At 67.1% G+C, this 200,587-nt stretch carries 182 protein-coding genes, 4 tRNA genes and 3 pseudogenes; 100 read left to right on the top strand and 89 right to left on the bottom strand.

Annotation, left to right across the window (positions count from 1 at the left end):
• Positions 1-377 precede the first annotated feature (377 nt).
• The 3 genes from xseA to N1F91_RS09580 all read left to right on the top strand — a co-directional run bounded on the left by xseA (position 378) and on the right by N1F91_RS09580 (position 3,263).
• The gene (xseA, locus tag N1F91_RS09590; RefSeq protein ID WP_289991705.1) at positions 378-1,937 is read left to right on the top strand and encodes an exodeoxyribonuclease VII large subunit; all 1,560 of its coding nucleotides are present in this window, start codon (positions 378-380) and stop codon (positions 1,935-1,937) included.
• A 311-nt stretch (positions 1,938-2,248) separates the two neighbouring features.
• Positions 2,249-2,389 carry a DUF1127 domain-containing protein gene (locus tag N1F91_RS09585; RefSeq protein WP_187972394.1) on the top strand — a complete coding sequence of 47 codons (141 nt, stop codon included), beginning with the start codon at positions 2,249-2,251 and terminating at the stop codon, positions 2,387-2,389.
• A 187-nt stretch (positions 2,390-2,576) separates the two neighbouring features.
• Positions 2,577-3,263 (top strand): SDR family NAD(P)-dependent oxidoreductase, encoded by a 687-nt coding sequence (locus N1F91_RS09580; RefSeq protein WP_289991703.1) that lies wholly within the window; start codon positions 2,577-2,579, stop codon positions 3,261-3,263.
• Here the strand turns inward: N1F91_RS09580 and N1F91_RS09575 are convergent.
• The 3 genes from N1F91_RS09575 to N1F91_RS09565 all read right to left on the bottom strand — a co-directional run bounded on the left by N1F91_RS09575 (position 3,236) and on the right by N1F91_RS09565 (position 4,605).
• Positions 3,236-3,607, bottom strand: coding sequence for a PilZ domain-containing protein (locus N1F91_RS09575; RefSeq protein ID WP_289991702.1), 372 nt, complete (start codon positions 3,605-3,607; stop codon positions 3,236-3,238). The two genes, N1F91_RS09580 and N1F91_RS09575, sit on opposite strands and share 28 nt — an antisense overlap.
• Before the next feature lie 238 nt (positions 3,608-3,845).
• Positions 3,846-3,922 (bottom strand) — tRNA-His (locus N1F91_RS09570).
• Positions 3,923-4,152: 230 nt separating this feature from the next.
• The gene (locus tag N1F91_RS09565; RefSeq protein ID WP_289991700.1) at positions 4,153-4,605 is read right to left on the bottom strand and encodes a phasin; all 453 of its coding nucleotides are present in this window, start codon (positions 4,603-4,605) and stop codon (positions 4,153-4,155) included.
• 252 nt (positions 4,606-4,857) lie between these two features.
• Between N1F91_RS09565 and N1F91_RS09560 the strand changes: the two genes are divergently transcribed.
• The 3 genes from N1F91_RS09560 to N1F91_RS09550 all read left to right on the top strand — a co-directional run bounded on the left by N1F91_RS09560 (position 4,858) and on the right by N1F91_RS09550 (position 11,927).
• Positions 4,858-8,877, top strand: coding sequence for a PAS domain S-box protein (locus N1F91_RS09560; protein ID WP_289991699.1), 4,020 nt, complete (start codon positions 4,858-4,860; stop codon positions 8,875-8,877).
• A 212-nt stretch (positions 8,878-9,089) separates the two neighbouring features.
• Positions 9,090-10,145, top strand: a complete 1,056-nt coding sequence (locus tag N1F91_RS09555) for a Fe(3+) ABC transporter substrate-binding protein (protein ID WP_289991698.1) — start codon at positions 9,090-9,092, stop codon at positions 10,143-10,145.
• Between the two features lie 78 nt (positions 10,146-10,223).
• Positions 10,224-11,927 (top strand): iron ABC transporter permease, encoded by a 1,704-nt coding sequence (locus N1F91_RS09550; protein ID WP_289991697.1) that lies wholly within the window; start codon positions 10,224-10,226, stop codon positions 11,925-11,927.
• Positions 11,928-12,226: 299 nt separating this feature from the next.
• Here N1F91_RS09550 and N1F91_RS09545 read toward each other — a convergent pair whose 3' ends face one another.
• On the bottom strand, positions 12,227-14,185 hold the full coding sequence (locus N1F91_RS09545; protein WP_289991695.1) for an acetoacetate--CoA ligase: 1,959 nt from the start codon (positions 14,183-14,185) through the stop codon (positions 12,227-12,229).
• A 173-nt stretch (positions 14,186-14,358) separates the two neighbouring features.
• Between N1F91_RS09545 and N1F91_RS09540 the strand changes: the two genes are divergently transcribed.
• The gene (locus N1F91_RS09540; RefSeq protein ID WP_289991694.1) at positions 14,359-16,218 is read left to right on the top strand and encodes an AsmA-like C-terminal region-containing protein; all 1,860 of its coding nucleotides are present in this window, start codon (positions 14,359-14,361) and stop codon (positions 16,216-16,218) included.
• Between the two features lie 96 nt (positions 16,219-16,314).
• Positions 16,315-16,596, top strand: coding sequence for a DUF6460 domain-containing protein (locus N1F91_RS09535; RefSeq protein WP_289991693.1), 282 nt, complete (start codon positions 16,315-16,317; stop codon positions 16,594-16,596).
• A 45-nt stretch (positions 16,597-16,641) separates the two neighbouring features.
• Here the strand turns inward: N1F91_RS09535 and N1F91_RS09530 are convergent, their stop codons facing one another.
• From N1F91_RS09530 to N1F91_RS09505, 6 genes are all read right to left on the bottom strand, one after another.
• Positions 16,642-17,460, bottom strand: coding sequence for an ABC transporter permease subunit (locus N1F91_RS09530; protein WP_289991692.1), 819 nt, complete (start codon positions 17,458-17,460; stop codon positions 16,642-16,644).
• A gap of 10 nt (positions 17,461-17,470) precedes the next feature.
• On the bottom strand, positions 17,471-18,433 hold the full coding sequence (locus tag N1F91_RS09525; protein WP_289991691.1) for an ABC transporter permease subunit: 963 nt from the start codon (positions 18,431-18,433) through the stop codon (positions 17,471-17,473).
• A gap of 4 nt (positions 18,434-18,437) precedes the next feature.
• On the bottom strand, positions 18,438-19,580 hold the full coding sequence (locus N1F91_RS09520; protein WP_289991690.1) for an ABC transporter ATP-binding protein: 1,143 nt from the start codon (positions 19,578-19,580) through the stop codon (positions 18,438-18,440).
• 71 nt (positions 19,581-19,651) lie between these two features.
• A complete protein-coding gene (locus N1F91_RS09515) occupies positions 19,652-20,746 on the bottom strand; it encodes a polyamine ABC transporter substrate-binding protein (RefSeq protein WP_289991689.1) in 1,095 nt (364 codons plus the stop codon).
• A gap of 126 nt (positions 20,747-20,872) precedes the next feature.
• Positions 20,873-22,219, bottom strand: coding sequence for a glutamine synthetase family protein (locus N1F91_RS09510; RefSeq protein ID WP_289991718.1), 1,347 nt, complete (start codon positions 22,217-22,219; stop codon positions 20,873-20,875).
• A gap of 250 nt (positions 22,220-22,469) precedes the next feature.
• Positions 22,470-23,420, bottom strand: coding sequence for a DMT family transporter (locus N1F91_RS09505; RefSeq protein WP_289991687.1), 951 nt, complete (start codon positions 23,418-23,420; stop codon positions 22,470-22,472).
• Positions 23,421-23,669: 249 nt separating this feature from the next.
• Between N1F91_RS09505 and N1F91_RS09500 the strand changes: the two genes are divergently transcribed.
• The 5 genes from N1F91_RS09500 (at position 23,670) to N1F91_RS09480 (ending at position 27,150) form a co-directional block, all read left to right on the top strand.
• Entirely contained in the window at positions 23,670-24,647 is a 978-nt protein-coding gene (locus N1F91_RS09500) for an NADPH:quinone reductase (protein WP_289991685.1), read from the top strand.
• Between the two features lie 720 nt (positions 24,648-25,367).
• Positions 25,368-25,625: a hypothetical protein gene (locus N1F91_RS09495; protein WP_289991684.1), complete on the top strand. Its 258-nt coding sequence runs from the start codon at positions 25,368-25,370 to the stop codon at positions 25,623-25,625.
• Positions 25,622-25,924 (top strand): hypothetical protein, encoded by a 303-nt coding sequence (locus N1F91_RS09490; RefSeq protein WP_289991683.1) that lies wholly within the window; start codon positions 25,622-25,624, stop codon positions 25,922-25,924. The genes N1F91_RS09495 and N1F91_RS09490 overlap by 4 nt, the downstream gene beginning before the upstream one ends.
• Before the next feature lie 102 nt (positions 25,925-26,026).
• Positions 26,027-26,302: a DUF1488 domain-containing protein gene (locus N1F91_RS09485; RefSeq protein WP_289991682.1), complete on the top strand. Its 276-nt coding sequence runs from the start codon at positions 26,027-26,029 to the stop codon at positions 26,300-26,302.
• Positions 26,303-26,313: 11 nt separating this feature from the next.
• Positions 26,314-27,150, top strand: coding sequence for a transglutaminase family protein (locus N1F91_RS09480; protein WP_289991681.1), 837 nt, complete (start codon positions 26,314-26,316; stop codon positions 27,148-27,150).
• A gap of 30 nt (positions 27,151-27,180) precedes the next feature.
• Here N1F91_RS09480 and N1F91_RS09475 read toward each other — a convergent pair whose 3' ends face one another.
• The gene (locus N1F91_RS09475) at positions 27,181-28,623 is read right to left on the bottom strand and encodes an XRE family transcriptional regulator (protein WP_289991680.1); all 1,443 of its coding nucleotides are present in this window, start codon (positions 28,621-28,623) and stop codon (positions 27,181-27,183) included.
• A gap of 193 nt (positions 28,624-28,816) precedes the next feature.
• On the opposite strand from N1F91_RS09475, the gene aceA reads away from it, so the two are divergent.
• The 4 genes from aceA to N1F91_RS09455 all read left to right on the top strand — a co-directional run bounded on the left by aceA (position 28,817) and on the right by N1F91_RS09455 (position 32,766).
• A complete protein-coding gene (gene aceA / locus N1F91_RS09470; RefSeq protein ID WP_289991678.1) occupies positions 28,817-30,106 on the top strand; it encodes an isocitrate lyase in 1,290 nt (429 codons plus the stop codon).
• 61 nt (positions 30,107-30,167) lie between these two features.
• On the top strand, positions 30,168-30,407 hold the full coding sequence (locus N1F91_RS09465; protein WP_289991676.1) for a hypothetical protein: 240 nt from the start codon (positions 30,168-30,170) through the stop codon (positions 30,405-30,407).
• Positions 30,408-30,848: 441 nt separating this feature from the next.
• Positions 30,849-31,268, top strand: a complete 420-nt coding sequence (locus N1F91_RS09460) for a response regulator (protein ID WP_289991675.1) — start codon at positions 30,849-30,851, stop codon at positions 31,266-31,268.
• Positions 31,269-31,332: 64 nt separating this feature from the next.
• Complete coding sequence (locus N1F91_RS09455) at positions 31,333-32,766, top strand: glutamine synthetase family protein (RefSeq protein ID WP_289991716.1); 1,434 nt, start codon at positions 31,333-31,335, stop codon at positions 32,764-32,766.
• A 9-nt stretch (positions 32,767-32,775) separates the two neighbouring features.
• On the opposite strand, the gene N1F91_RS09450 is transcribed toward N1F91_RS09455, so the two are convergent.
• Both N1F91_RS09450 and N1F91_RS09445 read right to left on the bottom strand, forming a co-directional pair.
• Positions 32,776-33,975: an ATP-grasp domain-containing protein gene (locus N1F91_RS09450; protein WP_289991674.1), complete on the bottom strand. Its 1,200-nt coding sequence runs from the start codon at positions 33,973-33,975 to the stop codon at positions 32,776-32,778.
• 14 nt (positions 33,976-33,989) lie between these two features.
• Positions 33,990-34,961 (bottom strand): hypothetical protein, encoded by a 972-nt coding sequence (locus tag N1F91_RS09445; protein ID WP_289991673.1) that lies wholly within the window; start codon positions 34,959-34,961, stop codon positions 33,990-33,992.
• Positions 34,962-35,264: 303 nt separating this feature from the next.
• Between N1F91_RS09445 and N1F91_RS09440 the strand changes: the two genes are divergently transcribed.
• Positions 35,265-36,551 carry an FAD-binding oxidoreductase gene (locus N1F91_RS09440; RefSeq protein ID WP_289991672.1) on the top strand — a complete coding sequence of 429 codons (1,287 nt, stop codon included), beginning with the start codon at positions 35,265-35,267 and terminating at the stop codon, positions 36,549-36,551.
• Positions 36,552-36,651: 100 nt separating this feature from the next.
• A complete protein-coding gene (locus tag N1F91_RS09435) occupies positions 36,652-37,461 on the top strand; it encodes a DUF2189 domain-containing protein (protein WP_289991671.1) in 810 nt (269 codons plus the stop codon).
• Between the two features lie 6 nt (positions 37,462-37,467).
• Here N1F91_RS09435 and N1F91_RS09430 read toward each other — a convergent pair whose 3' ends face one another.
• The 5 genes from N1F91_RS09430 to N1F91_RS09410 form a co-directional block, all read right to left on the bottom strand.
• Positions 37,468-38,640, bottom strand: coding sequence for a cytochrome P450 (locus N1F91_RS09430; RefSeq protein ID WP_289991670.1), 1,173 nt, complete (start codon positions 38,638-38,640; stop codon positions 37,468-37,470).
• 57 nt (positions 38,641-38,697) lie between these two features.
• A complete protein-coding gene (locus tag N1F91_RS09425) occupies positions 38,698-40,473 on the bottom strand; it encodes an SLC13 family permease (protein WP_289991669.1) in 1,776 nt (591 codons plus the stop codon).
• A 75-nt stretch (positions 40,474-40,548) separates the two neighbouring features.
• The gene (locus tag N1F91_RS09420; RefSeq protein ID WP_289991715.1) at positions 40,549-41,298 is read right to left on the bottom strand and encodes an SDR family oxidoreductase; all 750 of its coding nucleotides are present in this window, start codon (positions 41,296-41,298) and stop codon (positions 40,549-40,551) included.
• Positions 41,299-41,559: 261 nt separating this feature from the next.
• A complete protein-coding gene (locus N1F91_RS09415; RefSeq protein ID WP_289991668.1) occupies positions 41,560-41,763 on the bottom strand; it encodes a type II toxin-antitoxin system HicB family antitoxin in 204 nt (67 codons plus the stop codon).
• Positions 41,764-41,818: 55 nt separating this feature from the next.
• Complete coding sequence (locus N1F91_RS09410; RefSeq protein ID WP_289991667.1) at positions 41,819-43,294, bottom strand: aldehyde dehydrogenase family protein; 1,476 nt, start codon at positions 43,292-43,294, stop codon at positions 41,819-41,821.
• 215 nt (positions 43,295-43,509) lie between these two features.
• Here N1F91_RS09410 and zwf point away from each other — a divergent pair, with 215 nt between their 5' ends.
• The 6 genes from zwf (at position 43,510) to N1F91_RS09380 (ending at position 50,633) form a co-directional block, all read left to right on the top strand.
• Positions 43,510-44,979: a glucose-6-phosphate dehydrogenase gene (gene zwf / locus N1F91_RS09405; protein ID WP_289991666.1), complete on the top strand. Its 1,470-nt coding sequence runs from the start codon at positions 43,510-43,512 to the stop codon at positions 44,977-44,979.
• Between the two features lie 21 nt (positions 44,980-45,000).
• Complete coding sequence (gene pgl / locus N1F91_RS09400; RefSeq protein ID WP_289991665.1) at positions 45,001-45,708, top strand: 6-phosphogluconolactonase; 708 nt, start codon at positions 45,001-45,003, stop codon at positions 45,706-45,708.
• A complete protein-coding gene (gene edd, locus N1F91_RS09395) occupies positions 45,705-47,522 on the top strand; it encodes a phosphogluconate dehydratase (protein ID WP_289991664.1) in 1,818 nt (605 codons plus the stop codon). Before pgl ends, edd begins: the two co-directional genes overlap by 4 nt.
• A 74-nt stretch (positions 47,523-47,596) precedes the next feature.
• Entirely contained in the window at positions 47,597-48,478 is an 882-nt protein-coding gene (locus tag N1F91_RS09390; RefSeq protein WP_289991663.1) for a glucose 1-dehydrogenase, read from the top strand.
• A complete protein-coding gene (locus N1F91_RS09385; RefSeq protein WP_289991662.1) occupies positions 48,478-50,370 on the top strand; it encodes a glycoside hydrolase family 15 protein in 1,893 nt (630 codons plus the stop codon). The genes N1F91_RS09390 and N1F91_RS09385 overlap by 1 nt, the downstream gene beginning before the upstream one ends.
• Positions 50,371-50,453: 83 nt before the next feature.
• Positions 50,454-50,633, top strand: a complete 180-nt coding sequence (locus tag N1F91_RS09380; RefSeq protein ID WP_289991661.1) for a hypothetical protein — start codon at positions 50,454-50,456, stop codon at positions 50,631-50,633.
• A gap of 26 nt (positions 50,634-50,659) precedes the next feature.
• Here the strand turns inward: N1F91_RS09380 and N1F91_RS09375 are convergent, their stop codons facing one another.
• The 3 genes from N1F91_RS09375 to N1F91_RS09365 form a co-directional block, all read right to left on the bottom strand.
• Positions 50,660-51,622, bottom strand: coding sequence for a GlxA family transcriptional regulator (locus N1F91_RS09375; RefSeq protein ID WP_289991660.1), 963 nt, complete (start codon positions 51,620-51,622; stop codon positions 50,660-50,662).
• Between the two features lie 62 nt (positions 51,623-51,684).
• A complete protein-coding gene (gene folD, locus N1F91_RS09370) occupies positions 51,685-52,584 on the bottom strand; it encodes a bifunctional methylenetetrahydrofolate dehydrogenase/methenyltetrahydrofolate cyclohydrolase FolD (protein WP_289991659.1) in 900 nt (299 codons plus the stop codon).
• Between the two features lie 105 nt (positions 52,585-52,689).
• On the bottom strand, positions 52,690-55,485 hold the full coding sequence (locus N1F91_RS09365) for a GNVR domain-containing protein (protein WP_289991658.1): 2,796 nt from the start codon (positions 55,483-55,485) through the stop codon (positions 52,690-52,692).
• 253 nt (positions 55,486-55,738) lie between these two features.
• Here N1F91_RS09365 and N1F91_RS09360 point away from each other — a divergent pair, with 253 nt between their 5' ends.
• Positions 55,739-56,998, top strand: coding sequence for a lipopolysaccharide biosynthesis protein (locus N1F91_RS09360; RefSeq protein ID WP_289991656.1), 1,260 nt, complete (start codon positions 55,739-55,741; stop codon positions 56,996-56,998).
• 8 nt (positions 56,999-57,006) lie between these two features.
• Here N1F91_RS09360 and N1F91_RS09355 read toward each other — a convergent pair whose 3' ends face one another.
• Genes N1F91_RS09355 through N1F91_RS09345 form a run of 3 tightly spaced genes read right to left on the bottom strand, consistent with a single transcriptional unit; the run spans position 57,007 to position 59,863 of the window.
• Positions 57,007-57,897 (bottom strand): DUF6492 family protein, encoded by an 891-nt coding sequence (locus tag N1F91_RS09355; protein ID WP_289991655.1) that lies wholly within the window; start codon positions 57,895-57,897, stop codon positions 57,007-57,009.
• Entirely contained in the window at positions 57,894-58,688 is a 795-nt protein-coding gene (locus N1F91_RS09350; RefSeq protein ID WP_289991654.1) for a WecB/TagA/CpsF family glycosyltransferase, read from the bottom strand. The genes N1F91_RS09355 and N1F91_RS09350 overlap by 4 nt, the downstream gene beginning before the upstream one ends.
• Entirely contained in the window at positions 58,685-59,863 is a 1,179-nt protein-coding gene (locus N1F91_RS09345; RefSeq protein WP_289991713.1) for a glycosyltransferase family 4 protein, read from the bottom strand. The genes N1F91_RS09350 and N1F91_RS09345 overlap by 4 nt, the downstream gene beginning before the upstream one ends.
• Before the next feature lie 180 nt (positions 59,864-60,043).
• Here N1F91_RS09345 and N1F91_RS09340 point away from each other — a divergent pair, with 180 nt between their 5' ends.
• The 5 genes from N1F91_RS09340 (at position 60,044) to N1F91_RS09320 (ending at position 65,029) form a co-directional block, all read left to right on the top strand.
• Positions 60,044-61,042 carry a glycosyltransferase gene (locus N1F91_RS09340; RefSeq protein ID WP_289991653.1) on the top strand — a complete coding sequence of 333 codons (999 nt, stop codon included), beginning with the start codon at positions 60,044-60,046 and terminating at the stop codon, positions 61,040-61,042.
• Positions 61,043-61,046: 4 nt separating this feature from the next.
• Positions 61,047-62,402, top strand: a complete 1,356-nt coding sequence (locus N1F91_RS09335; protein ID WP_354670536.1) for an O-antigen ligase — start codon at positions 61,047-61,049, stop codon at positions 62,400-62,402.
• A gap of 48 nt (positions 62,403-62,450) precedes the next feature.
• Entirely contained in the window at positions 62,451-62,699 is a 249-nt protein-coding gene (locus tag N1F91_RS09330) for a hypothetical protein (protein WP_289991651.1), read from the top strand.
• Positions 62,700-62,787: 88 nt separating this feature from the next.
• Entirely contained in the window at positions 62,788-63,600 is an 813-nt protein-coding gene (gene proC / locus N1F91_RS09325) for a pyrroline-5-carboxylate reductase (RefSeq protein WP_289991649.1), read from the top strand.
• A gap of 184 nt (positions 63,601-63,784) precedes the next feature.
• Positions 63,785-65,029, top strand: a complete 1,245-nt coding sequence (locus tag N1F91_RS09320; protein ID WP_289991648.1) for an AI-2E family transporter — start codon at positions 63,785-63,787, stop codon at positions 65,027-65,029.
• A 10-nt stretch (positions 65,030-65,039) separates the two neighbouring features.
• Here N1F91_RS09320 and N1F91_RS09315 read toward each other — a convergent pair whose 3' ends face one another.
• Positions 65,040-66,356, bottom strand: a complete 1,317-nt coding sequence (locus tag N1F91_RS09315) for an NAD(P)H-dependent oxidoreductase (protein WP_289991647.1) — start codon at positions 66,354-66,356, stop codon at positions 65,040-65,042.
• A gap of 229 nt (positions 66,357-66,585) precedes the next feature.
• Here N1F91_RS09315 and N1F91_RS09310 point away from each other — a divergent pair, with 229 nt between their 5' ends.
• The 3 genes from N1F91_RS09310 to N1F91_RS09300 all read left to right on the top strand — a co-directional run bounded on the left by N1F91_RS09310 (position 66,586) and on the right by N1F91_RS09300 (position 69,169).
• On the top strand, positions 66,586-67,617 hold the full coding sequence (locus tag N1F91_RS09310) for an Ldh family oxidoreductase (protein WP_289991646.1): 1,032 nt from the start codon (positions 66,586-66,588) through the stop codon (positions 67,615-67,617).
• Between the two features lie 133 nt (positions 67,618-67,750).
• Complete coding sequence (locus N1F91_RS09305; protein ID WP_289991644.1) at positions 67,751-68,842, top strand: AbrB family transcriptional regulator; 1,092 nt, start codon at positions 67,751-67,753, stop codon at positions 68,840-68,842.
• Between the two features lie 60 nt (positions 68,843-68,902).
• Complete coding sequence (locus N1F91_RS09300) at positions 68,903-69,169, top strand: DUF6460 domain-containing protein (RefSeq protein ID WP_289991642.1); 267 nt, start codon at positions 68,903-68,905, stop codon at positions 69,167-69,169.
• Here the strand turns inward: N1F91_RS09300 and N1F91_RS09295 are convergent.
• Positions 69,159-70,091, bottom strand: coding sequence for a histone deacetylase (locus tag N1F91_RS09295; protein ID WP_289991641.1), 933 nt, complete (start codon positions 70,089-70,091; stop codon positions 69,159-69,161). The genes N1F91_RS09300 and N1F91_RS09295 overlap by 11 nt on opposite strands.
• Before the next feature lie 107 nt (positions 70,092-70,198).
• On the opposite strand from N1F91_RS09295, the gene N1F91_RS09290 reads away from it, so the two are divergent.
• On the top strand, positions 70,199-71,563 hold the full coding sequence (locus N1F91_RS09290; protein WP_289991640.1) for an MATE family efflux transporter: 1,365 nt from the start codon (positions 70,199-70,201) through the stop codon (positions 71,561-71,563).
• Here the strand turns inward: N1F91_RS09290 and N1F91_RS09285 are convergent, their stop codons facing one another.
• Both N1F91_RS09285 and N1F91_RS09280 read right to left on the bottom strand, forming a co-directional pair.
• Positions 71,564-72,646: a quinone-dependent dihydroorotate dehydrogenase gene (locus N1F91_RS09285; RefSeq protein WP_289991638.1), complete on the bottom strand. Its 1,083-nt coding sequence runs from the start codon at positions 72,644-72,646 to the stop codon at positions 71,564-71,566.
• Positions 72,643-72,990 carry a DUF952 domain-containing protein gene (locus N1F91_RS09280; RefSeq protein WP_289991636.1) on the bottom strand — a complete coding sequence of 116 codons (348 nt, stop codon included), beginning with the start codon at positions 72,988-72,990 and terminating at the stop codon, positions 72,643-72,645. Before N1F91_RS09280 ends, N1F91_RS09285 begins: the two co-directional genes overlap by 4 nt.
• A 113-nt stretch (positions 72,991-73,103) precedes the next feature.
• On the opposite strand from N1F91_RS09280, the gene N1F91_RS09275 reads away from it, so the two are divergent.
• Complete coding sequence (locus N1F91_RS09275) at positions 73,104-73,508, top strand: hypothetical protein (RefSeq protein WP_289991635.1); 405 nt, start codon at positions 73,104-73,106, stop codon at positions 73,506-73,508.
• Between the two features lie 2 nt (positions 73,509-73,510).
• Here the strand turns inward: N1F91_RS09275 and N1F91_RS09270 are convergent, their stop codons facing one another.
• The 3 genes from N1F91_RS09270 to N1F91_RS09260 form a co-directional block, all read right to left on the bottom strand.
• Positions 73,511-74,338 (bottom strand): thioesterase family protein, encoded by an 828-nt coding sequence (locus N1F91_RS09270; protein ID WP_289991634.1) that lies wholly within the window; start codon positions 74,336-74,338, stop codon positions 73,511-73,513.
• A 169-nt stretch (positions 74,339-74,507) separates the two neighbouring features.
• On the bottom strand, positions 74,508-75,218 hold the full coding sequence (locus N1F91_RS09265) for a DNA helicase (protein WP_289991633.1): 711 nt from the start codon (positions 75,216-75,218) through the stop codon (positions 74,508-74,510).
• 214 nt (positions 75,219-75,432) lie between these two features.
• Positions 75,433-75,795: a hypothetical protein gene (locus N1F91_RS09260; protein WP_289991631.1), complete on the bottom strand. Its 363-nt coding sequence runs from the start codon at positions 75,793-75,795 to the stop codon at positions 75,433-75,435.
• Positions 75,796-76,004: 209 nt separating this feature from the next.
• Between N1F91_RS09260 and N1F91_RS09255 the strand changes: the two genes are divergently transcribed.
• Positions 76,005-76,667 carry a response regulator transcription factor gene (locus N1F91_RS09255; RefSeq protein ID WP_289991630.1) on the top strand — a complete coding sequence of 221 codons (663 nt, stop codon included), beginning with the start codon at positions 76,005-76,007 and terminating at the stop codon, positions 76,665-76,667.
• 30 nt (positions 76,668-76,697) lie between these two features.
• Here the strand turns inward: N1F91_RS09255 and N1F91_RS09250 are convergent, their stop codons facing one another.
• Positions 76,698-80,186, bottom strand: a complete 3,489-nt coding sequence (locus N1F91_RS09250; protein ID WP_289991629.1) for a PAS domain-containing hybrid sensor histidine kinase/response regulator — start codon at positions 80,184-80,186, stop codon at positions 76,698-76,700.
• A 192-nt stretch (positions 80,187-80,378) separates the two neighbouring features.
• Between N1F91_RS09250 and mscL the strand changes: the two genes are divergently transcribed.
• The 4 genes from mscL (at position 80,379) to N1F91_RS09230 (ending at position 83,842) form a co-directional block, all read left to right on the top strand.
• Positions 80,379-80,825 carry a large conductance mechanosensitive channel protein MscL gene (gene mscL, locus N1F91_RS09245; RefSeq protein WP_289991627.1) on the top strand — a complete coding sequence of 149 codons (447 nt, stop codon included), beginning with the start codon at positions 80,379-80,381 and terminating at the stop codon, positions 80,823-80,825.
• Between the two features lie 101 nt (positions 80,826-80,926).
• Entirely contained in the window at positions 80,927-82,093 is a 1,167-nt protein-coding gene (locus N1F91_RS09240) for a pyridoxal phosphate-dependent aminotransferase (protein ID WP_289991626.1), read from the top strand.
• A 115-nt stretch (positions 82,094-82,208) separates the two neighbouring features.
• Positions 82,209-83,201 carry a UDP-glucose 4-epimerase GalE gene (gene galE / locus N1F91_RS09235; protein WP_289991625.1) on the top strand — a complete coding sequence of 331 codons (993 nt, stop codon included), beginning with the start codon at positions 82,209-82,211 and terminating at the stop codon, positions 83,199-83,201.
• Positions 83,202-83,470: 269 nt separating this feature from the next.
• Positions 83,471-83,842, top strand: coding sequence for a DUF1622 domain-containing protein (locus N1F91_RS09230; RefSeq protein ID WP_289991624.1), 372 nt, complete (start codon positions 83,471-83,473; stop codon positions 83,840-83,842).
• Here the strand turns inward: N1F91_RS09230 and N1F91_RS09225 are convergent.
• The gene (locus N1F91_RS09225; RefSeq protein ID WP_289991623.1) at positions 83,827-84,297 is read right to left on the bottom strand and encodes a hypothetical protein; all 471 of its coding nucleotides are present in this window, start codon (positions 84,295-84,297) and stop codon (positions 83,827-83,829) included. The genes N1F91_RS09230 and N1F91_RS09225 overlap by 16 nt on opposite strands.
• A 312-nt stretch (positions 84,298-84,609) precedes the next feature.
• Between N1F91_RS09225 and N1F91_RS09220 the strand changes: the two genes are divergently transcribed.
• Positions 84,610-84,831, top strand: coding sequence for a hypothetical protein (locus N1F91_RS09220; protein WP_289991711.1), 222 nt, complete (start codon positions 84,610-84,612; stop codon positions 84,829-84,831).
• A 205-nt stretch (positions 84,832-85,036) separates the two neighbouring features.
• A complete protein-coding gene (locus tag N1F91_RS09215) occupies positions 85,037-85,936 on the top strand; it encodes a glycosyltransferase family 2 protein (protein ID WP_289991621.1) in 900 nt (299 codons plus the stop codon).
• A 128-nt stretch (positions 85,937-86,064) separates the two neighbouring features.
• On the opposite strand, the gene N1F91_RS09210 is transcribed toward N1F91_RS09215, so the two are convergent.
• Positions 86,065-86,139: transfer RNA gene (locus N1F91_RS09210), tRNA-Thr, on the bottom strand.
• A gap of 95 nt (positions 86,140-86,234) precedes the next feature.
• Between N1F91_RS09210 and N1F91_RS09205 the strand changes: the two genes are divergently transcribed.
• The 10 genes from N1F91_RS09205 to N1F91_RS09160 all read left to right on the top strand — a co-directional run bounded on the left by N1F91_RS09205 (position 86,235) and on the right by N1F91_RS09160 (position 92,520).
• The gene (locus N1F91_RS09205) at positions 86,235-86,444 is read left to right on the top strand and encodes a hypothetical protein (protein ID WP_289991620.1); all 210 of its coding nucleotides are present in this window, start codon (positions 86,235-86,237) and stop codon (positions 86,442-86,444) included.
• Positions 86,445-86,596: 152 nt separating this feature from the next.
• A complete protein-coding gene (murA, locus tag N1F91_RS09200) occupies positions 86,597-87,886 on the top strand; it encodes a UDP-N-acetylglucosamine 1-carboxyvinyltransferase (protein ID WP_289991618.1) in 1,290 nt (429 codons plus the stop codon).
• A gap of 112 nt (positions 87,887-87,998) precedes the next feature.
• On the top strand, positions 87,999-88,433 hold the full coding sequence (locus N1F91_RS09195; RefSeq protein ID WP_289991617.1) for a DUF2948 family protein: 435 nt from the start codon (positions 87,999-88,001) through the stop codon (positions 88,431-88,433).
• Positions 88,434-88,451: 18 nt separating this feature from the next.
• Positions 88,452-89,744, top strand: coding sequence for a histidinol dehydrogenase (gene hisD, locus N1F91_RS09190; protein WP_289991616.1), 1,293 nt, complete (start codon positions 88,452-88,454; stop codon positions 89,742-89,744).
• A 9-nt stretch (positions 89,745-89,753) separates the two neighbouring features.
• A complete protein-coding gene (locus N1F91_RS09185; RefSeq protein ID WP_289991615.1) occupies positions 89,754-90,239 on the top strand; it encodes a UPF0262 family protein in 486 nt (161 codons plus the stop codon).
• A gap of 6 nt (positions 90,240-90,245) precedes the next feature.
• Positions 90,246-90,734: a low molecular weight phosphatase family protein gene (locus N1F91_RS09180; RefSeq protein WP_289991613.1), complete on the top strand. Its 489-nt coding sequence runs from the start codon at positions 90,246-90,248 to the stop codon at positions 90,732-90,734.
• 99 nt (positions 90,735-90,833) lie between these two features.
• A complete protein-coding gene (gene infA, locus N1F91_RS09175) occupies positions 90,834-91,052 on the top strand; it encodes a translation initiation factor IF-1 (RefSeq protein ID WP_019172992.1) in 219 nt (72 codons plus the stop codon).
• A 48-nt stretch (positions 91,053-91,100) separates the two neighbouring features.
• Entirely contained in the window at positions 91,101-91,736 is a 636-nt protein-coding gene (locus N1F91_RS09170) for a Maf-like protein (RefSeq protein WP_289991612.1), read from the top strand.
• Between the two features lie 7 nt (positions 91,737-91,743).
• Positions 91,744-91,956: a DNA gyrase inhibitor YacG gene (yacG, locus tag N1F91_RS09165; protein ID WP_289991611.1), complete on the top strand. Its 213-nt coding sequence runs from the start codon at positions 91,744-91,746 to the stop codon at positions 91,954-91,956.
• A gap of 488 nt (positions 91,957-92,444) precedes the next feature.
• Positions 92,445-92,520 (top strand) — tRNA-Phe (locus N1F91_RS09160).
• 354 nt (positions 92,521-92,874) lie between these two features.
• Here N1F91_RS09160 and N1F91_RS09155 read toward each other — a convergent pair.
• The 8 genes from N1F91_RS09155 to N1F91_RS09120 form a co-directional block, all read right to left on the bottom strand.
• Positions 92,875-94,155, bottom strand: a complete 1,281-nt coding sequence (locus N1F91_RS09155; RefSeq protein ID WP_289991609.1) for an MBL fold metallo-hydrolase — start codon at positions 94,153-94,155, stop codon at positions 92,875-92,877.
• Positions 94,156-94,191: 36 nt separating this feature from the next.
• The gene (locus tag N1F91_RS09150) at positions 94,192-95,715 is read right to left on the bottom strand and encodes a hypothetical protein (RefSeq protein WP_289991608.1); all 1,524 of its coding nucleotides are present in this window, start codon (positions 95,713-95,715) and stop codon (positions 94,192-94,194) included.
• A gap of 353 nt (positions 95,716-96,068) precedes the next feature.
• A complete protein-coding gene (locus N1F91_RS09145) occupies positions 96,069-97,211 on the bottom strand; it encodes a S8 family serine peptidase (RefSeq protein WP_289991607.1) in 1,143 nt (380 codons plus the stop codon).
• 25 nt (positions 97,212-97,236) lie between these two features.
• On the bottom strand, positions 97,237-98,298 hold the full coding sequence (locus N1F91_RS09140; protein WP_289991605.1) for a trypsin-like serine protease: 1,062 nt from the start codon (positions 98,296-98,298) through the stop codon (positions 97,237-97,239).
• A 3-nt stretch (positions 98,299-98,301) separates the two neighbouring features.
• A complete protein-coding gene (locus N1F91_RS09135) occupies positions 98,302-99,615 on the bottom strand; it encodes a hypothetical protein (protein WP_289991603.1) in 1,314 nt (437 codons plus the stop codon).
• The gene (locus N1F91_RS09130; protein ID WP_289991600.1) at positions 99,615-101,006 is read right to left on the bottom strand and encodes a hypothetical protein; all 1,392 of its coding nucleotides are present in this window, start codon (positions 101,004-101,006) and stop codon (positions 99,615-99,617) included. The genes N1F91_RS09135 and N1F91_RS09130 overlap by 1 nt, the downstream gene beginning before the upstream one ends.
• Complete coding sequence (locus tag N1F91_RS09125) at positions 101,003-102,295, bottom strand: hypothetical protein (RefSeq protein WP_289991597.1); 1,293 nt, start codon at positions 102,293-102,295, stop codon at positions 101,003-101,005. Before N1F91_RS09125 ends, N1F91_RS09130 begins: the two co-directional genes overlap by 4 nt.
• A 431-nt stretch (positions 102,296-102,726) precedes the next feature.
• Entirely contained in the window at positions 102,727-102,903 is a 177-nt protein-coding gene (locus tag N1F91_RS09120) for a hypothetical protein (RefSeq protein WP_289991596.1), read from the bottom strand.
• Between N1F91_RS09120 and N1F91_RS09115 the strand changes: the two genes are divergently transcribed.
• On the top strand, positions 102,895-103,854 hold the full coding sequence (locus N1F91_RS09115) for a formyltransferase family protein (protein ID WP_289991595.1): 960 nt from the start codon (positions 102,895-102,897) through the stop codon (positions 103,852-103,854). The genes N1F91_RS09120 and N1F91_RS09115 overlap by 9 nt on opposite strands.
• A 1-nt stretch (position 103,855) precedes the next feature.
• A complete protein-coding gene (locus tag N1F91_RS09110; protein ID WP_289991594.1) occupies positions 103,856-105,007 on the top strand; it encodes a hypothetical protein in 1,152 nt (383 codons plus the stop codon).
• Here N1F91_RS09110 and N1F91_RS09105 read toward each other — a convergent pair.
• Positions 104,961-106,268, bottom strand: a complete 1,308-nt coding sequence (locus N1F91_RS09105; RefSeq protein WP_289991593.1) for a Mur ligase family protein — start codon at positions 106,266-106,268, stop codon at positions 104,961-104,963. The genes N1F91_RS09110 and N1F91_RS09105 overlap by 47 nt on opposite strands.
• A gap of 46 nt (positions 106,269-106,314) precedes the next feature.
• Between N1F91_RS09105 and N1F91_RS09100 the strand changes: the two genes are divergently transcribed.
• The 4 genes from N1F91_RS09100 to N1F91_RS09085 all read left to right on the top strand — a co-directional run bounded on the left by N1F91_RS09100 (position 106,315) and on the right by N1F91_RS09085 (position 109,618).
• A complete protein-coding gene (locus N1F91_RS09100) occupies positions 106,315-106,635 on the top strand; it encodes a hypothetical protein (protein ID WP_289991591.1) in 321 nt (106 codons plus the stop codon).
• Between the two features lie 87 nt (positions 106,636-106,722).
• Positions 106,723-108,024 (top strand): Mur ligase family protein, encoded by a 1,302-nt coding sequence (locus N1F91_RS09095; protein ID WP_289991589.1) that lies wholly within the window; start codon positions 106,723-106,725, stop codon positions 108,022-108,024.
• A gap of 13 nt (positions 108,025-108,037) precedes the next feature.
• Positions 108,038-108,760 (top strand): glycosyltransferase family 25 protein, encoded by a 723-nt coding sequence (locus tag N1F91_RS09090; protein ID WP_289991588.1) that lies wholly within the window; start codon positions 108,038-108,040, stop codon positions 108,758-108,760.
• A 36-nt stretch (positions 108,761-108,796) separates the two neighbouring features.
• Positions 108,797-109,618: a polysaccharide pyruvyl transferase family protein gene (locus N1F91_RS09085; RefSeq protein WP_289991587.1), complete on the top strand. Its 822-nt coding sequence runs from the start codon at positions 108,797-108,799 to the stop codon at positions 109,616-109,618.
• 9 nt (positions 109,619-109,627) lie between these two features.
• On the opposite strand, the gene N1F91_RS09080 is transcribed toward N1F91_RS09085, so the two are convergent.
• From N1F91_RS09080 to N1F91_RS09030, 11 genes are all read right to left on the bottom strand, one after another.
• Positions 109,628-109,888 (bottom strand): hypothetical protein, encoded by a 261-nt coding sequence (locus N1F91_RS09080; RefSeq protein ID WP_289991585.1) that lies wholly within the window; start codon positions 109,886-109,888, stop codon positions 109,628-109,630.
• 130 nt (positions 109,889-110,018) lie between these two features.
• Positions 110,019-110,927: a cation diffusion facilitator family transporter gene (locus N1F91_RS09075; RefSeq protein ID WP_289991584.1), complete on the bottom strand. Its 909-nt coding sequence runs from the start codon at positions 110,925-110,927 to the stop codon at positions 110,019-110,021.
• Between the two features lie 43 nt (positions 110,928-110,970).
• Positions 110,971-113,160 carry an anthranilate synthase gene (locus tag N1F91_RS09070; protein ID WP_289991583.1) on the bottom strand — a complete coding sequence of 730 codons (2,190 nt, stop codon included), beginning with the start codon at positions 113,158-113,160 and terminating at the stop codon, positions 110,971-110,973.
• A gap of 203 nt (positions 113,161-113,363) precedes the next feature.
• On the bottom strand, positions 113,364-114,092 hold the full coding sequence (locus N1F91_RS09065; RefSeq protein WP_289991582.1) for a phosphatase PAP2 family protein: 729 nt from the start codon (positions 114,090-114,092) through the stop codon (positions 113,364-113,366).
• A 35-nt stretch (positions 114,093-114,127) separates the two neighbouring features.
• Complete coding sequence (locus tag N1F91_RS09060) at positions 114,128-115,381, bottom strand: DUF2254 domain-containing protein (RefSeq protein ID WP_289991581.1); 1,254 nt, start codon at positions 115,379-115,381, stop codon at positions 114,128-114,130.
• A gap of 92 nt (positions 115,382-115,473) precedes the next feature.
• On the bottom strand, positions 115,474-117,153 hold the full coding sequence (locus N1F91_RS09055) for a formate--tetrahydrofolate ligase (protein ID WP_289991580.1): 1,680 nt from the start codon (positions 117,151-117,153) through the stop codon (positions 115,474-115,476).
• 169 nt (positions 117,154-117,322) lie between these two features.
• On the bottom strand, positions 117,323-117,967 hold the full coding sequence (locus N1F91_RS09050; protein ID WP_289991578.1) for a response regulator transcription factor: 645 nt from the start codon (positions 117,965-117,967) through the stop codon (positions 117,323-117,325).
• Positions 117,960-119,351, bottom strand: a complete 1,392-nt coding sequence (locus tag N1F91_RS09045) for a histidine kinase (protein WP_289991576.1) — start codon at positions 119,349-119,351, stop codon at positions 117,960-117,962. The genes N1F91_RS09050 and N1F91_RS09045 overlap by 8 nt, the downstream gene beginning before the upstream one ends.
• 167 nt (positions 119,352-119,518) lie before the next feature.
• The gene (gene choV / locus N1F91_RS09040) at positions 119,519-120,700 is read right to left on the bottom strand and encodes a choline ABC transporter ATP-binding protein (protein WP_289991574.1); all 1,182 of its coding nucleotides are present in this window, start codon (positions 120,698-120,700) and stop codon (positions 119,519-119,521) included.
• Complete coding sequence (choW, locus tag N1F91_RS09035; RefSeq protein WP_289991573.1) at positions 120,697-121,551, bottom strand: choline ABC transporter permease subunit; 855 nt, start codon at positions 121,549-121,551, stop codon at positions 120,697-120,699. The genes choV and choW overlap by 4 nt, the downstream gene beginning before the upstream one ends.
• A 90-nt stretch (positions 121,552-121,641) precedes the next feature.
• Positions 121,642-122,586 carry a choline ABC transporter substrate-binding protein gene (locus N1F91_RS09030; protein WP_289991572.1) on the bottom strand — a complete coding sequence of 315 codons (945 nt, stop codon included), beginning with the start codon at positions 122,584-122,586 and terminating at the stop codon, positions 121,642-121,644.
• A gap of 234 nt (positions 122,587-122,820) precedes the next feature.
• Here N1F91_RS09030 and N1F91_RS09025 point away from each other — a divergent pair, with 234 nt between their 5' ends.
• The 19 genes and pseudogenes from N1F91_RS09025 (at position 122,821) to N1F91_RS08935 (ending at position 141,759) form a co-directional block, all read left to right on the top strand.
• Positions 122,821-123,429 carry a thymidine kinase gene (locus N1F91_RS09025; RefSeq protein WP_289991570.1) on the top strand — a complete coding sequence of 203 codons (609 nt, stop codon included), beginning with the start codon at positions 122,821-122,823 and terminating at the stop codon, positions 123,427-123,429.
• Positions 123,430-123,528: 99 nt separating this feature from the next.
• Positions 123,529-124,041: a BA14K family protein gene (locus N1F91_RS09020; protein WP_289991569.1), complete on the top strand. Its 513-nt coding sequence runs from the start codon at positions 123,529-123,531 to the stop codon at positions 124,039-124,041.
• A gap of 161 nt (positions 124,042-124,202) precedes the next feature.
• The gene (locus N1F91_RS09015; RefSeq protein WP_289991568.1) at positions 124,203-125,297 is read left to right on the top strand and encodes a hypothetical protein; all 1,095 of its coding nucleotides are present in this window, start codon (positions 124,203-124,205) and stop codon (positions 125,295-125,297) included.
• 35 nt (positions 125,298-125,332) lie between these two features.
• Positions 125,333-126,478 carry a hypothetical protein gene (locus tag N1F91_RS09010; RefSeq protein ID WP_289991567.1) on the top strand — a complete coding sequence of 382 codons (1,146 nt, stop codon included), beginning with the start codon at positions 125,333-125,335 and terminating at the stop codon, positions 126,476-126,478.
• 25 nt (positions 126,479-126,503) lie between these two features.
• Positions 126,504-128,411 (top strand): AAA family ATPase, encoded by a 1,908-nt coding sequence (locus tag N1F91_RS09005; RefSeq protein ID WP_289991566.1) that lies wholly within the window; start codon positions 126,504-126,506, stop codon positions 128,409-128,411.
• A gap of 57 nt (positions 128,412-128,468) precedes the next feature.
• Positions 128,469-128,879 (top strand): annotated as a pseudogene (locus N1F91_RS09000) (DUF559 domain-containing protein).
• A 149-nt stretch (positions 128,880-129,028) separates the two neighbouring features.
• Positions 129,029-129,283, top strand: a complete 255-nt coding sequence (locus N1F91_RS08995; RefSeq protein ID WP_289991565.1) for a type II toxin-antitoxin system prevent-host-death family antitoxin — start codon at positions 129,029-129,031, stop codon at positions 129,281-129,283.
• The gene (locus tag N1F91_RS08990) at positions 129,280-129,687 is read left to right on the top strand and encodes a type II toxin-antitoxin system VapC family toxin (protein WP_289991564.1); all 408 of its coding nucleotides are present in this window, start codon (positions 129,280-129,282) and stop codon (positions 129,685-129,687) included. Before N1F91_RS08995 ends, N1F91_RS08990 begins: the two co-directional genes overlap by 4 nt.
• A 19-nt stretch (positions 129,688-129,706) precedes the next feature.
• A complete protein-coding gene (locus tag N1F91_RS08985) occupies positions 129,707-130,993 on the top strand; it encodes a DUF6638 family protein (RefSeq protein WP_289991563.1) in 1,287 nt (428 codons plus the stop codon).
• A 113-nt stretch (positions 130,994-131,106) separates the two neighbouring features.
• Positions 131,107-132,231 carry a DUF2333 family protein gene (locus N1F91_RS08980; RefSeq protein ID WP_289991562.1) on the top strand — a complete coding sequence of 375 codons (1,125 nt, stop codon included), beginning with the start codon at positions 131,107-131,109 and terminating at the stop codon, positions 132,229-132,231.
• A 660-nt stretch (positions 132,232-132,891) separates the two neighbouring features.
• Positions 132,892-133,971, top strand: a complete 1,080-nt coding sequence (locus N1F91_RS08975; RefSeq protein WP_289991709.1) for an ABC transporter ATP-binding protein — start codon at positions 132,892-132,894, stop codon at positions 133,969-133,971.
• A 121-nt stretch (positions 133,972-134,092) separates the two neighbouring features.
• Positions 134,093-135,184 carry an ABC transporter substrate-binding protein gene (locus N1F91_RS08970; protein WP_289991559.1) on the top strand — a complete coding sequence of 364 codons (1,092 nt, stop codon included), beginning with the start codon at positions 134,093-134,095 and terminating at the stop codon, positions 135,182-135,184.
• A gap of 80 nt (positions 135,185-135,264) precedes the next feature.
• Positions 135,265-136,530: an ABC transporter permease gene (locus tag N1F91_RS08965; RefSeq protein WP_289991557.1), complete on the top strand. Its 1,266-nt coding sequence runs from the start codon at positions 135,265-135,267 to the stop codon at positions 136,528-136,530.
• 9 nt (positions 136,531-136,539) lie between these two features.
• On the top strand, positions 136,540-137,391 hold the full coding sequence (locus N1F91_RS08960) for an ABC transporter permease (RefSeq protein ID WP_289991554.1): 852 nt from the start codon (positions 136,540-136,542) through the stop codon (positions 137,389-137,391).
• 99 nt (positions 137,392-137,490) lie between these two features.
• Positions 137,491-138,252, top strand: a complete 762-nt coding sequence (locus tag N1F91_RS08955) for an SDR family NAD(P)-dependent oxidoreductase (protein ID WP_289991552.1) — start codon at positions 137,491-137,493, stop codon at positions 138,250-138,252.
• 13 nt (positions 138,253-138,265) lie between these two features.
• Positions 138,266-139,435, top strand: a complete 1,170-nt coding sequence (locus tag N1F91_RS08950; protein ID WP_289991551.1) for a CaiB/BaiF CoA-transferase family protein — start codon at positions 138,266-138,268, stop codon at positions 139,433-139,435.
• Positions 139,436-139,509: 74 nt separating this feature from the next.
• Entirely contained in the window at positions 139,510-140,274 is a 765-nt protein-coding gene (locus N1F91_RS08945; RefSeq protein WP_289991550.1) for a HugZ family protein, read from the top strand.
• A 175-nt stretch (positions 140,275-140,449) separates the two neighbouring features.
• Positions 140,450-140,764 (top strand): metalloregulator ArsR/SmtB family transcription factor, encoded by a 315-nt coding sequence (locus tag N1F91_RS08940; protein ID WP_289991549.1) that lies wholly within the window; start codon positions 140,450-140,452, stop codon positions 140,762-140,764.
• Between the two features lie 173 nt (positions 140,765-140,937).
• Entirely contained in the window at positions 140,938-141,759 is an 822-nt protein-coding gene (locus tag N1F91_RS08935) for an RNA methyltransferase (RefSeq protein ID WP_289991547.1), read from the top strand.
• Between the two features lie 25 nt (positions 141,760-141,784).
• On the opposite strand, the gene N1F91_RS08930 is transcribed toward N1F91_RS08935, so the two are convergent.
• Entirely contained in the window at positions 141,785-143,086 is a 1,302-nt protein-coding gene (locus N1F91_RS08930) for a hypothetical protein (protein WP_354670535.1), read from the bottom strand.
• Positions 143,087-143,175: 89 nt separating this feature from the next.
• Positions 143,176-143,670, bottom strand: a pseudogene (locus tag N1F91_RS08925) (EipA family protein); the annotation flags it as partial.
• Positions 143,671-144,039: 369 nt separating this feature from the next.
• Between N1F91_RS08925 and chpT the strand changes: the two are divergent.
• Both chpT and N1F91_RS08915 read left to right on the top strand, forming a co-directional pair.
• Positions 144,040-144,669, top strand: coding sequence for a histidine phosphotransferase ChpT (gene chpT, locus N1F91_RS08920; RefSeq protein WP_289991546.1), 630 nt, complete (start codon positions 144,040-144,042; stop codon positions 144,667-144,669).
• A gap of 143 nt (positions 144,670-144,812) precedes the next feature.
• Positions 144,813-145,181, top strand: coding sequence for a response regulator (locus tag N1F91_RS08915; protein ID WP_289991545.1), 369 nt, complete (start codon positions 144,813-144,815; stop codon positions 145,179-145,181).
• 100 nt (positions 145,182-145,281) lie between these two features.
• Here N1F91_RS08915 and ctrA read toward each other — a convergent pair whose 3' ends face one another.
• Complete coding sequence (gene ctrA, locus N1F91_RS08910) at positions 145,282-145,977, bottom strand: response regulator transcription factor CtrA (protein ID WP_126700245.1); 696 nt, start codon at positions 145,975-145,977, stop codon at positions 145,282-145,284.
• Between the two features lie 434 nt (positions 145,978-146,411).
• Here ctrA and N1F91_RS08905 point away from each other — a divergent pair, with 434 nt between their 5' ends.
• Positions 146,412-146,789 carry a flagellar export protein FliJ gene (locus N1F91_RS08905; protein ID WP_289991543.1) on the top strand — a complete coding sequence of 126 codons (378 nt, stop codon included), beginning with the start codon at positions 146,412-146,414 and terminating at the stop codon, positions 146,787-146,789.
• A gap of 90 nt (positions 146,790-146,879) precedes the next feature.
• Positions 146,880-147,332: a paraquat-inducible protein A gene (locus N1F91_RS08900; RefSeq protein WP_289991542.1), complete on the top strand. Its 453-nt coding sequence runs from the start codon at positions 146,880-146,882 to the stop codon at positions 147,330-147,332.
• 131 nt (positions 147,333-147,463) lie between these two features.
• Here the strand turns inward: N1F91_RS08900 and N1F91_RS08895 are convergent, their stop codons facing one another.
• Positions 147,464-147,739 (bottom strand): DUF1153 domain-containing protein, encoded by a 276-nt coding sequence (locus N1F91_RS08895; protein ID WP_024849925.1) that lies wholly within the window; start codon positions 147,737-147,739, stop codon positions 147,464-147,466.
• Between the two features lie 244 nt (positions 147,740-147,983).
• On the opposite strand from N1F91_RS08895, the gene mnmA reads away from it, so the two are divergent.
• Positions 147,984-149,165 carry a tRNA 2-thiouridine(34) synthase MnmA gene (mnmA, locus tag N1F91_RS08890; RefSeq protein WP_289991538.1) on the top strand — a complete coding sequence of 394 codons (1,182 nt, stop codon included), beginning with the start codon at positions 147,984-147,986 and terminating at the stop codon, positions 149,163-149,165.
• Between the two features lie 169 nt (positions 149,166-149,334).
• On the top strand, positions 149,335-150,051 hold the full coding sequence (locus N1F91_RS08885) for a hypothetical protein (RefSeq protein ID WP_289991537.1): 717 nt from the start codon (positions 149,335-149,337) through the stop codon (positions 150,049-150,051).
• 51 nt (positions 150,052-150,102) lie between these two features.
• Here N1F91_RS08885 and N1F91_RS08880 read toward each other — a convergent pair whose 3' ends face one another.
• The 3 genes from N1F91_RS08880 to ppsA all read right to left on the bottom strand — a co-directional run bounded on the left by N1F91_RS08880 (position 150,103) and on the right by ppsA (position 154,633).
• Positions 150,103-151,059 carry a Gfo/Idh/MocA family oxidoreductase gene (locus tag N1F91_RS08880; protein WP_289991536.1) on the bottom strand — a complete coding sequence of 319 codons (957 nt, stop codon included), beginning with the start codon at positions 151,057-151,059 and terminating at the stop codon, positions 150,103-150,105.
• Between the two features lie 127 nt (positions 151,060-151,186).
• Positions 151,187-152,113 carry a hexose kinase gene (locus N1F91_RS08875; RefSeq protein ID WP_289991535.1) on the bottom strand — a complete coding sequence of 309 codons (927 nt, stop codon included), beginning with the start codon at positions 152,111-152,113 and terminating at the stop codon, positions 151,187-151,189.
• 111 nt (positions 152,114-152,224) lie between these two features.
• Positions 152,225-154,633 (bottom strand): phosphoenolpyruvate synthase, encoded by a 2,409-nt coding sequence (ppsA, locus tag N1F91_RS08870; protein WP_289991534.1) that lies wholly within the window; start codon positions 154,631-154,633, stop codon positions 152,225-152,227.
• Positions 154,634-154,835: 202 nt separating this feature from the next.
• On the opposite strand from ppsA, the gene N1F91_RS08865 reads away from it, so the two are divergent.
• Positions 154,836-155,528, top strand: a complete 693-nt coding sequence (locus tag N1F91_RS08865) for a CBS domain-containing protein (protein ID WP_289991533.1) — start codon at positions 154,836-154,838, stop codon at positions 155,526-155,528.
• Positions 155,529-155,666: 138 nt separating this feature from the next.
• Here the strand turns inward: N1F91_RS08865 and N1F91_RS08860 are convergent, their stop codons facing one another.
• Complete coding sequence (locus N1F91_RS08860; RefSeq protein ID WP_289991532.1) at positions 155,667-156,068, bottom strand: hypothetical protein; 402 nt, start codon at positions 156,066-156,068, stop codon at positions 155,667-155,669.
• Positions 156,069-156,549: 481 nt separating this feature from the next.
• Here N1F91_RS08860 and N1F91_RS08855 point away from each other — a divergent pair.
• From N1F91_RS08855 to N1F91_RS08835, 5 genes are all read left to right on the top strand, one after another.
• Positions 156,550-156,626: transfer RNA gene (locus N1F91_RS08855), tRNA-Met, on the top strand.
• A 765-nt stretch (positions 156,627-157,391) separates the two neighbouring features.
• On the top strand, positions 157,392-158,417 hold the full coding sequence (locus N1F91_RS08850) for a hemerythrin domain-containing protein (protein WP_289991530.1): 1,026 nt from the start codon (positions 157,392-157,394) through the stop codon (positions 158,415-158,417).
• 243 nt (positions 158,418-158,660) lie between these two features.
• On the top strand, positions 158,661-159,437 hold the full coding sequence (gene xth / locus N1F91_RS08845; protein WP_289991529.1) for an exodeoxyribonuclease III: 777 nt from the start codon (positions 158,661-158,663) through the stop codon (positions 159,435-159,437).
• A gap of 480 nt (positions 159,438-159,917) precedes the next feature.
• Positions 159,918-160,319, top strand: coding sequence for a host attachment protein (locus tag N1F91_RS08840; protein WP_289991528.1), 402 nt, complete (start codon positions 159,918-159,920; stop codon positions 160,317-160,319).
• Between the two features lie 34 nt (positions 160,320-160,353).
• The gene (locus N1F91_RS08835; protein WP_289991527.1) at positions 160,354-161,691 is read left to right on the top strand and encodes an APC family permease; all 1,338 of its coding nucleotides are present in this window, start codon (positions 160,354-160,356) and stop codon (positions 161,689-161,691) included.
• A gap of 50 nt (positions 161,692-161,741) precedes the next feature.
• Here the strand turns inward: N1F91_RS08835 and N1F91_RS08830 are convergent, their stop codons facing one another.
• The 5 genes from N1F91_RS08830 to N1F91_RS08810 form a co-directional block, all read right to left on the bottom strand.
• Positions 161,742-162,134 (bottom strand): response regulator, encoded by a 393-nt coding sequence (locus N1F91_RS08830; RefSeq protein WP_289991526.1) that lies wholly within the window; start codon positions 162,132-162,134, stop codon positions 161,742-161,744.
• A 73-nt stretch (positions 162,135-162,207) separates the two neighbouring features.
• Positions 162,208-163,260: a histidine kinase dimerization/phosphoacceptor domain -containing protein gene (locus tag N1F91_RS08825; protein ID WP_289991524.1), complete on the bottom strand. Its 1,053-nt coding sequence runs from the start codon at positions 163,258-163,260 to the stop codon at positions 162,208-162,210.
• Positions 163,261-163,477: 217 nt separating this feature from the next.
• Positions 163,478-171,931, bottom strand: coding sequence for a glucoamylase family protein (locus N1F91_RS08820; protein ID WP_354670534.1), 8,454 nt, complete (start codon positions 171,929-171,931; stop codon positions 163,478-163,480).
• A gap of 189 nt (positions 171,932-172,120) precedes the next feature.
• A complete protein-coding gene (locus N1F91_RS08815) occupies positions 172,121-172,426 on the bottom strand; it encodes a hypothetical protein (RefSeq protein ID WP_289991522.1) in 306 nt (101 codons plus the stop codon).
• Positions 172,427-172,554: 128 nt separating this feature from the next.
• Entirely contained in the window at positions 172,555-172,809 is a 255-nt protein-coding gene (locus N1F91_RS08810) for a DUF1488 domain-containing protein (RefSeq protein WP_289991521.1), read from the bottom strand.
• A gap of 472 nt (positions 172,810-173,281) precedes the next feature.
• Between N1F91_RS08810 and N1F91_RS08805 the strand changes: the two genes are divergently transcribed.
• From N1F91_RS08805 to N1F91_RS08795, 3 genes are read left to right on the top strand one after another with little or no spacing between them, the layout of a single operon-like run.
• Positions 173,282-174,487: an efflux RND transporter periplasmic adaptor subunit gene (locus N1F91_RS08805; protein ID WP_289991520.1), complete on the top strand. Its 1,206-nt coding sequence runs from the start codon at positions 173,282-173,284 to the stop codon at positions 174,485-174,487.
• A gap of 2 nt (positions 174,488-174,489) precedes the next feature.
• A complete protein-coding gene (locus N1F91_RS08800) occupies positions 174,490-175,698 on the top strand; it encodes an ABC transporter permease (RefSeq protein WP_289991519.1) in 1,209 nt (402 codons plus the stop codon).
• On the top strand, positions 175,695-176,375 hold the full coding sequence (locus N1F91_RS08795; protein ID WP_289991518.1) for an ABC transporter ATP-binding protein: 681 nt from the start codon (positions 175,695-175,697) through the stop codon (positions 176,373-176,375). Before N1F91_RS08800 ends, N1F91_RS08795 begins: the two co-directional genes overlap by 4 nt.
• A 67-nt stretch (positions 176,376-176,442) precedes the next feature.
• Here the strand turns inward: N1F91_RS08795 and N1F91_RS08790 are convergent, their stop codons facing one another.
• Entirely contained in the window at positions 176,443-176,637 is a 195-nt protein-coding gene (locus N1F91_RS08790) for a DUF3309 family protein (RefSeq protein ID WP_289991516.1), read from the bottom strand.
• 33 nt (positions 176,638-176,670) lie between these two features.
• Positions 176,671-177,438 (bottom strand): PRC-barrel domain-containing protein, encoded by a 768-nt coding sequence (locus tag N1F91_RS08785; RefSeq protein WP_289991515.1) that lies wholly within the window; start codon positions 177,436-177,438, stop codon positions 176,671-176,673.
• A gap of 291 nt (positions 177,439-177,729) precedes the next feature.
• On the opposite strand from N1F91_RS08785, the gene N1F91_RS08780 reads away from it, so the two are divergent.
• Positions 177,730-178,833 (top strand): SMP-30/gluconolactonase/LRE family protein, encoded by a 1,104-nt coding sequence (locus N1F91_RS08780; RefSeq protein ID WP_289991513.1) that lies wholly within the window; start codon positions 177,730-177,732, stop codon positions 178,831-178,833.
• 125 nt (positions 178,834-178,958) lie between these two features.
• On the opposite strand, the gene N1F91_RS08775 is transcribed toward N1F91_RS08780, so the two are convergent.
• The 7 genes from N1F91_RS08775 to N1F91_RS08745 all read right to left on the bottom strand — a co-directional run bounded on the left by N1F91_RS08775 (position 178,959) and on the right by N1F91_RS08745 (position 185,102).
• Positions 178,959-179,924, bottom strand: coding sequence for an ABC transporter substrate-binding protein (locus N1F91_RS08775; protein WP_289991512.1), 966 nt, complete (start codon positions 179,922-179,924; stop codon positions 178,959-178,961).
• 64 nt (positions 179,925-179,988) lie between these two features.
• Positions 179,989-180,771 (bottom strand): ABC transporter ATP-binding protein, encoded by a 783-nt coding sequence (locus N1F91_RS08770; RefSeq protein ID WP_289991510.1) that lies wholly within the window; start codon positions 180,769-180,771, stop codon positions 179,989-179,991.
• 17 nt (positions 180,772-180,788) lie between these two features.
• A complete protein-coding gene (locus N1F91_RS08765; protein WP_289991509.1) occupies positions 180,789-181,592 on the bottom strand; it encodes an ABC transporter permease in 804 nt (267 codons plus the stop codon).
• Between the two features lie 5 nt (positions 181,593-181,597).
• The gene (locus N1F91_RS08760) at positions 181,598-182,353 is read right to left on the bottom strand and encodes an ABC transporter permease (RefSeq protein ID WP_289991508.1); all 756 of its coding nucleotides are present in this window, start codon (positions 182,351-182,353) and stop codon (positions 181,598-181,600) included.
• Positions 182,354-182,490: 137 nt separating this feature from the next.
• Positions 182,491-183,276, bottom strand: coding sequence for a glutathione S-transferase family protein (locus N1F91_RS08755; RefSeq protein ID WP_289991507.1), 786 nt, complete (start codon positions 183,274-183,276; stop codon positions 182,491-182,493).
• Positions 183,277-183,329: 53 nt separating this feature from the next.
• The gene (locus N1F91_RS08750; protein WP_289991506.1) at positions 183,330-183,941 is read right to left on the bottom strand and encodes an NAD(P)H-binding protein; all 612 of its coding nucleotides are present in this window, start codon (positions 183,939-183,941) and stop codon (positions 183,330-183,332) included.
• 36 nt (positions 183,942-183,977) lie between these two features.
• Complete coding sequence (locus N1F91_RS08745) at positions 183,978-185,102, bottom strand: FAD-dependent oxidoreductase (RefSeq protein WP_289991505.1); 1,125 nt, start codon at positions 185,100-185,102, stop codon at positions 183,978-183,980.
• Between the two features lie 468 nt (positions 185,103-185,570).
• Here N1F91_RS08745 and N1F91_RS08740 point away from each other — a divergent pair, with 468 nt between their 5' ends.
• Positions 185,571-186,248 carry a TetR/AcrR family transcriptional regulator gene (locus N1F91_RS08740; protein ID WP_289991504.1) on the top strand — a complete coding sequence of 226 codons (678 nt, stop codon included), beginning with the start codon at positions 185,571-185,573 and terminating at the stop codon, positions 186,246-186,248.
• 65 nt (positions 186,249-186,313) lie between these two features.
• The gene (locus N1F91_RS08735; RefSeq protein ID WP_289991503.1) at positions 186,314-187,084 is read left to right on the top strand and encodes an SDR family oxidoreductase; all 771 of its coding nucleotides are present in this window, start codon (positions 186,314-186,316) and stop codon (positions 187,082-187,084) included.
• A gap of 5 nt (positions 187,085-187,089) precedes the next feature.
• Here the strand turns inward: N1F91_RS08735 and N1F91_RS08730 are convergent, their stop codons facing one another.
• Genes N1F91_RS08730 through N1F91_RS08715 form a run of 4 tightly spaced genes read right to left on the bottom strand, consistent with a single transcriptional unit; the run spans position 187,090 to position 190,052 of the window.
• Positions 187,090-187,395, bottom strand: a complete 306-nt coding sequence (locus N1F91_RS08730; RefSeq protein WP_289991501.1) for an antibiotic biosynthesis monooxygenase family protein — start codon at positions 187,393-187,395, stop codon at positions 187,090-187,092.
• 23 nt (positions 187,396-187,418) lie between these two features.
• Positions 187,419-188,216 (bottom strand): SDR family oxidoreductase, encoded by a 798-nt coding sequence (locus N1F91_RS08725; RefSeq protein WP_289991500.1) that lies wholly within the window; start codon positions 188,214-188,216, stop codon positions 187,419-187,421.
• A 13-nt stretch (positions 188,217-188,229) separates the two neighbouring features.
• Positions 188,230-189,042, bottom strand: coding sequence for an SDR family NAD(P)-dependent oxidoreductase (locus N1F91_RS08720; RefSeq protein ID WP_289991499.1), 813 nt, complete (start codon positions 189,040-189,042; stop codon positions 188,230-188,232).
• A 17-nt stretch (positions 189,043-189,059) separates the two neighbouring features.
• Complete coding sequence (locus tag N1F91_RS08715; protein WP_289991498.1) at positions 189,060-190,052, bottom strand: amidohydrolase family protein; 993 nt, start codon at positions 190,050-190,052, stop codon at positions 189,060-189,062.
• A gap of 205 nt (positions 190,053-190,257) precedes the next feature.
• Here N1F91_RS08715 and N1F91_RS08710 point away from each other — a divergent pair, with 205 nt between their 5' ends.
• Positions 190,258-191,256 carry a VOC family protein gene (locus N1F91_RS08710; protein WP_289991497.1) on the top strand — a complete coding sequence of 333 codons (999 nt, stop codon included), beginning with the start codon at positions 190,258-190,260 and terminating at the stop codon, positions 191,254-191,256.
• A gap of 46 nt (positions 191,257-191,302) precedes the next feature.
• Here N1F91_RS08710 and N1F91_RS08705 read toward each other — a convergent pair whose 3' ends face one another.
• The 6 genes from N1F91_RS08705 to N1F91_RS08680 all read right to left on the bottom strand — a co-directional run bounded on the left by N1F91_RS08705 (position 191,303) and on the right by N1F91_RS08680 (position 196,154).
• Positions 191,303-191,836, bottom strand: coding sequence for a helix-turn-helix domain-containing protein (locus N1F91_RS08705; RefSeq protein WP_289991495.1), 534 nt, complete (start codon positions 191,834-191,836; stop codon positions 191,303-191,305).
• Positions 191,837-191,902: 66 nt separating this feature from the next.
• A complete protein-coding gene (locus N1F91_RS08700; RefSeq protein WP_289991492.1) occupies positions 191,903-192,382 on the bottom strand; it encodes a VOC family protein in 480 nt (159 codons plus the stop codon).
• 89 nt (positions 192,383-192,471) lie between these two features.
• Positions 192,472-193,761 (bottom strand): histidinol dehydrogenase, encoded by a 1,290-nt coding sequence (gene hisD / locus N1F91_RS08695; RefSeq protein ID WP_289991490.1) that lies wholly within the window; start codon positions 193,759-193,761, stop codon positions 192,472-192,474.
• Between the two features lie 34 nt (positions 193,762-193,795).
• Positions 193,796-194,560 (bottom strand): SDR family NAD(P)-dependent oxidoreductase, encoded by a 765-nt coding sequence (locus N1F91_RS08690; RefSeq protein ID WP_289991488.1) that lies wholly within the window; start codon positions 194,558-194,560, stop codon positions 193,796-193,798.
• A gap of 2 nt (positions 194,561-194,562) precedes the next feature.
• Positions 194,563-195,162, bottom strand: a complete 600-nt coding sequence (locus tag N1F91_RS08685; RefSeq protein WP_289991487.1) for a cupin domain-containing protein — start codon at positions 195,160-195,162, stop codon at positions 194,563-194,565.
• Positions 195,159-196,154: an NAD-dependent epimerase/dehydratase family protein gene (locus N1F91_RS08680; protein ID WP_289991485.1), complete on the bottom strand. Its 996-nt coding sequence runs from the start codon at positions 196,152-196,154 to the stop codon at positions 195,159-195,161. Before N1F91_RS08680 ends, N1F91_RS08685 begins: the two co-directional genes overlap by 4 nt.
• Before the next feature lie 255 nt (positions 196,155-196,409).
• On the opposite strand from N1F91_RS08680, the gene N1F91_RS08675 reads away from it, so the two are divergent.
• Positions 196,410-197,564, top strand: a complete 1,155-nt coding sequence (locus N1F91_RS08675) for an alpha/beta fold hydrolase (RefSeq protein WP_289991484.1) — start codon at positions 196,410-196,412, stop codon at positions 197,562-197,564.
• A 4-nt stretch (positions 197,565-197,568) separates the two neighbouring features.
• Here the strand turns inward: N1F91_RS08675 and N1F91_RS08670 are convergent, their stop codons facing one another.
• Together N1F91_RS08670 and N1F91_RS08665 are read right to left on the bottom strand one after the other, a co-directional pair.
• Positions 197,569-197,991 carry a type II toxin-antitoxin system VapC family toxin gene (locus N1F91_RS08670; RefSeq protein ID WP_289991483.1) on the bottom strand — a complete coding sequence of 141 codons (423 nt, stop codon included), beginning with the start codon at positions 197,989-197,991 and terminating at the stop codon, positions 197,569-197,571.
• On the bottom strand, positions 197,978-198,262 hold the full coding sequence (locus N1F91_RS08665; protein WP_289991481.1) for an Arc family DNA-binding protein: 285 nt from the start codon (positions 198,260-198,262) through the stop codon (positions 197,978-197,980). The genes N1F91_RS08670 and N1F91_RS08665 overlap by 14 nt, the downstream gene beginning before the upstream one ends.
• A 144-nt stretch (positions 198,263-198,406) precedes the next feature.
• On the opposite strand from N1F91_RS08665, the gene N1F91_RS08660 reads away from it, so the two are divergent.
• The gene (locus N1F91_RS08660; protein ID WP_289991480.1) at positions 198,407-199,990 is read left to right on the top strand and encodes an NAD(P)/FAD-dependent oxidoreductase; all 1,584 of its coding nucleotides are present in this window, start codon (positions 198,407-198,409) and stop codon (positions 199,988-199,990) included.
• On the top strand, positions 199,990-200,259 hold the full coding sequence (locus tag N1F91_RS08655; RefSeq protein ID WP_289991479.1) for a hypothetical protein: 270 nt from the start codon (positions 199,990-199,992) through the stop codon (positions 200,257-200,259). Before N1F91_RS08660 ends, N1F91_RS08655 begins: the two co-directional genes overlap by 1 nt.
• A gap of 111 nt (positions 200,260-200,370) precedes the next feature.
• Here the strand turns inward: N1F91_RS08655 and N1F91_RS08650 are convergent.
• Positions 200,371-200,587, bottom strand: a pseudogene (locus N1F91_RS08650) (IS110 family transposase); the annotation flags it as partial.

Below are 200,587 nucleotides of genomic sequence, written 5' to 3'. Positions count from 1 at the left end.
GCGGCGCGCGTCTTGCCATGGCCGGCGGCGACAGGGACGGCTTCCCGCTGCCGCCGTATCACGACACGTCCTGACGTGGCCGCGCCGCTGCACCGAACTTCTCCCGGGTCCGACTGGCCGGGCGGCAGAGCCGCCTCCCGGCCCGCTGGCGCTGGCGGAAATACGGGGACAGTTTACCGAATTCGGGACCGCTCCGGCCGAAACATCCGCGCCCGTCGCCCGAATTCGGTAAACTGTCCCCGCATTTCCTCACCAACCGGACGACACACCCCGGCGAAAAGACCGTCCGCGCTGGCCGGATCCGCCGCATTTCCTCTCCCTCTCTGCCCGCTTCTCCCGCACTCGCCATCACCGTCCCGCCGCGCTAGCATCGAGCCATGACCGATCTCCTCGCCAACGATTCCCCTTCCAACGCGGCCGAATTCACCGTCTCGGAAATCTCCAACGCGCTGAAGCGCACGGTGGAGGATGCTTTCGGCAATGTGCGGGTGCGTGGCGAGATTTCCGGCTATCGCGGGCCGCATTCGTCGGGCCATGCCTATTTCGCGCTGAAGGACGACCGCTCGCGGATCGAGGCGGTGATCTGGAAGGGCACGTTCCGCGGCCTGCGCTTCCGCCCCGAGGAGGGCATGGAGGTGATCGCGCAGGGGCGGCTCACCACCTATCCGGGCTCCTCGAAGTACCAGATCGTCATCGAGAGGCTGGAGCCGGCCGGCGCCGGCGCGTTGATGGCGCTGCTGGAGGAGCGGCGCCGCCGCCTCGCCGCCGAGGGCCTGTTCGACGCGACGCGCAAGCAGCTGCTGCCCTTCATGCCGAAGGTCATCGGCGTCGTCACCTCGCCCACCGGGGCCGTCATCCGCGACATCATCCACCGCATCTCCGACCGCTTTCCGCTGCACGTGCTGGTCTGGCCTGTGCGCGTGCAGGGCGAGACGACGGGCGCGGAAGTGTCGGCGGCGGTGACCGGCTTCAACGCCCTGGCCGCAGGCGGACGGATCCCCCGGCCGGACGTGCTGATCGTGGCGCGCGGCGGCGGCAGCCTGGAGGATCTCTGGGGCTTCAACGACGAAGCCATCGTGCGCGCGGTGGCCGGATCGCTGATCCCGGTGATCTCGGCCGTCGGCCACGAGACCGACTGGACGCTGATCGACCATGCCGCGGACGTGCGGGCACCGACGCCGACGGGCGCGGCCGAAATGGCGGTGCCGGTCAAGGCCGACCTCGAGGCGACGCTCGCCGGCCTCGGCGCGCGGCTCAGGAGCTGTTCGGCGCGCGGCATCGACCGCAAGCGCCAGGCGCTGCGCGCCGCCGCCCGCGCCCTGCCCTCCGCCGACCAGTTGCTCGCGCTGCCGCGCCGCCGCTTCGACGAGGCCGCCGCGCGGCTCGACCGTTGCCTCGACGTCGGGCTGGAGCGCAAGCGGGCGCGCTTCGAGCGGCTGCGGCTGACGCCGGCGACGCTTTCGCGCCGCATCGCCGAGGCGACGCGCACGATCGACCGTCTGGGCGCGCGCCTGCCCGCCGCCCATCTGGCGCTGCGCCGCGACCGCATGCACCGGCTGGGCCGCGCCGCCGCGAGGCTCGGGCTAGAGCCACTCCTGCGCCGCATGTCGGCCTGCGACGACCGGGTGGAAAACCTCGCCCACCGCGCCGACCGCGCCGCCGACGTCCGTCTCGCCCGGCTGACCGACCGGCTGGCGCAGGCCGGCCGCCTCAACGCCTCGCTCTCCTACAAGGCCGTTCTGGAGCGCGGCTTCGTCGTCGTCCACGATGCCGCCGGCGCCCCGGTCAAGCGCGCGGCAAGCCTCTCGGCCGGCGAGCAGGTGACGCTGCAGTTCGCCGACGCCTCTACCGGCGCACTCATCGCCGGCGACGGCCCCGCCCGCCCACGCCCCCGCACCGGAAAGGCGGGCGGCGGCGGCCAGGGCTCGTTGTTCTGAGGGGGGCGGGCGAATGGGCGAATAGGGAGTAGCGAATGGCGAAGGGCGAATAGCGAAATGGAGGGTACAGCAGCGCTCCCCACTCTCCCAACTCCCTACTCCCTACTCCCTATTCGCCATTCGCCCCTCCCCCATTCGCCATTCGCCCATCCCCCCGCCTCTTTCGCAGCCGCGAAACGCCACCTGCCCAATCCTTGAGCGATATGCAAAAAACGCAGGCGATCCATGCGTTCGGCGCTCTTGCGGCACTGCAACATGACGCCTATCTGAGCCGCATCAGATTGCAATTGCCCGAAAGAAAGACACCGATCATGAGCATCCTCAAGAACTACCGCAACTGGCGCCGTTTCCGCAGCGCGATCGACGAGCTGTCGCGCCTGTCCAACCGCGAGCTGGACGACATCGGCATCACCCGCGCCGACATCCCGCACGTCGCGCGCCGCGGCCGCTGATCGTCAGGAAAGTACGGCAGGCCGCCCTCCCGCCCTGCCCCGATCGGCCGCCTGTCCCCTCCCGTGAGGGCGGCCGCATCCCGCAGGCACGTCCGGCGGGCCTTTTTCGTTTCGGCGCGGTGCGTTTCGGCCGCTTTGCGCACCGGCACCCGTTGAACCGGAACGCGCCGGCGCGTATCGACGCGGAATGAAGAAGACCATTCTCATCACCGGCGCAGCCCGCGGCATCGGCCGCGCGATGGCCGATCGTGCCGCGAGCGACGGCCTCGCCGTCGTCGCCCTCGTGCGGAGCCGGCCGGCCGCCGCGCCCGGCACCGGCGTCGAGTTCATCGAGGGCATCGACGTCACGGACGCGGCAGCGCTCGCCCGTGCGGCGGACATGCTGGGCGGCCGCCCGATCGACCTCCTCGTCAACAATGCCGGCATCATCGGCCCGGCGCGCCAGTCGACCCTCGACATGGATTTCGACGGCTTCCGCGAAACGCTGGAGGTCAACGCGCTCGCCCCCTTGCGCGTCGCCCAGACCTTCCTGCCCAACCTGCGCGCCGCGCGCGATCGCAACGGCATCGCCCGCATCGTCACGGTCACCAGCGCCATGGGCCGGATGAGCTACGCCAAGTCGGACCAGATCGCCTACCGCGCCTCGAAGGCCGCCGTGAACAAGATCATGCAGGGCCTCGCCACCGATCTGGCGCCCGAGAGCATCGCCGTGCGCCTCGTCCATCCCGGCTGGGTGCGCACCGACATGGGCGGCAGCGACGCCGACATCGCCGTCGACGAATCGGCAGCCGGCGTGCTCGCGCAGGCCCGGGAATTCTCGATGGCGCAGACCGGCAGCTTCGTCGACTACCGGAGCGAAACCATCGCCTGGTGAGACGCCTGCGGGCGCGGTGAAGACCGCGCGGGTGCCGGGCTGCAGGGCGCGACGAAGAGCTTCTTGAAGTGCTGGACCTTCGCGGCGGTGTTGGTGGATTCGTCGAAGAGGACGCCGAACTCGCCCGGGCTGCGCCACCTCACGGTCCCGGTCAGCAGGCCGAGTTCCCGGCAACGGACCTCCACGCGGTCTCCGGCCCAGATTTCCGCGACGGAATCCGTCGAGACGCGCATGCCTCCGTCGGACATGTCGAGGATGTAGCCGCCGAGAAACAGGCACCTCGCCTGGATGTCGGCTCGCAGACACGCCCGATGCCGCACGGCCTTCCGTTTCTCCGCGCCCATGTCCTACCCCGCTGCCGAACTGCAACCGGGGAGAGAACCGCGCCCCAAGGGCAATGTTCCGTTGCCCGCACGCGGGCCGGCGCGTGCGCTGCGGCATGGTAAACGGCGGGTTTACGAGGAGCCGATGGCGGGCGGCACAGGCGCCTGAAGCAAGTCGCGGGCGGGGGGGCCGACCGGAACAGGCCGAACCCGATCCCGATACGGCCGGGACGCGCGGTTCTTTTGTCGGGTGGGAAAATGGTACGGTTGCTCGGGATCGAACCGAGGACCTCCGGATCCACAATCCGGCGCTCTAACCATCTGAGCTACAACCGCACGCGCTTTCGTGCGAAGCGAGTGTGCAATAAGGTCAAACGACCCTGATTGCAAGTCCGCAAACGGCCTTGCGGAGCCGTTCTCGCGACACTGCCGCCGCGCCCGCCCGGGTGGCGCGCAATGGGCAGCGGAGGCGTATATGGAAAAGGCCGGCCCTTGCGGGGCCGGCCTTTTGCTCAGGAGGCGCGCGGGAGGAGGATGCGCGCCCCTGCACTTGGGCCCTGAACGGTTCAGGCGACCTTGAGTTCCTTCATGGTCTTCTCGAAGGCGTCCTTGGCAGGCTTGGAGATCTCTTCGGCCATCTTGGTCGAAGCGGACTGCATGTCCTTCGCCTGATCGACCACCATCTCCATGCGCTTGCGCATGTAGGTGGTCTGCAGCTCGATGACCTCGGAGAGCGACTTGGCCTTGACGAGCGACTCCATGTAGGAGAAGTCGGCTTCGGCGCCGGCGCGCAGCGCTCCGATGCCCTTCAGCGACATCTCGCTGCCGGCCTTCTTCATGGTCTCCATCGCGGTCTCGACGGTCTTCTGGGCGTCCTCGGCGGAGGCCTTCATCTTGGAATAGACCTCCTTCGACTGCTCGACGCCCTTCTCGGCGAAGGCGCGGAACTGGTCGGTGGCCTTGGACGCGTCGAAGGTGGGGAATTCGATGGTCTCGGCAGTCTTGGCGGCTTTCGACATCTGTCTCTATCCTTTCAGGTGGGGACGGGCTGACGCGAACCGTTTGCGCGTCATATGCCCACAATATAGGCATCAATCTTGTGCATTGCAACATTTTTCTTGCAACGCACCATGAGGGCGGCCGGATTAACCACGGAGGCAGAAAACAGTCGCAATGCCACCCGGAATTGTGGACCTTGGCGACGGGGTCTTTTATTAACAAAGCGTTAAGGTCAGGCGAGGCGGCGCCTGTAGATCGGGATCGTTCGGGACATGTCAGCTAGCGAGTATTCGTTCATCGACATCGCGGTGCTCGACGACGTGCGCGGACGTTTTGCCGCAGGCGACGCGCTGGCGATCCTGTCGAGCGACCTCGAAGAGGTCATCTGGGCGAACGGCCCGGGCGCGCGCCTGTTCGGCTATCCCGACATCGAGGCCATCATGGGCGCGGCTGCGGGCCTGGGGCTCGCGCAGAAGCGCCAGATCGCCGCCTCGCCCGGCTATCCCGACATCGGTGCCGACCGCTCGCTGCTGCTCCGCCTCGCCGCCGGCCACACCAGCCGCGCCGTCAGCCTGCTGGCGAGCGCGATCCGCCTGCCTGACGGCGAACGGGCGATCCTGCTGGCCGCTCCGGCGGCTGCCGCCGGCGCGCGCGATCAAGCAGAGATCGCCGCACGGGCGATCTCGGGCTTCACCGAGGCCGGCTACTATGCCGCATACCTGCGGGCGGGCCGGATCGTCGCCTCCGCGCCCGGGTACGAGGAACTCGGCATCATATCGGCGACCGTGGATGCCATGGTGGCCGACGTGACCGATGCGCCCGACCGCCTTGTGAAGCGTCGCATCGCCGCCGCCAATGGCCGCATTCCCGCAGGCATCGCCCGCCTGTCGGACGACCCGGCGGTACACCTCCTCGTCGTCGTCGACGATCCGGAATTCTACCGCGCAGCCGATTTTCCCGACGAGGCGCCGACCCCGACGCCGGACCGGGCGCCTAAGGACGAGCCTGCGGCCACTGCGGCGGGCGGTGCCACGGCCCTGGCCCGTTCGGGACGCGGGGAAGACGCCGCAGCGCAGCGTGACGACACGCCAGCAGCATCCTTGAAGAAAGCCTCCGCTGACGCGGATGGCGCAGCGCAGGCGCCAGACGCGTCGTCCCCGGTGCCGGACGCGGCGGCCGGAGACCGTTCGCAGCGGAGCCCCATCGATCGCTGGTACTTCGAGGGCGACGCGCCCGCCGGAGCCGGCGAGGCCGGGGCTGCGTCCGCCGAGCATGCCGACGGCCCGGCCGGCGATCCCGGCGCGGACGAGGCGCCGACCATGGCCCACCCCGCCGGCGAGCCGGCGGCAGGCCCGGCACCGGGCGAGGAACGGCCCGAACCGGCCGAACCGGTCCGGCAACCGGAACCGGTCGAGGCGGCCGAACTGCTCTTCACCCGCACCGCCGCCCCGGTCCGCTTCGCCTGGCGGACCGATGCGGAGGGGCGCTTCAGCGCCATGTCGCGCGACTTCCTGGCCGCGGTCGGGGCAAGCGAAGCGGCGGTGATCGGCCGCTCCTTCGCCGACCTCGCAGGCGAACTAGGCATCGATCCGAAGGGCGAGATCGAAGGCCTTCTGGCGCGCCGCGATACCTGGTCCGGCAAGACGGTGCTCTGGCCGCTCGTCGGCACGGGATGGCGGACGCCCGTCGATCTGGCCGCGCTGCCGATCTATGCCCGCGACCGCCGCTTCGAGGGCTTCCGCGGCTTCGGCATCGCACGGCCGGCCGATTCCGTCTTCGTCCCCGCAGCCGTGCCGGAACAAGTCGAGCCGGTTGATCCCGAACGGTACACGCCGGAGGAAGCGTCGACGGAGGCGTCCGCCGCGGAAGGCGCGCCCCACCTGCCTGGCCCGGACGACGGGCAGGAGAACGGACGGCCGACGGATGCCGACGAAGGCCCGGTCGAGACCACCGACGTCGCTCTTCCGCCGCAGGAGGTTTCCGGCGAGCAGGGCAGCGCCGGGACGACCGTCATTCCGCTCGACGAGGCCCGCTCGCGCCGGTTCTCGGACAAGATCATCCGGCTGGCCGAACATCGGCCGCCGACCGTCGAGCGCAATCTCTCGCCCGGCGAGCGCAACGCCTTCCGCGAGATCGGCGACCGGCTGAAGAAGGTCACCGAGCCGCGCGAGGAAGCGGCGGAGAGCGCAAGGCCGAAGGGGACTGCCGAGACGATCGGCTCCGCAGCGGCCGCCGCAGGCGAGGAGACCGCTGCGCCGGCCGCGGGGACACCCGCAAGCATCCCGCCCGAGCCGGAAGACAAGACGCCTCCCCGCCCGCAGGAGCCTGCCCTCGTTGAAGACCCCGTCCGCCCGGGAGAGCCGGCTCTTTTCGAGCAGCCAGCCTTCCCCGACCGGACGGACGATGGTCCCGCCCTCCCGCGCTCGACCAATCCCTTCTTCATCGAGGTCGAGGAAGAACTGTCGGAGGAGCCGCTCACCTCCGAGGTTCCGCCGGCGGCCCCGGTCCAGTCAGGAACCCCTGACGGCGAGGAGCCCGTGGCGGAGATCCCGCAGGACGACGGAGCGCAGCCCGAGGCCGCTGCGGCCATCGCCGGAGAGCCGGCAGCGGTCCGCGAACGCGACGCCGCGCCGCCCATGGCAGAGCAGCCGCCGGCTGCCCTGGGGTCGATCGAGCAGGACGCGCGTCCGGCGGCCGACAACGAGAACGGCCACGCAGGCCGGAACGCGACGGGCGGAGCATCGCCCGCCGAACCGCCGCTCGAATCGCTCCCGACCGGCGATAGCCTGCCGCCGGCCGCAGCCGAGGATGCCCCCACCGAACCCGGCGCAGGCCAGGCGGTGCTTGCCCGCCTGCCCCTGCCGATGCTGGTCCACGCCGGCGACGTGCTCCATTTCGCCAACCAGAGCTTCCTCGACTTCACCGGCTATGCCACGCTGGGCGATCTCGAGAACGCCGGCGGTCTGGGCGCGCTGTTTGCCGAACCCGGCGCGGCATCCGACGCGTCGGACGCGCCGGCGCACGCCGCCCTGCTGCGACGCCGGGACGGCACGACCATTCCGGTCCGCGCGCATCTCCAGTCGATCGCGTGGGGGCGCGGCAAGGCGCTGCTTCTCGCACTGCGCCCCGCCGACCAGCCGCAGGACGAGACAGACGATCGTCCGGACTCCGACCTCGCCGACCGCGTCGAGGAGATGCGCACGATCCTCGACACGGCGACGGACGGCGTCGTGGTGATCGCGCCGGACGGCACCATCCGCTCCATCAACCGGCCGGCCGAAGCGCTGTTCGGCTATGATGACAGCGAGGTTGCGGGCAAGCCCTTCGCCGCCCTGCTCGCGGTCGAGAGCCAGCGGGCGGCGCGGGACTACCTGCAGGGCCTGTCCGACAATGGCGTCGCGAGCGTTCTCAATGACGGCCGCGAGGTGATCGGACGCGAGGCGCAGGGCCGCTTCATCCCGCTGTTCATGACCATCGGGCGCCTGCCGGGCGGCAACGGCTTCTGCGCTGTGCTGCGCGACATCACCTCCTGGAAGCGGGCGGAAGAGGAACTGACAAAGGCGCGGACGCTCGCCGAGCGGGCCTCGTCGCAGAAATCGGAATTCCTCGCCCGCGTCAGCCACGAGATCCGCACGCCGCTGAATGCCATCATCGGCTTCTCGGAGCTGATGATGGACGAGAAGTTCGGCCCGATCGGCAACGAACGCTACCGCGACTACCTGCGCGACATCAACCGCTCGGGCAATCTCGTGCTCGACATCGTCAACGACCTGCTCGACATCTCCAAGATCGAGGCGGGCGAGCAGGAGATGGCCTACGAGGCCGTGTCGCTGAACGACGTGCTGGCCGAGACGGTGGCGATGATGCAGCCCCAGGCCAACCGCGAACGCGTGATCATCCGCTCGAGCTTCGCCTCGCGCCTGCCCGAGGTGGTGGCCGATCTCCGCTCCGTCCGCCAGATCGGCCTCAACCTGCTGTCGAACGCGGTGCGCTTCACGCAGCCCGGTGGCCAGGTGATCGTCTCGACCGCCTACGAGGCGTCGGGCGACGTCGTCATGCGCGTGCGCGACACCGGCATCGGCATGTCGAGCGCCGAGATCGAACAGGCGCTGAAGCCGTTCAAGCAGATCAATTCGCTGAAACGGACGCGCAACGACGGCACCGGTCTCGGCCTGCCGCTGACCAAGGCCATGGTGGAGGCAAACCGCGCCCGCTTCACCATCAACTCGGCCCCCGGCGAAGGAACGCTGGTGGAAATCTGCTTTCCCTCCACGCGCGTGCTGGCCGACTGACACAGTCGGTCGGCACGGGGAAAAGAGATCACGAGAACGTGATATCCCGTCCACGGCTAATTGTTGAGCGGTTGCCTCTGATTTAGCTTCACAAATCCTGATCGCTTCAGTTTAGAATTCTTCCAAACTCCTGATATTGCTTCGCAATACCCTTGACCGGACCGTAAGCCTGGGACAAGGAGCGGCGGACGTCGCAGACAAGAGGAGCTTCCATGTCCCGCCTCACGCCAAGTTTTTCCCGCATGGGTCTTGCCGCAGCCGCGCTCGCTTCGACCTTCGCCATCCTGCCGGCCGCCCAGGCTGACGGTGTGGTCAACGTCTATTCCTACCGGCAGCCCGACCTGATCAAGCCCGTGCTCGACGCCTTCACGGCAGAGACGGGCATCGCAACCGAAGTCCTGTTCCTGGACAAGGGCCTGGAGGAGCGGATCGCAGCCGAAGGCGCGAACTCGCCCGCCGACGTGATCCTCACCGTCGACATCGCCCGCCTCGCCGCCGCCAAGGACAAGGGCATCACGCAGGCCGTCGATGACGCCGACATCAACGAGGCGCTGCCGGCCGAGTATCGCGATCCGGAAGGCCACTGGTTCGGCGTCACCAAGCGCGGCCGCGTCATCTATGCCTCCAAGGACCGCGTCGCCGACACCGACATCTCCTATGCCGATCTCGCCGACCCGAAATGGCAGGGCAAGATCTGCGTCCGCTCGGGCCAGCACGACTACAACCTCGCCCTTTTCTCGGCCCTCATCGCGCATTGGGGCGAGGAGAAGACGGAGGAGTGGATGAAGGGCTTCAAGGCCAACCTCGCCCGCAAGCCGGACGGCAACGACCGGGGCCAGGCGAAGTCCATCATGGCCGGCGAGTGCGACCTCGCGCTCGGCAACACCTACTATGTCGGCCTGATGATGACGAACGAGAAGGAGCCGGAGCAGAAGGACTGGGCGAAGGCCATCAACGTGGTGTTCCCCTCGATCGACGATTCCGGCACGCACGTGAACATCTCCGGCATGGCGATGGCCAAGAACGCGCCGAACCGCGACAATGCGCTGAAGCTGATGGAATTCCTGGCGAGCGTCGAAGCCCAGAAGATCTACGCGGCCGAGGTGTTCGAATATCCCGCCTCGCCGGATGTCGAGCCGTCCGACATCGTGAAGTCCTTCGGCGCGCTCAACGCCGACACGCTGCCGCTGGCCGAAATCGCCGCGCACCGCAAGGCGGCTTCCGAGATGGTCGATCGCGTCGGCCTCGACGACGGCCCGGCCAGCTGATCGCCCTGGCGACGAAGGTCGCTTGCATGACGGGGTCCGCGCGGGTAACCGACGCGGACCCTTTTTCTTGAGCGCCTGATGCAGGAAACCAGCCGCAGAGACACCGCCTCAGGCATCGCCCTGCCCGCGCGCGCACGCCGCGAGCGGCACCCGGTCGCGTTCGTCCTGGCGCTCGTCATCGCCGCGATCGTGCTCGTTCCGGTCGCCGTGCTTGCCGCGATCGCCGTCACGGGCACGGGGGCGGACTGGCCCCACCTCGCCCGCAACGTCCTGCCCGGCTCCGCCCGGACGACCCTCTGGCTGCTCCTGCTGGTGGCGGGCGGCACGGCGTCGATCGGCGTCACTACCGCATGGCTGGTGGTGGCCTATGATTTCCCCCTGCGGCGGATCCTGGCCTGGGCGCTGGTGCTGCCGCTCGCGGTGCCGACCTACCTCGCCGCCTACGCCTTCGGCGAGTTCTTCCACTTCACCGGACCGGTGCAGAGCGCCATCCGCGCGCTCTTCGGCTTCCAGACGATGCGCGACTACTGGTTTCCCGACATCCGGACGACGGGCGGCGCGGCCATCGTCCTGTCGTCGGTGCTCTACCCTTACGTCTACCTGACCGCCCGGGTGGTCTTCATCATGCAGGGCCGCAACATCGCCGACGTCGCGCGGACCCTCGGCGCCGGCCCCGCCAAGGTGTTCTTCCGCATCCTGCTGCCGGTCGCCCGCCCCGCCATCCTGGCCGGCGTCGCGCTGGTGCTGATGGAGACGATCAACGACATCGGCGCGGTCGAATATCTCGGCGTGCGCACGCTCACCTTCTCGGTCTATTCGACCTGGCTCAACCGCGGCAGCCTCGAGGGCGCAGCCCAGATCGCCATGCTGATGCTGGTGCTGGTGCTCGGCCTCGTCTGGGCCGAGCAATGGGCAAGGCGCAAGCAGCGCTTCCACGGCGCCCGCGCGACGCAGATGAAGGCCAAGCCGCCCCGCGTGCGCCTCGCCGGCTGGCGCGCCGCACTGGCGACACTGTCGGCGATGCTTCCGGTGCTGGCGGGCTTCGGCATCCCGCTCACCGTGTTCGGCGACTATGCGAGCCGCCGGCTGGACCAGATCGCCAGCCCGGCGCTGCACGCGGCCTTCGTCAACAGCATCGTCACCGCCGGCGCGACGGCGCTGCTGACGGTCGCAAGCGCGCTCGTGGTGATGAACGCGGCGCGCCTCTCCCGCACGGCGGCGATGACGGTCGTTTCCCGCCTCGCGGCAGGCGGCTATGCGGTGCCGGGCACCATCCTCGGGCTCGGGCTCCTGTTTGCGCTGACCCGCTTCGACAACACGCTCGACACCTTCGCCCGCGACACTTTCGGCGTCTCGACCGGCCTGCTCCTCACCGGCTCGGCGGGTGCGGTCGTGCTTGCCTGCACGATCCGTTTCCTGGCGCTGGCCGAAGGCGCCATCCGCTCGGGGCTGGAGAAACTCCCGCGCAACATCGACGAGGCCGCCCGCAGCCTCGGCAGGCCGCCGCTGGCGAGCGCGCGCGAGATCCTGCTGCCGCTGCTGCGGCCGGCCCTCTTCACCGCCGCCGTTCTCGTCTTCGTCGACACCGTGAAGGAACTGTCGGCGACGATCCTGCTGCGCCCCTTCGGCTTCTCGACGCTCGCGACCCATGTCTACGAGAATGCCTCGCGCGGCGTGGTGGAGGACGGCGCCATTGCTGCGCTGCTGATCATCGTCACCGCATTGGTGCCGGTTGTCTTGCTGTCTGGCGCCCTGATGCGCGACGGCGACGCGGCGCTGTAGCGCGGCACCCGCGGCGAACGCCCGCGGCCGAAATCCGGCGACGCCCTGTCCGGCCGCGCAAAAAAAGCGGGGCGTTCTTGCGAACGCCCCGTCGAATTGGGATTGCTGTCAAAACGAGGACTTGAGCGAAACATTGCCTGGAACAGGCGCGGGATTTCTCCCTCAAGTTAACGAGGAGTATCGGGCCGAACCCTTAACGAAACCTTACCCGGTTAAGGAGAGGTTTAAATATTGGACCGGTCCCTTTCAACGAGGTAAATTTCCCGGTTACCCTTTCTTAACCACAGCGGCCCGACCGCTCAGACCTTCAGCTCCGGCAGGTCGCGGAAGAGATCCAGCGCCTCCGGGTTGGCCAGCGCCTCCTTGTTCTTCACCGCACGGCCGTGCACCACGTCCCGCACCGCGAGTTCCGTGATCTTGCCGGACTTGGTGCGCGGGATGTCGCTGACCGCCACGATCTTTGCGGGCACGTGGCGCGGGCTGGCGCCGGTGCGGATCTTCGCCTTGATGCGCTTCTCGAGGTCCGCGTCGAGCGCCACGCCCGGCGCCAGCCGCACGAACAGCACGACGCGCACGTCGTCGTCGAAATCCTGGCCGATGCAGATGGCCTCGACGATCTCCTCCATCTGCTCGACCTGATTGTAGATCTCGGCCGTGCCGATGCGCACGCCGCCGGGGTTGAGCGTCGCGTCGGAGCGGCCATGGATGATGAAGCCGTCATGCTCGGTCACCTCGGCGAAATCGCCGTGGCACCAGATGTTGTCGAAACGCTCGAAATAGGCGGCACGGTACTTGGCGCCGTCGGGATCGTTCCAGAACATCACCGGCATCGACGGGAAGGCTCTGGTGCAGACGAGCTCGCCCTTTTCGCCGCGCACCGGCTGGCCATCGTCGTTCCAGACCTCGACCGCCATGCCCAGACCCGCGCCCTGGATCTCGCCGCTCCAAACGGAGCGCGTGGGGACCCCGAGCACGAAACAGGACACGATGTCGGTGCCGCCGGAGATGGAGGCGAGATGCACGTCGGCCTTGATGCCGGAATAGACGAAGTCGAAGCCTTCCGGCGACAGCGGCGAGCCCGTCGACGAGATCACGCGGACCGACGACAGGTCGTGCGTGCGGATCGGCTCCAGGCCCGACTTGCGGACCGCGTCGATGAACTTCGCCGAGGTGCCGAAATAGGTCATCTTCTCCGCCTGGGCATAGTCGAAGATGACGTTGCCGTCCGGATGGAAGGGCGAGCCGTCGTAGAGCAGCAGGGTGGCGCCCGTGGCGAGGCCGGAGACCAGCCAGTTCCACATCATCCAGCCGCAGGTGGTGAAGTAGAAGAAGCGGTCGCCCTCGCCGATGCCGGCATGCAGCCGCTGTTCCTTGAGATGCTGGAGAAGCGTCCCGCCGGCCGAATGCACGATGCATTTCGGGATGCCCGTCGTGCCCGAGGAGAACAGGATGTAGAGCGGATGCGCGAACGGCAGCCGCGCGAAGGTCAGCGGCTTCTCGTCATGCGCGGCGAGCGTCGCCGCGAGGGTGCGGGCGTCGGGCACGGCGGAAGCGACCGCTTCCGCGCCGCCGAGATAGTCGACCACGATCGTGCGCCGGACGGTCGGCAGTTTCGCCACCACCTTGGCCACCTTTTCGCCGACCTCGATGCGCTTGCCGGCATACCAGTAGCCATCGACGGTGACGAAGACGACCGGCTCGATCTGGCCGAACCGGTCGAGCACGCCCTGTTCGCCGAAATCGGGCGAGCAGGACGACCAGATCGCACCGAGCGACGCGGCCGCGAGCATGGCGGCGATCGTCTCGGGCATGTTGGGCATCATGGCCGCGACGCGATCGCCCGCCTTCACGCCCTCGGCGGCGAATGCCTGCTGCAGCTTCGACACCATGGCGCGCAGCGCGTCCCAGGACAGGCGGTAAGCGACCTTGTCCTCGCCGCGGAACACCATCCCGTCGCCAGCGCCGGTCTTGCGGAGCAGGTTTTCCGCGAAGTTCAGCGTCGCATCCGGGAAGAAGGACGCACCCGGCATCCGCTCGCCGTCGACCAGGTCGCGCGCGCCCCGCTCCCCGATCACGCCGCAGAAATCCCAGACCAGTTTCCAAAACCCCTCACGATCTGTTACCGACCAGTCATGAAGTTGTTCATAGCTTGAGAGGGACCTGCCGGCGCGCTTGGTCCCTTCCGCCATGAATGCCATAAACGGCGAGTGCTCGATGGCATCGGGCGAAGGGGTCCAGAGCGGGGCGGTTCGGGACATGGACATTCTCCAGGTGGGCGATGCGTTATGCATATTGCGCGCCTTGAGGGCAAGACGGCCGAAGGATGCGCGCCAGCGCCATCTGCGGGCCACAATGGCTTGAAAAGGCTCGCAACGCGGCCTGCGCGAAGCGGCCGTCATCGCGCGAGCAGCGCAGGAGACGACGAGGCGCAATGCCATCCAAGGGGGCGAAACGAACGATCTGGGCCATCGCGGCGCTGGCGATCCTCTCCCTCGCCTTCATCGCGCTGATTCCCTACGTCGCGTCGACCCAGATCGTGCGCAACCGCATCGCCGCCGAGCTGAGCGCGTGGAGCGGCTATCGCGTCGTCCTGAGCGGCATTCCGCGCATCCACGTCTGGCCGTCCTTCCACGCCGAACTGGCAGACGTGTCGCTGCAGGAATGGGGAAAGCCCGACGCGCTGCCGGTGCTGCAGTCCGAGCGGGTGCAGATCGAGCTCTCCGCCATCGCCGCGCTCCAGGGCGACATCACCTTCACCAAGGTCAGCCTGCTGCGGCCGGTGCTGCGGGTGTCGGACCAGGACGGCGTCGTCCCCTTCCCCATTCCGCCCCGCGGCGGCCGGATGCTGCGCGCCATCGAGGCGGCACGGGTCGTCGTGGACGACAATCCGGCCAAGCCCGACGCAGCGCGCATGCCCTCCGATCCGCTCGGCTCTCTCGAGCTGCTCGACGGCCGCGTCGTCCGCGTCAATGCCGCCGGCGAACACGAGATCCTTTCCAGCATCACGGGCCGGGCATCGTGGCCGACGCTCGACCGGCCGGCATCGATCAGCCTCAAGGCGATCTGGCGCGGAGAGAGCATCTCCACGGAAGCCAGCGTCCAGCAGCCGCTGGCACTTCTTGCCGGCGGCAACTCGCGCACGTCGGTCTCGCTCGCCTCGTCTCCCCTCAACGGCAGCTTCGAAGGCCTGGTGACCTTCTCCAGGCGCGGCTTCCTCGACGGCGTCGCCAAGCTCTCCTCGCCGTCCCTGCGCCGGGCTCTCGAATGGTCGCGGGCCGACATCACCCCGGGCGTCATCGCCGGAAACGCCTCGATCGCCGGCCGCCTGATCGGCGACGCCCAGCGCCTGAAGCTGGAAGACGCGCAGCTGACGCTCGGCGGCCATCCCGGCAACGGCCTGCTGGAAGTCTCGCTCGCCGGAAAGGCGCCTGCGCTCTCGGGCACGCTGGCCTTCCAGTCGCTCGACATCAGCGCGCTCCTCGGCACCTTCGTGCAGCTTCCGGGCGACGCGGGAAGCTGGAGCGGCCCGATCGAACTGGACTTCGCAAGGAAGCTGCAGCTCGACCTGAGGCTGTCGGCGGCCCGGGCGACCGCGGGTCCGCTCGAACTCGGACAACTCGCCGCCACGGCGCAGATCAATGACGGCCTGGCAGCATTCGACATCTCCGATGCCAGTGCCTTCGGCGGTACGATCCAGGCGGCACTGCGGATCGATCGGCGGACCGACACCGACAAGGCGGAAGTCCGCTTCCTGGCCAGCGACGTCGATTTCAATGCCTTCGGCACGGCCATGGGATTCGGGAGCGCCCTGCCGCAGGCGCGCGCGACGATATCGGTCCTCGTCGGCGGCCCGGCCGACCGCTGGGAATCCATGCTGGCAGCGGGAGAGGGGTCGATCTCGGTCAAGCTCGGACCCGGCTCCGTGGCCTGGTTCGATCCCGAGGCCTTCCGGGAGCGGGCCTCCAGGGGCGGCTTCTTCCCGTTGCGGGAAGTCCCGGCCGGCACCATTCCCTTCGAGTCTGCCGAGGTTCGCTCAACGGTCACGAGCGGTGTGGCGAGACTGGACACCGCCAAGGTGATGCAGCAGAGCCAGGTCATCGCATTCACCGGCATCCTGCCGCTGGTCGGACAGGGCATCGCCCTGTCGGGCACGATCCTGCCCCGCGATCCTGCCGCGCCGGACGGGACGACGGCGCCGACCGGCGCGGCGCCGCTCGCCGCCTTCTTTGTCGGCGGTTCGTGGCGGTCGCCCTTCGTCTCGCCGATCCTGAGCGATTTCCCGATGGAATAGGCGCGCCGGCGCATTCGTGGAGCGGCCACGATACTCACCCACCGCGAATCGCGCTACGGTCGCGCCAGTCGAGGCTGTCAACATGCCAGATGGGCCATGATGATGCCGCTGGCGACCAGCGTCTCGGAGGGCGGATTGCTGCGTTACGTGACGGCCGTGCTGAAGATACTTCTCGTGTCGCTCGTGACCGGCGCGGGGCTGTCGGCGTTCGACATCACTGCCGCCGAAGTGCTCGCCGAGGTCGGCCTCACGCCGGACAACGTCCTCGACATGCTGCAGCGCGGGGTCGCCTGGGCGATACCGAACATCGTGCTCGGATCGATGGTGATCCTGCCGGTGTGGCTGGTGATCTACCTCCTGCGACCGCCGCGCAGCTAAAGCCGTTGGCCCCTCGAAAGACCGGCGGGCCGGAGCCGGTCTGCGTCAGGTGCGCTGCGCCGCCTGCTCGTCGCGCTGGCGCTGCACTTCGCGGCTCTTGTTGACCACCGAGGCGATCAACACACCCACCGCGACAATGGCGATGAGAATGGTGCAGGCGGCGTTGATCTCCGGCGTCACGCCGAGCCGCACCTGGCTGTAGATCTTCATCGGCAGGGTGGTCGCGCCCGGCCCCGAGGCAAAGCTTGCGATCACCAGGTCGTCGAGCGACAGCGTGAAGGCGAGCATCCAGCCGGACACGATCGCCGGCAGGATCACCGGAAGCGTGATGGCGAAAAAGGTCTTCACCGGCGTCGCGCCGAGATCCATCGCCGCCTCTTCCAGCGAGCGATCGAAAGTGATCAGCCGCGACTGCACCACGACGGCCACGAAGCACATCGAGAAGGTGATGTGGGCGAGCGTCACGGTGAGGAAGCCGCGGTCGAGGCCGATGGCCACGAAGAGCAGCAGAAGCGACAGGCCGGTGATGACCTCGGGCATGACCAGCGGCGCGAACACCATGCCGGAGAACAGCATCCGGCCGCGGAAGCGCGTGTAACGGGTGAGCGCCAGTGCGGCGAGCGTGCCGAGCACGGTGGCGAAACTCGCCGAGATGAAGGCGACGCGCGCCGTCACCCAGGCCGCGTCGATGAGGCCCTGGTTGCGGAACAGCTCCCCGTACCACTTGGTCGAGAAGCCGGACCAGACCGTGACCAGCTTGGACTCGTTGAAGGAGAAGACGACGAGCAGGACAATCGGCAGATAGAGAAAGGCAAAGCCCAGCACGATCGAGGCGATGTTGAAGCGTGACCAGGTGGTATTCATCGCGCCGCCCTCACCTGCCCTTTTCCAGCGACCGCGCCTGTGCCTGCTGGAACAGCATGATCGGCACGACGAGGAGCAGCAAGAGGATGACGGCGACCGCCGAGGACACCGGCCAGTCGCGGTTGTTGAAGAACTCGTTCCACAGCGTCTTGCCGATCATCAGCGTCTGCGAGCCGCCGAGCAGGTCGGGGATGACGAACTCGCCCATCGCCGGAATGAAGACCAGCATCGAACCCGCCACGACTCCGGGCAGCGCCAGCGGGAAGGTGATCTTCCAGAAGGCCGAGGCCGGCGGGCAGCCGAGATCCTGCGCCGCCTCGACCAGCGAGTAGTCCATCTTCTCCAGCGCAGAATAGAGCGGCAGCACCATGAAGGGGAGATAGGAATAGACGATGCCGATGTAGATCGCGGTGTTGGTGTTGAGGATGAGCAGCGGCGAGTCGATCGCGCCCGTCCAGATGAGGAATTGGTTGAGCAGGCCTTCGGGCTTGAGGATGCCGATCCAGGCGTAGACCCGGATCAGGAAGCTCGTCCAGAACGGCAGGATGACGAGCATCAGCAGTGTCGGCCGCAGCGACGTCGGCGCGCGCGCCATGCCGTAGGCGATGGGGAATCCGACGGCCAGCGTGATCAGCGTCGAGACCGCGGCGATGGTGATGCTGGAGATATAGGCGTTGAAGTAGAGGGCGTCGTCCGTCAGCCACAGATAGTTGTCGAGCGTCAGTTCGCCGAGACTGGCGATGAGCCCCGACAGACCGTCCTCCAGCCCGAAGACCGGGACATAGGGGGGCATGGCGATGGCCGTGGTCGACAGCGATATCTTGAAGACGATCAGGAAGGGAACGAGGAAGAAGACGAAGAGCCAGAGGTAGGGGACGATGATGACCAGGCGGTTGCCCACGGCCTTGCCGAGCCCGCCGCTGGAGACCGCGGGGGCGGCGTCTGGCCGGTCCGATGCCATCGACTGTGCCATGGCGCTACCTCGTCAGCACGACGCCGGCATCCGGCGCGAAGGACACGAAGGCGCGGTCGTTCCAGGTCAGCTGGTCCTCGCTGACACGCGCGCTGTTCAGCGCGCTCGCCTTGACGACCTGCCCGTCGGCCAGACGGACGTGGTAGACCGTCATGTCGCCGAGATAGGCGAGGTCGAAGATCTCGCCCGCCATGACGTTGGGCGTTCCCTCGGCCGGCTGGCGCGGCGAGACCTTGATCTTCTCGGGCCGGATCGCGAATGCAACCTCTCCCGAACTGACGCTGTCCGGGGCGTTCTCGACGAGGATTTCGGCGCCGCTGGCGCCCTTGATGCGCAGGGTCGCGCCGTCGCGCGACATCACGCGACCTTCGAGCAGGTTGACCGTTCCCACGAAGCCGGCCACGAATCGGGAGGCCGGCGCCTCGTAGATCTCGGCGGGCGTCGCCACCTGCATCACCTCGCCCTTGTCGAGGATCGCGATGCGGTCGGCCATGGTCATGGCCTCCTCCTGGTCGTGCGTGACGACCACGAAGGTGAGGCCGAGATTCTGCTGCAGGTCCATCAGCTCGAACTGCGTCTCCTCGCGCAGCTTCTTGTCGAGCGCGCCGAGCGGCTCGTCGAGCAGGAGCACCTTCGGCCGCTTGGCGACCGAGCGGGCAAGCGCGACGCGCTGGCGCTGGCCGCCCGACAGCTGGTGCGGCTTGCGTCTTGCGAACTGCTCCAGCTTGACCAGCTTCAGCATCTCGGCGACGCGCTCGGCGATCTGCGCCTTGGGCATGCCGTCCTGCTTCAGGCCGAAGGCGATGTTCTGTTCCACGCTCATGTGCGGGAACAGCGCGTAGGACTGGAACATCATGTTCACGGGCCGCCGGTAGGGCGGGATGCCGCGCAGGTCCTGGCCGTCGAGCAGGATGCGGCCAGACGTCGGCTCCTCGAAGCCGGCCAGCATGCGCAGCAGCGTGGACTTGCCGCAGCCCGACGCGCCGAGCAGGGCGAAGAACTCGCGCTCGTAGATGTCGAGCGAGAGGTTGTTGACGGCGGTGAAGTCGCCGAAGCGCTTGGTGATGTTCTCGAAGGAAATGTAGGGCTTGGCGGCCGGATCGGCCCAGGGCGCGAAGCTTCTGCGAATGCTGCCGAGCGATTTCATGTGGTCCCCAGGTTAACCGCTTCCCCGAAAGCGAGGCCCCCGGCGTTGCCGCCGGGGGCCGGATCCTTCGCCTACTGACCCGTCACGACCCGTGTCCAGATCCGCGTCACCAGGCGCTGCGTTCTTGCATCGAGCGGAACGGTGGTGAAGAGCTTGTTCATGGTCTCGTCGTCCGGATAGACGGCCGGATCGCCGATGACCTCTTCGTCGAGCAGGTCCTTCGAAGCCGCGTTGCCGTTGGCATAGAAGACGTAGTTCGAGGCCTTCGCGATCACCTCGGGCCGCATCATGTAGTTCAGGAACTCATGCGCTTCTTCGGTGTGGGGCGCGTCGGCCGGGATCGCCATCTGGTCGAACCACATCTGCGCGCCCTGCTTCGGGATCGAATAGTCGATCGCCACGCCCTGATCGGCTTCGGCCGCACGGTCGCGTGCCTGGAACATGTCGCCCGACCAGCCGACGGCCAGGCAGATGTCGCCATTGGCGAGCCCGTTGATGTATTCGGACGAGTGGAACTTGCGGATCGACGGGCGGATCGACAGGAGCAGTTCCTCGGCCTTGCCGAGATCGTCGGGGCTGGTCGAATTCGGATCGAGCCCGAGATAGTTGAGCGCGGCCGGGATCATCTCGGCCGGCGCATCCAGCATGTAGACACCGCAATCGGCGAGCTTGGCGATCATCTCGGGATTGAAGACCACGTCCCAGCTGTCGATCTTCTCGATGCCGAGCGCATCCTGGACCTTGTTGACGTTGTAGCCGATGCCGGTGGTGCCCCACATGTAGTTGATGGAGTAGTCATTGCCCGGATCGTACTTGGCCGTGCGGTCGGAGACCACATCCCACATGTTGGAGAGGTTCGGCAGCTTGGACTTGTCGAGCTTCTGGAAAACGCCCGCCTGTATCTGCCGGGCGAGGAAGGTGCCCGTCGGCACGACGACGTCGTAGCCCGTGCCGCCGGCGAGCAGCTTCGTCTCCAGGATCTCGTTGGAATCGAACACGTCGTAGACGACCTTGATGCCGGTCTCCTTCGTGAAGTCTTCCAGGATGGAGTCGTCGATGTAATCGGACCAGTTGTAGACGTTGACGGTCCGATCCTGCGCCCACGCCCCGGACGAGACGAGCGCGGCGAGCGCCGTGGCCGCCAACAGATGTCCCTTTAGCTTCATCGCGATTTCTCCTCTTGTCTTGCCCCGTTTCCCGGCTCGCGCGAGTGATGCAACGCGGCCAAGTTTCACTTCATTGAGACTATTGGCGTTTTTGCACTGCGACAAGCGCCAATTTCCGCGCATCGGTCAAAGATAGGTCGTCCGTTCCAAAGGCGTGATTTCGCTCCAGAATGCGACGATCTCCGCTCGCTTCAGATCGCGGTAGACCTTGGACAGGAGCGGGCCGAGCGCCCGGTCGACGAAACTGCCTTTCGCCATCAACTGCAGCGCGTCGTCCATGTCGTCGGGAAGCGACAGTCCTTCCTCGTCGTAGGCGTTTCCCTGGATCGGCGGCGGCGGCACGAGATCGCCTTCGATCCCCTCGACCATGCCCTGGATGAGCGCTGCCATCACCAGGTAGGGATTGGCATCGGCACCGGCGATGCGGTGCTCGACGCGGCGGTTGGCATCGTTGGAGACCGGAATGCGAAGCGCGACCGACCGGTTGTTCTCCGCCCACACCGCGCGGGTCGGTGCATAGGAACCCGGCGTGATGCGGCGGAAGCCGTTCCAGGTGTTGATGAAGAGCAGCAGCGATTCCGGCATGCTCTGGAGCAGCCCCGCCACCGCCGCCTCGAGCTTCCTGCGCCCGCCGGGTCCACCGAACATGTTCTTGCCGGCGGCATCGAGCATCGACGCGTGCACATGCATGCCGTTGCCGGCATATTCGAGGAAGGGCTTGGCCATGAAGGTGGCCTGCAGTCCGTGCGCGCGGGCGCAGCCCATGACGATGCGCCGCAGCATGATGACGTCGTCGGCCGCGCGCAGCGGGTCGTTGCGGTGCTTCAGGTTGACCTCGAACTGTCCGGGCGCCGCTTCCTTGATGATAGTATCGATCGGCAGCTTCTGTGCGTCGGCGGCGTCGCGGATCATGTCGAACAGCGCCGCATGTTCGGCGAGGTCGTCGAGCCCGTACATGCGCAGCCGGTCCGGTCCTGCCGCTGCACCGACCGGCCCCGGCATGCCGTCGCTCCATTCGAGTTCCGGATCGAGCAGGTAGAATTCGAGTTCGAAGGCCACCACCGGGAAGAAGCCCTTCGCGTTGACCTCCGCGACCTTCTTCTTCAGCACCTGGCGCGGATCGGCCATGAAAGGTTCGCCTTCCGGTGAAAACGTCTGCAGCAGGACCTGAGCCGTGCGGCGCTTGGCCCAGGGCACCATCGACAGCGACCCGCGTGTGGCGCGGCAGTAGCCGTCCATGTCGCCGGTCTCGATGTGCAGCCCGGTCTCGCTCACCTCGCGGCCCCATACGTCCAGACCGTGCAGCGACATCGGGAAGTTGACGCCTTCCTGGAAGGCCTTCTTCAGCGCGTCGCCCGGCGCCCACTTGCCGCGCATGACGCCGTTGGGATCGACCATCAGGAACTCGACCGCCTCGATATCCGGATGTCTTTCGACGAAGGCGCGATACTCCGCCTCGTGGTCCGGGGATATGAAACGGGAACCGTCGTCGTCTGCGGGAAGGATTGGCTCAGTAGCCGCGGCGAGCGAAGCAGTGGCGATCGATGGTTCTGTGTTTGTGCCGGCGAGCACGGCGCCGGGTTCCGAGAGGGGCAAGATGAGCCTGTCTTGTTGTTGCCGATTGCTACAGGCTGCCCCGACCGTCACAATTCTGTCAATGGGGCGCGCTCGATCGCGGGATTGCCAGGCACGGGACCGCCGGGGCGCGCGATCGGCGGCCCGCTCAGTCCGGCAGGGGCAGGCCGGTGGTGCCGGGCCGCTGCGGCCGCATCTGGCGCCGGAACTCCAGCCCGATGTGGACGAGCAGCGCGGCGAAGACGATCGAACCGCCGACGAGCGTGCGCTGCGAGGGAACCTCGCCGTGCACCAGCCAGACCCAGACCGGGCCGAGCAGCGTCTCGAACGTGGCGAGCAGCGCGGCATAGGCTGCCGGGATCAGTCGCGCGCCGGTGGAAAACAGCGCCAGCCCGAGACCGAGATTGATCGCGCCGAAGGCGAACAGGAAGCCCATGTCGACGACCGAGACGGCGAGCGTCGCGGCCTGTGTCAGCGCGAAGGCGCCCGCCATCAGGGTGCCGAGGCAGACGGCGGGCGTCATGCGCACGTCGGCGAAGCGGCGCGTCAGCACCGTCGCGAGCGAGAAGACCACGACAATGAGCAGGGCGAGCCCATCGCCGACCGGGGAGACGTTGCCGTCGAGCGAATCCGACACCATGACCGCCACGCCGACGATGACGACCACGATTGCCACCCACGTGGCGAAGGAGATCCGCTCGCGGAAGAACAGGAAGGCCAGCAGGGCCGCGATCAGCGGCGCGCCGGCCTGCATCAGCAGGATGTTGGCGACCGTCGTGTAGGAGAGCGCGACGACGAAGGCCGTCGATGCGGTGGCAAAGCAGGCCGCGACGACCAGTCCCGGCAGGCCCATGACGCGGAACAGCCCGAGCATGCCGCGCAATCCGTCGCGCCACAGCATGAAGGCCAGAAGGAAGGCAGCCGCCCAGAAGGAGCGCCAGAAGACATTCGTCCAGGCGTCGTTCTCGCCCAGGAAACGGCCGATCGTGCCGCCGAGGCTCCAGGCAAGGGCTGCCAGGAAAACGAGCAGGAAGCCCAAGCGCTCCTCGGCCGCCGGAGCGGCGGGCAAAGGCGAAGGAGACGCCTGGCTGCTGGACATTGTCTTGCTCCCGGCGTGGCCTCCCGCCTCGATACGCCATCGCATCCGCTAGCGGCAAACGACCGCGCCGGCCTGATCCAGGCCCGGCTTGTCGTTGTGTCACGTCGCCTGGCCACGGCCTTCATTCGCGGCCCGCCGGTGCCAGCGGAATGTCCGCTGTCGTCAACGCCACGTTTATGGGCTAGACCGCGCCGACGCGACAGGCATCGATGCGGAGGCCATGTCGCAGGGAGATTGCGGAGGAAGACGATGAAGGCAGCCTGGTACGAACGCAACGGCGCCGCGCGCGACGTGCTCACCATCGGAGACATGCCGCTGCCGGAACCCGGCGCGGGCGAAGTGCGGGTCCGGCTGCACGTGTCGGGCGTCAACCCGTCCGACGTGAAGTCGCGGCGCGGCCGGCCGCCGGTCTTCCCCCGCATCGTGCCGCATTCGGACGGCGCGGGCGTGATCGAGGCGATCGGCGAGGGCGTCGCGCCGGGCCGCCTCGGTGAACGCGTCTGGATCTGGAACGGCCAGTGGAAGCGTCCCATGGGCACGGCGGCCGAGGCGATCGTGCTTCCGCAGGACCAGGCCGTGCGCCTGCCCGACACCACCGACTTCGCCTCAGGCGCCTGTTTCGGCATCCCGGCGCTGACCGCCCTGCACGGCGTGCGGCTCGCCGAAGCGGCGCCTGGCAGGACGATCCTGATCACCGGGGCGGCAGCGGCCGTCGGCCACTACGCCACCCAGATCGCGGCTGCGCGCGGCGCCCGCGTCATCGGCACCGCTTCGGCCCGCCGCGCCGACCATGCCCGTGCGGCCGGCGCATCGGAGATCATCGACTACCGGACGGAAAACGTGGCCGAGCGCGTCAAGGCGCTGACCGGCGGCAAGGGCGTCGACGCCATCCTCGACATGGACCTCGCCACCACCGCCCCACTGCTGCCGCAGGGCGTGCTCGCGCCCTACGGCAGGCTCGTCTGCTACGGCTCGAACGTCCCGGCCGACATTCCGGTCTCGTTCACGGCCATGCTCTGGGGCAGCCTGACGCTGCAGCTCTACCTGGTCTATGAGTTGAGGCAGCAGGAACGGGACGCGGCCATTGCAGAGCTGACGGCGATGCTGGAAGCGGGAATGCTGAAGCACACGATCGGGCAACGCTTCGCCCTCGACGACATCGCCGCCGCGCACGAGGCGGTCGAGAGCGGCGACGTGATCGGCAACGTCGTGCTCGAAACGACCTGACGCCTGGTGCGTCGCCTCCCTCGCCCCGGCTCCGGACCGCTTGAATCGCGGTCCGGCGCAGGTCGGCCGGCTTGAAGCATCGCGAGAGGATCACGGACGGCGGTCCGCTCGAACTCGTCACGACAGGTCGTGGCCGACCCTTCCCGTGAGCTTCTCCCGCAGCCGTTGGAAGCCGCCCGGGTGCAGCAGCGCCTCTCGTTCCGCGTCGAACAGTTCACAGGCGGCGCGACGGCTCGTCGCCCCCATGCGCCAGCAATCTCTCAACGACTGCTCCACGGTTGCCCGCGCCTGGATGAAGCGTGTTCGGCACCCTCCGCCGATCTTTCACCAGCGGTCCTTCACGAATGCAGATCCGGCACGCGTGAAGTCGTCGGGAACAGTGCTGCAATTGGAGAGATGTAGTGGCTTCGCGCCGGCCGCCTCTTCGAGCCGGCACGCGGCGCCTGCAGGCGCCGGTCGATTAATCTGCCGCACGTCTTGTTTGAAACGCCATCGAAGCGCATATTCATTGGATAGCGATCCGGTGCCCATCGACAGCGGGGCCTGCCCGTCGCGACCAACTTCACGTCCGTGACCGTATTCCGCTGAGCGGGCCCGGCAACCAGCTGCCTTTCGATCCAGGAACGTACCTCTCTTCCGACCACGATTTCGCGGCGGAACACGGTTGTTGCAGATCGGTTCGGGCGCAGCGATGGCGCAGGCCGTCGCGGGACCACCGACATGACCACGCGCACCACCCAATCGACCGTCCGATTCTCGTCCGCCGTCCGGCTGCCCGGGTTGGACGAACCACTGCCTGCCGGCGACTACCTCGTCGACCAAGACGAGGAGACGATCGACGACCTGTCCCGGATCGCCTGGCGCCGGACCGGCGCCTTCATCCATATTCCAGCAATCGGATCGGGGTCGCTGACCCGGCAGATGCTGCCCATTGCCCCTGCGGATCTCGAAGCCGCGCTCGAAAAGGACCGAACATGACCGTCTCCCCCCTGAAGGTCGCCGTGCGCGACGCATCGACGGCGCGCCGCGAGCCCGCCACCCACCTCTTCGCCGTCGGTCAGGCCGTGCGCTTCAAGGGAGGCTTCGGTCTGAAGGCGGGCCCGACCGAGATCTTCCGCGTGACGCGCACGCTGCCGCCGCGCGGCAACTCGCCGCAGTACCGTATCCGCAACGAAGAGGAGCGGCATGAGCGGGTGACCTCTCAGGACGATCTCGAAGGCGTTCCGTCGACGCCGGACCAGGATACGCTCATCGAGCGCACGTTCGGTCATGGGTGAAGCAGAGAACATGCCGGCTTTCGGCAGCCCGTCGTCGCCAAGCGTGGCCGAAGGCACCTGCCTTGCGCTACGCCGGCCGCCCGGGACGAGGATGACAGGGTCATGACGCTCGAATTCCCCAACCGGAGCCGCAGTTTCGACGACAGCCGGAGGGCCGTGCGCTTCAGCGGCTACGACGGCATGTTCGAAGTGCGGTTCTTCATCGAGGCTGATGCGCTGTCGCCGCGGAACGTTTCGCAGACCGCCGACGTTGATCTCGAAGATACATGCCTTGCCGCCTTCGATGCGCAGCGCCCGTCCATCCAGGATGTCGCCCGTTCGATCTACGCCAGCACCCGACGGGTCAGCTATACGCTCACGTCCGCCGATCTTCGATAGGACCGTCCCGCTTGTACATTCGATATGGCTACGAGATCACCGTGACGTGCCAGCAACCGACCGCGCTCGTGTGTCTGCTGTCGGTTCATGACGACCGGGCCGGAGATATCCGGGTTCCGGAATCCACCTTCACCATGCCGGAGGTGCCGACGAGCACCTATCGCGACCTCTTCGGCAACCGCTGCCTCAGGTTGGTGGCCCCGGCGGGCGACCTGACGATCTGGGGAGATGCCACGATCGAGGACGGCGGCCTGCCCGACAGGATCGTTCCGTCGGCACGGGAACTCCCGGTGCCGGAGTTGCCCGACGATTGCCTCGTGTTCCTCATGGGCAGCCGCTACTGCGAGACCGACCGGCTCAGTCAGATAGCCTGGGACCTGTTCGGCAACGTCACTCCCGGCTGGAGCCGCGTCCAGGCGATCTGCGATTTCGTGCACGGACACATCCGCTTCGACTATCAGCAGGCGCGTTCGACAAGAACCGCGTTCGAGGCCTATCACGAGCGCGTGGGCGTCTGCCGCGACTTTGCCCATCTCGCGGTCGCGCTCTGCCGCTGCCTGAACATCCCCGCCCGCTACGTCAACGGGCATCTGGGCGACATCGGTGTCCCGGTCGTCGATCCCATGGACTTCAGCGCCTGGATCGAGGTTTTCCTCGAGGGCCGGTGGCACACCTTCGATCCGCGCAACAACATCCCGCGCATCGGCCGGATCGTCGTGGCGCGCGGTCGCGATGCTGCCGACATTCCGCTGATCAATTCCTTTGGCCCTCACCTCCTGAAGGGCTTCCGGGTCTGGACCTACGAAGTTGCAGCACCCGGCGGGGCGCCGGTGCAGACGACAGCCTGACGCCGGACACCGCCGGCGAGGGTTCTTCCCTCACCGGAAGTCGAACGCGCTCAGTCCGGTCACCATCTCGTCGAGCCCGAGCGGGCGCGTCACCGGCGGTTCGGCGCGGGCGAGGCAGCCGGATCGCTCGCAGAGCCGGCAGGCGGGTCCGACCGGCGTCGACGGCACGGATCCCTTGATCATGCCGGGGGTCCCGCCAGGCAGCGCCGCCGAATAGACGATCTCGTCGCGGAAGCCGATATCGCAACCGATCAGGAGCGCCGTGCGGCGTGGGCGCTCCGAGAAAGCGCCCTGCGGCCCTTCCAGCGTCCGCGCGACGGTCAGAAATTCCGCGCCATCCGGCATCTCGACCGCTTCGACCAGGATCTGGCCGGGCTGCATGAAGGCGGCATGCACCGGCAGCTTGGGACAACCGCCGCCGAACCGGCTCTGCGGGAAACCATGCGCACCGGCGCGACGAAAGCGGTTCCCGGCATTGTCGACCTCGAGCATGAAGAAGGGGACGCCCGCCGCCCCCTGGCGCTGCAGCGTCGTCAGGCGATTGGCTGCGTGCTCGAAAGAGACGCCGAAGCGGGACTTGAGCACGTCGATGTCGTAGCGCGCGCGCAGGGCCGCCGTCTGGAACGCGGAATAGGGCATCATCAGTGCGTGCGCCGCATAGCGGCCGAGTTCGAAGCGGGCGAGCCGCCGCGCCTCGTCCGAAGACAGCTTGAGCGACTGGATCTCGCCCGCCACCGCCACCGTCATGCGGATCAGACAGGCCTCCATCGCGATCTCGCGCAACTGGTCGAAGGGCGACAGCCGCTCCGACAGGAACAGGCGCTGCGAGTGGCGGTCGTAGCGGCGGCGCCAGTTCGGCATGGTGGCGACCGGCAGCACGCGCACGACGATGCCGTATTCGCGCTTCAGCCAGGCCTTCAGCGCGCCGGATAAATCCTCTCCCGGATCGAGTAGCCCGTGGAAGGCTTCCACCTCCTCCTCGATCCCGGCGAAATGGTTGGCGCGCCGCTCGAAGACCTCGCGCACCTCGTCGATCGGGAGCCGCGCCGAAGACAGCGCGGTTGCGCGCCCCTCGCGCGCGAGCATGTCGGTCAGGTCCGACAGGCGTCCCGCCTGTTCGCGGTAGGCGCGGAAGAGCTTGACCATCGCCGCGGCGGCATTAGGCGCAGATTCGGCCAGTTCGAGCATCTCCTGGTCACCGGGCAGTTCGCCGGCGAGCAGCGGGTCGGCGAAGACTTCCTTCAGCGCGGCGACCGAGCCCCCTGCCTCGCCCTGCAGTTCCTCGGGATCGACCTTGTAGACCGCCGACAGCTTGAGGATGAGCTGCACCGTGAGCGGTCGCTGGTTGCGCTCGATGAGGTTGAGGTAGGACGGCGAGATGCCGAGCCCTTCCGCCATGGCCGTCTGGGTGAGCCCCTTGGCGTTGCGAATGCGTCGGATGCGCGGACCCGCGAAGATCTTCTGCTCGGCCATGTCAACGTTCCACATTTACAACTTTGACAATTTTACAGCCGGCACCTGTCAATCGCAAGACAGCTTCACCCGATTTTTCCGAACGAAAAGCGGTATTTGCTCGTTCTCTTCGGCAGCGCAATGTAAATCCAGTCGCATCAACGGCGGCAATGGAAGCGCTGCCAGATTTACAACTTCGGCTTCGGAGACAGCCATGACCGACTTTTACAACCTCGTCCCCTCCGCCCCCGAGGGCCGGTTCGACGGCATCGAGCGCCCCTATTCTCCGGCGGACGTGAAGCGGCTGCGCGGCTCGGTGCAGATCCGGCACTCGCTGGCGGAGATGGGCGCCAACCGCCTGTGGAAGCTGATCCATGAAGAGGACTTCGTCAACGCGCTGGGCGCGCTGTCGGGCAACCAGGCCATGCAGATGGTGCGCGCCGGCCTGAAGGCGATCTACCTTTCCGGCTGGCAGGTCGCCGCCGACGCCAACACCGCGTCCGCCATGTATCCGGACCAGTCGCTGTATCCGGCCAACGCCGCGCCGGAACTCGCCAAGCGCATCAACAAGACGCTGCAGCGCGCCGACCAGATCGAGACGTCCGAGGGCAACGGGCTGTCGGTCGACACCTGGTTCGCGCCGATCGTGGCCGACGCGGAAGCCGGCTTCGGCGGGCCGCTCAACGCCTTCGAGATCATGAAGGCCTTCATCGAGGCGGGTGCTGCCGGCGTGCATTACGAGGACCAGCTGGCTTCGGAGAAGAAGTGCGGCCATCTCGGCGGCAAGGTGCTGATCCCGACCGCCGCGCACATCCGCAATCTGACCGCCGCGCGCCTGGCCGCCGACGTCATGGGCACGCCCACGCTGGTGATCGCCCGTACCGACGCGGAGGCCGCCAAGCTGCTGACGTCCGACATCGACGAGCGCGACCAGCCTTTCGTCGACTACGACGCCGGCCGGACGGTCGAAGGCTTCTACAATGTCAAGAACGGCCTCGAGCCCTGCATCGCGCGTGCGGTCGCCTATGCGCCCTACTGCGACCTGATCTGGTGCGAGACCTCCAAGCCCGACCTCGACCAGGCCCGCCGTTTCGCCGAAGGCGTGCACAAGCATCACCCCGGCAAGCTTCTGGCCTACAACTGCTCGCCCTCGTTCAACTGGAAGAAGCACCTGGACGACGCCACCATCGCCAAGTTCCAGCGTGAACTCGGCGCCATGGGCTACAAGTTCCAGTTCATCACGCTGGCCGGCTTCCACCAGCTGAACTACGGCATGTTCGAACTCGCACGCGGCTACAAGGATCGCCAGATGGCCGCCTATTCCGAGCTTCAGGAGGCCGAGTTCGCCGCCGAGGTGAACGGCTACACCGCGACCAAGCACCAGCGCGAGGTCGGAACCGGCTATTTCGACGCGGTGTCGATGGCCATCTCCGCCGGTCAGTCGTCGACCACCGCGATGAAGGAATCCACCGAGCACGACCAGTTCCGCCCGGCAGCCGAATAGAGCCGAGCGGCCCGCAATCGAGGAAACGCCCGCAGGGCAGAAGAAGGACTGGAGAACCCCAATGGCTCCCAACACACGCGTCAAGGAACGGGCCGAGGAACAGGCTTCGGCCATGAACTCGGACCAGCAGGCAATGATCCGCATGGTCGCCAACGACCTGCACCGCCTCAACCAGTCGGTCATGAAGGCCGTCGAATCAGGCGTTTCCGTGGAACTCGTCCGTTCGGCCCGCCATCACGGCGGCAACGGCAACTGGGGCGATCTCCTGATCCCGGTGATCGTGACCCAGGGCCACGGCTGATCCGACGAATCCGAGGCTGAATTTCAAGGGGCCGGACGCAAGCGCGTCCGGCCCCTTTCTCGTGTCATTCCCTATAGATGCCGTCGCAAGACGGCGGCGTACCCCAAGTTGCGGCGGACTACACCCTCAGGTTGCGCAGAGGCTCGGTTGTATAATATTGCCATCGACGGCCACCTGCGGAACAAGAACTTGAGTTCTTTACTCATGATATCGCACAGATCTACTCCGCGCAGCTTGACGAAGGCCTCAATGTTGAGGGATATCGTTTCCGAGACGTCCAAAGGTCGCAGAAGGTTCTTCCATTGCGATTTCGACTTGCCTTTTCTTGGATTTATCTCCTAGAAAGACAATACAAAATTCAACCTGCCGTTGCGATCTTGCGCAGGTTGGCGCGCTTTGAAGTAGATATCGCAAACTCGGCCGTCACGGAGTTTTCAAAGGATGTCGAGAACCAACGGAATCAATCGCTCGCTGGTCCTCGTCGTCGGCGAATCGACGATCAATTGTGTCGTCGTATCTCGTGTGGTGGAACGCATGGGCCTGAAGGTGAAGTCGGAACGTCCGAACGTCGCCGCCGTCACCCTGCTGTCCATGGAGCCCGCCATCGTCATACTGGACGGGGGCGCGCAGAATCGCGATTGCGATGTCTTGCTCCACGACCTGCGCGAGCAGCGCAATGCGTCGGCAGGCCTCTTTCCCGCCGTCATCCTCTTGTCGACGGCCATTCACGGAACCGAGGACATGCCCATCGCGCCCGTCGTCGACATGGTGGTCGCAAAGCCGCTGACGGTGGATCGGCTCCAGCCGGCGATCGAAAGCCTGCGGGCGCGAAATGGCGATTTCGCGAGGCCCGTGGCCTGAGCCCTTCCCATCAGCGGTGGCGAGTGGCTATAGTCGGGCATTGCTCTTCAAGAACTGGTGAATGATGCCTCCCGAAAAGAAGGACTTACGGAACGCAGGCCGTGGGGCCCGCGCACGCGCTCCCGCATTCGTCAAGAACCTGCGCGGCGTCAAGAACTGGAAGGAAACCTCCACCTGGCTCGAATGGCGCCAGATCGAGGACATCGAGTGCATCACGCCCGACCAGGCCGGCGTCGCCCGCGGCAAGATGATGCCGTCGAAGAAGTTCACCTCGAACACGTCGCTCGCCCTCCCCTCCGCGGTCTTCATGACCACGATCTCCGGCGGCTATCCGGAGGACGGCAACGGATTCTCCTATCCCGAAGACGATGGCGACCTGAAGCTCGTCCCCGACCTCTCGACCCTGTCGGTGGTGCCGTGGGAAAGCGACCCGACGGCGCAGGTGATCTGCGACCTCGTCCATCAGGACGGTCGCTCCGTGGAATTCACGCCGCGCAATCTGCTGCGCCGCGTGGTGGCCGCCTATGCGCGCCGCGGCCTGAAGCCGGTGGTGGCGCCGGAGATCGAGTTCTACCTCGTTCGCAAGAACCCCGATCCCGACTATCCGCTGACGCCGCCCGTCGGCCGGTCGGGCCGGCCCATCGGCGGCGGCCAGGGCTATTCGATCGCCGGCGTCAACGAGTTCGACGAACTGATCGACGACATCTATCATTTCTCCGAGGCGCAAGGGCTCGAGATCGACACGCTGATCCACGAGGAGGGCGCCGGCCAGCTCGAGATCAATCTGCGCCATGGCGATCCGATCGAGCTTGCCGATCAGGTCTTTCTCTTCAAGCGCACGATCCGCGAGGCGGCGCTGAAGCACGACACCTACGCCACCTTCATGGCCAAGCCGATCCAGGGCCAGCCGGGATCGGCCATGCACATCCACCAGTCGATCCTCGACAAGAAGACCGGCAGGAACATCTTTTCCGCCGAGGACGGTTCGGAATCGGACGCCTTCCTGCACTTCATCGGCGGCATGCAGAAACACATGCCGAACGCGCTGGTGATGATGGCGCCCTACGTCAATTCCTATCGCCGGCTGACGCAGGCGGCATCCGCGCCCGTCAACACCAAATGGGGCTACGACAACCGCACCACGGCGTTCCGGATTCCGCGTTCGGACCCCGCCGCCCGGCGCGTCGAGAACCGCATCCCCTCTTCCGACGCCAATCCCTATCTGGCCCTCGCCGGCTCGCTGGCCTGCGGGCTGATCGGCCTGATCAACCAGGTCAAGCCCGACGCCCCCATCGGCACGACCGCGAACGAGGACGAGATCGACCTGCCGCGCGGCCTGCTCGAAGCGGTCGAGCGCTTCGAGAGCGACACGACGCTCCGCGACATGCTGGGCAGCGGCTTCGTCTCCACCTATGCCGCCATCAAGAAGGCCGAGTTCGAGACCTTCATGGAGGTCATCAGCCCATGGGAGCGGGAATTCCTGCTGTTGAACGTTTAGGTCGCCTCGTCATGGCACCGGTCGGCCGAGCCAGGTGCTCGGCCGCTTGCCCAGGATGGCGCGGAGCAGTTTGGGATCGTCCCACGGGACGTCGTGATGCACCGTCGTGAGGGCCGCGCTCGCGCTGTCGCGCTTCCATTCCTGAGGAAAGAACGCAACCTCGACGCTGGAATCTGCAGCCGGCGGCGTCCATTCGCCGCCCGCGAGAGAAGCCTTCAGCGCGCGGGCCGGATCGACCCCGATCAGCGGCGCCAGATGCAGGATCTGCGTCGGGCGGGGGTTGCACTCGAGGAGCTTGACCGCGCCGTTCTCCGCGACGACGAAATCGAAGGACAGGAAGCCGCTTGCCTTCATCCGGGCGACCATGCGGGCCGTTGCATGCTCGATCTGCGGATGCCTGCACACCGTCGTGACGCTGGCTGGCCCCATTCTCCCGGTGGTCGCGCTCACCATCCCCGACACCACCGACAGCGCGCGCCCTTCCAGCGCGCTGGCGCAACTCATCGCCGGACTGCCGGCGACATACTCCTGCACGAGGAAGGAATGTCCCTCCCCGAACCAGCTCCGCCGCAGCAGCCTGCGGCGAAGCGACTTCGATCTCGTGTACCGTGAACTGAATTCCGCCCAGGTCGTCCTCAGCGCCGCCGCATCCCGGCACAGCACGACCCCTGCCCCGCCAGCGCCATGCGATATCTTCAGGACCACCGGATACCCGAACGCCGCTGCGGCGGCTTCGCAAGTCTCCAGGCTGTCCACCCCCCTGTCCCGAGGACAGTCGACCCCCGCCTCCCGCGCCATCGCCAGGGTTGCGAGCTTCGAGTAGCGCTGCGTGAAGGTCTCGATCGACCCCAGCGATCGCCTCAGGCACTGCATCAGGTCGGCCGACAGGACCGGCGCATGCGGGCCGAGCCAGCTTCCGACCACCGACACCGCGCGCTCGTCGCAGGGCACGACGATGTCTGGACGGAAGGAACGGAACGCCCGTTCGACACTCGCCCGGATCATCGGCTCGAAACGTCGCGCCATCAGGGTGTAGCGCGCATCGGCATGCGAGGACGCCAGGATCAGGCTTCGGGGAAGTCCAAGGACGCCGACGTGGAAACCGGCCGCCTTCAGGTATTTCGGCAGGCGGCAACTGCCCGGGTGGCTCGTCTGGATCGTGAAAAGCAGGATGCGGGGCGCCTTTTCGGCGGATAAAGCGTCGCTCAAATGGTCATCTCCGGTCAATTCCTGCGGGCTGGACCGCCGTCGAGCAGCCAGTCGATCACCGCGTCCGCGACCTCCGCCGGCTTGCCTTCGTGGACGAAGTGGAACGTCGCGATTCCGGGAGCCGAGTTGACGTCCAGGATCCAGTGATTGTCGGCAGCCGCCGGCCTTCTGTAGTCGGCCACCATCACGTCGAGTGCGGTGATGGCGAGCCCCGGAAAGGCGGCGATCGCGCGCTTTGCCTCCTCGGCATAGCTTGGATGTACGTCCGGCGGTTCGCCGATGCTGCGCCCGCCCTTGGAGACGTTCGACACCAGGCTGAGCGGGACGTACCGGCCTTCGGCCGGCACCGAGGACAGGTCGAGCCCTTGCCGCTCCAGCACGTCGGGGTGCAGCAGCGGTATCGCGATTGTCCCCCACGATGGCACGTTGCCCGCCAGGATCCACGCGTTCTCCGCCGCGATCAAGTCCGCGACGCTGCTGCGGCCATCGCCGGTGACCGCGCAGGGTCGAACGATACGTGTTCCGACAAGCCGGCCGCCAACGAAAATGAAACGGACGATTTCCCCCGACAGATGCCGCTCGACGAACACGTCGTCGCCCGACGTGGCGATCACGCCGAAAGCGTGGTCGAAATCGGCCCGGTCGCGTATGGCCGGGAAGACATTGAGGCCGGCCCAGCCGTGAACGGGCTTGAGGCAGACTTCGGTGCTGCTGGAATCGAAATATGCACGGGCCTCCTCCGGCTCCGTCCGCCGAAACGAGCGGAACGGCGCGACGGAACATCCTGCCGCGCGCAGAATCTCGGCCGACGCGGCCTTGTCGGACGTGACATGCACCGTCTTTCCGTTGACGTGCCGCCAGCGGCTGAGCGGCACGTTCTCGCGGTAGATGATCGCTGCCCTGCGTGCCAGATAGATGCGCCCGCCGATCCGCATCTCCAGCCAGGGCGCCCGCGGTTCCTTCCACCGACGACGGAAGGGAATCATGCGCGTCTTGATTCCACGCTCGCCGGCGACGAACGCGAGGCAGCCGCAATTGGGGTCCCCTGCCCACGCGAGGCGATGCTCCAGCGGCATTCTCGAAGCAAGACTGTTCAAAGGGTTCCTCGGGAGGGACTGCGGGCGGACGCGGCTGGGGAAAACCGGCGCAAGCTAATGCGCCAGCCCGGGGCTTTTTCCAATCCCTATTTTCGGCTGGCCAAGGCAGAGGCCAGGGACGAGCACCAATGCCGAAAGCGACCGTCCGGTGCTGTGGACAGGGATCGGCGCGACGGTTATCGATGAGGCACCATGACCTACGCCTCCCCGATCTCCCCCGGCTATTCCTGGTACGAGCACACCGTCGGCGAACGCCCGCGCTATCCGGCGCTGGACGGCGACCGGCGCGCCGACGTGGTGGTCGTTGGCGGAGGCTTCACCGGACTGTCCGCCGCCGCCCATCTGGCGAAGGCAGGCGTTGGCGTCGTGCTGATCGAGGCACACCGTTTCGGCGACGGCGCGTCCGGCCGCAACGGCGGTCAGCTCGGCACCGGCCAGCGCGCCGGCGCGGAGGAAATGGAGGCAGAGCTCGGCTTCACCCGCGCCAAGGCCCTGTTCGACGTGGCCGAGGAGGCCAAGGCGCACCTGCTGGAATTCGCGGAGGTCAATGCGATCGACATCGATTTCCGTCCGGGCCACCTCAACGTCACGCACAAGCCGCGCGAACTCGCCGAGTATCGCGTCCACGCCGAGGCGATGGCGGAGCGCTTCGGCTATCCGCACCTGACCATGATGGACGCGGCGGAAGCCCGCGAACGGCTGGGCTCGGACCATTATGTCGGCGGCGTGCGCGACGCGGGCACGGGGCACATCCACCCGCTCAAGCTCACCGTCGGCACCGCGCGCGTGGCTGCGGCCGCCGGCGCGCAGCTCTTCGAGGAGACGCCGTCGACCAGCATCGCCGTTCAGGGCGGTAAAGTCGTCGTGTCGACCGCTCGCGGCACCATCACCGCCGACAGATGCCTTCTCGCCACCAATGCCTACGGCAACGACCTCGAGCCGAAGAGCGCGGCGCATATCATGCCGATCGGATCCTTCATCGGCGCCACCGTGCCGCTCGGCGGCGACAGCCCGATCCTGCCCGGCGGCGAATCCGTCTCGGATTCGCGTTTCGTGGTGCGCTATTTCCGTCGGGCGCCGACCGGCGAACTCCTGTTCGGCGGCCGCGAGATCTATGCCGTCGACGACCCGAAGGACATCCACAAGGGTATCCGCCGCCAGATTGCCGAAATCTACCCGACGCTGAAGGATGTCGAGATCACCCATTCCTGGGGCGGCTATGTCGGGATCACCCTGCCCCGGACACCTTTCGTGCGCGAGGTGATGCCGGGCGTGATCTCGGCCGGCGGCTATTCCGGCCACGGCGTCATGCTCTCGAATTTCGTCGGCAAGCTCTATGCCGAGACCGTCGCCGGCAACCGCGACCGGCTGAAGCTGTTCGAGGATCTCAAGATCCCGCCCTTCCCCGGCGGCCGCCGCTTCCGTGCCCCGCTGCTGTTCCTGGCGCTGAACTGGTACGCACTGCGCGACAGGTTCTGATCCGCCTCCCCTCCTTGATCCGAATCAAGGCTCCTCGCGCCCGTTCAATCCATGCTGCTCCCTGCGCCGCTCCGGCTGGCGTTGCGAGGGGGGAGACATCATGACGAACTTGCCGCAGGAAGCGCCGCCGGCACGGCAGACGACGGCGCAGGCCATGCCGCGGGTCCAGGCGCTGAGCGTGGACGATCTGCGCGACTGCCTTATGCGGGGGCTGTCCGACTTCGCCCGCGCGCCGCTCTACGGGCTATTCTTCGGCGGCGTGTTCGCCGCCGCGGGAATCGCCATCGTGCTGGGACTGACGGCGTGGGACATGCCCTGGATGATCTACCCCTTCGCCATCGGCTTTCCGCTGCTCGGCCCCTTCGCCGCCGCCGGTCTCTATGAGGTCAGCCGCAGGCTCGAGGTCGGCCGGCCGCTCGACCGGGCGCAGGTCCTCTCGGTGGTCTGGGCGCAGCGGCGGCGGGAAATCTCCTGGATGGCCTTCGTCATGCTCTTCGTGTTCTGGATGTGGATGTACCAGGTCCGGCTGCTGATCGCGCTGTTCCTCGGCCGCATGTCGTTCTCGACCCTGGAGAAGTTCGCGACGGTCGTCTTCACCACCGAACAGGGCTGGATCTTCCTGGCGGTCGGTCACGTCGTCGGCGCGGCGCTGTCGCTGGTCCTGTTCTCGATCACGGTCGTCTCGATCCCGCTGCTGATGGAACGCGAGATCGATTTCGTGACCGCCATGATCACCAGCGTCAAGGCGGTGCTGGCTAGTCCCGTCCCGATGCTCGGCTGGGGCATCTTCGTCACGGTGGCGATGCTGGTCGCCTGCGCGCCTTTCTTCCTCGGCCTGCTGATCGTCCTGCCGGTCCTCGGCCACGCGACGTGGCACATCTACCGGCGCGCCGTGCCGGTTCCAGCCTAGCCGCGCTCAGGCCGCATCCCATTCGACAGGCAGGTCGAGGACGCCGCGGAAGGCCCAGCCGCCGATCCGCACCGGCTCGCCCGCGCGCAGGCGAAGCCCCGACAGGCGGGCAAAGAGCGTCGGCAGCGCCACCTCCGCGACCATGGCGCGCGAGGCCCAGGCGCCGGCGCAGAAATGCGGACCGGCGCCGAAGGCGATGGATTTCGACGTGTCGCGACCGATGTCGAACCGATCCGGTTCCGCAAAATGCGCCTCGTCGCGGTTGGCCGAGCCGAACATGAAGAACACCCGGTCGTCCGGCTCGAAGCGCACCCCGCCATAGTCGTGCCCGACCGCCACCCGGCGCGGCGACATGCCGATCGGCGCCATCCAGCGGCAGTACTCGTCGAAGACCTGCATCCAGCCTGCCGCGCCGCTTTCCACTTTGCGCCGCTCTTCCGGATGCGACAGCAGCGCCCAGACCGCGCCGGCGATCGCATCGCGCGGCTCGTTCTGGCCGCCGCTGATGGCCAGCTTCACGTTGGCCCGCACGCTGTCCATCGCCATGCCGCTCGACAGCAGCACCGACAGCAGGCTGTGATCCGGCCTGCGCGCCAGGGTGGGCGCCATCTCGTCGATCGCCGCATCGATGCCGGCCGTGGCCGCATGGCAGCGCGCCTCGACGTCGGGGACGCCGGCGTAGTTGGCGATGCCGTCGATCATCGCCTGCGACCAGGGGCCCATGTCCTCGACGCGCATGCAGGCCAGGCCGGTCACGGACTTGAGGCATTCGGCAGAGAAGCGCAGGGCGAAATCCCTGACCAGGTCGGCCGCACCGCGCGGCGCGAGATCGTCGACGACCGCATCCGCATGCGCCTTGAACCGCTCGCGCCAGACGTCGCGCACCGTCTTCGGCGACACCGTCGGGAAGATCGCCTTGCGTTCGGCCATGTGCGCTTCCCCGTCCTTGCGCATCATGTTCTGCCCCATCAGCCGGTTCATCAGTCCGCCTGGCTGGTGCGACGAGAAGACCGCGACGTTCTTCTCGCAGACGAAGATGTCGTTGCGCCGCGTCATCAGCGTCGCGCCCAGTTGCGGCACGAAGGCGATCGGCGCCTCCGCGCGCATGCGCCGGAGCGCCGGATAGGGATCTCGTCCGAAGGCTTCGGGATCGATCGGGAAATGCGGTGCATCGGACAAGGCGGCGTTCCTCCCGCCGCCATGTTGCCGAGCGGGAAACACCATGCAAGCGTCACGTCATCCCGGCGTGAGCGGCCAGAAGAACAGGATCGCCGGCACCGAGACCGCCACGATCAGGATCTCGAGTGGCAGGCCCATGCGCCAGTAATCGCCGAACCTGTAGCCGCCGGGGCCCATGATGATGGTGTTGTTCTGATGCCCGATCGGAGTGAGGAAGGCGCAGGACGCCGCCACCGCCACGCCCATCAGGAACGGGTCCGGCGAAACCTGAAGCGCGTTGGCGACCTCGATCGAGATCGGCGCCGCCACCAGCGCGGTCGCCACGTTGTTCAGGAAGTCCGACAGCGTCATGGTCACCACGACGATGATGGTCAGGATCGCCCAGGCCGGAAGCGCCGACGACTGCGCCACGATCAGGTCGGCGATGAGCTTGGTGCCGCCGCTGTCCTCCAGCGCGATGCCGATCGGGATCAGTGAGGCGAGCAGCACGATGACCGGCCATTCCACCGATTCGTAGACCTCGCGCGGCGACAGGATGCCGAGCAGGGCATAGGCGCAGACCGAGACGGCGAGCGCGATCGGCAAGGTGGTGAAGCCGGCCACGGTGACCGCGATCGCGGCGGCGAAGAAGCCGATCGCCGCCAGCGCCTTCTCCCGCTTGATGACGTCGAGGCGGCGGTTTTCCAGCGGCAGGACGCCCAGCCACTCCATGACCTGCGCTACCCGCGCATGCGGACCGAGCAGCAGCACGACGTCGCCGGGCATGACGGTGAGCTGGCGCACCCGTGTGCGGAACCGCTTGCCCTGCCGCGACAGGCCGAACAGGGTGACCCCGCGGCGGTACTGCAGCCGCAGGCTGTCGGCCGTGCGGCCGGCCATCCGCGATCCTTCCGGCACGATGGCTTCGACCAGTGTCAGCGACTGCCCGGTGACGCCGCCATGCGTGTTCTCGGCATAGGGGTCGAGCCCGGCCGCGCCGACGAACCCCTCGATCGCCTTCGTGGCCCCCTCGATCACCAGGAGGTCGCCTTCGCCCACCGTATGGGACATGGCAAATCCCGGCAGCCGCTGTCCGTCGCGGACGAGCCCGAGCACGGTCACGTCGTGCTCGTCGCCGATCGTGTAGAGTTCCGCCACCGTCTTCCCGATCGATTTCGAAGCTTCCGGGACCTTGGCCTCGACCACGAAGCGGTCGGAAGCCGCTTCCTTCGGCTCGGTGCCGGCTGACCGCGCGATGAGGCGCCAACCGGCGATGGCGACGAACAGGATTCCCGCGACGGCGCAGATGAGCCCGACCGGGGTGAAGTCGAACATCCGAAACGGCTCGCCGGTGGCCCGCTCGCGGATCTGTGCGACAACGATGTTGGGGGGCGTGCCGATCATGGTGATCATGCCGCCGAGAATCGTGGCGAAGGAGAGCGGCATCAGCGTCAGCCCGACGGCGCGCTTTTCCTTGCGCGCGGCCTCGATGTCGAGGTTCATCAGCATGACGAGCGCGGCGACGTTGTTGATCACGGCCGACAGCGCCGCTCCCAGGACCGCCATGACGCCGATGTGGACACTGACCGACCGCCCGGCCGACAGCGCGATGCCGGCGACGAGTTCGATGGCACCGGCGTTGATAAGCGCCCGCGACACGATGAGCACGAGGGCGACGATGACGACCGCGTCGTTGCCGAAGCCGACGAAGGCCTGCGACGGCTCCACCGCGCCGCCAAGCACCGCAGCGATCAGCCCGCCGAAGGCAACGAGGTCATAGCGGACCCGACCCCAGACGAGCAGGACCAGCAGGACGCCGAGGAGCCCGAAGATGAAGATCTGCTCGCCGGTCATCTCGTGTCGCCCCCGAATTCGCCGCGCCTCAACGCCGGGATTGGCAAGTCGTTCCGGACGGTTCCTTCGCCTTTTTCAGATGCAGCGTCCGCCGTCGACTTCGAGTGCGACACCGGTGATGAAGGCCGCCTCGTCCGACGCGAGCCAGAGCGCGGCATTGGCGACGTCGAGCGGCATCGACAGCCGGCCGAGCGGGATGGAGGCGCGGAACTGCGCCCGCTTTTCCGGCGTGTCCTCGCCCATGAAGGTTGCGAGCATCGGCGTGTCGCCGGCCACCGGGCACAGGCAGTTGACCCGGATGTTTTTGGGCGCGAGCTCGACCGCCATCGATTTGGTGGCGGTGATCGTCCAGCCCTTCGAGGCATTGTACCAGGTGAGCCCGGGGCGCGGCCGGAGCCCCGCCGTCGAGGCCGTCGTGATGATGGAGCCACCGCCCTGCCGCTCCATGATCGGCACCACCAGCCGGGCCGTGTGGTAGATCGCCTTCATGTTGACCGCGGTGATCAGGTCTAAGATGGTCTCGTCGACCTCCGTCAGCGGCCCGTTGCGGTGCGAATAGCCGGCATTGTTGACCATCACGTCGAGCCGGCCGAATTTTTCCATGCAGGCGGCGACCATTCTTTCGATGTCGGCCGCCATCGTCACGTCGGCCGTCACCGGAAGCGCCGCCTCGCCGATCTCGCCCGCCACGCGCTCCGCGCCCTTCGAGTTCAGGTCGGCGACGACGACCTTCGCCCCCTCCTCCGCAAATCGTCTTGCCATGCCTTCTCCGAAGCCGGATGCTGCGCCGGTGATGACGGCGACCTTGTTCTCGAGACGCAAGATTGTACTTCTCCCATCCGTGTTGTTTCCGCTTCGACGATCCGGGAGCCGGCTCTCAAAGGTCCTCAGGCTTCAGGCCTGTTTGCCGGCCGATGCGCGCAAGCATCTTTGGTCCGATTTCTTCTCTGTCATGGAAGGCAAAGACGACGTTGGGCCATCCCTCCTTCGCGAGCACGCGGTGCGATCCGCTTTACCGCTTGACGGTTCAGCCGATGTCGGCAAGCGCGTTTAGCACTCGCCGAACCTGCGTGGCTGGCCACGGGCTCATGCCGCGACGACAAAAAACGCACCGACCTCCGGTACGTCCTCACCGTGCTCGATCCGATCGGCGAGGGTACGCAAGGCAAGAGCCTCGACTTTACCACGTGCCTCCTCGCGGGTATCCCCGTAGGCAAGCACCCCGGGCAAGCTCCCGATCTCGGCAATCCAGCGTCCGTCGTCCTCGCGTTCCAGTTCTATGCGCAGCATCTGACCGCTCCATCCATCTGCCCGGCGAACGTCCCGGGGTCAGCATACGCGCGAATCAACCGTGGTTGAAGACGATCGTCTTGGTCGCACTCATGTCGTAGAGCGCCTCGAAACCCTTCTCGCGGCCGTGGCCGGACTTCTTGAAGCCGCCGAAGGGCAGCTCGATGCCGCCGCCGGCGCCGTAGCCATTGACGAAGACCTGGCCGGCACGCACGCGTTTCGCGACGCGGTGCTGCCGGCCGCCGTCGCGGGTCCAGACGCCGGCGACCAGGCCGAAATCGGTGCCGTTGGCGATGCGGATCGCATCCGCCTCGTCGTCGAAGGGCGTGACGGCGAGGACCGGTCCGAACACCTCCTCCTGCGCGATCGCCTTCGCCGGGTCGACGGAACCGAACAGGGCCGGAGCGAAGTAGTAGCCGCCGGAAGGCGCATCGGCGGCGACCGAGCCGCGCGCCAGCGCCTCTATGCCTGCCTCCTCTGCGGCGGCAACCATGCCCGCCACGCGCTCCTGCTGCCTGCGGTTGATCAGCGGGCCGAGATCGAGATCGGCGTCGTGCGGACCGGCGACGAGCTTCGAAAAGCGTTCGGCGAGCCCGGCGGCGACAGTCGCGTAGACCTCGCGCTGGACGAGGATCCGGCTGCCGGCCGAGCAGGTCTGGCCGCCGTTCTGGATGATGGCGTTGACGAGCACCGGCATCGCCGCGTCCAGATCGGCGTCGGAAAAGACGATCTGCGGCGACTTGCCGCCGAGTTCCATGGTGACGCCGCGGTTGTTGACGGCCGCCGCCTGCTGGATCGCGGTGCCCGTCAGGGTCGATCCGGTGAAGGTGACGTAGTCGACCGCGGGATGCGCCGAGAGCGCAGCACCCGCGTCGCGGCCGTAGCCGGTGATGACGTTGAACACGCCCTCCGGCACCCCCGCCTCATGCGCCAGTTCGGCGATGCGGATGGTGGTGAGAGAGGCATCCTCCGCGGGCTTGACCACCAGCGTGTTGCCCATGGCCAGCGCCGCGCCCGCCACCCGGGCGAGGATCTGCATCGGATAGTTCCACGGGATGATGCCCGCGACCACGCCATGCGGCTCGCGCAGTGTCAGCGCGGTATAGCCGGGCAGGAACGGGATCGTGTCGCCATGGATCTTGTCGCCCGCCCCGCCGTAGAACTCGTAGTAGCGCATGGTGGCGACGACGTCGGCCCTGCCCTGGCGGATCGGCTTGCCGGTGTCGCGCGATTCGAGCGCGGCGAGTTCGTCGCCATGCTTCTCGATCAGCAGCCCGAGGCGGGTCAGGCAGCGTCCGCGCTCGACGGCCGGCATGCGGCTCCACGGCCCCTCCTCGAAGGCGCGCGCCGCCGAGCGGACCGCGCGATCGACGTCTTCCGCCGCGCTTTCGGGAATGGAGGCGAAGACCCTGCCATCGGAGGGCGAAGCGACGTCGATGCGCCGTCCGGACGCGGAATCGACCTGGCGACCGCCGATGAAATTCATGAAGGCCAGGCCTTCCGCCACCGTGCGAGAGATATGCGTGCCCATCCTGCCTGCTCCGTTTGCGCTTCCCAAGAGCCCCGTCTTATGCTGCACTGCAGCAGGGGCTCGTCGACGAGACATGGTGAAAGCCTTGCCTTCCGCGGGTGTCAAGCGCGTTCCCCGGTCGCGATCCGGCTGGCCTTTCGGAATGGGTCGCTCTGGCCTTTCTAAATCGATTAGATTATAGCCTCCGTTAAAGACGCTCCGGGAAGCACCAAACCATGACGAGCCAGATCATCCCAGTCGAGCCTTTCGACTTCATCGCTTTTGGCGCGACCGGCGATCTCGCCGAGCGAAAGCTGCTGCCCGCGCTGTACCAGCGCCAGATCGCCGGACAGTTCTCCGAGCCGACCCGCGTCGTTGGCGCGTCGCGTTCCAAGCTGACGGATGCGGAGTATCGTGAGTTCGCCCGCAAGGCGATCGTCGACCACGTTCCGGAGAAGTACATCGACGCCGAGGAACTGGACCGCTTTCTCGCCCGCCTGTCCTACGTGGCGGTCGATGCGCTGAGCGGCCAGGGTTTCGACGACCTGAAGAACGCGATCGGCGACAGCGACCGGATCCGCGTCTTCTACATGGCCGTGGCGCCGTCGCTCTTCGGTGCCATCTGCCTCAAGCTGAAGGAGCATGCCCTCGCCTCCCCGCAGGCCCGCATCGTCGTCGAGAAGCCCATCGGCCGCGACCTCGCCTCGGCTCAGGCGCTGAACGACCAGATCGGCCAGGTCTTCGCCGAGCACCAGATCTTCCGCATCGACCACTATCTCGGCAAGGAGACGGTGCAGAACCTGATGGCGCTGCGTTTCGCCAACGCGCTTTACGAGCCGCTGTGGAACTCCGCCCATATCGACCACGTCCAGATCTCGGTGGCCGAGACCGTCGGGCTCGAGGACCGCGTCAGCTATTACGACAAGGCCGGCGCGCTGCGCGACATGGTGCAGAACCACATCCTGCAGCTGCTCTGCCTCGTGGCCATGGAGGCGCCAGCTTCGATGGACGCCGACGCGGTGCGCGACGAGAAGCTGAAGGTGCTGCGCTCGCTGCGCCGCATCAACGGCGGCGAAGCCTCGAAGGTCACGGTGCGCGGCCAGTATCGCGCCGGTGCGTCGTCCGGCGGCGCGGTGCGCGGCTATGCCGACGAACTCGGCGGACAGAGCGGAACCGAAACCTTCGTGGCCATCAAGGCCGAGATCGCCAACTGGCGCTGGGCGGGCGTGCCCTTCTACCTGCGCACCGGCAAGCGGCTCGCCACGCGCGCCTCCGAGATCGTGATCGAGTTCAAGCACATTCCGCACTCGATCTTCGGCGAGCAGGCGGGCATGGTCTATGCCAACCAGCTGGTCATCCGCCTGCAGCCTGACGAAGGGGTCAGGCAGTGGATCATGATCAAGGACCCCGGCCCGGGCGGCATGCGCCTGCGCCACGTGCCGCTCGACATGAGCTTCGCCCAGTCGTTCGGCGTGCGGAACCCGGATGCCTACGAAAGGTTGGTGATGGACGTGGTGCGCGGCAACCAGACCCTGTTCATGCGCCGCGACGAGGTCGAAGCCGCCTGGCGATGGATCGATCCGATCCACGCCTCATGGGAGGATTCGGGCCAGGAGCCGCACGGCTACACCGCCGGGACGTGGGGCCCCTCCGGTTCGATCGCCCTGATCGAGCGTGACGGCCGGACCTGGCACGACCCGCAATAGGCACAGGAAGGGAGACGCGCCTTGGACTGGAGAGAATTCGCCACGCCGCAGGAACTCGCCGAAGCGCAGGCCGATGCCGTGGCAGAGGCTCTTCGCCAGGCCATCGCCGAACGCGGCGGCGCCACGCTCGCCGTCTCCGGTGGCACCACGCCGGTGCGCTTCTTCCGCGCGCTGTCGACGCGGGCTCTCGACTGGTCGAAGGTCGCTCTCACCCTCGTCGACGAGCGCTACGCTCCCCCCTCGTCCGACCGTTCCAACGAACGTCTCGTCCGCGAGAACCTGCTGCAGGGGGCCGCGGCCGATTCTCATCTCATCGCCCTCTACAGCGAGGCCGACAGCGTGGAGGCGGCAGCGCAGCGCGCCGACCTGCGGATGCTGGAGATCCTGTTTCCGATCGACGTTGTCGTTCTCGGAATGGGCACCGACGGCCACACCGCGTCGTTCTTTCCCGACGCCGAGAATCTCGACGAACCGCTCGATCCGCTCACCCGCCAGGCGGTCTTCGCCGTCCATGCGGGAAGCGCTGGCGAGCCACGGCTGACGCTGGCGCTGCCGCGCATCGCCAGCGCCCGCATGCTGCTCCTGCACATCGAGGGGCGCGCCAAGCGCGACGTCCTGGAGGCGGCGCTGGCGGAGCCGGAAGCGCGCCTGCCGGTGCGCCGCGTGCTCGACGCCGCCGAGACCAAGCCGATCGTCTACTGGGCCCCGAGCCAGGAAGAAAAGCCATGACAGCCGCAAGCGCCATCGAGGCCATCACCGACCGTATCCGCGAGCGTTCCAGGCCCACCCGCGAGACCTATCTCGGCCGGCTCGACGAGGCCGTCGGCAAGGGCGTCAACCGCTCCGTCCTGTCCTGCGGCAACCTCGCGCACGGCTTCGCCGCCTGTGCGCCGCACGACAAGGCCGCACTCGCCGGCGACCAGATCGCCAATCTCGGCATCATCACCTCCTACAACGACATGCTGTCGGCGCATCAGCCCTTCGAGACCTTTCCGCAGCTGATCAAGCAGGCGGCGCGCGAGGCGGGCGGCGTGGCGCAGGTGGCGGGCGGCGTGCCGGCCATGTGCGATGGCGTGACGCAGGGACGGCCAGGCATGGAGCTTTCGCTGTTCTCGCGCGACGTGATCGCCATGGCGACCGCCATCGGCCTGTCGCACGACATGTTCGACGCCGCCGTCTATCTCGGCGTCTGCGACAAGATCGTGCCTGGCCTGGTCATCGGTGCGCTGACCTTCGGCCATCTCCCCGCCGTCTTCATTCCCGCCGGGCCGATGACGACCGGCCTTCCCAATGACGAAAAGGCGCGCATCCGCCAGCTCTACGCCGAAGGCAAGGTCGGCCGCGCCGAGCTTCTCGAAGCCGAATCGAAGTCCTACCACGGCCCCGGCACCTGCACCTTCTACGGCACGGCCAACTCCAACCAGATGCTGATGGAGATCATGGGGCTGCACCTGCCCGGTGCCTCCTTCGTCAATCCGGGCACCCCCCTGCGCGACGCGCTGACGCGGGAGGCGACCAGACGCGCGCTTTCGATCACCGCGCTCGGCAACGACTTCCGCCCGGCCGGCCGCATCATCGACGAGCGCTCTGTGGTCAACGGCGTGGTCGGGTTGCATGCCACCGGCGGCTCGACCAACCACACCATCCACCTGATCGCCATGGCCGCCGCAGCCGGCATAGCGCTCACCTGGCAGGACATCTCGGACCTGTCCGACACCGTGCCGCTGCTCGCCCGCGTCTATCCGAACGGTCTCGCCGACGTGAACCATTTCCATGCCGCCGGCGGCATGGGCTTCCTGATCCGCGAACTGCTCGACGCCGGCCTGCTGCACGAGGACGTCGAGACTGTCTGGGGGACGGGCCTCCGGTCATACGCCGTCGAGGCGAAGCTGACGCCCGACGGTTCCGTCGCGCGCGAGGCGGCACCCGCGGCGAGCGGCGACGAGAAGGTGCTGGCTCCCTTCCCGAAGGCCTTCCAGCCGACCGGCGGTCTCAAGGTGCTCGAAGGCAATCTCGGCCGCGCGATCATCAAGACCTCCGCCGTGAAGCCGGAGCGCCGCGTGATCGAGGCGCCGGCGCTCGTCTTCGATGGCCAGGAACAGCTCAACGCCGCCTTCAAGGCCGGGGAACTCGACCGCGATTTCGTCGCCGTCGTGCGCTTCCAGGGACCGAAAGCCAACGGCATGCCGGAGCTGCATCGCCTGACCACCGTGCTGGGCGTCATCCAGGACCGCGGCTACAAGGTGGCGCTCGTCACCGACGGACGCATGTCGGGCGCGAGCGGCAAGATCCCGGCCGCCATCCACGTCACACCGGAAGCCGTCGAAGGCGGCAAGATCGGCCGCATCCGCGATGGCGACGTCATCCGTGTCGATAGCGAGACCGGTCGGCTCGAGGTCCTGGTCGATGCGGAGGAACTGGCCGCACGTCCCGCCCCGCAGCCCGACCTGTCGCACAACGGCTACGGGATGGGGCGCGAACTCTTCGCCGGCTTCCGCGCGATGGCGGGCCGGGCAGACCTCGGCGCCGCGGCGTTCGGCTGACGCCGGGCGCAGCCGCAACCGAAACATCACGCCGCGCCATTTCCACGCGCCTTGGCTGCACTAGATCGGTAGACATGGCCGATCCTGCTTCCCGCGAGCCCTGCCGCTCTCCCTCCTCCGATGACGGCCGGACGCAGCCGGAACCACGCCGCCCGCTCGCGCGCCAGGTGGCGATCGTCACCGGCGCATCCTCCGGCATCGGCACGGCAATCGCGACGGCGCTTGCCGCGGCCGGCGCCTCCGTCGTCGTCAACCATCGCCCCAATCCACGATCCGCAGCCGAGGCGGACGCGGTGGTGGAGGCGATCCGCCGAGCCGGCGATACGGCAAGCCCTTTTCCCGCCGACGTGACCAATGAAGCGGAGATGGACGCCATGGTCGAAGATGCCGTCGAGCGCTACGGCACGCTGGACATCATGGTGGCGAACGCAGGCATCGAAAAACCGGCGCCCATCGCCGAGATGACCCTCGACGCCTGGCGCGATGTGATCGACGTCAACCTTACCGGCGCCTTCCTCACCGCGCGCGCCGCAGCACGCCGGTTCCTCCGCCAGGGGCTACGCCCGGACGTGTCGCGCGCGGCGGGCAAGATCATCTTCACGAGTTCCGTGCACGAGTTCATTCCCTGGGCCTTCCAGGCGAACTACGCCGCATCGAAGGGCGGCGTGATGCTGCTGATGAAATCGCTGGCGCAGGAACTCGCGCCGCGCCGCATCCGCGTGAATTCCGTTGCGCCCGGCGCGATCCGCACGCAGATCAACGCCGAGGCCTGGCAGTCCGACGAGGCGCGCGAGGCGCTGCTGGAACTCATCCCCTACGGCCGGATCGGCGCCCCCGACGATATCGGCCGGGCCGTTGCCTGGCTCGCCTCCGACGATGCCGACTACCTGGTCGGCACGAGCCTCGTCGCCGACGGCGGCATGAGCCTCTATCCGTCCTTCCGGGGAGCAGGCTGATGGCGGACGCGCTCGGCACCGCGGCCTCCCGCTCACAATCCAAGCCGCTCGAGGATTACGGCCTGATCGGCAACATGGTCTCCGCAGCGCTGGTGGCCAGGGACGGGTCGATCGACTGGCTCTGCGCCCCGCGCTTCGATTCGCCCGCCTGTTTCGCCGCCCTGCTGGGAGGCCCCGAGCACGGACGCTGGCTGGTCGCGCCCGTTGAGCCGGGCCGGACGACGCGACGCTACATCCCTGACACCGCGATTCTGGAGACGCGCTTCGAGACGGAGGCCGGCGTCGTCACCCTGACCGATTTCATGCCGCTGACCCATGACGAGGACAAGATCGAGGTGGTCCGCATCGTCAGTGGCGTCAGCGGCGCCGTGCCGATGCAGATGGAGTTCATCCTGCGCTTCAACTACGGCGAGGCCGTGCCCTGGGTGCGCCGCCGCGACTACGGCCTCAGCGCCATCAGCGGACCCGATGCGGTGGAACTGCATTCCCGGGTACCGCTGTCGGGCCGCAACATGACGACGCACGCGGATTTCGTCGTGCGCGCCGGCGAGGACGTCGCCTTCACGCTGTCCTACCACCGCTCCCACAAGATGGCGCATTTCGTCGAGGATCATGCCGAGAGCCTCCACCAGACAAGCCTCTGGTGGCGGGAATGGTCGCGGCGCTGTACCTACCGGGGCGCGCACCACGACGCCGTGATGCGGTCGCTGATCACCCTCAAGCTCCTGACCTATCTCCCGACCGGCGGCATCGTGGCGGCGCCGACGACGTCGATCCCCGAGGCCCTCGGCGGCAGCCGCAACTGGGATTATCGCTACGGCTGGATCCGCGATTCCACGCTCACGCTTTATGCCCTGCTCGATTGCGGATACCGCGAAGAGGCGGCCGCCTGGCGCGAGTGGCTGCTGCGCGCAGCCGCCGGCCACCCGCAGCAGCTGGACGTGGTCTACGGCATCTCCGGCGAGCGCTGGCTGCCCGAGATCGAGATACCCTGGCTCCCGGGATACGAGAACAGCCGCCCCGTGCGCATCGGCAACGGCGCGGCCGACCAGCTGCAGCTCGACATCTACGGCGAGCTGATGGATGCGCTGCATGCCGCCCGCGAGGCGGAGCTGAGTTCGCTGGACGAATCCTGGCAGTTCCAGAAGGCGCTGCTCGAACATGTCGAGGCGGTGTGGCAGACCCCCGACAACGGCATCTGGGAGGTACGGGGGCCGCCGCGGGCCTTCACCCATTCGCGCATGATGTGCTGGGTCGCCTTCGACCGCGCCATCAAGAGCACGGAGCGGCATGGCCTCGACGGGCCGGTGGAGCACTGGCGCACCGTCCGCGACGCCATTCGGCGCGACATCGTCTGCAACGGCTTCAACCTGGAGAAGAACAGCTTCGTGCAGCACTACGGCGGAGACGCGCTCGACGCGTCGCTGCTCCTCATGCCGCAGGTCGGCTTTATCAAGCGCGACGATCCGCGGCTGGCCGGCACGGTCGCCGCGATCGAACGCGAACTGCTGCATGACGGCTTCGTGCTGCGCTATGCGACGGAAGAGGTCGACGACGGTGTCGGCGGCCGCGAGGGCGCCTTCCTGGCCTGTTCGTTCTGGCTTGCCGACGCCTATGCCATGCTCGGACGGATGGACGAGGCCAACACGCTTTTCGACCGGCTGCTCGGGCTGCGCAACGATCTCGGGCTGCTGGCGGAGGAATATGATCCGGTCGCCCGCCGCCTCGTCGGCAACTTCCCGCAGGGCTTTTCCCACATCGGGCTGGTCAACACCGCCTGCAACCTCGCCGGCGCGGAGGGACCGGCCGACCAGCGTGCGCGGCGGGTGGCGCCGCGGAACGGCCACGCGCGGAAGGCACCGGCGGCCGCCAGGACGCGAAGCGGCCCGTAGAATCGCGGCCACCGGATGATGACGGATGGCGAAGGCGGCAAAAGCGATTGCCGCCCGCCGCCTGCCCCGTTACATATCCTGGCATGAAGAAGATCGTGCTCCTTGCCCTCTGCGCTCCACTAGTCCTGTCCGCATGTGGCGGTTCGCCCTACCGCGTCGAGAGCCGCGACCCCGTCCCCCAGGATCCGAACGTCATCACCCAGGACCGACTGGACGAGATCATCCGCGAGCGGCAGCGCGACGCGTCCCGCAGCGGACGCTGACCTCCGGGACCGAAACGGCGGCAGGATCAGTAGGTCGTGCGCCTTTCTTCGCTCGGCGGGCGGCCGAACTGGAGCCGGTAGCTCTGCGCGAAGTAGGAATGCGAGGTGAAGCCTGTGGCGATGGCGACGTCGAGGATCGGCAGGTTGGTCTGGCGCAGCAGCTCGCGCGCCCGCTCGAGCCGCAGCCGCATGTAGTAGCGCCCCGGCGTCATATTGAGATGGCGCAGGAACAGCCGCTCGACCTGCCGCACCGACAGGCCCGCCGACTTCGCCAGTTCGACCGCCGATAGCGGCTCGTCGAGGCGCTCGGCCATCAGCGCCACGATCTTCTTCAGCTTCTCCGACTTTCCGGTCAGATCGCGTTCCGGCCCGACCCGCTGGCGGTCGGTGGCGCCGCGGATACGCTCGTGATGGAACTGGTTGGCCACCTCGTTGGCGACGCTCGCGCCGAAATCCGCGCGCACGATCTCCAGCATCAGGTCGATCGACGTGGTGCCACCGGCGCAGGTGTAGCGCTTGCGGTCGATCTCGAAGACGTTGCCGGTGCACTGGATGTCCGGAAACCGTTCCTGGAAGCCGGCCCGGTTTTCCCAGTGGATGGTGCAGCGATGGCCTTCGAGCTGTCCGGCCTCCGCGAGCAGGTGCGCGCCCACCGACAACGCGCCCAGCGACCCGCCTTTTCGTCCCCAGGAGCGCAGCGCGCCGAGCACCCGGCTCTTGCCGGGGAATTCGGTCGCCAGCCCGACGCAGACGAAGAGGATGTCTGCCGCCGGCATGTCGGAGACGGAATAGTCCACCTTCAGCGGCAGTCCGTTGGAGGCGATCACCGATTCGCCGTCCACGGAGACCGTCGTCCAGGCGTAGAAATCGCGGCCGATGAGCCGGTTGGTGGACCTGAACGTGTCGATCGCCGCCGCCAGCGAAAACATGGAGAACTTGTCCACGAGCAGGAAAGCGAACTGTCGGACGGGATCGACGCTATCGGCCATGGAATCCGGTTGTACAGGAGGAAACGGTCCGGGGCGAGGACGGCAGCGCCGTCCCGGCCGCGTCAGAAGCGCGGCGGCTCCACGCCGGCCGTGCGGCAGGCGGCCACCAGCGTGTTGGCCATCAGCATCGCGATCGTCATCGGGCCGACGCCGCCCGGCACCGGCGTGATCGCGCCGGCCTGACTGGCAGCCTCGTCGAAGGCGACGTCGCCGACGAGGCGCGTCTTGCCCTCGCCGCGCTCGGGCGCATCGATCCGGTTGATGCCGACGTCAATGACGGTCGCGCCGGGCTTCACCCAGTCGCCCTTGACGATCTCCGGCCGGCCGACCGCCGCGACGAGGATGTCGGCCGTCCGGCACAGCGCCGGCAGGTCCTTCGTTCGGCTGTGGGCGATGGTGACCGTGCAGTTGGCCGCGAGCAGCAGGTTCGCCATCGGCTTGCCGACGATATTGGAACGGCCGACCACGACGGCGGTCAGGCCCGACAGGTCGCGACCGCGCACCCGCTCGACCAGCAGCATCGACCCCGCCGGCGTGCACGGCACGAAGGCGGATGCGATCTCGCCGGTGCCAAGCTTGCCGACATTGACGAAATGGAAGCCGTCGACATCCTTCTCCGGCGAGATCGCCTGGATCACCCGGGCGGAATCGATCTGCCTGGGCAGAGGCAGCTGCACGAGGATGCCGTGAATGGCAGGATCGGCGTTGAGCTGCTCGATGAGCGCGAGAAGATCGGCCTCGGCTGTGTCGTCCGGCAGTTCGTGCTGCGCCGAGTGGAAGCCGCACTCCTTGGCCTTGCGCGACTTCGAATTGACGTAGACCTGGCTGGCTGGATCGTGGCCGACGATCACCACCGCGATGCCCGGCGTCACGCCGGTCTCGGCGATCAGCCTCGCCGCACCGTCCTTGACGGTCGCGACGACCTCCTCGGCGACCTTCTTGCCATCGATCACGTCCGTCATGCCGCTTCCTCCTGCCATGCCTGGTGAAGGTGAGCCTTATCCGACATTTGCAGCGATCGTAAGCGCGTCAATGCGCCCTTCGATGACGTTCTGCCGCAAATGGCTTCAGAGGAACCGGCGGCGGCCGCGGCTCTCGGCGAGGTCACGAAGCGCGACGCGGAATTCGCGCAGGCTGTCGCGGATCTCCTCCATCGCGCTCCTGTCGCCGTCGCTGCCGGACGCGGCCTGGGGGGCGGCTGCGGGCGCGGCCTCGCGGCGCACCTGCGGCTGGGGCTGCGGCTGCGGAGCCGCAGGCTGCTGCCAGGCCTGCTGCTGCCAGCCCGACGCCTGCGGCTGCGGGTAGCCGTACGGGTATCCGGGCTCGGCCATGCCGGGCTGCTGCGCCTGGCTCCAGGCCGGACGCTCGGCGTAGGGATAGGGCGGCGCGGCGCGCGGGTCCATCGGCTGGGGCGCGGGATATTGTGCCGGTGCCTGCCCGTTCCAGCCCTGGGGATGCCCCTGATAGGGCGCGTAGCCCGCAGCCTGGGGCGGCATCTGAAGTGCGGCCGGATGGCCATAGGCCTGCGATTGCATGGCGGGGTGACCCTGCGCCGGGGCATAGCCCTGTGGATAGGACGGCACCGGCGGATAGCTGGGGGACTGCGGGTACGGCGCATATCCCGTGGCCGGGCCGGCCGGGTACATCCATGCGCGCTGCGGCTCGGCCGGATGTGGCGCCTGCATCCCCTGGGGATAGGGCGTGAGGTTCTGCGGGGCCGGGAAGCGGTCGGCCGGCATCGGGTTGTCGTTCGGAGTCCAGCCCATCGGGGCACGTGCGTGATGCATGTCTGTCTCCTCGGCCAGGGCGGCCGTCTCTTCGGGGCGGTTGTCGTCCTGCGCATCGCGGCGTGCGCTGGCGGTCATATCGTCGGCGTCTTCTCCGCGGCGCAGCAGTCGGGCTGCCGCGCGCGGGAACGGCGCGCGAGGCGGCGGCTGCGGCCTTTCGCCGGCACCGTCGGCCCGCAGGCTGCCGACGACGCCGCGCGCCGCGCCGATGCCGACCCCGGCGCCGAAGCCGAGAAAGGCACCCAGAAGCGTCATCATAGTGCGCGACGGGCCCGACGGCTCGAGCGGCGGCGTGGCCTTCGAGATCACGCTGACATTGGCGGTGTTCAGGTCGCGCTGCTGGCCGGTTTCTCCCGCGCGCAGCAGGAAGCCCTCGTAGACGGCCCGCTTGGCCGTCGCCTCGCGCTCGAGTTCGCGCAGCGTCACCAGTTCGCCGCTCAGGCCGGCCTGCCGTGCCTTCAGCTGCGCAAGTCGGGCCGCAAGTTCCTGCTCGAGCTGCACGGCGCGGCGCAGTTCGACCTGGATCGAGGAGGCGACGAGCCGCAATTCCTGCTCGACGCGGCCGCGCGCCGCATCGACCTGCGCATCGATGGCGACACGCTCCGGATGCCGTGGACCCAGGCGCGTCCCGATCCGGTCGGCCTCCTGGCGCAACAGCGAGTACTGCGTCCGCATCTCGGTCAGCACGGGCGAGTTCATCTGTTCGGGAAGGTTCCCGGCCAGCGCGGCGTCGACCGTGATCGTCCGCGCCGAATCGGCCCGCGCCTGCAGTTCCAGCGTGCGGGCGCGCGCGATCGAAAGCTGGTCGTTCAGCTTCACGATCTCGTCGTCGGTGATCAGCCGGCCCTGCGCGTCGACGATGTCGTTTTCGGACTTGAAGGTCTCGACCTTCCGTTCGGCCTCCTCGACGCCGTCACGCAGTTCGGTGAGGCGCGCCGCGATTTCGTCGGAGGCCCTCCCCGCGGCACCCGCCTGGATGGAACCGTAGGTTTCGAGGAAGACGTCGGTCAGCGTGTTGACGATGAGCGCCGACTTGTCGGGGCTTTCGGTGCGCGCCGTCACCGCGACGACGAAGGTCTTGCCGCCGCGCACGACGTCGGTCGCCTCGCCGAGATGCTCGATGGCGAGCGCACGCCTGCGCACCGACGGGTCGCCCGACGCGCCAGCCGTGGAGAGAAGGGCGCGAAGGTCGCTGAGGAAGCTGAACGGTCCGCCGCTGCGGGTGCCGTTGAACTCGGGATCCCTGTCGAGCCCCAGCGTGTCGACCACCTTGCCGAGCACGACTCCGGACCGGAGCACGCGAACCTGGTTCTCGACGACCGCGAGCATGGCCTCGGCCGACAGGCCGCCGTCGGTGAGTTCGTTCTGGACGATGCGGAGCTGGCGCGGGTCGATGATCAGCTCGGTCAGCGCGACGTACTGCTTGGGCGTCGATAGCGCGATGGCGGCCGCGAGGGCGGCACCGCACACGGTGGCCGCCGCGATGATCCAGCCGGAACGCAGGACGCCGCGGACGACCTGCACGGGGTCGATGAGAGGACGCCAGTAGGAATCGCCCTGATCGGGAGCGGACTGGTGCGCCGGGCGAATCGCCCGCGGCTCCCGATCCGTTTCGACCGGTGCCGAAACCGACGGCGGGACGGGCGCCGCGGCCACGGGCGGCGCCGGTTCCGAGGTCTCCCGCTTCGTCGTCCGGTCCATATTCACGACCTGAGGGGTTTCCGGCTCCGGCGACGGCTCCGGCGACAGTTCGGGCGGAGCAGCGGATGCACGGCGCCTGGCGCCGGACGCGAAGAGGGCCTGAAGCTCGCGCTCCTGCTCTGCGAAGGGTTCCGGCTGCGACGTCTCCGGTTCGGGCTTTTCCTGAGTCTTCCGCGCCTGCGCCAGTGCAGCGACCAGCGGACTTGCTGCGGCTTCCCGCCGCGAGCGCGCTCGCCGGTGGCGCTCCGAAGCCGACATCGTCCCGTCGTCGGACTGGCGGCGGCCGTCCGCGATCGTCTCGGCCGGCGAAGCCGGAACGAGGCTCAGGAGGGAACCGATCCGGTCGCTCCGATCGCGGTTGTCGTGGTCAGGCATGACGCGCTGCATTTCCGAAACGGGGGTGCGCGGGGGGCACCTTTCGTTAAGGCAACCTAAAGAGGTGTGGGAAACAAAAGGTTAACGAGCGAGCGCCGGGTCGCCCGAAGAACGGCATGGAAGGCGGGAAAACCCTGTCCTGCAGCGCCACACGAGGAGTTAAGGTTTATTCGCTAGCCTGCAGCATCGACGATCAACCCCATCGGGAACCCGCATCGTGACATGGGCAGGCGGGGTCCACGAAACAGGCCCCATGCAACGGATCATCCGCTTCCTCGCCACAAAAAGCGGCCTGTTGCGCGACTACGCGACGGCGGTGAGCGGGTCGGCCGGTCGCCTGGTCTTTTCCCTGATCTATTTCGTCGCGCTCGCCAACACGCTGTCGATCGCGGAGTTCGGCCTGTTCGCAACCGCATCGGCGGCCGGCGTGATGCTGTCGCGTATCCTCGCATTCGGCTTCATTTCGGCGTTGTACAGGGCTGCGACGGTCAAGCCATTGCTGCTCGGCGTCTTCACGGGCGGCTTCCTCGCCATGGCGCTGCTGTCGCTGCCCGTTCTCGCGGCCGCCAGCTATGCCGTCTGGCTGGTCTTCTTCGGCGGCGAGATGGCCCTCGGCGTCTTTGCGCTGCTGATCGTGGCCGAGACACTGCTCTGGCGACCGGTCGAGGCGATCATCATCGTCAACAACGGAATGGGCCGCTTCGCCCGGGCGGCCTTCCTTGCCATCCTGACGACAGCACTTCGCGCGCTCGCCGCTCTGGCTTTCGCCTTCTGGGCGACACCCGACCTTGCCAGTTGGGCTGGCTTCTACCTTGCCGCCAACGCCCTGTCGCTCGCCATTGCAGCCGCGTTCTTCTATCCGCGCCGGCGCATCCGCTTCCGCATCCGGCTCTACCTGCGCCGGCTCGCCGATTCGGTGTATGTCGCCGGAGCCGAGATGATCTTCTATCTCCAGATGGAGATGGACAAGCTGCTCGTGCTGGCGATCGGCGGGCCGCACCTCGCGGGCATCTACGCGATCGTCATGCGTCTCATCGACCTGACCGCCATTCCGATCCGCACCTTCACCATGATGCTGGTCCAGCGGATGATGCGGACACCCGAGATGCTCTCGCGCCGCATGCTGAGATTCGGCCTCGAAGCCGGCGTGTTCGCGGTATCGACCGCGGGGCTTCTCGCGCTCGCGCTCGCGCTTCGGATCGAGCCGACGCTGCTCGGCAAGAACGTCGCCGAGGCGGCGCCGCTGGTGCTTCTCGCGCTCTTTGTCCCCGGGCTTCGCAACCTCGTCGAGTACCAGGCCGAACTGCTCTTTGCCCGCGGCCAGACGCTGCTGCGCGCCGTCAACCTCGCCTTGCTGGCGGGTCTCAAGGCGCTGCTGCTCACCACCGTCTTGCTGCACGCAGGAGACACCGCCCCCATGGTGCTGGCGCTCAACGGAGCCTTCGCGCTGCTGTACCTCGCGTCAGCGGCGCTGACCTACTCGGCAATGAGGATGCCACCGCGGCCCTTCTGAGCGGATGCTCAGGCGACGAGCCGGCGGATCGTCGTGATGTCCGTGCCGATGAAGGACTGCATCCCGACAGCCACCTGATGCGGCGCGAGATTGTCGAGAAAGTCGCGCATGTCCGCCTCCGACATCCGCGGTCCCGTCCAGTAGACGCGGCAGAGTTCGTCGCCGGACAGGAAATGGCCCTGAAGGGCGGCCACCTCGGCGGCGTGGCGGCCATAGATCATGCATTCCGAGAACATCCGGCGCGAGGCGATACCGGCCACCCAGTGACGCCCGGTGACCTCCTCGATACGGCGGCACATCGCCTGTGTCGAATCGCGCCGCCAGGCGATCAGCGTGGCGATATAGTCGTGCGGCGACACCTCGGGACCCGCGATGCCGAGAATGCGGCCCGCATGCGCAGACCAGTCGCGCTGCTCGCTGCCCGTCCGGTCGACCAAAGCGTCCTCCCGGCGAAACAGCCGCATGGCACCGTTGCGCCAGAAGTGCCCGCAGTCGAAAGGCCGCACGAAGGCGACGTCGGAATCGCAATAGACGAACGCCTCCTCGGGTGCGTGCAGGGCAATGGCGATGCGCCTCAGCTGCTGCACGTGCCAGCCGCGCAGCGGCATCGTGCGCAGGCTGAGCCAGATCCGGCGGCGAAAGCGGCTGGTCGGATCCCGGAACGACCGCAGCCAGCCGGGCAGGAGATCGTGTTCGTCGACGACCACCCGGTTCGGCCCCTCGAGCTGCCGGAACAGCGCGACGTCGGAATGCTCGACCAGGATGTAGTGGCGGGTGTAGCCCGTCACGCGGGCGTCGATCGTATCGCACAGCAGCCGGCAACGCTCGAAGTCGGGCCCATAGCTCGCCGTGACGATGGCGGTCGGGGCATGCGGCACGGGCTCGAAGAGGCCGGTCAACGCGAATCGCCACCGCTGGACAGCTTCCGACCGAGGACGCGCATCAGAAAGAGTGGATTGCCGATGATGTAGCGGCGCCACAGGCGCAGCGGCTCCACGAGCAACCGGAAGAGCCATTCGAGGCCGAGACGACGCAGCTGAAGCGGCGCGCGCGGGATCGTCCCGCTCATGAAGTCGAGAAGCGCGCCCACGCCCAGGGCAAGCGTGCAGTGCTTTTCCGTCAGGTGCTCGGCGATCCATCGCTCCTGGCGCGGCACGCCCATGGCCACCAGCAGGATGTCCGGGCGAACCGTTTCGAGCCTTGCGAGAATGACCGGTCTGTCGGCATCGGCGAAGTAGCCGTCCTGCACCATGACGATCTCGTGCTGTGGCGCGAAGGCGCGCAGGTGGGTCGCCGCGAGTTCGACATTGGCGCGGGAGGTGCCGATGAGCCCGATCCTGAGCGGAACCGTCTGCGAGGCGATGAACGCGGGCACGAAATCCGTCCCGTTCAGATTGGCCGGAAACGGACGCCCATGCAGCACGCTCGACGCGATGTCGACGCCGATGCCGTCCGGAAAGACGACGAAGTCCCCGAGCGTCTCCCTGAAGGTCGCGTCGGCCGTCGCGAGATTTGCCACATGCGCGTTGAGGAAGGCGATCTTCGTGAAACGTCCCGCCCGGATGCGTTCCCCCAGAAAGGCGATCGCCTGCTCCTGGGTCATCGGCATGACGTCCACGCCGAGAATGGACCGTTCCGTCGGCAGCGGCGAACGCGCCGCTCTCTCCCGTTGCTCCGCCCGGATGCTCATGCCGCGGCCGCCCCGCTGGCCGCCGCTGCGCCGATCGCCCCGAGACCGCGCGCGATCCTCTCGTCGAGGACCTGGAGCTGGGCGGCATGGAAGGCGCGTCCGTCGACGTCCCCGACGCGGTCGGCGGCCATGGCGGCAAGTTCCGCCGCGAAGGTCGCCGGGTCGTCGGCCACCCGGCAGTTCGACGGAAGATGCGCGATGCCCCGCAGCGAGCGGCTCGTGGCGACACAGGCCAACCCCTGCTCGAAGGCCTCGATCGTCTTCAGCTGGACACCGGTACCGGCCCGGGCGATCAGCGGCACCACTGCTGCACCGCGCACGAAGCCGACGGCATCCGCCACGCGGCCGACGAATTCGACGCCGGGCGGACAGGCAAGATCGCCCGGAATGCTGCCTGCGATGCGCGTGCGGAAGTTGCGCGGCAGCCAGGGCGTCACCTCGCGCAGATACCATTCGAGGCCGATCCGGTTCGGCTGCCAGGTCCAGGTGCCGATGAGCGCTGCGTCGCAGACGATTTCCCGCGCACGGCCGGGCCGGGCCGCGGACGCGCGGGTGACGAGCGGCAGGGCGGCGGAGCGGTGATCTCCCGGCACGCCCAGCGCCGCGCGATCCTCTTCGGCCAGCGTATAGACGAAGGCTGCGCGCGCGCAGAGCCGTTCCTCGACGGCCCGCACGAGACGCGCCTCGCGCCGGAACAGCGTGCGCTGAACGATATCGCCGACCGCCAGGGCATTCTCCTCGGCGGAGCGATGTTCGACATTGTGCGCGACGAAGATGGAGGGACGATCCGTGAACAATCCTTCGAAGGCGCCGGCGAACTGCGCCGCGTTGAGGACATAGGCGTCGTAGGGTTCGGCCTGCTTCAGGGCGGCGCGGATGTCGGCCTCGCTCGCGGCACGGAGTTTTGCGGATGCGAAGGTCAGCCCCGACAGTACGGCGCCGGCCAGCCAGCGCATCTTCTGGAGCGCACCTGCGCCTTCCGTCCGGACATCAACCTCGCCGAGCGAAATGGTGTTGTCGGGATCGGACGGCGTCTTGCCGGGCCACGTGTAGCCGAGCACGGTCACCCGCGCTCCGCTGCGGCGCAGGGCGGCGATGATCGCGGCGTTGGCGATCTCGTATCCGGTCGTCGGGTCCCCATCGGGAACCAGCGAGGTGACGAAAATCAGATGCATCATGTCCGTCCGAGTCCGGCCGTGCCTAGCAAAGGCAGGTGAAGTCTCGCTTAAGGCCACGCAACGGGCATGCCGCGGGGGTGTCCGGACCGCGCCGCCCCGCCGCCTTCCTCGAACAGTGCTTAACCATGTCTTAACGGCCCACTGTCTTTATGGCCCGATCGCCCGAAAGATCCGCGGATGCAGCCCGTCTCCAGTGCCAGCAACGTCACCGTGGTGGCCCGATCCCCCGGACTCCGCTCCGGCGAGGTCGAGGTGGTCGTCACGCTGCCCACCTACAAGCGGCCGGAACAGGTGCTGGCGACGCTTCAGTCTGTCATCGGCCAACGGACCTCGCGTCGCTTTGCGGTCGTCGTCATGGAAAATGACGCGGAATGGCACGCCGGCGCCGATGCCGTCGCACCCCTGTTCGAAAACGGGACGGCGCCGGGTCTGCTCATCATCGCCCACGACCGCGGCAACTGCTGTGCCTACAATGCCGGATGGGCAACCGCGCTCGCCGAATTCCCGAACCTCCGCTTCATCCAGGTGATCGACGACGACGAGGTCGCGACGCCGGACTGGCTGGAAACCATGTGCCGCAGCGCCGGGTCGCTCGGTGCCGACATCGTCGGCGCACCGCAGGTTCCCTTGTTCCACGAGCCGGGTCACGAGCACTGGGCCGATCACCCGGTCTTTGCCCCGCCCTACCGGGAGACGGGCGTCGTTCCGGCACTCTACTCCTCCGGCAACCTGCTCATCGCGAGGCGCGTCCTCGACGCCATGCCGCGCCCCTTCCTCGACCTGTCGTTCAACTTCACCGGCGGCGGCGATTCCGACTTCCTGAGCCGTGCGGCCATGCGCGGCTTCACGCTTGGCTGGTGTGCGCAGGCGCCGGTCATGGAAACCGTACCGGCGCGCCGACTTAAGCCCGACTGGATCCGCTCCCGCTCGCTGCGCGAGGGCGTGCTGTCGACCTGGGTCGAGAAGCGCAAGCGGGGCGGATCTCCTGCGGCGAGGCTGCGGGTGGCCGGCAAGAGCCTCGCGCTCCTGGCGGCCTCTCCCGTTCGCGGCACCATTCGCTTCGCGCGCACGGGTTCGCTGTCCAACGGGCTCTACCCCTTCTACGTCGCGCTGGGACGCCTGCTGGCGGAGTTCGGATACGCCAATGAGCAGTACCGCCAGGCCGAAAAGAACTGAGCCCGTGTCAGACGCCGCCCTCCTCGACCGCCGTGGCGTTGCGACCCTGCTGGCGATGCTGCTCTTCGGCATCACCATCATTTCCTTCCGCCCCTTCTCGCCGATGGCGGCAGAATCGACGGGCGGCGATATCGTCAACCAGCTCGGCTTCGGCGCCGTCGGCGGATTGTCGCTCTTCTGCCTTCTCGCCTTCGTGGACCGGAAAGTGCTCGCCAGCCTGGTCGGCTTCTGGTGGGCTCTGCTCCTCGGCCTGTTCCTCGTCTCGGTGGTCAACGCGGCCGACCCGTCCTCGGCCTTCCGGACCGCGGTCTTCACCCTGATCGGCGTCCTTGCCATGCTGGCGGTGCTGACCGTGCCGAGGGATGCAGACGCCATCTCGACCGCTTTCGCGGTGACGGGCCTCGCGATCGTCGGCCTGTGCTATGCCGGGCTGGTCGTCTATCCCGACATCGCCATCCACGGCACCGACTCCACCGAGCCGCAGCATGCCGGCCTCTGGCGCGGCGCGTTCTCGCACAAGAACGTCGCCGGCCCCGTGATGGCGGGGCTGAGCTTCGCCGGGCTTTATCTGATGCGCCGGGGATGGCGCTGGTCGGGCGGACTGCTCCTCGTTTCCGCCGTCGTCTTCCTCGCCCATACCGGCTCGAAGACGACGACGGGTCTCGTTCCGCTTGCCTTCCTGCTGGTCATGGGGCCGAGCCTCGTCGGCCTTCGTCGCGCGGTGCCGCTGATCTTCGCGGTCGCGCTCGTGGTGGCCGCTGTCGCCACCGTCGGGATCGTCGTGTCGCAGCCGCTCTGGGACCTGTCGCAGCAGGTATCGCCCGGCCTGACCTACACCGGCCGCACGACGCTCTGGACGTTCCTGCTCGAGATGATCGAAAAGAAGCCGTGGTTCGGCTACGGCTACGAGAGCTTCTGGGGCACGCAGGTGGTGCAGCTCCAGGACAAGCCCTTCGACAGCGACTGGGACATCCGCGGCATCGTCCATGGCCACAACGGCTATCTTGACGTGGCGGTGCTTATGGGCGTGCCCACCCTCCTCGTGGCAGTCGTCGCCTTCCTTATCGTGCCGATGATCGACTTCCTGCGCGTCCCCCCGAACCGCGAGAACGTGTTCCTAGCGGACTTCTTCATGATGACGCTGATGTTCACCGCGTTCAACGCCTTCCTGGAGAGCTTCTTCTTCCGGCGTGTCGATCCGGTCTGGCTATTCTTCGTTCTTGCGGTCTTCGGGCTGCGCTACGTGTCGCGCTTCACCATCCCCGGCAACGTTGCGCCGCAGAAGCGCCGGACGCGCCGGATCGTCGACTGGGCGGGGCTCCTGCAGCCCGCGTGGTCGAGGACCGCGCGGAACCACTGACCCCAGGGTGCATTGACGGTCAGAACTTCCTTCTCAAGGAGACCCGCAATGTTCTCGACCGATACCTGGCTCAGGATCGTCTGCGCCATCCAGGTCAACGCCATGCTGTTCGGGCTCGGTGCCGTGACCGTCCTTTCCATTCCTGCCCTCGCGGATCAGGCGATGATCCTGATCCCGGCGGTCGTCGTCGCAAGCTTCGTCCTAGCGCCGGTCATCGGCAGCATGATCGCATCGCGCATGCGCGTCAGGAACTGGAGCAGGCGGGGCTGGCGCGAGGGCGATGCGATTTCCGGCTAGCGCGCCCGATCCCTTCGCACGTCGAACACGACGCCTTGCGTGAGCCACCGCGCCGATGTTACGCGCGGACAAACGGAAGGATGCGAACATGAGCGCCAGATTGATACTCGTCGGCTGCGGAAACATGGGCCACGCCATGCTCGACGGCTGGCTCCGATCCGGCCGGCTGATGCCCGGCGAGGTATTCGTCGTCGAGCCGAACGAAGCGCTTCGCGACCGCGCCTACCGCCTCGGCGTCGGCACTGCGGCGTCGGCCGGCGAACTTCCAGCCGATATGGACCCGACTCTCGTCATCCTCGCCGTGAAGCCGCAGGTCATGCGGACGGTGGTGCCGGACTACGCGCGCTTCGCCGCGCGTTCGGCCTTCCTCAGCATCGCCGCCGGCGTCCCCATCGCGACCATGCAGGATATCCTGGGCAGCGACGCCGCAATCATCCGCTGCATGCCCAACACGCCCGCCGCCATCGGCAAGGGCATGATGGTCACCTTTGCCAACGCCAACGTCAATGACGAGACGAAGGCCTTCGTGGCGGAGCTTCTGGAAAGCAGCGGTGCCGTGGCCGAAATCGACAGCGAGGATCTGATGGACGCGGTGACCGCCGTGTCGGGGTCCGGCCCGGCCTACATCTTCCACTTCATCGAAAGCCTCACCGCAGCCGGCGAAGCTGCCGGACTGCCTGGCGAGACGGCGAAGCTGCTCGCGATGCAGACCGTCTATGGGGCGGCATGCCTCGCGCAGGAAAGCGGCGAACAGCCCGGCCGGCTGCGCGAGCATGTGACGAGCCCCAACGGCACGACCGCCGCCGCGCTGGCGGTGCTGATGGGCGAGGACCGGCTGACGAAGCTCGTGACCGAGGCCGTCGAGGCCGCCCGCGCCCGGTCGGTCGAACTGGGCAAATAGCCGGCTCCGGCTGTCGCGCAACGAGGGGATCCCAGCGATCCGCGCATCGGCGCGGAACCGACGGCGTCCCCCAGGAAGACGGCGCGCAGTTGGTTCTGCCGCAAGGTGGACCGGAACACCAGGCGGTCAGGCTTGTTGAGCAGGGAACCCCCTCGTCCCGCGAGACAGCCCGGAAGGACCGCCCATGTCCCCTCCCGAACCAGCAAGTCCTTCGACCACCACCCCGCTGGCCGGCGAAAGATGGCCCGCCAGCAAGGTGGGCCTGCTGCTCCTGGCCATCGTCGCGGTGATCATCATCGGGGCTGCCCTGCGTGCGGCAGCGGTCGTCATCGTGCCCCTGGTGCTCTCGTTCCTCATCGCCCTGATGGTCGCACCGGTTGACCACGTGGTCCACGAACGAATGCCGCGACGCCTGAAGTGGCTGGGGCATGTCGCGGCAATGGGCGTCATCATCGTTGTTCTTGCGGTTTTCGCGGGCGGCGTCTGGGTGGCCGCGCAGAGGGTCGTGGCGCAGTTCCCGCAGATCTCCGAGGAACTCCAGGCGATGGCCGGTCTTGCGGGGAGCGGCGGCGGTGCGACGAGCGGCAGCAGCAGCGGCGCCGGGACGGCCGCGGCCGACATCGTCGACGACATGACGGGCGCTCAGGACACCGCCGCGGACGGCGGGGGCGACAGCCAGCGCCTCGCGCTGCCGGACTTCATCACCCAGTTCCGCGGCGCGGGCGGGCAGCTCGGAAGCCGCATGGCGGACTGGGCGACCGGGTATGCCACATCGATCCTCGGCTCGACCGGGAGCGCCCTCGGCTCGATGGTCCTCATCTTCTTCTTCGTGCTCCTGATGCTGATCGAGGCGCCGGCCTGGCGTACCAAGGTCTCCCGCATCCTGGCATCCGATGAGCGGGACCGCATGCTGGACTCCTTCAGCGTGATCGCCCGCCAGATGCGCCGCTACCTGCTGGTCCGCATGATCCTGGGCCTCATCACGGGCGCCCTCTACGCCACCTGGCTCTGGCTCTTCGACGTCGATCTGCTGATCGTCTGGGCGCTGCTCGCCTTCCTGCTCAACTTCATCCCCACACTGGGGTCCCTGCTCGCAGGCGCTCTTCCGGTCATCTACGCCCTCGTCCAGAAGGACTTCTCAACCGCGCTCCTCATCGGCGCCGGCATCCTGGTGATCGAGCAGGTGATGGGAAACTACGTCGATCCGAAGGTGCAGGGACGCCAGCTGTCGCTGTCGCCCCTCGTGGTGCTGGTGGTGCTCCTCATCTGGGGCTGGGTCTGGGGCGTCGCGGGTGCGCTGCTCGCGGTCCCGGTGACCATGTCGCTGGTGGTCATGTTCGCCCACGTGCCGCGACTGAGGCCGGTGGCGCTCTTCCTCAGCGACGAGCGGGACTATCATGGCCTGGACCGCATCGCGTCGAGCGACTGAGAACGGACGTTCAGCCCTCGCCGTGGATCATGGCGTCCTGCGCCTGGCGCAGCGCGTAGAGCCTGGTGGTGGTGTCGGGCGTGGCGTTGTCCCGGGTCAGCAGTTCGCCCTTCTTCACCCGCCCGGTGACGCGGCCGCCTTCGAGCAGGCCGACCGGGATGGCCTTCGCCGCGCGCGCCTCGCCCGCCAGCATCGTCCAGGAGCGGTAGCAGGTCTCGCCGATCGCATCGAGCGGATCGCCGGGCGCGAGGTCGCGCTTGGCGACGGCGCAGACCTCGGCGACGGGGCGCGGCAACGGCACCATGTCGGGCCGGCCCGTCAGCATGATGCGCGCCGCCGTCAGCGGCACCTCGAGCGAGGTCAGATGGTAGGGACGGTGAAAGGCATAGTAGGGACCCGTCCCCACATGCAGGTCGTCCATCCGCTCGATGATGCGCGGATGCGTGGCCTCGACGACCACGAAGACCCCCGGCGCGACGCCCTTGCCGACCGTGTAGTCGACGACCCCCTTCTTCGACAGAACGCCGCCATGTTCGCGCGGAATGAGAACTTTCGCCAGTTCGTCGCGGCCGGCGTTCGGGCCATGCATGCCCGGCACGTCCGGCACGAGGCCGGTGGCGTTGGCGATCGCGCACATCTCGACCATGGTCTTCGATCCGTCGACGAACTCCACCAGCATGCGCGGGTTCATGTTCCGGCGGGCGGCTTCCTCGGCATAGTCGTCGGGCACCGCGTCGTGGTTGAGCGGGTTGTTCTTGCCCTTGCCGGCCGAAACGATGGTGTAGCCGAGCGCGGCGGCGAACTCGATCAGCTCCATGCAGGAGGACGGCTCGTCGCCCGCACCGACGGAATAGATGACGCCGAGCCGGTCGGCCTGCCGCTTCAGCCACGGCCCGATGGTGACGTCCGCCTCGACGTTCATCATGACGACGTGCTTGCCGTGCTCCATCGCCATCAGGTCGAAATCGGCGGCCACGCCGGGCTTGCCCGTCGCGTCGATGACCACGTCGATCAGCGGGTTGGTGACCAGCCGCTCGTTGGACGTGATCGCGATGCGGCCGGACTCGATCGCCGCCGTCACCTTCGATTCGGTGTCGGCCTCGCAGGCCATGGCCTCGTCGCCATAGGCGATGCGGATCGCCTCGCGCGCCGTGTGCGGCCGGCGGGTGGAGATCGCCGCGAGGTGGACGCCCTTCATCAGCATGCACTGCGTGACGAGATCGGTCCCCATCTCGCCCGATCCGATGACGCCGATGCGCACCGGGCGCCCCTCGTCGGCCCGGCGGGCGAGGTCGCGGGCGAACCCGGTCAGGGCGACGTTGGTCATGGAATGCGATCCGGCTGTTGGCGATGGCTTGCCGCTGATAGCAGATGAGACGGCGGTGGTGTCAAACAACGAAGCCGTGCGCCCGGCCCGGGCGCACGAAGATGGAGGTCCCCGTCGGGCGACTTTGTCGCCGATGCGCACAGGAAAGAACGCTACATTGGGATGGGCCGGGGATGGGCCGGCGGGAGTCCCCTCCCCACGGCGCCGCTTTTCCGCTAGGCCTCGAAGAATGACGCGCACGATACGCTTGGCCACCTCCGACCTCCTGTCGCTCTGCCGGACGGCAGCGCTCGCGGCGGGCGCGAGCGCCGACGCAGCCCTGTCGCTCGCCCGCGCCACCACCGAGGCCGAGGCCGAAGGAAACCGCGCCGTCGGGCTCGCCCACCTGCCCTTCTATCTCGACGCGCTGAAGCAGGGGCGGATCGACGGCATGGCCGAGCCGAGCATCGAGCGGCCGCTGCCGGCCGTCATCCACGTCGATGCGCGTGGGGGCACGGCGCATCTCGGCTACGACCGGGCGCACGACCTGCTCGTGCAGGCGGCCCGGACCTGCGGCATCGGGCTGTTCGCGCAGAAGAACGCCTATACCTGCGGATCGCTCGGCACCTTCGCGCGACGGCTTGCAGCGGAAGGCCTGGTCGCGCTCGCCGCCACCAACGGCCCTGCGCTGATGACCGTGCCCGGCGGCCGGGCCCCCGTCTACTGCACCAATCCGCTGGCCTTCGCCGCACTCATGGCGGATGGCGACATGCTGCTGATCGACCAGGCCTCCAGCCAGACCGCCTACGTCAAGGTTCGCGAAGCGGCCGAGCGCGGCGATACCCTGCCCGCGGGCTGGGCGATCGACCCGGACGGCCGGCCAACGACCGATCCGGACGCGGCCCTGAGAGGCGCGCTCCTCACTTTCGGCGGTTCCCGCGGCGCCAACGTCGCCTTGATGGTGGAGGTCCTGTCCGCCGGCCTGACGGGCGCCAGCTGGTCGCTCGACGCGCCGTCGATCACGCAAGGCAGCCGCTCGCCCGGCACCGGCCTCCTCGTCATCGCCATCGAACCCGCAGCCTTCGGCCCGGGTTTCGGCGACCGTCTGGCCGGGCATGCGCGGCGGCTTGAGGCGGCGGGGGTGCATGTTCCGGGACGCGCCAAGGCAGCGGCCCTGCGACGCGCCGCGTCGGAAGACATCGACGTCTCGGCCGAAGCGGTGAGCCAGGTCCGCTCCTACCTGCAACCGAGCGCGGTTTCTGGAGCCATTTCAGAAGCTTGAGCCGGCCGGCGGATTCTAATCGTCAGGAAAGGGCCGCCACAACCAGACGCTCTTTCGCTTGCGCCAGCGCAAAGCTTTCGTTGGCATCGGACGGCGGGGCGCGCATAAGGAGGGTACACCTTCGCAATGCACAATGGCCATCGATCCGGAACCGCCCTCTCGCCTCGCTTCATTCGCCGCGCCATGGCAATGGTTGCTTCTGGCCGCCCTTTCGCTCGTCATCGCGGTCATCCTCGAAGTCGCAGCGCTTCCGGCCGCACTCCTCATCGGTCCGATGATCGCGGCCATCGCCGTCGGCGTTTCCGGCGCCACGATCCGCCCTGCGCCGTCGCTGTTCGTCGCAGCACAAGGCATCATCGGCTGCATGATCGTCAGCGCCATCGAGCCCGCCCTCTTCAGGACGCTGCTGTCGGGCTGGCCGATCATCCTCGCGGCGGTGCTGTCCACGCTGGCCGCCTCGAGCATTCTCGGCGCCATGGTCGCGCGCTGGGGTTCGCTGCCCGGCACGACTGCGGTATGGGGTTCGGCGCCGGGCGCGGCGAGCGCCATGGTGGTGATGGCCGACGCCTTCGGCGCCGACGCCCGCCTCGTCGCCTTCATGCAATACCTGCGCATGATCATGGTCTCGATCTCGGCTGCCCTGCTGGCGCGGATCTGGGTGGACACGGGCGATCTCGCGCATGAGGCGATCGAGTGGTTTCCGCGGCTCGTCGTGCCGGACTTCCCGATGACGCTGGCGATCGCCGCCATCGGCGCCTTCGGCGGGCGGATGAGCGGCATTCCGGGCGCGACGCTGCTCGGCCCGCTGGTGCTGGGCATCCCGCTGCATCTGGGCCTCGGCCTCGACCTGCAGTTGCCCGAATGGCTGCTGGCAGCGAGCTACGCTTTCATCGGCTGGACGATCGGCCTGCGCTTCACGCGACCCGTTCTGCTGCATGCCGCGCGGTCGCTGCCCCAGATCGTCGCCGCCATCGTCGTCCTGATCGGCTTCTGCGCGGCGATCGGCGCGGTGCTCGCGGCGACCTTCGACGTCGATCCGCTCACGGCTTTTCTCGCCACCAGCCCCGGCGGCATGGATTCGGTGGCCATCATCGCCGCCGCCTCCGGCAGCGTCGACCTGTCCTTCGTCATGACGCTGCAGATGACGCGATTCCTGATCGTGCTGCTCGTCGGGCCGCCGCTCGCCAGGGCGATCGCCCGACGCATGAGCCGCGGCTCGTCTTGATGACCACGCGATAAAGTCCTATCTCGCAGTCCCACGTGCCTTTCAGAGGATGTCGCGCCAGTGTCCGGTTCCGTTTCCCGTTTCCTCGGCGACAGCCCCCTGCGCGTGCTGCTCAAGCTCGCGGTCCTGTCGTTCCTCGTCGGCTTCGCCATGCATGCCTTCGGATGGATGCCGATCGACGTCTGGTATGCGCTGCGCGATGCAGCGCTCGACATCTGGCGCATGGGATTCGACGCGCTGGGCAATTTCTTCAGCTACTTCGTGATCGGTGCCATGGTCGTCGTGCCGATCTTCATCCTGATCCGCCTCCTGAGCTTCAGGCGCTGACGGGTTCCCTCTCGCTCGCATCCGCAAGGGCGGCAGCGACCTCGAACAGGATGGCATGGCGCTCCGCAAGCGCCGGCACGTCGTTCGAATAGCCGCCGCCGATCACCGCGCAGACCGGCACCCCGGCCTGCCGGAAGTGGCCGAGCACGGCCTGGTCGCGCCGACGCAACCCCTCGTCCGTTAGCCCCAGCTTGCCAAGCCGGTCGGCGGCATGCGGGTCCACCCCCGCATTGTAGAAGACGATGTCGGGACGGGCGTAGAGCGACAAGAGCGGCAGCAGCGGCTCCAGCTTGGCCAGATAGGCAGCGTCGTCGGTGCCGTCGGGCAGGCTGACGTCGAGGTCCGAAGGGATCTTGCGCGTGGGGTAGTTCCTGTCCCCATGCATGGAGAAGGTGAACACGCGCGGCTCGGCGGAAAAGACGTCCGCCGTCCCGTCGCCCTGGTGGACGTCGAGATCCACCACGAGCACCCGTCGCACGGCGCCCTCTGCCAAAAGGGCATGCGCGGCGACGCCGACGTCGTTGAAGGTGCAGAAGCCGGCGCCCTGCGCCCTGCGCGCGTGATGGCTGCCACCGGCCGTGTTGCAGGCAAGGCCGTTGGCGAGCGCCAGCCGCGCGGCAAGCAGCGTGCCCGACGTCGCCAGATGCGCGCGCCTGGCCACCCGCTCGTCGACCGGAAAGCCGATCTCGCGCTCGATCGCGGCGGGAACGCTGCGCGTCAGCACCTGCTCGACATAGATCGGATCGTGGGCGAGCGACAGGAGATCGGCACCGACCGGTTCCGGCACGTGCAGGTGGGAGGAATGGATGAGATCGCGCTTCCTCAAGGCATCCATGAGAAAACTGTACTTGCCCATCGGAAAACGATGATGTGCCGGAAACCGGGCGTCGTAATCGGGATGGTGGACGATATCGATCGGCATCCTCTTCTAGCTAGGTCTGGGTCCGGGCGAAGAAAAGGGCCACGGCCGCACTATCGTCGCACGACGCCGCGGAATAGAACGCCTTCGACGATCGCGGGAAGATGACAATGAATGCTGGCGTCGAAGCCCCCCCGGCCCTGTCGGCGACAGGTCGGCCTTTCACGGTGACCAACCGGCTGGTGCTGTCGATCGCCGTGCCGATGACGCTGGCCTACCTGACGACGCCGCTGCTCGGAATCACCGATACGGCCGTCGTCGGACAGTTCGGCGACGCCGCCATGCTCGGCGGCCTCGCGGCCGGCGCCATCGTCTTCGACCTCGTTTTCTCCACCTTCAACTTCCTTCGCTCCGGCACGTCGGGCCTCGTCGCCCAGGCCTTCGGCAGCGGCGACAGCCGTGCCGAGCAGGCCTGGTTCTGGCGCGCCTTCGTGCTGGCCATCGCCATCGGCATCGTCCTGGCGCTCGCCGGACCGGCGATCGCATGGGCCGGCGCGCTGTTCATCGACGGCGGACCGGCGGTGAGCGAGGCGATGACGAGCTACGTGATCGTGCGCCTGCTCTGCTCGCCCTTCGCCCTCGCCAACTACGCCATCCTCGGCTACGTGCTCGGACGCGGCGAAGGCATGCTCGGTCTCTTCCTGCAGATCGTGCTCAACGGCGCCAACATCGTCCTGTCGATCTGGCTCGGGCTGGTCCTCGGCTGGGGCCTCGAAGGCGTCGCGTGGGGCACGGTCTGGGGCGAACTCATCGCCTGCATCATCGGCCTGGGCATCGTCTTCCGCCGCTTCTCCGTGCTGCCGAGGCTGTCGCTGGACATCATTCTCGACCGGATCGCGCTCAGGCGCATGCTTGCCATGAACGGCGACATCATGATCCGCTCCTTCGTGCTGCTCTCCGCCTTCGCGCTCGTCGCCCGCCAGGGCGCGCAACTCGGCACGCTGACGCTTGCGGTCAACGCCGTCCTGATGAACTTCTTCCTCGTCGCCGGCTATTTCCTCGACGGCTTCGCCACCGCGGCGGAGCAGCTGGCCGGGCGTTCGGTCGGCGCCAGGCAGCGAAAATCCTTCGTCGATGCGATCTGGCTCACCAGCCTTTGGGGCTTTGCGATGTCGGGCGCGGTGGCCGTTCTGGTGATCCTGTCCGGCGACGCGCTGGTTGCCTTCATCACCACCGCGCCTGGTGTGCGCGAAGAGGCAGCGACCTACCTGCCCTGGGCGGCCCTGACGGCGGTCTCCGGCGTGCTCGCCTTCCAGATGGACGGGGTCTTCATCGGCGCCACCTGGTCGCGCGACATGCGCAACATGATGGTGCTGTCCTTCGCGCTGTTCCTCGCAGCCCTGTTCGTGCTGCCGGGGCTCTACGGCAATCACGGCATCTGGGCGGCACTGCACGTGTTCCTGATCGCGCGGGGCCTGAGCCTGTCGGCGATGGTCCCCTTCCGCCTGCGCCAGACCTTCCCCGCGTCCGCCTGATCAGTCGAGCGGAACCGCCGCCCAGTGGGCGACGCGGCTGTCGCGCAGGGCGGCCGGCGATGCCGCGCCCTCGCGGTCGAGGATGGCCGAAAACCCTTCGACGATCCGGCCGGGCAGCGCCGGGCCGGCATAGATCATGCCGGTATAGAGCTGGACGAGATCGGCCCCGGCGCGGATCTTCTCGGCAGCGGCCTCCGCTGAATCCACCCCGCCGACGCCGATCAGCGCGGCATCGGGGCCGAGCCGCTGGCGCATGCGCGCCAGCATGGCCGTCGAGCGGGAAAACAGCGGCCGACCCGACATTCCGCCTGCCTCCGACGTCTCGGGAGCCGACAGGCCGGCCCGCGACAGGGTCGTGTTCGAGACGACGACACCGTCGATGCCGTGCGCCGCGACTTCGGCGGCGACATCGTCGAGATCCCCCTCGTGCAGGTCCGGCGCGATCTTCAGGAAGATCGCGATGTCCGGCCTCGCGCTCGCGGCACGCGCGGCCGAAACCCGCGACAGGAGCTGCGCCAGCTGGTCGCGGCCCTGCAGGTTGCGCAGACCCGGCGTGTTCGGCGACGAGATGTTGACGGTGAGGTAGGAGGCGACCGGAGCGAAGCGCCTGATGCCGATCTCGTAGTCGGCGATGCGGTCCTCGGCATCCTTGTTGGCGCCGATGTTGACCCCGACGTTGCCGCGCGCCGCCGGCAGCGACGACAGGCGGGCAAAGGCCGCCTCATGGCCCTCGTTGTTGAAGCCGAGGCGATTGATGACGGCACTGTCCTGCGTCAGGCGGAAGATGCGCGGCCTGGGATTGCCGCCCTGCGGCAGGGGCGTCACCGTACCGACTTCGGCGAAGCCGAAACCGATGCGCAGCAGCGCAAGCGGGACTTCGGCGTTCTTGTCGAAGCCGGCGGCCATTCCGAGCGGATTGGGAAGGACGAGGCCGGCCACGCGCGTCTCGAGACGCCGGTCCGCCTTCGGCCGACAGCCGAGCGGCGCGCCCGACTTCAGCGCCGCGATGGACAGCCCGTGCGCCGTCTCCGGATCGAAGGCGAAAAGCGCGCGGCGGCCGATCGCCTCGACCAGCCCTCTCACGCTGCCAGATCCGGAAACAGGTGGCGCCCGTCGGCGTCGAGCGGCAGCGGTCTGGCCCAGAGCGCGGCGCGCGGGTCGAGCGGAGCGTAGAGGTGGGGGAACAGGGCGCCGCCGCGCGACACCTCCCATTTCAGCGCCTCGCCGAGTGCTGCGGCGTCGACCGCCACCAGCAGGAGGTCGCCTTGCCCGGCGAAATGCTTCGCCGCCGTCTCGACGACCTGGCCGGCCGTGGAGAAATGGATGAAGCCGTCGGCGAGATCGACGGGCGCGCCCTCGAAAAGGCCGCGGTCCTCGGCCTCCCGCCACTGCGCCGCCGGGCAGATCTTGTAGATGATGTCGGTCATGCGCGCTCTATAGGGCGAGTCCGGCGGGGACGGAAGCCGGCGATGGCCGCAAGCGTCCCAATTCCGGCGCATTGCCGTGCCTCTCCTTCCAGAAATCACCATCGGAGGATGCCATGCCGACGAGACTTGCCGCCGCAACCATGCTCCTCGCCCTCGCCGCGACCGCAGGCGCATCCGCGCAGGAAGACCGCTATGCGATCGAACGCACGGAAGACGGCTATGTGCGCCTCGACACGCGCAGCGGCCAGATGTCGCTCTGCTCGGAGCAGTCGGGCCAGCTGGTGTGCCGCCTCGCCGTCGACGACCGCGAGGCATTGCAGGACGACCTCGACGCGCTCCAGGCGCGGCTTGCGGCCGTCGAAGAGCGTCTTTCCGCGCTCGAGGGCGTTCCCGCAGCCGGCCTGCCGACCGAGGACGAATTCGAGCAGGGGCTGAGCTACATGGAGCAGTTCTTCCGCCGCTTCATGGGCATCGTCAAGGAACTCGACGGCGAGGCGCCCGCCCCCGACCGGACCTAGCGTCAGTCGCCGGCCGCAGCGACGTTCGGCATGGCGACGGACCTGCGCGTCGCCAGGTCGAGGATCACGGCCACGACCTGCGCGGTGACGACCGGCGCCCCGTCCGGGAAGCGCGAGATCTCGTGGTGCAGCTGCAGGGCCTTGCCGCCCGTCGGAGCCGGGCGCGAATGGATCAGCAGCGCCTCGCCGGCCTTCGCCGGCCGGTGATGGGTGAGCTTCATTTCAAGCGCTACACGGCCGTAGTTGCGTTCCCGTAGCGTCGCGATGCCTACGCCGGCGACCTCCCAGACATGGGCCGCGCCATCCGAGAGGCGGCCGACGAAGCCCTCGGCGAGGAGTTCGCCGGCCACGTCGCACTGCATCGGCTGGACGATCGTCCGGCTGGACACAAGACCGCCCCGCGCGAGCACCTCCTCCGGCAGCATCGGCTCGGCCGGCTCCGGCGCGATGCCCCTCGGCAGGGCCGGCGCGATGTCGCGTTCATGGACCAGGTGGCCGGGAGCCTCGATCCCCGACGGCGCGTCGAGCGCCGTGGCCGCGATCCTGCCGGTCTCGATGTCGTCGAGCACATGGACGGCAAATCCGGCGAAGCGGCCGTCGGCGACGATCGCCGAGCGCATCCGCGCGATACCCCCGGCATGGAGCTCCGAATGGTAGCGCACGTGGCGGGTGCGCGGCAGCGGTCCGGCCATGTCGCCGCCGTTCATGCCGGCGAAGAAGCGGGCCGCCTCGTCGAAGCGCTTGAAATAGAACTGCACGTTCATGTGGGCGTTGTCGTCGCACTCCCACGTGTTGACGAAGGAGCGGTGGCTCTCCACGAAGCCGGTCATTGCCGGACCCTCGTCCTCGCCCCGGTCGTCGTCCCGTCCCGCTGCATCGCCGCCACCGCATCCCCTCCGCGCAAAGATCGTCGCAATCCCGTTTGCACGGCGCGGCGAATGGCGCAACCGCGGGCGTTTGGACCAGAAGGCTCAAGGGCGCCCGCGGCCGGTTCGGCGGTCAGGCGACTTCGGCCAGTTCCAGTTCGCCCTCATGCAGGAAGCATGTCCGGGAAAACAGCTTCAGGTCGGCGGGGTTCGGCAGCCGCACGTCCGCCAGCCCGGGCATGCGCCTGTCGTCGCGTTCGAAGGCGCGATCGATCTGCGAAATCAGCACGATGATCGCCCCGGTGTCCCGGGCATGCGCGCCGAGCGCGGCGAGTTGGGCGCCGAGTTCGGGCGTCGACCGCTTCTGGTCGAGAAGCTGCAGATAGTCGATCACCGCGAAGGCCGGGCACGCCTCGGCGCGCAGCCGGGCGACGACATGGGCAGCACAGATCTCGTCGGACGTGTCGATGACCAGCGGGATCTCGCCTTCACCCGCGGCGAGACCGAGGGATGCGAGGCGGTTGCGCACGTCGGCATCGGTGTATTCGAGCGTGAAGAAGAAGCTCCGCCGCCCGGTTCCGGCGGCGGCAACCGCCAGTTCGAGCGCAAGCAGCGTCTTGCCCTGGCCGGGACGTGCGCCCAGCAGCAGCATGTCTCCTCCGCGCAGTTCGCGCAGAATGCGGGTTGCCGGATCCGACCGGGCCGCGAAGGCCAGATGGCTCCAGCTGCGAAAGCCGCTCTTGCGCGCGATCGCGTCGAGCGCCTCGTTCAGGGGAATGCCGCGCTCGCGCGACATCGATTTGGCCTGGCGTTTCAGCCTGTAGATGGGGGCAGACAGCTTCATCGTCGCTTCCTCGTCGAGCGATGTCGCAACCCCTCCTCATGCAGCGCTCGAACGCGAAAGGTCCGCAGGATCGTCGCTCTGCATGCCGGATGCTGCCCCGTCGGAGGGAGGAGGCTCGAGCCAAGCCCGAATCGAATCTATCGCGGAGCCGCTGCTCCCTGCAAGGCCAGCCGGCCGCGTCGTGCGGCGACGGGCGGGCGCCGTAGCCTCGTGTCTACACGAAGGAAAACGCGACGGAGACGGCGAAGAAGCCGCACGCGATGTTCAACGCCAGGCGGGCAAACTCGGCGTAGACCTCGCTCATCATCGCCGAGAAGTTGCGGTTCCCGCGCTCGTCGGACGGACGCCAGCGCTCGTCGAGGTGAAGCCAGACCTCGGTTCGCCGCGGCGGCTGGCGGTGCGCCACCATCGCCTTGCGGGTCAGGATGCCCGCCATCAGGAGCGTGCAGATCGCGCCGCAGCGGAAGGCCAGCGCTGCGTCGAAGGCGAAGGAGAGCATCATCAGGACGATCGCGAGGGCGCCGAAGCCCACGGCTCTGCCGATGCAGACGAAGGCCACCTGCCGAACGGGCTCCACGGCATCCTCCTTTTTCGGGTTTGGAGGTCTGAACGGTGCGCGGACGGAAAGGTTTCGGTCCAACCGGCAGGAAACGCCTGCGGAATTCAGGCTTCGCGGGGTCGGCAGCCTCCTTACTGCTTGAAATGCGACCGCAACGCCGCATAATCGACTTCCCGTCATCCATCGACAGAACAAGAATCGGATACGGGACCCAGGGAGGACGGCCAGTGTCATCGGGCCTGAAAATCGTGATCGCCGACGATCACCCGCTGTTTCGCGGCGCGCTGAAACAGGCGCTCGCAAGCGTGGCCGAGGATCCGGTCATCCTGGAGGCGGGTACGTTCGCCGAGACGAAGGCGATCGTGGCCGGCAGCGACGACATCGACCTCGTGCTGCTCGACCTGACGATGCCGGGCGCCAGCGGGCTGTCGGGGCTGGTGGCGATCCGGGCAATCAACGTCGGAGCGCCCGTCATGATCGTCTCGGCGCATGACGAGATCGAGACCATCCGCCGGGCGCTCGACCTCGGCGCCTCCGGATACATCTCCAAATCCGCCAGCATGGAAGAGATCCGCAAGGCGGTGCAGACCGTGCTCGACGGCGGCGTCCATGCGCCGGCCGACGGCGATCTCGGCACCGAGACCGACCCCGAGATCGCCGACCTGATCCACCGGCTGCACAGCCTGACGCCGCAGCAGGCCCGGGTCCTGTCGATGATCGCCGAGGGCCTGCTCAACAAGCAGATCGCCTATGAACTCGGCGTCTCGGAGGCCACCGTCAAGGCGCATGTCTCGGCCGTGCTTCAGAAGCTCGACGTCGACAGTCGCACCCAGGCGGTGATCCAGCTCTCGCGCATCGCCACGGACGCGATCGCCGCACCGGCGACCTGAAGAAAACCGCGCAACCGATTCGGCGTGCTGCTATTCCGCCGCCGGGGACATCTTGCGGCAACGCCGCAGCACGGTCCGCAGCGCGGCCGGCTTCACCGGCTTGTTGAGGAGGACGACGTCGAGCGCGGCTGCCTTCTCGCGCACCTCGCTCGACCGGTCGGCGGTGATCAGCACGCCGGGCACGTCCCGGCCATAGGCCTCGCGCAGGCGCCGGATCACGCGGATCCCGTCGTCGCGGTCGAGATGGTAGTCGGCCAGGATCACGTCGGGCGGATCGCCGAGCGCACCATCCGAGACGTCCGGCATCGCGCCGTGGGTCGTCACCCGGCAGCCCCATCCTTCCAGGAGGAGGCGCATGCCGTCGAGGATGCGCGGCTCGTTGTCGATGCACAGCACGTCGAGGCCGGCCAGCGACTGCCCGCCTTCGGCCGTGCGCAGCGGCGTGACGACGGCTTCCCTGGCCATCGGCTCCGACACCGGCATGATCACCGAGAAGCGGGTCCCGCGGTGCTGGTGCGACAGGATCCGGATTTCCAGGCGCAGCACCCGGGCGATGCGGTCGACGATCGACAGGCCGAGCCCCAGGCCCTGGGCCTCGCGCATGCCTTCGTCGAGGCGCGTGAATTCGCGGAAGACGGTGTTGAGCTTGTCCGGCGCGATACCGATCCCGCTGTCGAGAACCTGGATTTCCACGAGTTCGCCCCGCCGCCGCGCGCCGATCAGCACGGTGCCCTTGCGTGTGTACTTGATGGCGTTGGAGACGAGATTCTGGATCAGCCGTCGCAGCAGATTGCGGTCGGTCGTCACCGTCAGCGACGACGGCACGATGCGCAGCTGCAGCCCCTTCTCCCGGGCCATGGGCTGGAAATCCGTGCCGATCTGGCGCAGCAGCCCGTCGAGCCGGAACGCGGTCTCCTTCGGTCGCATCGCGCCGGCGTCGAGCCGCGAGATGTCGAGCACCGCGCCAAGGATCATCTCGACCGATTCGAGCGCCGATTCGATATTGGCCGCTGCTGCGCCGGTCGGCCCCTTCCCTGCCTGTTCGAGGAGCGAGGCGCAGTAGAGCCGGGCAGCGTTCAGCGGCTGCAGGATGTCGTGGCCTGCCGCTGCCAGGAAGCGGGTCTTTCCGAGATTGGCCTCCTCGGCCAGCATCTGCGCCTGCGCCAGTTCCTCGTTGACGCGAAGCAGTTCGGCGGTGCGGCGCGCGACGCGCTGTTCCAGCGATTCGTTTGCGCTCTTCAGCTCGACGTCGGCACGCACCCGCGCGGTGATGTCCGCATAGGTGGCGACGATGCCGCCGTCCGGCATCGGGTTCGAGCGGACCTCGAGAATGCGGCCGCTGGCCTTGAGCTCGATCTGCCAGGGGCTGCCGAAAGTGTTGAGGCGTTCGAGCGCCAGGCCTTCGGAGCCGTGCTCGATGTCGCCGCGCTGCGCCAGATGGTCGAGCACCTGTCCCAGCGACACGCCGACCTGGCCGAGCTCGTCGGGCAGGTCGAGCAGCAGCCGATACTGCCGGTTCCAGCAGATCAGCCGGAAATCGCGGTCGAAGACCGTGACCCCCTGCCCCATCTGGTCGAGCGCCGTCTGCAGCAGGTCGCGGTTGTGCTGCAGCGCCTCGGAGGCGTCGTCGAGCAGCTTGTAGGCGTCCTTGACGGTCTTGTCGCGGCGCTGGAGCAGCAGCGACAGGACGAGACGGGCCGACGAGGACCCGACGGCGCTGGTGAGAAGCTGTTCCGAGAAACGGATGATCGCCATGTCGGCAGGCTCGCCGCCGTCGATCTTGCGCCCGCGCTTCTGCGCGTAGCTCTCGAAGGAGCGTTCGGTGCGCTCGGCACCGAGATAGCGCGAGATCGTATCCTTGAGGTCGTCGACGGTGGCGGTGGTGCGGAACCGGCGCAGGCTGGGCATCGGGCTGACCTCGCGCGGGACGAAGATCGACGCCTGGATGCGTTCGAGCGGTCGCGCGGCCCGCGACAGCGAGCCGAGCACCAGCCCCAGCGTGTTGACGAGCAGGCTCCAGAAGACACCATGGTTGAGCGGCTCGGCGACGACCCCGAACAGCGCCCGCGGGCGCAGCGCCTCCAGCCCGAACGGCCCGTGGACCACCAGCGGGAGATCCGCCGGTGCGAGCGAGGGCAAGAGCAGCGTGTAGGCCCAGACGAGGATGCCGCCGGTCATGCCGATGATGGCGCCGCGGCCGTTGGCCCGCCGCCAAAGCAGACCGCCGAAGAAGGCGGGCGCGAACTGGGCGATGGCGGCGAACGACATCAGCCCGATCGACGCCAGCCGCGTGTTGTGGGTCGTCTCGCGGTAGTAGAGGAAGGCGGCGAACAGGACGAGGAAGATCGCCGCGCGGCGCACGTTGAGGATGATCTGCGACCAGTCCTCGTAGCCCGTCCGGCCCGAGCGGATGAGACGGCGAAACAGGAGCGGGATGACGAGGTCGTTGGAGATCATGATCGACAGCGCGACGCTCGCCACGATCACCATGGCCGTGGCCGCCGAGAGGCCGCCGATGAAGGCGGCCATGGCCAGGAGGTCGTTGCCCGCCAGCAGCGGCAGCGACAGGACGTAGAGGTCGGCGCTCGTCTGGCTTCCGACGGTGACGATGCCGGCAAAGGCGATCGGGATGACGAAGAGATTGATCAGGACGAGATAGATCGGAAAAAGCCACGTCGCCGTGCGCAACTCGCCGGGCCCCCGGTTCTCCACGATCATCACGTAGAACTGCCGCGGCAGCATGATGATGGCGAAGGTGCTGAGCAGCGTCAGCACGAACCAGGTGGCGAAGGAGGTGGGGTACACCGATGCGGCCGCGACCTCGGCATTGCCGCGCACCGCCTCGATCAGGTCGGCCGGACCGTCGAAGAACAGGAACACGACGAAGATGCCGACGGCGAGGAAGGCGGCGAGCTTGACCACCGATTCAACCGCGACCGCCAGCACGAGACCGTCCTGGTGCTCCGTCGCATCGGCATGACGCGTGCCGAAGAGCACGGCGAAAAGCGCGAGCAGGATCGCCACCAGGAGCGAGATGTCGCCGATGAAGAGATCGATCTCCGGCGGCCGGCCCGTGTAGTGCTCGACCATCAGGCTGACGGAATCCGATATCGCCTTCAGCTGCAGCGCGATGTAGGGGATCGCCCCGACGGTGGCGATGATCGTCGCGATCGAGGCGACCACGAAGCTCTTGCCGTAGCGGGCCGCCAGGAAATCGGCGATCGAGGTGATCTTCTCGGCCTTGGAGAGCCGCACGATGCGCTGGAGCAGCTGGTAGCCGAACAGGAACACCAGGACGGGGCCGATGTAGATGGCCAGGAACTCCAGCCCGCGCTCGGAGGCGAGGCCGACCGACCCGAAGAAGGTCCACGAGGTGCAGTAGATCGCCAGGCTGAGCGCGTAGATGTAGGGACGCACGCGCTCCGGATTCCGCGACGCCCTGCGATCGCCCAGGCTCGCGATGACGAAGAGCAGCGTGACATAGGCGATGGCGATGATGACGACGACCCAGCCGCGCATTCACGCTGTCCTCCCCGGCGCGATGTTGCGACAACTCCGGTCGAAAAAGCAAATCGGACTTGAGCAGACGCGGTCTGTTGCACGATTTTCCGGTCCGACCGAAGGACGTTTCTTCTTGCACTGACCGGCGCTATATCTTCGCCCGCAACAAGGGCCGCGCCCGGGGCTGCAAGCCGGGCAGAGTGAGGGGATATGCTAAAGGAATTCCAGGAATTCATCTCGAAGGGGAACGTGATCGATCTTGCCGTCGGCGTCATCATCGGCGGCGCCTTCGGCCTGATCGTCAAGTCGCTGACCGACGACATCATCATGCCGATCGTCGGCGCCATCTTCGGCGGCGTCGATTTCTCGAACTACTTCCTGCCGCTCGCGTCCGGCGTGACGGCCACGACGCTGGAGGCTGCACGCGAGCAGGGCGCGGTCTTCGCCTATGGCAACTTCGTCACCGTGGTGATCAACTTCCTCATCCTGGCGTGGATCATCTTCATCATGATCAAGGCCGTGAACCGGATGCGCCGCACGATGGACAAGCCCAAGGCGACCCCCAACCAGCCGGCGCCGCCCCCTGCGGACATCCTGCTTCTGACCGAAATCCGCGATCTTCTGGCCAAGCGCGACGATCCGACCCGCATCGCCTGACCGGCCCGGCGCGGCGGATCGGTTTCCGCCGCGCTGGCCTATTGCGAACCGGCCCATGGCGGGCGTAATCCGGCGCCTTTCGCAAACGGATGATGATCGCCATGAGCCTCCTCCAGGATATCCGCGCCGAAACCCGGCTCGCGCCCGACAGCGGCATTTCCGCGATCATCGACTATGGCCGCGGACGTCCGGGCCTCATTCCCATGTGGGCGGGCGAAGGCGACCTGGCGACGCCGGATTTCATCACCCGCGCGGCGATCGCCGGCCTGCAGGCCGGCGAGACGTTCTACACCTGGCAGCGCGGCATGCCGGAGCTGCGCCAGGCGCTCGCGAACTATCATCATCGCCATTTCGGCCGCCCGGCCGCCGCCGAGGAGTTCCTGGTGACGGGATCGGGCATGCACGCGATCCAGATGGCGCTGCAGGCGACCGCCGGCGCCGGCGACGAGGCGGTGTATCTCTCGCCGGCCTGGCCGAACTTCGCCGCCGCGGCCGGCGTGATGGGCACGAAGCCGGTTGCGGTGGAACTGTCGTTCTCCGACCGTGGCTGGACCCTGGACGTCGAGCGGCTCGCCGCCGCGATCACGCCGAGGACGCGGGTCCTCTTCGTCAACTCGCCGTCGAACCCCACCGGCTGGACCGCCGACCGGAAGACGCTGGCCGACATCCTGGCGCTCGCCCGCAGGCACGGGCTCTGGATCATCGCAGACGAGATCTACGCCCTGTTCCACTATGACGCCGGCCGCGCGGCCTCGTTCGTCGACGTGATGGAGCCGGAAGACCGCGTCATCTTCGTCAACAGCTTCTCCAAGAACTGGGCGATGACCGGCTGGCGCGTCGGCTGGATGCGGGTTCATCCGAGCCTGCAGCAGACCTTCGAGAACCTGATCCAGTATTCCAATTCCGGGGTGCCGCAGTTCCTGCAGCGCGGCGCGGTGGCAGCACTCGACGAGGGCGACGACTTCGTCGCCGGGCAGGTCGAACGGGCGGCGACGGCACGCGAGGTGGTCTGCCGCATCCTCGGCGCCACCAACCGGGTGAGGCTCTCGCCACCGGCGGGTGCCTTCTACCTGTTCTTCGCCGTCGACGGTCTGCCCGATGCACGCGCCGCAGCAGCCGAGATCGTCGACAGGGCCAATGTCGGCCTCGCCCCCGGCACCGCCTTCGGCGCGGGCGGCGACGGCTACCTGCGGCTCTGCTTTCACCGGCGGCTGGACGAAGTGGAAGAGGCAGCCGATCGCATCGCCGGCTGGATCCGCGATCGCTGAGAAACAATCGCTAAAATTGCAGAGGCTGACTTAACGGCACTTCAGACCATTTCTGCGCATAGTCCGCTCGTTGGCGCACCGGGACGTGTGCCGGGACAACAGGCGGATTTCTCCAATGGCTGTGCTCGTCACGGGTGGCGCCGGCTATATCGGCAGCCACATGGTATGGGAATTGCTCGATGCCGGCGAGGAGGTCGTCGTCATCGACAACCTGTCGACCGGTTTCGAATGGGCGCTTGCGCCGGAAGCCGCCTTCTACAAGGGCGATGTCGCCGACAGGCGGCTCGTCCGGCGGGTCATCCGCGAGCACGCGGTGGATGCGATCATCCACTTCGCCGGCTCTGTCGTGGTGCCCGATTCCATCTCGCAGCCGCTGTTCTACTACGAGAACAACACCTGCAAGTCGCGCGCGCTGATCGAGCATGCGGTGGCCGGCGGCGTCCGCCACTTCATCTTCTCCTCGACTGCCGCGATCTATGCCGCCGGCGACGCGCTGCCGCTCGACGAGGAGGCGCTGGTTGCGCCCCAGACGCCCTACGGCATGTCGAAATTCATGGTCGAACTGATGCTGCGCGACGTCGCCGTCGCCCACCCGCTCGACTACGCCATCCTTCGCTATTTCAACGTCGCCGGCGCCGATCCGAAAGGCCGCACCGGCCAGTCGACGAAGGGCGCCACGCACCTGATCAAGGTCGTCTGCGAGGCCGCCCATGGCCGCCGCGAGCGCGTCGACGTCTACGGCACGGACTGGGAGACCCGCGACGGTACCGGCATCCGCGACTACATCCACGTCTCCGACCTGGCCCTCGCCCATCGGCTGGCGCTGCAGCGCCTGCGCAGCGGCGGCGGCAATCTCGTCGCCAATTGCGGCTACGGCCGCGGCTATTCCGTGCGTGAGGTGATCGACAGCGCCAGGCGGGTCTCGGGACGCGACATTTCCGTCGCCTTCGCGCCGCGCCGGCCGGGCGATCTCGCCTCCGTCATCGCCAATGCCGGGCGCGCCCGCAAGGAACTCGCCTGGACGCCGCGCTTCGACGCCATCGACGACATCATCGAGACCTCGCTCGCCTGGGAAGACAGCCTGTCGCGGAAGAACTCGGCGGCCTGAGGAGCAGCGGCTCGCCGCAGGCTGGCCGCGTGACGGCCGGGCCGCGGCGGCGTTTCCGCAAGCCGCCCGCGGGGACGCGCGGCCGCCGGATCATGCCGCGCCGGCCTCGGCGGAGCCCGGACGCATGCGCCAGACGGGAACTTCGGCGCCGCTTCCCGCTTCACCGGACACCGGCCACGCGCGCTTGTGCCTCGAGGACCGGGGCTTGCTGGCGCCGGAGCGTGCGGCCATCATGGCCGCGATGCCTGAAGACCTGCGGAGTGACGACGATGCATGATAGCCTCTTCAACACCCTGCTGCACTGGACGACCCGCTCGATCGAGTTTGCCGGGATTGCCGCCATCGTGCTCGGCATCGCGCTTGCCACCGGCAAGTTCGCGCTTCGCCACATCCTCGGCGGCCAGCAGGACATGACGTTCCAGCGCTACCGCGGCGACGTCGGACGCGCGATCCTGCTCGGGCTCGAATTCCTGGTCGCCGCCGACATCATCAACACCGTTGCTGTCGACCCGACACTGGACAGCGTCGTCGTGCTGGCCGGGATCGTGCTCATCCGCACCTTCCTGAGCATTGCGCTGGAAGTCGAGATCGAAGGCCGTTTCCCCTGGCAGTCGCGCGGAAACGATCAGCCGCCGAGATAGGGCTGTCGCTTCGGCAAGGGCGTCAGCCGGATCACGCAGGCGCCGTCTCCGGCGCTTCGGAACTCGATCAGGTTGGTGCCGTCGTCGGACCAGAGCAGCCTCTGCGAGGGCGTGTGCCTCTGCGACACCGGATCGCCGAGACGCCGCGACAGCGCTTCGGCTGCAGCCGGGCAATCGCGCACCGGATCGACCGGCCGCAACTCCACCATGCCAAGTTCGCCGGCCCTGCTGAAGCCGAGCCGCGCATGGGCGGCGATCCCCATCGTCTCGATCTCGACCGAGAGGAGCATCCTCAGCCGCGACCGGCCGACCGGCTCGTCGAGGCGCACGAGGTCCGCCGGCGCCGCCAGCCGCACCGCATGCGTGGTCATGCCCCAGCGCGTCCACTCCCACTCGGCCCGGGCGGGCGTGGTGATGACTGCAGCGAGTGCGATGATGGAAAGGAGACGCGACATGGCCGCTGCAATGGACCTTTCCGCAGGCGGATGCACCCGTCATCGCCTCTGGCGGTGAACGGAACCTTCGCCGGATCGATCGGATTCGAACGGACCGCCGGACCGGCGTATGCCGGCCGGGCGCTTGGCTCACGCGCCCGTTAAGATTGCACCGACTTCATTCAACGCACGGCAAGGTTTCCGCGCGATCATGCGCCGATGATCGGACGCTCGCCACAGAAGACGACCCCCCGCCCGGCGCCCGCGCGCCGGCGTTCCCGCTCTCTGCCGGTGCTCCCGGCCGTCCTCCTGCTGTGCGGCGGCACCGGCTACCTGCTCGGCGGCCTCGAACTCGGCCATGTGGCGCAGCCGGTGCAGGCGGCGCAGAGCTGCCGCATCAAGGGCAATGTCAGCATCGCCACCGGGGAGCGGATCTACCACGTCCCCGGCCAGGCCGATTATGAGCGGACGAAGATCCGGCCATCCTACGGCGAACGCTGGTTCTGCTCGGAAGCGGAGGCCCGCCGGGCCGGCTGGCGGCGCGCCACGAACTGAGGACGCCGTTTCACGCCGGCGTCGACCGCATGCACGCCGCGATTGCGGCCCCGTCGCGCGGCGCCACCGGTAGGCGCCGCTGTTTCGACCTGGCTTTTGCCCGGTGGTCCGAACCGCCGGCCACAGGCTTGACACGCGGGCATCGCGGTGGTGTCAGACGGAACGTTGCGGCCCCGGCGCCGCTCGACCTGGAGCGCCTGGCCCGATGCCGCGTGTCGCCGCGATCACGATGGCTTTCAACGAGCCGGAGTTCCTGCCGCTCTGGCTGGAGCATTACGGCCGCATGGTCGGCCACGACAATCTCTATGTCGTCTCCTTCGCCGACCGCGTCCAACGCGCCGACAGCTCCCGGCGTCATCAGCTGATCGATCTCCCGGACGTGGACTTCGACGAGGTCAAGCGGGCGGCGATGATGAGTTCGCTCCAGTCGATGCTCCTGCAAAGCTATGACTGGGTCGTCATGAGCGACGCCGACGAACTGATCGTGCCGGATTCGGCACGCTATGCCGGGCTCGCCGACTACCTCCGGGCGAAGGCCGACGAACCCTATTTCAACGTCGTCGGCTTCAACGTGGTTCAGGATCGCCGGCACGAGCCGGCCCTCGATGCGAGGAAGCCACTCCTGCGCCAGCGCAGCTGGGTCCGCTTCGACGCCGTCTACTGCAAGCCGCTCCTCAGTCGCGTGCCGCTGATCTGGGGTCCCGGCTTCCATGCCTGCGACCGGCCGCGTCGGCAGACCGACGATCTGTTCATGTTTCACCTGCGGGCGGCGGACGAGACTGTCGCGCGCACGAGAAGCGCGCGGCTGAAGAGGCTGAGGATGTCGCAGAGCGATGTGAAGGCCGGGCACAGCCGGCATTTCAGCCTCCACGTCGACGAATACCTCGCGCACGTGTTTCCCGACCCGGGCGAATTCGCAACCGCGATGGACGGATTCGACCCGGCTCCGGACATCGACCACCTGCGGCGCGTTCCGGAGGATTTCCATTACCGCGGCAGGCTGTGCCGCCTGCCGCCGCGATTCGCCGACGTCATCGCCCCTGCCCCGTCCAGGCCAGGCAGACTGCGCCACCGTCTTGGACGGTTCTTCGGTTCCGGAACCTGATCGCCCAGAACCCGCGCAACGCCGCCTTTGCCCGTTGACGATGAGCCGTCCACACGACGACCGCAGCGCGAACACGCGAAGATGCCGGTAAACGAAAAGCAGGGTTGTCGGAGATGCAGCGGGACGAATGGTGCTGCCAGAGAGGATTGAACTCTCGACCTCTCCCTTACCAAGGGAGTGCTCTACCACTGAGCTACGGCAGCGATCCGTCGATTGCGGTCGCCTTCTTGCATATCGAAATCCGAAGCGCAAGCGTAGTATGACACGCATGCACGCATCTGGGAATCGGGCGCACGCCATGGTGGACGAGGACGGACGGAAAGCGGCGCAGGGCGGCGCGGGGACAGGCCGGGCGGAGAACGCCGCGGCCGAGCGCCGCAAGGCGAGGCTGGCCGAGCAGCTGCGCGCCAACCTGCAGCGGCGCAAGCAGCAGGCGCGCGCCCGCCGCGCCGGTGAAGCCGACGAACGCAAGGGTCTGGACGCCGAAGCCGACGGCTCGAAAAGCTGAACGGTCGAATTTCCGCCGGTTTCTGGAAGCAAAACGGATGTCGGGGACAGGCTTTCCTTGAAGGAACGCGGTCATTGCTCTAGGAGCGGCCAATTCAGGCGTGGGGCGCAACGGCTCCGGCCTCGTTGCGCTCATCGCCGGAAGGACAGGACATGGATCGAATCAGGATCGTCGGGGGCAACGAACTCAAGGGCGTGATCCCGATTTCCGGCGCCAAGAACGCGGCGCTGCCCCTGATGATCGCCTCGCTTTTGACCGACGACACGCTGACGCTGGAAAACGTGCCGCACCTGGCCGACGTCGAGCAGCTGATCCGCATCCTCGGCAATCACGGCGTCGACTACACCGTCAACGGCCGCCGCGAGAGCCAGGACACCGGCTACTCGCGCACCATCCACTTCACCGCCCGCAACATCGTCGACACCACCGCGCCCTACGATCTCGTGTCGAAGATGCGCGCGAGTTTCTGGGTGATCGGCCCGCTTCTGGCACGCATGGGCGAGGCGCGCGTGTCGCTGCCCGGCGGCTGCGCCATCGGCACGCGCCCGGTCGACCTGTTCATCGACGGGCTGCGTGCGCTCGGCGCCGAGATCGACATCGACATCGGCTACGTGGTGGCCAAGGCGCCGAAGGGACTGGTGGGCAACCGCTACGTCTTCCCGAAGGTATCGGTCGGTGCGACCCACGTGCTGATGATGGCGGCGTCCCTTGCGCGCGGCGAGACCGTCCTCGAGAACGCCGCCCGCGAGCCCGAGGTCGTCAACCTCGCCGACTGCCTGAACGCCATGGGCGCGCGCATCACCGGTGCCGGCACCTCGACCATCACCATCGAGGGCGTGACGTCGCTCAAGGGCGCCCGCCACCGCATCATCCCCGACCGTATCGAGACCGGCACCTACGCCATGGCGGTCGCCATGACGGGCGGCGACGTGCTGCTGCAGGGCGCCCGCTCCGACCTGCTGCAGAGCGCGCTCGACATCCTGACCCAGACGGGTGCGCACATCACCCAGACCAACGAAGGCATCCGTGTCGCCCGCAACGGTGCCGGCATTGCGCCCGTCGACGTGACGACGGAGCCGTTTCCCGGTTTCCCGACCGACCTGCAGGCGCAGTTCATGGGCCTGATGACCATGGCGACCGGGCGCTCGAAGATCACCGAGACGATCTTCGAGAACCGCTTCATGCATGTCCAGGAACTCGCCCGCTTCGGCGCCCGCATCAGTCTTTCGGGCCAGTCGGCCATCGTCGAGGGCGTGTCCAGGCTGAAGGGCGCACCGGTGATGGCGACGGACCTGCGGGCCTCGGTTTCGCTGGTCATCGCCGCTCTGGCGGCCGACGGCGAGAGCACCGTCAACCGCGTCTACCACCTCGACCGCGGCTTCGAGCGGCTGGAGGAAAAGCTTTCGCGCTGCGGCGCGACCGTGGAGCGGATCTCCGGCTGAGGGCCGCCGGGCAGCCGCGCGAAGCTGTGGAACGGTCGCCCGATCGCCGCATTGCATGATCGGACGAGACCGCCTAACACAGGGCCGATACCGAACGATCGGACGTGAGTTCATGCCTCCGCTGAAACTGCTCGCCCTCGATGCCGAAGACCTGCAGGTGATGTCGGCGCACCTCCAGGATGCCGTCCTGCGGGTGGGCGACATCGATTGGCGTGCGCAGGAGAACCGGGTGGTGATCGCAATGAACCGCTTCGTCTGGGAGGCGCCGAAAAAGCTGTTCAGCCGGCACGACGAGCGCCGCCGCGCCGCGCTGCACTTCGACCGCGTGCTGGCGGTGAAGACCGCCGGAATCGACCGCGACAAGCCGGCCGAGGTGCTGTCGCTGCTGGCGGTCCGCTTCGAGGAGACGGACGCGCCGGCAGGCCATGTCGATCTGGTCTTCTCGGGCGGCGCCACGATGCGCCTCGACGTCGAGTGCATCGAGGCGAGGATTGCAGACATCGGTGGGGCGTGGGAGGCAACCTCCCGTCCCGCGCACCGCGTCTAGGCTCGGCTGGATACGCGAATGGCCATCACGCTCCTCTCCACAGCCCCGGACTTCGAAGAAAGCTTCGTGTCCTTCCTGTCGACGAAACGCGAGGTCTCGGAGGACGTCGACCAGACGGTGCGGACCATTCTCGCCCGCGTGCGTGCCGAAGGCGACGCGGCACTCGTCGAGTACACCAATCGCTTCGACCGCAACGGCTTCACGGCGGCGAGCCTGGCTGTGACGCAAGACGAGATCGCCGAAGCCGTGGCCGGCGCCGATCCGCGGACCGTCGAGGCGCTGTCGCTCGCGCGCGACCGCATCGCCTCCCACCATGCCCGGCAGATGCCGGCCGACGACCGTTATGTGGATGCGATCGGCGTGGAGCTCGGCTCGCGCTGGACGGCCATCGAATCAGTCGGCCTCTACGTGCCCGGCGGCACGGCGAGCTATCCGAGTTCCGTGCTGATGAACGCGGTTCCGGCCAGGGTGGCCGGGGTCGAGCGCATCGTCATCGTGGTGCCCGCGCCGGACGGCGTGCTCAACCCGCTGGTCCTCGTCGCCGCGCATCTGGCGGGCGTCGGCGAGATCTATCGCGTCGGCGGCGCGCAGGCCGTGGCCGCCCTCGCCTACGGAACCAAGACCATTCGCCCCGTCGCCAAGATCGTCGGCCCCGGCAACGCCTATGTCGCGGCGGCCAAGCGTCAGGTCTTCGGCACCGTCGGCATCGACATGATCGCCGGCCCGTCCGAGGTGCTGGTGATCGCCGACGCGGAAAACGATCCGGACTGGATCGCCGCCGACCTGCTCGCCCAGGCCGAGCACGACACGGCCGCGCAGTCGATCCTGATCACCGACGACGCAGCCTTCGGCCGCGACGTGGAGGAGGCCGTCGAAAGGCAGATCGCCACCCTCCCCCGCGCGCAGACCGCGGCCGCCAGCTGGCGCGACTTCGGCGCCGTGATCATCGTGCCCGATCTGGAGGCGGCCGTGCCGCTGGCCAACCGCATCGCCGCCGAGCATCTCGAACTGGCCTTCGCCGACGCCGAGGCCTTCGTGCCGAGGATCCGCAATGCAGGCGCGATCTTCATCGGGCGGCACACGCCCGAGGTCATCGGCGACTATGTCGGCGGTTCGAACCACGTGCTGCCGACGGCGCGGTCGGCGCGCTTCTCGTCGGGATTGTCGGTGCTCGACTTCGTCAAGCGCACCTCTCTCCTGAAGCTCGGACCCGACCAGCTGCGCGCGCTGGCGCCCGCAGCCATCGCGCTCGCCGAGGCGGAAGGGCTTGGCGCGCATGCGCGCTCCGTCGCCATCCGCCTCAATCTCTAGGAGCCTGCGGTGGGCGCGGACGGCGGAAGCAATCATCGGCTGATCGACGTCGAACTCGACGAATCGATCGGCCGGTCCACGCCCGACGTCGAGCACGAGCGCGCCGTCGCCATCTTCGACCTGATCGAGGAGAACGTCTTCCACCCCGTGGGCGACGAGAATGGCGGCCCCTACAGGCTGAAGCTCTCGCTGGCCGATTCGCGCCTCGTCTTCGCCGTCTCGCGCGAGGACGGCAGCGCGGTGGTCACGCATATCCTGTCGCTCACGCCGTTCCGCCGCATCGTGAAGGACTACTTCATGATCTGCGAGAGCTACTACGAGGCGATCCGCTCTTCCACGCCCTCGCAGATCGAGGCGATCGACATGGGCCGTCGCGGCCTGCACAACGAAGGCTCCCAGACCCTGATGGATCGCCTGTCGGGCAAGATCGAGGTCGATTTCGATACGGCGCGGCGGCTCTTCACGCTGGTCTGCGTGCTGCACTGGCGCGGGTAGCCAGGCGTGGCCGACACGCCGCCCAGCGATCAGGCCGTGCCCGGCGCACCCTCCGGCCGGGCGCCCAAATCGGTGCTTTTCCTGTGCGGCATGAACGCGATCCGCTCGCCCATGGCCGAGCTGATCGCGCGCCGGCTGCTGCCGGGCGTCTATGTGGCATCGGCCGGCGTGCGCTCCGGCGAGCGCGATCCCTTCGTCGACGCCGTCCTGGCCGAGCAGGACCTGTCTCTCGGGCAGCGCCTGCCGCGCCTGCTCGACGATCTCGAGGACGGCTATTTCGACCTGATCGTCACCCTGGCGCCCGAGGCGCACCACGCCGCCCTCGACATGACGCGCGCGCTCGCCTCCGACGTCGAGTACTGGCCGATGCCCGACCCTTCCACCGCCAGCGGCACGCGCGAGCAGATCCTGGCGGCCTACCGCGACGTCCGCGACCGCCTGGCGCGGCGGATCGGCACGCGATTCGGCGTCGACGGCAAGATGACGGCCGGGTGAAGAACGAGGTTCACAATCCGGGCGTAATCATATAGGTTCCGCGCAATTCCCGGCCCGGACCAGCTCCGCGCCGGGCGTTCTCTCATGAAAAGGTATCGAATGCCGAAGGAAGAAGTCCTCGAGTTTCCGGGCACCGTGACGGAATTGCTCCCGAATGCGATGTTCCGGGTGAAGCTCGAAAACGAACACGAGATCATCGCCCACACCGCAGGCCGCATGCGCAAGAACCGCATCCGCGTGCTGACCGGCGACAAGGTGCTCGTCGAGATGACACCCTACGACCTCACCAAGGGCCGTATCACCTACCGCTTCAAGTAGGCCGCGCCGCGGCTTCATGCGTGCGCCAGCCGCGCCGACAGGATTTCGATGAGCGTTTTCCAGAAGCTGGTGCTCGCTTCGGGTTCTCCCCGCCGGATCGAACTGCTCCAGCAGGCCGGCATCGAACCGCACCGGATCTGCCCGGCCGACATCGACGAGACCCCGCAGCGGGCCGAGCAGCCCCGCTCGCTGGCCAAGAGGCTGTCGAAGGAGAAGGCCGAGAAGGCCCTTGCCTCGCTGTCCGCAGAGGAGGGATGGGAGCGCGATGCCTTCATCCTGGCCGCCGACACGGTCGTGGCGGTGGGGCGCCGCATCCTGCCGAAGGCCGAGCTGCTCGAGGATGCGACCGGCTGCCTGCGCCTGCTCTCCGGCCGCTCGCACCGCGTCTACACCGGGCTTTGCCTGATCACGCCTGCGGGCAAGGTTCGCCAGCAGCTCGTCGACACGCGCGTGCGCTTCAAGCGTCTGTCGCGCGACGAGATGGAAAGCTACCTCGCCTCAGGCGAATGGCGCGGCAAGGCGGGTGGCTACGCCATCCAGGGACTTGCCGGCACGTTCGTCGTCAAGCTGGTGGGCTCCTACACCAACGTCGTCGGCCTGCCGCTCTACGAAACCGTCTCGCTGCTTGCTGGCGAAGGCTACAAGGTTCACTTCAACTGGGTCTCGGGCCTGGGAACCGCGTGAGACGCCGATGACGGACAAGCCCACCGCAAGCGTCACGCCGCTGCGCCCCCGCGTCAAATGTCCCGAATGCGGCAAGCCCTCGTCGCGCGAGACCTATCCCTTCTGCTCCACCCGCTGCAAGGACCGCGACCTTAACCGCTGGCTCTCGGGCGCCTACGTCATCCCGGGCGAGCCAGCCGACATCCAGCCGGACGACCGCCGCGGCGGCGACGAGGAATAGGCCCTCTCGCCTGCCCGAGGCCGCTGCAGCGCCCCGCGTCATCGCCGAACGCGACATCGAGCAGCGCCAGAAACCGCATCTGCGCAATCCGCGCCTCGCCAGCCCGCCCGTCGCGGCGACAGAGGCCGCCCGCCCGACCTGTCCATCGACGCGTCATCCCGCAGGAACCCGCCGACGCCCAGCCTCGTCGCCAGCGGCCGCCGCGCCGAACAATGCCGGGCGAGCATCGCCGGCGCCTCGCCTTTTTGCTTTGACCTCCAGAGACTTGCGGCGAAATCCGGATTCGGCCCGGCAGCCACGGCCCGCGGCGCCGTGCCGCCTGCACGGCCTCCTTCCGGCCGCGCCGGGCGGCTTCGCCGGGCCTTCCGCAAGGGCCGCCGTTTTGCTGTCGGATTTCTGTCATGGGATGCTGGACACCGCGATTTTGCGTGCTATAACCCACGCGCTTTCGGGCGGTGCCCGAGACGAAATGACGGCCCTGCCGTCACGCCCAGGTAGCTCAGTTGGTAGAGCATGCGACTGAAAATCGCAGTGTCGGTGGTTCGATTCCGCCCCTGGGCACCATTTCCCTTTATGCCCCCAGAAACTGTAGATCGACGCAATGTCCTGCCTTTTTGGCAGTGTGCGGAGAATTGCGCATCTAGGTTGCTGAAAATCTGCGTACGCAAGAATACTACCAGAAGTTTGCGGCAAATCGTTTGAGACTCCTGCACCGCAGCAATCTCGGGACATGAGATGAATCCGCCGGGGCAGCGGCTTGCTCCGCCTACACTCGCACACGGTCCTACACCGCCCTTGGCCTGCTCGTTCGCAATCTCCGATTGTTGAGATGCCCAGTTGTCTTCGAAACGACATGCGGGACGTCTGATTCGACGACAGCGACTCCACCGACGCGATCGCCTCTCGAGACGTAATCCATCAGGCTATCTCGATCGTCATCGAATGCACGCCGGTCGCGGGCAAGGCCTCGGTACTGTGGAGTTCGGTCTCCGAGAGCACTCCCATAAGATTCGGAGAAGGCACAGCGTGATCGCCAGATCCATGCACGCCGCCCCGGGTAGACAGCAGCGAGATCGGCATTGCCCGTCCGTCGGCTCGCCGCGCTTCCCAGAGCTTCCAGAGGAATTTCGGCGTCGCGTTGCGGCTGCCGTGGTGGCCCACCTTGTAGACGTCACAGTTGCGGATGGCGTTGGCGATCCGGCTCCGCTTTCTGTCGAGGTGCTTCCGGATGAAGTTCCAGCTCTCGATCTGCGCGTCGCCGGGAAACAGGAAGGACTTCTTTCCGACCGTCACCAGGAGTACGAGACTGGTGTTGTTCAGCGCCTTGTCGAGGGACGTGACCAAAGCCATTGTCGTCTCGATGTCGGCGTCGCGCATGCGATCGATGATCCAGCCATGCCAGGCGCGCCGGCCGCGATCGACGTATTGTTCGTCGAAGATGGGACGCCGCTCCAGGTCAGGGTCGGCGGACTGGAGAGCGTCGGCCATCCTGAGCCAGAACTCCTCATGGTTCGCCACCTGCTTCCTGATCTCGGGCCATTGCTCCAGATCTGGCGGACCGAGCACATCGATGCGCACACCGGGAAGAATGTCGTTCAGTTCGGGATCGTCGCCGGCCTTCAGGTAGCGGGCCCGGCCATCGAGGCCGAGCCGTGCAAGGGTTTCTACCGCCTCCTTGTTGCTGATGTTGAGACTGGCAATCCGCGCGATTTCAGCGAGGTCGCCAAGATGGGAGGCCGACAGCGGCCGAATGTCGTCCCGATCGGGCAGCGCCTCCCGGCGCGCCATCCGCTCGAGTATGGCGTCGATCACCAACTGGCCCGTAGCGAGGCCGCGCCGGGCCATTGCGCTGTCGGCGGGGCTGGACTCGGGCAACCCGGCCGGCGGGGCGCCCGGTTCCTCGGTCCAGGGCTGAAGGACGCGCTTCGGCTCCAGCGCGGCGAAGATATCCCCGCTCTTGCCCTTGAAGCCGCATATGTGGTCTGCGTGGCGGTGGGTGGCGACCAGAACGTCGAGCCTCGAGTTGCATCGCCGAGCCACGTCCGCCGCCACCGCGGCCAGATGGTCCGATTCCCGCACGTCGCCCGGTGCCCGGAAAGTTCCGCAGTCGATCAGCATCCAGCGCGTCGCCGCATCGCGATAAGCGAATTCGAGCAGGAAGCAGTCGCCGAAGCCGACGTTGTACATGTGGATCGACACGGAGACCGGTCTCTTGCGTCTTGCCATTGTCGCCACTCAGCCGGTGAACAGGCCGGCACGGGCCAGGTGCGCGTTCAGTGCGCGTCGGCTCTCGCGCCGCTCGCCACCGAGTTGGTCTCGCGGCCATAGGTACTCGAGAACGCCGTTCTGCCGGCTCGACGAAATGCGGTTGTGGATGTGATACTTCAGCGTCCCGAATTCGTCGAAGATCAGCGTTCCGCCGCCGGCGAGGTCCACCGTCTGGCGGTCGAGGATATGGTTCCCCGGCATGACGAGGTTGCGCTCCGGATCGCGCCCCGACTTCGCGGCGCAATCGATGATGTATTGCAGGTCGTCGCGATCGGCGTTCTTCAGGATCTGAACGTACTCCACGACCGTCTCCCGCAAGATGTAGCCATCCGGCCCGACCCGCCAGCAGGGTCTGACGGAATTGACCTGGGTGTAGATGCGCGGGACGAGCGCCAGCGCATACTGATTTTCCCAGATGAGCCGGAACATGGCCCCTTTCGACCACCGGTTCTCCTCGACATTGCCAAGTCGAAACCGGATTTCGCGCCCGTCAACAAGGCCCGACCTCCAGACGTGGTTCCTCTCGTCCGACGACGCCTTGATGCCGAATGTTTCGAACTGGCGCAGAATTGTGTCGCGATAACCAAAGCTATCGTCCGGGCAGATCTCCGTATCGGCGGTAAGAATGGCCGAGAGGAAGTCCCTGAAATCGATATGGACCGGCGGCAGGTAGTCGATCGCCCGGATCAGCAGCGACAGCAGGTGCTGCGCCGCCTTCGCGCCTTCTTCCGCGACGCGGCCGATATCGACGTTCACCGCCCCCCCCAGGACCGGCGGTTTGCCGCCTCTGTCCACGACCGACCCTGCCGCCTTGCCGGTCTTCGCCCGGATGCGGTTCGCCCAGACTTCCGTAAAGCTGTGAAGGATGACGGCCACAAGGACTTCACCCAGATCATGCGGCAGGTAATAGTTCTTGTTGCGGTACCGGCTTTCGTCCCGCGGAAGAGCGATCGATTCGCGCAGGGCGGCGCGCGAGCCGCTCGACCTCGCCTGACCGAGCTGCTCGGCGAGTTTGTAGAGGTAGCTGTTCTTGCCGCCCTCTATGAACTCGAGCACCTTGTCCAGGGGAAACACCGGCTGGGTTGGCGCTTCGCCCTCCGGCGTGGCTCTGATGCCGGTCCGGAAGGATTGGCGGATCATCTCCTCGCTTTTCAGCACCGAGAGGAGCGCGACGATGTCCGCAAAACCTTCGTGGAAAGCTCCCTGGTCGACTGAGGAAGGGCGGGTAAAGCTGCCGCGCATGCCGTCGAGGATGGCGTGCGTCGTCTCGTGGGTGATGATATCGCGGGAAAGGCACAGGAAGACGCGCCTGTCCCGGTCGCTCTCGTCATTGACGCGTTTGCGCAGGAAATGGCCGAAGGCCAGGCACTCGTCGCGCCGGGAATAGTAAGCATTGGCAATTTCGGCCGCGTGCGGCAGGAGGCGGATCTGGTGGCTCTCGAATCCCCATTCCACCTGCCGGCCGAGCGCACGCTCGAATTCGAAGAGCACCGACGAGGCCGTGGCGAAGACGTTGATCTGGTGCGCATGCGGATCGTTCGCCAAGATGGCGTCGCGAAGGCCGTCGACCGAGCCGTATTTCTTTTCGATCTCCGCGCATGGAGCCGGCTTGTAGAGCGTGTCGCTCGTGGCGTCGTAGTCGACGACCTCGAACCGGTGGCTGCGCGGACCGTCTTCCAGCAGTGCGTGGGGAATGCGCACCGTGGTCATCAGAATCTTGCCGTGCTCGTCCCGGATGGTCGGATCCTGCGCGACGATCGGGAAGATGTGAAACCCGGTCGGCGGCCCCGCCGGGGTCTCCGTCTTTGCGGGCTTCTTGCTCCTTGGCGTGGCGCGCGGGGGGATCATCCGATCAGCGCCAGACGGTTGCGGATTTCTTTCACCGCGCCTGGGGCGTGGACGCGCAGGAACTCCTTGCGGGTGGTCCTGGGTGTGGCCAGCGTCGAATCGTCCCTGATCCGCACGGCAGTCGAACGCAGCACGTCGCGGATCATCGCGATCGGGAGACGGGGCTTCTTGCCCGCCTGCACGGCTGCGGACTGCATGAGCGCGATGACACCTGCGGTGATCGGCGCGGCCTGGCTGGTGCCCTGCATCACGCGCGAAGACGCATTGTCGGCGCCGATGCCGCTGGATTTCACCCAGGAACCGGGCGCGAAGATGTCCGTGCCGAATTCAGTATCGGCCGTCTTTGCCATGCGCTGCGTGTAGATTGTCAACTGGTCGGGCTTTGATGCGCTGGTGAAAGGACTCCCGAACTCGGGGCCCAGCGAGCAAGGCTTGTCGGCAGAATTGCACGGTTCGTCGTAGACGGCGCCGACGCTGATCGTTTCGCGCAGGATGGCAGGAAAGCACATGCCTTCGACAGCGTCGTGCTGCGTCGCGTGCAGCCCGTAGTAGTTTCCCGCCGACGCGACGACGGGAATGTTCATCGCGAACAGGTCCTTGACCGCGAGCGTCATGGGATCGTTCTCGAGCCCCGCATCCGATTGCAGATTGCGGTCGTTGCCCATCGACAGGCACACGACGCTGATGCCGAGCGCCTCGGCGTTGGCGAGCACCCATTCGAGTCCCCGGATCATGCCCTGCCGGATCGAATCGCTGGTGTCGGTATCGTCGCCGCGCATCACCTTGACCGGCACGATGCGGCATTGCGGGGCGACGCCCGGATGGATGCCGTGGGCCGCAATGGCGCCGGTCACATGCGTGCCATGGCCATGAATGTCCGACACGACGTCGGATGCGCCCGTCCCCGACAGATTGACACGCCCCGCCACGCGGGCTTCATTCGGCAGGAAGTCGCGGTGATCGAGGTTGCAGCCGGTGTCGACGACGGCGACGACCGTGCCCTGGCCGAACAGGCCCAGGGTTTTGTGAACTTCGCGGAACTGCACGAGAGCATCCGATTCGTGCAGCGCCAAGTGCCCTCCCGGAACGGGACCTGCGGAAGGCAACTGCACGGGACGCGGCGGCATGTGGAAGGTCATCGTCGTGCTCCTCCGGAGTCCGGCTTCAGCCGGGTTCAGGCCGCGGCTTGTGGCTCTCGACAGTTCGGACGGTGACGCCCAGGGACCACAGCCAGTCGATCACCGCGGAATGTCCCACCGCCGTATAGACGCCTCCGCCGCCGCAGAGCATTCCCGGCAGGTGGTCGGCGACGGCGAGCGCCCGTGACGTGATGCCCACAAGGGCCGCGGGCGGCTGAAAGGAAACGCCGTTGATGTCGACGGCGTTCGGCGGATACCAGAAGACCGGCCCGCCGCTGTCGCCATTGCATGTGTCCACCGGGAACGGGGTGCCCGACGGCCCTTCGGATCCCAACGCGAACTCGCGGAAGCCCTCGCACGCGGTCCCGCCGAATGTTCCGCGACTGCAGAAATGCGTGCCGATCCGGATCAGTCCCTGTTGCAGCACATGCGGCAGATCGCCGGTTTCCGTCACGCCGAAGCCCGCCACAAGCAGATAGATATCGCCCGCGTCGCGCACCTGGTGCATGCTCGCGAAACGAACCAGGTCTTCCGGCTTGTGCGAATCGGCATTGCGCGAAAACTCGGCGTCGTCCGAAGAGAAAACGAAGAAGACGGCGAGATCCTTGCCCGGCTGCGCTTCGGGCGGCAGCGCGCAATCGTAGCCAGGATAGCGTGCGGGATAGCGGACCGCACGCCACTCGCCGGCGATCGGCTGCCCCGGAGCCAGTTTGTCGAATGTTTCCTTGGTCACGAACCGATAGGTGCCCAGCACGCCGCAGCTGCAATGCGCGGCCGTCAGCACGACGTTGCGGCCGAGAAGCCGGATGCCCGTGCAGACACTGTCCCTGGTGCTGGCGGGCGTCGCGCGGAAGCTGATCCGTACCACGGTGTTGTGCATGCCGGAGGGCACGTCATCGCCGTTGACAACCAAGCCGCCGAACTCGCCCAGCAGCCCTGCCTGGTCGATCGCTGCGGTGTCACCCAACGCCATCGTCCGGAAGCGGTCCGGCGCGTCCGCCACCTGCGCCGACGCGCCGGTCGCCGCGCCGAAGAAGACGAGGACCAGCCAGACCGGCAGGTGAGCAAGGAACGTCCCGCGCCGCACCGTTCACTCCCCCTCCGCCATTATCTCCAGGCATTCGCGCCGGCCTTCCGGTGTACCGTTGATCGCGTCGTCTTCCAGGCAGTTCGACAGCCGCTGCAGCGGCGGGGGCAGGTTCGCGGCGCGGCCGCCTCCTCCCTCGATAGGCAGCGCCACGTCGATCTCCATTGCCCGCGCCGCGGCAGGGATCTGGCCCGCCGCCACCGCCTGGTCGAGCGTGGTGGTCCTGCGCATCTGCTCCAGCGTGCGGATCAGTTCGGCATTGGTCTGCCACAGCGCGCGGCGGTTCGCGGCCTCGTTCTGGAAGATCGACAGGGTCGCCGCCGGGATGGAGAGCGCGACACGCGCGGCATAGAGCGGGATCTCGACCGCCGCGTTAAGTTCGCTCGGCTTGTCCACCGCGACGCTGTCGATGATGCCCGCCTGGAACTTGACCCTGGTCTCGGCCTTCACGAACAGCGCGCGGTTGACGCCCAGCGCGAAGATCGGGGCCCGGTTCGGCATGGTGATGTACTCCGTGCCTGCGAGGTGCCAGGCCTCGCGCGGATTGCCCGGATCGCGCTTGCGCATCACCTTGAGCCGGTGCGAGATTTCCGGCCGGTAGAGCACGCCGCGCTGCATCAATTGGCGGGCATTGCCGAATTCGGTGGCATAGGCGTCCGCCGGAATCGGGTCCTTTACCCATGTGGGCGCATTGCAGACCGACGGCGCCCAGTCCGGCACGAACGGATCATCGCGGTTGTCGACGTAGACGCAGTATCCGAATTCCCGCAGCGCCGCGTTGAGCGCCTTCATTTCCGATTCAACGAAGGGATCGACCTCGATCTTCAGGAATATCAGGGTCTGTGCTTCCTTGACCTGCGCTGCCGCGTCCCTGCGGAGATTGGCCAGTTCGTTGGCGGCGGACGCGGCGACCAGGTCGCCGGTCGCGCGGATCACCGCTTCCGCGATCGGCCGGCTCTTGTCGTCGGCGCGCGTGTAAACCTGCTGCAGCAGACCGGTCGGCGTCCGTTCGACGGCGATGCGGTCCTCTGCGAAATGGGAGAACAGGAAGTCCAGGCAGAAGGTCTCGCTGCTGTCGGCGACGATGCGCTTCGGTTCGGTGACCGTCAGATCGAAGCGTTTCGGAGCCACGGTCGCGGGAGCAGCCGTGACCGTCACTTCGACCACCCGCTTCGGCAGATGGTAGGCGCCGGCGTTCACGGTGCAGACGCCGTGCGCCACATCGTCCGCCGAGACGGTAGCAAGCATGGACTGCGTGCAGCCGCTGGCCATGGACAGAGCGAGGAGCAGCGCGATCGGGAACCAGAACGGCCGCATCAGAATCGTGCTCCATCGGCCAGACCCAATGCGGTATTGGCGGCGGCAAGCTCGCCGCAGATCGAGGTGAGCTTCGTGTCGTCGGAGATCAGTCGCGTCTCGCCGCTCAATCCGTAGTCGGCCAGACCTTTGACACTCGACTGGTCAGGTATGGGATTCGTGATTGTCCCGAGCTTGAGCGGACTGGCTTCGCCCTCTTTGATGTTTGGTGCGGCGGTGTAGTCCGCATTCGCGAGGTACTCGATATAGGCCTGCTGCGCCTTTACGAGGTCGTTCTGCGCCTCGATCAGTTGCCGCCGCGTGTTGTTGTTTTGGACGGTGGCGACGATGGTTTGCGACGGAAGGGCGATGATGCCGTAGACGATATCGAGCGGGATGTTGATGAAGCCGGCCGCCTCGCTGCCCTTGGTGATGCACACGTCGGTCAGCACGCCGTCGTCGAACACCAGCGCCGTGCGCCGCGTGGCGAAGGCGGCACGGCCGAGGCCCACCGAGATGATCGGCGAGATGTTCTCGAACGGCATGTAACGGACATGGGCCAGCCGCCAGGGGTCGCTGCCCGGATCCCTGCGCACGTAGATCGACACCGGATAGTCGGCGCGAGGCCGGTAGAACACGCCGCTCGACGGCTGCGGCACCAGATAGCGCTGACGCGCCGCATGATCGGCCTTGGGCGAAGGATGGTGGCGCACGGTCGCGCCTGGCGCAGAACAATAGCGCGCGGCAGAAACGGCATTCGTGTCGAACGAATAGTCGCCGAGCACCACGCAGAGCCCCAGCGGGCCGATCGAATCGTTGATCTCGGCGAGTTCGTGCTGATCGAACGGATCGAAGGCGAGGTCTCGCACGATTTCACTTTTGTCGGCGGGCTTGCCCAGCGTGACGCGCCCGCCTTCGAAGCCGGGATTTCCCGAGATCAGGATGAAGGCCGTGCGGATCAGCTTGCGCACGATGTTGGCCGTCTGGTCGACGGCCTTCGAGGCTATCAACTGCAGGAAGGGTGTAGCGGTTTCCGTCGTCGTTGCACCGGTCGACGTCAACCTGGTCTTGGTCACGTAGACGAGATCGTCGGCGAAGGCGCTGGCGAGGTGATCGAGGCAGAAGGTGTGGCGGTTCTCCGCCACGCGCTTCGGCGCCGGATCGAGCTGGATCGAGTGGAAGGCGCCTTCGCGGTAGACCTTGATTGCCAGCAGCGATTTCGACAGCGAGTAGGAGCCGAGCCTGGTGGTGCAGCGGACGCGGTCGAGCTTCGGTGCTTTGGAGTCGTCGGCGGCCGACAGCATCGCCACCTCGACCAGGGATTGCGAGCCGATCACCTGACAGGAACTCATCGACAGGGCCACGGCCACGACCGCGCCGATGCGCCTGGCGAGGGCCAGGACGGCGTTCATTGCCCGCTCCCGCCGGCACTGGCCGGCTCCGACGGGCAACGCAGCTCGTTGACGGTCCCGCGCATGACGGCGCGGCTCACCGCCGGATGGCTTTCGGTGAGCGGGGTGCCGTCCGCCGGATCGCGCCCCGGACGTTGCGCCAGTTCGTCCCACACCGGATCGCCGCCAGTGAAGCAGGCATAGAAGACGGTGACCGCCTTGATGCTGTCTTCGGCCGCCGGCGCGGGATCGTATCCGCACAGCGTCGTCTCGTAATTATCCGGCAGCGTGCACTTCGTCTCGCGCTGGCAGGCCGTGCGAAGGCCGAGCGTCGCGTCGCACAGCCGAGACGATCCCTCCGACGCGTGGATATCGCCGAAGCCTGCCGCCATGATGTGGATCGCCGGGCGATAGCTGCCGGCCAGCGCCTCGACGGCCGTCTTCAACTTCGCTGCCGCCGCCATAGCGTCCGGTTCGGCGACGAGTTGCTTGCGGGCGTACTCGGCTTTTTGCTTGTCGTCGTCCTTGGCGTTTGCCGCGAGGAGCAGGCCACCCGAAATTCCGTTCGCGCGATCCGTGAAGTACCTGACCCAGAGATGCACTTTGTATTCCATGTCGAGCTTCGTTGCCGCGGCGCCGATCGCGGCCGCAAATTTGGCATCCGCCCAGGGCGGTTCGTAGTGGCCGGATACCATCGTGGCCACGCTCGTCACCACCTCGCCAAGGCTCGCGGCCGCCACATCGGGCGAGAGGTGGCGCAAACGGTCGATCACGGCCTTGATCAGTGCCCTGTGGGTCTCTGCCGCCTTGTCGTCGACCGGTGTCGTGCTGTCGTAGAGGGCTTTCAGCCTGTCCGCTTCCTTTTTCAGAAATGCGATGCTGCCCTGCCCCCGCAGCCGGTCCAGTTCGGTGGAGAGGCTGTCGAGTTCCTTGACCAGATCGTCGGGAACGTCGCCCTTGAACCGCTTGGCCTGGATGCGCAGCGCCTCCGCCTGAGTTCGGAATCTGGCGACGGACGTTGCGCTCTGCAGAGCATCCAGGGCGCTCGCGATCGCCTCGGCGGCCGCTTCTGCGTCCTCCAGTTTCCCGGCCGAAATGGCCGTCTCCAGCCTATTCTGCGCTTCAGCGGCCGCCTTCATGAACAGGGACTGCGGTGTCGGTGCGTCGGGCTGCGCCTCGCCCTGCGTCATCGGTCCGGCTTCGGCAACCGGCGACGCGCCAGTGGTCTGCGCCATCGCGACTCGTGGCTGCAAAAAGTTAACCGGCAGCATCAGTAGAGCTGCAGCGAAAAAACGATGCCACCCGTCCATGATATTCCCTCACCCAAGAGGTTAATACGACATCGTTACTGCGATCAAGCAGATTGTTAACAAATCATTTCGTCGAACACAAAGCGCATGAAGCACCACTTCAATACACGGACGTCGACAGAAGAACGGAGGAACAAGATATTGAAATACAAAAGGAATCGTTGTGTCTCGGATAGAGATGCAATCGATTCACGCATACCTGGACAGCCGGCCTCAGGCCGGAAACAAGCAGCACCGCTCCGAATTTCAGGACGTCGGGACACGGTTCATCATGGCATAGAACCAGGAAGCAGATCAGAGCAGGCGGCCTCAATGGCTCGTGCGGGCCGGACTCTGAAGCAGTCTCTCCCGAAGCTGGCTGCCGTCTCGGGAAACCTACGAACAACCAACACTGAGACGTAGGGGGCGAATCTGAACGATTGCGCCGTGCTTCATGCATCGGCAAATTTTGGTGCCTCAACGGTCCCGCTCGCCTTGCCGTCATGCCGCGCCGCATCGATTGCTCTTTGCGGTGGACGCAGGCGCTTGGTTCGATCTAACTCGTCGTCCCAGCCGTCGTGGCCCGCGCGTCGGGCGCGGGCGCACAGCAGGAAGATCACGTGCCGCATACCGCCATCCTCATTGCCGAGAAGTGCTGGATTTCGGCGCGCGTTGCCGAGGCCTGGCTGCGGGCGGGGAACCGGATTGCGGAGGTCTGGTGCTTTGCGGCGGACAATCCTCTTCTCCACCCCCCGAAAGGCCTGCTCGGCCGCTTCTTCCCCGAATGGGACCTGGTCAGGCTCCTGGCGCAGCGTCGCGTGCCGGTGCGCCTCTGCCCGCCGCTGAAGCGCTGGGAAAACGCAGCCTCAAGGGCCGACGCGGTGGGCGCGGACGTGCTGGTGACGCTGATGACGCACCAGATCGTTCCCGCCGCCCTGCTGCGGCATTTCGGTGGCCGGGCGGTGAACGTCCACCCGGCCCTGCTGCCCCGCTACAAGGGCCCCTCGCCGCGCATCGGCATGCTGCTCGACGGCGAGGCCGATGCGGCCGGCGGCGTCACGCTGCATGCCCTCACGCCCGGCATCGACGAGGGCCCCGTCATTGCCAGCCGCGCGGTGCCGCGCAGCCAAGCCCGGTCCTATCACCACTGGGACGCGCTGCAGGCGGTCGCGGCGGGCGAACTGGCGGGCGGCCCGCTCCTCGACTACCTCTCCGGCCGGCTTGCGGCCACAACCCAGGTGCCGGGAAGCGGCAGCTATCGTCGCCCGACGATGGCGGAACTGACCATCGGGCCGGCCATCGATGCGGCGAAGGCGCGCCGGCTGTGCGAGATCCTGGGCGACACCGGTGGCCTCCACTGCATCGGCCCCGGCGGGAAGACCGTGCTCGTGGCCGGCTTCGGTCGCCATCTCGGACCGCCGACGGGAGCGTCCCCGCGGCTTGATCCGTTCGGCGTCGAGATCGACGTGAGCGACGCCCGGCTGAGGCTGCGCCGCCGCAATCCGCTGTCGAAGGCGGCGATCTGGAAACGGAAGCTCGCGGCACTGCGCGCAGCCGCCGCCGCGACGGACCCGGCCTGACATGCTGCCGGCGCTGCATCTCGCCTTCGAGGACGGCACCACCCCGCACGAGGTCCGCATCCGCCTGTCGGCCGGCGCGCGACCGGTCGGCACGATCTTTTTCCGGTGTGAGGCCGTGCCGCTCGTCGCGAACGCCGATGCCCTGCTCTGCCTCGGCCTGATCCCGGCCATGGAAGTCGGCGCGCCGCTTCGTGTCGAGGGCACCGTCGATCCCGCGCTGCTTGCCAATGCCGAAGCGATCCAGGACCTGCTGTGTTCCTGGTATCCGGCCTATCGACGGATTCCCGTGCAGGCCGAAGCCGCCATGCGATCCTATCCGGCCGGTCGCGGCACTGCCCTGTTCTATTCAGGGGGCATCGATTCCAGCCATTCGCTGGCACAGGCGAAGGACCGCCTCGACGCGCTCGTCACCATCGTCGACGCGTCGGCGCCCAGGCGCAGCGGCCCGGGCGGCGAAAGGCTCGTTTCCGCGCTCGGGCAGGTGGCCGTTTCCTACGGGCTCCAGCCGATCATCGTCGAGACCAACGTCCGGGCCATGATGCAGCCCTTTCTCGGCTGGATCGAGTTCCACGGATCGGCCATGGCCGCGATCCGCCACCTTCTGGCAGATCGGTTCGAGACCGTGCTGATCGCCTCGTCCGGCGACGAGACGGCCTGGTTCACGCCCTGGGGATCGCATCCGGCCCTCGACCCGCTGCTCGGAACAGCCGGCGCACGCATCGAGCATCACGGCCTCGTCAAGCGGCTGGACAAGGTCCGGACGATCCTGACCGAGCCGCCCCTGATGCAAAGGCTCCACGTCTGCAATTCCGATCCGCGCGTCAATTGCGGCCGCTGCACCAAGTGCCGGTTCGCCATGGCCTGCCTGACGGTGCTCGACGCGGCCGGCGATGCGCCGACCTTCCCGCGTGACCGCGACGATGCGCCCCGGCGCTTCAGGATCGTGGATGACGCCATACGGTCTGAATATGCCCATCTCCGGGATGCCGCGGCCGCGACCGGCCGGTGCGAAGGCCTGGTCGGCGACGTCGACCGCGCGCTCGCCGCCTATGACGGGTCGAAGCGGCGGCGATCGTTCTTCGACGCCGATTCGCTGGCGGTGCGGCTCAAGCGCGCGAAGCACCGGGCGCGCTATTGGCGGGCCTCCCGGTAGGGACCATGTCTTCGGGCACCTTGCGCCGGTCCGGATAGAGGCGGCGGCATGCGAGGCAGGACGTCCTGACGTCGCATCCCTCGACCCAGCAGGCGATCGGTTCCCGCGCATCGATGACGACGCGCTCGAGGTGATCCGAAAGGGAGCCCTTCAGGTAGATGAGTTCGCCGGGTATCGCCGTGGCGGAGAGATGTCCGGCCAGGTCCTCGACCCGATCGAACGTGACCAGCCGCCCGCCCGATTCGGGCTTCAGCCGGTCGACGCTGGCGCTCCGCGAACCGACGAAGATCACCCGGTCGGCGATGTCGAGCGCCTCGCGCGCGACGTTCAGATATTTCGAGCGCGTGGTCCCGCCGATGTCCGAGATGGTGCCGACGACGATGGTCTTGCGCCCGGCCCGGGCGCCGCGGACGATCGCCAGGCTGCTGGCGAGGCTCCACTGCGGCGCCTTGTAGGTATCGGCGACGATGGTGCTGCCATTGACATAGGCGTGGACCTGGTCGCGCCACGGATAGGGCGGCCAGGCGGCGATGGCCCTGGCACAGTCGACGGCCGGCACGCCGAGCCCCCGTCCGACGGCGAAGGCGGCAAGCGCGGCAGTGGCCCAGCGCGCGCCGAGCATCTGCGTCTGCACGACCGTGACGCCCGCCCCGTCATCGATTTCCAGGCGCAGCCGGTCGGGAAAATCCCCGTCGCAGGAGACGAGCCGGATGTCGGCGCTGCTCGACCGGCCGAAGGTCACGACCCGCGCGGCGCTCAGTTCCTTCATGCCCAGGATCAGCGGGTCGTCGGCATCGAGGACGGCCAGGCCGCCCGGCGGCAGCAAGGCGACCAGCCGCCCCTTCTCGGCCGCCACCGCTTCGCGGGTGCGGAAGTTCCGGTAGTGGTCGAGACCGATCGTGGTGACCACCGCGACGTCGTGGCCGAGGAAACCGGCGACCGGGTCGATCGCCCCCGGCGCATGGCCGCTGACCTCGGCAACCCAGCAGCGGTGCCTGCGCCGGGCGCGGGTGAGGTTCTTGGCGATGGCGCCGGCGGTGTTGAAGCCCACCGAGACGTGGGCCGGCGCCCGTGTGCCGAGGACCAGCGCGATCAGCCCGACCGTGCTGGACTTGCCCGCACTGCCGGTCACCGCCACGACATGGTCTGGCCGCATCAGGCGGCGCCACAGAACCGCCGCACGGGCGCGCTGCCAGTGCCGGAAGGTCCGGAGCCTGGACGCCACCGCCGCCCGTGCCAGCCGAAAGTTCGTCCAGTCCAATGCCAAACGCTCCGTTCGATGGTGGCGCCGCAGCGCCCGAGACCGGGTGACCGCCGGCCGCTTCGCCGCGATCCGGCAGCGTATTTTCCTGTTGCCGGCAGAGGCACAGGCGACATTCGACCGTGCCTCAGTTCAAGGTCGCGATCCTCCTGCGCAGATGCGGGCTACCCGGTTGAAGCATCTCGAAAACGCACATCTCATCAAAGCGGCGGGAGAAACAAGGCTTGATCGCGATATCAGCTTGGCGAAAGCTCCTTTTCGGGGCATGGACGTCAGTCGTGCTGGTCGTCCTTCGGCCTGCGACTTGCGGCTACGACCTGCGACGGGTTTTCGAACGGATGTCTTCTGCGATCTGCCAGCCTGCTGACGTCGACAACGCCGAGCGTTCCGTTCCGCTATCCGCGCGGACCGTCTGCGCCGCACCCGGCGGCCACCATCCGATGTCGAGCCCCGGATGACGCAGCCCGAGACGCGGCGATGGCCAAGACGCCTGTTCAGCACCTGGATCGAAAAGCCGGTCAAGCATCGGATCGCCGTGCTGGCGAGAGCACGGAGCCGGTCCGAATTCATCTGCATCACCGGCAGTTCCGGCAAGTCGACGACGGCCACGCTCCTCGCCCATATCCTGGCAAGCCACGCGCCGACGGAAAGCCAGGTCTTCGCCAACACGCTGCCCGCCATCCAGCGGTTCCTGCGACGGCTGTCGCCGAAGACCCGGCTCGCGGTCCTGGAGACGGGCGTCGGCCGGAAGGGCGACATGGATGCCCTGAGCAGCCTCGTGCGTCCGACGGTTGGCATCGTCACCCTCGTCACCCGCGAGCACTATTCCAGCTTCCGCAGCCGGGAAGGGGTGGCGGCGGAGAAGGGCAAGCTCGTCGAGGCGGTCCTGCCGGGCGGCTTTGCCGTGCTCAACGCCGACGACGATCTGGTGGCGGCCATGGCCGGACGAACCGCGCAGCGTGTGGTGACGCTGGCGCGCCACGCGCCGGCCGACTACAGCGTCACCGCCGGCTTCGAGCCTGGTTCGCCCGGCCTGCTCGTGTCCATCGAGGGGCCGCGCGGCGCTCTGTCGGTGCGGACCGCGTTTCTGGCCGAGCATTTCTGGCTCGCCTGTGCCGCCGCAGCGGTCACGGCCCTCGAACTCGGTGTCCCCGCCGCGCTCGTGGCCGAACGAATCGAGGATTTCGAAAGCGTGCAGGATCGCTTCAGCCTCTTCGAGACGAACAACGGGCCACGCTTCGTCCTCGACACCGCCAAGGCGCCGTGGGACACGCTCTTCCTCACCATCGACGCCTTCGCGCGGCTCGACGGCGGCTTCAAGCGGATCGTGCTCGGCCACATCTCCGACTATCCCGGGAACCCGACGCCGAAATACCGGGATGCCTACCGGAAGGCGGCGGAATGCGCCGACCAGGTCATTTTCGTCGGTGAAAACGCCCACCGTTCGAAGGCAGATGCACAGGCCATTGCGAGCGGACGCTTCAAGAGCTTTCCAACCGTCGAGGGCGTGGCGGCCTTTCTTCGGGAAACGGCCTCGGCCGGCGATCTGATCCTGCTCAAGGGTTCGCGCAACCTGCATCTGGATCGCATCGCACTTGCATGGGATCATGAGGTGAAGTGCTGGAACGACAATTGCGGAATGAGCGGCAGCTGCCAGGACTGCGGCCTTTATGAGCATCCCTTCGCCGATCACGCGCGCATCCGGAAGCAGAAGCGGCGACCGCGATGGTTCCGCCGCTGGTCCGGGACCTGGTAAGGCGGAGAGCCACGTGAAGGCATACGTGATCCATCTGAAGGATGCGCCCGGCCGATTGCCCCAGGTGGAGCGCCTGGCGCAGCGGCTGCCGATCCCGTGCCAGATCCTCGACGCCGTGGCGGGTGCGCGTCTGTCCGATCGCGAACGCGATGCGGCCTATCGCCGGACGATCCACTGGCCGCCTTATCCGTTCCGCCTGTCGAAGGGCGAGATCGGTTGCTTCCTGTCGCATCGCCTGTCGTGGCAGGCCATCGTCGATGAAGGGACTGCCGGCGGCCTCGTGCTGGAGGACGATGTCGAGGTAGACATGGCGCGCCTGCCCGCGGCTCTGGAACTGGTGAAGCGGTTCGCCTCTCCGGGGGACATCGTGCGTTTTCCCAACAAGTTCAGATCGGCCGCGGGGCAGGTCGTGGCGGCAGCGGACGGGCTGGAGATCGTTCGGGAAAATTCGCCGGGGCTGAACATGATGATGCAATGGATCGGCCGCGACGCCGCGCGCGAACTGCTGGCGCGGACGGAACGATTCGACCGGCCGGTGGACGTCTTCGTCCAGATGCGCTGGCTGCACAGGCTGCCGGTCTACGCGCTGCGACCCGTCCTGATCCGCGAGATTTCCGGCCAGCTCGGCGGGTCGACCATCCAGGCGAGCAACAAGTCGCTGCTCCGCGAGGTCGCCCGCGGCGTGTCCCGCACCGCCTATCGCGGCTTCACCCGCACCCGCAACCTGTTCGTCTAGAGCCACGCCAGCCGCGGTAATGCGGTGGGGGAAGCCATGAAGCGCCTGCCCGGCAAGATCGAGAAATACCTGCGCTACTGGCGCTGGCGGTTTGCTGCGCAGGGCCTGCCGATGTGGTGGCATGTCGGCCGCCCGAATTTCGGCGACGACCTGACGCCGGACCTGTTCCAGCGCCTGTCCGGCGTTCCCGTCCGCTTCGAGCCGAGGCGGACCGCCCCGCACGTGCTCGGCATGGGAAGCATTCTCCAGAAGGCGACGGCCGCGTCCATCGTCTGCGGCAGCGGCCTGATCGAGCCGGTCGCGACGCGCCTTTTGGCGAGGGCGATTTCCGTGCGCGGCGAACTGTCGCTGCAGGCCTTTGCATCGCCGCCGGATGACGTGCTGCTGGGCGACCCGGCCGTGCTCGTGAGCGAAGTCGCGACACCGGCCGCACAGAAGCGCCATCGGTTCGGATTCGTCCCGCACGTGCGGTCCGTCGACCGCTGGCAGGCCTGGAACGTGAAGGGGCACAAGCTGATCGATCCGGCCGCACCGGTTTGGAAGGTCGTCGACGACATCGCCTCCTGCGAGACCATCGTGAGCCAGTCGCTGCATGGCATCATCGTCGCCGACGCGATGGGCGTGCCTAACGTATGGGTGGCGCCGTCGGATGCCATGCGCGGCGGACGCTTCAAGTTCGACGACTACTTCACCACCATCGACGCGCCGAAGGACCCGGTGCCCGAAAGTCGCGACCTCTTCTCCGACCCCAGCCGCTTCGCGACCACGCTGGGGCACTATCGCTTCGACAAGCAGGCCTATCGGTCCCGCCTTCGGGCAGCGCTCCAGGAGATCGCGGCAAGCCTGCAGGCGACGTGAAGGCAAGCGCTATCGCCGGAACTCCATCGGGACCCAGATCATCACCTTCGGAGGCCGATCCCGGTCATACTCCATCGGCAGGGCCTTGGCCGCCCGCGCATTGCAGCGCGAGCAGACGAAGCGCAGCGTGTCGATCGACCGCCCCTGCCCCACCACCCTGGCCACGTCGCGGGCGCGAAGGTGGCCGACATGGCGGCAATGTCCGCATTCCACGCGGATCAGCATGTCGTGGCGGGCGGCCCGCCCCACGGTGTCGATCGTTCTCGTCATTGAGAACAAATGAAGAACAAAAAGCCGTCAGGTCAAGGGGTGCCCGAGACGTTCTGGTGGCGATCGGGTGAGTATCCGCAGGATGGGCCCGGTCGGACCCACCCGAGACCGATGGCGACCCGCGGCGATCCTAGGCGAAGGGCACCGCCGTGGTGCCGGGCGGCAGCTTGGCCTCGTTGTCGGGCTCGACATGGATGATGACACGGACCGACGGAACCTCGGCCTGGAGCGCCGCCTCGATCCGGTCGCAGATGACATGGCTTTCGCCCACCGTCATGGTGCTGTCGACGACGAGATGGAACTCGATGAAGGTCGCGCGGCCGGCGATCCGTGTCTTGAGATCGTGCACCTCGAGTGCACCCTTGGAGTTCAGCGAGATGATGTCGCGAATCCTGCGGGTGTCGTCGGGATCGGCGGCCACGTCCATGAGGCCCTGCACCGACTGGCCGATCACCTTCCACCCCTGCCAGAGGATGTTGAGGGCGACGATGATGGCGAGCAGCGGGTCGAGCACGGCCCAGCCGGTCACGATCGCGCCGACGAGGCCGATGATCACGCCCACCGAGGTGACCACGTCGGTCATGATGTGCCGACCGTCGGCCTCCAGGGCAGGCGATCGCTCCCGCCGGCCGGTCCGGATCAGCACCGCCGCCCAGGCGGCATTGGCGACGGCCGCCAGGCCGTTGATCGCGAGGCCGAGCGCCGGTTCGTCCATCAGGCGCGGCGTCTGCAGGGCCGCCCAGGCCTCGCGCATGATCAGCAGGCTGGCCAGCACGATGAGTACGCCCTCGGTCACCGCCGAGAAGTATTCGGCCTTGTGGTGGCCGTGCGGATGGTCGGCGTCGGCCGGCTTGTGGCTGACGCGGATCGCCCAGTAGGCGGCGCCAGCCGCGATCACGTTGACGATCGATTCCAGTGCATCCGAATAGAGCGCGACGGAGCCCGTCACCCGCCACGCGGCGAATTTGAGCGCCATCACGCCGAAGGCGACGAAGATCGAGGCGAAGGCGAGCCGCCGGATGCGCTGCTTGACGGGCATCGTCAGTGTCTCCGCGGCGCGCCCGAAAGGCGGGCGTCTCGACTCACGCCGCCTTCACCTTGGCCTTGCGCGGCAGGTGCGCCACCACGTTCTCGATCATGCGCATGCCGGCGTTCTGGCCGAGCGACATGATCGATTCTGGATGGAACTGGACCGCCGCGATCGGCTCGCGCTTGTGCTCGAAGGCCATGATCACGCCGTCTTCGGTCTCCGCCGTCACCATGAACTCGTCGGGCAGCCGCACCGGATCGGCGAAGATCGAGTGATAGCGGCCGACGGTCACTTCCTTCGGCAGGCCCGAAAAGACGACGCCCGGCTTCGTCACCCGGATGCGCGACGGCTTGCCGTGCATGGGGATGTGCAACTGGCGCAGTTCGCCGCCGAAGGCCTCGGCCAGCGCCTGCAGGCCGAGGCAGACCCCGAAGATCGGCAAGGCGCGGCCGCGTGCCTTGCGGATGGTCGACGCACAGTCGAAGTCCTTCGGCGAACCGGGACCGGGCGACAGCACGACCAGGTCCGGCTGCACCGTGTCGAACACCTCGTCGGCCACCGGCGTGCGCACCGTGGTGACGATGGCGCCGGTCTGGCGGAAGTAATTGGCGAGCGTGTGGACGAAGCTGTCCTCGTGGTCGACGAGCAGGATGCGGACCCCCTCGCCCACCCGCGCCGCCTCGCGCTCCTGGCGCGCCGCATTGCTCGATCCGGCCTCGCGGATCGCCGCAAGCATGGCCGAAGCCTTGAGCTCGGTCTCGGCCTCCTCCTCGTCCGGCATCGAATCGTAGAGCAGCGTCGCGCCGGCCCGCACCTCGGCGATGCCGTCCTGGATGCGGATGGTGCGCAGCGTCAGGCCCGTGTTCATGTCGCCGTTGAAATGCACCATGCCGATCGCCCCGCCATACCAGCGGCGCGGGCTCTTCTCGTTCTGCTCGATGAAGCGCATCGCCCAGAGCTTCGGCGCGCCCGTGACGGTAACGGCCCAGGCATGCGACATGAAGGCATCGAACGCGTCCATTCCCTCGCGCAGCCGACCCTCGATGTGGTCGACGGTGTGGATCAGCCGCGAATACATCTCGATCTGCCGCCGTCCGATGACGCGCACGGACCCGGGTTCGCAGACCCGGCTCTTGTCGTTGCGGTCGACGTCCGAGCACATGGTGAGTTCGGACTCGTCCTTCTTCGAGTTCAGGAGCTTCAGGATCTGCTCCGAATCGGAGATGGCATCGTCACCGCGCTTGATCGTGCCGGAAATCGGGCAGGTCTCCACCCGCCGGCCCGAAACGCGCACGAACATCTCCGGCGAGGCGCCGATGAGGTATTCGCCCTGTCCGAGATTGATGAAGAAGGAATAGGGCGACGGGTTGATCGCCTTGAGCTTGCGGCAGATGTCCGACGGCGCCGACTTGCAGCGTTCGAAGAACATCTGGCCAGGCACGACCTCGAACAGGTCGCCGCGGCGGAAGCTCTCCATCGCCTTGCGCACCAGCTTGGCATAATCGCCGGGCTCATGGTCGCCGCGCGGCGGAATGGTGTCCGCCTGCCGGAACGGCTCGGCCACACTGTCGCGCGGCAAGCCCTCCGTGGAATGGTCCCCCAGAGCGAAGTCGTAGCGGTCGTGCCAGGCCTGCGCGGTGTAATGGTCGACGACGAGGATCTCGTCGGGCAGGAACAGCACCAGATCGCGCTGGCCCGGAGCGCGCTCCAGCTTCTGCTCGACCGGATCGAACTGGAAGGCGAGGTCGTAGCCGAAGGAGCCGTAGAGGCCGATATTGCTGTCCTCGCTGCTGCGGAACAGCGAGACGATCGCGCGCAGGACGGTGAAGACCGAAGGCACGCGGCTGCGCTCCTCCTCGGCGAAGACCCGCCCGGGCTGGGCGATTTCGATGCGGATCAGGCGCGGCCCCTGCTCGGCGATCGCGATGTCGGCAAGCCCGTGCAGCGCGCCGGCGATGATCGGCAGCATGGCCTCGCCGCGGCTGTTCAGAGCCTCGATCCGCATGGCGCGACCGATGGCGCTGATGGAGATCGGTGGATCGATGATCGCCGTGTCCCACCGGGTATAGCGGCCCGGATATTCGTAGTTGGAGGAGAAAACGGCCCCCCGCCGCTCGTTGAGCCCTTCGATATAGGTCTCGATGGCGCCCTCGTAGGGCGTGGCCGTCCGCCGCCTCGTGACGGCGACGCCGCCCGCGGTGACAAAGCGTTCCGACCCGTCGGCGCGAAGTTCCGTCGTCATTCCCGTTCTCCGTTCATCCCGCTGGGGCACTCCGGGCGGAAAAGGAAAAGGCCGCTCGGACATTCCGTTGCGGCCATTCGAGTTACCCACGCGCGCGCGTCGATGGCCGCTAGATTGCGGGCCGCCACCAGTTCGCGATCGTCGACAGGTTGATCATGGCTGCATGCTTAGCCGCGGAATCCCGGCCGCGCAACAAGGATTCTTCAGGTGCCGGCGCGACCGTCCGACCGGACCGGCCGATCCTCTCCCGGGGGACCTTGCCTGCGCAGCCGCCAGGCGCGCAGCGCCGTCACCACCAGCCACGCCAGGCAGGCCCAGGAGACGCCGAAGGCCCAGCCGGCCGCGACGTCCGAGGGCCAGTGCACGCCGAGATAGACCCGGCTGGCGCCGATCCCGACGGTGAGCAGCAGCGCGACCCACAGGACGTAGCTGCGAACTGCCAGTCCGTCGACGAAACGCACGATGACGGTCGCCAGCGTCAGGTACACCACCGCACTCATCGATGCATGCCCGCTGGGAAAGCTCGGCGTATGCACGCTGACCAGTTGCTCCACCAGATCCGGCCGCGGCCGGTCGTAGAGAAGCTTCAGGCCGTGGGACAGCGACGTCCCGAGTGCGATCGACAGAAGGGTGTAGACGGCGGGGCCATACCGTCGCGATACGACGAGAAAGCCGGCGACGGCCACGACGATGAGCGTCAGAAGCGGATAGCCGCCAAGCGCGGTGAGCTCGATCATGAACTCCTCGAACCAGGCCGGCCCGAGCGGGTCGGAGATGTCGGCCGGATTGCGCAGTGCCAGCAGCAGCCAGCTGTCGAACCTGTCGAGCTCGGCCTCCGAGACCTCGTCGGCAATCTGCAGGAAGGCATAGACGCCGAAGCCGAAGAGAGCGGCGATCGCGACTGGAAGACTTGCGATACGCGAGTCCCGCATGCCTCGGACGAGGCCATTCAGACCAGCTGCCTTGCTCACCCCGTCACCTCGGCGGCCGCCTTCCTCACCCGCTCCATGTCGGGCTCGAATCCCAGCGCGCGCTCCGCCCTCAGGAGCGCCATCCGGGAATGCTGGCCTGCGGCCTCCCTGCATCGACCTCCACCCTGCCTCGCCAGGACGGCGAACGCCTTCTGCAGGCGGATCTGGACTTCGACCAGACCCGCACCGTCCCGCGCGATCGGGGTGAAGACGTCATCCAGCAGTTCCTCGGCCGTCAGCGCCGGCACGTAGATGCACGGAAGTTCCGGTTTCGCGCGCTCTTCGGCAACATCCCAGTGGATCAGCAACCGGGTCGCCCGGGAGATCACGTCGATCGCCGTTCCGGGATCGTTGATACCGGGCGACAGCGCGCGCGACGAGATCTCGGCGAGGACGGAGAAGCCGAAGCGCGGATCCTGGTCGAAGCTGCGTTCCTTCCCCAGCGAGAAGGCAAGGCGGAGCGCTTCCAGGTCTTCCTCCTCCGGTTGCTTCTCGAGGTAGGCCACCGGCCGGGTGGGATCGACCAGCGTGCCGGGTATGGCAGCCAGGCTGATGGTCGTACCCTTCGCCCGGGCCCATGCCGCCAGGGCGGGTGCGTCGATGTGCCGGACATAACCGACCGCAGGGATGTGGACGGGATGGATATGGCCTTCCCGACGCGCCGAACCGGCCACGAGTGGAGTGCCACCGAGGTTCGGCCGTTCCAGCCATGCGCGAAGCGCGTCTTCGATCGCCAGTTCGACCTTTTCGGTGGTCTCGTTCACCCGCCCCAGCCGCACCACGTAGTCGATCCAGCGCACGAGCGTCACGACGATGATCAGGACGACGATGAGCGTGAAGACGAACAGCACGAGCCGACCCCGCTCGCCCTGCAGGTTCATCGCCAGGGTTATGATACCGGCCAGGCTGAAGAGGAACGACCCGAGAAACGCCGCAAGCACGTTCTGCGACGTCGTATCCTCGATCATCAGCTTCGTCGCGCGCGGCGTCACGCTGGTGGTCGCGGCCGCATAGGCCGAGACCATGGTGGTCAGAGAGAACGTGGTCACGGCCAGCATGCTGGACGCGAGGATGTTGAGGATCTGCGCCACCGAATCGGCGCCGAGCTTGTCCGCCAGTCCGGGGGGAATGATCGGCGCCGCCAGAATGGCGACGAGCGGCGCCAGGATCGCCAGAAGCGATATCAGGGCCGCCCTGAACCAGAGTTTGCGCCCCAACAGGGAGATCAGCCAGGACCAGCGCGACACCATTCGTTCAACCCTCGATTTCAGGTCGAACCTAGGGCATCCGCCGCATTTTCATAGCCCGGACGTCTTTGCCAGGGCGATCGCGGCCCTGCCGGTCAGAAGAGCCCTTCGATATGGCCCTGCTCGTTGAGGAAGATCTTCTCCGACGACGGGCTTCTGGGCAGACCCGGCATGGTCATGATCTCGCCGCAGATCGCCACGACGAAGCCGGCGCCGGCCGAAAGCCTGACCTCGCGGACGGGTACCGCATGCCCGGTCGGCGCACCGCGCAGGTTCGGATCCGTCGAAAACGAATACTGCGTCTTGGCCATGCAGACCGGCAGATGCCCGTATCCCGCCTCTTCCCACTGCCTCAACTGGTCGCGCACGCTCTTGTCGGCAATCGCCTCCGAGCCGCGGTAGATGCGCTTCACGATGGTATCGATCTTCTCGAACAGCGGCATCTCGTCCGGATAGAGCGGCGAGAACTGCGCGGCACCCGATTCGGCGAGCGCGACGACCTTGTGTGCAAGCTCCTCGATGCCGGCCGAGCCAAGCGCCCAGTGCTTGCACAGGATCGCCTCCGACCCCTGCCCCGCCACATATTCCTTCATGGCGGCGATCTCGGCGTCGGTATCGGTCGTGAAGTGATTCATCGCCACCACCACCGGCACGCCGAACTGCTTCACGTTCTCGATGTGGCGGCCGAGATTGGCGCAGCCCTTCTTCACCGCCTCGACGTTCTCCTTGCCGAGGTCCTCCTTCTTCACGCCGCCGTTCATCTTCATCGCCCTCACGGTGGCGACGATGACCGCTGCCGCCGGCTTGAGCCCGGCCTTGCGGCACTTGATGTCGAAGAACTTCTCCGCGCCCAGATCCGCGCCGAAGCCCGCTTCGGTGACGACGTAGTCGGCGAGCTTCAGCGCCGTCGTCGTGGCGATGACCGAGTTGCAGCCATGCGCGATGTTGGCGAACGGGCCGCCATGAACGAAGGCCGGGTTGTTCTCCAGCGTCTGCACGAGGTTCGGCTGCATGGCGTCCTTCAGCAGCACGGCCATGGCGCCATCCGCCTTGAGGTCGCGGGCATAGACCGGCGTCTTGTCGCGCCGATAGGCGACGATGATGTCCCCCAGCCGCTTCTGCAGGTCCTTCAAGTCCACCGAAAGGCACAGGATCGCCATCACTTCGGAGGCGACGGTGATGTCGAAGCCGGCCTCGCGCGGGTAGCCGTTGGCGACGCCGCCGAGCGAGCAGATGATCTCGCGCAGCGCCCTGTCGTTCATGTCCATCACGCGCCGCCACACCACCCGGCGGGTGTCGATGCCGAGCTCGTTGCCCCAGTAGATGTGGTTGTCGATCAGCGCCGAAAGAAGATTGTGCGCCGTGGTGATGGCGTGGAAGTCGCCCGTGAAGTGGAGGTTCATATCCTCCATGGGCACCACCTGCGCATAGCCGCCGCCCGCCGCGCCGCCCTTGACGCCGAAATTCGGTCCGAGCGAGGCCTCGCGGATGCAGGTGATCGCGCGCTTGCCGATCCGGTTCAGCCCGTCGCCGAGGCCGACCGTCGTCGTGGTCTTGCCTTCGCCGGCCGGCGTGGGGTTGATGGCGGTGACGAGGATGAGCTTGCCGTCCTTGCCGCCCTTCTTCGAGGCGATGAACTCTGCCGAGATCTTGGCCTTGTCATGGCCGTAGGGAAGAAGGTGCTCGGACGGAATGGCGAGTCTGGCGCCGATCTCCATGATCGGCTTCTTCTTCGCTGCACGCGCGATCTCGATGTCGGACTTCACGTCGGCCATTGCGTCTCCCCCGCATTCATTTCTTGTCGCGGAGATCCTCCTTCCGCGTCGGCGCGATATGAGCGCGGCCGCGCCGGTCCCGCCGTCCTAAAACAGCCGCCCAATGCACCGATTGCGACAGCTTGCCGTGAACGCCGCAGCCCGAAGGCCGCAATCGCGGGAGCAGCCGTCAGCCGACCTTGCCCCACATCTCTCCGGCCTTGATCGCCGCCTCGACGCGGTTGCGGACCTGAAGTTTCTGCAGAATGTTCGTCATGTAGTGCTTGACCGTCTTTTCCTGCAGGCTGAGCGATCGGCCGACCTCCTTGTTGCTGAGGCCCTTGGCGACGAGCCGCAGGATCTGCTCCTCCCGCGCTGTGAGATCGGCAAGCGCCTGCGTGCCGCCGGTCCGTGTCCGCATGCCGACGAGAAGGCGTGCCGCGAGGCCGGGGGCGACGTAGGACTGTCCCATGGCGATGCTCTTGGCGATCCGCACCAGGTCGGGTCCGCCGACGCCCTTCTGGATATAGCCTGACGCACCGAGATCGAGCGCGCGCACGATGTCGTCGTCGGCTTCCGAAACCGTCAGCATCGCGATACGGGTGCGCGGTACTACATCGGCGATGCGCCGGGCAGCCTCCAGGCCGTTCCCCGGCATGGAGATGTCGAGAATGATCATGTCGGGCTTGTGCTGCATCGCAAGCTGCACGGCCGTGACGGCATCGCTTCCCTCGGCCACGATGTCGAAGCCTCCATCGTCCTCCAGCGTGCGCACGACGCCGCTGCGGTAGAGCGGATGGTCGTCGACGACGATGACGCTGATCTTCTTATTCATCTGTCTCTCCGGTGCCGAACGGCAGCGACATCCACATCTCCACCTGCGCGTCCGGTTTCGCCGAGAAGCCGAAAGTGCCTCCGAGCACCTCCACCCTCTCGCGCAGCCCGACCAGGCCGAGCGGCCGCTTGCCGTCCACCAGGCAGGGACAAACGGCAGGTCCATTTGTGAGCATGATGAAAAGTTCTCCGTCGCGGGTTTCGCATATGATGGACTGATCGCGTCCCTCGGCATGCCTGTAGGCGTTGTTGAGCCCTTCCTGGACGAATCTGTATGCGCAATATTTCATAGAAGACGCGATGAACCCGTCGATTTTTGCAATTTCCAGCGTGACCTGCGTTCCGGTCCGCCTTTCATGCGCCTGCACAGCGCGTCGAAGCACTTCGCCGAACTCCAGTCCGCCGATCTCCGGCAGCGAGAGCCCGGCGCAGATGTTGCGAATCTCCCGCATCGCCTCGTCGAGCGTCTGCTTGATGGTGGTGCATTCGGACTGCCAGGCGGGCGGAACGTCCTTGAGGCTGCTGATCCGCAGGGCGGCAAAGCCGATCAGCTGCGCCGGACCATCGTGCAGGTCGGCGCTCAGCTGCCGCACGTGGCGCTCGTTCATGGCCAGGCCGCGCGAGGCGGCGCGCTGGACGCGGATGCGCAGCTGCCGGTTCACCTCGGAGACGCGCTCCGCCTCGTGGGTACGCGCCCGCAGGTCGCGCCGCTGGCGCTCGATGGTCCTGCTGGCCTGGTGCACGATGCCGAAGAGGGACGTCCCGATCAGCAATGTCGTGCCGATGGTGATCGCCAGCACCACCAGCGTGGCCTGGCGCAGCGTGTCGACCAGCGCTCCGGCGTTTTCGTAGAATTCGGCGACGCCGAGAATCTTCCCGCTCCACGGATCGCGGATCGGCGCGTAGACCTCGAGCAGCGGAACGCCGAGATCCCGCTCGAATGCGCTCTCGTCATGGTCCAGTTCCTCGATCTCGGCGGCCAGTTCGCCCTGCAGCGCCCTCTCCAGGGCATCGAACATCTCGAACTGCCTGCCGATCAGGTCCCGGTCCGGCGAATAGGCCACGATCCCGTCCGGCCTCCAGAGCTTGATCGAATGGATCCGCCCTCCCAATGCGCCCATGGACAGCATGCTCTCCAGCGCGTCGCCCGCGCCGATCGGCAGGCTGCCACTCTCGTCCACCTCGCGAACGATGGGAAGCAGGACGCCATCCATCACGAGCGCGGTCGCGGACGCGGCATTCGTGATCGCGGCTTGCGTGATGATGCGATTCACCACCGTGCCCACCGTCAGGCCCGACAGCGTCATCGCCAGGATGACCGCGATGGCGAAACGTGCCGACAGGCCCATGCGGCCGAAACGGCGCGTGAGGGGGGGCGACGTCACGGCGTCAGATTTCCCGATCATCGCGACGCTACCGCACTCACGTTCGACGCCTTTCCTGCACCGCTTTTCCCGCCCGCTCCTGCTGAAACCCTTCCGTGCGCGATGCGCCGGTCAGGCGACACGGTCACCACCTGCGGTCGGGCGTCCAACCGGTACATGGGTTACCGTCAGCGGCGCAAGACGGCTCGCAGCACGTCGCGAACGCCGATGGAGCCGATGAAGCGGGTCTGTTCGTCGAAAATGGCGACGGGCGCGGTCTGGGACTGGTGCATGGCGTGCATGACGGTCTTGAGCGACGTGCCCGGCTTGGCCCAGAACACGGGCGGTCGGTCGCGCGGCAACGTCTCTACGTCGTCGCAGGACGACCAGATCGCGGGTTGCCCGTTGTTTTCCGCGGCGACCACCATGTGGTTCTCGTCCAGCTGGAAGCGCGTGGTCTGTCTCCGGTCAAGCCAGACCCAGCCGTCGCCCGCCTGCACGAGGTCGCGGCGGTCGCGCATCACGTTCCAGGCCGTCAGCACCGAGAGCGGATTGACGTTGGCGATGAAGTCGCGGACGTAGTCGTTGGCAGGCTTCAGCACGATCTCCTCGGGAGCGCCTGACTGGACGATGCGGCCGCTCTCCATGATGGTGATCCGGTTGCCGATTTTCAGCGCTTCCTCTAGATCGTGGCTGACGAAGACGATGGTCTTCTTGAGATCGGCCTGGAGCTGGAGCAATTCGTCCTGCAGCTTCGTGCGGATGAGCGGATCCAGCGCCGAGAACGGCTCGTCCATCAGCAGGATCGGCGCCTCCGTGGCGAAGGCGCGCGCCAGCCCCACGCGCTGCTGCATGCCGCCCGACAGTTCGTGCGCGTACTTGCCGGCCCATTGCGACAGGCCGACGAGTTCGAGCTGCGCCTGAACGCGCTCGCGCCTTTCCTTCTCCGGCACACCGGCCAGTTCGAGGCCGAAGCCGACATTCTCGGCCACCGTGCGCCAGGGCAGGAGCGCGAACTGCTGGAAGACCATGGCCACGCATTCGCGGCGGACCTTGCGCAGCATGTCGGACCCACACGAGACCACGTCGGCGGACCAGTCTCCGTCGTGAACGACCACCTCGCCGCGCGTGACCTTGTTCAGGCCATTGACTGCGCGCAGCAGCGTCGACTTGCCGGAGCCGGACAGGCCCATCAGCACCGAGATCTCGCCTTCCTCGACGGTCAGGTTGCAGTCGGCGCAGCCGAGCACCGACCCGGTCTTTTCCAGGATCTCCTGGCGCGTCGCGCCGCCGTCGAGCAGCGCGAGCGCCTCGCGCGGATCGTCGCCGAAGACGATGTCGACATGCTTGAATTCGACCGCCGTGCTCATCGCGTCTTCCCCTCCCCGATCCGGGCGACACGATCGAGGATGATGGCGAGCACCACGATGGCGAGGCCGGCTTCGAGACCAAGCGGGATGTTGACCGTGTTCAGCGCCCGCACGACCGGCTTGCCGAGGCCGTTGGCGCCGATCAGGGCCGCGATCACCACCATCGACAGCGACAGCATGATGCACTGGGTGAGACCGGCCATGATCGTCGGCAGCGCGGCCGGCAGTTCCACCTTCCAGAGCAATTGGCTCTTCGTGGCGCCGAAGCTCTCGCCCGCCTCGATCATCGGCTTCGGCACCGACGTGATGCCGAGATAGGTGAGCCGGATCGGCGCCGGCATGGCGAAGATCACCGTGACGATCATGCCGGGCGCGATGCCGAGGCCGAACAGGATCAGCACCGGTATGAGATAGACGAAGGTCGGCAATGTCTGCATCAGGTCGAGCAGCGGATGCAGGATACGGTAGACGCGCTCGCTGTGCGCGGCCCAGATGCCGATCGGCACGCCGAGCGCCATCGATGCCGCCGTCGCTCCGACGACCAGAACGATGGTCTCGCAGGTTTCCTTCCAGAGGCCCTGGTTGATGATGAAGAGCAGGCCGAGCGCGACGCCGGCCGCCAGCTTCCAGGACGCCTTCAGCCACCAGGCGAAGCCCGCGATCAGCGCCACCAGCAGCACCGGGGGGACGGCGAGAAGGATGTCGACGAGCCCGTCGAGCAGGAAGGTGAGCCCGTCAGCGATGGAATCGAAGAACCACTCGAAATTGTCCGTCAGGAAGTCGAAGAACTGCTTGCCCCATCGACCGATCGGTATCTTGTAATCGGCGACCCACTCCGAGACCGGATCCATTTCGAGCTACCCCCATGGTGGCTATGGACGAGACGGCGGCCGGACTCCGGTCCGGCCGCCATTCCGTTCGTCATATGAAGCGAAAACGGTTCACATGCCCAGCGAAGACTTCACGGCGGCCGTCGCATCGCCGCCCTCCAGCGTCGTCACGCCGTCGAGCCACGGCGCGACCGCGTCCGGATTGGCCTTCAGCCAGGCAGTCGCCGCATCGGCGGGATCCTTCCCCTCGTCGAGGATGGCGCCCATGATCTCGTTTTCCATCTTCAGCGAGAAGACGAGATTTGTGAGCAGCTTGCCGAGGTTCGGACACTCCTCGACGAGACCCTTGCGCACGTTGGTGTGCACGGTGGCGCCGCCGTAATTCGGGCCGAACACGTCGTCGCCGCCCGACAGGTAGGCCATCTCGACATTGGCGTTCATCGGGTGCGGCTCCCAGCCGAGGAAGACGACGTCTTCCTTGCTGCCGGCCGCCTTCTTGACTGCCGACAGCATGCCGGCCTCGGAACTCTCGACCACCTCGAACCCGGCAAGGCCGAACTGGTCGCCAGCGATCATGTCGAGGATCAGGCGGTTGCCGTCGTTGCCGGCCTCGATGCCGTAGATCTTGCCGTCGAGCTGGTCCTTGAACTTGGCGATGTCGGCGAAGCTCTGCAGGCCCTTGTCGAAAGTGTATTTCGGCACCGCCAGCGTATACTTCGCGCCTTCGAGATTGGTCACCAGCGTGACGACCGAGCCGTCCTCGCGATAGGGCGCGATGTCGGCCTCCATCGTCGGCATCCAGTTGCCGAGGAAGACGTCGATGTCGCCGCTCTTGAGGGAGGCATAGGTGACCGGAACGGACAGGATTTCCGTCGAAGGCTCGTAGCCGAGCGCCTCGAGCAGGACCGATGCGGTGGCGGTCGTGGCGGTGATGTCGGTCCAGCCGACGTCGGAGAACGTGACTTCCTTGCAGCTGCCGGCATCCGCGGCCAGCGCGCCGGACGACAGTGCCGTGGCCAGCCCGAAGGCGAGCGCGGTGGTCTTTGCGAGCTTCATCCTGGTAACTCCCCTTGTTCGGCTGCGCACGAGGACGGATCGTCCTCGGCTCGGCAGTCCATGGCGGAAGCCAAACATCATTTCGGCGGCGTTTCAAGCCGCATACCGCCATGTGCTGGCCAGCTTACGCCAACGACCGCCGCAGACACAGTTTGCCGTGGATGACCCCCGGCCTCAGCGACTTCGCATGAACGGCGGACTCCCCTCCCCGCGGAATCTGCGCTTAAAGGCGCCATGGCCAAGCTCTACTTCCACTACGCCACCATGAATGCCGGCAAATCGACGATGCTGCTGCAGGCGTCGTACAACTATCGTGAGCGTGGCATGTCGACCATGCTCTTCGTGGCGGGCCACTACCGCAAGGAGGGCGCGGGCTACATCTCGTCTCGCATCGGCCTGGAATCCGACGCCCGCATGTTCCGGGACGGCGACGACCTTTTTGCCGCCATCGCCGAGCGCAACGGCCACGCGACCGTCCACTGCGTCTTCGTCGACGAGGCGCAGTTCCTGGAGGAAGAGCAGGCATGGCAGCTGGCGCGGGTGGCCGACCGCCTCGGCATCCCGGTCATGTGCTACGGCCTGCGGACCGATTTCCAGGGCAACCTCTTCACCGGCTCTCGCGCGTTGCTGGCCATCGCCGACGAACTGCGCGAGGTCCGCACCATCTGCCGCTGCGGCCGCAAGGCGACCATGGTCGTCCGGCTCGGTTCCGACGGAAAGGTCGCACGCGAAGGCGATCAGGTGGCGATCGGAAAGGACGTCTACGTCTCGCTCTGCCGCCGGCACTGGGAGGAGGAAATGGGCCGGTGGAGCGCGGAGGATTTCATCGGCTTCGCCCGCTAGCCCAAGGCGAATTTCGCCTTTGTTACCGCGATTTAATGGAACGAACGGTCTGGCGGAACGTACTTCCGGTCTAGGGACATCGCTTCGAAAGGCACACCCATGAAGAAGTTCACATCAGCGCTTTGCGCCACCCTGGCGTTCGCCATGACGGCATCCATCGCGCTCCCGGCAACTGCCGCGCCGGTCTTTCTTCCGAAGATGCAGGCGCAGGCAACGGACGCCGACGTCATCCAGGTTCAGATGAACCGCAATGATCGCGAACGTCGCTTCGAGCGGCGCCAGGATCGGCGGGAAAACCGCTTCGACCGTCGCGAAGACCGTCGTGAATCGCGCTTCGAGCGTCGCGGCAACTACGCTTACTACAACAAGCACCGTGGCTATCGCGAGCGGCGCCCCGGCTATCGCCAGCACAACGGCTTCTGGTTTCCGCCGGCAGCCTTCATCGCCGGTGCGATCATCGGCGGTGCGCTGAACAACAACAACACGGTGCGTTCCGGCGGCAGCGCCCACATTCAGTGGTGCCACGACCGCTACCGGTCCTATCGTTCGTCGGACAACACGTTCCAGCCCTACAACGGCCCGCGCCAGCAGTGTAATTCGCCCTATAGCTGATCGCCGGCACGCCTGATGTCATGAAGGCCCGCCCCTCGACGAGGGGCGGGCCTTTCTTCGTTCGGGGAGCATGTTCCTCCCTGTCCGACGATGACGACTTTCAATCGATACGAACGATCCATATATTCGCGTCGTCAGTAGCGCTGAGGCGGAGGGTGACCATGGCGACGTTGCAGAATTTCGATGCGGAGATCGCGCGGACGAGGCGGGTGGTCGACGACATGCGATCCCGCATCGAGCAGTCGGGAATCGTTCTCGAGAAATTCGCCACCGCTGACAAGGCGATCGGCGATGCCGATTTCGACATCGAGAATGCCCGCATCCAGGACGTCCTGAAGCAGCAGAAAGTCATGGAAGGCAACATTGCCGACCTGATCATCGGGCTGGAGGATGCCACCAACGTCTTCGGCTCCGAGTTCGAGAGCATGAAGAACTACACGGGCTGGGAGAGCTTCGTCGGGATCTTCTCCAAGCAGAGCCAGCAGCGCATGCGCACGGAGCGCGTCCGCAACATGTCGCTCGCCGGCAACCTCCAGGAACTGCTCGCGAAGTCGGACACGATCGTCGGCATCCTCAAGGCCCAGAAGCAGGTGCTCGACCAGCGCTACGCCACCTCGGAAGCGAGCCTGTCGCAGGTCATCGAGCGCCGCAAGGGAACGATCGCCAACCTGACCGCCACGCAGAAGCGCATCGAGGAGCTGAACCCGATGCTGCTGGACATCGAGAACCGCATCGCCGCCTCGACCGACCAGACGCAGCGCACCGATCTGGAATCCGAACGCTCGAAGCTCGCCACCGAGTACAACGAGCGCCAGGCCAAGGAGCAGGAACTGCTGGCCGAAAGCCAGACGCTGGAGCGCTACACCTCGATGTTCCAGACCTTCGTGGACTCGCTCAACAACCAGATCGCGGCGCAGAACACGCTGATCAACAAGCTGACCATCGACACCGAGCAGCGCATCGTTCTCTACAAGGCGCTGGAGGACTCGCTGAAGACCGCCGCGCAGCAGGACGTCGCCCACAAGATCAACACGCTGGGCAGCCAGGTCGACACGACGGCCGAGCAGACCATGGCCGGCATCGGCGCGGCGGCGCAGAAGCACATCGGCGATCTCCTCGAACTGCACGAGAAGAACATGGTCGCCACCGCGGACATCCAGCGGCGCAAGAAGCTCGCCGACGATGCCTTCGCGCGCCGTTTCGACGAAGTCCTCCGAAAGCACAATGCCGCCGACTACGTGAAGACGGGCGCCTGAGGGAAAGGCGGCCGGACGCATAGGATGGCGCAGCCATGACACCCGCCGACACGGCTGCCAGCCGCTATTTCGATGCCATCGCGGCTGCGCTTGCCGGCCTCGACATCTTCCTGCGCGACGAGCGTTCGAAGCTGCAGGCACATGGCCTGGTGGCGCAGATCGTTTCGGAATATATCGTGCGCTTGGAAAACTCCTTCGCCTGCTGGCGAAACCGGCTCGGCTTCACCGACAGCTTCCGCATCTCGCGGGCAGAAAGCGGTTTCCCGGTGTTCCAGAACGTGCTGGAACTGGAAAACGACCGGCGCACGGCCGACAAGCGTCTGGCGGCCATTCCGCAGCCAGTCGAACTGCGCGCCGAGATGGTCGACTTCATCCTGCGCCACAAGGAGTTTCCAGCCACCCTCCAGCGCATGATGGCAGAGCGGCTCTACCTCGAAGAGGCCAGCACCGGGCTCGTCTTCGCGCCCAATGTCCTGCCCAAGACGGTCCGGGTGTCCGTCAATCCGCGGACCGGCCGGCCCTTCTATCTGGTCCACTGGGGCGCCTTCGACGGCGCGGCCAACCTGCCGCTGGTCTACATGGCGATGGTGGAGGATTCCTCGCCGGACCTCGTCGGCATGCTGGTGACGCGCGACGGCAAGCTGAACGACAAGGTGCCGATCCCGCTGCCTGTCGAAGGCCTGCTGAACCCGTCGCTTGCCCGTCGTTTCGACGATTTCGCCGAGAAGAACTCGGCCTATTCGTTGTCGCCGGCCACGATCGCCGGCAATCTCGACAAGGATTTCGAGAACCTGCACCCCAAGCAGCTGCGCCGCGTCGTGCTCGGCCCCTTCTATTCGGCCGGCATCACCGAGCATAATCCGACGGTGGCGGCGGTGCTCGACAAGGTGCGCCGCCCGCAAAGCGCCTGGCTGCTCACCTGGACGATCCAGGAGGTGTTCTCGAAGACGGAGAAGCCCGCGCGGCGGGGCTTGTGGTCGAGCGAGCCCGCGCGAGAGGAGTTCCATCTCGAGACCGACGATCTGGAGGCGGCGCGCCAGGGCGTTTCCGCCTACGAGAAACACGCGCTGATCCCGCACGAGGCCTATCAGGCGCTTTATGCCGCGGGCGAAGCGCAGAAGATCTTTTCGGGATACAAGGTCCACATCCTGTCGGGCTCCGGCGTGATCAGCGATGTGTAGCAGCCCGCCGGGAGGGGAGTGACGCATGGACGCCGGCCTGACGACGATCACGGAAAAAGACATCGAGAAGCACCGCGCCGTCGCGCAGTCGATGGTCACGCGCATCATCGTGCTGGAAGATGACGGCGGCCGCTCGGCGACCGCGCTCGCCGGCACCGGCCGGCGTTTCGTCTCGACCGTCTCGACGGGTGCGACGCGCCGCACCCGCGAAGTCGAGCTGTCGAAGACGATCGCTTCGCTGCGGCCGGGGGATCAGATGCTGTCGATCCCGCAGCACACGCTGCTGTTCCGCGCCCGCCGCGGGCTGGAGGTGTCGCTGGCCATCGGCGACGTCTTCGCGCAGGCCTCCGACCTCGAGAGCCTGCAGGCGAAGAACCTGCAGTCGCCGCTGCAGGGCGAGGATGCGACCCGGTACAAGAAGCTCCTGTCCGCTTCGGCCTATGTCGCGGCCTTCGCCTTCGCCTCCTACCTGCTTCAACTGGTCGACGGCGAGAGCGAGCCGGTGAACGACACCGCCGAGCCGGACTTCCTGTTCGACACGCAGCAGGACGCGCTGAAGTCGATGGTCTCGGGTCTCGACAAGGCCATCGCCGGTGCCGGAGATGAGCAGGAGATGACGGCGCGCGCCCGGGCCTTCGCCCGCGAGGCGATCGAAGGTCTGCTTGCCCGCAAGGCCCGGTTCGACGGCCTGGGTGCCTTCGAGGACGCGCACATCCGGCTCGATGCCGACGACTTCACGCTCGACGGCTTTGACGTCACGCCGGGACAGAAACGCAAGCCGTTGTCGATGACCTTCAAGAAACCGGAGGACATCGTCGGCAACCAGATCGCCAAGTACCAGGCGATGCGGCTGGCCAGGATGATCATGGCCTATGATTTCGACCGCCAGATGAACCCCTTCGTCGAACTCGGCGGCTTCCTCTTCACCTTTATCGGCGACGGCGCGCCCGGCACCGGCAAGACCATGCTGATCCAGATGACCGCCGGCCTGATCAACGACTACTGCCAGGTCGCCGGCTATCCCTTCCACTATGAGAATTTCGGCGTCGACCAGATCTCGTCCTACCAGGGCAAGTCGGGCCAGAACTGTCGCCAGTTCGTCAACAACGTCATCAACCCGCGCGCCATCGGCTTCGGCACCATCGACGACATCGACCAGGTGGCGGCCAAGCGTTCCGATGACCGCGCCTCGGCCGGCCAGCGCGAGATCACCGGCGTGCTGATGGCGGCCTTCGCCGGGGCCGAGACCGTGGTGCGGGGCAACTGCTCCTTCGGCATGTTCTCCAACTATCCCGAGAACGTCGACGACGCGCTGCGCCAGCGCGCCGGCGCCCGCTGGCTGGTCGACGGGCCGCAGACCCGCGACGACTACATCGACATCTTCGTGCTGCTCGCCGGCAGGAACCACCAGATCCCGCTCGGCGACCACGCGCTCCTGCAGAACCAGTCGATCCAGAAGGCGATATCGGTCGCCTACGAGGAGCACTCGAAACCGCAGGAAGAAGGCCTCCAGAAGGTCTATGACCGGTTTCTCGACCAGTTCGGCGAGCCTCGCACGATGACCGACGTCGGCACCTACCTGCACATGATCCGCGAGGTCGAGCCGCGCTTCACCGGCCGCGCCATCAAGAACGTCACCGACGCCATCAAGATGCGCGCCATGGACTTCGACCTGCCCGACGCCTGGTTCGAGGCGCCCGATGCCTTCCTGCACAAGCCCTACGACGAGAAGAAGGCGATGATCGAGGATCTGCGCGGCCCCTTCTCGATGGCCATGGTGATGCAGGAAATCAATCGCTACGCCGACTCGGAATTCCGCTACTCCGATCGCTCCGACGACACCGCCGTGTCCAAGATGGTCCGCGACGCGAAGCTGCGCGAGCGGGCGATCGGCGAGATCGAGGGGCTGAAGGCGAAGGGTTTGTGGGGCTGACCTCCTGCTCCCCGTTCACGGGAAGAAGGTGCCCCGAAGGGGCGGATGAGGGGCGCGATGCGTGGCGAGAACGCGAGGAGGACGAAGCGTGCCCGATCTCTTCGGCAGGTCGAGAACGATGCGGAGGACGTGTTGTGGAACGAACTGCGCGGGCGGCGGCTCAACGGCTGAAGGTTCGTCAGGCAATTGCCGATCGGACCGTACTACGCCGACTTTGCCTGCCGGCAGGCCAATCTGGTCGTCGAGGTCGACGGCAGCCAGCACGCTCGCCAGCCGCGGGACCGGTTTCGGGACGAAACGATGAATGCGAATGGGTGGTCTGTGCTGAGGGTGTGGCACGCCGACGTGCTGCGTGACCGAGCGTTGGTCATCGATACGATCGTGGCGGCCGTCGAGGGGCGACTTCGCGAACGCATGGTCGGTCACGACGTAAGGTTCCTTCCGGCGGTTCGCGAGGTAGAGCCATGACCGACAACCTTCGCGCCGCCCCTCATCCGCCCTTCGGGCACCTTCTCCCCGTGAACGGGGAGAAGGGGAGTTCGGCGGGCGCGGATCGCGATTGCAAACGCGGATCCGCGGCCTTAAATTCTGGCGTGGCTGGCTAGAAAGGCAAGGACATGCGTGAAGTCGGAACGCTGGAAGCTCGCAACTCGCTGAGCGCGCTCTTGGAACTCGTCGAAAAGGGCGAGGAGATAACGATCACGCGCCACGGCAAGCCGGTCGCGCGGCTGGTGCCGCCTGCGCGGACCGAGGAGCAGAAGGCCAAGGCAAGAGAGGTCGCGCGGGCAATCATCGAAATGCGCAAAGCAGTAAAACCCGATCCCGACGGACTGACGATTCGCGACTACATCGAGATGGGTCGGCGCTATTGACCATCGTCGTCGACTCCTCCATCGCTTTGGCTTGGTTCCTGCCCGATGAGAACAGTCCTCTGGCGCTTGATGTCCTTATGCAGGTGACCGAAAGCGGGGCCCTGGTGCCGCAGCACTTTCAAGTCGAATTCGGAAACGCGTTGGTGATGGCCGTCCGTCGCAAGCGGATCGACCGGGATTATCGGCGCCGGACATTCGAACGCATCTCGGGTCTGGAACTGACGATCGATCGCGCAGGCGGTGACAGGATGTGGACCGATACAGTCGAACTGGCCGATGAGCACGGGCTAACGCTTTACGACGGGCTCTACCTGGAACTCGCCCTCCGCACGGGACTGCCGCTGGCAACTCTCGACAAGCGACTCGCAAAGGCAGCGCTCGACATCGGCCGGCTTCGCAAATGACAGGTTGGCAAAATCCGACATGAACCTGCTCCGCGATAGCGAACTCATCTACGGCCGCCTGCTGACGGTGGAGGAACCTCACCTCATCGCACGCTACAACAAGGCGCTCACTGCCTTCGGGCTGGCGCCGACGAAGCTCGACAGCTTCGAGATCGACCGTACCGGCTTCTCGCCGCAGGTGGCCGAGGAGTTCGGCGACTTTGCCTATCTCGACCCGAACGGGGTGAACCGGCGTTTCATCGTGCTGACGCCGTCGCAGATCGAGCTTCCGGTCGTGCACACCGCATTCTCGAACACCTCGCAGCTGATGTTCGAGTTCCTGTCGCGCAACCGGCGCGCCATCGATGCGCTGACCATCAAGGACGTGATCTACGGCGAGATCGAGGACAGCGTCGCCAGGGTGGACGACATCGAGGACCTGCTGTCGATCAACCAGGTCGAGTTCAAGGTGCTGTCGGCCGAGGACGTGCTCGGCAAGGCCGCGGAACTGGGCCGCCTGGCCGACCGGCTGAAGCAGGAGCCCGAGGCCTGGCGCGATTCGGCCATGCTGGAGAAGATGGTGGAACTGGCGAAGGTCTGCGGCGACATCCGCGAGAACGCGCTCGTTCCCGACCAGGTCATCTTCCGCCACAATGCCTTCTGGACCAGCCATTTCGGCGGGCTCTACGTCTTCGTCGATCCGGACATGACGACGGTGATCTCCGACCCGTCGGCGCCCGGCTTCCGCCGCTCGCGCCCCTGGCAGGTCAGCTACCTGTCGATCCACGACGCCGAGCGGGTGTTCCAGTTCCTGCTCTCGACCGGGCGGCTCGACCTGCCGCGCGCCTCCTGGCTGGAGGCGTCGGGCTATCTCGAGCATCGCGCCGACATGACGATCCGCACCCTCGTCTGCCGCAACGATCCGGCGGTCGATCTGACGATGGCCGACAAGGTCTGGCTGCAGACCTGGATCCACGGCCACGCCAATCTCGTCAACAGCGACGGGGTGTTCCCGTTTCTCAACGCCATGAAGCGGGAGGTCGGGCGCACCGGCCGGATAAACCTCGACGAGATCGAACCGGCAAGGCGGTTCCTCGTCGTGCGCGCCAAGCCCGAACATCCCGATGCCTGGCTGACCAACATGCTGATCGCCGACTTCGTGCCCGACGACTTCATTTCGCGCTACGTCTTCAACAAGCAGGCCTTCTACGCAGACTACGAGACGTTCGAGCCGAACTGGCGGCGCCACGTTGTGGAGATGCTGAAGACCGCCTATCTCTCCGACAAGGCCGGGCTTCGACGGAAGCTCTACGGACTGACGGACTAAAGCGTGTCGCGATCTTCCAGATTCGCGCCGCACGCTTTAGGTCTCTGTTTTCGCGCATGTCTTTCACCCGAAACCGGTGCCCGCTTTCGGGAGACATGCTTCAGGGGGTAAGAATGCTGGATCCGATCGTCGACTTCTTCTCGCGGGTCTTCCAGGCCATCGGCCGCGGCATCGGATGGGTCATCGGCATCCTGCTGTGGCCCTTCCTTGCCGCCAGCCGCTGGTATGCGCGGCGGGGATGGCTGATCAAGGGTCCGATCGGCATCGCCCTCCTCGTTCTCCTGGGCCTCTACGCCAACTTCTTCTACCAGACGCAGCGCTGGGCCGGTTTCAATCCCGATTACGTCGACGCCTACCAGCTCGACCAGCGCGCGGTCTCGGCCGGCGAACAGATCACGGCCGCCGGTGCGGGCGACACGACCCGGACCTGCGGGCGGTCCGCCATCGCCGACGTTACCGCCGACCTGATCGACTTCAACGTGAACCAGAACGCCTGGATCTCGTCGATGCTGCTCTACAAGACCGGCTTCTTCGGCATCGATTGGGACAGCACGCCCTTCTTCGACAACGAGGCGTCCTTCCAGCGCGGGGTCAACCAGGCGATCCGGAGAACCACCGTCGAACTCGTCGATACGCTCGGCCGCGTGCGCGGTACCTCGCAGATCGATTCGAACCTGCAGGACGCGCGCGGCAACATGCAGTTCGACGAGTCCACCTGGTATTTCGGCGTCAATCCCTTCGGCCCGAAGACGCCGACGCCTGCCTTCTATCGCTCGGCAATCCGCGACCTGCGGGTGTTCAACGAACGCCTGGCCGGATGCAACGCCGTCTTCGACGCGCGCGCCGACAATCTCATCCAGTTCCTCGACCGCATCGCCAACGACATCGGCTCCACCTCCGCGATCCTGCGCGAGCGCTCCGAACTCTACAATCGCGGCTGGTTCGACGTTCGCGCCGACGATCGCTTCTGGTTCGCCTATGGCCAGTTGTATGGCTACTACGGCATCCTTCATGCCGCGGGAGCCGACTTCGAGGATGTCATTGCGCAGCGGTCGATCAAGCCGCTGTGGGATGCCACGGAGGACCAGTTCCGCGCGGCCCTGCGGATACAGCCCTTCATCATCTCGAACGGCGACGAGGCCGGCTGGATCATGCCGACCCATCTCGCCACGATGGGCTTCTACGTGCTGCGCGTGCGGTCCAACCTCGTCGAGCTTCGCTCGGTGCTCGATCGCTGAGAACGCCGCGCGGCAATCCAGTCGTTCCGCAGCGCATCAGCCCTGCCCCGTCCCCGCGGGACGGGGCTCGGACGCGATCGAGGCCTGTCGCATGCGATTCCGGCATGCTGTGATACGGCCGGCATCCGACTATATCATTTTCGTTTTCATTTCATTTTCTTGGACAATTTTCCGGAATACTTCCGGTCACCTCGCGTGAAATCGCCCCATCGACGCTTTGTTTCGCGGTTTCTTCAGCTCATGGCCGGGGACGTTATTTTGTATTTCGGCACAAGGACAGCGCAAGAGCTCTGCCCGGCGCGCTACCTTTCACATTCAAGTAGAGCGACGCCAGCAAAATCATGTCACGAATTCCGCTCGCATCAAAGCCTATTTTTTCTTCGTGATAACAATTTTACGATACTCCGAGCGATTAATAAGAATTTGATCGCACTATTTGACAAGAAAAGTCGAATATCAGGACGTCTATAGACATTTAATATCGAACTATTGAACCGACCAATACACATATATCAGGAATATGGCCGCCGGGGTTTGATCTTCAGCATAATTTGCTATAGGATCACGAAAAATATCCGGAAGGAGTCAACATTGAATGACTTGGCCGCGGTGAAGAGCCGCGACGTGTCGCTTGCGCCTGCCGAAGCGACCGAACGTCCTATGGTGCTGTTCGAGGAGGTGCAGAAATCCTACGACGGCGAGACGCTTGTCGTGAAAAATCTCAACCTGAGCATTGCGCGCGGCGAGTTCCTGACCATGCTCGGACCGTCCGGCTCGGGCAAGACCACCTGCCTGATGATGGTCGCCGGCTTCGAGGCCGCCACCAATGGCGAGATCTATCTCGATGGCCGCCCCATCAACAGCGTGCCGCCGCACCAGCGCGGCATCGGCATGGTGTTCCAGAACTACGCGCTGTTCCCGCACATGACGATCGCCGAGAACCTGGCCTTCCCGCTCAGCGTCCGCGGCCTCGGCCGCGCCGAGCAGGAAAAGAAGGTGCAGCGCGCCCTCGACATGGTGCAGATGGGCGACGGTTCCTTCCACGGTCGCCGGCCGACACAGCTCTCCGGCGGCCAGCAGCAGCGCATCGCGCTCGCCCGCGCGCTCGTCTTCGAACCCGAGCTCGTCCTCATGGACGAGCCGCTCGGGGCGCTCGACAAGCAACTGCGCGAGCACATGCAGTACGAGATCAAGCACATCCACGAATCGCTCGGCGTGACGGTCATCTACGTCACCCACGACCAGAGCGAGGCGCTGACCATGTCGGACCGCGTCGCCGTCTTCAACGACGGCGTCATCCAGCAGCTCGCGCCCCCGGAAGTGCTCTACGAGAAGCCGGAAAACAGCTTCGTCGCCCAGTTCATCGGCGAGAACAACACGCTGCACGGCCGCATCCGGTCGATCAACGACGGCATCGCCCGCGTCGAGCTGACCGACGGCGAAAGCGTCCACGCGCTCGCCATCAATGCCGGGCCGGGCGAGCGCACGCAGCTCTCGATCCGTCCCGAGCGCGTCGAGATTGACCCCGACGAGAGCGTGACGGACCACACCGTCACCGCCCGTGTCGAGGAGGTCATCTATCTCGGCGACCACATCCGCACCCGCATGACGGTGGCCGGCAATGCCGACTTCATCGTCAAGACCCGCAACCGGCTCGGCGCCCGGCGCTTCAAGCGCGGCGAGATGGTCCGGGTCGGCTGGGCGACCGAGGATTGCCGCGCGCTCGACCGCGGCGAATAGGCGCCGACACGCCTCGCAAACAGGGTCCGCCGGCGGCCTTGCAATTCATGACAGTGGTGGCCGGACGCAGCCTGCCTGCGCACCGCGTCGAAATCGATTCAATGCACGGAAAGGTGTCAACATGAAACGCACACTCATCCTCACGAGCACCGCGGCCGCGATCGCCATGGGCGGAGCAGCCGTCGCGCAGGACAAGCAGCTGACGATCGTCTCCTGGGGCGGCGCCTACTCGAACTCGCAGGACAAGGCCTATCACGAGCCCTACGAGGAGAAGACCGGCGTCGAGATCGTCACCGAGGACAAGTCGGCGAACGGCCTGGCCGGCATCCGCGCCCAGGTCGAGGCTGGCAACGTGACCTGGGACGTCGTCGATCTCCTCCAGGCGGACGCCCAGCGCGCCTGCGACGAGGGCCTCGTCCTGCAGATCGATCCCGACGAGTGGCTGGCGCCCGCGCCGGACGGCACGCCGGCCTCGGAGGACTTCGTGGACGGCACGATCGGCGAGTGCTTCATCCCGCAGATCCTCTACTCGACCATGTTCGCCTACAACACCGAGGCCTTTCCCGACGGCGGTCCGCAGACCGTCGAGGACATCTGGAACGTCGAGGCCTTCCCCGGCACGCGCGCGCTGCAGCAGATTCCGCAGAAGAACCTCGAATGGGCGCTGATCGCCGACGGCGTCGAGCCGGACCAGGTCTACGAGGTGCTCGCCACGCCCGAGGGCCAGGACCGCGCCTTCGCCAAGCTCGACGAGATCAAGGACAGCGTGATCTGGTGGTCGGAAGGCGCCCAGCCGCCCCAGATGCTGGCCGACAAGGAGGCCGTGATCGCGACCGCCTACAACGGCCGCATCTTCAACGCGCAGGCCAACGAGGACCAGCCCTTCGAGATCATGTGGGACCACCAGATGTTCGAGACCGACGGCTGGGTGATCCCCGTCGACACCGGCAACGAAGAACTGATCAAGGACTACATCCGCTTCGCCACCGACACCCAGCGCCTCGCCGACCAGGCGAAGTACATTTCCTACGGTCCGGCCCGCAACTCGTCCGCGCCGCTCGTCGGCACGCTCGAAGGCACCGACATCGACATGAAGCCGCACATGCCGACCAGCCCGGAGAACCTCGAGACCGCCATCCGGTTCGACGTCCAGTTCTGGGCCGACTACGGCGATTCGCTCGAGGAGCGCTTCAACGCCTGGGTCGCAGGCTGATCTGCGGCACCTGACATGGGACGGGGCGCACAGCGCGCCCCGCCTCTCCACCTGACGAGACCGCAAGCGGGAAGAGATCGATGGCGACCAGGGAACAGAGATCGAAGGCGCCGCTGGTGGCCGCCGACGGCACCCCGCTCAAGGAAGCGCTGCGGCGCTCCCAGGCGGTCGAGCGCCGGCGCGCGTTCGCGCTGGTCGCGCCGCTGCTGGTTTTCATCCTGCTGGTCTTCGCCATTCCGATCGTCGCGATGATCTGGCGCTCGGTCTACAATCCCGAGATCCGCGAATACCTGCCGCAGACGGCGGCGGCCCTCTCGTCCTGGGACGGCGAGGACGTGCCGCCCGAGGCGGTGTTCCAGGCGATGGCCGCCGACATGATCGTCGGCGTGGAGAACCGCACCATCGGCCGCGCCGCCGCCCGCATCAACCGCGAGATCCCCGGCGCCCGCTCGACCATGATGCGCACCGCGCGCAACGTCGACGCGTGGTCGGCGCCCTATCGCGAAAAATTCCTGGAGGCCGACGAGGACTGGGCGAGCCTCGAGTTCTGGCACATCCTGCAGCGCGAATCCCGCCTGATAACCCCGACCTACTACCTCCTCGCGGTGGACTACGAATACAACGCCCAGGGCGAGATCGCGCCGCGGCCGGAGGTCTACCAGGTCTACCAGTCGCTGTTCTTCCGTACCGCCTGGATGAGCATCCTCATCACCGGCATCTGCGTGTTGCTCGCCTACCCCATCTCCTACATGGTCGCCACGCAGCCCGTACGGATCGCCAACCTGCTCCTCATCCTCGTGCTGCTGCCGTTCTGGACCTCGCTCCTGGTGCGAACCTCGGCCTGGATCGTGCTCCTGCAGCAGCAGGGGGTGATCAACGAGCTTCTGGTCTGGGCCGGCGTGATCGACACCGACGGCCGGCTGCGGATGATCTACAACCGCATCGGCACGGTGGTGGCGATGACGCACATCCTTTTGCCCTTCATGGTGCTGCCGCTCTATTCCGTGATGAAGACAATCCCGCCGTCCTACCTGCGGGCGGCCAAGTCGCTCGGCGCGCATCCGTTCCGGGCCTGGTGGTCGGTGTATTTCCCGCTCACCGTGCCGGGTCTTGCGGCCGGCTGCATCCTCGTCTTCATCCTGGCGATCGGCTACTACATCACGCCGGCACTGGTCGGCGGCGACAGCGGCATCTTCATCTCCAACCTGATCGCCGACAACATGCAGGGATCGAGCGCGCAGTTGAAGCTCGCGGCGGCTCTGGCCACCATCCTGCTCGTCGCGGTCCTCCTCGTCTACTGGCTGTTCAACCGGCTGGTCGGCGTCGACAAGCTGAAATTCGGTTAGGAGGCGACGATGGCCGTTCCCACCTATGCGACGACGTCGGAGCGCATATGGTACTATGCGTTCCGCGTGATCTGCGGGCTGATCTTCTTTTTCCTCATCGCCCCCATCATCGTCATCATCCCGCTCGCCTTCAACGCGCAGCCCTATTTCACCTTCACCCGCGAGATGCTGTCGCTCGACCCGGACGGCTATTCGCTGCGCTGGTACCGCGATCTGCTCGGCTCCAGCGAGTGGCTGAACTCCATCGCCAATTCCTTCATCATCGCCATCGCCTCCACCATCGTGGCCACGGCGCTGGGGACGGTGGCGGCTCTGGGGCTCAACCGGCGCAACATGCCCGCGCGCGCGCTGATCACCGCGATCCTGATCTCGCCGATGATCGTGCCGCTGATCATCACGGCGGCCGCTCTGTTCAGCTTCTTTGCCCGTATCGGCCTGTCGAACACCTATCTCGGCATCATCCTGAGCCACGTCGTGCTGGGCACGCCCTTCGTGGTCCTGACGGTCACGGCATCCCTCGCCGGCTTCGACCAGACGCTCATCCGCGCCTCCCAGAGCCTCGGCGCCAACCAGACGCGCACCTTCTTCAGGGTCATCCTGCCATTGCTGCTGCCCGGGGTCATCTCCGGCGCCTTGTTCGCCTTCGTCACCTCGCTCGACGAGGTGGTGATCGTCAACTTCATGGCCGGCCCCGCGCAGACGCCCATGACGGTGCGCATGTTCTCGGGCCTGCGCGAAGAGATCAGCCCGACCATCCTGGCGCTCGCCAGCCTGCTCGTGGCCCTGTCGATCCTGCTTCTCGCGACCCTGGAAATGATCCGCCGCCGCAATGAGAGGATGCGCGGATTGTCGCCCGGCTGAACCGGTGGACGACGCCGCGTCCGCCTTGCCTTTCCGCCCCTCCTGCCGCTACGATGAGACGATATTGTTTTGTTTCATAACATTCCGGGAGGATATCTCATGGACGCATCGGGTCAGGTCGCAATCGTCACCGGCGGTGGTTCGGGCCTTGGCGAGGCGACGGCGCGCGCGCTTGCCGCGCGCGGCGCCAGGGTCGCCATCTTCGACGTCGGCATGGAGCGGGCCGAGAAGGTCGCAGCCGACATCGGCGGCATCGCCGTCAAGTGCGACGTCTCCAGCGCCGAGAGCGGGGAAGCCGCGTTCGCGACCGTTGTCGAGAAGCTCGGCTCGCCGCGCATCCTCATTAACTGCGCCGGCATCGCCATCGCCATGAAGACCACGAGCAAGGACGGTGTCCACCCGCTCGACATGTTCAAGAAGGTCCTCGAGGTTAATCTCGCCGGTTCCTTCAACATGATCCGCCTCTTTGCCGGCCTCTGCGAAAAGTCCGAACCGCTGGAAGGCGGCGAACGCGGCGTCATCGTCAACACCGCCTCCGTCGCCGCCTATGACGGCCAGATCGGCCAGGCCGCCTACTCCGCCTCCAAGGGCGGCGTCGTCGGCATGACGCTGCCGATCGCCCGCGACCTGTCGCGCGCCGGCATCCGCGTCTGCACCATCGCACCCGGCATCTTCAAGACGCCGATGCTGGCCGGTCTGCCGGAGGACGCGCAGCGCTCGCTCGGGCAGCAGGTCCCCTTCCCGTCGCGCCTCGGCGAGCCGGCGGAGTATGGCGCGCTCGCCTGCCACATCGTCGAGAACCAGATGCTCAACGCCGAGACCATCCGCCTCGACGGCGCCATCCGCATGGCGCCGCGCTAAGGCGCACCATGCCATGGGGGAGGAGGAACGGAAGGGGCCGCTCGCCGGCCTGAAGGTCATCGAGATGGCCGGCCTCGGGCCGGTTCCGCTCGCCGCCCTGATCCTGTCGGAGATGGGCGCCAGCGTGCTTCGCGTCGACCGGCTGAGGGCAGCGCCTTCCTTTCTGAACCTCCCGCCGGAGCTCGATCTCGACCGCCACGGCCGCGAAACGCTGCGGGTCGACCTGAAGGCGCCCGAGGGCATCGCCCTGATGCACGACCTCGCCGCCGGTGCCGACGTCCTGATCGAGGGCTTTCGGCCTGGCGTCATGGAGCGGCTTTCGCTCGGCCCTGACGAGCTGCTGGCGGCCAATCCCGGCCTCGTCTACGGCCGCATGACCGGTTTCGGCCAGGAAGGTCCGCTCGCCCAGCGCGCCGGTCACGACCTGACCTACCTCGCGATGACGGGCATGCTGCACGCCATCGGCCCGAGCGACGGCAGGCCGGTTCCGCCGCTGAACCTCGTCGCCGACTATGGCGGCGGGACGATGTTCCTGATCGCCGGCGTGCTCGCCGCCCTCTTCGAGCGGTCGCGATCGGGTCGCGGTCAGGTGATCGACGCGGCCATGATCGATGGCGCCTCGACGCTGGGGAACCTTCCCTATGCGCTCCTCGCGGCCGGCCTGTGGCAAGACCGGCGCGGCTCCAACCTGCTCGATTCCGGCGCGCCCTTCTACGACACCTACGAAACGGCCGATGCGAAGCATCTCGCCATCGCCTGTCTCGAACCGCAGTTCTTCGCCGAGTTCGCCGGCCTGCTGCCTCTGGAAGACCGTTTCGTCGAGGCACAATACGACCCGCGTCTCTGGCCGGAGATGCGCGCCGCAATCGCCGCCCGGGTGGCCACCAGGACCCGGGACGAGTGGTGGTCGATCTTCGCGGAGACCGATGCCTGCGTGGCGCCCGTGCTGTCGATGGCCGAGGCGCCCGAGCATCCGCACAACGTCGCCCGCGGCACGTTCAGGCGCGACGGCAGGCTCGTTCGCGCCGCGCCGGCGCCCCGCTTCTCCCGGACACCCTCCTCGCCCGCATCGCAGCCCTCCCAGCCGTCACGCGCGGCCTCTTTGCCGCCGGCTCTCGAAGCCTTCGGCATATCGCCGGCCCGCTCCGAGGCCCTTGCCAGGAGCGGCCTGATCGCGGGATAAGGTGACAAAGCCGATCCGCTTTTCGGAACGTCGACGAAGCGGATGGAAGGAAGCTGCCTGCCGGAGATCGAGACATGGCCGACGAGAAGAAGGACGTCCTGCGCCCCACCGATGAGGAGGCCATCCGGCTCGCCCGGCGGCTGCTGCGCGTCTCGCGCTACGGTGCCCTGGCCGTGATCGAACCGGAGACCGGCGCGCCATCCGCAAGCCGGGTCGCAACCGCGACCGACCCCGACGGCTCGCCGCTGATCCTCGTCTCGACACTGTCGACCCATACGGGAGCGCTCGCCGCCGATCCGCGGTGCTCGCTTTTGCTCGGAGAACCGGGCAAAGGCGATCCGCTCGCCCATCCCCGGATCACGATCTCCTGCCTCGCACACAGGCTCGACCGCGAAAGCGACGACGGCAAGCGCGCGCGCCGTCGCTATCTCAACCGCCACCCGAAGGCCGAGCTCTACGTCGACTTCGGCGACTTCTGCTTCTTCCGGCTGGATCCGCAACGCGCCGGCCTGAACGGCGGGTTCGGCAAGGCCTACGCACTCACCCGGCGCGACCTTCTGGTCGACCATCCGTCCATCGGCGAGATCGCTGCGGCGGAACAGGGTGCGATCTCCCACATGAACAGCGATCACCGCGACGCCGTCGAACTCTTTGCACGCCATTTCGCCAGAGCCGGAGTTGGAAACTGGATCATGACCGGCCTGGACGTGGACGGATTCGACCTTGCTTGCGGCGATGATTCGCGTCGCGTCTTCTTCGACGAGCCGCTGACAGGAGCGACCGCCATGCGCCAGGCACTGGTTTCGATGGCCCGAGCCGCCCGCGACAGCAGCCAATAGGCATTTCTTGCCCGCCGCGAAATGAAATTGCCGGACAGTGCTTCCCCAGGGAAACGATCTGGATTAACTTTTGTGGTATCGGCGATACGAGGATCAGCCGGCGCTGAACGCCGGAAACCTCTTGCGCCCGAAAAGCGCGACGGGTGCGTGGGCTCGCAGGAGGCGGTGTTTGGGAATGGACGACTTGCGCTTTTACGCGGACGAAGCTTCCGTGTTTCTAGCTGCCTTCTCCAACGGAAAGCGCATCCAGATCATCTGCGAACTGCTCGACTCGGAACTGCCCGTCGGTGTCATCGCCCAGAAAGTGGGATTGAGCCAGTCGGCCCTGTCGCAGCATCTGTCGCGGCTGCGCGGCCTCAGGCTCGTCAACACCCGGCGCGACAAGCAGACGATCTACTATTCCTGCAGTTCCGACCAGGTCCGCCGGCTGTTCGGAACTCTGGACGAGATTTTCGTATCGGCAAGCCGGAAGGCCGGCGTGCCGGTCTGAACGGTCGACGCGCCCACGTCCCGGGCTCCTTGCGTCTTCGGCCTCTACCCCCGTCTTGACCTCGCCTGCCGGCCCGTCCAGACCTGTCGCCGGCAACAGGACAGGGCTGACCGGCATGAGTGTTTTGAGCAAGATTGTGCAATCTGGACGACCAGCCGCGGTTCTGCATCTCCGTGCCTGAGATCATCCGCATCGACGACGCGGATGATCCGCGGCTCGCGCCCTACCGGCAGATCCGCGAGCGCGATCTGGTCGGCCGCCAGCACCGCTTCATCGCCGAAGGGCGGGTCGTCCTGAACGTGCTTCTCGGACACGCGCGGTTTGAAGCCGAGTCGCTGCTTCTCCTGGAGAACCGGGTCGATGGCGTTTCCGATCTGCTCGCCCGCGCGCCGGATGGGCTGCCCGTCTACGTCGCGTCCCAGCCGATCCTCGATGCTGTCGCCGGCTACCATGTCCATCGCGGCGTGCTCGGCGTCGGGCGGCGAACCGACGCGCGCGATCTGGACGCGTTCGTGGCCGCCCTGCCCCGGCGTGCCCTTGTGCTGGTGCTGATCGGCATCTCCAACCACGACAATGTCGGCGCCATCTTTCGCAACGCCGCGGCTTTCGAGGCGGATGCCGTCCTGCTCGACGAGACGAGCTGCGATCCGCTCTACCGAAAGGCCATCCGCGTCTCGGTCGGCGCCGTGCTCAAGGTTCCCCACTGGCGTGGCGGAACGGCCGAGGCGCTCCTCGCCCGCCTGGCGAATGCCGGCTTCGACTGCCTGGCGCTCAGCCCGCGTGGCGCCAGGGACATTGCGGAACTTGCGCCGCAGGAGCGCACCGCGCTGCTCTTGGGCAGCGAGGGAAGCGGCCTTCCGGCCGACCTGCTCGCCAGGCTGACGACCGTCCGGATCGGCATGTCCGCGGGCTTCGACAGCCTCAACGTCGCGACCGCTGGCGCCATCGCGCTGCACCGGCTGTGGCGGGGTGCTGGCAAGGACGGCGCGTCGTGACGTGACGTGACCGGAAAAGCAGGCCTCAGCGGGCGGCGGAGGCCTGCTTGAGCGCGCGCACCCGCTCGGCGAGGCTGGTCGGTCGCCGTTCGCCTGCGGGCTTGAGCGGCTCGACGATGTCGGCCGCCAGCGCCACCGTGATCGGCGATTCCGGCCCGTCGAGCGTTTCGGTCAGCCGCACGACCTCGGCGGCGAGATCGTTGATCTGTTCGCGCAGCAGAGCATTCTCGCGCCGCTGCAGGTCCCAGTCCTCGGACTTGTCGCGTTCGTAGACGGCGAGGTCCGCCTTCAGCTTCTTGTTCTCGCGCACCAGTCTGGTGAGGCGCTCCTGCAACTGGTCGCGCTCCTCGTTCAGCGTGCCCATCGCCTTTTCCACATCGCCGCCCGTCGCGCCGGACAGCAGTGTCGACATCTGCAGCGTCAGGTCGGCGAGGTCGGCCTCCAGCTTCACGCGCTGGCTCTCGGAAGCCGACAGCCGCTCGTTCAGGTCGTTCTCGCTCGTGGCGCCCGAGCGGGCGTGCTCGCGCAGCCGGGCGAGATCCTTCTCGCGGCGATCGAGGCGCTCCTCGCGGTCGGCGATGGTCGATTCCATGCGCTCGATCTTCTTTTCGAGCTCGGTGATCTTCAGCCGCTCGGCCTTCAGGAGGTCCTGGTTCTGCTTGTTCTCCGCCGTCGCCTCGCGCAGCTGGCGCTCGACGTCACGGCGCTTGCCGCGCAGCGCGTTCAGGTCGTCGGAAACCCGCTCGTACTCCGCCTCCCGCGCCACCAGTTCGATCTGGCGGCTGCTGGAATTGAAGGCCGCATCGTCGTAGAGCCGCCCGAGCTTGTCGAGTTCGAGCGCCTTCTCGTCGATCCGGCGGGTGGCCTCGTCGAGCCGCCCCGACAGCACCTGCAGCTGTTCCTCGCGACGCCTCAGCTCGGCGCGCAGTTCGCTGCCCTGCGATTCCATCGCAGTGATCGCCGCGTTCTTCTCGCCGATCTCGTCGGTCAGTTCCTTCAGCTGCGCCTGGTGCCGGTTGATCTCGACGATCTGGCTCGACGCCTTGTCGCGGAATGCCTTGATGCTCATCTCCAGTCGCCGCGTCGACATCGCGAATTCGGCGCGCATCCGATCCTTGTCGGCCTGGATTTCGTTGAGCGAGAGCGGAACCGATGCCTCTATGCGCTTGCGCGTCAGCAGCACGGCCCGACGCCACACCGCGGGAGCGATCATCAGCGCCAGGAATCCCGCACACAGGAAACCGAGCGAAAAGAACAGAATGGATTCGATCACGCCGAACGCCCGCCCATAGCCGCACTGGACGACCCAGATGTGCCACAAGGGCACGGTCCCGATCCATCCCGGAAGGCCTTTTACTTCGCCTTAAGGTTAAGCGCCAGCGACGAAGGTCGTTCCCTGCCGGGCAGGACCTGTCCTCAGAACGGGTTCCAGGTCGGGCGCGACGTGACCTTCAGGTATCCGATGTTGACGCCGAGCCTCGCGCCGACGCCCGTCCGCACCGGAATGAGCAGCACGTTGCCGTAGCGCATGACGTTGAAGCCCACGCCGGCCACGACGTAGGCCGACCCCGCAACGCCCACATAGCGGTGATAGATCTCGTCGATCGTGTTGAGGTCGTAGACCAGCATCATGGTCCGCGAGCCCTGCCCTCCGAAATCCCAGCCGATGGAAGGTCCCTGCCAGAACAGCGTGTGATCGCCGGCATTCTTGGTGAACAGCGTTCCCTCGCCGTAGGTCAGCCCGCCGACGAGCGCGCCCGATCCCTCTTCGCCGAGGATATAGCCGTTGGGTACGCCGTAGCGTGCGAAGATGGTCTCGATCGCCGCCGCCACGCCTCCGGACGCGGCGCCGAAGAAATCGTGGCCCTTGTCGATGATCTCCTGCGCGGTGAACTCGGAGTTCGCGGACGCGGGGACCGGCTCCGCCTGCGCTATGGCGAACGCCAGTCCGAGCGCGACGAATGTCCGCGTTAGGAACCGCGCCAGTTTCGAGAGTGTCATATCCATACTCCGTCGGCAGCTGCTGCCCGGGGCAGAGCGCCTTCCGTTGATGCCCGTCCACCCGATCGGCCTTCCAGAAATCTAGGCCCAAATCGTTTTCCTTTCGTTAAGCATCTTTCGACACTCGACCGCGCTTCCCCGCAGCGCCGCGTTGCTCCAGTCGGCATTTCTTGCGACGACGGCTCCCTTGTGTAACGTCGAGGCTCCGGCAGCTTTTTTTGATTCGACCGCCGTTCCGCTGCCTTTCAAGCCGCCGTACCGAATGTGCTGGAGACCCGAATGTCCGAACTGTTTTCCCTGTCCGCGCCCGATCTGGCGGCTCTTCTGTGCAGCAGGGTCTGCCACGACATCATCTCGCCCGTCGGTGCCCTGAACAACGGCCTCGAACTCCTCGACGAGGGTGGCGCCGACGAGGACGCGATGAAGCTGATCCGTGCCAGCGCGCGTACCGCCTCCGCACGACTGCAGTTCGCGCGCATCGCCTTCGGCGCCGCGGGCTCGGCCGGGATGCAGATCGACACCGGCGATGCCGAGTCGGTTGCCACCGCCTATTTCCGCAACGAGAAGCCGAACCTCGAATGGGCGGGCGGGCGCGCCCTGCTGCCGAAGAACAAGGTGAAGCTGCTTCTCAACCTGCTGCTCATCGCCGCCGGCGCCATTCCGCGGGGCGGCACGATGAAGGTGGAACTCTCGGACCTGATGACCGAGCCGAAGTTCACGATCGTCTCCACCGGCCCGATGGTGCGCGTCCCGCCGAAGTTCCTCGAACTGCACTCCGGCTCGCGGCCCGAGGAGCCGATCGACGCCCACACGGTCCAGCCATACTACACGCTGCTACTGGCGCGCGAGGCAGGCATGACAATCTCGATCCATGCATCGGCGGAGGAGATCACGCTTTCTGCGGCGTGATCGCTGTCCTTCTCGACCGACAGTTGCCTTGCCTTCAAGTTTAGCGATCGGCTTCGCCAATTTTTTCACTGTTTCGCATAGTCTGCATCCGGGGCCAGTAGAGGTTACCGCATGATGCGGTCGCGACGCAGGGAAATGTGGACATGAAACGCTGCATGATCGTTGATGATTCGAGTATCATCCGAAAGGTGGTCAAGCGCATCCTGGGCGGCCCGGACCTGGCCGTCGTCGAGGCCGGCAACGGCCGCGACGCGCTCGACATGTGCGCGGCCGAGCTTCCCGACGCGATCATCCTCGACGGCACCCTCCCCGATATGCAGGCGCCCGAGTTCATTCACGCGGTCAAGGCGCTTCCCGGCGCCAGGGACGTGCGGATCCTCGTCTCGATCCTGGAGTTCGACATCGGCGCCATCATGCGGGCCAAGCGGGCCGGCGCGAACGGCTACATGCTGAAGCCCTTCAACCGCGCGCAGCTTTTGGACCGCTTTCGCGAGCTGAAGATCGCGGCCTGACCCTTTCGCCCCTTGACGCGGCAGGACCGCGCTCGTCCGAAAACGAAAAGCGCCCGACGATCGGCCGATCGCGGGCGCTTGTGATTTCGATCGAACGGGATCAGGCGCTGACGCGCACGTCCTCGGGTTCGCGCAGCACGTAGCCGCGCCCCCACACCGTCTCGATGTAGTTCTGCCCGCCCGACGCCGCGTCGAGCTTCTTGCGCAGCTTGCAGATGAACACGTCGATGATCTTCAGTTCCGGCTCGTCCATGCCGCCGTAAAGGTGGTTCAGGAACATTTCCTTCGTCAGCGTGGTGCCCTTCCGCAGCGAAAGCAGCTCCAGCATCTGGTATTCCTTGCCGGTCAGGTGCACGCGCTGGCCGCCGACCTCGACGGTCTTGGCATCCAGGTTGACGATCAGGTCACCGGTCGTGATCACCGACTGCGCATGGCCCTTGGACCGGCGCACGATCGCGTGGATGCGGGCGACCAGTTCGTCCTTGTGGAACGGCTTGGTCATGTAGTCGTCGGCACCGAAGCCGAGACCGCGGACCTTGTCCTCGATGCCGGCCATGCCCGAAAGGATCAGGATCGGCGTCTTGACCTTCGACAGGCGAAGCGTGCGCAGCACCTCGTAGCCGGACATGTCGGGCAGGTTCAGGTCGAGGAGAATGATGTCGTAGTCGTACAGCTTGCCGAGGTCGACACCCTCTTCGCCCAGATCCGTCGTGTAGACGTTGAAGCTCTCCGACTTGAGCATCAGCTCGATGCTCTGTGCCGTGGCACTATCGTCTTCAATCAGCAGGACGCGCATTTCAATCCCCTCTTCTGCAGCCGAGCCGGGTGTGCCGACATGCCGGCCCGGGAGCAGTCGTTACGTGACTCGAAAGCTGCCACGAAATGGTTAACAAAATCTGATTCCGCATGGCAAGCGCAATCATCCGTCAGAAGTGTCAAAGGCACCTTGTTGAATCCAAACATGAATCATCACGTCAGGTCATTAAGGTTCAAGCTTAAGAAGCGGCAGTAACCGACTCTGGCGACTCGCCTTGTCGGTTTCCGGAAAAGGCACTCGGCTTTTTTTACCGCCCCTTAAGCCCTCGACCGTATGATTAACGGTGCGCGTAAACGAATGGTTACCGGCACCGAAAATCCTTAGGATTTCGTTGCCCTCGGCCGTTGACGTGCGGAGGCGTGGGTCGGGCGTAATTTTTCCGGCGGGGTACGCGTATTCGGGAGTAAGCGGACATGAAGTCACGTGGAAATCTGGTTCGCCTGAAGCAGTTCCAGGTCAATGAGAAGCGCCGGCAGCTGTCGCAGCTGGACATGATGATCGCGGAATTCGACCGGATGGCCGCCGAACTCGACGCGCAGGTCGCCATCGAGGAGAGAAAGTCGGGAATCACCGACACCAATCACTTCGCCTATCCGACCTTCGCCAGGGCGGCCCGGCAGCGCCGGGACAACCTGAACAATTCCCGCCTCGACCTGCTCCAGCAGAAAGGCGCTGCCGAAATGGCGCTCGCCGAGGCCGAGACGGAACTGGCAAAGGCCGAGCAGCTCGAGAACCGGGACGCGCGCGTACGCGATGCCGAAGCGGACCTGCGCCGCGCCGTCGCGGGCTGATCCCTCGTCGTCGGCGGTTCGCCAGCCGGCGTCGACTTCCCCGCTTCAGGTCCGCTTCCGCAGCGGACCGTCTTCCTCTATAGCGCGCCGATGCGCCTTGCCCCGCCCATCCTGCTGTTCGTCGCCACGGTCGCCTTCGCGCTGGGCGTGACGCTGCCGCTGATCCGCGTCGAACGTCTCTATTTCTTCACGGAAGAGCCGTCGCTCACGGGCATGGTCGCCGCGCTCTGGCAGGGCGGAGATCCCCTGCTGGCCATCATCATCGCGCTCTTCTCGATCGCTTTTCCCGCGGTGAAGCTGATGCTGCTGCACGTCGCCGCCCATTCGGGTCGCGCCGCACACGACCGCCTGCCGGCCTGGCTGCGCGGCTTGTCGAACTGGTCGATGCTGGATGTGGTTCTGGTGGCGCTGGTCATCTTCGCGGCCAAGACGAGCGGCCTTGCCGCGGCCTTCACCAAGCCCGGACTGTGGTTCTTCGCGCTGTCGGTGGTCCTGACGGTCGCGGTCTCGGCGCTGCTGCGACGCGAACAGTCCGGCAGCTAGCGCATCGCCTGGACGAGGTCGCCGCTACCGATGTCTCGCCACGAGGGCATGGGTTCGGGAGGGAATGGAAGGGTGCTGCCAGCGGAAACTCGACGCCTGCTGGTGCAAATCCAAGAGAATCGCGTCGAGCGTCAGTGGCGATATTGCTGGATACGTGTGGTGCGAAGGCCGGCAAGTCCGTATTCGTCGATCGAAGCCTGCCAGGAGAGGAACTCCTCGACCGTGAGCTTGTAGCGCTGGCAGGCTTCCTCGAGGCTGAGAAGACCGCCCCTGACCGCGGCGACCACTTCCGCCTTGCGGCGGATGACCCAGCGACGCGTATTGCTCGGCGGCAGGTCTGCAATGGTCAGCGGGCTGCCGTCTGGCCCTATGACGTACTTGACCCGCGGTCTCACCAGATCGGTCATTTTACTCTCTACACCCGACACAAACTCGGCACCAACAGACTGCACACTACCGGTGTAGCTTTAAAAATTGGCTAAGCAGCCGGTAATTGAATCGTAACGAATCGGGACTCTCTAAAATACGAAGGATTCGCCTCCGGGCGACCGCCTTCTTGCGCGCGATGCTGGCATCCCGACGGTTCTTGACCTATCTGTCGGGGATGGGCATTGGACCCGCGTGACGGGCAACAAGGAAGCGAACGAGCCGATGAACAGCCTGGACCTTCCCGGCCGGCCGGAAGACACCCGCGTCGTCGTAGCGATGTCGGGCGGCGTCGATTCATCCGTCGTGGCCGGCCTCCTCAAGAAGGAAGGCTACGACGTCGTTGGCGTGACGCTGCAGCTCTACGATCACGGCGCCGCGGTCCATCGCGCCGGATCCTGCTGCGCGGGCCGCGACATCGAGGATGCGCGCCGTGTCGCAGAGACGCTCGGCATCCCGCACTACGTCCTGAACTACGAGCAGCGCTTCCGCGAAGCGGTGATCGATCCCTTCGCCCGCAGCTACATGTCGGGCGAAACGCCGATCCCCTGCGTGTCGTGCAACCAGACGGTCAAGTTCGCCGACCTGCTCGGCACGGCGCGCGAACTGGGGGCGGAGGCGCTCGCCACAGGCCACTACATCCGCAGTCGCTCCAACGGCTCCCACCGCGCACTCTACCGGCCGCTCGACGCCGACCGCGACCAGAGCTATTTCCTGTTCGCCACGACGCAGGACCAGCTCGACTACCTGCGCTTTCCGCTCGGCGGCCGCTCCAAGCCCGAAGTCCGGGCCATGGCCGAGGAGATGGGCCTGTCTGTTGCCGGCAAGCAGGACAGCCAGGACATCTGCTTCGTGCCGCAGGGCAAGTATTCCGACATGATCGCCCGGCTGCAGCCGAACGCCGCCACGCCCGGCGACATCGTCCACATCGACGGACGCACGCTCGGCCGCCACCAGGGCATCGTCCACTACACCATCGGCCAGCGCCGCGGCATCGGCGTCGCATCGGGCGAGCCGCTCTACGTCGTGCACCTCGATCCGGTCGGTGCGCGCGTCATCGTCGGTCCGCGCGAGGCGCTGGAGACGCGCCGCATCGCCTTGCGCGACTTCAACTGGCTCGGCGACACCCCGGTCACCGCGCTGGCGGGTGCCGACCTCGAGGTCTACGCCAAGGTCCGCTCCACCCGGCCTCCGCGTCCAGCCGTCCTGCACGTGGGTGCCGACGGACAGGTTGAGGTCGAACTCGCCGATGGCGAGACCGGCGTGGCGCCCGGCCAGGCCTGCGTGCTCTATTCCGACGACGGCAACGACGCCCGTGTGTTCGGCGGCGGCTTCATCGAGCGCACCCGCCGCTCGGGCAAGGCGGAAGCCATGCTGGCGACGCTCGCAGAGATGCCGGCGGCCTGACGACCGGCCGGCTTTCCGGTCGCCACAGCCGTCGATCTTCTTGTGTCTGTCAGGCTGCGTCCGCCGGACCCCGGTGCTTGTTCCCCTTCCCTCGATCGCATAAGATAGCAATCCAGAGTTGCCAAAGGCAGGGGATTGAACGGGCATGATCGGTCGGGAGATTGTCTCCGTGCTCATCGCGCATGCGGTCGGCAGCATTGAGGCTGCCGAGGCCTTCCTCGACCCGTTCCCGCACATGTTCTTCCGCGACTTCTTCCCGGTGGATTTCTACGCCCGGCTGCTCGCATGCTTTCCGCAGGACAGCGCCTTCGATCGGCTGAATGCCGAGGGAACCCGCCTGGCGCTGCGGCTTTATGGCCCCCAGATCGAGCGGATCGAAACGGAGCGGCGCGACCTGTGGTCGGCGGTCGCCGCCGTCCTCGTCTCGCCGGCAATCGAGGCGGCTGTGCGGGCAAAGCTCGCGGACGGCCTCGAGATCCGCCGCCGCGGCGACGGGGCCGCCAGCATGGACGACGTGAAGACCATCGCCAGGCCCGTGCTCTACAAGGACGTCGACGGCTACGAGATCAAGCCGCATCCCGACACGCGCAAGAAGGTCGTCACGATGCAGCTCTACTGTCCGGCGGACGACAGCCAGATGGATCTCGGGACGACGCTCTACCGCGCCTCGGCCAAGGGGCTGCTCAACCCGCGCTCCTATTTCCTGGAACCGGTCAAGACGCTCCCCTTCGCGCCCAATGTCGGCTACGCCTTCGTGGTGCTGAAGGCGTATCATGCGCCGTTGCGGATGAGCTGGCACGGCCGGCCGAAGATCGAGGCGCCTGCGGGCAAGCCGCGCATGTCGATCCTCAACACCTTCTACAACGACGAGGCAGCCGGCTTCTGACCGGCCGCGCGCATCCAGGGTGCGGCGCGGCGGGCTCCTGCCCGCCTGCACTCAGTCGTGAATGACGCTGCCGGCAGTGAGGATGCGCAGCACGGTGATCGCTTCCTCGCCGCTGGTTCTCGGCTCGGCCCGGGTCGCGATGCAATCGATGAAATGCTCGAGTTCGCGAGTCAGCGGCATGCCGGTGTTGTCGAATTCGACATAGGCGGGCTCGTTGGCGGTGAAGGCCCACTGCCCCGAATCCTGCCAGACGGCGTGCCGGTAGACGGCGAGCTTGCGCGGCCCCGGCTCCACGTCGTCGAAGACCGCCATCGCCTTGGTGCCGACGACGGTCAGCCGGCGCTCGCGATAGGGATTGAGCCGCGAGGTGAAGAGGTGCCCGCGCACCCCCCCGGGAAAGCGCATGTGGAGATGGGCGAAGTCGCTGAGATTGTCGAGGATCGCCGCCCCCTCGCCGCGAACCTCCAGCGGCGCCTGTCCGGTGATCGCCAGGATCATCGAGAGGTCGTGCGGCGCCAGATCCCACAGCGCATCGTTCTCGGTGTGGAACTTGCCGAGCCCGAGCCGGTGCGAATGGATGTACTTGACCTCGCCGAGTTCGCCGGCGTCGATCAGCGATTTCAGCTTCTCGAAGGCCGGATGGAAGCGCAGCACGTGGCCGACCATGAAGACGCGGCCGTTGGCCTTGGCCGCCGCGACCGCCCGTTCGGCGTCGGCCACCGTCAGCGCGATCGGCTTCTCGACGAGCACGTCCTTTCCGGCTTCCACCGCCGCGATGGCGAACTCGGCGTGGAACTGCGGCGGCAAAGCGAGCACGATCGCATCCACCTCGTCGCAGCGGATGAGGTCTTCAGGGGCGATCGCCAGGCATTCCTGTTCGGAAGCAAAACCTTCGGCACGCGCGGCGTTGGCGTCGGAGACGGCGTAGAGGGCGTCCAGCGACTTCAGGGTCCGTATGTGATTGCTGCCCCAGTAGCCGCAACCGAGGACTGCTAAACGTGGCGCCATGTGCGAAAATGTCCGAAAGAATCTGGCCTGACATATCGGGCCGCCAACCGGAACTCAACCCCCGTGCGGCCGCGGGCGATCAGGGCCGGTGCGGGACGCGACGCGAGGTTGTGGCGACCGGGCACCTTCAGGCGGGCCCGAGATGCCGCAGGAGCGTGCCGATGTCCTCGATACGGCACAGTTCGGTCCCGGGCGTCATGGCGGCTGCGGCGCCTGCGGCGATGCCGAAGCGGAACGCTTCGCCGGCGTCCTTTCCCTCCATCAGCAACCAGACCATGGCCGCCAGGAAGCTGTCGCCGGCGCCGACCGCCGAACGCACCCGCACGGCGATGGTCGGCAGCCGGAGCACGCCATCGCGGCTGGCGAGAATCGCCCCGTCGGCACCGAGCGTGACCGCAACCATTTCGGCCGCTCCGCTTGCGACGATGTCGGCGGCCACTGCACACGCCTCGTCCGGTCCCAGCCTGCGGCCGGCGAACTGCTCCAGTTCGCTCAGGCTCGGCTTGGCGAGGAACACCTTCGCGCGTTCGAGCGTCGCCTTCAGCGCGGCACCGGACGTGTCGAGCACGAAGCGGGCGCCGCGCCGTGCGGCCGCATCCGCTGCCCTCGCATAGAAATCCTCCGGCGCACCGGCCGGCAGGCTGCCCGAGCCGACCACATAGTCGCTGTCGTGGTCGGCCACGACGGCAAGCACCGCCTCGAGACTGTCCGCCGCCACCGCGGGCCCTTCGGGGACGAAGCGGTACTCGAGCCCGGTCGAGGTTTCGTGGACGATGAAGCCGAGCCGCGTCTGGCCCTCGATCGTGATACGCCGTGTCGCGACGCCCTGCTCGGCGAGCAGCCGGTCGAGCATTTGGCCGACCTCTCCGCCCGCCAGATAGACGGCCTCGACCGCGCGGCCGAGCTTCGCGGTGACCCGCGCGACGTTGATGCCGCCGCCGCCCGGATCGAAGCGCCCGTTGGCGGTGCGCACCTTGCGCACCGGCCGGATCACCTCGGCGTCGCCGGAGACGTCGACGGTCGGGTTGAGCGTAAGCGTGAGAACCTTTGCCATGCCAGTCCCTAATTGTCCGATGGCTGACGAACACCGGACGCCGCCTCGCGTTCCGCCGCCGTGCCATCGTTGAAGCCTTGCCACATCCGCGGCCGCAGGCAAAACCGCAAGTCAGGCCGGGGCATGTGCTGCAGCCTCGGCCGCCGCCACGACCCGTTTCACCTCGACGAAACTGTCCGGGCTGACCGAGATCGAACTGATGCCGCAGTCGACGAGGAAGGCGGCGAAATCCGGATGGTCGCTCGGCGCCTGCCCGCACAGCCCGATCTTGGCGCCGGCCTTCCGCGCAGCCGCGATGACGCTCGAAATCATCCACTTCACCGCCGGATCCCGCTCGTCGAAGAGGTCGGCGAGTTCGCCCGAATCCCGGTCGACGCCGAGCGTCAGCTGCGTCAGGTCGTTGGAGCCGATCGAAAACCCGTCGAAGCGTCTGGCGAACTCCGCCGCCAGCACGACGTTGGACGGGATCTCGCACATGACGTAGACCTCCAGTCCGTTCTCGCCGCGCGTCAGTCCGTTCTCGGCCATGACCTCCAGCACCTTGTCGGCCTCGACCGTCGATCGGCAGAACGGGATCATGACGACCACGTTGGCAAATCCCATCTCCTCGCGCAGCCGCCTGATCGCCCGGCATTCGAGCGCGAATCCCTCCCGGTAGCGCGGCGAGTAGTAGCGCGCCGCGCCGCGGAAACCGATCATCGGATTCTCCTCGGCCGGCTCGAACTGCGCGCCGCCGAGAAGCCCGGCATATTCGTTGGTCTTGAAATCGCTCATCCGCACGATGACCGGGCGGGGATGCAGTGCCGCGGCGATGCGGGCGAGCCCGCGCGACAGCCGGTCGACGAAATACTCCGTCTTGTCGGGATATGCCGCCGTCAGCCGCTCGATCTCCGCCCGGGCCGTCTCGTCGCGCAGCGCGTCGAAACGAACCAGCGCCATCGGGTGGACCCGGATGTGGTTGGAGACGACGAATTCCATCCGCGCCAGCCCGACGCCATCGGCCGGCAGCCGCCACCAGCGGAAGGCCGCCGCCGGATTGGCGAGGTTGAGCATCAGCTTGGTCCGGGTCTCCGGCAGGTCGTCGATGCGGATCGTCTCGGCAGTGATCTCGGCCGTTCCCTCCAGCACGAACCCTTCGTCGCCTTCCGCGCAGGACACGGTGACTTCCTGCTCGTCATGCAGCACCTGCGTGGCATTGCCGGTGCCGACGATCGCAGGCAGGCCGAGTTCGCGGCTGACGATGGCGGCGTGCGAGGTGCGCCCGCCATGATCGGTGACGATCGCCGCCGCCCGCTTCATGATCGGCACCCAGTCGGGATCGGTCGTCCCCGTCACCAGCACCGAGCCGTCGACGAAGCGGTCGATGTCGCGCGCATTCTCGATGATGCAGACGCGGCCGGCGACCGCCGCGCTGCCGATCGCCAGCCCCCTGGCAAGCGTCCTGCCCTTTCCCGTCAGGCTGTAGGATTTCAGCGACCCGGCGCCGGCGCGCGACTGCACCGTTTCCGGCCGCGCCTGGACGATGAAGAGGTCGCCGGTCTCGCCGTCGCGGGCCCACTCCATGTCCATCGGGCAGCCGTAATGCGCCTCGATCGTCACCGCCCAGCGTGCAAGCTGCAGGATTTCCTCGTCCGACAGGACGAAGCGCGCGCGCTCGGCCTTCGACGTCGGCACGTTGCGGGTCGGCTGCGCGCCGTCGCCGTAGATCATCTTCTTTTTCTTCTCGCCCAGCGTCTTGTGGACGATCGGTTTCAGCGCCGGATCGGAAAGCAGCGGCTTGAACACCTGGTACTCGTCGGGATCGACCGCGCCCTGCACGACGTTCTCGCCGAGACCCCAGGCCGCATCGATCACCACCACGTCCGGAAAGCCCGTCTCCGTGTCGATCGAGAACATGACGCCCGCCCCGCCGAGGTCGGAGCGCACCATCTGCTGCACCCCCACCGACAGCGCCACGGCCATATGGTCGAAGCCCTTGGCGATGCGGTAGCTGATCGCCCGGTCGGTGAACAGCGAGGCATAGCAGCGCCGGCAGGCGTCAAGCAGCGCGTCGGGTCCGCGGATGTTGAGGAAGGTTTCCTGCTGGCCCGCGAAGCTCGCGTCCGGCAGGTCCTCGGCGGTGGCGCTCGAGCGCACCGCGACGTCCACCGCCGGCTTGCCGGTGCGGATGCAGAGCGCCTCGTAGGCCGCGCGGATCGCTACCTCCGTCTCCTGCGGCCAGTCGCCCGACAGGATCAGCGCACGCACCGCCTGACCGGTATCCGCAAGCGTCGCCCTCCCGCCCGCAAGGTCGGCCAGCCGCCCACGAACCGTTGCCTCGAAACCATTGGCGGCGATGAATTCGCGATAGGCCTGCGCCGTGGTGGCGAAGCCCGGCGGCACGCGGATGCCCGCAGGCACAAGCGTTGCGATCATCTCGCCGAGCGAGGCGTTCTTGCCGCCGACGCGGCCGACGTCGCCGCGTCCGATCGTCTCGAAGGTCACGACCGGCGCTTCGCGTGCTGCAGTGTCCAAGCTCATGAAATCCTCCCGGGGCGCGTTGCCGATGCCCCGAGACAAGCCCAGGCGGCGGCACGAGGCATTGATTCCCGTCAAGTGCCGCTAACCCCGCACGCCTTTGACCCGGATCAAGGTGGCGGCACCCCGCCTTGCCTACCAGAGGACGAACGGGCGCCACGGCACGCAGCATCGCGACCGCCGCCCGAGGAAACGGAGAACGACCATGAAGGCCGGAGACATCATGACGGCGGGCGCCGCCACCATCGGCGCCGAGGCGAGCGTGGCCGATGCGGCGAAGATGATGGTGCAGCATCGCGTGAGCGGCCTTCCGGTCGTCGACGCCGACGGCAGGCTGATCGGCATGGTCAGCGAGCGGGATCTGCTGCGCCGGGCGGAACTCGGCACCGAAAAGCACCGGCCGCGCTGGTTCGACCTGTGGGTGACGCCCGGCGACGCCGCCGACGACTACGTCCATGCCCACGGCCGCACCGTCCGCGACGTGATGAGCCCGAAGGCCGTTTCGGTCTCGGCCGAGACGCAGCTGGAGGACGTGGTCTTGATCATGGAGAAGCGCGGCTTCAAGCGGCTGCCCGTCCTGCGCGACGGCCGGATCGTCGGCATCATCAGCCGCGCCAACTTCCTGGTGGCGCTGACGCACCGGCTCTCCGACGGGCCCGCGCCCGCCGCCGACGACATCGCCGTGCGGCGCACGATCCTGGACGAGATCGAGGACCAGACCTGGAGCGGCCTTGCCATGGTCGACGTCGAGGTTGTCGCCGGCCATGTCCATCTGCGCGGCACGGTCACCGACGATCGCGTCCGTCGTGCCGTCGTGGTGGCCGCCGAAACCGCGGCGGGAGCGCGGCCGGTGACCGACAGCCTGACGGTTGTGCCCTTCACGCCCGCCGGCGTGTGAGGATTTCCGGCGCCTGTGTGCAGGCAGCCCCTGCAAGACAAGCGCCGGCGCCCTCCCACCGCAGCTTTGCGGGGAGGCACGGCGGGGCGGCCGGTGGGCAAGACGTTTGATGCGGCGCGAGGCCGGCGACGGTAAACGTCACGACGTGTCGGGTGCCGGCAGTGCTTCGGCCGGACAGCCGTCGGCGCATGCGTGCCCGCACGGCGCCATCGGCGCGCAGGCCTTCCGGGCGGTGGCGCGGGTGGCAAAGCGCGCCCGGCGCCTCGCCTGGGCCAGGTAGGCGCGCAGGATTCGCGCCAGCTTGCGGAAATCGGCGGCGAGCCGCGCGGCGCGGTCTTGCGGCTGCGACGAGGCGACCAGGGCAGCCGCGCCGGTCGGCAGGCCGGTGAGGTAGCGTCGCGCCACCGACTCGGCATGCGCGAGGCCCCCGAGCACGGGAAGGACCATGGCCAGCGGCCGGCCGGCGACGCGGTCGGCGAGCCCGGCCAAAAGGACGAGCAGCGCCAGGATTTCTTCCAGCACCTCCTCCCTCAAGCCCATCGCCCTGTCCTCCGTTGTTGACGCGCACAGTATCGGCGCGGCGTCGGGGGGTGTGGACAGATTTTTTTCGAAGCGATCGATTTTATCGCGAGTGGGGGCGGATCGCGGCCGCGAACACGACGCGTTCGCGGAATGGGTGGTCGTCACGGCGACGCAATGCCGGGCGGAGAAACGGGAGCACGTCATCGCCCCCACCGTGCCACGCTGGGCCGCGCCCCCGGATCATGGACACAGCACCGAGGCGACGCCGTGTCTGCCCGGAGGCAGCCCACCCCACGCCCCTTATCCCGCAACCGCCTGCCGCAGACGGACCGCGCGCACCGACCGTTTCTGCACGACGACCCATCGTCGCGCGTTCATGGACCCGATTGCCCAAGACCCCTTCCCTTCGCGCTTGACAGCGCCCGCGACCGCCCACTATATCCGCCCAGCCTCGGCGCAAGCCGGCGCGGCGCCCCGCCTCGCGGCGTCGCTTCGAAGGGGCGGAGTAGCTCAGTTGGTTAGAGCAGAGGAATCATAATCCTTGTGTCGGGGGTTCGAATCCCTCCTCCGCTACCATTCCTCTCTTCGTTGCCTGATAAGGCTTCACCGTTGCCCCGGTCCTTCCTCCGCAGTCGCGCCTGAACTGCATGAATTGGCGGATGGCCAGCCAGACCTGATTGCTTTCGACGTCCTTGGCCGCAGCAAGCAGGCAGCCCTTTTCTCTGCGCCGTCTTCTCTGCGCCGCCTTGCCTCGGCCCATGGAGAGCCGGCGGGCTGGACGGCATTCACGATCGGGTTGCGCTGGAGCCGAGATCAGTGATCTTGCGCAAGGCCGATGTCGGCGACAACAGGTGCATCTTCCCCTCCTGACACCGCCAAAGCCGCCGCGCTTTCCCGTCTCGCCGCGGTCCTGCGCGGCACCATGCTCATCAGCAAGACGGCGCTTCGCAGCCGCTTCAATCTCGTTTCACGAGCCATTGCAGGGTGGCGGTTCGTTTCACGGGACCGTTGCCGCGAGCCCAGCCGGCACGCTGGTTGCCTGCATGTTTTCCGACCAGTCGAAAGAGAAAGCGCTCGATCCCGCCGGTCACGGCCCTGGTCTGCCCTCTCCAGAAGAGCAACCAACGCTCCCCTTTCACGAACCGGAGCCCGGCCATCAAGCCGGGGAACTTCTCACTCCTGCCTGAGTTATGTTGCATTGCAGCATGAACGTGCGGCGAACAGCCGTCGGATGATGCTGATCCTGATGGGTGCCGGCGGCGACTGCCTGCACTTCGATGTCGGCGCGTTCGCAGCAAGGCTCCCGACCACGACCCCATGAACAGCCACGAAGGATACCCCATGACTCTCCGCCAGACAATTCAGGCAGCCCCGGGCAGGACGTCCGAGCTGATCACGAAGCTTGCTGCGACGTCGAACCAGGCGTTGAAGACCCGTGAGAGCCTGTTCGCGCAGCTCAGCGACGAGCTCACCCGCTATGTCGAACTCGAAGAGCAGCATTTCCTGCCGCTCCTTCGAAAGCACTCCGAAACCAAGGATCTCGCCGCCGATGCCCTGAAGGGGAACAAGGATCTGCGGGCTTCCTTGAAGAAGCTCTCCGATATGCCGAAGGACCAGGATGAGTTTCTCGCGGAGCTCGACGGGCTGAACAAGAGCTTCCAGCAGCACGTTCGAAACGAGCGCAAGGAGCTTCTCCCCGCCGTTCTCAAGGCCTTCAATGATGAAGAAGCAGGTGCCTTGGCAGCCAACATCGAAGGCGCCGTTGCGGAGGCCGACAAGGCAAAGCGCGACGAGAAGCGTGAAGAGGCCGCGCTCGCCAGGCGCCAGGTCGAGAAGGCCGAGAAGGCGGCCGCTGCCGAACGTGCAGCAGTCCGCGCTCAGAAGGCGGCGCAGCGCACGTCCCGCGAGGCGACCGAGAAAGCCGTCGCCACAATGGCACGGGGTACTGCCTCGGTGCAGGACGGGGCTCGCCAGGTGACGGAAAACATCACGCAGCGGACCGAGCAGATCGCATCGGACACGCACGATGCGATGAACGTCTACAGCCAGTCTTCGCAGAAGATCCTGGAGGCGGCGAGTTCCGCGAAGGCGGTGTCCGAAATCTACTCCGTCTGGCTGGAGTGGCTCGGCAGCGCCGCGCGCATCAACGCCGAAGCCTCGCAGGGGCTCATACAGTGCCGGAGCCTTCAACACGTCGCGGAACTCCAGAAGGAGTTCGCTGCAAACGCGATGCGGAACTGGGTGGAGGGAAACGTAAAAGTCCTCGACATCGCGCAGCGCAACTCCAAGCAGGCGTTGGGTCGGCTGGATGGTCGACTGGGCAAAGCGGTGACGCGGTCCGGGTTTCCCGGAGGCGGTCTGGCGTAAGTCAGGCGACCATATCGAAATCGTGCGTGGTGGCATAGGAACTGGCCTTGGCCCCATCCGGGAGGATATGCCCGATGGGGCAGAAGAGGCGCTGATGGTTGAACCTGTCGGCCCTGCGAAGGCACCGGATCGGCCTGCGCGAGACCTCACGCCTCGCAAGACCATCGCCGGCTTCACGGCGGCCGATCCTCTCGCAACCGTCGCTGGCAAAACCCGGGACCGGGGGGCGCGCGTACTGGCTCGATGAAGATCGCGACCTTCAACATCAACGGCATCAACGGGCGGCTCGACAATCTGCTCGACTGGCTTGCGACAGCCCAGCCCGACATCGTCTGCCTGCAGGAACTGAAGGCGCCGCAGGACGCGTTCCCCCAAGAGGCAATCGCTTCCGCCGGCTATGCTGCGTCCTGGGTAGGGCAGAAAAGCTGGAACGGGGTCGCCATCCTCTCGCGCATCGGTGAGCCGGTGGTCACACGCCGCAGCCTTCCCGGCGATCCGGCCGATGCCCAGGCCCGGTACATCGAGGCGGCGGTCGCGGGTATCCTGGTCGCCTCGATCTATGCGCCGAACGGCAATCCCCAGCCGGGGGCAAAGTTTGCCTACAAGCTCGCCTGGCTGGAACGACTGAGGAAGCACGCCACGGCACTGCGCAGACACGGCGTGCCGATCGTGCTCGCCGGCGACTACAATGTCGCGCCGACGGATCTCGACATCTACCCGACCTCATCCTGGAACGACGATGCGCTGATCCACCCCGAAAGCCGTGCCGCCTACCGCAGGCTCGTCGGCCGCAGTTGGCTCGACGCGCTGCGCCATCTCCACCCACGCGGACGTGTCTACACATTCTGGCACTACAAGCGCATGCGCTGGCAGCGCGACGCCGGCCTCAGGCTCGACCATCTCCTGCTGAACCGTGAACTCGCGGACAGGCTCGTCGAAGCCGGAGTCGATCGCGAGGTTCGGGGTCGGGAAGGTGCCAGCGATCATGCGCCGGTGTGGGTGAGGCTGAGGAAAATCTGATCAGCCAAGGCCCGTTGCACGATTTCTCGATCTGCAGTGCGGATCCATGTACCCGCACTGTCCGGCTGGACCCTACCGCAACTTGCAGACGTTGCTTACCGTGACAAGCAGGCTTCAGCTGATTCTGAGCGCCATCTTTCACGCACCATCTTGGCGGCGAAAATGGCAAGCCGGGCGGGTTTGACATCAACCACGGCTGCAGTGCCCTTGGACCCGGCTTCATGATCATGCGCGGTGCCGATGGACAAGGAGGCGATTGCTTCCGGCCTCGTTATCGCCGACGACACTCCGGTCTGACATGCAACGTTCCCGCAAGCTTCCGCATTGTGGGCGTGCTATGGTGGTATCGGCTCGTCGCATTGCGCTGGTCCGCCAGCGCATCGCCTGCCGGGTCCCGGCCAGGCGCGGCCCCACCTCCCTCGGCGGCGCATCCTCGTCCTTTCGCACGCGGTGCGCTTCGCCCTCATCTGGAGAATTCGAATGCTGTTGCCCAAGGGTACGATCGTCGCCGTCGCAGACGGCGAGAAACTGAACCTGTTCCGCAATGCCGGTGACGAGGCGGCCATGAAGCTCGAGGCGGTGCCGCACGAGGCCATCGCCGACGATCCGGGGACCAGCACCGGACGGCACACGAGCGCGGCCAATCCCGATCACGGGCAGTCCGGGGAGGATCAGTTCTCCGCCGGCATCGTCCAGCACCTCAACCAGCAGGCGCTCGGCGGCAAGATCGAGAACCTGGTCATCGTCGCCGCACCGCGTGCGCTGGGCGAGATGCGCAAGCACTATCACAAGGCGCTGTCGGCGGTCCTGCTGCACGAGATCGCCAAGGATCTGACCGGGCACTCTCTGGCCGACGTCGAGAAGGCGCTTTCGGCCGGCTGACGGCAGCGGCGACCCGTTGCAGCCCGCCCGCCCGGTGAGCGACCTTCGGCCCGGCTCCGGCAACCCCGAGCCGGTATTGCGCCGGTCGATCGGTCCGTTCCAGCTCACGCTCTACGGCCTCGGCAGCATGCTGGGCTCGGGCATCTACGGATTGATCGGCCAGGCGGCCGGGCTGGCCGGAAACGCGGTGTGGCTGGCTTTCCTCGTCGCCATGGTGGCGGCACTGCTGACGGCGCTGTCATACGCCTCGCTCGGATCGCGCTATCCGCGGGCCGGCGGGGCGGCCTTCGTCACCGAGCGCGCCTATGGCATGCCGCTCCTCAGCTTCGTGGTCGGGCTTGCCGTCGTCGCCTCCGGACTGACGTCGATCGCGACGCAGTCCCAGGTCTTCGCCGTCAACCTCGCTTCGATCGCCGGGCTCGCCGCTTTGCCCGCCTGGACGATCGCCATCGGCTTCCTGATGGTCCTGACGGGACTGGTCGTGCGCGGCATCCGGGAATCGATGTGGGTCAACGTCGTCTGCACGGTGATCGAGGCGGGCGGGTTGCTCCTCGTGATCGCCGTCGGCATCCCCTACTGGGGCTCCGTCGATCTCCTCCAGACCCCCGGTTCCCCGAACGGGGACGTGCTGATCGTGCTGGTCTTCCAGGGCGCTGTGCTGACCTTCTTCGCCTTCATCGGCTTCGAAGACATCCTGAACGTCGCCGAGGAATGCCGCGACCCGCAGCGGACGATCCCGGTCGCGCTGGTCACCGCCATGGTCGTCGGCGCCTCCATCTACGTCGCCGTCGCCGTCAGCTCCGTGTCCGTCGTGCCGTGGCAGGAACTCGCCGCCGCGCCGGGTCCGCTGACGGAGGTCATGCGCCGGGCGGCTCCGTCGATACCTGTCGCGGTGTTCGCCGGCATCACCCTGTTTGCGGTCGCCAATACCGCTCTCGTCAACTACGTCACCAGTTCGCGGATGGTCTATGGCATGGCGCGCCAGGGCCTTCTGCCTGCAGCAATGGGCAGGATCGGCGCGCGGACCCGAACGCCCGGTCTGGCGATCCTCGTCCTTTTCCTCCTGCTCGTCCCGCTCGCCTTCTTCGGCAGCATCGCCGAACTCGCCTCAGCGTCGGTCCTGATGCTGCTGGTCGTCTTCGCGGTCGTGAACGGTGCCCTGCTGATCCTCCAGGGGCGCGTCGGCGAGCCGAAGGGCGGCTTCGAAGTGCCGCGCTTCGTTCCGGCGCTCGGGACGGTCATCTGCCTCGTGCTGATCGCCGTCAGGCTGGCCGGCGGAGACTGGAAGGCTCCTGCTCTGGCGGGAGGCTTGCTCGCCGGGATGATCGCGTTCCATGTCGTGCGGACCCGGATTGCACGTTGCGCAGCCTGATCCGGCCGGGGGGCGGAGGCGTAGCGCTGCTTGCGGCCGCGGCGATGAGGTCACCCGACCGTCAAGGTCGAACGCCCGCTCGCCAGCAGCCGTGCCATCGCGTCCGTGATGGCGTGCTCGTCATAGGGCTTGGGGAAGAAGCGGCTACCGTCGGGAAGGCTGCTTTCCTCGAGGATGGCTGCCCCGGAGGCGACGATCAGCTTCACGGGCGGCCACCGGTCCCGGATGTAGTGGGAGAGCTTGATGCCGTCCATCGTGCCGGGCATCTGGACGTCGGTGAACACCAGGTCGATGTCGGACCGTGCCTCCAGGATGCGGATGGCTTCGTCCGCGTCGCATGCCTCGAGGACTTCGTAGCCTGCGGCCAGGACCAGATCGACGGCGCCCATGCGGATGATCGTGTTGTCTTCGACCACCAGGACGACGGCCTTGTCTTTTTTCATGAGAGACTCGAGATGTGTGAGACGGGACCGCGTCGACGCCGTTCGGTATAGCGGCGGGGCGGCGATTTGGTTCCTAGGCGGCTTTCGAAACGTCGGTCGGCAGACCCGCGCCCTGTCGGTGGCTGATCGTCACGGCGGTGCCGGGGCCTGCATCGCCCAAGCGGATTTCGCCCTGCAGGTTCCGGGCGAGCGCCTCGACGATGCCGGTGCCGAGCCCGGCCTTGGGGGCATCGGTCCCCAGGGGCATGCCGATGCCGTCGTCGGTGATCGACAGCGTCCAGTCCTTGCCCGACGATCGATACGCGATCACGATCGTTCCCATCCGGTCGTCGGGAAAGGCGTGCTTGAGGGCATTGATGACGAGTTCCGTCACGATCAGCCCCAGACTGACGGAGAAGTCCGGCTCGACGACGCTGTCGTCCACCTCGACCGCGATGGACAGCCGGTTCGGGTCGGAGATCATCGAAGCGCCGAGGCTCTGGCAGAGCTGCGTGAAGTAGGCACGCAGTTCGACGCGGCCGCCGCTGGAGGTGGAGAGCTGGCGCTGCAGCGCCGCGATCGACATCACCCGGTGATGGGCGTTGTGCAGGTGGCCGCGCGCTTCGACCGACTGGACCCGGCGGGCGCTCTGCATCAGGACGCTGGCGATGATCTGCAGGCTGTTGGCGACCCGGTGCTGCACCTCCTGCAGCAGGATCGCCTTGTCGCGGATGAGATCGTCCTTCAGCCGGGTCTCGGCGCGCGCGTCGGTCACGTCCGTCACGGCAAGCAGGAGGCGGATGCGATCCAGGTCGCCGTCGTCGAGCGTGCGGGCGTTGACGACGAGGTTCCGCGTCTCGCGGCCCGGCCGCACGAGGTCGATCTCGTAGGCTTCGATCCGCGCGCTGCCCGATGCCGTCGCCCGCAGCAGCGAGGCGAGCCTGGGCATGTCCCATTCGCCGGCACCGATCTCGCACAGACGTCTGCCGGTGACCGTCGAGGGATCGACTTCGAAGGCGCGGCAGAACGAAGCGCTAGCCGCAACCACGTTCTGATCCTCCGACAGCAGGAGCAACGGCTCGTTGGACGAGACCACCACGGCGAGTGTGCTCGCGGCCTCATAGTGCATGGTGGAAGTCTTTGGCACGGAATGGCCCTCGAGGGCCGGAGACCCGCGGAGCGGGTCATTACTCGGCAACATGGCGAGCAGCCGGACAAGGCGGGCTCGACGAAGGCAGTCTATCACGACCAGCCCCTGCCGGTCCCATCTAAAGTTGCGAAAGGCCCTCCTGCGCCAAACTGAAGGCCCGGAGAAAGATCATGAGCCTTGCCGCAGACGCGCTCGCACGGACGCCATTCGCGTCCTATGCGAGGAACCCCGGGATCTCGCCCGACACGATGGTCAGGCTGTGCTCGCGGCCGTCCAGCGGCACGCGGGCGGCGGCATCGGAGGGCGGCAGGGTCACGCCGTCGAGGACTGCCGACCAGCTGCGCGAGGTCCGTCGACCCGAATTGTCCACCCGGATGTCGCAGCGCGTTCCGTCGATGCGCAGCGTGGCCTCGAAGCCCGGCCATGCCGTGGGGAGGCACGGATCGACGACGAGCACGTCACCCTCGCGGCGAATGCCAAGGATACCCTCGATGCCGGCCCGGTACATCCAGGCGGCGGAGCCGGTGTACCAGGTCCAGCCGCCGCGACCGACATGCGGCGCCACGGAGTAGACGTCGGCGGCGACGACATAGGGCTCGACCTTGTAGCGGTCCGTCGCCGCGGGCGTGCCGGCATGGTTGATCGGATTGAGCAGCGAGAACAGCTCGTGCGCCTTGTCGCCCGAACCGGATCTGGCGAAGGCGAGGATCGCCCACATGGCGGCATGGCTGTACTGGCCGCCGTTCTCGCGCAGGCCCGGCGGGTAGCCCTTGATGTAGCCGGGATCGCGCGGCGTCTGGTCGAAGGGCGGCGTGAACAGCAGGGCCATGGCGTCGTCGCGGCGGATGAGGTGCCTGTCGAGCGACGCCATCGCGGTTGCAGCCCGCGCCGGGTCGGCGGCGCCGGACAGGACGGCCCAGGACTGGGCGATGGAATCGATCCGGCATTCCTCGCTTTCGGTCGAGCCGAGCCAGGTGCCGTCGTCGAACGTCGCGCGGCGGTACCACTCGCCGTCCCACGCCTGCGCCTCGATCGCCTGCCGCAGCGCGGTGGCATGCGTCCGCCAGCGGTCCGCACGCTGCGGGTCCCGCCCATCTGCCAGCGGTGCGAACAGGTCGATGGCGCTCGCGAGCAGCCAGCCCAGCCAGACGCTCTCGCCCTTGCCGCCCTCGCCGACGCGGTTCATGCCGTCGTTCCAGTCGCCGGTGCCCATGAGGGGCAGGCCGAGGCGGCCGGTGAGGTCCAGGCACTGGTCGAGACCGCGGGCGCAGTGCTCGAACAGCGAACCTGCTTCGGCCGACTGCGCGGGATGAAAGAACGCGTCGTGCTCGTGGGGTCCCAGGTGCGGACCGTCGAGGAACGGCACGCTTTCGTCGAGGATCGCGGCATCGCCCGAAGCCTTCACGTAGGTCGCCGCCGCGTAGGCCAGCCAGACGCGGTCGTCCGAGATTCGCGTGCGCACCCCCTGCCCCGACTGCGGCAGCCACCAATGCTGCACGTCGCCCTCGACGAACTGCCGGCCCGCCGCGCGCAGGAGATGGCTGCGGGTCTCTTGCGGCCGCGCGAGGCTCAGCGCCATGCCGTCCTGGAGCTGGTCGCGGAAGCCATAGGCGCCGCTCGACTGGTAGAAGGCCGAGCGCGCCCAGATCCGGCAGGCGAGCGTCTGGTAGAGCAGCCAGCCGTTGAGCATGATGTCGGTGGCGCGGTCGGGCGTCTTCACCTGGACCGCCTGCAGAACGCCCGTCCAGTGATCCGTCACCTCCCGGAATACGGCGTCGAGATCGGCCGCGCGATAGCGGGCGACCAGCGCCTGGGCTTCCTCCTGCGTGGCGCACTGCCCGAAGAAGCAGACGATCTCCGCCGTTTCGCCCGCGGCGATCTCGATCACCTGCTGCAGGGCCGCGCAAGGGTCGAGGCCGGCGCCGGTCCTGCCGGACAACCGGCCTTCGCCGGTGAGCGCGCGCGGCGCCGAGGGATGGCCGTAGCGGCCGAGGAACTCTGTCCGGTCGCCGGTCCATGCGGACTGACGCCCGCCGAGATCGGCGAACGCGGTGCGGTCGGGCGACGCGATGCTCCAGGGATTGCACGCCAAAATCGCGCCCGTATCCGGATCGATCTGCGTCACCAGGAACGGCGCCGTGGCGCTGCGCGCGACACCGAGCACGAGTTCGGCAAAGCTCGTGACGGAAAGGCGGCGGGTCCGCCCGGAGCGGTTATCGATGGTCAGGCGCGAGACCTTGATCGGGTCGGAGAGCGGCACGTATTGCAGGAGATCGAGGGCGATGCCGTTCGCCTCGTGCTGGAAGCGGCTGTAGCCGAAGCCGTGGCGCGCCACGTAGGTGCCGCCGTCGCGGATCGGCTGCGCCGTCGGGCTCCAGAACTCGCGCGTCTCCTCGTCGCGGACATAGAAGACCTCCCCGCCCGGGTCGACCACCGGGTCGTTCGACCACGGCGTCAGCTGGTTCTCGCGGCTGTTCTGCGCCCAGGTGTAGCCGCTTCCCTCGGCCGAGACCTGGAAGCCGAAGCCGGGATTGGCGACGACGTTGATCCAGGGCGCGGGCGTGGTCGCGGCGCCTTCCAGGATCGTGACGTATTCGCGGCCGTCCTCGTCGAAGCCGCCGAGGCCGTTGAAGAACTCGAGCGCCGGCGCAGGTACCGCGACCGTCCTGGACTTCGGCGGGACCGGCTTGTGCGGCACCTGGACCGGCGGGCGGTCGTCGGCGTGGGCGCGCATCTGGTCGAGCTGCCCGGCGATCGCGCCGCGGCGGGCCGAGTAGGTGACGCGGGCGATCGAGCGGAGCAGGCCCAACGCCTCCGCGCTCATCAGGTCCGCGCGCAGCGCGTAGGCCGCGCCCTGCGCGAGCACGGCGCCGAAGCGCGGCCGCGACTGGCTGGTGCGCACGGCGGTCTCGATGGCGACCTGCAGGTCCTGCGTGTAGGAGGACGAGCGCTGGTTGACGATCACCAGGTCGACGGCGAGGCTCTTCATCCGCCAGTACTCGTGCGCGCGCAGCAACTGCCGCACCTGCGCCATGTCCTGCGGGTCGTCGATGTCGAGCAGGACGATCGGCAGGTCGCCCGAGATGCCGAGATGCCAGATGCCGGACTGCGAGCCGGCGCCGCGCAGGATCGCTTCGGCGGGGGAGCGGTGGCGTGCGTCGGCGTAGAGGATCGGCGCAGCAAGCCGCTGGAAGTCCGCCGCCTCGGCGGCGTCGACGTCGAGATGGCGCAGCTGGACCTGCCCCTGCGTCCACGCCAGCGTCCGCGCGCGCTCGAAGGCGCTGCGGTCGTGGTGCTTGTCCATCAGGTCCATCAGTTCGGCCCGCGACGACGCGACGATGGTCCAGTAGGCGATGCGCGCGACCTTTCCGGGCGCGATCCGCACGGTCTGGCGCAGCGCGAAGATGGGATCGAGAACGGTGCCGACCGTATTCGACAGCGCTCCGGGTGCCGCCATCGCCTGGGCCGAGTGGATCGAGCGGCCGCGCCCGATGAAGCGGGCGCGGTCGGTCTCGTATTGCGGATCGGCGACGACCTCGCCTTCGACGACGGCGAGATGGGCCGCCCATACCTGCGGCTCTGCCTCGGAGCGCGGGCGACGCCGGGCGACGAGCGCCCCGAACTCCGCGACATGCTCGGTTTGCACGAACATCTTGGAGAAGGCCGGGTGCGCCATGTCGGAGGCCGGCGGCGCCAGGACGATCTCGGCATAGGACGAGATCTCGACGTCGCGCGCGCGGCGCCCGCCATTGCTCAGGGAGACGCGGCGGACCTCGCAGTCGTCCTCACCGGAGACGAGGACCTCCATGGTGGTCGTCAAGGCGCCGCCGCGGCGGATGAACCGGGCATGGTCCTCGTCGAAGACGACTTCGCGCGTCTCGCCTTCGGCGCACAGCGGCTGGGACCCGGCCGACCAGACATCGCCGCTCTGGAGATCGCGCAGGAACACGTAGGAGCCCCAGTCGTCGCGGGTGGGATCCTCGCGCCAGCGCGTCACGGCGATATCGCGCCAGCGGCTGTAGCCCGCGCCGGCGGCCGTCAGCATCAGAGCATAGCGGCCGTTGGACAGGAGGTGGGTCACCGGCGGTCCTGCGGTGGCGGCGGTGACGCAGCGCGACGCGGGTGCTTCCACATCGGCGGTGGCCGGCGAGACCCTGACCTCCTCGGCCTTCGGATGGCCGGTCACCACGTCGCGCGGCATGCGCTCCTGCAACAGCAGTTCACAGGCCTGGATGATCGGCTCGCGATGGAACCGGGCGCGCATCTCGCCCTCGTGCAGCGTGTTGGCGATGGCGACGATGGTCATGCCCTGGTGGTGGGCCATGGAGGTGCGGACCACGGCGACGTCCCTGTTCTCGGGAAGCCGCGACCGCGTGAAGTCGAGCGCTTCGTAGAAGCCGTAGCGGCCGCCGGCACCCATTTTCGCCATGCGGGCATAGTTCTCGCGCGCGCCGTGGGGGTCGACCATGGTGGCGAGCCCTGTCGCATAGGGCGCGATCACCGCGTTCTGCGACAGGCCGCGCTTCAGGCCGAGGCCCGGAACGCCGAAGTTGGAGTACTGGTAGGTCAGCTCCATGTCGCGGGCGTTGTAGGCCGATTCGGATATCCCCCAGGGAATGCCGAGCGAGCGGGCATAGGACTGCTGGCGCTGCACCACGAGGCGGTTGGTCTGTTCGAGCAGGCTGCCGGCGGGGGCGCGCAGGACGAGCGACGGCATCAGGTATTCGAACATCGAGCCGGACCACGAGATCAGCGCCGAGGCGTTGGCGAGCGGCGTCGCGGCGCGGCCGAGGCGGAACCAGTGCCGGGTCTCCACGTCGCCCTTGGCGATGGCGAAGAGGCTGGCCAGCCGCGCTTCCGAGGCGAGCAGGTCGTAGCAGCTCGGGTCGAGGCTGTCGTCGGCAAGCGAGTAGCCGATCGACAGCAGCTTGCGCTCCGGATCGAGCAGGAAGGCGAAATCCATCGCCATCGCCATCTCGCGGGCATGGCCGGCAAGCCGCTCCAGCCGGACGTCGAGCTCGTCGCCGGCGAGCCGGTCGCGACCATGTGCGGCGATGGTCGTCTTGAAGGTGTCGATCCAGAAGAGGATGTCTGTCGCGTCGTCCTCCGCTTCGGTCGAAACGAGGGCCCGCGCCGTGGCGGCGGCCTTGTCGGCGAGACGCGACAGGACGGGTGACAGGGCCTCGAGCGTCTGCGGACCGGCGATCAGCGCCTCGATCTCGTCGAACGTCCCCGAGAGGAGAGCGGCACGGTGCCCCGGCTCCACGTCGAGCGATCGACGCGCCATGAGGACGGCGTCTGCCATGCCCAGACGGGCGTTCGGCGCGACCGGCCTTCCAATCCACGCCTCGCAGGCGTTGGAAAGCACGATGAGGTGGCCGGCGAGATTGCCGCTGTCGACCGACGAGACGTAGGCGGGTTCGAGGACCCGCAGGTCCTGCGTCGCGTACCAGTTGAAGAAATGCCCCTTGTGCCGCGGCAGCCTGCGCAAGGTGGCAAACGTGGCTTCCAGCCGCTCGACCGTCTCGGCCGTTCCGGCCCAGCCGAAGTCCCGCGCGGCGACGGTGGAGATGAGATAGAGCCCGATGTTGGTGGGCGAGGTCCGGTGGGCCACGACCGGCTTCGGATCCTCCTGGAAGTTGTCCGGGGGCAGCATGTTGTCTTCGGGCGTCACGAAGGTCTCGAAGAAGCGCCAGGTGCTGCGGGCGATCAGGCGCAGGTCGCGCGCATCCGGATCGGTGGCCGAAAGCCGCGTACCCGCCTCAGGTGACCGGCTCGTCCAGAGCGCGAGCGCCGGCGCGGCAAGCCATGCCACCGCGAAGGGCAGGACCAGCAGCCAGGACGACGGCGCGACCAGCGCGGCACCGACGGTCGCCGCCAGACCGAGCAGCGTGCCGGAGGCCATGCGGCGGTAGAAGCCGGCGAGATCGAGCCGCGGGCTCTCCTTCGACTGCGCGGCCGTGGTCCATTCCAGCAGGTGGCCGCGCGTGACGTAGATCCGGGTCAGCGTCCTGACGATGGCATCGCCCATCCGCCAGGCATGGTCCGGCAGGAAGACGATGGACAGGGCGCTCTGCGCGGCAGCGAGCCTGAGGTCCGCGGCAAGCGTCGCCGCGTGGTGGCGCAGATGGATGCCGGTGCGGCGCGGCACGGCGGTGAAGAGGATCGGCAGGAAGGCCGGCGTCGCGATGGCAGCGAGAACGAGCAGGGTTCCGGCCACCGCAGCCGGCAGTGGCATCACCCAGGTGAGCACGAGGGCCAGGAGCGTGGATGGCGCCAGCAGTGATCGCCGCAGGTTGTCCAGCATCTTGCCCCGGCCGATGGAGGGCAGAGCCGACGTACCGCCGCGTCGCGCCGCCACCCAAGGCAGAAGTTGCCAGTCGCCACGCGTCCAGCGGTGCTGGCGCTTGGCGGCGACGTCGTAGCGGGAGGGGAACTCCTCGATGACCTCGACGTCGGACGCGAGGCCGGCGCGGGCGAAGACGCCCTCGAAGAGATCGTGGCTGAGCATGGCGTTCTCGGGCACGCGCCCCGACAGCGAAGCTTCGAAGGCGTCGACGTCGTAGATGCCCTTGCCGGTGTAGGTGCCCTCGCCGAACAGGTCCTGGTACACGTCCGACGCAGCGGCCGCGTAGGGATCGATGCCGCCCGGGGCTGAGAAGACGCGCTGGAAGATGGAGCCTTCCCGGCCGACGGGAAGCGAGGGCGTCACGCGCGGCTGCAGGATGCCGTAGCCGTCGACCACGCGCTGTTGTTCATCGCTGAAGCGCGGGCGGTTGAGCGGATGCGCCATCTTGCCGATCAGGCGGTGCGCGGCATCGCGCGGCAGGCGCGTGTCGGCGTCGAGGGTGATGACGTAGCGCACATCGGCCGGCAGCTGCGGCGGGCTCCCGCCGACCGGCAGGAAGGTGGTTTCGGCCGCACCGCGCAGCAGCCGGTTGAGCTCGTGCAGCTTGCCGCGCTTGCGTTCCCACCCCATCCATTTGCCTTCGGCCGGGTTGAAGACGCGGCGTCGGTGCAGGAGGAAGAAGCGGTCTCCGCCCGCAAGCGGCTCGTGGCGACCGTTGAGGCGGGCGATCGCCTCGGCGGCAATGGCGAGGAGGCGGGCATCGCCCTCCGTCTCCTGGCGATCCGCATCCATACCGTCGGTGAGGAGAGCGAAGGCCAGGTCGCCGCCTACGCCGGACAGGTGATGCACTTCGAGGCGCTCCACCTGCTCCAGGAGGTCGGCTTCGCTGGTGAGGAGCGTCGGAACGGCGACCAGGGTGCGCAGCGACGGCGGAACGCCGTGCTTGAGCGCGAGCCCCGGAAGGATCGTGGCGCCGAAGCTCCAGGTCATTGCACGGTTGACGAGGGTGGTCGCCACCTCGGTCGCTGGCAGGAAGCCGACCAGCGCCGCGAAGAGCAGCCAGAGGCCGTCGAGGCCGGAGCGCGACAGCAGCCACAGCGCGACCGCGAGCAGCAGCGCCGTGACGAACAGGATCGACCCGATATAGCCGCCGATGCCGAGGCGCGTGTTGAAGCGGCTGATCCGCAGCCGGGCGGGCGCCTTGAACCCGATCGCCCGCTCGAGGGCCGGGCGGCCACGGGCGATCAGGTGGAAGCCGGGATCGCCGGCGGGTCCGGCGTCAACCGCGCGGCCCGCCTCGGCCTCAGTCCGGCGCGCGGCGTCGAGCGCTTGGTCCGCGATCTCGAGCTCCGACAAGGCCGAGCCCCGCGCCAGTTGCTCGATCGCCTTGCGGTAGAGGTCCCGCGTGGGGAAATCCATGTCGGCGAAGGCGCTGTGCGCGCGCAGCCGCACATCGACGAGGCTGACGCTCTCGAACATCTCCGCCCAGTCGATGTCGGAGATGAGCCGCATGGAGGTGACGATGTTGCGCACCGTGACGTTGGACGCGCCCTGCCTCTGCTGGGCGTGCTGCACGACGTCCTCGACCGACACGCCCTGAAGCGCCAGACGCTCTTCGAGCCAGCCGAGCGCGGGCGTCGTCGCCGGATCCTGGTTCCTCAACTGCTTGGCCAGATGCGCGGCAAAGACTTCCGACAGCGCTTCGGGCGAACGCGAGGCGATGTCGGTGTCGAGCGCGGTCTTGCCGGAACCCGACAGGAGAAGCTGATCCGACAGGGCCGCCGCATCCGCGCGGTCCGCCCGGCCCACCGTCATCTGGTCGGCGAGCCGGCGCAGGTTCTCGACGAGGACGATGCGCAGCGTGATCGCCACCGCCCACAGCTCGCCGATGGTCAGCGGCTGAACCCGCTGGTAGGCAACGAGGAACTTCCGCAGCTTCTCGCGCTCGAACAGGCTGTCGGTGTGTGCGACGAAGGCCCATGCGATCCCGAGCACCCTCGGATAACCCGCCAGCGGTCCGTCGGCGAGCTTCGGCAGCTGCCGATAGTAGCCCACGGGAAGATCGTCCCTGATCTCGCGGATCTGCTCTTCGACCAGGTGATAGTTGTCCAGCAGCCACTCGGCCGCGGGAACCACCCCCCTGCCGCTTTCCAGCTCGGTCGCGGTCGCCCTGTAGGCCGCGAGCAGGACCGCAGCATTGTCGTCGAGCCTCGTGTGCAGGGACAGGACGGCCGGCGGCCTGTCGGTCACCGACTGCGCGACGGCCAGGCTTTCGGCGTGCTGTTCGAGGCGTTCCTCGCTGAAGAGTTCCTCCCTCACCGGCGCTCCGTCGTTCCACGGCGGTGACGAGAAGCGAAGCCCCAGGAGGCGATGGACAATTGTCAAAGCGTGCCTTTCCAGCCGATGCGACTGCGCCGGAACCGGCGGATTGTCTGGAGGCCTCGTGAGGTGGAGGCCTGGGCCGGGTGCGAGGTGGAGGGTCACTCCGCCCCGGCGATCATGGCGCCGTCAGTGGCGCCACTCGGACGGCGTCGGCAGGTCGCCGGTGACGTCGACATGGGCGGAACTGCTCGCCGGGGGCAACTGCTTCTCGGAGAAGCGCAGCCGCAGGCGCCTTCCGTCGTCGGTGAGGAGATGGAGGTCCACGCGACCGAACACCAGCCGCAGCGCCTCCGGCGGCATGCGCAATTCGCCGCCGCCGGTCACGCCGCCCGGCTTGGTCAGGAAGCCTTCGAAGTCATAATCCGCGCGTGCAAGGATCTCGTCCTCGCATTTCAGGTCGCCTGCCCCCCGAAGGACACCGAGATACTGCATGTGAGCGTTCCTTCCGTTGGGTTACACAGTGACGAAGCGCCTGAGCGCCGTCATCGTTCCGTTGCCGCGAGAAATCGTCGGCGAAACGGCCAGCAGGTCGCCTCGCTGCAGGCGCGCAGGACGGCGATTCACCGGAAATCGGCCGCCGTCAGAACGTACATCGTCCGGCGGGCGCTTCCGTAGAGTTCGCGCGCGACGTCGTGGATCGTCGTGCGCGCAGCGTCGAAGGCGGCAAGGAAGCCGGCTTCGCCGCCGGTCGCGGGCGGAAGCGCGTCGGTCTCGACGAAGAACGGCACCTCGATCATGCCGTCGTGGCCGACGAAGCGGACCCGATGCCGGACGTCGTCGTAGCTGCGGCTGTGGTTCGGAAAGGCAAGCGCCATGACGGTATTCCTCTGTGGAGACGGGTTCGCCTGCTGAACCGGATTCGGTCGCGGACCCGGCAGCGTTTCTGCTGGCTGGTGGCGTAGGGTCGCGTCAGCGTTCTTCCGAAAGCAGGTGCGGACGCGGAGCGGGCGACGCCAGCGCCGCGTCGTATGCGCGTGCCGGTCCACGATGCCCGTTCCGTCGAAGGATTTGTATCTGCGGCCAGGTTTCGACTGCCGCCTGTCTATATATGGTGGTTTCGCCGCCTGATTACAGGAGCGCCTGCGATACAACTGAAACAATCGGCGTGGGCCGGCGGCCACATCTGCGGAGGCTCCCTCCGAAGACGATGTCTCTTGCCCGCTGGCACGCCCGTTTGCGGAATGATGTATGTCAAGGCGCCGCCCCCCGATCGGCGCCAAGGACAAGGTGGCATCACGCGTGGAGACGAACGCGCCAAGCCCGTCGTCCAGAGAAGGCCGCTCATGCATGCCGAAGAACCGCCAGATCGAGTTGACCGCGCAAGCCGGGGATGAGGGCGACGTTTCGTCGGAAAGTGCCGCAAACGCCCTGGTTCGCCCGAAGACCTATGCGCTGGTTTCCCCGCCTGCCGCTCCCCCGTCGCATGCCAGGCCATCGGCATGGCGACGCCGGGCGTGGTGGCTGGGGCTCGTCGCCGCCGCCGCCGGAGGCGGCTGGCTGTTCCTTGCCCAACCCTGGTCGGCCGGCATCCCGACCGTCATCGTCGAGGTCGTGTCCGCCGAGCCGGTGACGCGCGTGCTCGCGGTCAACGGCAGGATCGCCGCCCTTCATTCGGTCGACGTCAAGTCCAACGTCGCCGGCACGCTCGTCGCTCCCCTGGCCGAGGAAGGCGATCTCGTCGAGCAAGGTGCCGTCCTCGCGCGCCTCGACGACACGGCGCAGCAGGCGGCGGTCCGCCAGGCCGAGGCGGCGCTGGATCAGGGGCTCGGCACGCAGCTTCAGGCGCGCGAGGCACTCCTGCGCGCGGAATCGCTCGCCTCGACCATCTCCCGCGTCACGCTCGACGACGCTCGCCGGGCCGTCGAAACGGCGGATCAGGAGGTCGACAGGCTTCGCGCCGTCGTCGATCAGGCGCAGTATCAGCTGACGAGGTACAGCATCGTGGCGCCGATGGCGGGGACGATCCTCACCCGCGGCGCGGAGCCGGGCCAGGTCGTCGACCTCTCGACCCAGCTTTTCTCGCTGGCCGATCTCAGGGAGCTGGTCGTCGAGACCGACATCGACGAATCCTATGCGACCCAGGTGAGGCCCGGCATGCCCGCCCTGCTGCAGCTGACGGGCGATCCGCGCATCCTGCAGGGCGCCGTCAGCTTCGTCGCGCCCATCGTCGACGCCGCGACGGGCGGGCTCGCGGTCAAGATCGCCTTCAGCGAGCCGCAGCAGGCGCCGGTCGGCCTCACCGTGACCGCCAACATCGTCGTCGACAGGCGGGAAGCCGCGCTGTCCGCGCCCCGCAGCTCGATCGACAGGTCGGTGACCGGGCCGGCCGTCTTCGTGCTCGATGGAGGCCAGGCCCGTCACACGCCCGTCGGCATCATCGACTGGCCGGCGGACCGCCTGATCGTGACGGACGGCTTGCGTCCGGGCGACGTGCTCATCGTCGACGCGGCCGACCTCGTCGATGGCCAGGCGGTGAAAGTGGCGGACCGCTAGCCATGCTCTACGCGCTCAAGATATCCACCCGCTACCTGACGGCGAGCAAGGCGCAGACCTTTCTGCTGGTGTTCGGCGTGGCGGTCGGCGTGTTCATCTTCATCTTCATGAGCGCGCTGATCGGCGGTCTGGCCGAATTCATCCTGTCGCGCACGGCAGGCGACCTCTCCCACGTGACGATCGAAGCGGAGGCCCGCGATCCCGACCTCCTGCTGCACGACGCAAAAGGCATCGTCATGCTCGTGCGGGAGAAGGACTCCTCGCGGGAGGCACGACTGACCAGCACCGACGCCTTCCTCCCCGTGATCGAACGGCTGGACGGCGTTACCGCGGTCTCGCAGCAGATCACCGGTGGCGGAGTGCTCAGGCGCGGCGCGCAGACGGCGCAGGTCAGCGTTACCGGGGTCGAGCCGTCCAAGGTCTCCGCCATCATCGACCTGGCGAGCTACCTCGTCGAGGGAAGCGTCGAACTGGGGGCCGGGAAGATTCTGATCGGCAAGAGGCTGGCGCAGGACATGAACCTGCGCCTAGGCCAGTCGGTCCGGCTCCTGGCCGACACCGGCATCGACCAGTCCCTGGTCGTCACGGGCATCTACGAGATCGGTTCGGGCGGACCGGACCGTCGCCAGGCCTATGTCAGCCTCGCCACCGCACGGACACTCTATGCGATGCCGCAAGGCATCTCGAAGATCGAGATCAAGCTGACGGACCTCTACGCCGCCGATGCGACCGCCAGGCGCATCGAGGCGATCACCGGCCTGCCGGCGACGTCCTGGACGGAGAACGCCGCCCAGTTGCTGGACGCGCTCGAGGCGCAGGCGCAGACAGGTCTCATGCTCAAGTCCTTCGCGCTGATCACGATCGTCATCGGCGTCGCCTCCGCGCTCCTGCTGTCCACTTACCGCCGCAGGCCGGAGATCGGGATCATGCGCGCGATGGGTGCGCCGCGGTCCTTCGTCGTCTTCGTGTTCGTGATGCAGGGAGCGATGATCGGACTGGCCGGCGGACTTTTCGGGGCCGGCGTCGGTTACGCGGTGCTTCTCGCCTTCCCCTCCCGCGACGCATTCCAGCCGGGCAATCTGCCGATCGACATCGCCCAGGGCGCCTACGGCGTGGCCATTCTGCTGACCGTCGTCAGCGCGACGCTCGCGGCGATCCTGCCGGCACGCGCGGCATCGCGGGTCGACCCGGTGACGGCGATCGGCCAATGAGCGAGGTGCTGGTCGACGTGCGCGATCTGTGGAAGACCTTCGGCGAGGGCGAGGCGGAAACGCGCGTCCTTCGCGGGCTCGCCCTGACATTGGCCCGCGGCGAGATGTCGGCGCTGCTCGGCCCTTCCGGGTCGGGCAAGAGCACGCTCCTGACCATCCTCGGCACGCTGATGCAGCCGACCTCCGGCAGCCACTGGATGCTGGGCGAGGACCTTGCGCGGGCGAGCGACAAGGACCTGACCGACTTCCGCAACCTGCACATCGGCTTCGTCTTCCAGTTCCACAACCTGCTGCCAGACTTTTCGGCGCTGGAAAACGTCATCTTCCCGACGGCGGTGCGCGAGGGACGCGAAACGGCGGCGGCGCGGGCGCGCGGGCGCGACCTCCTGGTGCGCATGGGCCTCGCCGATCGCATCCACTTCCCCTCGACCAGCCTGTCGGGCGGCCAGAAGCAGCGCGTCGCGGTCGCGCGGGCCCTGATGAACCGGCCGGAACTTGTCCTGGCGGACGAACCGACGGGCAATCTCGACCGGGCATCGGCGAACCAGGTGATGGACCTGATCGGCGAGATCAACCGCGACGAAGGAACGACCTTCCTGATCTCGACCCACGACGAGAAGATCGCGGCCCGGTGCCGTCGCCAGATTCTGGTCGGCGACGGCCAGGTGACCGGCTAGCGACCGCAGTTTTCGAAACACTGGGCTGGTAGCGACCCTCCGCGGCGCGCTTCGAAAACGACTCCCCTCAGGCGGCCGGTGCCGGAACACCGACCGTCGGCCACCAGATGGCGACCAGGCCGAAATAGATCAGGATGAGCCAGAACGCGGCCAGGAGGAGGATAACGCTCACCGGGGAGTAGCCCCAGCCGCGGCTGTAGGGATAGACCGGCACCGTTGCGGCAAAAAGCACGATGAGGATCAGGAGTACGAAGAGTCCCAAGTGACTGTCTCCGCTTGCTTGCTCTGTCGGACGTCAGACCCAGTAGCCGGCATAGCCGTAATAGTCGTGGAACCGTTCCTCGTAGGCCCGGTCGACCGTTTGCGCCGGATCAAATTCCGGAGCGTTGCGGATGCGGTCCCTGGTGAGATCGGTCGTCACGACCCGCTCGTCCCAACTCACCGCGCGGAACGACTTCGGTGACACCAGCGTCTGCTTGCCGGGCCACCAGTTCTTCGTATCCACGACCACATAGCGAAGCGTCCAGGTCTCCGCGTCGAGCAGGAAATCCTCGACATAGCCGATGTCGCCGTCCGAGGCGTGGATGTAGTAGCCGGTCACCTCCGCCACGGATCGCAGATGCGGATCGCCCCGGTTCACAGCCTCGGGGACGCCGCTTCCGCCGCTGCCGGGCGAACCGGCAGGATCGCCGGCCGGGATCGGGGCCAGCATGCCGGCGGCGGCTGCATAGGGAGGACCGAACCAGTAGGGCTGCCAGCCGTAATGGCCGAACACGTCATTCTCCTGCACCCGCGAGACGGGTGCGTCGGTGTCGATCGCGGGACTGTCCTTCACCTTCTGGCGGCTGATGCCGACGTTCAGGAGCCTGGTCGCCGGAACCGGCTCAGCGCAGGCCGCAGGGGGCAGCAGCACCTTACGGCCGGACAGCCAGCTTCCCGTGTCCACGACAAGCCAGCGGATCGTCCAGTCCTGGTCGTCGAACAAAAGGTCGTCCACCGCACCGATCTCGCCGTCGGTGGTCGAGATCGTGTAGCCGGTGAGGCTGGAGGCATTCCAGAGCATGGCGGGGATCCTTCTTCGTTCCTTCAGAACGCCCGCTCCCTTCATCCGTTCCGAACGGTGAAGGATGCAGAACCGGTCCGCCCCAACCTGCTGCTGGGGTCCTCCCTGGTCGGGCGTGCAGGCAGACCGGCGCGGACATGCCGGGTCCGGGAACTCCGGCAATCCAGGCCGAACCGCCGGTTACCGGATCGATGCCGGCGCCACCCGATCGTTCCCGCCGCGCCGGTCGCCGCGGCAGCGCCGAACGGCCGGGCTCAGGCGCCCTCATGCCTTGACACTCATCCGCATATCTTGTTTGGTCATACGACCAAGCAGGACATTCGTCCGTCGGCGACGCCCTCGCCGGTCGACGTGCAGAAGCGCCGGGAGGCCATCATTCTCGATCGATATAATCCCCTCGCCGGCTGGCAGGTCGACCGCCGCGAGATCCACTTCGTCGGACGCGACCTCGAACGCCCCGAATGCATCATCGCCGAGCGCGACGGAACCTTGTGGAGCGCCGACGGGCGCGGCGGGGTGGTGCGCATCGACCCCGACGGCAGCCAGACGCTGGTCCTCCAGTCGACCCGTGCGGTGAACGAGGCAAGCTCCTTCGAGGACCGCTACGTCAACACCGCCGGCAGCCTGCCGAACGGTCTCGCCATCGACACCGACGGCTCCTTCCTGATCGCGAATTTCGGGACCGATTCGCTCGAGCGCATGACCCGCGACGGGACGACGACGACGCTACTCGACCGGATCGAGGGCCAGCCGGTCGGCAAGGCGAACTTCGTCACGCGCGACAGCAAGGGCCGGCTCTACCTGACCGTCACCACGCGCATGGTGCCCTGGACGCGGCACGTCGAGACGATGAGCCACGACGGCTACATCGCGCTCATCGACGAGCGCGGCGCGCGCATCGTCGCCGACGGGCTGTGCGGCACCAACGAGCTGCGCTTCGACCCGGACGAGCGCTTCCTCTACGTCGCCGAGACGACGGCGCGGCGCATTTCGCGATTCGAGGTGCGCGACGACGGGACGTTGTCGGATCGCGAGACCTACGGGCCGGAAAACGTCGGCGGCTTCTGCGACGGCATCGCCTTCGATGCCTTCGGCAATCTGTGGAGCACGCTGATCATGGCCGACCGGCTGATCGCCCTGACGCCGAAGGGCGAGGTGCTCGTGCTGCTCGACGACGGCGATCCGGCCGGTACCAAGGCGCTCGACGCGGCATGGGCCGCAGGAACGGTCACGCCCGAGATCATGGCCGGCGCCACCGGGACGCTTTGCCCGTGGATGGCCAGCGTCACCTTCGGCGGCCCCGACCTGAAGACGGTCTATCTCGGCAGCCTGCGCGGCAGCCGCATCCCGGTGTTCCGCTCGCCGGTGGCGGGCCTTCCCCTGATCCACTGGTAACGGAAGGCCGCGCGCCCGCGAGGTAGCGTGGAAAAGGCCGCGCGTCCGCGGTGGCCGCCCTCCTCCTCCCGACGGGAAACGGGTCCCTCGCGGGACCCGTCCGGCAGTCGATCATGCCGCGCGGTCTACTGCTTCGGCGCGTGCTCCCAGATGTATTCGCTCGGGTCCGGAACCCGCGAGATGAATCCGAACTTCGCGAAGTGCTCCACCTCCTTGGCCCAGGCAGCTGCGTCGAAGCCCGCTTCGAAGGGCTGGATTTCGCGCGTCGCGATGAATTCCTTCGGCAGCTGGGTCTGCTGGCTGTCGATCTCGCGCACCTTGTCGGGGTTCTTGTTGGCGTAGTCGTAGGCAAGCGTCATCGCCTCGTTGAAGCGCTTCAGCAGGTCGACGTTCTCATCTGCCCAGGTCTTGTTGGAAGCGAAGAAGACCGCTGCCGAATTCTGCACCGCATTGTCGAAAACCTCGCGGAACTCCCGGTAGCCCTGCTGCACCGCCAGCGTGTAGAACAGACCGATCGGAACACCAGCGTCCACCGTTCCGGCCTCTATCGCCGCCAGCACGCCCGGGAACGGCAGGTTGACCAGTTCGACGTCGTCGCGCGTCATGCCGGCCGCCTCGAGCGCCATCAGCAGCGCGGTGCCCTGCGGGCTGGCGATCCCCGGCAGTCCGATCTTCTTGCCCTTGAGCTCGGCCATGGACTTGATCGGGCTGTCGGCCTTGAGCATCAGCCCGAACGTTGGCGTCGGGTTCTGGTCCTGCGCGTTGAGCACGGCCACGACCGGCATGCCGTTGGCGACCGCCGCCGTGAGCGGCGCGGCACCGGTCATGGCCACGTCCTTCTGGCTCGACATCAACTGTGCCAGCGCGCCGTCCGGCGAGGCGCCGACATTGATCTCGACCTTGATGCCGCGTTCCTTGAAGTAGCCGAGCTCGTCGGCGATGTAGAGCCCCTGGAACTGCCCGACCGGCGAGCGCTCGACGCGCACGGTCGTCAGGTCCTGGGCCGAAGCCGTGGCCAGGGCGCCGAAGCCCACTGTGCCAGCGAGCACGAGGCCAAGTGCCGTCCTGCGGTTCATTCTGAAGGTCTGCATGGTCAATCTTCCTCCCTTTGATCTGGTCGCCCGGCCCTTCCGGCCTTCGGACCGTTGAAGACGCCTAGGCCATGATCTGGCCGAGGACGCGGTTGCGGTATTCCACGAAGCGCGGATCCGACTTGGTGCGGATCTGGTCGCGGTCGTAGCCGAGGTCGATGTCGACGCAGTCGACGACGGTCGCGGGCTTGCCGGCCAGCACGACCACCCGGTCGGCGAGGTAGACCGCTTCGTCGATGTCGTGCGTGACGACGATGACGCTGATCTTCAGCCGCTTGCGCAGGGCCAGCACGAGGTCTTCGAGCCCGAGCCGGGTCTGCGCGTCGAGCGAGCCGAAGGGCTCGTCCATGAGAAGGATGTGTGCGTCGTAGGCGAGCGCCCGGGCGATCGCCACGCGCTGCTGCATGCCGCCCGAAAGCTGCCAGGGATAGCTCTCGGCGGCATTCTCCAGCCCGACGTCGGCGAGGCAGGCGAGCGCGATGCGGTTGCGCTCGGCCTTCGGCACGCCGCGCCCCTCGAGCGGGAAGGCGACGTTCTCCAGCGTGCGCATCCATGGCATCAGCGAGCCGCGATAGTCCTGGAAGACGAGGCCGATCTCGGCCTGCGGTTCGGTGATGACGATACCGCCGACGCTGACGCTGCCTTCCGATGGAGCGGCGAGCCCTGACAGGCAGCGCAACAGCGTCGTCTTGCCCACCCCCGACGGACCGACGATGCAGATGAAGGCACCCGGCTCGACCGTGAGAGTGAGATTGGACAGGATCGACAGCGTGCCATAGCTCTTGCCGAGCCCGCTCACCTCGAGCCTCTTTGCCTTCGACAGGGTGATCATGTGCGGCCCGTTCATTGCCCGTGTTCCCTCGCTCAGCCCGTCGCCCGGCCCGACGCGTCCGCATCCTGGAAGTACCAGGCGAGCAGCCAGCGTTCGATGCGCAGGAACAGGGTGCTCAGCAGGTAGCCGAGCAATCCGACGAGCAGCGTCCCGGCCCAGGTCTCGGCCATGGCGAAGCGCTGCTTGTTCTCGTTGATGTAGAAGCCGAGCCCGGCGCTGGCGCCGAAGAACTCGCTGATGACCATCAGCACCAGCGCGACCGCGATGGCGATGCGCACGCCGGCCAATATCTGCGGCAGCGCCGCCATCAGAAGCACCCGGCGGAAATAGAGGAGGCGTGGAATGCGGAAGGCGCGTGCCGTGTCCACGAGTTGCGGGGAGATGCCGCGCACGCCGTCGATCGTGTTCAGGCACACCGGCCAGAAGCAGGTCAGCGCGATGATGAAGATCTTTGGCGCCGAGCCGATGCCGAGGGCGATGATGACGATCGGCACGATCGCGGCCGGCGGAACCGAGCGCAGGAAGTTGAGGGTGGGCGTCAGCGCGCGCCGCACGGTCGCGTATTCGCCGATGAGCAGCCCGCAGAAAACGCCGAGCAGCACGGCGAAGAACAGCCCGGCGCCCATGTTGCCGAGACTGGTCGCCATGTCGCCGGGCAGGCTTCCCGTGGTGAGATCGCGCCAGAGAACCGACAGGATGCGCGACAGCGGCGGGAAGTAGAAATTCGTCGAACCGGACGATCCCACCAGCCAAAGCAGGAAAAGGCAGACCGGCAGCCACCAAAGCGCCGCGATGTCCAGGAGGCGCCGCGACAGGGCGCGTCTTGTCTTCGTCATGGCCATCACTCCCCCTTCCCGCGGCGGTTCCAGGCAAGCAACCGGTTCTCGACCTGCTCCCACAGCGACGTCAGGATCATGCCGAGCAGGCCAGCATAGAGGACGTAGGCGAAGGCCACCGCGACCTGGTTGTTGATGCGGGCGAGCGAGATCTGCTGCCCGAGGCCGGTGATCGGGATGATCACCTCCGTCCCGACGGCCACGAGGATCGACACCGACGTCGCGATCCTCAGTCCGGTGGCGATGAAGGGCGATGCGGCCGGCAGGATCACCTTGAAGAAGCGCAGACGGAAGGGGATGCGGAAGCTCCGGACCGTGTCGACGATGGTCGGCTCCATCCGCCTGGCGCCGTAAATGGTCTGCAGCAGGATGGGAAAGAAGCAGGCGATCGAGATCGACACGATCTTCATCTGGGCGTTGGCGCCGATGACCAGGACGAGGATCGGCAGGAGCGCGACCACCGGAAACGAGCGGCCGAAATCGAGCAGCGTGCGCGTGGCGCGCTCCACCGCGCCCGACATGCCGATGAGAATGCCGAGCGGGATCGCCAGCACCGCGGCGCACAGGATCCCGGCGACCGCGTCGCGCAGCGTGCCGGCCAGCGCCGCGACGAACTCCGGCCGGGCCCAGATCGCGACGAACTGGGTCGCCACGTCGCTCAGCGGCGGCAGGACGTCCGGATTGAAGGTGCCCATGGCATCGCCGAAGGCCCAGAGGGCCAGCACGGCCAGGGCGACCGCCGTCTGCTGGATGAGTGCCATCAGTCCGCTGCCCCTCCCCGGCCATGCCGCACCGGACGAAGCCGGCACGAACTCAATATTGATTGGTTGTCCAAGTAATGACGCCGATCGGCAGTGCTGTCCATGATTTTGCGAGACACCGCTTCCTCCCTGGCGCGTCAGCCGAGCCGGGCGGCGATGGCGGGCCAGGCGCGCTCGCCCGCGAGCCGCCCCGCATCCGCGGCGCCCGCGGGGATGTGGCTTTCGATCGCCGTCGCGTAGCTCGGCCGGCTGCGGCAGTGCGACAGCCAGGCGGCGACCGCCGGATACCTGCCGGTCCAAAGGTGCGCCATCCCGAGCCGATCGAGGCGGTCGACATAGGCGGTGAGGGCAAGGTCGGAAAGCGAGTAGGCGCTGCCATTGAGCCAGATCCCGGCGTCGAGTGCGGCCGCCATGTCGCGCAGCATGCCGAGCAGCACGTGCAGGGCGCCATCGACGAAGACCGATTCCACCCCGTTCTCCATCAGGTCGCGGCGCTTCGCGGCGGTCTGCGGATTGGGCGTCGAGGCGAGCCATGCCTCGATCTCGGCCGGTGTCCGCCGGGCCCGTTCCTGCTCACGGATCAACGTGGCGAAGGTCATCGAGTTGACGGCCTCGTGAATGGCCAGCGTCCGAACCAGCCAAAGCCGCGTCGCGACCTCCGCCAGGGGTTCGCGCGGCATCAGGCCACCGCCGGCGACGCGGTCGACATATTCGACGACGAGGCTCGACTCGCGCACCACGAGGCCGTCGTGGACGAGGGTCGGGACGACCGCGTCGGGGTTCAGCGCGCGGTACTGCGGCGTCATGTGCTCGCCCTTCGTCAGGTCGAGCAGGACGCTCTCGCAGGCGGTCCCGGTCTCGGCGAAGACGAGGCGGGCCTTCTGCGAGCAGACGCTCGTCGCAGCGTGATAGAGTTTCATCATCGTCCGCCCCGGTGAAAGCTGCGCGTGTCGCCCGAATACGCCCGAATCCGCTCTCAGTAGCCGATCGTGAAGCGCTGCCTGACGTAGCGCGGCATCTCGATCTCGTCGGCCAGCGCCAGCGCGAAGTCCTCGAAGGAGATCGACGTCGGCTTGCCCTCGGCCGTCAGCAGCATGTGGTCCTTGCCGTAGCGGAACTGTCCGGTGCGTTCGCCGGCGATGAAAGCGCGCGGCGGCGAGATGAACGTCCAGTCGAGATCCGTCGTCGCCTTCAGAAGGTCGAGCAGATCGCCCCCTCGCCGGGAATTCGGCTTGGCGAAATCGGGAAAATCGGGATGGTCGACCTCCTGCACACCGTCCGGATGCAGAAGGCTGCCCGCGCCGCCGACCACCACGTAGCGCTTCACGCCCGAAGCCTGCACCGCGGGCACCAGGACCTCGGGAGCGAGGTCCACGAAGCGGACCGAACTCACCACCGCATCATGGTCCTTCATCGCGTCGGCGAGCGACGCCTGGCTCCCATCCGTTCCCTTCGCCGTGACCCGCTCGTGCGCCGGCACGTTCTCGGGATGCCGGACGATGGCGGTGACCGTGTGGCGGCGCCCGAGCAGCTCCTGCAGCACGCGCGAGCCCGCCTTTCCGGTCGCTCCCACCAAGGCAATCTTCATGTCGAACTCTCCTCCGGTTGAAAGACGGCGCTGCCGTCAGATCGGCTCTGCGGCCAGCGTGATCATGGCGACGAGCATGCCCTTGTGGTCGGCCTCGGGCGAATGGTTGATCTCCCACTCGCCGACCTGGATGGATCCCTGGCTGATCGCCTTGCAGCGCTCGAAGCGCCGGCCGTGGAACGACTGGAACGCATCCTTCCAGTCATCGCGGCGGCCGAGCTCGTCGGCCAGAACGACGGCATCCTCGATTGCCATGCCGGCGCCCTGCGCCAGATGCGGCGTCGTGGCGTGGGCCGCATCGCCGATCAGGATCACCCGGTCGCGGAACCAGGGCTCGTCGACGAAGACGACCTCCATCGGCTTGTAGACCACTTCCGCCGGGTCGCTGATCGTCTCGCGCAGCTCGGCGATGATGCCGCCATAGTCCTTCAGCCGGTCGCGCATCAGCGCCGGCAGCTGGTCCTCGGGCATGCGCGGATTGCCGGGCTCGGCCGACGTGACGAACATGTACATCGTGTCGTGCGACAGCGGGCACAGCCCGGCATTGCCGTTCGGCGTCGGATAGGCACAGAGGTGATCCATCGCCTCCGGCCGCGGAAAATTGTGGCGCCAGACGGCCTGGCCGGTGAAGCGCGGGCGATAGCGGTCGCCGAAGAGAAGTTCCCGGACGCGGGAGTACAGTCCGTCGGCGCCGACCACGATGTCGTAGCGACCGCTGCGCCCGTCGGTGAAGACGACGTCGACGCCTTCGGCATCGGCCTCGATCGACGCGACGCTGGCCCCGAGCGTGACACCGGCGCCCCGCTTGCGCGCTTCGTCGACGAGCACGTTGTGCAGCGCCAGCCGCGACACGCCGAGATTGGCGGGATAATCCGGGCCGGCCAGGCGCAGCCCCGGCAGCTTCGCGAGCAGCCTGCCGTCCGGCCCGTAGAGGCAGGGGTTCTCGAATGGAAAGGCCGCATCGAGGTAGCGGTCGACGATGCCGAGATCGGCCATGGCGCGAACGACGTTGGACTGCTGGATGATGCCGACGCCGTAGACGGTCCACTCCTGCTTGACCTCGACGATGTCGACGGCGACGCCCCGGTCCCGCAGACCGATCGCGAGACAGAGCCCGGCGATGCCGCCGCCGACCACCAGCACGCTTTCGACACAAGCCATCAGATCCTCCCGCGATGCCTTCGCGAAATCTTGTTTATACGACCGACCAATTTTGGTAAAGGCCTTTGTGGCAAAGGGACACGTCACCATGAACCGGCTGGAATCGCGGTGCGCGATGCGCGTCGAAGCCCGCGGCCCGAACCGGCTGCTCCCAAGGAAAACCGGATTTCGTGCCGGCGAGACGTCTCCCAGCGCTCCGAAAGCTCAAGGCTTCGCCTTTGCGATGTCGCGACGCACGCGGCCTGGTCCAAACCCGGCTCGCAACGGCATATGCGCACGTTCTCCCATTGCGGATTCGATGCTTAACGGTGGATATTCCGCGGATCGTTGCCGTGATTCACCGATTGCTCTTAGGGTCGGCGGCGACGCGCCGATGCGGGTCGGCGGCATGACAGCGAGGCCGGGCGGCGCGCCCGAGGACGACGGACAGGTCGATGGGACCCGGCCGCAGGCAAGAGAGGATACGCCATGACCGTCAAGTCAGGTGCTGCAGCCAGACCGGCCGCGAAGCGGCAGCAGAAGCAGTCGACGGACAACACCCGCGACAAGATTCTCGACGCGGCGGAGACGCTGTTCGGCGACCGCACGTTCGATACCGTCTCCCTGCGCGACATCACCCAGCAGGCCGACGTGACGCTGGCGCTTGCCAGCTATCATTTCGGCACCAAGGAGCGGCTGTTTGCCGAGGTGGTGGGACGACGCGCCCACATCCTCAACCAGATGCGGCGCGAGCGCCTAGCCGCGATCGAGGCCGACGGCCGGCTCGACACCCGCAGCATCGTCGATGCCTTCATGCATCCGCTGTTCGAGCAGATGGCAAGCGGCCTGCCCGGCTGGTCGTCCTATCTCCTCATCCTCGCCCAGCTGGGACAGACGAACCGCTGGCTGCACCTGCTGCACGAGAATTTCGACGATACCGCGGAACTGTTCCTGTCCAAGCTGGAGCCCGCCCTCCCCGCCGTCTCGAGGCCCCTGCTCATGCGCGGATTCTCCATGGTGCTGGTGGCCATGCTCCAGACTCTGTCGCGCAATCGACGTCTGGATGCGCTGTCGGGCGGTGCCGTGACGGCGGACGATCTCGACGCCGCTTACGACGTGCTGCTTCAGTTCGTCGTCAAGGGACTGGAAGGGCTCGGCGAGGCCTGATCGCGCTTTGACACGACGCCGGCGGATCGCTATGGATTGGTCGACCGACCAATAAGGCTTTCCGCATGGCTTCCTCTCTCTTCTCCCTCCATGGCAAGGGCGCGCTGGTCACCGGCGCGCATCGCGGCATCGGCCTCGCCGTCGCCCGGGAGCTCGGCCGGGCCGGTGCCCGCGTGGTCGTCTCGTCCATCGACGAAGGCGGCCTTGCCGAAGCCCGGGAGTCGCTTGCCGGGGACGGCATCGACGTCACGGCGATTGTCTGCGACGTGGGCGACGACGGCGCGCTCGACCGTCTGGTCGCTGCGGCGGAAGCCTTTCTCGGCCGGATCGACGTGCTGGTCTGCAATGCCGGCATCAACCCGCATTTCGGCTCGCTGACGACCGCGACCGACGAGGAATACGATGCGATCATGCGCATCAACCTGCGCAGCACCATGCAGCTCTGCAACCGCGTCATCCCGGGCATGGCGGCGCGCCGCGACGGATCCGTGATCCTGACCTCCAGCATTTCGGGCCTGCGCGGCAACGGCAAGATCGGCGTCTATGCGCTGTCGAAGGCCGCCGTCGCGCAATTGGCCCGCAACTACGCCGTCGAGTTCGGACCGAACGGCGTCCGCACGAACGCCATCTCGCCGGGGCTGATCGACACGGAGTTTGCCAAGCCTATCACGGGCAATGCGGACATCCTCGGCCCCCGCCTCCTGAAGACGCCGTTGCGGCGTGTCGGCACGGTGGACGAGGTGGCCGGTGCGGCGGTCTTCCTGGCATCGCCGGCGGGCGCCTTCGTCAACGGCCACAATCTGGTCGTCGACGGCGGCACGACGATCGGCGACTGAGCGCCTCAGAAGTCGGCGCGCGGAACCGCGACCGCGTAGTGGCGCACCGCCGGCGGCTCGGCAAAGAACGGACCGACCAGCGCCCGCCATTCCTGGAAGAGTTCGGAGCCGCGGAAGTCGACCGTGTGGTTTTCCAGCGTCTGCCAGCGGATGACCGCCTCGTAGAGAGACGGCTCCTCGATGCAGCGCTGCAGGTGCAGGCCCAGGCAGCCCTCGGCGCGCCGAAACACTTCGACTGCCTTGCCGACCGCCGCTTCGAACTCCGGTTCGGAACCATCCTTCACGCGGATGGAGGCCACTTCGATGATCATCCTTCGGTCGTCCTTCTTTCCATCTACCAGGCAAGTGCGCCGCCATCGACGCGGAAGTCCGCACCGGTGACGTAGGTCGATTCGTCGGAGGCAAGATAGACGGCCATCCAGGCGATGTCTTCGGGTTGGCCGAGCCGGTCGAGCATCAGCTTCTCCTTCACCGCTGCGACGAATTCGGGTTTCTCGAGGACGGGCTTCGTCGCTCCGGTGACGATCATCCCGGGCGAGATCGAGTTGACCCGGATGCCGTGCGGAGCGCCTTCCATGGCGAGCTGTCGCGTCATGGACAGGACGCCGCCCTTGCCGGCGGTGTGCGCCAGCGCCGCCGAGCCCTTCAGCGCCACATAGGCGTTCACGGAGGCGAGATTGACGATCGAGGCATCGCTGCCGCCGGCGGCGAGGTGCGGCCAGGCGGCCTTGCACATCAGGAACACCGTATCGAGCTCGCCGGCCAGCGTGCGCCGCCAGTGACGCTCGTAGTCCATTTCCTCGATCCAGACGAAGTCGGCGACGGCTGCCGCGTTGACCAGCACGTCGATGCGGCCGAATTCGGCGCCGATGCCGGCGACGAGGTCGCCCACCGCGCCTGGATCGGTCAGGTCGGCCTGCCGGATGGCAAAGTCCAGCCCCTCTTCCTTCAGTTCCGTGCGTGCGCGTTCCAGCGCGGCGCGGTCGATATCCACGGCGGCGGCGCAGGCGCCGTGACGGGCAAACATCTTCGCGCAGCCCTCGCCGATGCCGCTGCCGGCGCCGGTGACGACCGCGACCTTGCCGGCCAGCCGATCCGAGAGTTTTCCGCGCGCAGGTGCCTGTCTGGTCATGCCGGCCTCTCCCTCAGCCGCCCGCGACCATCTCGGCCAGCCGCGCGTAACCGGGAATGTGGATCGAGGTACCGCCATCGGCGACGATCGTCTGGCCGGTGATGTAGCGCGCCTCGTCGGAGACGAGGAAGGCGACGGTGTGGGCGATGTCCATCGGATCGCCGAGATAGGGCGTGAGCGTCTCCTCGGTGACGATCTCGATCAGCCGCGGCGGCAGGTTGCCGAGCGCCGCCGCCGATCCCGTCAGGCCGGGCAGTACGGCGTTGCAGCGGATGCCGCGCTTGCCGTGCGAGGTGGCGATCGAGCGCGTCATCTGGATCACGGCCGCCTTCGACGCGGAATAGGCGGCCTGGATGACGTTGCCCTGGAGCGCGAGATTGGATGCGGTGTTGACGATGACGCCCGCGCCCTGGCCTTCCATGATCCGCAGCGCCTGGCGGCAGCACAGCATCGTGCCGCGCACGTTGACGCGGAAGGTGATGTCCCAGACCTCGGTCTCCATCGACGCCATGTCGAGATCGCGCCGGGCGAGATCGGGCGTCAGGATGGCGGCGTTGTTGTCGAGGATGTCGAGCCGCCCGTACCGCGCCACGGTTGCCTCGAACAGGGCTGCGACAGAGGCTTCCTCGGCGAGGTCGACGGCGACGGCCATCGCATCATGCCCGTCGCGCGCCAGCCCGTCGGCGACCGCCCGGGCACGGGACGGGTCGATGTCGGCGACGACGACGGCGGCGCCGCGCGCGGCGAGCACTGCACAGGTCGCCGCGCCGATGCCGCCGGCGCCGCCGGTCACGATGGCCACGCGACCCTGAAGGGATGACGACATGGATTTCCTCCTTTGGCCTAGACGGCAATCTTGAAGACGCGGCGGGCGGTCAGTTCGCTGATCTGCCGTCGTTCGGCGTCGGTCAGCGGAATGGCCAAGTATTCCTCGACCACCGCCTTCTGGTCCTCCATGGGGTGGTCCGCAGCGAACATGATGCGGTCGGCGCCCAGGATGTCGATGGCCGCGCGCATCGGCGCGGCGAAGTTCATGCCGCTGGTGGCGACGGTGAAATTGGTGCGGAAGTATTCGCTGGGCTTGCGGGGCAGAGGCGTCCTGCCGGTGACCCCGATCTCGAACGGGTAGCGGTTGTCGATGCGCTGGAGCATGAAGGGGATTCCCTCGCCGAGATGCCCGAGCACGATCTGCAGCTTCGGGAAGCGCTCGAAGACGCCGGCCGCGATCATGCGCAGGGCATGTGTTCCCGTTTCCACCGCATAGGCCCAGCCGACGGTGAAGCCGGTCATCGCCATGAGCCCGTCCCAGAGGCCGGCACCCGGTTCGCGCGGGTGGATGTAGAGCGGCACGCCGAGCGCCTCGACTGCCTCCAGCAGCGGGCAGAACTTCGGGTCGTCGAGATATTCATCACCGGTGTGAGAGTTGACGATCAGGCCCTTGAGGCCGAGCTTCGTCACCGCGCGCTCGAGTTCCTTCGCGGCCTCGGCGGGTGCCTGTGGCGGGGCGACGGCAAGCCCGGCGAACCGGTCCGGATGCGCCTTGATGGCCCCGGACAGGCTGTCGTTGGCCAGCCGCGCGAGCGACAGCGCCGTGTCAGGATCGAACTTCTGGACCCCCGGCGCCGAAAGCGACAGGATCTGGATGTCGACGCCGTCGGCGTCCATCTCGGCGATGCGGCCGGCACCGATGTCGAGCAGCTTCGGCATGAACGGACCTGCGATCGGCCCCGATTTCATGCTGGGCACGCCGCCCGCCAGACGGCGCAGTTCGTCCACCACCTCGGGGATGATGAAGCCTTCCTCCACAGAGATGAGTCTCGTCCTGGTCTGCGTCACGTCGTTCCTCCCGACCGCGTCGTCGTCCTCCCCGCACGAGGGCTGGCGAACGGGCGGCACGCTAAACCAGCCTCCGGACGGGTTCAATCAAATTCTGGTTAGTTGTATGACCAAAATTTTCTTGAATCAGCATCGGCGGTCGCCTATCCAAGGCAGGGATCCGAGACGGCCTGAGGCCGCGTCGCCAGCCAGGGAAGAAACGTCCATGTACGAGCGCCTGATATCGCAACTCGCCCATGTGCGGGTGGTCACGCCGAGGATCGAGGAGTCGCTCCTCTTCTACAAGGAAGTGCTTGGACTGGTGGAATCGAGCCGCGACGGCAGCTCGGTCTTCCTGCGTGGCTGGGGCGAGCATTTCCATCACAGCCTCGAACTGGTCGAAGGACCGCAGCCGGCACTCGGCCACATCGGCTGGCGCGCGCAGGGGCCGGAGCAGCTCGACGCGGCGGTGAAGCGCATCGAGGCGGCCCGCGCGGGCATCGGCTGGTTCGACGGCAATGCCGGCCACGGCAAGGCCTACCGCTATCGTGGCCCCGGCGGTCACGAGCACCATCTGTTCTGGGACGTCACCCGTTTCAGGGCCGAAGGCGACATGGCGCCGCTGTTCCCCAACCGGCCGCAGCGCTTCAGGCCGCGCGGCGTGGCGGCGCGCTCCATCGACCACGTCACCATCGCCACGGCCCATCCCGAGAAGGATGCGCACTGGTATCGCGAGACGCTCGGCCATCGCTACATGGAAGCGACGGTGGCCGATCCGGAGGCGAATTTCGGCGAGTTCGTCGTCTTCGGCATGACCACCGTCTGCGAGCGCTCGCACGACATGGGTCTCGTCGCCGACTTCTCCGGTGCCCAAGGACGCGTCAACCACATCGCCTACTGGGTCGACCAGCGCGAGGACCTGCGCCGTGCCGCCGACGTGCTGCTCGACGCAGGCATCGACATCGAATTCGGCCCGGGCCGGCACGGCATGGGCGAGCAGGACTATCTCTACTGCCGCGAGCCCGGCGGCATGCGCATCGAGCTGAACTCCGGCGGCTACCACAATTACGAGCCGGACTTCGAGACGGTGCGCTGGACGCCGAGCCAGGGCTCGAACGTCTACTACAGGAACCTCAAGATGCCGCATTCCATGCACGAGAGCTTCCCGCCCGTGGACATGTCGCAGGCGGCCGATAACATGGCGAAGACCACGCTCTTTGTCTGAACTCCCGATCCGGCCTCCCTCCAGCCGGACACCTTCGAGGCGGAGATCAGCGCATTTCCGCCTCGAACTTTGTCCGGCTTGCAAGGATGCGGGCGTCGTGCGCCTCGAGCCAGCGCAGCATGCCATGGACGAGCCCGACGAACTCGCGCCCCATCGGCGTCAGCGCGTAATCGACGCGCGGCGGCACCGTCGGCGTCACCGTCCGCTCGACCATGCCGTCGCGCTCCAGCGCGCGCAGCCGAAGCGTCATCATGCGCTGCGAGATCGCCTTTTCGGCCGATAGCGCGGCGATCAGGCGGCGCAGTTCCGCATGGCGGAAGGTGCCGGCCGACAGCACGAGCAGGATCAGCGTCGACCAGCGGTCGCCGAGCCGCGCCATCACCTCGCGCACCGGCGCGTCGCGATCGTGGTCATGTTGGTCCATGCGGCGCGCGAGGTCGGCGAGGCGCGCGCCGGCTTCGAACCCGGGGAGCCCTGCGGGCTCGACACGCAGCGCAGCGGCGAGCGCTTTGATCTTGGCCTGTCCGGCCGCACTCAGATCCGGCTCCTGCCGTGACACGTCCAGCCCGCGCTCCGACAAGCGGCGCTCCTCCACCCCGTCTTTCGATGCCTTATGGCGCGATACGGGCGAAGCCTCAAGCGCGGCTCAATCCTGGAAGTCGCCGCGGCGGATGATCTCGACCAGCGTGTCGGACGCGTCGAGGAAGAACAGCGCCATGGCCGGCTGCTTGACGCCGTCAAGGCGCGGATCGTCCTCCGCCTGCATCGGCACGCCATGGCCGCGCATGATGCCGACGATGCGCACGCCGCGCGCATGCAATGTCTCCGCGGCGGCCTGCACGTCCTCCACCGAGAAGGCGATGTGCTTGGTGCCGTGGGTGAGAAGGTCGGTGTTGGGCTTCAGCCGGTCCGCATGTGCCGGCACGGCGCCTGCCTTCTGGAACAGCTCGATGCGGAAACCGTCGCGCTTCAGGAAAGCCACGGTCGTCCCGATGCCTTTCAGCTCCGCCTTGAAATCGAGCTCGAATCCGAAGACCTCCGACCAGAAGGCGACGGCTTCGTCCATGTCGCGGACGCTGATGCCGACATGACACGGACGCAGGTCCGGAAAAAGTCCGTCGGCCATGGCTTACCCTCCCCCTCTCGAAACTCGGTGCCGCCCGGCCGATCCGCGATCGGCCCGGGCGGCTGTCACGGAGCAATTGCCCGCAAGGCTCAGGCCGCGTTCTTGCCGCCGTAGCGGCGCACGCGGATGTCAGCCTGTTCCTTGTGGCCGGAGAAATTCTCGATGGCGCAGAGCCGCGAACAGTATTCGCCGATCATCGCGCTCGCCTCGTCGGTGACGACCTCCTGGTAGGTGCAGGTCTTGAGGAATTTTCCGACCCACAGACCGCCGGTGTAGCGCGCTGCGCGCTTCGTCGGCAGCGTGTGGTTGGTGCCGATCACCTTGTCGCCATAGGCGACATTGGTGCGCGGGCCGAGGAACAGCGCGCCGTAGTTGCGCATGTTCTCCAGGAACCAGCGCGGCTCGTGCGTCATCACCTGCACGTGCTCCGACGCGATGCGGTCGGCTTCGGCGAGCAGTTCCTCGCGCGTGTCGCACAGGATGACCTGGCCATGGTCGCGCCAGGCGACGCTGGCGACGTCGGCGGTGGGCAGGCGCTCCAGCTGGCGCTGAATCTCGGCTTCGATCTGGTCGGCGATACGTTTCGACGTGGTCAGCAGGATCGCCGGCGAGGTCGGCCCGTGCTCGGCCTGGCCGAGCAGGTCGGTGGCGCAGATCTCGGCGTCCACCGTGTCGTCGGCGATGACCAGCGTCTCGGTCGGGCCGGCGAAGAGATCGATGCCGACCTTGCCGTAGAGCTGGCGCTTGGCCTCGGCGACGAAGGCGTTGCCGGGGCCGACCAGCATGTCGACCGGCTCGATGGTCTCCGTGCCAAGACCCATCGCCGCGATCGCCTGGATGCCGCCGAGCAGGTAGATCTCGTCGGCCCCGGCCATGGCCATGGCCGCGATGGTGGCGGCGGGCGCGACGCCGGCGAGCGGCGGCGTGCAGGCGATGACGCGCTTGACGCCCGCCACCTTCGCCGTCAGCACGCTCATGTGGGCCGAGGCGACCATCGGGTAGCGGCCTCCGGGAATGTAGCAGCCGACGCTCTCGACCGGCACATGCTTGTGGCCGAGCCGGATGCCGGGCAGCGTCTCGACCTCGATGTCGGTCATCGAGGCGCGCTGCGCCTCGGCGAAGCGCCGGATCTGCGCCTGCGCGAATTGGATGTCGGTGATCACCTCGTCCGGAAGGCTGGCGATCAGCGCGTCGATTTCGGCCTGGGACAGACGGAAGCGCTCCGGCGTCCATCTGTCGAACTTCTCCGACAGCTCGCGCACGGCCGCGTCGCCGCGCTGCGCCACGTCGTCGAGGATGGATTCCACGGTCGCGCGCACCTTGCGGTCGGCCTCGAGCGTGTCGGCGGCATCGGCGCCGGTCTTCAGATATCGGATCATGATTTCCTCCCGCCGCGCATGCGGCTCGTCCTTCTCATTCCGCAGTCCAGCCGCCGTCCACGACGATCGCGCTTCCCGTCACCAGGGACGCCGCATCGGATGCCAGATAGACCACCGCACCCATCACGTCCTCGACCGAACCGATGCGGCCGAGCTTGATCTTGGCCAGCGTCGCCTCGCGGAACGCGGCGTTCTCGAAAAACGGCTTCGTCATAGGCGTCTCGATGAAGGTCGGGCAGATCGAGTTGACGCGGATGCCCGCCGGCGCGAGTTCCACCGCCATCGCCTTGGTCAGGCCTTCGATGGCGTACTTCGAGGCGCAGTAGATCGTGCGGTTGGCAGCACCGACGAGCCCCATCTGCGAGGACATGTTGATGACGGATCCAGGCCGCTTCCCGGCAAGCAGCCGCTTCACGAAGGCCTGCGAGAGAAAGTAGGCCGCCCGCAGGTTCAGCCCCATCACCAGATCGAAATCCGCGACCTTTGCCTCCGCCATCGGTCCCGGCTTGTTGGTGCCGGCGTTGTTCACCAGGATGTCATGCGCCTCGCCGGTCTCCATGAACGCCGCCGCCGCGTCGAGATCGGTCACGTCGAGCGCGACGGCGGTCGCCTGTTCGCCGCGCGCGCGGATCGCTGCGGCAGCCTCCTCGACTTCGGCGCCGGTCCGGGCGACGAGCGTGACATGCGCCCCGGCCTGCGCCAGCGCCGACGCGCAGGCGAGACCAAGGCCGCGCCCCGCTCCGGTGACCAGCGCACGGCGCCCGTCGAGGCGCATGCTCGGCATTTTCGGCAGTTCCATTCTCATGCTCCGGTTTTCGCGTCCCACCGCTCTACCGCGTGCGCGAGGTCGGGCGCAAACCGCCCGTCCGTCAGGATGAATGCCATGCGGCAGATCGTGTCGGTCCGGTTCGTCCAGGCATGGATGGTGCCGCGCTGGACGACGACGTCGCCCTGCTTCAAATGAACTTCGCTGTCGTCGAGCAGCAGCACGATCTCGCCCGACAGGACGATGCCGTAGTCGATCGACTCCGTCCGGTGCATCAGCGGATGCCGGCCCGCCTTGTGGTGCTCGGCGTTCTCGGCCAGCCCCACCGCCGAGAACAGTTCGCGCGCCTGGTCCTTGTCGAGCCTCGGTCCCTCCAGCCCCTCCGGCGGCATGTCGACGATCCGGATCACCGTGCCGTTGCGCGGCGGAGCGGTGTCGGTACGGCCGAGCGTCGGCTCGTCGAAAGTCGGCTCGATGACGGCGGGCATCCGGGCGGTGTTCCAGATCTCGTGGAAGGCGAGGCCCGCCTGCATCGGACTGCGGACGATCACCGGCGGCTCGCCGTCGGTCAACACCACCGCCTTGCCCTGGCCGTCATGCCCGGTCACCACCCGTCGCACGGGAACGTAGCTCATGCGGAGGCTCCATGCACAGACCGGCCCGCGGCCAGCCCCAGCGCCCGGGCGGCGAGATCGGCGGCGGTTCCATCGTGCCGGAAGCCGAGACGGTCGGCGATCGGCGTGTAGAGGGCCGGGTAGGATCCGAACTGTACCTCCAGCCCCGGATTGGGCGCGTAGCTGACGCGGCCCCGGATCGCCTCGCCGAAATGCGCGGCAAGCCCGTCGATGACCTCGTCCATGGAAAGTCGCAGCGCCGGCAGGTTGAAGGCGCGTCGGGCACCGAGGCTCTCGAACGGCAGCCCTGCCGCGTGCAGCAGGTTGTCGACGCAACGCTCGCGCGACATGAACCATGAGGTCGATGCGCGCGAGACCGGGCACTCGAAGTCCTCCCCGGCAGCGAGCGCGTGGAATATGTTGCTGAGATAGGCCGAGAGATGGCCGCCGGCCAGGCGCGGCCGCGCCACGATCCCCGGCAGGCGCAGGGCGACGCCGTCGATCGTCCCGCGCCGGGCATGGTCGGTGAGCAGCGTCTCGGCCATCAGCTTCTGCGCGCCATAGCTCATCGTCGGCAGCGGGAGGGTCTCGTCGTCGACCCTGTCGGTCGGCAGCGGCACGCCGAAGACGCCGATCGTGGAGGCAAAGACCAGACGCGCCGGCCGCGCCTGCGCGGCCACACGGTCGAACAGCGAGATCATTGCCGCGCCGTTGGCCGCCCAGCCGGCGGCGTAGTTGCGCTCGGCAGCGCCGCCGGGCACGGCGGCGAGGTGGAACAGGACGTCGACGTCCCGCTCGAAGATCCTGTCGAGCAGGGCAGGATCGGCGAGATCGCCCGTTACCGCCCGGACCGCGCCCTGCCCTGCGGCAGAGCCCGTTGCCGACGGCGCCAGCGCGTCGACCGCCACGACCTCGGCGACGGGCTCCTCGCGCCCGGGCAGCCCGGCCGTTTCGAGCCGCTCCACAAGTGCAGAGCCGACGAACCCGCCGGCTCCGGTGACGACGATCCTCATTCGGCTCTCCTCCCGGCGCATGACGCGCCCTTCTTGATTGGTTGACCAAATAAGGGAAATCGCTGGCGCTGTCAACGATCATCGGTGCCTCAGCTGCCGGTTCGTCGCGCGCGCGTGAACCTGTCGCCGTGCGAGGAGGAAGACGCCTCGCGAAGGCACTGGCGTCGCCGGCGGGGCGGTCAGGCTTGACAAGGTTGGTCAGTTGACCAATTAGTCTCCGGCATTGACGCCGAGCGCCATCGGGAGGCAAGCACCATGTTCGAACCCTTTCCGGGAAACTACGTCTGGAACCTCTCGACGAACCTCGCCCTGATGTGCGGCGGCAACATCGGCGAAATCGACGAGGCCTGCCGGCCGATCCGCGAGGCGGCCGCGAAGGGCGAGGATGCGGGCACGGCCCTGTTCTTCGATTCCTGGGTGAAGGTGGCGCACCAGGTTCTGGCCAATGGCGCGGCGGACGAGGCGAAGGGCCGCGCGCTTTCCGCCGGCCTGAAGTACCAGCGCGGCGCCGGCTATCTCCTCGCCGCCGAGCGGATGCAGTCGCGCGACTATGCGCCGCGCTGGGAGGCCTACCGCAGGGGCCTCGACATGTTCCGCCGCGGGGTGGAACTGCAGGGTCTCGCCTGCGAATTCGTCGACATCCCGTACGAAGGTGCGAGCTATCCCGCGTTGTTCGTGCCGGCGCCCTCACCCGACGGGCGGCCGACGCCGGTGCTGGTCTCCTGCAACGGGCTCGATTCGATGAAGGAGCAGATCTTCGGTGCCGGCAACCCGGCGGCCTTCGCCGCCCGCGGCGTGTCCACGCTGGTCATCGACCAGCCTGGAACGGGGGCTGCCCTGCGTCTGGGCGGTCTCGTCGGACGGCACGATTCGGAGGCCTGGGCGTCCTGCGCCGTCGACTATCTCCTGACCCGGAAGGACGTCGATCCGAAGCGCATCGGCATCTTCGGCCTGTCGCTCGGCGGCTATTTCGCGCCACGGGCCGCCGCCTTCGAGAAGCGCTTCGCGCTCTGCGCCGTCATGGGAGCCAACCACGACTGGGGCGAAATGCAGCGCCGCCGCATGGCGCGCGAGGGCGACCGGCCGGTGCCGCATTACTGGGACCACGTGATGTGGGTCTTCGGCAAGAAGACCATCGAAGAGTTCATGGACTGGGCGCCGGCGATGGACCTGAACGGCGTGGTGGAGAAGATCACCGTTCCCTTCCTCGTCACCCACGGCGCGGGCGATCGGCAGATCCCCGTCGAATACGCCCACAAGAGCTACGACCAGGCGGTGAACAGCCCCAGGCGGGAACTCAGGATCACCACGGCGACCGACTTCGAGGTCGAGCACTGCGGCGCCGACAACGGCACCGTGCTGCGCGACTACATCGCCGACTGGGTGAGCGAGACCTTTTCTGAGATGTAAGGCGTCACGCCTCGTCCCAAGGGTTCACGACGCGCAGGCCGACGCCGCGGAACGGCGCCACGTCGCGCGTGGCGACGGCGAATCCGTGCTGGATCGCAATGGCGGCGATCTGTGCATCCGGCCCGGCGATGGCGATGCCCCGCGACCGCGCCTTGCCGAGGACGGTCGCGTAGATCCGCGCCGCATTCTCGTCGTAGGGCAAGATCCGATCAGGAAAGATCGCGTTCGTCAGGCTGTCGAGCACGAGTTCGAGAGTTTGGCGGCGACGCCCCACCGGCATCGTGGCCAGGCCGGCGAGCGCTTCCCCGACACTGACTGCGGAAAGAAAAAGCTGCTCGGGGGGATAGGTGTTGAACCATCGGGCCACCACGGGATTGCCGTGTGGCCTGATCGGCTCAGACAGGACGTTTGTATCAACCAGGATCATCAGCGTCCGGCCCGTCGAATTCAGGGCTGCCGAAGTCGACCGAGCGCGCCGGCGTCATGTCCCGCAACGGCTCGAACTCGCCTCCTGCCTCTCTGATCTTGCGCCCGAGTTCGAGAAGCGCGGTGCCCAGCCCGACCTTCGGCTGCTGCCCGAGAGCGTCCTGCAGGATCGACCGCACCTCCGCCTCGGCGCTGCGACCATGCTGCTTGGCGCGCCGTTTCAGCGCCTTGTGAATGTCGTCGGGAATGTTGCGTACGGTCATCGCCGCCATCGGCGCCTCCTCGTCTGACATCAAGCCAAGGGAAATGATATCACGAGCCTCCCGCCGAGGGAACAAACATGTGCCTTCTTCCCGCCCGGCATCGTGCAGGCTAGGCATTGGTCAGTCGACCAATAACGTCACAGGGAGGATTGCATGGGCGCGAAGTACGACGTCATCGTGATGGGTGCGGGCCATAATGGCCTGACGGCCGCGGCCTATCTCGCCAAGGCCGGCAAGAAGTTTCTGGTTCTCGAACGCCTCGCCTGGCCGGGCGGCGGCGTGGTGACCCGCGAGATCAACACGCCGGGCTACCGCCACGACCTGCATTCGAGCTGCCACATCATGATCCAGGGCAACCCGATGCTGACCGAGGACGAACTCGGCCTGATCGGCAGGCACGGCCTCGTCTACAATTACTCCGACGTCCCCTATGCGTCGATCTTCCCCGGCAACGAAACGCTGATCACCTACAAGGACCTCGACCGCGCCTGCCAGGAGATCGCCAGGTTCAGCGAGAAGGACGCCGAGACCTATCGCGGCTTCGCCCAGCGCTCCATGCAGATGATGCCGATGTTCGTGTCTGGCCTCTACGCGCCGCCGCTGCCCTTCGGGCCGTTCATGGCGATGCTCGATCCCTCCGACGAGGGCCGCGAGATCCTCGACGCGATGAACCGCTCCTCGCTCGACATCATCGACGACCTGTTCGAGGACGATCGCGTCAAGATCCACCTTCTGAAGCTCGTCACCGAGAACCTGCAGCTGCCCGACGAACTCGGCACCGGCATGGGCATCTACCTGATGCCCGGCATCATCCACACCTACGGCGTCTCGCAGCCGCTCGGCGGCTCGGGCGGGCTCACCGACGCGCTGGTGCGCTGCCTGGAAGCCCATGGCGGCGAACTGCGGCTCGAGGCCGAGATTGCAAGGATCACGGTGTCCGGCGGCAAGGCCTCCGGCGTGGTGCTGACCACCGGGGAGGCGTTGCAGGCCCGTGACGCGGTGATCGGCTCGATGCACCCGCATCTCCTGGGCAAGTTCGTCGACGGCGTGCCGGAGCCCGTGCTCAAGCGTGCGAAGCGCGTAAATTCCTCGACGCAGAGCCTGTTCGTCAGCCATTACGACCTGAAGGAGCGGACGGCGTACCATGCCGGCGAGGAGATCACCCGCTCCACCATGCTGGAATATTTCCCCTACGACCGCCTGTCGGACCTGCTCGACGACTTCGACCACCTGCGGCGCAAGCGCATCCCGCCGCGCCGGCTGCTGGGCGGCGGCGACGAGACGCATGGCGATCCCTCGCGCGCACCGGCAGGCGCCGGCATCTTCCACTCGATCACCATGGCGCCCTATGCCATCGCCGGAAAAGGCGCGGCCCACTGGGACGAGATCAAGGAGGAATACGCCGCCGAGACGCTGCGGCAGCACCAGCCCTTCATCTCCAACCTCACCAGCGACAACATCATCGCCGCCACCCACTGGTCGCCGCTCGACATGGAGCGGTCCTCGCCCAACTCCTTCGTCAACGGCGACATGCATGGCTGCGCACCGTTCCTCTATCAGACCGTCGGCCACCGCCCGACGCCCGACCTCGGCCAGTACACCGTGCCGGGCGTCGACGGGCTCTATCTCGTCGGCCCCTTCATGCATCCGGGCGGCGGGGTCTTCGGCGCGGGTCGCGCGACCGCCATCAAGATGTTCGACGACATGGGCATCGATTTCGACAAGGCGATCCGCTGATGACGGCCCCTACCGCGAAGAAGTCCGTCGGCGTGAGGATCGTCGACGGGTCGAAGAAGGAGCTGATGACCGTCTCGGGGATCGAGTGCGACGGCGACATGCTGGTGATCAAGGGCAAGATCTTCGGCACCATGCCGATGACGGCGAAGCTCTCGCCCGAGGAGGCGCGCAATGCGCTGAAAATGCTGTCGCCGAAACTGGTCTGGTTCCTGCTGACCTTCCTGTTCCGCTCCACGAAGGCGGATGCGGGGAAGCCCGCAAAGGGATAGGAAAGGTGGAGGCTGCCACTCCGTGGCAATGCGGTAAGAGCGCCCTCCCTCCGCCTGTAGCGCAGGTGACCCACGGTCCTATGCGGTAGCTCAAGTCAACCCCAGCCCTCATCAAGTCAGTTGCGCTTCGAGTTGTGCGAGCCTTGCGTTTGCGATGACGACGATCTTTCGCATGACGGCTGTGAGTGCGAGGCGCTTAGGTTTTCTGGCCTCGACGAGGCGCCGGTAGAAGTCGGCCAGCACGTTCTTGCCGCGCACGGCGGTCAGGGCGGCGAGGAATAGCATGGGTTTGAGTTCCCTTCGCCCGCCGCTGGTGGTGCGGTGCTTT

This window comes from Aquibium sp. ELW1220 (assembly GCF_030398385.1).
GTDB lineage: Bacteria > Pseudomonadota > Alphaproteobacteria > Rhizobiales > Rhizobiaceae > Aquibium.
This window is presented reverse-complemented; position numbering and strand designations above follow the sequence as displayed.

What these genes read in the sequence shown, in the direction of transcription:
- xseA (WP_289991705.1), top strand. Translation starts at nt 378, where the DNA reads ATGACCGATCTCCTCGCCAACGATTCCCCTTCCAACGCGGCCGAATTC.
- N1F91_RS09585 (WP_187972394.1), top strand. Translation starts at nt 2,249, where the DNA reads ATGAGCATCCTCAAGAACTACCGCAACTGGCGCCGTTTCCGCAGCGCG.
- N1F91_RS09580 (WP_289991703.1), top strand. Translation starts at nt 2,577, where the DNA reads ATGAAGAAGACCATTCTCATCACCGGCGCAGCCCGCGGCATCGGCCGC.
- N1F91_RS09575 (WP_289991702.1), bottom strand. Translation starts at nt 3,607, where the DNA reads ATGGGCGCGGAGAAACGGAAGGCCGTGCGGCATCGGGCGTGTCTGCGA.
- N1F91_RS09565 (WP_289991700.1), bottom strand. Translation starts at nt 4,605, where the DNA reads ATGTCGAAAGCCGCCAAGACTGCCGAGACCATCGAATTCCCCACCTTC.
- N1F91_RS09560 (WP_289991699.1), top strand. Translation starts at nt 4,858, where the DNA reads ATGTCAGCTAGCGAGTATTCGTTCATCGACATCGCGGTGCTCGACGAC.
- N1F91_RS09555 (WP_289991698.1), top strand. Translation starts at nt 9,090, where the DNA reads ATGTCCCGCCTCACGCCAAGTTTTTCCCGCATGGGTCTTGCCGCAGCC.
- N1F91_RS09550 (WP_289991697.1), top strand. Translation starts at nt 10,224, where the DNA reads ATGCAGGAAACCAGCCGCAGAGACACCGCCTCAGGCATCGCCCTGCCC.
- N1F91_RS09545 (WP_289991695.1), bottom strand. Translation starts at nt 14,185, where the DNA reads ATGTCCCGAACCGCCCCGCTCTGGACCCCTTCGCCCGATGCCATCGAG.
- N1F91_RS09540 (WP_289991694.1), top strand. Translation starts at nt 14,359, where the DNA reads ATGCCATCCAAGGGGGCGAAACGAACGATCTGGGCCATCGCGGCGCTG.
- N1F91_RS09535 (WP_289991693.1), top strand. Translation starts at nt 16,315, where the DNA reads ATGATGATGCCGCTGGCGACCAGCGTCTCGGAGGGCGGATTGCTGCGT.
- N1F91_RS09530 (WP_289991692.1), bottom strand. Translation starts at nt 17,460, where the DNA reads ATGAATACCACCTGGTCACGCTTCAACATCGCCTCGATCGTGCTGGGC.
- N1F91_RS09525 (WP_289991691.1), bottom strand. Translation starts at nt 18,433, where the DNA reads ATGGCACAGTCGATGGCATCGGACCGGCCAGACGCCGCCCCCGCGGTC.
- N1F91_RS09520 (WP_289991690.1), bottom strand. Translation starts at nt 19,580, where the DNA reads ATGAAATCGCTCGGCAGCATTCGCAGAAGCTTCGCGCCCTGGGCCGAT.
- N1F91_RS09515 (WP_289991689.1), bottom strand. Translation starts at nt 20,746, where the DNA reads ATGAAGCTAAAGGGACATCTGTTGGCGGCCACGGCGCTCGCCGCGCTC.
- N1F91_RS09505 (WP_289991687.1), bottom strand. Translation starts at nt 23,420, where the DNA reads ATGTCCAGCAGCCAGGCGTCTCCTTCGCCTTTGCCCGCCGCTCCGGCG.
- N1F91_RS09500 (WP_289991685.1), top strand. Translation starts at nt 23,670, where the DNA reads ATGAAGGCAGCCTGGTACGAACGCAACGGCGCCGCGCGCGACGTGCTC.
- N1F91_RS09495 (WP_289991684.1), top strand. Translation starts at nt 25,368, where the DNA reads ATGACCACGCGCACCACCCAATCGACCGTCCGATTCTCGTCCGCCGTC.
- N1F91_RS09490 (WP_289991683.1), top strand. Translation starts at nt 25,622, where the DNA reads ATGACCGTCTCCCCCCTGAAGGTCGCCGTGCGCGACGCATCGACGGCG.
- N1F91_RS09485 (WP_289991682.1), top strand. Translation starts at nt 26,027, where the DNA reads ATGACGCTCGAATTCCCCAACCGGAGCCGCAGTTTCGACGACAGCCGG.
- N1F91_RS09475 (WP_289991680.1), bottom strand. Translation starts at nt 28,623, where the DNA reads ATGGCCGAGCAGAAGATCTTCGCGGGTCCGCGCATCCGACGCATTCGC.
- aceA (WP_289991678.1), top strand. Translation starts at nt 28,817, where the DNA reads ATGACCGACTTTTACAACCTCGTCCCCTCCGCCCCCGAGGGCCGGTTC.
- N1F91_RS09465 (WP_289991676.1), top strand. Translation starts at nt 30,168, where the DNA reads ATGGCTCCCAACACACGCGTCAAGGAACGGGCCGAGGAACAGGCTTCG.
- N1F91_RS09460 (WP_289991675.1), top strand. Translation starts at nt 30,849, where the DNA reads ATGTCGAGAACCAACGGAATCAATCGCTCGCTGGTCCTCGTCGTCGGC.
- N1F91_RS09455 (WP_289991716.1), top strand. Translation starts at nt 31,333, where the DNA reads ATGCCTCCCGAAAAGAAGGACTTACGGAACGCAGGCCGTGGGGCCCGC.
- N1F91_RS09445 (WP_289991673.1), bottom strand. Translation starts at nt 34,961, where the DNA reads ATGATTCCCTTCCGTCGTCGGTGGAAGGAACCGCGGGCGCCCTGGCTG.
- N1F91_RS09440 (WP_289991672.1), top strand. Translation starts at nt 35,265, where the DNA reads ATGACCTACGCCTCCCCGATCTCCCCCGGCTATTCCTGGTACGAGCAC.
- N1F91_RS09435 (WP_289991671.1), top strand. Translation starts at nt 36,652, where the DNA reads ATGACGAACTTGCCGCAGGAAGCGCCGCCGGCACGGCAGACGACGGCG.
- N1F91_RS09425 (WP_289991669.1), bottom strand. Translation starts at nt 40,473, where the DNA reads ATGACCGGCGAGCAGATCTTCATCTTCGGGCTCCTCGGCGTCCTGCTG.
- N1F91_RS09415 (WP_289991668.1), bottom strand. Translation starts at nt 41,763, where the DNA reads ATGCTGCGCATAGAACTGGAACGCGAGGACGACGGACGCTGGATTGCC.
- N1F91_RS09410 (WP_289991667.1), bottom strand. Translation starts at nt 43,294, where the DNA reads ATGGGCACGCATATCTCTCGCACGGTGGCGGAAGGCCTGGCCTTCATG.
- zwf (WP_289991666.1), top strand. Translation starts at nt 43,510, where the DNA reads ATGACGAGCCAGATCATCCCAGTCGAGCCTTTCGACTTCATCGCTTTT.
- edd (WP_289991664.1), top strand. Translation starts at nt 45,705, where the DNA reads ATGACAGCCGCAAGCGCCATCGAGGCCATCACCGACCGTATCCGCGAG.
- N1F91_RS09390 (WP_289991663.1), top strand. Translation starts at nt 47,597, where the DNA reads ATGGCCGATCCTGCTTCCCGCGAGCCCTGCCGCTCTCCCTCCTCCGAT.
- N1F91_RS09385 (WP_289991662.1), top strand. Translation starts at nt 48,478, where the DNA reads ATGGCGGACGCGCTCGGCACCGCGGCCTCCCGCTCACAATCCAAGCCG.
- N1F91_RS09380 (WP_289991661.1), top strand. Translation starts at nt 50,454, where the DNA reads ATGAAGAAGATCGTGCTCCTTGCCCTCTGCGCTCCACTAGTCCTGTCC.
- N1F91_RS09375 (WP_289991660.1), bottom strand. Translation starts at nt 51,622, where the DNA reads ATGGCCGATAGCGTCGATCCCGTCCGACAGTTCGCTTTCCTGCTCGTG.
- folD (WP_289991659.1), bottom strand. Translation starts at nt 52,584, where the DNA reads ATGACGGACGTGATCGATGGCAAGAAGGTCGCCGAGGAGGTCGTCGCG.
- N1F91_RS09365 (WP_289991658.1), bottom strand. Translation starts at nt 55,485, where the DNA reads ATGCCTGACCACGACAACCGCGATCGGAGCGACCGGATCGGTTCCCTC.
- N1F91_RS09360 (WP_289991656.1), top strand. Translation starts at nt 55,739, where the DNA reads ATGCAACGGATCATCCGCTTCCTCGCCACAAAAAGCGGCCTGTTGCGC.
- N1F91_RS09350 (WP_289991654.1), bottom strand. Translation starts at nt 58,688, where the DNA reads ATGAGCATCCGGGCGGAGCAACGGGAGAGAGCGGCGCGTTCGCCGCTG.
- N1F91_RS09345 (WP_289991713.1), bottom strand. Translation starts at nt 59,863, where the DNA reads ATGCATCTGATTTTCGTCACCTCGCTGGTTCCCGATGGGGACCCGACG.
- N1F91_RS09340 (WP_289991653.1), top strand. Translation starts at nt 60,044, where the DNA reads ATGCAGCCCGTCTCCAGTGCCAGCAACGTCACCGTGGTGGCCCGATCC.
- N1F91_RS09330 (WP_289991651.1), top strand. Translation starts at nt 62,451, where the DNA reads ATGTTCTCGACCGATACCTGGCTCAGGATCGTCTGCGCCATCCAGGTC.
- proC (WP_289991649.1), top strand. Translation starts at nt 62,788, where the DNA reads ATGAGCGCCAGATTGATACTCGTCGGCTGCGGAAACATGGGCCACGCC.
- N1F91_RS09320 (WP_289991648.1), top strand. Translation starts at nt 63,785, where the DNA reads ATGTCCCCTCCCGAACCAGCAAGTCCTTCGACCACCACCCCGCTGGCC.
- N1F91_RS09315 (WP_289991647.1), bottom strand. Translation starts at nt 66,356, where the DNA reads ATGACCAACGTCGCCCTGACCGGGTTCGCCCGCGACCTCGCCCGCCGG.
- N1F91_RS09310 (WP_289991646.1), top strand. Translation starts at nt 66,586, where the DNA reads ATGACGCGCACGATACGCTTGGCCACCTCCGACCTCCTGTCGCTCTGC.
- N1F91_RS09305 (WP_289991644.1), top strand. Translation starts at nt 67,751, where the DNA reads ATGGCCATCGATCCGGAACCGCCCTCTCGCCTCGCTTCATTCGCCGCG.
- N1F91_RS09295 (WP_289991641.1), bottom strand. Translation starts at nt 70,091, where the DNA reads ATGCCGATCGATATCGTCCACCATCCCGATTACGACGCCCGGTTTCCG.
- N1F91_RS09290 (WP_289991640.1), top strand. Translation starts at nt 70,199, where the DNA reads ATGAATGCTGGCGTCGAAGCCCCCCCGGCCCTGTCGGCGACAGGTCGG.
- N1F91_RS09280 (WP_289991636.1), bottom strand. Translation starts at nt 72,990, where the DNA reads ATGACCGACATCATCTACAAGATCTGCCCGGCGGCGCAGTGGCGGGAG.
- N1F91_RS09275 (WP_289991635.1), top strand. Translation starts at nt 73,104, where the DNA reads ATGCCGACGAGACTTGCCGCCGCAACCATGCTCCTCGCCCTCGCCGCG.
- N1F91_RS09270 (WP_289991634.1), bottom strand. Translation starts at nt 74,338, where the DNA reads ATGACCGGCTTCGTGGAGAGCCACCGCTCCTTCGTCAACACGTGGGAG.
- N1F91_RS09265 (WP_289991633.1), bottom strand. Translation starts at nt 75,218, where the DNA reads ATGAAGCTGTCTGCCCCCATCTACAGGCTGAAACGCCAGGCCAAATCG.
- N1F91_RS09250 (WP_289991629.1), bottom strand. Translation starts at nt 80,186, where the DNA reads ATGCGCGGCTGGGTCGTCGTCATCATCGCCATCGCCTATGTCACGCTG.
- mscL (WP_289991627.1), top strand. Translation starts at nt 80,379, where the DNA reads ATGCTAAAGGAATTCCAGGAATTCATCTCGAAGGGGAACGTGATCGAT.
- N1F91_RS09240 (WP_289991626.1), top strand. Translation starts at nt 80,927, where the DNA reads ATGAGCCTCCTCCAGGATATCCGCGCCGAAACCCGGCTCGCGCCCGAC.
- galE (WP_289991625.1), top strand. Translation starts at nt 82,209, where the DNA reads ATGGCTGTGCTCGTCACGGGTGGCGCCGGCTATATCGGCAGCCACATG.
- N1F91_RS09230 (WP_289991624.1), top strand. Translation starts at nt 83,471, where the DNA reads ATGCATGATAGCCTCTTCAACACCCTGCTGCACTGGACGACCCGCTCG.
- N1F91_RS09225 (WP_289991623.1), bottom strand. Translation starts at nt 84,297, where the DNA reads ATGTCGCGTCTCCTTTCCATCATCGCACTCGCTGCAGTCATCACCACG.
- N1F91_RS09215 (WP_289991621.1), top strand. Translation starts at nt 85,037, where the DNA reads ATGCCGCGTGTCGCCGCGATCACGATGGCTTTCAACGAGCCGGAGTTC.
- N1F91_RS09205 (WP_289991620.1), top strand. Translation starts at nt 86,235, where the DNA reads ATGGTGGACGAGGACGGACGGAAAGCGGCGCAGGGCGGCGCGGGGACA.
- murA (WP_289991618.1), top strand. Translation starts at nt 86,597, where the DNA reads ATGGATCGAATCAGGATCGTCGGGGGCAACGAACTCAAGGGCGTGATC.
- N1F91_RS09195 (WP_289991617.1), top strand. Translation starts at nt 87,999, where the DNA reads ATGCCTCCGCTGAAACTGCTCGCCCTCGATGCCGAAGACCTGCAGGTG.
- hisD (WP_289991616.1), top strand. Translation starts at nt 88,452, where the DNA reads ATGGCCATCACGCTCCTCTCCACAGCCCCGGACTTCGAAGAAAGCTTC.
- infA (WP_019172992.1), top strand. Translation starts at nt 90,834, where the DNA reads ATGCCGAAGGAAGAAGTCCTCGAGTTTCCGGGCACCGTGACGGAATTG.
- N1F91_RS09170 (WP_289991612.1), top strand. Translation starts at nt 91,101, where the DNA reads ATGAGCGTTTTCCAGAAGCTGGTGCTCGCTTCGGGTTCTCCCCGCCGG.
- yacG (WP_289991611.1), top strand. Translation starts at nt 91,744, where the DNA reads ATGACGGACAAGCCCACCGCAAGCGTCACGCCGCTGCGCCCCCGCGTC.
- N1F91_RS09145 (WP_289991607.1), bottom strand. Translation starts at nt 97,211, where the DNA reads ATGACCTTCCACATGCCGCCGCGTCCCGTGCAGTTGCCTTCCGCAGGT.
- N1F91_RS09135 (WP_289991603.1), bottom strand. Translation starts at nt 99,615, where the DNA reads ATGCGGCCGTTCTGGTTCCCGATCGCGCTGCTCCTCGCTCTGTCCATG.
- N1F91_RS09130 (WP_289991600.1), bottom strand. Translation starts at nt 101,006, where the DNA reads ATGAACGCCGTCCTGGCCCTCGCCAGGCGCATCGGCGCGGTCGTGGCC.
- N1F91_RS09125 (WP_289991597.1), bottom strand. Translation starts at nt 102,295, where the DNA reads ATGGACGGGTGGCATCGTTTTTTCGCTGCAGCTCTACTGATGCTGCCG.
- N1F91_RS09120 (WP_289991596.1), bottom strand. Translation starts at nt 102,903, where the DNA reads ATGCGGCACGTGATCTTCCTGCTGTGCGCCCGCGCCCGACGCGCGGGC.
- N1F91_RS09110 (WP_289991594.1), top strand. Translation starts at nt 103,856, where the DNA reads ATGCTGCCGGCGCTGCATCTCGCCTTCGAGGACGGCACCACCCCGCAC.
- N1F91_RS09095 (WP_289991589.1), top strand. Translation starts at nt 106,723, where the DNA reads ATGACGCAGCCCGAGACGCGGCGATGGCCAAGACGCCTGTTCAGCACC.
- N1F91_RS09085 (WP_289991587.1), top strand. Translation starts at nt 108,797, where the DNA reads ATGAAGCGCCTGCCCGGCAAGATCGAGAAATACCTGCGCTACTGGCGC.
- N1F91_RS09080 (WP_289991585.1), bottom strand. Translation starts at nt 109,888, where the DNA reads ATGACGAGAACGATCGACACCGTGGGGCGGGCCGCCCGCCACGACATG.
- N1F91_RS09075 (WP_289991584.1), bottom strand. Translation starts at nt 110,927, where the DNA reads ATGCCCGTCAAGCAGCGCATCCGGCGGCTCGCCTTCGCCTCGATCTTC.
- N1F91_RS09070 (WP_289991583.1), bottom strand. Translation starts at nt 113,160, where the DNA reads ATGACGACGGAACTTCGCGCCGACGGGTCGGAACGCTTTGTCACCGCG.
- N1F91_RS09065 (WP_289991582.1), bottom strand. Translation starts at nt 114,092, where the DNA reads ATGCGGGACTCGCGTATCGCAAGTCTTCCAGTCGCGATCGCCGCTCTC.
- N1F91_RS09060 (WP_289991581.1), bottom strand. Translation starts at nt 115,381, where the DNA reads ATGGTGTCGCGCTGGTCCTGGCTGATCTCCCTGTTGGGGCGCAAACTC.
- N1F91_RS09055 (WP_289991580.1), bottom strand. Translation starts at nt 117,153, where the DNA reads ATGGCCGACGTGAAGTCCGACATCGAGATCGCGCGTGCAGCGAAGAAG.
- N1F91_RS09050 (WP_289991578.1), bottom strand. Translation starts at nt 117,967, where the DNA reads ATGAATAAGAAGATCAGCGTCATCGTCGTCGACGACCATCCGCTCTAC.
- choV (WP_289991574.1), bottom strand. Translation starts at nt 120,700, where the DNA reads ATGAGCACGGCGGTCGAATTCAAGCATGTCGACATCGTCTTCGGCGAC.
- choW (WP_289991573.1), bottom strand. Translation starts at nt 121,551, where the DNA reads ATGGATCCGGTCTCGGAGTGGGTCGCCGATTACAAGATACCGATCGGT.
- N1F91_RS09030 (WP_289991572.1), bottom strand. Translation starts at nt 122,586, where the DNA reads ATGAAGCTCGCAAAGACCACCGCGCTCGCCTTCGGGCTGGCCACGGCA.
- N1F91_RS09025 (WP_289991570.1), top strand. Translation starts at nt 122,821, where the DNA reads ATGGCCAAGCTCTACTTCCACTACGCCACCATGAATGCCGGCAAATCG.
- N1F91_RS09020 (WP_289991569.1), top strand. Translation starts at nt 123,529, where the DNA reads ATGAAGAAGTTCACATCAGCGCTTTGCGCCACCCTGGCGTTCGCCATG.
- N1F91_RS09015 (WP_289991568.1), top strand. Translation starts at nt 124,203, where the DNA reads ATGGCGACGTTGCAGAATTTCGATGCGGAGATCGCGCGGACGAGGCGG.
- N1F91_RS09010 (WP_289991567.1), top strand. Translation starts at nt 125,333, where the DNA reads ATGACACCCGCCGACACGGCTGCCAGCCGCTATTTCGATGCCATCGCG.
- N1F91_RS09005 (WP_289991566.1), top strand. Translation starts at nt 126,504, where the DNA reads ATGGACGCCGGCCTGACGACGATCACGGAAAAAGACATCGAGAAGCAC.
- N1F91_RS08995 (WP_289991565.1), top strand. Translation starts at nt 129,029, where the DNA reads ATGCGTGAAGTCGGAACGCTGGAAGCTCGCAACTCGCTGAGCGCGCTC.
- N1F91_RS08985 (WP_289991563.1), top strand. Translation starts at nt 129,707, where the DNA reads ATGAACCTGCTCCGCGATAGCGAACTCATCTACGGCCGCCTGCTGACG.
- N1F91_RS08980 (WP_289991562.1), top strand. Translation starts at nt 131,107, where the DNA reads ATGCTGGATCCGATCGTCGACTTCTTCTCGCGGGTCTTCCAGGCCATC.
- N1F91_RS08975 (WP_289991709.1), top strand. Translation starts at nt 132,892, where the DNA reads ATGGTGCTGTTCGAGGAGGTGCAGAAATCCTACGACGGCGAGACGCTT.
- N1F91_RS08970 (WP_289991559.1), top strand. Translation starts at nt 134,093, where the DNA reads ATGAAACGCACACTCATCCTCACGAGCACCGCGGCCGCGATCGCCATG.
- N1F91_RS08965 (WP_289991557.1), top strand. Translation starts at nt 135,265, where the DNA reads ATGGCGACCAGGGAACAGAGATCGAAGGCGCCGCTGGTGGCCGCCGAC.
- N1F91_RS08960 (WP_289991554.1), top strand. Translation starts at nt 136,540, where the DNA reads ATGGCCGTTCCCACCTATGCGACGACGTCGGAGCGCATATGGTACTAT.
- N1F91_RS08955 (WP_289991552.1), top strand. Translation starts at nt 137,491, where the DNA reads ATGGACGCATCGGGTCAGGTCGCAATCGTCACCGGCGGTGGTTCGGGC.
- N1F91_RS08950 (WP_289991551.1), top strand. Translation starts at nt 138,266, where the DNA reads ATGGGGGAGGAGGAACGGAAGGGGCCGCTCGCCGGCCTGAAGGTCATC.
- N1F91_RS08945 (WP_289991550.1), top strand. Translation starts at nt 139,510, where the DNA reads ATGGCCGACGAGAAGAAGGACGTCCTGCGCCCCACCGATGAGGAGGCC.
- N1F91_RS08940 (WP_289991549.1), top strand. Translation starts at nt 140,450, where the DNA reads ATGGACGACTTGCGCTTTTACGCGGACGAAGCTTCCGTGTTTCTAGCT.
- chpT (WP_289991546.1), top strand. Translation starts at nt 144,040, where the DNA reads ATGTCCGAACTGTTTTCCCTGTCCGCGCCCGATCTGGCGGCTCTTCTG.
- N1F91_RS08915 (WP_289991545.1), top strand. Translation starts at nt 144,813, where the DNA reads ATGAAACGCTGCATGATCGTTGATGATTCGAGTATCATCCGAAAGGTG.
- ctrA (WP_126700245.1), bottom strand. Translation starts at nt 145,977, where the DNA reads ATGCGCGTCCTGCTGATTGAAGACGATAGTGCCACGGCACAGAGCATC.
- N1F91_RS08905 (WP_289991543.1), top strand. Translation starts at nt 146,412, where the DNA reads ATGAAGTCACGTGGAAATCTGGTTCGCCTGAAGCAGTTCCAGGTCAAT.
- N1F91_RS08900 (WP_289991542.1), top strand. Translation starts at nt 146,880, where the DNA reads ATGCGCCTTGCCCCGCCCATCCTGCTGTTCGTCGCCACGGTCGCCTTC.
- N1F91_RS08895 (WP_024849925.1), bottom strand. Translation starts at nt 147,739, where the DNA reads ATGACCGATCTGGTGAGACCGCGGGTCAAGTACGTCATAGGGCCAGAC.
- mnmA (WP_289991538.1), top strand. Translation starts at nt 147,984, where the DNA reads ATGAACAGCCTGGACCTTCCCGGCCGGCCGGAAGACACCCGCGTCGTC.
- N1F91_RS08880 (WP_289991536.1), bottom strand. Translation starts at nt 151,059, where the DNA reads ATGGCGCCACGTTTAGCAGTCCTCGGTTGCGGCTACTGGGGCAGCAAT.
- N1F91_RS08875 (WP_289991535.1), bottom strand. Translation starts at nt 152,113, where the DNA reads ATGGCAAAGGTTCTCACGCTTACGCTCAACCCGACCGTCGACGTCTCC.
- ppsA (WP_289991534.1), bottom strand. Translation starts at nt 154,633, where the DNA reads ATGAGCTTGGACACTGCAGCACGCGAAGCGCCGGTCGTGACCTTCGAG.
- N1F91_RS08865 (WP_289991533.1), top strand. Translation starts at nt 154,836, where the DNA reads ATGAAGGCCGGAGACATCATGACGGCGGGCGCCGCCACCATCGGCGCC.
- N1F91_RS08860 (WP_289991532.1), bottom strand. Translation starts at nt 156,068, where the DNA reads ATGGGCTTGAGGGAGGAGGTGCTGGAAGAAATCCTGGCGCTGCTCGTC.
- N1F91_RS08850 (WP_289991530.1), top strand. Translation starts at nt 157,392, where the DNA reads ATGACTCTCCGCCAGACAATTCAGGCAGCCCCGGGCAGGACGTCCGAG.
- xth (WP_289991529.1), top strand. Translation starts at nt 158,661, where the DNA reads ATGAAGATCGCGACCTTCAACATCAACGGCATCAACGGGCGGCTCGAC.
- N1F91_RS08840 (WP_289991528.1), top strand. Translation starts at nt 159,918, where the DNA reads ATGCTGTTGCCCAAGGGTACGATCGTCGCCGTCGCAGACGGCGAGAAA.
- N1F91_RS08830 (WP_289991526.1), bottom strand. Translation starts at nt 162,134, where the DNA reads ATGAAAAAAGACAAGGCCGTCGTCCTGGTGGTCGAAGACAACACGATC.
- N1F91_RS08815 (WP_289991522.1), bottom strand. Translation starts at nt 172,426, where the DNA reads ATGCAGTATCTCGGTGTCCTTCGGGGGGCAGGCGACCTGAAATGCGAG.
- N1F91_RS08810 (WP_289991521.1), bottom strand. Translation starts at nt 172,809, where the DNA reads ATGGCGCTTGCCTTTCCGAACCACAGCCGCAGCTACGACGACGTCCGG.
- N1F91_RS08805 (WP_289991520.1), top strand. Translation starts at nt 173,282, where the DNA reads ATGCCGAAGAACCGCCAGATCGAGTTGACCGCGCAAGCCGGGGATGAG.
- N1F91_RS08800 (WP_289991519.1), top strand. Translation starts at nt 174,490, where the DNA reads ATGCTCTACGCGCTCAAGATATCCACCCGCTACCTGACGGCGAGCAAG.
- N1F91_RS08795 (WP_289991518.1), top strand. Translation starts at nt 175,695, where the DNA reads ATGAGCGAGGTGCTGGTCGACGTGCGCGATCTGTGGAAGACCTTCGGC.
- N1F91_RS08785 (WP_289991515.1), bottom strand. Translation starts at nt 177,438, where the DNA reads ATGCTCTGGAATGCCTCCAGCCTCACCGGCTACACGATCTCGACCACC.
- N1F91_RS08775 (WP_289991512.1), bottom strand. Translation starts at nt 179,924, where the DNA reads ATGCAGACCTTCAGAATGAACCGCAGGACGGCACTTGGCCTCGTGCTC.
- N1F91_RS08770 (WP_289991510.1), bottom strand. Translation starts at nt 180,771, where the DNA reads ATGAACGGGCCGCACATGATCACCCTGTCGAAGGCAAAGAGGCTCGAG.
- N1F91_RS08765 (WP_289991509.1), bottom strand. Translation starts at nt 181,592, where the DNA reads ATGACGAAGACAAGACGCGCCCTGTCGCGGCGCCTCCTGGACATCGCG.
- N1F91_RS08760 (WP_289991508.1), bottom strand. Translation starts at nt 182,353, where the DNA reads ATGGCACTCATCCAGCAGACGGCGGTCGCCCTGGCCGTGCTGGCCCTC.
- N1F91_RS08755 (WP_289991507.1), bottom strand. Translation starts at nt 183,276, where the DNA reads ATGATGAAACTCTATCACGCTGCGACGAGCGTCTGCTCGCAGAAGGCC.
- N1F91_RS08750 (WP_289991506.1), bottom strand. Translation starts at nt 183,941, where the DNA reads ATGAAGATTGCCTTGGTGGGAGCGACCGGAAAGGCGGGCTCGCGCGTG.
- N1F91_RS08745 (WP_289991505.1), bottom strand. Translation starts at nt 185,102, where the DNA reads ATGGCTTGTGTCGAAAGCGTGCTGGTGGTCGGCGGCGGCATCGCCGGG.
- N1F91_RS08740 (WP_289991504.1), top strand. Translation starts at nt 185,571, where the DNA reads ATGACCGTCAAGTCAGGTGCTGCAGCCAGACCGGCCGCGAAGCGGCAG.
- N1F91_RS08735 (WP_289991503.1), top strand. Translation starts at nt 186,314, where the DNA reads ATGGCTTCCTCTCTCTTCTCCCTCCATGGCAAGGGCGCGCTGGTCACC.
- N1F91_RS08730 (WP_289991501.1), bottom strand. Translation starts at nt 187,395, where the DNA reads ATGATCATCGAAGTGGCCTCCATCCGCGTGAAGGATGGTTCCGAACCG.
- N1F91_RS08725 (WP_289991500.1), bottom strand. Translation starts at nt 188,216, where the DNA reads ATGACCAGACAGGCACCTGCGCGCGGAAAACTCTCGGATCGGCTGGCC.
- N1F91_RS08720 (WP_289991499.1), bottom strand. Translation starts at nt 189,042, where the DNA reads ATGTCGTCATCCCTTCAGGGTCGCGTGGCCATCGTGACCGGCGGCGCC.
- N1F91_RS08710 (WP_289991497.1), top strand. Translation starts at nt 190,258, where the DNA reads ATGTACGAGCGCCTGATATCGCAACTCGCCCATGTGCGGGTGGTCACG.
- N1F91_RS08700 (WP_289991492.1), bottom strand. Translation starts at nt 192,382, where the DNA reads ATGGCCGACGGACTTTTTCCGGACCTGCGTCCGTGTCATGTCGGCATC.
- hisD (WP_289991490.1), bottom strand. Translation starts at nt 193,761, where the DNA reads ATGATCCGATATCTGAAGACCGGCGCCGATGCCGCCGACACGCTCGAG.
- N1F91_RS08690 (WP_289991488.1), bottom strand. Translation starts at nt 194,560, where the DNA reads ATGGAACTGCCGAAAATGCCGAGCATGCGCCTCGACGGGCGCCGTGCG.
- N1F91_RS08685 (WP_289991487.1), bottom strand. Translation starts at nt 195,162, where the DNA reads ATGAGCTACGTTCCCGTGCGACGGGTGGTGACCGGGCATGACGGCCAG.
- N1F91_RS08680 (WP_289991485.1), bottom strand. Translation starts at nt 196,154, where the DNA reads ATGAGGATCGTCGTCACCGGAGCCGGCGGGTTCGTCGGCTCTGCACTT.
- N1F91_RS08675 (WP_289991484.1), top strand. Translation starts at nt 196,410, where the DNA reads ATGTTCGAACCCTTTCCGGGAAACTACGTCTGGAACCTCTCGACGAAC.
- N1F91_RS08670 (WP_289991483.1), bottom strand. Translation starts at nt 197,991, where the DNA reads ATGATCCTGGTTGATACAAACGTCCTGTCTGAGCCGATCAGGCCACAC.
- N1F91_RS08665 (WP_289991481.1), bottom strand. Translation starts at nt 198,262, where the DNA reads ATGGCGGCGATGACCGTACGCAACATTCCCGACGACATTCACAAGGCG.
- N1F91_RS08660 (WP_289991480.1), top strand. Translation starts at nt 198,407, where the DNA reads ATGGGCGCGAAGTACGACGTCATCGTGATGGGTGCGGGCCATAATGGC.
- N1F91_RS08655 (WP_289991479.1), top strand. Translation starts at nt 199,990, where the DNA reads ATGACGGCCCCTACCGCGAAGAAGTCCGTCGGCGTGAGGATCGTCGAC.